This is a genomic window from Actibacterium pelagium, from assembly GCF_002285415.1.
GTDB classification, from domain to species: domain Bacteria; phylum Pseudomonadota; class Alphaproteobacteria; order Rhodobacterales; family Rhodobacteraceae; genus Actibacterium_B; species Actibacterium_B pelagium.
On the sequence record NZ_NSBU01000007.1, the window covers coordinates 1,071,330 to 1,295,624 of the forward strand.

The window sequence follows — 224,295 nt, forward strand, 5'->3', positions numbered from 1 at the left end:
CCCGCGATCATTTCAGCGACCCCGAGGCGTTTGACCAATGGGCCCCAGCATGGCACGCGCGCCGCGACCGTGACGGATCCACACCCGAGGAACAAGCCAGGCTGATGCAGCGGGCAAACCCCGCAATCATCCCGCGCAACCACCAGATCGAAGCCGCGATTCAAGCCGCCCTGCAAGAAGACTTTGCCCCGTTCCACGCTTTGACCGAGGCGCTCGACGCCCCCTTCGCACCGCGCAGGGACAATGACCCCCTGACCCTGCCTCCGACGGCAGAGCAAGAGGTCATTCACACATTCTGCGGGACATAACTGTCAGGAATCAGAGATCAGGGAAGATTCGATCGCAGCGCGTCAGAATCAGAACGCGTTCCAAGACTTCTAAAATTTGTTCGGAAGGAACCTCGGTTTCTTCAAGCTGTTGCAACCCCGCTAAAAGCGAGGACAACTCTGCGTCACTGAGCGTACTCATAAGAATACGCACATTTTTCAGCGGATCTGGTTTAGGTCGTTCAGCACCTTTGTTCAGATATCCTTGATCTTCACAATAGTCCTGTACGGCGCTCATTAAAGCGACGGCACTCATTACTTAATAACTCACTAACTTCTTACATTTGTGCAGCTAAATACGAAATGTGGCAAAATATTGGCGCTGCCCCAAAGTTGCCGCACATCCTAAAATTTTCCCCCTAAATTTTAATAACTCCGACGAACACGCCTCAAGACTTGACCATTGCTTCGATGGCGAAAAGGCTGTCGGGAAAAGGAAATCAGCTGTGGGAGCGTTTCAATGGCACTTAAGAAGTCGTCGGCCCAGATGGTGGCAGAAGCGCGGGCGCGCATCGAAGAACTAAGCGTAGAGGAACTGAAAGCGATCTTGGACGACCCGAAAACACTGGTCGTCGATATCCGGGATGTCCGCGAACGCCAAAGGCTGGGCTTCATTCCCGGCAGTTACCACGCACCCCGAGGTATGTTGGAGTTCTGGGTTGATCCCGAAAGCCCCTATCACAAAGAAGTCTTCAGCGAAGACCGCAAGTTCGTCTTGCACTGCGCTGCCGGTTGGCGGTCCGCCCTATCCGCGGCCACATTGCAAGACATGGGGTTCGAAGCGGCGCATCTGGACGGGGGATTCGCGGCTTGGGCAGAGGCAGGCGAAGCCATCGAACATCCCGAAACCAAAAGGCCTTAAACCCCGACTTTCGGATTCCCACACCAAATCGCGGAAAGATTGTGATAGTATGCTCTCATTCAACTTTAATAATTGGAGCATTCGATGGCACGCGCGTATTTCAATGTGGCGTCTTTCAACGTCAAAAACCTCGTCCTTCCCGGCATCACCTATTACGGCCGCAACCGCTATAGCGACGGCAAGTATGACGACAAGCTGACTTGGCTGGCAGAGCAGTTGTTTCGGATGGATGCCGACATTGTCTGCATGCAAGAGGTGTTTCACGAAGACGCCTTGCAGGCCCTGATCGACAGGTATCATGGGCTGCTGGCGGCCCGTCATTCCGCCCACAAGGCGCGGTTGGATCAATATGACAATGTCTTTTTCCAGCCGAATATGGATGGGGTGCACACCAACCCGCAGCCGGGTCTGGCAATCCTGTCGCGGCGCGACATCCTAGAGCAAGACCACGTTCAGGACCTGACCCAGAACCCGATCGAACTGCCCGAGGATGACGGGTTCAGCTACAGCCTGACCAAGACCAGCCGCCCAATGCAAATGGCCAAGATCGATCTGGGCAAAGGCGTCTCTGGCTGGGTGTTCAACGCGCATCTGAAATCCAAACGCCCGAAGTATCCAACGAACGACCCTGCCTCTGACGAGGATAACGCGCTGTTCTTCGACCGTTCCAAAGCGGTGTTTCGTTCGTTGGCATTGCGTGCGGGTGAGGCGCTGGCACTTCGGCGCGAAATTCTGGCCAAGACTGAAGGCTCTACCGACCCGACAATCGTCGTTGGTGACCTGAATGACGAGATCGGCGCAGTGACGACCGAGATCGTCGGCGGCGAAGTTCCGTGGCGCGCGTGGCCTGGCGACCTGAAGGCGAAATACTGGGATGTCGAGCTGTATTCAGCAGCGCGGTCCCACATGCGTCGGTCGGAACATGCCTCGCTGCACACCCATATCTACAACGGCCATTACGGCACCATCGACCACATTCTTGTCAGCCAAGAGCTGTACTATCGCAATCGGGATCGGATCGGCGATGTCCACTTTGTTCAATGCTACAATGACCACCTGAGCGACGACAGCATGCAAGGCGCTCCGTCGATCGGGGACGCCTCGGACCATGGTCAGCTTGTGGTCCGCATGTCGATCGATGACGAGAGGTTGACCAGCTAAACCCCCTTCACCCTGCCGATGCGATATCCTATACCCGGGTCGCATCGGAAGGGACGAAGCATGACCGAGACCATTGTGGAACGTTGCGAGGCAAAAGGCCTGCGTATGACCGGCCAGCGCCGTGTGATCGCGCAGGTTCTGAACGATTCCCAAGACCATCCCGATGTAGAAGAACTGTTTGCCCGTGCCACGGCCATCGACGACAAGATCTCGATCGCCACGGTCTATCGGACGGTGAAACTGTTCGAAGAGGCCGGCATTCTGGACAAGCTAGAGTTCGGTGACGGGCGTGCGCGGTACGAAGATGCAGAACGTGAACATCACGACCACCTGATCGACATGCATTCTGGCGAGGTCATCGAATTCGTCGACCCCGAGATCGAGGCACTTCAGGAAAAGATCGCCGAGAAACTGGGTTATCGCCTGATGGGCCATAAGCTGGAACTTTACGGCGTTCCGCAAAAAGACTGAACCATCACGTTTCCTGAACGCTGATCCAACAAAAAACCATCCCCTTGCTGCTGGTGTCATGTCGCCCCCGCCCCTAATCTGACCGTACGGTCAATTCGGGCCGACAACCTTTTGGAACACCATGGACAACCTGCGCGGCATTTTCTTGATGACGGCCTCGATGGCGCTTTTTGCGATCGAGGATATGTTCATCAAAACCGTCTCAAAAGACCTGCCAATCGGGCAGATCCTTGCCCTGCTTGGCGCCGGCGGCTTCATGGTCTTCGCCGCAATCGCTGCATATCGCAGACAGCCCCTTTGGACACGTACACTGCTAAGCCGAAAAGTCATCCTGCGTAACGGAGGAGAGCTTTTGGGAACGGGCTGTTTTGTCTACGCCTTTGTCTTCGGCGATCTTTATACAGCCACGGCGATTTTCCAGACGCTGCCCTTGGTGATCACCATCGGTGCCGCCTTGTTCATGGGGGCAGCGGTCGGCTGGCGCCGCTGGACGGCGATCAGCGTCGGTTTCGCCGGGGTGATGATGATCATCCGCCCCGGGTTCGAAGGGTTCGACCCGATCTCTGCCATCGCCCTGATTGCGGTCCTTGGGTTTGCCGTGCGTGACCTGACGACCAGAGTTCTGCCGCCTTCTGTCACCTCGCTTCAGCTGTCGGCGTATGGCTTCGGGGCCGTCGGGGTTTTGGGGGGCCTGATGATGGTGCTCTGGGAAGCACCGGCAGAGGTCTCTGCACTGAATTGGGTGTATCTGGGGTTGGCCATAGTCGTTGGCACGGGTGGGTACTATTTCATCGTTATGGCGATGCGGGTTGGTGAAATCGCAGTTGTCACACCTTTCCGATACTCAAGACTGGTCTTCGCGCTGATCGTTTCCGTCACGGTTTTCGATGAAGTTCCGGACCAGTGGTCCCTGCTGGGGGCGGCGATAATTATTGCCAGCGGGTTGTACACCTTGTGGCGCGAACAGCGGACTTTTTCGTCTCGCGCCCGCTTGGCAGCCTGACCTTGGATGTGTTTCTAAAATTGCTAACGCTAACTGCCCACCGTTACCGCTAACATAACCTTTGCTCTTGGGCGAGTCGGCTGCTATAGAGCCGCCGAATGATATCCGCATTGGAGCGCTGAAATGAGCATCATCATCGACATCATTGGTCGTGAAATTCTGGACAGCCGGGGCAACCCGACTGTTGAAGTCGACGTTATCCTGGAAGACGGCACCCTGGGCCGCGCGGCTGTGCCATCGGGGGCATCGACAGGTGCGCATGAGGCGGTTGAAAAGCGCGACGGCGACAAAGGCCGTTACTTGGGCAAAGGCGTTCTGGAAGCCGTGGCTGCCGTAAACGGTGAGATCGCCGAAGCGCTGATTGGCATGGACGCGACCGAGCAGGAAGCGATCGATGCTACGATGATCGAACTGGACGGCACCAACAACAAAGGCCGTCTGGGCGCCAACGCCATTCTGGGTGTTTCGCTGGCGACCGCAAAGGCCGCGGCCGACTTCACCTCGCAGCCGCTGTATCGCTATGTCGGCGGCACCGCAGCGCGCACCCTGCCCGTTCCGATGATGAACATCATCAACGGCGGCGAGCACGCGGACAACCCGATCGACATTCAGGAGTTCATGATCATGCCGGTTTCGGCAGCGAACGTGAAAGAAGCGATCCGCATGGGCGCGGAAATCTTCCACACCCTGAAGAAAGAACTGTCCTCTGCTGGTTACAACACCGGCATCGGTGACGAAGGCGGTTTTGCCCCGGCTCTGGAATCCACCCGCATCGCGCTGGATTTCGTTATGAAGTCGATCGAAAAAGCGGGCTACAAGCCGGGTGAAGAAGTGTACCTGGCGCTCGATTGCGCGTCGTCGGAATACTACAAAGACGGCAAGTATGAACTGGCCGGTGAAGGCAAGTCGCTGAGCTCGGAAGAGAACGCTCAGTATCTGGCCGACCTTTGCGCCGACTACCCGATCATCTCGATCGAGGACGGTATGGACGAAGACGACTGGGACGGCTGGAAGCTGCTGACCGAAAAAATCGGCGACAAGGTTCAGCTGGTCGGCGACGACCTGTTCGTGACCAACCCGGCGCGTCTGGCTGATGGCATCAAGCAAGGTGTTGCGAACTCGATGCTGGTGAAAGTGAACCAGATCGGATCTCTGTCCGAGACCCTGAAAGCCGTCGATATGGCCCACCGCGCGCGTTACACCAACGTGATGTCGCACCGCTCGGGCGAGACCGAAGACGCCACCATCGCGGACCTCGCTGTTGCCACCAACTGCGGCCAGATCAAAACCGGCTCTCTGTCACGCTCTGACCGTCTGGCGAAATACAACCAGCTGATCCGTATCGAGGAAATGCTGGGCGAAACCGCCGAATACGCAGGGCGTTCGATCCTGAAGTAAGGACCACAGCGCATGGACTGTCCCGCGCCTGAAAACGGCTATCAAGCAGACCATGCGCAACTGCTTTTACGATCTTATCAAAAATGCTTGTGGCGCCCGCTGTTACCTCAGTGCGGCGCCACTTTTGATGTGGCAAAGGCCCTGTTTGAGAGCTCTGCGGTGGTCTTGTCGCATAACGGGGCTGCGGACCCTATCCTGACCTATGGCAACCGCGCTGCTTTGGAATTGTGGGAGATGGATTGGGACACCCTGACCCAAATGCCCTCGCGTCTGACCGCTGAACCTGAAGAGCGCGAAGCGCGCGCTGCGTTGCTGAGCTCGATCCGCGACAATGGGTATATCGACAACTACCGAGGGATCCGCATCAGCGCGACAGGTAAGCGGTTTTACATCGAAGACGCTGTGATCTGGACACTGACCGATGCCGCCGGCCACCCTTGCGGACAGGCAGCGACATTTTCCAAAGTGACACCGCTTTAGGCCCATTGCCTTCACGGCCAGAAGCGGCGACAAGACTGAAGTCTCGCGGCGTGAAGGAGGTCCCATGACACTTGCACCTGGATTTCACGATGTCCCTTCGGGCCATCTGGCGGCAGTCGTCACCCATCTTCAGATGCTGGACCGCCCCCCTGCGCGGCCCTCGCCCGACCTGCAAGACCTGAGCCTGATAAAACACGAGACTGTCGCACCCGACTGGTACCGGGACATGTTTCGCCGCATTGGGCAGGACTATCTTTGGTTCTCACGGCTTCACATGAAAGACGCTGACCTCGCCCAGATTTTTGAGACGCCGGACTATGACCTTTATACGTTGCGCAAAGGCGACGATGACCTTGCGCTGCTGGAGTTGGATTTCCGCAAGGCAGGCGAATGCGAGCTGGCTTTCTTTGGGCTGGACGCCGCGCTTATCGGTACGGGTGCCGGGCGCCTGTTGATGAACCATGCGATTGATCTGGCCTTTACCCGCCCGATCACCCGGTTCCATGTTCACACCTGTACGCTGGACAGCCCTCAGGCCCTTGGCTTTTATGTCCGCTCTGGTTTTACCCCCTATCGGACAGAGGTCGAAATCGCCCCGGACCCGCGCCTGACCGGCGACTTGCCTGAAAGCGCCGCACCACAGATACCGCTGATCCGTTAACGCCTAGCGTCTATTCAGGGAGTTCAACGCCACTTCCCCCGGCTTCTGCCGGCATGTCTTTAAACTTTGTAAGGCCGTCATGCATGGGCAGGACCGTGTCTTCGTAATTGACATGTAACCCGGGCTTGAAGACCAGCGATGGTATCGTTGCCGCATACACATCCGTCACCCCCCAAGTCGGGTGTTCGGTCATGATGTGCCCACCACACTCTGTACAGAAAATGCGATTGCTGGTTTCTGTCTTCATGAAATGACCGATCTTTTCGGACCCTTTTGTCACCTTGACCGACTCTGGCTTCCACAACGAAAATGCGTTTACAGGTCCTGCGGACCACTTGCGGCAAGACTCGCAATGGCAGTACCCCATCGCCTCTGGTTCGCCACTCACCTCGATTTCCACTGATCCACAAAAGCAATTTCCTGTATAAACAGACATAACATCCCCCGATTTTTTGCTGAAATAATGGGGCGATATTAGCATAGAGCCTTCATTTTCCCAAAAACGCATGGCGCAACCCATTTGATCGAAATCATGGATAGAGTTGACCTTCTGGTCACACACTTTGGAAAGTAACCAAAGATGGAGGCAACCATGTCCAAAACAAAAGCGCTATTGCTAATCATTTCGGCTGCTGGATTTCTAAGCGCCTGCACCACGGCCGATACATACCCGATCTCGGGCGAACAATGTACACCCGAGGACCCTGTTCAGACGCTTGATGCGGTAGATTGCCAGCTTCCTGTGTAATCAGCAAAGCATTGGGGTGCAGCTCTGATTAGTCAGGCTGGACCTCAGCAAGCTTGGGATAGGACAACTGTCCACCACCGATGGCAACGCTGACACCGGTGGTCCCCGGGGCCGAGGTTGGCATCCCGCGAGAGACGCGCACGGCGAGATAGGCAAAGGCCTGCGCCTCTAGCATATCGCCGTCCAGACCGATCTCTTCGACGGGCAGAACCGGGCAAGGGCTGCTGGCCGACAACATGGCCATCAGGCTTCGGTTCTTGCGACCTCCACCTGCTACCAAGACTTTTGAAACCGGCCGCGGGAAATGCGCCATTCCGCGCGCCACCGCATCGGCCGTGCAGGCTGTCAGGGTTGTCACCGCATCTGCTGTCGAAAGCGTTGATACCTGCCCCGCCAATTCATGAAAATCATTTCTATCCAATGATTTCGGAGGCATTCTTGAGAAGAATGGCCGCTTCTCGAACCACGTCATCACCTCGATCGAGATTCGGCCCGTGGCAGCGATTTCTCCATCCTTGTCATACGGGCGAAGCAACCGGGTTGAGACCAGATCGTCGATCAGCGCATTGGCTGGCCCAGTGTCAAAGGCCAGCAAAGCCCCCGGTGTTTCCGGGGTATCGGCCGTGGGATCAACCCAAGTGACATTCCCAACACCGCCCAGATTTAGAAAGGCGACCGGTTCTTTCTCTCCGGCCCATTGGGCGCAGGCAAAGTGGAAGAAGGGCGCAAGCGGGGCACCCTGCCCGCCCAGCCCCACGTCGGCAGAACGAAAGTCCCACACCACCGGGCACCCCAATGCATTGGCCAGCACTGCACCGTTCCCCGCCTGATGTGTCCCGCGTGTTTGCGGGTCGTGGGCCAATGTCTGGCCATGAAATCCTATGACGTCAGGCGTAGCGAACTGACCAAGCAATCGCACATGGGCGTCTTCGACGACGCGCGCGGCCTCTGGCACTGGGGTGTTTCCGGGCCAGCATCCAAGAGCTGAACGCAAAACCGTGCGCTCTTCAGGTTCATACGCCAGATACCGGCTTTCACCGAAGCCGAAAATCCGATGACCATCGGTTTCGACCTCTGCCGCATCGACACCATCCAGCGATGTTCCCGACATCGCCCCTAGTGCTTTGATGGGCCCGGTCTTCTTCATGGCTTTCCCTTATCCGAATGGCTGGGTATATCAGTGGCCGAAAGTAACGTGATGGACAAGCTACCAATGACCTACCACCCTAAATCAGACTTCATGCGTGTGATGATCGAGCGCGGCTTTCTGGCCGATTGCACCGACTATCAGGCGCTGGACGAGGCCCTGTGTGATGGTGTGGTCCCAGCCTATATCGGCTTTGATGCAACGGCAAAGTCGTTGCACGTGGGGTCGCTGATCCAGATCATGATGCTGCGCTGGCTGCAAAAGACCGGGCACAAGCCGATCACCCTAATGGGCGGCGGCACCACCAAGGTGGGTGATCCGTCCTTCCGGGCAGACGAACGCCCGCTGCTGTCGGCCGAGGACATCGACGCCAACATTGATGGCATCAAGCAGGTTTTTGCGAAGTACATCGACTATGACGGCGACGGCGAGAACACTGCGCTGATGCTGAACAATGCCGAATGGCTGGACGAACTGAACTACCTCGATTTCCTGCGGGACATCGGGCGGCACTTCTCGGTCAACCGGATGCTATCGTTTGAAAGTGTAAAGTCGCGTCTGGATCGGGAACAATCGCTGTCGTTCCTCGAATTCAACTACATGATCCTGCAGGCCTATGACTTCCTGGAACTGAACCGCCGTTACGGCTGTTTGCTGCAGATGGGTGGCTCGGACCAGTGGGGCAATATCGTCAACGGTATCGACCTGACCCGCCGCGTGCTGGACCACGAGATCTATGGCCTGACTTCGCCGCTGCTGACCACCTCGGACGGCAAGAAGATGGGCAAATCGCAGGACGGTGCGGTCTGGCTGAATGCCGAGATGCGCTCGCCCTATGAATTCTGGCAGTTCTGGCGCAACACCACGGACGCGGATGTGGGCCGCTTCCTGAAGCTATATACCGAATTGCCGATCGAAGAATGTGAACGTCTTGGCGCGCTGGAAGGATCCGAGATCAATCAGGCGAAAATCATTCTGGCAAATGAGGTCACCACCCTTTGCCATGGGGCCGAAGCTGCAGCCGCTGCCGAGGCGACCGCGCGTGAGGTGTTTGAAAAAGGCGGGGCTGGCGACGACCTTCCGACGCTGGAACTGACCGCAGAGGAAATTGGCGAGGGTATTTCCATCGTCCAGCTGATCACCCGCTCGGGTCTGGCCAAGTCGGGCAAGGACGCCAAGCGCCTGATCAAAGAGAACGGTGCCAAGCTGAATGATGAGCCGCTGACCTCTCCCGGCCTGATGATCGACACCGCCGCACTGGCAGAGCCGATCAAGCTGAGCGCTGGTAAGAAACGCCATGCGCTGGTGAAATTGGCGGGCTAAGCAGCCTTGAACCACAGGTATCAAATGGGGGCCCAACGGCCCCCATTTTCGTTCTATTGCCCAAGCATCCACTCGCCCTCTGGCCAGAAGGCGTGGAAGGCAAAGGCGAACATCACATCATGTGGCAGATCGCGCCCCTGAGCGTCCTTGACGCGGATTGTTCCCACATCTTTGCCCTTGGCAATTATTCCGTCATCCAGAGCCGAGGCCTGACCAGCGGTCCAGCTGATGGTGACGCCCTGCTCGGAGACCTCTCCTTCCGTCGCCAAACGCGTCAGGGGCCATGCCCGCTCTCCGACGCGGACGACGCGCACCAAGGGCGGGATGCCATGGGGCGGGTTCTCACCGTTATACAGGAACGGGCGGACCGAGCTGTCATACCCCCGATACGGGTTGCGGCCATAGTCGCGTGGGAAGTTCGGTTGATCCATCACCAGACCGTCGGGGTTGCGAGCTTTGAACTCTGCCCAGCTTTCCATCCATGCAGGCAAATGCACCAATTCCCGGCCCGTGAAATGGCCCACGATGCCTTGGCCAATCGCCTGCTGCCACCAGCTTTCGGTCTGATGGTCATACATCACCATGTCAGAGTTGCGCAGCTTGCCAGAGACGCCAAAGGTCAGCTCGCCCTCGTCAACCCGCCCATCAAACACCATGCCGGAATTGCACAAGGGGCAGAATGTCACTGAAACAGGGATGCCCCCTACCCGGTCATTCACGATCTCATGCCATGTCAGATAGCGGATCGGATAGGCGCGCGGGGTCTCTCCGTCGATCTCAAGCGTCATGACCGGTTCGCGTTCGCCAATCTGGCTTTCTTCCGCGACTGTCTTGAAACTGGGGTCCATGATGGCCGGGATGCCATCCTTGGGCGGCCCGCCAGACATGATCTCTACCCAACTGTCCACATTGGTGGTTTCAAAATCGGTGTTCGGCCATTCGTGGCGCCAGAACTCTGGGCTGGCGACGGCCTGACTGGCGATCACGATCGCCGGGGCCAGAAAAGAAAATAGGCGCATGGGGTCCTCCCGCAGTTTCAACCAGAATGGCGAACCTGCCCCCATGCGCCTAGCCCCGCTCACGCGGGTTTGAGCGTTTGTCACTCGGTAACGGTGACTTTCACCATGCGGTCAGGCTCTCCGGGCACGGCGCCCGAGCGGCCTTGACCGCGTTTGATCGCGTCGACAACCTCCATCCCTTCGGTCACGCGACCGATGACGGTGTATTGCCCGTTCAGGAAATAGCCTTCGGCAAACATGATGAAGAATTGCGAGTTCGCCGAGTTCGGATCGTTCGAACGCGCCATGCCGACCACACCGCGGTCATAAGGCACATCCGAGAATTCCTGTTTCAGGTCCGGACGGTCAGAGCCACCACGACCCGCCATCCGCATATCGAACTGATCGCCAAACTTGCCGAAGCTTACGTCGCCGGTTTGCGCCATGAAGCCTTCGATCACACGGTGGAAGACAACATCATCATACGCGCCTTCTGCCGCCAATGCGGTGATCTGCGCCACGTGGTTCGGCGCGACCTCTTCCAGAAGGTCGATCTTGACCACGCCGTTGGCTTCGCCGGCGATCTCGATCTCAAGACCGGTGGCAAAGGCGGGGCTGGCGGCCAGCCCCAGAACCAGTGCGAGGTTACGCAACATCTGCGGCCACCTTTACGCTGATCATCTTGTCCGGGTTCGCAGGCGGCTCACCCCGAGTGATCGCATCGACATGCTCCATCCCGTCGATGACGCGGCCATAGACCGTGTACTGGCGGTTCAGGAAGTGGTTGTCGCTGAAGTTGATGAAGAACTGCGAGTTGGCAGAGTTCGGGTTCTGCGAACGCGCCGCACCCAGGGTGCCGCGGTCATGCGGGATGCCCGAGAACTCGGCCGGCAGGTCCTTGAGGTCCGAACCACCGGTGCCCGCACGGGCCGCGTTGAAGTTGTTCTCGGTGTTGCCGTGCTGCACGTCACCCGACTGCGCCATGAACCCGTCGATCACGCGGTGGAAAATGACATTGTCATAAGCACCCGCGCGCGCCAGCTCCTTGATCCGGTCGCAATGCATCGGCGCAATGTCCGGCAGCAGTTCGATTGTGACAGTGCCGTCTTTCAGCTCCATCAGGATGGTGTTTTCGGGATCTTTGATCTCGGCCATTTGTGGCTCCTTCCATTCGCGTTTGGCGAAACCTAAGGCGAGAGAACGCTCTTGCCAAGCCAGAGGTTGACCCTTTCGCAAGATCAGGCCATCACAAGACCAGATTTTACCAGCAAAGGTTGCGACATGGCTTGGAAGACTCTCGACGACATGGAATTGGGGGGCAAGCTTGTCCTGACCCGTGTGGACATCAACGTACCGATGGTAGACGGCAAAGTGTCCGACACCACCCGGATCGAGCGGATCGCACCTACGATCAAAGACATCCTTGCCGCTGGTGGTCGCCCGGTTCTGCTGGCCCACTTTGGCCGCCCCAAGGGCAAACCGGTTCCCGAAATGTCGCTATCGCAGCTGGTTCCCGCGCTGGAAGAGACCTTTGGCACCAAAGTCACCTTCGTCGAACGCCCAAGCCGTGAGGCACTGGATGCCATGCCTGAAGGGTCAGTCGTGTTGGTTGAAAACACCCGATTCACACCAATGGAAGAGGCCAATGATCCGCAAATGGCGGGCTTTCTTGCCTCGCTTGGGGACGTCTATTGCAACGATGCATTCTCGGCGGCGCATCGCGCCCATGCTTCGACCGAAGGCGTCGCGCGTCTACTGCCCGCCTGCGCCGGTCGACTGATGCAGGCGGAACTCTCGGCACTGGAAAGCGCTCTGGCCACTCCAGTGCGCCCGGTTGTGGCCGTAGTTGGTGGCGCGAAAGTGTCGACCAAGCTGGAGCTGCTTGGCAACTTGATCGAGAAGGTCGACCACCTTGTCATCGGCGGCGGAATGGCGAACACCTTCCTTGCAGCGCAGGGCATTGATGTCGGCAAATCGCTTGCGGAACACGACATGACCGGCACCGCAGCCGAGATCATGGAGAAAGCCAAATCCACCGGCTGCAACATCGTGCTGCCCACCGACGTAGTTGTCGCGCGCGAATTCAAAGCCAACGCCGTAAATGAAACCGTCGCCGCAGACGCCTGCCCGGCTGACGCGATGATCCTTGATGCGGGTCCGGAAACGGTCGGGACCATCAAAGGGGTTTTTGAAGCCTCTAAAACGCTGATCTGGAATGGCCCGCTTGGCGCGTTTGAAATCGAGCCCTTCGACACCGCAACAAATGCGGCCGCCCTGCATGCCGCAGAGCTGACCAAATCGGGCGCCTTGATCTCGGTCGCTGGCGGTGGGGACACGGTATCGGCTCTGAACGCCTCGGGCGCGGCAGAACATTTCACCTATATCTCGACCGCAGGCGGCGCGTTCCTTGAATGGATGGAAGGCAAAACCCTGCCCGGCGTCGCGGCGCTGGAAGGCTAAAAAGACCCTGCCCCCATGTTTCTTGGTGTGATGTGGGGGCATACAAACGGAAACAGAGTTTGATCTGAGGGTTAGCGCCACCAGAATTGCAACCTTGTTTACCTTGCCATACTACAGCATCTGCAAGGGCTGAAACGCCCGTTACGAATTCAGATCAGAGCGGACATCGATATGGCAAACCAGCAGCAAGTTGAAAAGATCACCAGCGGCAACGGCTTTATTGCGGCACTTGACCAGTCGGGCGGATCGACTCCGAAAGCACTACGTCTGTATGGCGTCGAGGAAGACGCCTATGGCAACGACGCCGAGATGTACGACCTGATCCACCAGATGCGCAGCCGCATCATCAAATCGCCAGCCTTCAACGGTGACCGTATCGTCGGCGCGATCCTGTTCGAGATGACCATGGACCGCGACATCGACGGCACCCCCACCGGCCAATACCTTTGGGAAGAACTGGGCGTTGTTCCCTTCCTGAAAGTCGACAAAGGCTTGGCAGACGAAGTGAACGGCACTCAGGTCATGAAACCTATGCCCGATCTGGACGCCCTGCTGGAACGCGGTGTCGCCAAGGGTATCTTCGGCACCAAGATGCGCTCTGTCATCAACGCGGCAAACCCCGAGGGCATCGCGGCCGTCGTCAAACAGCAGTTCGAAGTTGGCCGCCAAATCCTGTCGCACGGTCTGGTTCCGATCATCGAGCCCGAGGTCACCATCTCGATCGCTGACAAGTCCGAGGCCGAAGCACTGCTGCTGGCAGAGATCACCAAGGAACTGGACGCGCTGGCAGAAGACCAGAACGTCATGCTCAAGCTGACCCTGCCCGAAGCCGCCAACACCTATAAGCCGCTCATCGACCACCCGCGCGTTCTGCGCGTCGTGGCCCTGTCGGGCGGCTATAGCCGTGAAGAGGCGAACAACCGCCTGTCGCAGAACACCGGTATGATCGCGAGCTTCTCTCGTGCACTGACCGAAGGTCTGTCGGCTGGTCAGACCGACGAAGAGTTCAACAGCACTTTGGACGCGTCGATCCAGACCATCTTCGACGCCTCTGTCGCGGGCTAAACCTATTTCCTGATACTGACGAAGGCGCGGGCATTGCTCGCGCCTTTTGTTATGGCGGAATTCCGTACATCGCGAAACTTTTCGGGGTTTGGGGGATTCACAAGACGAATCATTTATGCGATTCTGCGCATACGGGTCCGACAAAGAGACCCGACCAGAGGCAGAATGAAACCGACACGCAGAAAACCCTCTATTGGGGCGGCCCTCTATTTCCTCGCCTGTTTCGGGCTCGGGGCCTATTTCACCTTTGCCGCCGTGCAAGGGGATTATGGCGTGTTACACCGCATTCAGATCGAAGCCGAAACCGCCGCGCTTGAAGAAGAGCGTGATCGACTGGAACTGGAACTTGCGGATCTGCGGAACAAAACGCGCCGCCTGTCTGATGATTATCTTGACCTAGACCTGCTGGACGAACGGGCCCGTCGTGTCCTTGGCATGATGCGCGCAGACGAAATCATCATCCGCTAACACCCCCTTAGCTTTGCAGAGACTGCATTCCCGGCATGCGAACCCGCATGACTCCCAATTTTCTTTTGAAACGCGCGACCGGCTTTGCTATGCATAGTTTAATATTAAACTATTGTCAGACGCCCGGGAGGAGATGACCAGATGGCCGCGCGCAAAAAGACAGCTAAACCCAATGTATCGAAGGAAGAGCTCCTTCAATACTACAAGGACATGCTCCTGATCCGCCGCTTCGAAGAAAAGGCTGGCCAGCTTTATGGCATGGGCCTGATTGGCGGCTTCTGCCACCTCTACATCGGTCAGGAAGCCGTTGTTGTCGGACTTGAGGCCGCAGCCGAGGAAGGCGACAAGCGGATCACCTCTTACCGCGACCACGGCCACATGCTGGCCTGTGGGATGGACCCCAACGGCGTGATGGCCGAGCTGACCGGCCGCGAAGGCGGCTACTCGAAGGGTAAAGGCGGCTCGATGCACATGTTCTCGAAAGAGAAGCACTTCTATGGTGGCCACGGCATCGTTGGCGCGCAGGTTCCGCTTGGTGCGGGTCTGGCCTTTGCTGACAAGTATCTGGAAAACGGTCGTGTGACCTTCACCTATTTCGGTGACGGTGCTGCGAACCAGGGCCAGGTCTACGAGACGTTCAACATGGCGGCCCTGTGGGACCTGCCGGTGATCTTCGTGATCGAAAACAACCAGTATGCCATGGGCACCTCGATGCAGCGTTCGACCTCGACCCCCGACATCTACACCCGCGGCGCCGCGTTCGGCATTCCGGGCGAGACGGTTGACGGTATGGACGTTCTGGCGGTCAAAGAGGCAAGCGAAAAAGCAGTCGCACACTGCCGCTCTGGAAAAGGCCCCTACATTCTGGAAGTGAAGACATATCGCTACCGCGGTCACTCTATGTCGGACCCGGCGAAATACCGGACCCGCGAAGAGGTTCAGAAAATGCGCGAAGAGCGTGACGCGATCGAACATGTTCGCCAGATGCTGCTGACCGGCAAACACGCGACCGAGGATGACCTGAAGGCCATCGACAAAGAGATCAAGGCGATCGTCAACGAATCCGCCGAGTTCGCCAAGACAAGCCCCGAGCCCGCGCTCGATGAGCTTTACACCGACATCTACGCCGACGCCTGAGGGAGAGAGACGTTATGGCTATTGAACTTCTGATGCCCGCCCTGTCCCCCACCATGGAAGAGGGCACCCTTGCCAAATGGCTGGTGAAAGAGGGCGACACCATCTCGTCCGGTGACATCATCGCCGAGATTGAAACCGACAAAGCCACCATGGAATTCGAAGCCGTCGACGAAGGTATCGTCGGCAAGATCCTGGTCGCTGAAGGCACCGAAGGTGTCGCGGTCAACACCGCCATCGCCATTCTGGTCGAAGAAGGCGAAGACGCCGACGCGGCTGTTGCCAGTGCACCAGCGCCTGCAGCCGAAGCGGCCCCCGCCGCCGCAGCACCTGCCGCAGCCGCACCTGCGGCCCCGGCTGCCCCAGTTGCTGTTGTCGAAGTCGAACCCGACTATCCCGCAGGCACCGCGATGAAGACCCAGACCGTTCGCGAAGCCCTGCGCGACGCGATGGCCGAAGAGATGCGCCGCGACGAAACCGTCTATCTGATGGGTGAAGAAGTCGCAGAATACCAAGGTGCGTACAAAATCTCGCAAGGCATGCTGGATGAATTCGGCCCGAAACGCGTGATCGACACCCCGATCACCGAGCACGGCTTCGCTGGTATCGCCACAGGTTCTGCATTCGCAGGCCTGCGCCCGATCGTCGAATTCATGACCTTCAACTTCGCCATGCAGGCGATCGACCACATCATCAACTCGGCCGCGAAGACATTGTACATGTCCGGTGGTCAGATGGGTGCCCCGATGGTCTTCCGCGGCCCGAACGGTGCTGCAGCGCGTGTGGGTGCCCAGCACTCGCAGGACTACGCAGCTTGGTACGCGCAGATCCCCGGCCTGAAGGTTGTCATGCCCTACTCGGCAGCTGACTACAAAGGCCTGATGAAAACCGCGATCCGTGACCCCAACCCGGTCATCTTCCTGGAAAACGAAATCGTCTATGGCCGCAGCTTCGAGGTTCCGGATCTGGAAGATTTCACCATCCCGTTTGGCAAGGCACGCATCTGGCGTGAAGGCACGGACGTGACGCTGATCTCCTTCGGTATCGGCATGCAGTACGCCTTGGAAGCGGCTGATAAGCTTGCAGAAGAAGGCATCTCGGCTGAGGTCATCGACCTGCGGACCCTGCGCCCGCTGGATTATGACACGATCATCCGCTCGGTTCAAAAGACCAACCGCGTTGTGACCATCGAAGAAGGCTTCCCGGTCGCTTCGATCGGCAACCACCTGTCGGCCTACATCATGGAAAACGCCTTCGACTATCTGGACGCACCCGTGATCAACTGCACCGGCAAGGACGTTCCGATGCCCTACGCTGCGAACCTTGAAAAGCTGGCGCTGGTCACGACTGACGAAGTCGTCGCAGCCGCCAAAGCTGTTACTTATCGCTAAGGGAGAGACGCAATGCCCACAGAAATCCTGATGCCCGCTCTTTCTCCGACGATGGAGGAAGGCACGCTGGCCAAATGGCTGGTCAAAGAAGGTGACGAAGTGAACTCTGGCGACATCATCGCCGAGATCGAAACCGACAAAGCCACGATGGAATTCGAAGCCGTTGACGAAGGTATCGTTGGCAAGATCCTGGTCGCAGAAGGCACCGAAGGCGTGAAGGTCAATGATCTGATTGCCATCCTGCTGGAAGACGGCGAAAGCGCTGATGACATCGGTTCGCCTGCCGCAGCTCCTGCTGCTGCGCCCGCCGCTGCCGCAGAAGCGCCTGCTGCTGCCCCGGCGGCCGCTGCCCCTGCCCCGGCCGCACCGGCTGCGGCCGACGGTTCGCGTATCTTCGCAACCCCGCTGGCCCGTCGCATTGCGGCGGACAAAGGGCTGGACCTGACCGCTATCGCGGGTTCTGGCCCGCGTGGTCGGATCATCAAGGCAGACGTCGAAAACGCCACCGCCGCGCCGAAACCGGCCGCAGCACCTGCTGACGCGCCTGCCGCTGCTGCTCCGGCGGCCGCCGCTGCGCCGACTGGTCCGTCGACCGAAGCCGTTCTCAAGACCTACGCCAACCGCGAGTTCGAAGAGATCAAGCTCAACGGCATGCGCAAGACCATCGCGGCACGTCTGTCTGAAGCGAAACAGACCATTCCGCACTTCTATCTGCGGAAAGACATTCAGCTGGACAACCTGCTGAAGTTCCGCGGTGAATTGAACAAGCAGCTTGCTGATCGCGGCGTGAAACTCTCGGTCAATGACTTCATCATCAAGGCCGTTGCTTTGGCTCTGCAAGAGGTTCCCGAGTGTAACGCCGTTTGGGCGGGCGACCGGGTGCTGCAACTGAAGACTTCTGATGTTGCGGTTGCTGTGGCCGTCGAGGGTGGCCTGTTCACCCCGGTTCTGGAAGATGCAGATATGAAGTCGCTGTCGGCACTGTCCACGCAGATGAAAGACATGGCCAGCCGTGCTCGTGAAGGCAAACTGATGCCTCAAGAGTATCAGGGCGGCACTTTCGCAATCTCGAATCTGGGAATGTTCGGCATCCCCAACTTCGACGCTATCGTGAACCCACCTCATGCAGGCATTCTGGCCGTTGGCGCTGGTGTCAAACAGCCGGTCGTTGGTGAAGATGGCGAACTGACAGTTGCGACTGTGATGTCGGTAACCATGTCTGTTGATCACCGGGTGATCGACGGGGCATTGGGCGCCAACCTTTTGAACGCAATCGCGCGGAACTTGGAAAACCCAATGACCATGCTTGCGTAAAACCGCTCAAACAAACACAAGAAAGCCCGCCGATACGGCGGGCTTTTTCATTAGAAGCTCTTTTAAATCAGAGATTTACTTCCCAAGAAGCTGATCCATCGTCACCGAAGGCTGGTCACAACCGGCCTCGCCGACGATTTTGGCAGGAACACCAGCAACCGTGCTGCAGGGCGGGACATCTTTAAGAACGACAGAACCCGCTGCGACACGCGAACAATGCCCGACGCGGATGTTGCCAAGAACCTTGGCCCCTGCTCCGATCAGAACACCGTCTTCGATCAGCGGATGGCGAATTTCTTCTTCCTTACCGGTTCCGCCAAGCGTCACCGAATGCAGCATCGACACGTTGTCGCCGACCCGCGCCGTCTCACCAATCACAATGGAATGCGCGTGGTCGATCATGATGCCTTTGCCGATGGTGGCCGCGGGATGGATATCAACGCCAAAAACCTCGGACGCCCGCATCTGAATGAAATACGCCAAGTCGCGACGTCCTTCAGTCCAAAGCCAATGCGCCACACGATAGGCCTGAACGGCTTGGAACCCTTTGAAATAGACCAAAGGCTGCAACAACCGGTGGCACGCGGGGTCACGCTCGAACGTGGCGACCAGATCGGCGCGGGCGACCTCTCCCAACGACGGATCGCTGGTGTAGGCCTCTTCGCTGATCTCGCGCAAAATCTGCTCGGACATCTCACCCGAGGACAATTTCAGCGCAATACGATAGGCCAAAGCCCGCTCGATCGTGGGATGGTGCAAGATACTTGAATGCACCAAACCACCCAAAAGCGGTTCGGCGCTGACGACGATTTCAGCTTCGTCACGGATGCGTTGCCAGACTGGATCCAGCTCTGCCAGTTTTGGATGTGTCGTTGCCATTGTCATGCCTCTTTTTATCGGCGGTATACATTACTTAGGATAAATCCGCCAATAACAAAGGTTTCAGGTAACAATCGATTTCCGTGATAGGTCATCTAAACCGGCGCATCTATCTCCGCAGATGGTCCGGGCCCGAAGCTTTCAGAGATCTGAGCAACGGCAATCCGGAAGCCAGAGGCATTCCCGTCCTCAGCCTGTTGAGCTGCTGAATAGATGAACGCGGGTTCCGATGTGGTGGCCTCTCTGACGATCTTGCTTTCGGCATCCAAAACGCGAAGCAAATACGCCTCTTGGGCTTCCCCCAACGGCACTTCGGTTGATTGCCAGCTGTCGCCGTCAATCCGCGTTTGCCTGATCCAGCTGGTGTGAATGTCGCCTGACGGATTCAGCCTGGCCCGCAAATGACACGGACGATACGGCCTCAGCCCGACGCCATCGAACGCCAATTGCACTTGCCCATAACTTGGGTCATCGACCGGCCGCCCCGAAGGTCCAACGCGATAGTTTCGCGCTAATCCACGTGTATCCAAGGGCATGTCGATTTGACCAACACGAGAGTCCAGAAGCACGACAAGACTGCCAACCGGCCAAACATCGCGCATGGCCGCTTCCGTCCCCAATTGCCCGCGAAGACGCGTTCGAAGGACATAGGTTTGGGCTTCGATCAGGTCCGCCTCCGCAAACTGGAAAACCTCCCACTTGTCGGCGGAACCGTCACCGATCGCAACGGCATTTGCCCCATTCAAAACGCTCATCATCTGGGCCGAGGACAGCGCCCCGCCAGCCAACTTCACCCGCAATCCCGGCCCGTTGTCCCATAGCCCAGCGGGCGCACGGTAAAGTTCTGTCTCGGTCTGGCCGATCACTGCGGCCGTCTCGATCACACTGTTCAGGGTAAATCCGCTATCCGTGTCGGAACTGAATACCGAAACACTTCCCGGCCATGGATGCGCCGTTACTGCCAAATGCGGCGCATGAGGGTTCTGCGTATCCTTGAAGAGCGGCAAGTCGAGAAACTGAAACGAAACCGGCAAAGGCGGCGCGAACGGAGCAAGGCTTGGTGTATCCTCGACCCAGGGCACAGCGTCGTAATTGCCGTGACCTACACGTGTGGCTTCAATCTCCCGAGCTGTGCAGTGTTCGACACTGTCGATCCGATAACGCTCTGACGCGCCATCGTTTTCCAATCTAAGAATGTCGCCTGGCCCCAAGTCCATCTGCGAAAGCGGCAACGAAAACCGCAAACTATCTCGGGCGATCCGCGCCTCTGCCAGCCAACGTTCCGCTGTCATCCGCCCTTCATTAGCAGTCAACGCCATCGGCACTTCGGAAGACGAAACCGAGACATTGCGCTCATCAGAAAAAATCGCTTCGGCGCTGCGGGTTTCATAGGCCCCGTCTGCCTCGACAAAGCTCAGCGCAATCCGATCTGCCATCTCGGCCTCTGCCGCTCGCGTTTTTAAAAGGTCTGCCCCGTCTTGATTGGCAACCACGAAATCAGGATCAACCAGAGCGTCCTCGTGTCCGTTGCGGGATTTGAATACCAACCGTCCTTCTCGCTCAAAGGCGTCGAATCCGTGGGCCAACATCAGGGGCTGCAAGATGGATCTCGCATCTTCGGTTCCGAATACAGAGTATCCGCGCACATTCCCATGCAAGTCGCCGGTTTCGACTTTGCTTACCCCGGATCTGAGGCAGATGTCTTTGACCACGGCGGCAAGCGGTTGCGCTGTCGCGCGCCCGTTAAGCCAATGGCCTCGCGCATAGTTGCCTCCGTCTGTCCAAAGCTTGGAGTTCGCAGGAAAGCGAGGATAAGGCCGCGCGTCCCATGCCCATACATGCGAGGAAGCAAGGTCAATCATCGGCCCGCCATAAGAAGACGAAACAGGGTTGTTCTCTGCCGCGCTCCAATACCCTGTCAAAGCCCGCAGGTATTGTGCCTGCATATAGTCGTCCCGACGTCCGTTGGACCCTCTTGGCAACCCAGACTCAGAGGACTTTGGGTCAAGAAAACGGTTCGGCTGGTTTGCCCCTTTGTCAATCGCTGCGCAGCCGTATTCAACGAACACAACGGGCTTTGATTGCGGCACCCAACCTGTCGCGGGTTCTTGTCGGATACCATCTACCCTGTCGTGATGGGTACGAGACCACCAATTCCGGATGTCCTTGAAGCGATAGATCCACGGCTCGCTATACGCTCCATCCTCAATTGGCAGCCGCCTCTGCGCCTGGGCACCTTCTTCAGAAGCATAATACCAATCGTACCCCTCGCCCCCTTCGATATTGGACTGAAGATACGCAAGATCATAGATTGACCCGGCTTCTGCATCGGCATGCGACCGGCCATCTCGCCAATCTGACAGCGGCATGTAATTGTCGATGCCAACGAAATCGATGTCATCGGAACTCCACAACGGATCCAGATGAAAGAAGACATCCCCCGACCCATCCTGCGGATGATAGCCAAAGTATTCAGACCAATCTGCGGCATAGGTCAATTTCACATCCGGGCCGAGAATGCTTCGAACATCTGCCGCCAGCTGAACCAATGCCGCAACAGCCGGAAAATTGTTTCCCGAACCGCGAATTTGCGTCAGCCCCCGCATTTCCGACCCAATGCAAAAAGTGTCCACTCCTCCGGCCATGACACATAGATGCGCATAATGAAGGATAAACCGCCGGAACGACCACTCTGCCGGACCGGTGTACTGAACCGTTCCACTGCTTGCCTGAAAATCCGTGACCGACGCATTCCCGAAGAAAGCCGCAACCTCGGCACCTGCGGCCGCCGTGCCATCCGGACTGCCCTCCAAGCCTTGTGCCAATGAGGTTGTAATGCGCCCTCGCCAAGGCAAGTGCGGCTGCCCCTCTGAGCCGGTCCAAGGATTTACAAGCTGGTTATCAGCAAGCTGCTCCATCACCAAAAAGGGATAGAAAGTGATGGACTTGCCCGCCGCTTTAAGCGCTGCGATCCCCTCAAGCACAGCGGCATCTGCTGTGGTCCCACCATAAACCTCGTCACCATCAAGCTGCGGGACGACCTCTGCCTGATCTCTGGAAAGGCCCGCAACACGCCAGGGCATTTCGGCACCGTCAAAATCCTTTTGTTCGACCTTCGGTCGGATTTGGCAAAGCCCGCAGCGCAAGTCATCTCCGAACCAACTGGCGACCAGCAAAGTCGAACCGCAGTTTGGCAACTCTTCGTTCAGCGCATCCAACGAAACATCGAAATCCGTTCGGGACCCCGGTGAATGAACATTTGCGGATTGTTTCAGCCCCAACCCCTCGGAATAGTGCACGGGCGTGGTCGCCAAACCGTACTCTCCCATCCCCGGGATCAGGGCGACGCCTTGGACAATATCCTGCAATGTCTCTGCACCATCGACCGAAGGGACTGCCCGCATCACCTCAAAAGAGAGCTGCGGCACCCGATTGCCATATGGAGCAAGCTGCAGGTCCTCGATCACAACATAGGCCAGCCCGCGATACGCCGGAGCCTTGTCCGCACCTTCGATGGCTTCGATTTTTGGGTCTGGCAATTGGTCCTCGCCCCCGCGATAGACCCGCATATTCAGGTCATCGACAGGAATTTCTTCTCCATCCGCCCAGACACGCGCAATCCGAAGGATCTCTCCTTCACAAAGCGCCAGCGCAAGGCTGACAGAATAGGAATAGGACCTGACCGTTGGTGAAGAGGAACTTGATCCCTTGCCTCCTCCGCTTTCCGAAAAGCTTTCTAAAAAGTTCGAGGCCCAGATCACCTGACCCCCAACGCGGGTCCGGCCAAAGACTGATTGCACAGCAGAACCTTCGCTGGCTCCGGACAGACGAAGACGATCGATCCGACCCGTTTCGACAGGTTGCGCCCCAGCACCAAGCAGGCGCTGGTCTACCACCCGACCAAGCGTCGCACCAACAGCACGGCCCAAAACCACACTCGACAGGCCCAGAACCGACCCCCCGATGGACGCACCAGCGGCCGCTCCGGCTGCGGAAAGAACAATCGTCGCCATTAACTTACTCCTTCAGGAAAGGCGAAACGCGCCACCAGTCGGCGGCGCCACGGGGCACTGAAACTGCTTTCGACCACCGAGTGGCCAGAATACGCGTGGATAAAGCTCTCTAGGCTCCCTTGGATCCCAAGATGTTTGGCAACAGCACCAGATCGCATTCGAAAAAGCAAAACGTCGCCTGAAGCCGCGTCCAACAACGGTTTTTCGGTCAAATTGCGCCGTGCTGCCTGCCAAAGCGCCTCAACCCCCGAGGCTTCAGACCAGTCCTTTGTGTAAGCTGGCACCGCTTCGGGCTCATGCCCCAAGACACCCCGCCAGATGCCCCGCAATAGTCCAAGACAATCGGTCCCAGCGCCCAGGCAAGAGGCCTGATGAACATATGGCGTACCAATCCACTTGCGGGCTTCGGTCACGACCTGCTCTGCAATTCCAGAGTTCATCGCAAAGACCCTCCATTATTGTTTTGACCTTGTCGCGGATAGGCCATCATCCAGTCGTCGCCAGGGATGTGTGGGAAGCCCCTGAAGTTCAGGAAATTGTTGAATTTCAATCGACAGGTATCGGCCCGCCTGTCGCATCCCGCGGTCAGCCGCACTTTGCTTCCGACCAGAACCGGCACGCGCAGCGCATCCCAAAGCGACACCAATCGACCGTTTTCCGTCATCTGGTCATTCTGGATTACGCCCTTCAAACCCGAAGCCTCCCCATCCAGAACTTCAAGTGTGCCTTTCTGAAACCATTGGACCTCGAACTCCGGCAGACTTGAAAACCGGAAAATCCTGTTCTCCTCCACGGCTTCCAAAGTCGTCTCAACCGCATAACCGGGTTGGGATAGATCAAAACCGCAGGCCTGATCCCCAAGAACTGCGCTGCAATCAGCATGATAGATCCGCCCAACGGGTCGGTTCAAAGCTTCAGCCAGCCCACGCAACTCTGCTGTAAACGAAGTGCCTTGGCGTGTGATTTCGCCAATCGATCCTCGGAACTGCAGCAGGCGTTCTTCTGCATTCGCCCAGTTGACCAACCAGGCGACGACCTCAGCCCCATCATAGCGTCCGGCCGCAATATCCTCTTCTCGAACAGACGCATGGTTCAGCGCCCCTAGTACCTCGGTATTGTCGACCGAAAGGCCCGAACTTTGTCGCAAACTGCGCGCCGTCATCCCGCTGTCGGCATTGAAGGTCACACCTTCAAAAGACAGGTCGCTGTCGTGATCGGTGAACCCGATCACCACTCCATCCACGCGGGTGACAGACCAGCACCGACAGGTTGTCGTCGTGCCGCTCTGAAGATGCGCTATCAGACTTTGCTTTCCCTCCATCAGACACGCACCTCGATCACGGGCACCTGCGGCGCATCCCCGGCCTGATAGCTGGCAACAGAGGTTTGGATCCCCTCGGTATCGAACCGCACAGGCACGTCAAACTCGAACCCGGCTGTGACGCGCGCACCGACATCAGGCGCTTCGGCCAAGGTGATCAGCCCAGTTGCTAGATCGACCTCGAATCCCAGGCTTTCCTGAACGGGAGATCCATCAACACCCACCTGAACCGAGGCACTGACGGGTTTAGAGATCGGGCGCACATAAACAGCCGCGCCTGACCGATATTCCTTGGTCAGTTGGAATACGGTCGTTTCCCCATCGCCCACCGCGATCACCTGATCCGCGAAGGTCACATCTTTCGATGGAGAACTTGACTTGTAGTCAGACCAGTCTTTCCAGCGGAACCCATAAAGGGGGCCGCGGCGGGCCTCGAAGAAGGCAATCAGGGCCTCGATATCATCTAGCGAACGCAAGCCCACACCCGCGTCATACCGCCGACGCGCGTGTTCCCACGGCGTGTTGCGCTCTTCGAACCCGTTCGCAAGCGTTACGATGTCGGTCCGGCGTTCCGGCCCACCAACCGATCCAAAGCTCAGGTTTGCCGGGAAGCGTATTTCGTGAAATCCCATCCGATCCTCACAGATTGCGGCGACCACGAGCCATCAGCCGGGACATATTCGCGGCGATCTGGCTTTGGCTGCGTTGGAAACCCTGAACGTCAGGGGTCGTTATGTTCATGGTGATGTTGACCGACCGCCCACCCCCTTCAGAGCGGACGCCAAGACGCCCGTCCGCCCCACGCGTCAGAGGCATGATCGCCTCGGGTCCGGCTTCGCCCATCAAGCCGGTGCCACCTCGCATTGGGAAGGCAACCGGCCCGCTGACGATCCCGCCAGTGGCAAAGGGCATCACGCGCCCCTGGGTGAAAGCACCACCATTCGCGAAGGGCACGACAGAGCTGATCAACCCCTCGATCCCGCCTGCAACCAGCCCTCCAAGTTGGTTTTGGACGGGCCGCATTGCCGCGTTATAGGCAGCGTTACTAATCGATTGGGCGACATCCTTCAGAACATCTGAAAGCTTGGCGCCTTCAAAGACCAAGTCGTCAAAGGCATTTCTTAAACCCCGACCGACAGAGCGCGAAAACGTGCCCACCTCCGCATTGGTCAGCGTCAGGCTCTCTCGCATTCGCAAAAGCTCTACGTCGAAGGCACGTGCCATACTGCGGGTATCGGCAAAGCTGGTCTCCAAGGCATCCAGATCGTCGCCGAGTTCCTCTAAATCAAACCGACTGGTCATCTTAACCTCCATCACTATCGGGGAACGCACGGGCAAGCTCTTCCAGCCGCCCGCGCGAAAGCGGCGCCGACCCGGGACCGACGCCCAGCATCAAGGCCAGTTCTGCAGGGGTAAGCGCCCAGAACTCAGACGGCCTCAGGCGTAAGCCTGATATCCCGGCGCGCATCAGGGCTGCCCATTCAAATCGCTGCATTCGGTACCGTGAAGGCGCGTGCCAGAAGCTGCGCAGCAACCTTTGCTGCCTCAACCGGGCCGCCAGCAATTTCAGCCGCAGCCAGATCATCCGAGGACCCAGCCCACCCCCCGCCTCGCAACCCCGCCAACAGCAAAGCCAGAACGTCACGGGTCGCGTATCTGCCACCCTCGAACCGCTCGATCAGCGCAACAAGACTGTCAGCCTCTAACGCTGCCTCCAGCTCTGCCAATGCACCAAGCGTCAGCTTCAGAACGTGACTTTCACCGTTCAAAACCAACGCCACCTCTCCGCTCCACGGGTTCGCCATCACAGGGCGGTGAAGCTCAGCGCACCGGCCGAAGCCAGTGAGATTTCATAGGTCGCCTCACCATTGTGGCTGCCTGCGTATTCGATCGCGCTGATCTGAAACGCACCCTGGACAATCCCAAAGTCCGGAATGATCACCTGGAACTCTGGCGTTTCTCCTTCGAAGAAAATCTGGCGGGCACGTTCATCGGTGTTTTCATCTTTGAATACACCAGACCCCGACAAAGAGGCCGACTTCACGCCCGCCCCACCCAGAAGCTCTCGCCACCCACCCTGGCTTTCCAGAGAGGTCACATCCACCGTTTCGGCGTTAAAGCTGATCCGCGTGGCGCGCAGGCCCGCGATGGTCTGAAACTGGCCGGCTCCATTGAGGTCCAGCTTGATCAGAAGGTCCTTGCCGCTTTGGGCTGTCATCTTGTCACTCCTTGCAAGGGTTATTCATCCGCCACACGGGCGCGAAAGGTCAGATCGATCTGGCGCAGGTCTGCGTTTTCTGTCCGCCTTGCCTTCGCGCTGTCGAAACTCAGGTTGATCAGGGTGCCGCGGGTCAAAACCAGATCTACATCTATCAGTCGGTCACAGATCGTTGCCGAGACTGTTTTGGCCATCTGAAACCCCGCCTCAGAGGTCACCACACTGACCACGAAGACATGAATTGCCCCGCGCCCCGTCGCATCCGAGGCATCGCGCACCTTCTCGGGCCCAAGCGTCACATAGATAGGGGGCACCTCGCCCGCAGGCATCGCATCAAAGATCGCGTCGCCCACTTGGCCGACCAGAACGGCATCCGAGGTCAATGACTGGTACACCGCCGCCTGTAACGCGGCTGAAACGGCATAGCTCATGCGCCCTGCTCCTCTTCCGTGAAACAGGTCAGGTAATGGCCCCGGGCATCGCGTTCCGTTACAGCGAGGATGGTGAAAACCCGATTGCCTTCGCGAAATCGCTGCTCGGGTTTGGGTCGCGCATCCGATCCTTCGGGCGCCCCGCGTACCGTAATCTTCGTGGCCACGCGCGACAGGGTCGTGCCGCCGCTGGCGCGCTCTCGCCCGGTCCCCGGCTTTACGTCGGCCCAAAGCGAACCAAGCTCGACCCAGTACTGCGTGTAACCACCCGCGCCGTCCTCGGCCCGCAGGGGGCTTTCCAAAACCAGCTTTCTGTTCAGAACCGGGGCCGTCATGGGCGGCCTCCACCCAAGATACGCACCGTCCGCCAAGGCTCGATCAGCTTGGCAACGTCATAGGGCATATCCGGTTCGCCAAAGCCCGAGGACTGACGGTGTTCATAGTAATGCGCTGCCAGCATGAACACGGCTTGCGCCAGATCGGCAGGCAAATTTGTCCAATCCGCCGCGAAGCCCGCATCAAACGTCACCCGCGCCTCACCGCCCAACGGCACCATCGGCAAAGCGATCCCCAGCGCCTCTAGCAACGGGCGATGGGTATCGCGCACCAGACGATAGGTCTCGGCCGCGACCACCTCTTCGCTGCCCGCACTATCAGTCAACCGAAGCTCTGACACCACCGCTACCGGGGCCACCGGCAAAGCTTGCCGTGTCGCATCACGCCACGCCGTCAGCGTCCACTGATAGGTACGAAGCAACAAAGCTTTGCCCGTGCGTCCTTCAACCGCCGCCATTGCAGCCCGCAGAAAGCCCAACAGCAGCGCGTCTTCCGACCCGCTAGAGGCGAAACCGGTTCCAAGTCGCAGGTGGTCCTTGAAGGCCTCCACCGGCAACGCTGCATCCGGCACGGGGGTCACAACACTTAACATCATATTCATCTCCGGATTTCCCCCGACAGGGTCAGGCGCGCGCCGCTTGCATTGCTCGGACGGAGGAGGCTGCTAGACAACACAAGTATCCCCCGGCGCGCGCCGTCAGACCGCCGAAACGGCCCTTCGCAGGTCGCTTAGGAGACCGCGAATTTCAGCAGCTTGATCGCCGCAAAGTCGCTGACATCACCACCCACACGCTTGGTCGCATAGAACAGGACATGAGGCTTGGCGCTGAACGGATCGCGCAGAACACGCAGGTCCGGGCGCTCGGCAATGGTGTAGCCGGCAGCAAAATCACCAAAGGCAATCGCCATGGAATCCGACGCGATATCCGGCATGTCTTCCGCGATCAGTACCGGATAGCCCAACAGACGCGCAGGCTCTGCCGCGGCCAGACCGTCCGACCACAGGAAGCGGCCATCGGCGTCTTTCATCTTGCGCACGGCGCCCGCAGTTTTCGAGTTCATCACGAAAGTCGCATTCGCGCGGTATTGGGCATTCAGCGCATAGACCAGATCCAGGATTGCATCAGACGGGTTTGCACCGCTGAAATCCCCATCCGCACCGGTCGCGATATAGCCCACGTTGCCCCAGCTCCAGCTGGCCTCGGCGACCGCCGTGTGATCCAGAAAGCCTTTCGGCTTGTCGACACCATCACCGTTGATGAAGGCCGTCGCCTCCGAGCGCAGGAATTTGTCGGCAATCCGCGTCGCCAGCCAGCCTTCGACGTCAAAGGCACTGTCATCCAGCAGGCGCTGGCTGGCCTTGGGCATCGCAGACAGTTCGTGCAACGCAATGGTGACGCGGTCGATCTGCGGGGTCGCGGTCTCGGTCAGGGTCGATGTTTCCGACGCCCAGCCAGAGCCAACATCCGAATGGTCAATCAGCACGTCGTAAGAGGTCGCCTCTACCGCCACAACATTGGCAATCGAGCGGATCGAGGCCGTGGATTTCAGCACCGACTTGATCTCTTCTGAGGTCTGTGGATCCACCAGGAACCCCCCATCGGTGTTCACGGCAGTGCTCATCGCCTTGCCTTCCATGTCCAGGCCACGCAGGGCGTCCTCGTCACCCGAACGAAGATAGGCAGCAAAGGCCTTCTGGTGCGGCGCCTCGACATCGGCGGCGGTGGAAAGGGCGGGACGCCCGTTAAATGCAGTCTTGCGGTCCAGCATGGTCAGTCGCTCTTCTTGTTTCTGAAGTCGGTTGTTGATCGTGTCCTGAAAGCCCTTGATGTCGCTGACAAAGCTCTTCAGGGCAGACGTCACCTCTGCCGTGGGCGAGCCCGCCCCGGCCTTGGTCTCACATGTGCTCATTTCGTGATCCTTAGTTGGTGTTCAGACGAGGCCGTCAGGGCCCGCCAGCGATTTGGCAGCGTCGGTAAAAGCCACCGCCATCTCACGCAGCAGGGTGTCCTCGGCATCACTTGCCTTGGCCCCGACCCGCGCATCGGGAAGCATGGGGAAGGTCACAAGAGAGACCTCCCACAGCTCCAACTCGGAAAGCAGGCGGCGCCCGCTTGCATCTTTCTCGGCCCGCTTGGTGCGATAGCCGATGGACAGCCCGTCAATGGCACCGGCCTCGATCAAGGCCGCAGCCTCGCGCCCTTTGGCGACGTCGTCTAACAGGCGGCCTTTGACATACAGGCCCGTCGCATCCTCGCGCACCTCATCCCAAATCCCGATGGGCTGGGCTGGGTCATGCTGCCAAAGCATCTTGACCGAGCGCCCGGCCTTCGCCAGCGCCTGCAGCGACCCGGCATAGGCCCCCGGCTGCACCACATCACCGCCCTGATCAGCCTTGCCAAACAAAGAGGCATAGCCTTCGACCACATGACCATCGGTCACGCTCAGCGTGCTTTCGAGCCCGCAAAACTTATGTTCCAACCCCATTTGGGACATGCAGAAAACTCCTTAGAAATCTTCGCTCTTGGGCAGCGCCAAACCGCCGCTCTGGCCAGATCCCCACCTGACCGCAGCTCGGCGCTGCCCTTCGAATTTCGTTATTGCGCGCCCAGAAGCGACACCGCCCACTGCGCCAAAACAGCTGCTGCAACGCCGTAGACAGCCAACCACAACCGCCGCTCCAGACGCTCCATCAGCGCCTCAATGCGCGTCAGCCGGTACTCCAAGGCCGACCACCGCTCCATCGCGACCCGCTCATTCGCTTCGATCTTGGCGTTGGCCATCTCGAAGGGCGCATACAGAAACCGCGAGCCGCTGCGTTCCGGTACACTCATGCATCCTCCGCCAGCTTGGGCAGCCCAAGCAGATGCCGCTTCTCGGCATTCGTCAGAAAATCCGCGTCCGAAATCCGTTTCCACTGGCTTTCCCGCTCTGCTGCCAACGCGGGCACCTGATCCAGATCGGGTTTCAGGTGCACCATCTCTCCGGCATACAGCGACAACCACTCCGACAGGGCCGCAGTCACTTTCAAGACCAACGGCAACACGGTCAGCCGGTAAAACGCCCGGTTCGCTTCCTGGTAATTCGAATAGGTCGCGTCCCCCGGCAGCCCCAACAACATCGGCGGCACGCCAAAGGCCAAGGCGATCTCTCGCGCAGCGGCTTCCTTTGTCTTTTGGAACTCCATGTCCTGCGGCGACAGACCCATGGGTTTCCAGTCCAAGCCGCCTTCCAGCAACATCGGCCGCCCCGCGTTCGAGGCCCCCTGATGGTAGCTCAGCATCTCATCCTGAAGGCGCTGGTACTGCTCTTCCGACATCTGCCCCTGCCCATCGACGCCGCGATAGACAATCGCCCCGGACGGCCGCGCCGCATTGTCCAGCAACGCCTTTGACCAGCGCGACGCCGCGTTGTGCACATCGATCGCCGTTGCAGCCGCCTGCATCGGAGACAGCCCATAGTGATCATCCTGCGGATGGAAACTTTTGATATGCAGGATCGGAGGCACCCCGCCTGTCATATCGAAGCGATGCTTGCGTCCACCCACGGCGTATTCATAGGCCACTGGCCACCCATCCGCCCCAGGCACTAGGTTCATCCGGTCCGAGCGCAGCACATGCAGCTCTGCCGGAACGCCTTCGTCTCCGACGGCCTCAACATATGCGTTCCCCGACAGCAACAACTGCCCGAACAGCCCCTCGAACAACTCGGCCCGCCCCTGCGCCGCATTCGGACGGCGGATCAGATCCAGTACCGGATGCACTTCAAACCGACGCTCACTGTCCTGCAGAACCAAGGGCAACGCGCTCGCCGCCTCTGCAATCAGCTTGACCGAGCGGAACCCCACCGGGTTCGCCGCGAACCCTGTTTTGGTCAACGACACAACGTCCCGCGGGCTCCAGGCTACGCGGCCCGCCCCGTGAAAGGCCACCACGCGTCCCGTGGCGCTGGCCTTCACCTCCGGTGCCTCGCGGCGAAACATGTTCAATACCATCCGATTGCTCCTTCCGGGTCGCTTGGGCACAACAACTCACCCCGCCCACGAAAGGCAGAGTTCCAATTTTGGTTAAACAAATCTTGATTACAGCGTACGCACCCGAGGACGGCGCCATCCGGCCGCCGGTTCGATCATCAGCGCATGCAAGGCCCAGACAAGCGCGTCTACGCGATCCGGGCTGCCCTGCCCCTCATAGCCTTGCGCGGTCATGCGGCACATCTGGTCCTCTAGATCGCCAAGCCCGCGCACATGAGACACCCGCCCCTGTTCGTAGAGCGCCGCCACAGGCTCTGCCCGGGCGACCTTGCCCTTAGAGGCCCGTACCGGTCGATAAGGCACCAACGGATCGATTTGCCGCAACACAGTTTCAACCAGATCGCCGCCTTGGTTTACCTCTGCGACCAACCGGTCCGCCCCATGCCGCTCCATCGCGGCTATAGCGGCTTCGGCCCATTGCTGAGGTGAAGCCCCCTGAACCGAGGCATCTTCCAGCACCACAGATGTCCACTCCTGCGGCGAGCCCTGCATCTGAACCCCCGCCACAATGATCCCGCACTCATCAGCCGAGGCCCCACCGGTCACAGGCGGGTCGATCGCCACAACGATGCGGTCCATCTCAGGCGCGGCCTCGATCCGCATCGCCTCGATCATCGCTAGGGTCCACAAAGCGCCCTCCGCGTCCTCCAACAGAACGCCCTCAAGCTCTTGCCGCCCCAACCGCGTGCCCGCATATCGGCTTCTGACCTCATCAAGGAAAGACGCCGCCAGATAAGCCCGGTTCGCCTCTGTCGCGGCATGAGTCACCACGGTCGACGGGCTCGCCAACACCGTCTTCAACACATCCACATTTCGGGGCGTCGTCGTCACGCATTGCCGAGGCTGCGGCCCCAACCGCAAGCCAAATTGCAACATGTCCCAGGCATCTTCAGCTCGCTTCCACTTGGCCAACTCATCTACCCAAGCCGCATCGAATTGCGGGCCCCTCAGGCTTTCGGGTTCGTGCGCTGAAAACACCTGCGCCACCGCCCCGTTTGGCCAAACCAGCCGCTTTCGCGTGGCCTCCCACTTCGGGCGGCGATCCGGGGGCGAACAGGCCAGGATACCGCTGTCGCCAAACACCATTACCTCGCGCGCCTGCTCGATGGTTTCCCCCACCAAAGCCACACGGCGCGAGCGCCCAATATCCAACGGCCGTGATCCCTCGACCTCTGCCCGCACCCACTCGGCCCCGGCGCGGGTTTTCCCCGCACCACGACCGCCCATCACAACCCAAGTGCGCCAGTCGCCCTCGGGCGGCAGCTGGTGTGGCAAGGCCCAAAAGTCGAACAGATAGGGCAAGGCCAGCAAAGTGCTCTCCTCAAGACCCTTCAGGAACTCCTCCTGCTCCTGCGGCGTTGCGCAGGCGATCCAGTCGGCCCCGGATCTCAGATCGGGCCCCGTCGAGGTCGAATGCATAGTCGTTAAGGATTCCGGCTTCTGCTCTAAGACGTTTTTCAACTTTCGACCTTTCATCAAAGGCTGTCTGACTCGCGTTGTGCAAATTGCGCAACGCATCTTTCAGCTCTTTCGTACGGTCCAATTGGCCCGCTTTCACATCTTCGATAATCGCATGCAGCGTCTGAATCGTACGCGTGTAATGCGCCTCTGCCTCGACAAGAACTTCTTGCGCGGCTTGCTCTGGTCCGAGCCGTGTTTGTATTGTCATCTGTGTTTTGCCTGCCCCTCATGCTCCCCGCACGAGAGAAATGAAAAAGCGGCCTAAGGGAGGTTCCCCGGCCGCTTGCCCACTTCTTCTAGCTTGTCACAAGGTGTACTTTGGACCGTTCGAAAGGTCAAGAAGTTTATTATTATCAGATAGTTAACCGAAAGAACCCTTAACGTTTCGTTAAGCTTCCTTCCACTCACCCGTCTCAATCCCGTCAAGGCTCCACTTGCCGACGCGATACCGGATCAGCCGCAAAGTCGGGTGTCCAACAGCGGCAGTCATGCGGCGAACCTGACGGTTACGACCCTCGGTAATCGTTAGAGAAATCCAGCAATCCGGCACTGATTTGCGAAACCGTACCGGCGGTGTCCGCGGCCACAGTCCAGCAGGCTCATCCATGCGCTTCACCATCGCCGGTGCTGTCATGCCATCTTTCAGCTCGACACCTTTGCGCAGGGCCTCCAGCGCGTCATCGCTGATTTCGCCTTCAACCTGCGCCCAATAGGTCTTGGGCAGTTTGAACTTGGGGCTCGAAATCCGGTTCTGAAGCTTTCCATCGTCGGTAAGCACCAGCAAACCTTCGCTGTCGCGGTCCAACCGTCCAGCGGCATAAACCCCGGGCACATCAATGAACTCGGACAGAGTCCGGGCCTTGCTGCCTTGCGTCCCCTTGTCCGTGAACTGAGACAGCACGTCATAGGGTTTATTGAACAGGATGACCCGGCTCATGGGTTACTGGTTCTTGGCCCGCTCGGCCTCGATCTTCCGCCACTCAGCCACGTTATTATTGTGCTCGCGCAGGGTCTTGGCGAAGGCGTGACCGCCAGTGCCGTCTGCCACGAAGAAGATGTACTCAGTGGTATCAGGGTTCAGCGCAGCCTCAATCGCAGCCCGTCCGGGGTTGGCGATCGGCGTTGGCGGCAAGCCTTTGATAACATAGGTGTTATAGGGCGTTTCACGGTCCAGTTCACTCTGGCGAATACCACGGCCCAGATTACCTCGGCCCTCTGTCACGCCATAGATCACCGTCGGGTCTGTCTGCAGCAACATTCCCTTCCGCAGGCGGTTAACAAAAACGCTGGCCACCTGTGGGCGCTCTTCGGCCAACCCGGTTTCCTTTTCGACGATTGACGCAAGGATCAACGCCTCTTCCGGGCTGTTGAGTGGCAGCCCCTCGGCGCGGCCTTCCCATGCTTCGGCCAGTACGGCCGACTGCGCTGCGGTCATGCGGTCTACCAAAGCCTGCCGTTCCGAACCGCGCTTAACCTCATAGCTGTCAGGCGCCAAAGAGCCCTCATCAGGCATCGCAGACAGCGAACCTTCCAGAAACTCTGCCTGACGCAGCTCTTGTACGACCTGCCAGCTGGTCACACCTTCGGCCAGCGTCACACGATAGCGGGTATCGCCGCGTTCGGCGTAATCGACATAAGCTTCGGGCGCTTCCTCTGCCGGATCAAAGCTGATTATCTCGACGTATTTAGAGGTCTCGGGATCCAGTTCGCGCACCTTAACTTCGGCGCGCAAAACCCCGATACGGAAGTTAATTTCGGTTCCGCAGGTTGATCGACCCGACGCGGTTACGGTGTTGATGATGCCTTCCATCGACGTCCCCGGCTGGATCAGGAAACTTCCTGCTTTCAGCTGCGAAGACTTCCCAGAATACTCTGCCCCGGCGCGGAAAATCGCAAGGTTCGAGATCGCCCCCTGATCGGCCAGCCGTTCGGCCAGAGCATTCATGTTGGTGCCCGACTCTACACGCAGACAGATGGCCGAGGCCAACGGCCCTTCAGCGCTGTACTGGTCCTTGGCCCAGATAACGGCCACACCGACAGCCAGAAGGAACACGATGAACAACGTCATCGCGTTCGAGGCGATAGCGCGCCACATTAGTCGTTGACCTTACCGAAGAGTACCGATGCGTTGGTGCCGCCGAAGCCGAAAGAGTTCGACAGGGCGACGTTGATCTCACGCTTCACAGGTTTGTTGGGCGCAAGGTCCAGCTTGGGCTCGACCACCGGGTTGTCCAGGTTAATGGTCGGCGGCGCGATCTGGTCGCGGATGGCAAGGATCGAGAAGATCGCCTCAATCGCACCCGCAGCGCCCAGAAGGTGGCCGGTTGCCGATTTGGTCGAGGACATAGTCGCTTTCGACGCAGCATCGCCCATCATGCGTTCTACCGCGCCCAGTTCGATGGTGTCCGCCATGGTCGAGGTGCCATGTGCGTTGATGTAATCAATCGCAGAAGGCTCAAGACCTGCATTCTTCAGGGCGGCCCGCATCGAGCGTTCCCCGCCCTCACCGTCCTCGGACGGCGCTGTGACGTGGTATGCGTCACCAGACAGGCCATACCCCAGAACCTCGGCGTAGATCTTCGCACCACGAGCTTTGGCGTGTTCGTATTCTTCCAGAACGACGACACCCGCGCCCTCGCCCATGACAAAGCCGTCACGGTCTTGATCATAGGGGCGGCTGGCGGCCTTCGGGTCGTCGGCACGTTTGGTAGACAGCGCCTTACAGGCGTTGAAGCCTGCGATGCCAATCTCAGAGATGGCTGCTTCTGCGCCACCGGCAACCATGACATCTGCGTCGCCGTATTTGATCAGACGGGCCGCATCGCCAATGGCGTGGGCACCGGTCGAACAGGCCGTCACAACAGCGTGGTTGGGGCCTTTGAAGCCAAACTTGATGGATACCTGACCCGAGATCAGGTTGATCAGCGCGCCGGGGATAAAGAACGGCGACACGCGGCGCGGGCCTTTCTCTTTGATCAACAGCGCGGTTTCCGCGATCGAGTTCAGACCACCGATGCCCGAACCAATCATCACACCGGTGCGTTCCAGCGATTCTGTGTCTTCGGGCAGCCAATCGGCGTCCTTGACGGCCATTTCAGCCGCAGCCAGACCGAACAGGATAAACTCGTCGATCTTGCGGCGATCCTTGGGAGCCATCCACTCGTCCGGGTTAAAGGTCCCGTCGGTGCCGTCGCCATAGGGCACTTCACACGCGTATTTCGTGGTCACGTTCGAGGCATCAAACTTCGTAATCGGGCCTGCCCCGGACTGACTGTCCAGAATTCTCGACCAGGTTTCCTCTACGCCACTGGCCAGAGGGGTCACCATTCCAAGACCTGTTACCACCACTCGACGCATGTTTTGCTCCTTACTGCCTCGGGTTGTCAGGCATCCTGATACCGCGCTTTCCGCACCTTGGGCAAGACCATGCAGCCCCACCGGCGGAAATCAGTTACCTGCCTGACATCCATTCCCCAAAAGGAAAACGGCGCCTGATGGCGCCGCTTTACCGAAATTCTTTGATAGCGACCGATTAGGACGCTTCGGTGATGAACTTCACCGCGTCGCCGAACGACTGGATGGTCTCGGCTGCATCGTCCGGGATTTCGATACCGAACTCTTCTTCGAAAGCCATAACCAGCTCTACAGTGTCCAGGCTGTCTGCGCCCAGATCGTCGATGAACGAAGCCGATTCAACAACTTTGTCCTCTTCAACACCCAGGTGCTCGACAACGATCTTTTTCACGCGATCTGCGATGTCGCTCATAGTACGTCCTCATCAAATTTGGGGCCTGTGCCCGTTTGGTGATGCCCAACATGGGGCGTTTGTTCGCCAAGCGCAACAGGCCCCCGGCTAAATCTGCGCCGCCTATAGCACATCAGTGCCAGATGGCAAACGCTTTAACCTCCGTTACCGGAGGCTTAGTACATGGCCATGCCGCCGTTTACATGCAAGGTCGCGCCCGTCACATAGCCCGCTTCGGGGCTGGCAAGATAGACTGCAGCCGATGCGATCTCGGACGGCTCGCCCATGCGACCGGCAGGAATCACGCTCATGATGCCCTCTTTCTGGGCGTCATTCAGCTTGTCGGTCATCGCGGTCGCGATGAAACCCGGTGCAATCACGTTGACGGTCACACCACGGTTGGCCACTTCCTGCGCCAGGGATTTCGACAGACCGATAACACCTGCTTTGGACGCGCAATAGTTCATCTGACCCGGGTTGCCGGTTACACCAACAACCGAACCGATATTGATGATACGGCCCCAACGCGACTTCATCATGCCACGCAGTACTCCACGGCACAGGCGCATGGTCGAGGTCAGGTTGACGTTGATCACATCGTCCCAATCCTCATCCTTCATGCGCATCGCCAGACCGTCACGGGTGATGCCCGCGTTGTTCACAAGAATGTCCAGCGAACCCATCGCCTCGGTCGCCTGCTTCGGCAGGGCCTCGACAGCTTCGGCGTCAGACAGGTTGCAAGGCAGCACATGAGCGCGTTCGCCCAGTTCGGCCGCTAAGGCCTCCAAGGGTTCGGTTCGGGTGCCGCTAAGGCCCACGGTCGCGCCCTGAGCATGCAGCGACCGGGCGATCTCGGCCCCGATGCCACCCGATGCGCCTGTTACAAGCGCGGCTTTTCCGGTTAGATCAAACATAGTCTTTCCTCTTCTTCAGCCTGCTTACAGGCCTTCGACAGCCTTTTTAACATCGTCCGGCGTGCCCACAGCTGTACAGGCGATTGCACGGTCGATACGGCGGATCATACCGGACAAGGCTTTGCCTGCGCCGATTTCCCAAACTTCGGTCACACCATTGGACGACATCCACTGAACCGACTCACGCCAGCGAACCGAGCCCGTGACCTGATCGACCAACAGCGACCGGATCGTTGCCGGATCGCTGACCTCGTGGGCCAGAACATTCGCCACCAGTGGAACCGCCGGGCGATTGATATCTACGTTTTGCAGGGCCTCGGCCATCACGCGGGCGGCGGGCTCCATCAGGGCGCAGTGGAACGGGGCGGATACAGGCAGCATCACAGCGCGCTTGGCACCGGCCTCTTGTGCCAGTTCAATAGCGTGCTGAACCGCATCCTTATCGCCCGAGATCACAACCTGGCTTGGATCGTTATCATTCGCGGCCTGACAAACCTTGCCGGTGCCTTCAGCCGCTTTGTCAGCGATTTCCGCGACACGATCAAAGGTCAGGCCCAACAGGGCCGCCATGGCGCCAACACCGACCGGCACGGCCTTTTGCATGGCCTCACCACGGGTGCGCAGTAGGCGCGCAGTGTCTGCAACACTGATCGCACCAGCCGCCGCCAGCGCCGAGTATTCACCAAGCGAATGGCCCGCAACAAAGGATGCGGCATCGATGGTGACACCCTCGGCCTCTAGCGCGCGCAACGCTGCCAATGAGGTGGCCATCAGGGCGGGCTGTGCATTCTGTGTCAGGGTCAGCTCATCCTGTTCGCCTTCCCAGATCAGGCTCGACAGCTTCTCGCCAAGGGCCTCGTCCACTTCGTCGAAAACCGCCTTGGCCGAGGGATAGGCATCAGCCAACGCCTTCCCCATTCCGATTGTCTGAGCGCCCTGCCCGGGAAATACGAATGCTCTTGCCATCTGCCCCTCCTATTAGGTTTGGGTCCGTCTAACGGCTAAGCCCTCGCCAGACAAGACAATCAGAGGTCACAGACCCCCGATCCGTTCGAGAAACTTAAGCGCAGAACGGTCCTCGACGGTCTCCGCCTCGATATTTGCCACGTTGCGTCGAACACGTTGTGCGTGACGCGCTGCATTTACGGTCTGATTGGACCCGCGTGCGATCTTGGCAGCAAGCTCTTGCTCGGACCGAGTGTAATAGTGGTTCAACTGCAGGCGTTCTGATGAATAAAACGCCTCGCTATTGCGGGCCGAGAGATTGAACATCTTCCCCGCGTCGTTCCATGTGGCCGTCTGCCCGTCGGTCTCGTAACTGTGGACCTTCACCGCCGTCACACGAACCGGGTCGATGATAACCTTGAAATTGGTGACGCCACGAGCCCCACTGGCCGGATGCGCAGCTCGCTGAGTATAGTTCGGAATGACACCACCTTCGGGCGGCTCTTGATGACCGCAGCGCCCGAAATTATGCCACGGAAGCGAAACATTGGGGCAGCGTTTCAGCGGCTCTAACGCCTCGCCGAGCGAACGATCCTGCACTGGGACCAGAAATTCGTCAGCATCAATACAGGCCATCCAGCGAAACCGTGGCCCGAAATTGCGGATTGCATGGGCGTAGGCAAGAACCTGATTGTGGATCTCGCGTCCGGTCACACCGTCGCGCAATTTCTGATCCCAAGGGATTACAGACAACTGTTCTTCGGGGATAAGCTGGCGCAGGATCGGAATGGTGTCGTCGGTGCAGCCATTGTCATACACGACAAAAAAGTCAGCCCCTGCCGCCAAATGGAACCGCGCCCATTCTGCGATATGACGCTCTTCGTTTCGAACAATCAGAACCAGAGCAATCCCGGCGCGGCCTTCCGCAGCCTTGGGCGGAATGATCGATAGTTTCGTAATGTTCTTACGCGAGAACAGTGTCCGCAGCATTCCTGACGACCTCGTGCCTGCATCTTCAGCCGAGGCCGGAATACCAATCCTAATGTCTGACTGGCAAGTTCAGAATCCATGACCCCAGGTCTGGGGCCGGTTCCACCCTAGCCGCGCTTCACCTGCTTCCATTCGCCAAGCGTCGGGGTATCGCCCACGACGTGGAACCCACGCTGGGCAAGCTTGGGCGCCAAAGGCGTGTTGGCGCAGTTGGCGAAGATCTCTTCCAGACCGGCCAAGCGGCGGCACAACTCGATCTCACCCTCGTCTGACTTCTTAGCGAAAACCGACTCGATGGCATCAAAGTCGTATCTGCTTTTCATTTTGGTCTGCCCAAGCCGGTTCACAGACATGACACGCACCTGCTTGTTTGCCCGGTCGATATGCAGTTCTTCGCGCAGCCCCCGGTTGGAAATCCAAAGAAACAGCAAGCCCGCGATGATCACCGACACCGCCAGCAAAATGTGCTGGTCCATTCTCGAAAGATTGCTGCCTGCCGAGTTAAATGCCCAGTGCCAAGCTCCGGGGATGACCAATGCGGCACCTGCAAGCAGGCAAATCCGCTCGATCAGTGCCGCGCGCGAGACATCGTGGTCACGGTTGCGAATAATATAGCCCCAGCTTGTCATGACGGTGCTGACGCGCTCTGCTGGCGGTGTTGCGCGGCCTAATCCAAGAATACCGGAGTTTGAAAACATTCGAATTCACCTCTGCTGTCGTCTTGGCTTCAGTTGGACATCGAATGATGGTCAAAAAGTGGCAAGTCTCGCCTAGGTTAAGCGACCTATACGAATGCACCTCTGCCCTTGCCTTGGGACCCCTGACGTGTATAAGGCCCCCACCTTCCGCACATTTGCGAAACCGGTGCATCCTCTCGTGGGCGGACGTGGAAGGTTTTGAACCCGCCCTTTGAAGTGCACTTGTAAAAGAACTGGAGCACTCATGCCGCTTTATGAGCATGTAATGATTGCGCGTCAGGACCTGTCCAACGCGCAGGCTGAAAGCCTTGTCGAACACTTCTCCACAGTTCTGGCTGACAACGGCGGCAACGTCGTCGAGAGCGAGTACTGGGGCGTCAAGACCATGGCCTACAAGATCAACAAAAACCGCAAGGGCCACTATGCCTTCCTGAAGACCGACGCACCGTCGACCGCTGTTCAGGAAATGGAACGCCTGATGCGCCTGCATGACGACGTGATGCGCGTTCTGACCATCAAGGTCGACGAACACGCAGAAGGCCCGTCGGTTCAGATGCAGAAACGCGAAGAACGTGGCGACCGCCGCGAACGCCGCAACTAAGCTTTAAGAAGAGGATCTAAACCATGGCTGCAAAACCATTTTTCCGCCGTCGTAAGGTTTGCCCCTTCTCGGGCGAAAACGCACCCAAGATCGATTACAAAGACACTCGTCTGCTGCAGCGCTACATCTCTGAGCGCGGCAAAATCGTTCCTGCACGTATCACCGCAGTATCTGCGAAAAAACAGCGTGAGCTGGCCCGTGCCATCAAACGCGCTCGTTTCCTCGCCCTGCTGCCCTACGCTGTTAAGTAAGGAGTGAACTGATGCAAGTTATCCTTCTCGAACGCGTGGCCAAACTGGGCCAGATGGGCGACGTCGTCGCTGTTAAAGACGGCTACGCCCGTAACTTCCTGCTGCCGCAAGGCAAGGCGCTGCGCGCCTCGGAAGCCAACATCGCCTCTTTTGAAAACCAGAAAGCGCAGCTGGAAGCACGCAACCTGGAAACCAAGAAAGAAGCTGAAGCTCTGTCCGAAAAACTGGACGGTCAGCAGTTCATCGTGATTCGCTCGGCATCGGATGCCGGCGCGCTTTACGGCTCGGTCACTCCGCGTGACGCGGCAGAAGCTGCAACAGCCGAAGGTTTCTCGGTCGACAAGAAACAGATCGTTCTGGCTCAGCCGATCAAAGATCTGGGTCTGCACGACGTACACGTACGCCTGCACCCCGAAGTCGAAGCCACCATTCAGCTGAACGTTGCACGTTCGGAAGAAGAGGCAGAGCTTCAGGCGTCGGGCAAGTCGATCCAAGAGCTGGCCGCCGAAGCTGAAGCTGAAGCTGAATTCGAAATCGCAGAACTGTTCGATGATATCGGATCGGCTGCAAGCGATGACGATGATCTGGCCGAAGCTGCACCGGAAGAAGCAGAAGAAAAAGTCGAAGACTAAGCCTTCGCTTTCACCAAATTTAGAGGCCGCGCAGCGAATCACTGCGCGGCCTCTTTTTATTTCTCGATGATTTTTGCGACAAATACCGCAAAGATCGCCTAATTTTTGACAATCTACTGCGACAAACTTTCCTCTCCTCCGGGGAACCAGCCCGGGTGTGGCCGAATGTCGGGAAACTGACACCATTTGCCGTTTATCTGTGGAAATGTTAAGAAACACAGATCAAGTTTTAAAAACAAAGCAATTTTCAGCGGTCTTCGGACCGAAAATTTTTCATAACGGAAACCGGAAGCCGAGAGTGGCGGCTTCCGGTTTTTGTTGCGCCACCTCCTGACCCTCGCTATCTACTCTTTTGGTTTATTGCCAAGCGGCATGCACACTTATTAGTTAGGTCCTTTAGCGGATGATGAGCGTTCTGAGCGATGAAAAATAGTCTTCGGTTCCCTCATTTGACCCGTAGCGGCTTCCTAATGGACCTTCCAAACGATCTGCAAAACGCGTTTCTGGATGCCTGTAAGATACGGACCGTCGAGGCTGGTGAAGAATTTCTGAAGCAGGGAGATATCTGCGACAGGTTGATCATGATTGCCCACGGCGTTGCGCAGTTGACCTATGACCACGAAGAAGGTCTTTCGACACTTATCGGCTTCGACGGTGCCGGGAACATTCTAGGAGAGATGGAAGCACTAGCCGAAGAGCCATTGATCGCAACCTGCTCGGCTTTCAAGCCGTTGGTCCTGCTAGAGCTCTCTAGACCCGAATTGATCAAGTTCATGCAGAACCCAATCTTCATTCGAAATTATTCCCGCGTACAAGTCCGCCGTTTCAGGCGCGACAATGAACTGAAAGCAGCGGATCACTTCTTTTCAGTAGATCAGAAGCTATGCAGTCACCTGCTGAACCTTTCGGTTCATACCCAGACGATCGAGCAAAGTCAGGCCGCTCTGGCCAACGCCATTGGTTGCACACGGCAAACAATCAACAAAGAGCTGAACACCCTCAAGAACGCCGGGATCATAGAGATCAGAAAGGGCGGCTTGAATATTCTTCAGCGCGACAGGCTGGCAGAGCGACTGCCCTAACCGCCCCAAACAAAAAGGCCGCCCATTGGGCGGCCGATTTGATTTCGATGTGTCGAAAACTTATTCGTCTTCCAGCGCCTCAACGGCCTTCTGCAGATCGTCTTTCGAGACTTCTTTCTCGGAAACCTCAGCCAGTTCGAAGATGAAGTCTACGACTTTGTCTTCGAAGATCGGCGCGCGCAGCTGCTGCTGCATCTGCTGGTTCTGCTGAACGAATTCGAAGAACTGGCGTTCCTGACCCGGGTACTGACGTGCCTGGTTCATGATAGCCTGAGTGAATTCAGCGTCCGAAACCTCGATTTCGTTTTTGCGGCCCAGCTCTGCCAGCAGCAGGCCAAGGCGCACGCGACGCTCACCAAGTTTGGCGTGCTCTTCGGTCGCTTCGATCTCACCGTGGTTGTGATCGTGCACGTCCGGGTTTTCCTCGTGCCACAGCTGGTGCGCAATCTGCTTGGCTTCAGCTTCAACAAGGCTCGGCGGCAGCTCGAAGGACACTTTTGCGTCCAGCGCGTCCAGCAGGCCACGCTTCATGACTGCGCGCGACGCACCGGAATATTCCGATTCCAGACGCTCGGCGACCTGACCCTTCAGGGCTTCCAGATCTTCAGCACCGAATTTCTTCGCCAGCTCGTCGTTCAGCTCTGCCGCGACCGCGCCTTTAACGGCTTTGACGGTGCAATCAAACACAGCGTCTTTGCCGGCCAGGTTTTCTGCGCCGTACTCTTCCGGGAACTTAACCTCTACGGCTTTCTCGTCACCGGCTTTCAGTCCGATCAGCTGGTCTTCGAAACCCGGGATGAAAGAGTTCGAACCCAGAACCAGCGGATAGTCTTCTGCAGAACCGCCGTCGAACAGTTCGCCGTCAACTTTGCCTGCGAAGTCGATCACAACCTGATCGCCCTCTTCCGCAGCACCGTCTTTGTCTTCGAACTCTTGCGCGGTCTCGGCCAGCGACTTCAGAGCTTCGTCAACGTCTGCGTCATCGGCTTTGACAACCAGTTTCTCAAGCGAGATGTCTTTGAATTCAACGTCCGGGATCTCAGGCAGCGCTTCATAGGACATCTCGACGGTCACATCGTCACCCTCTTTCCAGTCCTCGTTGGTCATTTTGACCTCGGGCTGAAGCGCCGGACGATCGCCCGAATCCTCGAAATGCTTCTGCATGGCACCGTCGATGGTTTCCTGCATTGCTTCGCCCATAACGCGCGGGCCGAACTGCTTTTTCAGCAGCGCCATTGGCACTTTGCCTTTGCGGAAGCCTTTCATTTCGATCTCGGGCTGCGCTTCGGTCAGCTTTGCGTTGACCGCGGCGTCCAGCTCGGCGCCTTCGATAGTGATCTGATAAGCGCGCTTCAGACCTTCGTTCAGGGTCTCGGTGACCTGCATGTCTCGTCGTCCTCTTTCAACCTTTGGTGCGGGTGGAGGGACTTGAACCCCCACGCCTTGCGGCGCCAGAACCTAAATCTGGTGCGTCTACCAATTTCGCCACACCCGCTTAACCACAAAGGCAGCCCGTGCGGGCCGCCCCTTGGAATTTCGCAGCCTTCTAGCAAAGCTTGAAACGGGATGCGAGAGGAAAATCACGTTTTTCGTGCGAAGCTAAAGCCCCAGCTTACGAAAGACGGCGGGCAACATTTCCGGCAGGTCCTCGGCGATCAGGCCGGGGCCGAACTCCAGCGCGCATTCCACGTGCAGCCAAGCGCCAGTCTCTGCCGCCTGCATCGGGCTGAAACCGCGGGCGAGCAGCCCCGTTATGAACCCCGCCAAAACGTCCCCGGATCCCGCGGTCGCCAACCAAGGCGCAGCGCGTTCATAGTGTGCTGAGTTGACGCTGCATCGCCCGTCCGGCGCGGCAATCACCGTATCCGGCCCCTTGAACAGAACCATGCACCCTGCCCGCTTCGCCGCCTCGCGCGTTGCATCGACCTTGGAATAGGCTTGGCCTTTGGTGGGTACAGCATTCAGTTTCTCGGCAATATCCGGAAACAGCCGCGCAAACTCCCCGGAATGCGGTGTCAGCACACAGTTCTTATGCAACGCTTCAAACAACGCCGAGTGGCGAGAGATCAACGTCAACGCGTCCGCATCCAGAACCGTCGCGCGTTTGGCCTCCAAAGCCACGCCGATCATCGCCGCCTTATCCTCGGTCAGCCCCATCCCGGGTCCAAGGCACAGAGCGTTGATGCGTTGGTCCTGAAGGGTTTCGCCAAGGGCGCGCGCATCGTCGACTTCGCGCAGCATGATGGCCGTGAGTTGGGCAGCATTTTCAGCAAGCGCATCGCTTGGGCTTGCAACTGTCACAAGGCCAGCCCCCACACGCAAGGCCGCGCGGGCCGCAAGTCGGGCAGCGCCTGTTCGCGCGCGACCTCCGGAACAAACTAAAGAGTGACCATTTCGAAATTTATTGGAACCAACCCACTTATCCATCCTGCAGGGTTTTGCGGACCTCACGATATCAGCGCTTAGGGCTTCGGCCTTTGACCTGCTGCTGGCTAAGTCTTCAAGGCCGATGCTGGCAACGACTTTCTTGCCCGAAGCCAGTGGTCCATCAGAAATTCGATGCCCAAGCTTCGCGCAATGGAAACTGACAGTAAGGTCTGCTGAAAAATAAGAGCCGAGCGGCTTCCCGCTGTCTGAACAAATTCCCGACGGTATATCTACAGCGACGCGCCTGACACCAAACTGGCAGAGGTCTTCCACGGAACGAAGGAAAGACCCAAGTTGGCCTTCGACCGACCTTACCAGACCCGTCCCAAACAATGCATCAACGAACAGGTCGGGCGGGTGGAGGTTGGGATTAGAATTGCCGACGAGCATCGAAACGCTTCCTAGCTTGCACCAACGATCATAGTTGGTCCTCGCATCCGGTGGCAGCTTCTCGGCGTCCCCATACAATAACACCTCTACTTCCCAGCCCCGCTCTTTCAGAAGCCGCGCGATAACGAATCCGTCCCCGCCGTTATTCCCCGGCCCACACAGGACCACGGCGCGTTTAGGGGCCTCGGCCAGCTCTGGCCATTCTTCGAAAATCGCCTCGACAACGCCCTTCCCGGCGCGCTCCATCAGTTCTAGCCCGGTGACCTCGCCTGACTCGATTGCGGCCTGTTCGATGCTGCGCATTTGGGCAGATGTCAGAAGTTCAGCCATCTCTAAAACTCACAAAGTTTTCAAACTGCCCAATTTTGTGGCAATCCGCACAAATCTTAACCGACACCGCGTGAATCCCCCTCGCCATGCCCTGCCCCTTACCTTAGTCAATTGTTCCCGGTTCGGGAAAGTGGTCTCACACCTCTCACAAGGATTTCAAAGGGAGTCGACTGCCGTGAAAAAGATCGAGGCGATCATCAAGCCTTTCAAACTCGATGAAGTGAAGGAAGCCCTTCAGGACGTAGGCGTTCAAGGCCTGAGCGTAATTGAAGTGAAAGGCTTCGGCCGCCAAAAAGGCCACACCGAGCTTTATCGTGGCGCGGAATATGTCGTCGACTTTCTTCCCAAGGTGAAAATCGAAGTTGTGCTGGCGGACGACCAAGTCGACAGCGCAGTGGAAGCCATCATCGAAGCTGCCAAGACCGACAAGATCGGCGACGGCAAAATTTTCGTGTCGCCTGTTGAACAGGCGATCCGCATTCGTACCGGCGAAGCCGGCGAAGACGCACTTTAATCACCGCCTAGCGGTACGACTAAGACCAAAGAGAGGAATTAGGTCACATGAGCAAAGAGACTGTTCTCAAGACCATCGCGGACGAGGAAATCGATTACGTCGATATCCGCTTCACCGACCCCCGCGGCAAGCTGCAGCACGTTACTGTAATGGCGGATCAGGTTGACGAAGACTTCCTGGACGAAGGCTTCATGTTCGACGGTTCGTCGATCGCGGGCTGGAAGTCGATTGACGAATCCGACATGAAACTGATGCCCGACACCAACTCGGCCTACATCGACCCGTTCTACGCAGAAAAGACCCTGTGTCTGCACTGCTCGGTTGTTGAGCCCGACACCGGCGAGCCTTACTCGCGCGACCCGCGCGGCACCGCCGAAAAAGCCGAAGCTTACCTGATTGCTTCGGGTATCGGCGACCAGTCGTTCTGGGGTCCGGAAGCTGAATTCTTCCTGTTTGACGACGTTCGTTTCTCGGTTGAGATGAACAAAGTGTCTTACGAAGTTGACGCACAAGACGCTTCTTGGAACTCGGACACCGAGTACGAAATGGGCAACATGGGCCACCGCCCGGGCATCAAAGGCGGCTACTTCCCGGTCAACCCGATCGACGACGCACAAGACCTGCGTTCGGAAATGCTGTCGACCATGAAGCGCATCGGCATGAAAGTTGACAAGCACCACCACGAGGTTGCGTCCTGTCAGCACGAGCTGGGCCTGATCTTCGGCACCCTGACCCATCAGGCGGACGAGCTGCAGAAGTACAAGTACATCATCCACAACGTTGCGCACGCATACGGCAAATCGGCGACCTTCATGCCGAAGCCGATCGCTGGCGACAACGGCACCGGTATGCACGTCAACATGTCGATCTGGAAAGAGGGCAAGCCCCTTTTCGCAGGCGACAAATACGCTGACCTGTCGGACGAAGCTCTGTGGTTCATCGGCGGCATCCTGAAGCACGCCAAGACCCTGAACGCCTTCACCAACCCGTCGACCAACTCGTACAAGCGTCTGATCCCGGGCTTCGAGGCACCTGTTCTGCGCGCCTACTCGGCACGTAACCGTTCGGGTTGTGTTCGTATTCCGTGGGCAGAATCGCCGAAAGCCAAGCGCGTTGAAGCTCGTTTCCCCGATCCGGCCGCGAACCCCTACCTGTGCTTCGCAGCCCTGCTGATGGCCGGCCTGGACGGCATCAAGAACAAAATCGACCCGGGCGAAGCTTCGGACAAAGACCTGTACGATCTGCCGCCGGAAGAGCTGGCCGACATCCCGACCGTCTGTGCATCGCTGCGCGAAGCACTGGAGTCGCTGGAAGCCGACAATGACTTCCTGCTGGCCGGTGACGTGTTCACCAAAGACCAGATCGAAGGTTACCTGGAGCTGAAGTGGGAAGAGGTTTACGCCTACGAACACACTCCGCACCCAATGGAATACAAGCTGTACTACAGCTGCTAATTCCTTCCTGGATCCAAGCTTTAAGGCGTCCCTTTGGGGGCGCCTTTTCTATTTTTCGGCGAAATCCTGCTGAAAATACACCTTATCGCCGCTAAGTTTTCTCTAATTTGACCTAAATCTTTCCACATTTTGTTTCACCTTGAGCGTGTCGAAAAAGACCCAAAGGGATTCGTTTAATGTCGATGATGGGAAATGAAGTCAAAGCCACGTTGGTATTCGCCGACCGCCTTGTTGTGGATTTCGCGCGTCTTACCGAAGGCCTGAAACGCCCACTTCGCAACATCGCGATCAAGTTCGATGAGGTAGAGCTGGATCAGGACGAATATGTGCTGTTCGACAGTGACAACCTGACCCTTCGGATCACTCTTGGCCGCCTGCCCATCCTAAAATCCACCCTTGATTTCGCCAAGCGACCGGCCAGCGCCAAGACCGATATCAGCGCGCGGCTTCATGACTATGTTTATTCACTGGAGGTTCGCGCCACCGACGGTCTTCTGGACGAAGCCACCAATGAAACCAAACTGGCCGTCTGCCAGCACGTAGTACAGCACCTCGTGCATTCGATGGATGTCTCGTTGGTGCACTGGCTGCCGACCAACACGCTGTTCACCTCGGAAGAGTTCTCGGACCCGTCCGAGTTGCGCCCCGTAGGACGTATTTCGCGCAGCGGGCACGCCCGCCCCGACGAACGCCTGAAGCCGGTCGAGAAAAAAGCGGCCATCGTCAACGACACGCGCGCCAGCGGGATGTGGTCCGAGGTTTTCCCGACGTTGGAAACACAAGTCGCGGAAGAACCCAAAGTCTCTGCTTTGGCATTCCTGAACAAATGGGCGGACATCTTCGGTGTGACCCCACGCAGCGACGTTGACGTGGTCGAACAAGTGACCGTCTATGTGATGACGATCACCCTGATGGTTCTGGCCTTCCCGGTTGGTTTCGCACTGCTGATTTATAACATCCTACGCGGCGAAAGCCTGCGTACAACGGCCCGCGTGATGGCCCTGAACGGCGCGGTCATGGGTCTTTTGATGAGCGACTTCCTACCCCAGCTTAGCGGGCTCGTCTGACCCCTACCCTTCGATCCGGGCCAGAAGGCCCATGTGATCTGATCCCAACAGCGGTCGTACCTCGACCGCTGTTACTTTCGATGCCCACACATGATCAATAGCCAGCGGCAAAAACCGACCGAAGCGCGGAAAGCTATCGTGCAGCCCCGGCATTGCCTGTACCCCTGCCGCCCTCCTGATCCGGCGCGAGGACGAGGCATAGGGCACCATGTTGAAGTCTCCTCCGATCACAACGGGCTGATCCAGCGCCTTAAGAATTGGTAGCAGGAGAGAGACCTGCCGTGCCTGATTGTGCGGATAGGGCCAGTTCAAATGGACAGACGCGATCCAAACGGGTGTGTCCGGCCCTTGGACCTGCATCGCGACGAAGCCCCAGTTGCAGATCGGTTCCGCCTTGGTTCTAGGCCAGCGGCTTAGAACCGCCATTCCACCCACGCCGCGCTTTTCACCGCACAGATGTTGCGAGGGGAACTCTGACTTCAAGGCCGCAAGAATGGCACGGTTGTCGGGATCCACTTCCTGCAAGGTGATATGCGTGACCCCTGCCGCCCGGATATCGTCGGTCAGGGCCTTGGTGTCAGGCATCCGGAACGACATGTTCTTCTGATAGACCAAAATGCCTGTTTCCGAAGTGTCAGAGGGTTTGGCGAACGCGGGCATCACCAGCGACGGCCAAACCGTCAAGCCGCAACCAATCGCGATAATGGCCCCAAGTGCCCCCGAGCGACGCGCCCCCAAGCCCCAGACGATCATCGCCAGAAGGACCACGACGACTGCGATCTGGCCGCGAAACACCGCCAGACTGTCACCCACAGGATGCAGTGCCCCGCCGAAACTGGCGGCAAGCCCCAGCACGCCCAAAACCAAAACCGCCCGCATCACACCTTTGCCATTCCTGTAACGACTGCTCACCATCATGTGACGTGCCTGTAGCCAAGCTTGCAAGCCTTCTCCGCAACACCCACAGTTTTGGGCAGAAATACTCTGGAAAAGTGAATGCGACCTGAAAAACTGACCTTCCCCGGCCACTCTGGCCTGCCGCTGGCGGCCCGCATGGACAGGCCCGAGGGGCCAACACTGGCCACCGCGATCTTTGCCCACTGCTTCACCTGCGGCAAGGATATCGCCGCCGCGCGCCGTATCTCACAGCGCCTTGCGGCAATGGGCATCGCGGTGCTGCGGTTTGATTTCACCGGGCTGGGCCATTCGAAGGGAGAGTTTCAGAACACAAGTTTCACCACCAATGTGCAGGACATTCAGGCGGCTGCCGCCCATCTGGCCGAGATCGGACAGGCACCCAGCTTGCTAATCGGCCACTCGTTCGGCGGTGCTGCGGTATTGAAAGCAGCGATAGGGATACCCTCGATCAAGGCGCTGGTAACCCTTGCCGCCCCCGCCGATCCCGGACATGTGGTTCACAACTTCGCGCACGCGAAAGAAGATTTGGCCGAGAAAGGCCTAGCCGAAGTGAGGCTTGGTAACCGCCCGTTCCTCATTTCACAGGACTTCGTTGATGACGTTGGCTCCACCGATCTGACAGAAGCCATCAGCAAGTTGAACGCCGCTCTTCTGGTGCTGCACGCACCGCTGGATGACACCGTGTCGATCGACAACGCGGCCCAGATTTTTCAGGCCGCGAAACACCCCAAAAGCTTTGTCACTTTGGACGACGCAGACCATCTGATCACCGCGCCGTCGGATGCGGAATACGCGGCAGATGTCATCTCTGCCTGGGTGTCGCGATACGTCGATCTGGCGCCACCCCCACCGCCACCCGGCGCGCCCGAGGGAATTGTGCGCGTGTCCGAGGCCGACCCGGATGGCTTTCTTCAGGATGTTCAGAACGGCCCGTGGCACCATATTCTGGCCGACGAACCCCGGGCCTACGGCGGCACCAACCGCGGCCTGTCCCCTTATGGCTTTCTGGCCGCGGGTCTTGGCGCCTGTACGTCGATGACGGTCCGGATGTATGCGCGCCGCAAGGGCTGGCCGCTGAGCGGTATCCATGTCGAGGTCAACCATGACAAGGTCCACGCGCAAGATGCGGAACAGCGGGGCGATATCAAGATCGACCGCTTCATTCGGGTCATCCATTTGGAAGGTGACCTAACCCAAGATCAGCGCGCCCGCCTTCTTGAAATCGCGGACAAGTGTCCGGTTCACCAAACCCTTGAAGGAAACTCAGAGGTTTTGACCGAACTTGCAGATTAGGTTTTCAATGGTGTTGCACCCGTTTCCATCCGGGTGATTTTGCCGTTATCGAGCGTGTGAACTTCGATCACGGCCTCTCGTGTACCGTCGGAATAGTCATTCACGGAATGCACGACAAGGATGTCATCGTTTTCATAGAGGCAGCGCATATCGCCCATTCTATTGCGTTCATCAGCCAGCATTCTTTGCATCATGGATGCAATCTCTGCTCGATTCATCGAAGTCCCGTTTTGATGGCTTACAAAGACACAATCCTCAGCCATCATCGCGTTATACGCTTCTGCATCTCTTGTCTCGGCAGCGGCCTTCATTTTCTGAAATAGCGGCATTTCCCCCTCCTGAATTAATTCGAGTTATCGCGCCTAAGCCCGCTGAACCGGCGCCATTTGTCGCAATGATACACCCAAACCCCGAGTCGGACCGAATCCAGCACCCCAGCCACCTTGCCGCCTTGGCCTGATGGGGCTATGAAGCGCGCGACTTACCTGCAAAACAAAGGTTTCTGCCGATGATCCCTCGCTATGCCCGCCCCGATATGGTTGCCAACTGGTCCCCCGAGACCAAGTTCAAAATCTGGTACGAGATCGAGGCGCACGCCTGCGACGCCCAAGCCGATCTGGGTGTGATCCCGCGCGAAAACGCTGAAGCGGTGTGGAAAGCCAAAGACGTGGAATTCGACGTCGCCCGCATCGACGAAATCGAAGCTGTCACCAAGCATGACGTCATCGCCTTCCTGACCCATTTGGCCGAACACGTCGGCAGCGAAGAAGCCCGTTTTGTCCATCAGGGCATGACCTCTTCCGACGTTCTGGACACCACGCTGAACGTCCAACTGGTGCGTGCCGCCGACATCCTGCTGGAAGGTATGGATCGTGTATTGGCCGCCCTGAAGACCCGCGCGATGGAGCATAAGAACACCGTCCGCGTCGGCCGCTCGCACGGTATCCACGCAGAGCCCACCACCATGGGCCTGACCTTCGCGCGTTTCTACGCCGAGATGGACCGCAACAAGACCCGCCTGCAGCAAGCCCGCGAAGAAGTCGCCACCGGCGCGATCTCGGGCGCGGTTGGCACCTTCGCCAACATCGACCCCGCCGTGGAAGAGCACGTCTGCGAAATGCTGGGCCTGCGCCCCGAGCCGATCAGCACGCAGGTTATCCCGCGTGACCGTCACGCCATGTTCTTCGCCGTACTGGGTGTGATTGCCTCTTCGATCGAGAACATCGCGGTCGAAATCCGCCACATGCAGCGCACCGAGGTTCTGGAAGGCGCGGAGTTTTTCTCGATGGGCCAGAAGGGCTCTTCGGCGATGCCGCACAAGAAGAACCCGGTTCTGACCGAGAACCTGACCGGTCTGGCCCGTCTGGTGCGCATGACCGTGATCCCGGCGATGGAAAACGTTGCCCTGTGGCACGAGCGCGATATCTCACACTCTTCGGTCGAGCGCGGCATCGGTCCCGACGCGACCATCACGCTGGACTTTGCCCTGCACCGTCTGGCTGGCGTCGTCGAAAAGATGCTGATCTTCCCCCAGAACATGCTGGACAACATGAACAAGTTCCCCGGCCTGGTCATGTCGCAGCGCGTTCTGCTGGCCCTGACCCAAGCGGGCGTCTCGCGTGAGGACTCTTACGCCATGGTTCAGCGCAACGCCCTGAAGGTCTGGGAAGAGCGTGTTGATTTCCGTGAACAACTGCTGGCCGATGCCGAAGTTGTCGCCGCTTTGGGCGAAGACGGCATCAACGAGAAGTTCAACATGGATTACCACACCAAACACGTTGACACGATCTTCAAGCGCGTCTTTGGCGAGTAACAGATCCGGGGATTTTCGCTGGCCTGACTGGCCAAACGGAAATCCACGAATTTTCGTGGAAATTATGATAAACTCCCGTTCAGCAAACGAACGGGAACTATTTTTATGACGATCAAAGTCTGTGTTGCTGGTGCTGTTCTGACCTTGCTGCCAGCCTTCGCGATGGCCTGCCCTGCCCCTGGCCACGAGAAGCATGCAATCAGCTGTGCCCAAGGTCTGGTGCTGGACGAAGACACTGGCCGCTGCGTCGCCAAGTCAACCAGCTAACGCGCCCAAGTCAGTTCACGATTGTTTTAACCTGCTGTTTCTGGGCCAGCAGGCCGTTTGCGCTAGTGTCTAAAACACCGGTGTTTCGGAGATTGCTATGCTCAGACCTTTGATGATTGCCGCGTTTTGCCTTCCAACCGCTGTCTATGCCGTTGGGGGTGATGATGATGCACCACCCAAGCCCACCCAAACCACAACCGAATGCGCCAAGGGCACAATTTGGGATTCGGAAAAGAAAGAGTGCGTCACCATCAAGGAAAGCGCGCTGGACGATGACACTCTCTATCGCGCGGTCCGGGAATTGGCCTACGCCGGTGATTATGACAGCGCCACGCTGGTTTTGGATGCAATGCGATGGCAGCAGTCGGACCGGGTGATGACCTATCGTGGCTTCCTTGCCCGCAAGCAAGGCGATGCCGATACCGCGCAAATGTATTATTCTGCGGCGTTGGAACTGAACCCTGACAACCTGTTGGCCCGCGCCTATATGGGCATGGGGCTGGTCGAAGCCGGTGACATGGCCGCTGCCCGCGCGCAACTGGCCCAGATACACGCCCGTGGCGGGGCGGGAGGCTGGCCTGAACGGGCGTTGAATGCCGCCCTGACTGGCGGAAAGACCTACAACTACTAACGTTGCGACGGATCGCTTGTGATTACGGTGTGCGGGCAGTATTCCTGTCCGAAACCGGCCTATCGGGCCTTGCCATTGAAAGGGCCTCATGGCCGCGTCATCGCCAAGCGAAAACACTTTCGGAAACTGGATATCTGACCGCGTTGCCCGCGGGTTGATCCGGCTTGCGCTAAGCATTCCTTATGAGATGCGCGTACGGCTTTTTGGCAAGCTTATGCGCTATGTGATTGCGCCCATTGCCGGGTACCGAAAGCGAGCGCTGGCCAATCTGGACCTGATCTATCCCGATATGATAAAGGCCGAGAAACTGCGCATCGCCAATGCTGCCTGCGATAATGCCGGGCGATCCCTGATCGAGAACTACTCGGCCAAAGAGTTCATAGAACGCATGAAGAGCGTGGAAGTCAGCGGCCCAGGTCTGGATCACTTGCGCCGTGCTCAAGAAGCTAATCAGCCGGTCCTTTTGGTCTCGGGCCATTTCGGAAATTACGAGTCGGTCCGCGCGGCCCTTATGTTGGGTGGGTTCGAGGTTGGCTGCCTCTATCGTCCGATGCGGAACCCCTATTTCAACAAGCACTACGTTAATACCTTGGAACACATGGGCGGACCCGCCTTTCCACAGGGCAAACGGGGCATGATGGGGCTGGTAAAACACCTTAAGTCAGGCGGCATTTTGGCGATGCTGAATGACCTCCACAAGGGACGAGGCGCCAGACTGACATTCATGGGGAAACCGGCAAAAACCGCGACGACAGGCGCAGAAATGGCGTTGAAATACAACGCGCTGGTCATCCCGTTTTATGGCACGCGACTAGAGAACGGTCTGGACTTCAAAGTCGAACTGGAAGAGCCGATCCCCGCCACTGATGCCGAAACCATGACTCAGGCCATGAACGACAACCTGCAGGCCCGGGTCGAAAAGTCACCTGAACAATGGTTCTGGATTCACCGTCGCTGGAAAGATAAGGGCAAAAAGGCCCTGTCGAACTAACGCAGGGCCACTGCCCCTAGGATCACGCGGCTTTTGGCCTCTTGCAAGATCAGAGCGGTCGGTTGGTTGCCCGAAGTGGACACACGGACGCTAAGGTCATTGGCACCACGCCAGCGCGCGATCTCTTCCCAATGATTGACCACATTGCTGTAGGACAAGGTCCGCCCCGCGTTCTCTCCGCGCTTGATGCTGACGGTTTGGCTAGCGCTGTAGGTCACAAGCTGCAGAACCATGTCCCCGTAGTTGCGGTCGACAGCAGCAGCGGTCACGCTAATCTTGCCGCCCCGGCGCGTGGCCCGAAGGTCGACAGGATAGGGTTTACGAGCGTGGGCGTTGATTAACTCTGACAGTTCCATTGCCTTTGGGCCGATCACTGAATCCGTGCCACCAATCATGAACTGCGGTGTGAAAACAGACCGGTTGCCGAAGGCGCGGGCATAGGTTTTCTGGCGCTTCGTATAGGCGGGGTCGGCGAAAGAATCCTTCCAGCCGATATAGTCCCAGTAATCCACATGCAGCGCCAAAGCGATCACATCATCACGCTTCGCCAGTTGATGCATCATCTCGTCCGCCGGCGGGCAAGATGAACAGCCCTGCGAGGTAAACAACTCGACCACGACAGGCTTGGACTGCGCAAACAGCGGGGCCGAAAGGGCCAGCCAGATCAACATGGCAATTCGAATTACAGAGTGCATGTGATCTCCTTAACTTTGCATCCCCGGACATTGTTAAAGCCTGCCCGATCAACAGGCCAATCAACGTTTCGGGAGCATCTTGTCATAACTTGTTATGCCAGCGCAGGACCCTTTCAGGAAACATAAAAATGGGCGCCACGGTATCCCGTAGCGCCCATCCGAATGTCTTTGAAAGCCGTTCGACTTAGAAGTGAACCGATCGCGTGGTGCCCGGAATTTCCTGCGGCGGTGCGAACTTGGTCAGGTCGATGCCCTCGACAGCGATCTTGTACTCTTCCAGGGTCGGCGTACGGCCAAGGATGGCAGACAGAACAACAACCGGGGTCGAGCCAAGCAGCGATTCACCTTTTTTGTCCGGTGCGTCGCCAACAACACGGCCTTGGAACAGGCGGGTCGAAGTCGCCAGAACGGTGTCACCCTTCGCGGCTTTTTCCTGGTTACCCATGCAAAGGTTACAACCCGGACGCTCAAGATACAGGATGTTCTCATACTCGGTACGTGCTTTGGTTTTCGGCGCGGTGTCGTCGAATTCGAAGCCAGAGTATTTCTCCAGAACTTCCCAGTCGCCCTCTTCCTTCAGCTCATCAATGATGTTGTAGGTCGGAGCCGCGACAACCAGCGGTGCCTTGAATTCGACCTTTCCGTGGGCCTTTTCCAAGTTCTTCAGCATCTGTGCCACGATCTTGATGTCACCCTTGTGCACCATGCACGAACCAACGAAGCCCAGGTCCACTTTCTTCTCGGCCTTGTAGTACGAGATCGGGCGGATGGTGTCGTGGGTGTAGCGCTTGGAGACGTCAGCGTTGTTGACATCGGGGTCAGCGATCATCGGCTCGTCGATGATGTCCAGATCAACCACAACTTCGGCGAAGTACTTGGCGTCTGCATCCGGGGTCAGAGCAGGCTTTTCACCCGACTTGATCTCGGCGATACGCTTGTCAGCCTTGTCGATCAGGCGCTGCAGCATGCCGTTTTCATGCTCCATACCTTTGTCGATCATGATCTGGATGCGGCTCTTGGCCAGTTCCAGAGAGCCGATCAGGGTCTCATCATTAGAGATACAGATCGAGGCTTTCGCCTTCATCTCTGCGGTCCAGTCGGTGAAGGTAAAGGCTTGGTCGGCCAGCAGGGTGCCGATGTGAACTTCGATCACGCGGCCCTGGAAGACGTTGTCGCCATGCTGTTGCAGCATCTGCTGCTGCGTGGCGTGCACGACATCACGGAAGTCCATGTGGTCCTGCATCTTGCCTTTGAAGGTCACCTTGACAGATTCCGGGATCGGCATCGAGGCTTCACCAGTTGCCAGCGCCAGCGCCACGGTGCCCGAGTCCGCACCAAAGGCGACGCCTTTGGACATACGGGTGTGGCTGTCGCCGCCGATGATGATGTCCCAATCCGACACGGTGATGTCGTTCAGAACCTTGTGAATAACGTCCGTCATCGAGTGATAGACGCCTTTCGGGTCACGACCGGTGACCAGACCGAAGCCGTTCATGAACTTCATCAGTTTGGGGGTGTTGGCTTGTGCCTTCAGGTCCCAAACAGACGCGGTGTGACAACCCGACTGGTAGGCACCGTCAACGGCCGGCGACAGAACGGTTGCCGCCATGGCTTCCAGTTCCTGCACAGTCATCGGACCGGTGGTATCCTGCGAACCAACAACGTTGACCTTCACGCGCACGTCGGAACCGGCGTGCAGAGTTTTGCCTTCGGCAACACCCACGGCGTTGTTGTTGAAGATCTTTTCAACTGCGGTCAGGCCTTGGCCTTCGTGCGAAACTTCTTTCGAAGGCGCAAAGACGGCCGGGGCTTCGATGCCCAGAGTTTCCGCCGCGAATGTCTGCAGTTTCTTACCAAAGACGATGGCGTAGGACCCACCGGCCTTCATGAACTCCATCTTCTGCGGAGTGAAGGAAGACGCCATATCCACCAGCTCTTCGTCGCCGGCGTCGTTGTACAGCTTCTTCTTCTTGGTGTTGATGGTCAGAACGGTACCGGTTTCGACCGAGTACTTTTCTTCCAGGATCGGGTCGCCATCGTTGTTCAGGATCACGTTGCCATCTGCATCGACCTTTTTGACCCAGTTCTTCAGGTCCACACCGATACCGCCGGTCACGCCAACGGTGGTTAGGAAGATCGGCGAGATGCCGTTGGTGCCCGCAACGACCGGTGCATAGTTCACGAAGGGAACGTAAGGCGAAGCCGGCTTACCGGTCCACAGTGCCACGTTGTTCACGCCCGACATACGGGACGAACCAACGCCCATGGTGCCTTTTTCAGCGATCAGCATGACGCGCGCATCAGGATGCTGGATCTTCAGCGCTTCGATTTCTTTCTGAGCCTCTTCCGAGATCATGCACTTACCGTGCAGTTCACGGTCCGCGCGCGAGTGCGCCTCGGCGCCCGGCGACAGAAGGTCGGTCGAGATATCACCTTCAGCGGCGATATAGGTGACGACTTTGATTTCTTCGTCGACCTCAGGCAGCTTGGTGAAGAACTCTGCGGCGGCATAGCTTTCCAGCAGATCTTTCGCGACTGCGTTTCCTGCCTCGTAGGCGGCAGCAAGACGGTCAGTGTCAGCTTCGTACAGGAAGACCTGAGTCTTCAGAACGTCAGCAGCTTGCGCTGCGATGTCTGCGTTGTCACCCAGAGCCAGATCCAACAGAACGTCAACCGACGGGCCGCCCTTCATGTGCGACAGCAGTTCGAACGCGAAGGTCGGGGTGATCTCTTCTACGGCTTCGTTGCCCAGAATGATCTCTTTCAGGAACTTCGCCTTGACGCCTGCCGCGCTCGTGGTGCCGGGCAGTGTGTTGTAGATGAAGAAGTTCAAAGAGTCCGCGCGGTATTCGTTACCGGCGTCTTTGATCTGTTCAATAAGCTCTGCAACAAGAGCGCCGTCATCGATCGGCTTGGGGTGCAGCCCCTGCTCTTTCCGCGTTTCAATCTCTGCTAGGTAGTCTGTGTACAAGCTCATGACGATCCCTACGATTAAGTGTCAGAATAAGCTTGAGCGCCGGGTCGCGGACTTGGTGCGATCGACGCTCAGGTTCGTTTGTATGCCATTGTATACGAAGCCCTCCGGGCTTGCAAGACGTTAGACAACGGCGAAGCACCTTAGGGGCAAGTTTTTCAGGCTTTCCGCGCGCAATATACCCCGAACGACTGGCAAGGCGAATACCTTTGGCTGCGACACATGCGTCCAGTCCGGGCATTTGGTTTCCTTGCACTTCCGAGTCGTTGATGAAGGTCCCCCGCTTAAAAAGGGAGGCATTAAAATAGCCCACCCCCCTACCCTGCGGCGAAACAGGGTTTGTAAGGCCAAACTCAGCACAGACATCATTGCCGGCGGCTCGGAGCTTGCGATTGCTATCCTGTACAATCTCATTAATCTCAAATGCCATTCTTTTATGTTCATCATTCTGCAAGCTGTTCGACCAATCGAAGATCGGCAGTGCTTAGGTCGCTTCAAGAACGATGTTCGTTTGAGCAGACTGCTCCCCCGAGACAATGGTATGTGTGAATTGGTTCCAACTTATCGAAGGAAGATGTTCAGCGTATGGAAGCTGAAATTAAATTCAGATTTTCAGCCGAACGAACTGACTTTTCGGAATGGCCTCAAACAGAAATCCCAACGTCTAAACCCCGATTTTTGGCGTAGGGCATGAACCGTGGTAAGCTGAAGGGGTTCAAGCTCGAATTGGAATAGACAATGCGCCGATTCTTTCTAGGCGTTTTATTCGCAATGACTTCAACTGCACCCGTCTTCGCAGACCCGGACTTCGGTCCGCGAGAAGACCTGTTTGATTTCAAAGACTATGAGTGGCTCGACACCGGAGCAATGTTTTGCCTTGATGGAGAGTGTGATGATGGCGCGGGACTAAATATTTATTATTTGGTCGCAGATGCTGAAGTATCACGCCTGCAAGTCATAGTTTTATTTGAAGCTGATTCGTTGCTCGATACTGGGACTCGAGGAATCGACGATTGCATGCTGCCGATAGAGTTTTTGAATGGAAGGCTTTACGGTTCTCCTGAAGCCCTTGTTTATACAGCACAGTATATTTCATATCTATCCGATAACCCCTACACATTCATTGCCTTAAATTTCACACCATTGACTAAAGGTCCGAACCGTCATCTCCGTTTCGATTTCGCTCGATTCTGGAACGTATACTGGAACGGATTTACCGCGAGACAAGAAGAGTTACTGCGTCAAATCGAAGATAATAGAGATCTTGCGGTTTTACGCGATAAAGAATGGCCAACTCTTTGGGAAGTCCTGAAAAATCTGGCCGCAAAAAACCTCTCTGAGCTTGATGAAGAACCAGCATACAAACGGTTGGACTTCATTCGTAACACCACGCAGAGCGAACGTGACGCGATCATGGCACGGACGATGACACTTGATGAAAATGACAATCTGGTTGGTTCGTTTAGTCCATCCCAATGCATACCAAACGAAATTTTCGCTGGCATAGAAGAATGAGAGCTATGGCCTTGTCTGTGTTTGCGAGATTAGCAGTCTGCGCTCGGTCGTTATGCCAAAATGGGTCTAAATGATTCAGACGGCACGGAATACCTCTGCGCAGTCGCCCTGCGATCATTAGTATATTTTCAAATAAAGACATCTATGCCCTCACCCCGCGCGTTCTCGAGGGGCAGATCGGTCACCTGATTTGGTGGGGAAGGCCTTACTTCAGCAAGGGACGGATACGTTGATCGAGAATCGGCCGTGTGATCGGTCCTGCGAACCGCAGAAGGACCACTCCGTTCTCGTCGATCACGAAGGTTTCCGGCACACCGTACAGCCCCCAGTTCAAAGCGGTCCGCCCCTGCAGGTCGGCGCCTGACTTCACATAAGGGTCACCCAGTTCGTCCAGGAACCCTTTGGCGTTGGCCGGGTCGTCCTTGTAGTTGATCCCGTAGATCGCAATGCCCTCTTCCGCCAGCGTCATTAGCTGCGGATGCTCGGCACGGCACGGTCCGCACCAACTGGCCCAATAGTTCACCAGTTTGACGCCGGGAGTTTTCAGGTCGGCGTCCGTGACCACCTCGCCTTCGAATTCGGTCAGCGCCAAAGGCGGGGCCTGACGGCCCTCCATCGTAGATGGCAACGCATCGGGATCATCCCGATGCATTCCAAGCAGGAACACAGCAACCAGCCCGGCAAAGATCAAGGGTGGCAGGAAGACAAGGACAGAGATCTTGCGTTTAGCCATCGGATTTTCGTCTTTCCTCGATCTGGGTCAACTGGCGGCGGGCCTTCGCCCCCTGCCAGATACTTAAGCACACCAAACCCGCAAGCAAGACCAGCGAGATAGCGTAAGACGACAGAACGGTTTCAGCGTATTTTCCCAGATCAGGCATCAGTCGAAAATCCTCTCACGGGCCAGAAGCGCCTTGATCCGGCGGGCACGAATTTCTGTGCGGGTTCGCAGCAGGACAAGGGCGAGAAACAGCAGGACAAAGCCTGCAATGGACAGCAGAAGCGGTTGATAAAACACGTCATCCACGTTGGTCTCTTTATCCAGCGACAGGGAAGCGCCCTGATGCAGGCCCTGGTTCCAGAAGTTGACGGCATAGCGGCTGAGAACGGCAAAGACCGACCCCACGATACACAGCACCGAGGTCAGATCGGCCGCTGCATCGCTATCTTCGATAGCGGCCCAAAGCGCCATGTAGCCCAGATAGAACAGAAACAGGATCAGGAAGCTGGTCAGGCGCGGGTCCCATGCCCACCATGTACCCCACATCGGCTGCCCCCACAGCGCGCCCGTAAATAGCGCGATCAGGGTCATGGTTACACCAACCGGCGCGGCCGCCTTCGCGGCCAGTGCGCTGACATGGTGGCGACGGATCAGCCAGATCAGGCTGGCCACCAGCATCATGAACCACGCGTTAATCGCCATAAGCGCCGCTGGAACGTGGATATAGATGATCTTGACGGTCGAGCCCTGACGGAAATCATCCGGCGTGAAGAAGAACCCCCAGATCAGCCCGCCCACAAGGGCCACGGCCGCGCCTACGCTGATGTAGGGCAGCACCTTATCCGTCGTGCGGATGAATTTAACGGGGTTTGCGTATTCCCAGATCGACATTCTTAGCTTCCTGTTTGACGCATTGCTAACACAGGTGTCCCTCAGCGCAAATTGATACGGATTGCCGCAGCCGCCGCAAAGGGCAGAAGCGCCGCACACGCAAGAGTGATCCCGGCCAGCATCATCATCGGCAGACCGGCATCGGCACCATCTGCGCCTCGTTTTACCGCCTCTGCCCCAAAAATAAGCGTTGGGACGTACAGCGGAAGGACCAGCAGCGACAGCAACAATCCGCCGCGTTTCAAGCCAACAGTCAAGGCTGCACCGAATGCGCCAATGACCGACAGGGCCGGCGTGCCAACGGCAAGGCTGGCCAGCATCCAGACATAGGCCGAAGATTCGAGGTTCAGCAGGATGCCAAGGATTGGTGCTGCCAGAACCAGAGGCAAGCCCGTCGTGACCCAATGCGCGAGCGCCTTCATGATCACCACGCCCTCTAGCGGGACCGGTGCGGTGGCCAGAAGATCAAGCGAGCCGTCCTCGTAATCCAGCGCAAAAATCCGGTCGAGCGACAGCAGGCAGGCCAGCAATGACCCAACCCACAGAATGCCCGGCGCGATGGTTTTCAGGATCTCGCTGTTCGGTCCAACCCCGAACGGCACCAACACAGTCACAATCAGAAAGAAGGCCAGCCCAAGGCCAAAGCCCCCGCCTGCCCTTACAGCAAGACGCAGATCGCGGATCAGGATGGCTATCACAGAAACGCCTCGTCAAAGTCCGAGCTTTCCTTGGGCGGCGCGGCTTTGAACTGGGCGACGTCCAATTCCTCTGCCTCGACCCCAAGATCAATATGCGTGGCCATCAGGGCCATGCCGCCACCAGCAAGGTGTTCGCGGATCACATCACCGAACAATGCGACAGAGGCCGTGTCCAAAGACACGGTCGGCTCGTCCAGAACCCAGATCGGGCGCCCGGTGACCAGAAGGCGCGCCAGACCGAGCCGGCGCTTTTGGCCCGCGGACAGGTTTTGCGCGGCACGGTCCGCCAGTTCGGTCAGGTTGAACCGCTCTAGCGCGGCGTCAACATTGTCAGTGCCATAGGTATGGGCCCAGAACATCAGGTTCTCACGCACGGTTAGCGTGGCTTTCAGCCCATCGGCATGGGCCCCATAGGCCATGGTTTCCGTCGAGACCGAAATCTCGCCTTCCAGCGGCTCTTGCAGCCCGCAAAGCGTGCGCAGCAGGGTGGTTTTGCCAATCCCATTTGGCCCACGCAGCAAAAGCGCCTGCCCGGCCTCTAGGGTGAAGCTGACGCCTTCAAGCACTGGCACGCCGCCTCGGGTGACGGCCAGATTGTCGACAGACAGCTTCATTCGCCAACCGTCAACAGTGCTGCGGCGATGCGGCGACCTTCGGAAAGAAGAACGTTATAGGTGCGGGCTGCCGCGGGGCTGGACATGACCTCGACCCCAAGACCCGCCCGTTCCAGCGCCTTGCGCAGATCGGCGGGAATATGAGCGATTTCCTTGCCCATCCCGATGAAGATCACATCGACTTTATCGGCCAGCGCCAGCAAGGCTTCGCGGTCCTCTAGCCCACCCCAAGAGTTCACCCCTGCATGGGTGGCCAGAACAGGCCCTTCTATCACCTCTCCGCCAATGCGGAAGAAGTTGGGGCCGTACCCGTCAAAGGGTTTCACATCGTCAAAGTCGATCTCGTTCAGTCGCATGAGGCGCACCCTAGTGCCAAACGGGAAGGCCCGCAATCGCAGAAGCCGCGACAATAAGATAGGCGATGATGCGGTACATCCGCTCTGTTCCTAGACGAAAGAGTTGCGTGCCCAGAAAGTTCCCTGCCATGGTCGGTATGGCCAACAACACCCCCATCACAAGCGGAACTGCCTCTAGCCGCCCTTGCAGGCCGATCACCACAAAAGCGGTCAGGTCAAACAGGTAAAGGTACAGGAAGATATTGGCGCGGATCACCGAGGCGGGCAGATCGCGCGCCATGTAAAACAAGATGACGGGTGGTCCCGGCAACGCGGCCACACCGCCCAAGAAGCCTCCGGCAGCGCCGGTTGCAACGACGTGATGGCGACGAATGTCTCCGCGATACTGATACCCAAGGACCAAGGCCGCAACCACCAGAAGCGCAATGACAGACACCCCATAGCGGAAGATCTTCGGGTCCAAGGAATAGAGCAACAGAAGAGAGAACGGCAGCACGACCCAAACGCCAACCATCAGGCGAACAAGATCGCGCTTGTGCGCTTGCCGCATCGTTTGCTGAAGAAGCGGAATAGGCCCCAGAAGGTCCATCCCGATCAGCAGGATCAACGCCCAGACAGGTGAAACAAACAAAGCTGCGATAGGAAGGAATATCAGCGCGGTGCCAAAGCCTGAAAAGCCGCGCACCGTGCCCGCGACAAAAGCCGCAAGCGCAATCCAGGCCGCACCGGGATACTCCAGTGCGGCCTGAAGAATATCAGGCATCGACGTCCGCGAACTGCGTGCCAGCCGCGTTCGGATCGGGCCTGGACCAGTCGCGCTTGACGCCCAGCATCAGCAGAACGTTCGACGCCACGAAGACCGACGAATAGGTCCCGATCACGACGCCCAGGATCATCGCAAAGACGAAGCCCCGGATCACATCCCCCCCCAGCACGATCAGCGCAATCAGCGCCAACAGCGTGGTGACAGAGGTCATGACGGTCCGCGAAAGGGTTTCGTTGATCGACAGGTTCAGGACGTCTTTGAGTTCCAACTTCTTATAGCGGCGCAGGTTTTCCCGCACGCGGTCAAACACAACCACGGTGTCGTTCAGCGAGTAACCAACGATGGTCAGCAGCGCCGCGATAATCGCCAGATCGAACTTGATCTGCAGCAGGCTGAAGATACCGATGGTCAGGACAATATCGTGCACCAGCGCCGCCACGGCCCCGACCGAGAACTGCCATTCGAACCGCAGCCAGATATAGACCAGAACGGTGAAAATCGCGGCGACAACCGCCAGAACAGCGGTTTGGATCAATTCGCCCGAAACCTTTGGCCCGACCGAGGTGACCTCTTGGAAGTCAACCGATGGGTCCACGGTTTGCAAAGCGGATTTGACTGCATTCACAGTCTCACCAGCAACGCTTTCATCGCCTTGCTGCGCTTCGATCCGAATCTGGGTGACGTTCTGGTCCGGCTTGGTGGGGTCAAACACCTCGGTGATCGAGATATCGCCCAGCCCAAGCGGCGACAGCGCGTCGCGATAGGCACCAACGTCCACCGATTGCTCGGCCGAGGTCCGGATGGTCGTACCACCGCGGAAGTCGATACCAAAGTTCAGCCCCATCACGAAGAACAGGATGACCGAGGCCACCATGGCAAGCATCGAGGCGCCAAAGGTCACCTTCGACAGTTTAAAGAAATCCCAGCTGGTTTCTTCAGGAACAAGTTTCAATCGCATGATCAGGCTCCTCACACTTCCAGCGTTTTCGGGCGGGCGCGTTCAAGCCACAGCACGATAATCAGTCGGGTCACAAAGATGGCCGTAAAGACCGATGTGATGATCCCAAACATCAGCGTCCAGGCAAAGCCCTGAACCGGTCCAGAGCCCATAACCAGCAGGATCACGGCAGTGATCAGTGTGGTGATGTTCGCGTCGATAATGGCGCTAAGGGCTTTTTCATAACCCAGCTCAATCGACCGGGCTGGGCCGCGACCGGCCTTCAGCTCTTCACGGATCCGTTCAAAGATCAGCACGTTCGCGTCCACTGCCATACCGATGGTCAGGACGATACCGGCGATACCCGGCAGCGTCAGCGTGACACCGATTGACGACAGCAGGCCAAAGATCAGGCCTACGTTCACGATCAGCGCGATGTTCGCGGCAATACCGAACAGGCCATAGCTAAGCCCCATGAAGATCAGAACCGCTGCAAACGCGACGATACAGGCGATCTTACCGGCTTCGATACTGTCGGCACCCAGCTCTGGGCCAATGGTGCGTTCCTCAAGGAAGGTCAGCTCTGCTGGCAGCGCACCTGCGCGCAGCAGAACGGCCAGCTCTGTGCTTTCTTCAACCGAGAAGTTCCCGGTGATGATACCAGAACCGCCCGGAATATGGTCTTGGATGACCGGGGCCGAGATGACCTCTTCATCCAGCACAATCGCGAATGGCGAGCCGATGTTCTCAGCCGTATAATCCCCGAACTTCCGCGCACCAGAGACGTTGAACTGGAAGCTGACCGCAGGACGTCCGTTTTGGTCGAAAGACGGCTGCGCGTTGGTCAGGTCTTCACCGGTAACAACCGGGGTCCGCTCTAGGATGTAGAAGACCCCCTCGTCATCCAGAGACGGCAGCAGAACGTTACGTGCCCCGGGGTTCACGGTGTCGTCGCCCGTGCGCGAGACGACCGGGTTAAAGGTCAGCTGCGCGGTGGTGCCGATCAGCGCCTTCAGCTCTTCGGCAGAGCCCAAGCCCGGCACCTGAATCAGGATGCGGTCCGAACCCTGACGCTGAATCGTCGGTTCACGGGTGCCAACCTCATCCACGCGGCGGCGGATGATTTCCAGCGACTGGCGAATGGTGCGTTCATCAGTGGCCAGCTTTTCCGCCTCTGACAGGACAACGATCAACTCGTCGCCATCCGCACTGACTTCGATGTCATTCTCACCAACGCCAGACAGGCTGACAATCGGACGCGCAAGCGCCCGAACGGCGGTCAGTGCCGATTGCATGCCCTCGGGCTGCGAAATCCGCACACGCAACTCATCCAGCGCCGAATCCTGACGGCGAATGGTACCGATGGTATCACGCTCTGCCCGTAGGGCATCGCGAACCTCGGGCCACATGGCGTCAATCCGTGCCTCATAAACGTCTTCCACCTGCACCTCTGCCAGCAGGTGCGCCCCGCCGCGAAGGTCCAGACCAAGGTTCACAAGGCTAGAGGGCATCCAGCCCGGCCATGCCCCTTTGGATGCCACAAGCTCTGGTGTTTCGCCCAAAGCTTCGATTTTGGCGACAGCGTCATTATGCCCTTCCACGCGCGTGTAAAACGCGTTGGGCAAGGCGAATAGCAGACCAAGGGCGCAGGCGCCCCAGATCATGATCCGCTTCCAAAGGGGGATATTCAGCATGTTTGGGTCTTACGCTTTTTCTGCCGGTTCGGTTTTGTTCAGAACAGTGGCGATGGTGGACTGAACCACGCGGACTTTGACGCCATCGGCCAGCTCGACCTCGACCTCGTCCTCATCCTTTACCTTGACGACTTTGCCGATCAGACCACCTGCGGTCACAACCTGATCGCCACGACGCAGGGCTTCGACCATCGCGCGGTGCTCTTTCATCTTCTTCTGCTGCGGACGGATCAGCAGGAAGTACATGATGGCAAAGATCAGGATCAGCGGCAGGAATTGCGCGATCGGGTTGGCGGCGCCGCCGGCGGCCTGTGCATATGCAGGAGTGGCAAACATAGTTTCGTTCCCTTGTTATTCGAGACCTCTGCGGCCCCTTGTAAATTGGCGGGCACCCTATCGGCGGCCCGATAGGTTGGCAAGGCGATTAGAGGGCATATGGGGTGCGGATTTGGGCTGACAAGCATCCATCGCTCACAGAGCGCAACACTGGAAGGCACACGGACGCAAGGCGCGTTTTCCCTTGAACGGTCAAGCACAACGCAGACCGGATGCATCCCGGTCCGACTTGCTGCAATCGCCCCTCTTACGTCCAGTGAAAAAAACCGCCATAACACGCGCATCGATTCATCAGTGCCGAAGGACAAGACCCATGCACGACATCAAAGCCATCCGCGAAAACCCGGAAGCGTTCGACGCTGCCCTTGCGCGCCGTGGAGCAGCCCCGATGTCGTCAGAGATCCTTGCGCTTGACGACGCCCGTCGCGCCAAGATCCACGCGGCTGAAACCGCGCAGGCCGAACAGAACAAGGCCAGCAAATCGGTTGGTGCCGCCAAGGCCAAAGGTGACGAGGACGAATTCCAGCGCCTGCGCGCCCTTGTGGGCGAGAAAAAGGCCGAAGTCGCGCGCCTGAACGACGAAGCCAAAGTCGAAGACGCCAAGCTGACCGATCTTTTGATGGGCCTGCCCAACGCGCCCTATGACGACGTTCCCCAAGGCGAAGACGAAGACGACAACGTCGAAATCCGCAAATGGGGCGAGCCGCGTAGCTTCGACTTCAAACCGGTCGAGCATTACGAACTGGCCGCCGTGAAGGATGGCATGGACTTTGAAACCGCCGCAAAACTGGCGGGCTCTCGCTTTGTGCTGCTGTCGGGCGCTGTCGCCCGCCTGCACCGCGCTTTGGCCCAGTTCATGATCGACACCCATGTCGACGAGAACGGCCTGACCGAAACCATTACCCCCGTGCTGGTACGCGAGGATATGATGTATGGCACGGGCCAGCTGCCCAAGTTCGGCGAAGACAGCTATCAGACCAAAGACGGCTGGTGGCTGATCCCCACCGCCGAAGTCACGCTGACCAACATCGTCAACAACATGACGGTCGAGGAACGCTATTTGCCACGCCGCTATGTCGCTGACACCCAGTGTTTCCGCTCTGAAGCAGGTAGCGCGGGACGTGACACGGCTGGCATGCTGCGCCAGCACCAGTTCGAAAAGGTCGAGATGGTCTCGGTCACCCACCCGGACCAGTCCGAGGCCGAACACGAACGCATGACCAAATGCGCAGAAGGTATTCTTGAGAAACTGGGTCTGCCCTACCGCACCATGGTTCTTTGCACCGGTGATATGGGCTTCGGCGCGCGCCGCACCCACGACATCGAGGTTTGGCTGCCCGGTCAGGATACCTACCGCGAGATCAGCTCTGTCTCGACCTGTGGTGACTTCCAGGCACGTCGCATGAACGCACGGTTCAAGCCCACCGAGGGCGGCAAGCCGCAGTTCCTGCATACGCTGAACGGATCGGGTTTGGCTGTTGGCCGCTGCCTGATTGCAGTGCTGGAGAATGGTCAGCAGGAAGACGGCTCTGTCCAGCTGCCAGAGGTGCTGCACCCCTATATGGGCGGCAAAACCCAGATCACCGCGGACGGTGTGCTCGCATGATTGACCCGATCAAGGCAGTACTGACCTTTTGTGCTGCCTTGTTCTTTGTCTTGTCCCCGGCGCTGACCGGGGGCTTTTCGGGGTATGATCCCGCCCTTTTCCCGGTTCCTTTTGAGAAACACCCGGCGCAACCGGCAGGCTATGCCTTTGCGATATGGGGGCTGATCTATGCCTGGTTGACGGTGATGGTCGCGGTCGGGCTTTTCACCGGCCGGGCAACTGATCCGGTGTGGGAAGGTCCCCGTCTTCCGCTGATCTTGTCACTTGCCCCCGGGGCCGCGTGGATTGGCGTTGCCAATCAGTTCCCGGTCTTGGCCACCTTGTTGATTTTCTGGATGCTTGGAACCGCGCTTTGGGCTTTGCATCGTTGCCCTGACACTGACCGCTGGCTGTTGCGCGTCCCGGTTGCCCTGTACGCCGGTTGGCTGACAGCGGCGAGTTTCGTCTCATTGGCGCTGGTTGGGACCGGCTTCGGGGTTGGTGACAGCCCCTTGGTTTGGGCTGTCATCGCCTTGGCTGGGGCAACGGCCACCGGAACGCTAAGCTTCAAATACCTCACCAAAGAGCCCGCCTATGCGGTTGCTCTTTGCTGGGGCTTTATCGGGATTGTTGTGGCCAACAGCACAGACAATTTTCCCGTCGCCCTACTTGCCGCAGCAGCGACGGCTGTCGTCGGCAAAGTCGGGCTCAAGTTCATCTGATCACGGGCGGACAAGCTGAAACGAACGCATCCGTTTCAGCCGACGTTAGAAGGGTTTTTTGCCCAAGTGTTTCCGAAGCCTCGACGGGGTCGACTTGGTCTTGTTCTTATACGGGTTCTTGTCGCTTTGCCCACGCAGGGTCAGCCGGATCGGCGTACCGGGCATGTCAAAGTCTTCGCGTAACCCATTGATAAGATAGCGACGATAGCTGTCAGGCATCTTGTCCGGATGCGAACACATCACCACGAACCCCGGCGGGCGTGTCTTGGCCTGCGTCATGTAACGCAGCTTGATCCGGCGCCCACCCGGGGCGGGGGGCGGATGCGCCTCGACCATGTCATTCAGCCAGCGGTTCAGCGCGGCAGTCGGGACACGGCGGTTCCAAATCTCGTTGGCCTTCAAGATCGCCTCGTGCAGGCGGTTCAGGCCGCGGCCCGTCTTGGCAGACACGGTGATCAGCGGGGCACCGCGAAGTTGGGGCAGCAGACGGCCAAAGGCCTCTTTCAGCTCTTTCAGCTTTTCCTGCTTGTCGCCTTCAAGGTCCCACTTGTTTACGGCCACAACAACGGCACGGCCTTCGCGTTCCGCCAAATCGGCGATGCGCAAGTCCTGCTGCTCGAACGGGATATCCACGTCCAGAAGCACCACGACGACCTCGGCGAATTTCACCGCGCGCAAACCGTCAGAGACCGAAAGCTTCTCTAGCTTCTCCTGCACCTTGGCGCGTTTGCGCATCCCGGCAGTGTCCCAGATGCGCATGGGCGTATCGTTCCAGGTGAACTGGGTCGAAATCGCGTCGCGGGTGATCCCGGCTTCTGGGCCGGTCAGCATCTTGTCTTCGCCCAAGATCTGGTTGATTAGGGTCGACTTGCCCGCATTGGGGCGGCCCACGATGGCCACCTGAAGCGGCTTTGCGACAGTGATCTGGCGACCGCCGTCAACTTCTTCTTCGGCATCCGCATCCACGTCGATGTCGGTTTCCGGTGCGATCTTCGCTTCGCGTTCTTTGAACTCGTCTGCGATCGGCGCCAGCATCTCCAGCAACTCGCCCATGCCCTCGCCATGTTCGGCGGACAGGCGCAGCGGATCACCAAGGCCAAGCGAGTATGCCTCTAGCACACCAGAATCGGCGGCGGCTCCTTCGCCCTTGTTCGCAGCAAGGATCACATGGGCCGAACGTTTACGCAGGATATCGGCGAAAACTTCATCCGCGGGCAGAACGCCAGCGCGGGCGTCGATCATGAACAGGCAGACGTCAGCCATGTCGACAGCGCGTTCGGTCAGACGACGCATACGGCCCTGAAGGCTGTCGTCGGTTGCCTCTTCCAGACCGGCAGTATCGATGACGGTAAAGCGCAGGTCGCCCAGACGCCCTTCCCCTTCGCGCAGGTCACGCGTCACCCCGGGCTGGTCATCGACCAACGCCAGTTTTCGGCCAACCAGACGGTTGAACAGGGTGGATTTGCCCACATTGGGCCGCCCGACAAGGGCGAGGGTAAAGCTCATGTCATGCTCCGCGAGAGCGTCAGCGCAGAATCGCGCGTCAGCGGAAAGCGTGCAATTGCCCCTTTGCCGAGACAATGTAAAGGGTTTGTCCAGCTACAACCGGATTGGACGCTGCACCGCTTGGGATGTCGATTTCCCCCAAAAGGGAACCATCAACAGGGTCAAAGCTGCGCAGAACCCCGTCGCCAGAGCCGACAATCACGCGGCCACCAGCCACGATCGGGCCGTAATGCGGATAGACCGCCTTGCGCCGTTTGACCTTTTCCTTGGTGAACAGCGGAAGGTTGACGCCCCAGATCTTGTCGCCGGTTTCCGCGTCCAGACGAATAAGTTCGGCCTGATCGGTCACCATGAAGACAGAGTCGCCTGCAGGCCACAGCGGGCTGTAGGCCCCCTCTTCCACCGTCCAGATACGCTGACCGCTGGACGCGGACACAGCGACGGTCTGGCCAGATTGGTTGGCCGCATAAATCACGTTCCCATCAATAACCGGGTCACCGGTCAGATCGTCGATCGCGCCATAGACCTTCCCGCGACGCTGACCTGCTACAGAACTGGCCCAGACCCGCACACCGCTTTTGCGCAGGGTCGCCACCAGTTCAGAGGTGCCCATCGGGAAAATCGCCAGACGATCTGAGATCGCCGGAGAGGCCGCCCCAACCAGGCCAGCCGCAGAAGGCGCACCAGAGACTTGCCACAACACGCGGCCATCTTCGGCCCGAACAGCCCATGCGCGGTTGTCACGTCCAACGACATAAACAATGCCGTCCTGAACGGTCGGCGCACCAGAAACAGAGGCCAGAGTGTCCTGCACCCAGATCACCTCACCCGTAGCGGCATCAACTGCGTTCAACTCGCCAAAACCGGTGGTCGCATAGATAACGCCCGCATCGAAGGCCAATCCGCCACCGGACGCATCCTGATTCTTCTCGGACGCAGGGGTCAGGTCGGTTTCCCAAAGCGCGCCACCATCGGTGGTAAACGCGCGCAGTCCACTGCGGGCATCAAGCGTAAACACGCGCCCCCCAGCCACAACAGGATCTGCGGTCAGGCTGTGTTTCTTGCCGTTCCCGGCGCCAATATTGGCGGACCAGATACGGGTCAAACCGCCAGACAGCGCGGGATGCGCAATCGTATGAGACGCGCTGCCGTTTTTCTGCGGCCACTCAGCATTTGCCTGTGCCGCAGCCAACGAAATCGGACGAGAAGTTTCGGTGACAACGGCCTCGGCGTCTATGCTGCCGGCCAAAGCGGCTTCGCGCACATCAATGCGTTCGCCGACCAGTGGCACTTCACGCTGGCCACAGGCTGTCAAAACCAAGGCGGTCGCCAGAAGACCAATACTCTGTTTCACTATCACTTGACCCAAACCTCCGTTTCGGATGTGTCTTGTGCCAGCTAGTTCGCCGGAACACCTCCGAGAGCGACAATCAACTGTGCCGCGCGTTGACGCAAGCCCTGTGTGACCTCTTCCAGTGTCAGAATCTCATTCAACTGCGAAATTGCGCCGTCGGTGTCGCCTTCTTCCAGCGTCAGCAACGCCAGTTGTTCCAGCGCTACTGCGCGATACGGTGCACCTGCAACGGCCAGGGGCGTCAGAGCCTCACGACGGGTCGCGACATCCAACGTTTCCGCGCCAATCAGAACCCGCTTGATCGCCGCCAGATCACGGAACGCCAGCGGCAAGGTCGTGTTGTCAGCAATGGCTTGCAGACGAGTCATCGCGCCCTCAGGGTTTTCCGAGGCCAGTTCCTCTGCAGAAGCCAGGAAGGCAACAACTGCGGCTGCTTCACCTTCGACCGGGACGGCGTCCAGTGCTGCCGCATCGCCTGCTTCGGCGGCGGACAGGATCGCGTCGCCCAAAGCCTGCGCTTCGGCCGCTTTTTTCGCCTTGTTCCATTCGTTCCAGGCCGCGCCACCGACGATCAGCACCACAGCGGTGATTCCAATCCAGCCATAGCGGCGGAACATCTGGAAAAGTCGCTCGCGGCGGACCTCTTCTGTGACTTCTTCGATAAAGCTGTCGGGGTTGCTCATATCTGCCTCGTTCTTGGGTTGGCCCGTCATACTCTACGATTGCGCAGATTGCCAAGCCCCACCGGCGCTTTACGTTCAGGGAAGAACCACTATAAGTAAACCAAACTGTTCAGCGCTAACGTAACATGAGCGTGTTGTGAGCTTTCGTTCAAAACATATATAGTCCCAATAAATCAGCCCGAGTCATTGCCATGCGCCTAATGCCCTTTTTGACCGCCATTGTGGTCGCAGCCGTTCTCGTCCTGCTTGTATTGCAAAGAGACAAAGTTATGGAATTCGCCGGACGGTCGTCCGACGACACCGCAGTGGCGGTGGAAACATCGGAAACGACCGCTGCCGAGGCACCTGATACGCGGGTTTCGGTCGTGGCGCGCAAATCTGTTGCGCAGCCTGTCGACAACGCGGTTCTGGTGCGCGGACGCACCGAAGCAGCTCGTCAGGTTGATGTCCGTGCAGAGACCGCCGGGGCGGTGATCTCGGAGCCCCTGCGTCGTGGCGCGATGGTGACCGCCGGACAAATGTTGTGCCAAATTGATCCCGGAACGCGTGAAGTTGCCTTGGCAGAAGCCGAAGCGCGTCTGGCAGAGGCCGCTGCGCGTCTGCCCGCCGCCGAAGCCACACTGGCAGAAGCGCAGGCGCGTCTGGACGAAGCCCTGATCAATGACCGCGTGGCCTCTCAACTGAAAAAGGACGGGTTCGCGTCTGAAACCCGCGTCGCCTCGACCGCGGCCAGCGTGTCCAGCGCGCGCGCAGGCATTCTTGCCGCCAATTCCGGGCTGGAAGGCGCCGAAAGTGGCATTCGCGCGGCCGAAGCCGCCGTGGCTGCCGCAAAGAAGGAAATCGAGCGTCTGACCATCAAAGCCCCCTTTGCCGGGCTCTTGGAATCAGATAGCGCCGAGATCGGATCGTTCCTGACCACCGGTGGTACTTGCGCCACGGTCATTCAGTTGGACCCGGTCAAGATCGTCGGCTTTCTGGCTGAAACCGATGTGGACCGCGTTACAACCGACAGTCTGGTTGGCGCCCGTCTGGCGTCCGGTCGCGAAGTTGTCGGCAAGGTCTCTTTTGTCAGCCGCGCCGCTGACAGCAGCACCCGAACCTTCCGGGTCGAAGCGACCATCCCGAACCCTGATCTGGCAATCCGTGACGGCCAGACCGCCGACATGATCATCTCTACCGGCGGTGTTGATGCTCATTTGGTACCGCAATCCGCCCTGACGCTGAACGACAACGGTGTCATCGGCGTCCGGATCGTAACGGAAGGCGCGGCAGCCTTTGCCGCGATCGAGGTTCTGCGCGACACGCCCGAAGGGGTCTGGGTCGGCGGCCTGCCTGAACAGGTTGAGGTGATCGTCGTAGGACAGGAATTCGTCACCGACGGCGTCCCCGTGAAAGTCAGTTATCAGGAGTACGGTCAATGACCGGCATAATCGACTGGGCCTCTGGCCGCGCCCGCATGGTCGTGGCCTTTATCGTGCTATCGCTTCTGGCCGGCGCGATGGCCTACAGCAACCTGCCCAAAGAAGGTGAGCCGGACATCGAGATTCCGGCTCTGTTCATTTCTGTCCCCTTCCCCGGCATCTCTGCCGCAGACGCCGAGAAGCTGCTGATCAAACCAATGGAGACAGAGCTTTCAGACCTTGATGGCCTGAAGGAAATGAGCGCGACGGCGCAGGAGAACTATGCCGGTCTGGCGCTAGAGTTCGAATTTGGCTGGGACAAGACGAAGATCCTTGCCGATGTCCGCGACGCGATGAACACAGCCGAGGCAGAGTTCCCTTCGGGGGCAGAGAAATACTCGGTCAACGAGATCAACTTTTCCGAATTCCCGATCATCATCGTGAACCTGTCCGGTCCGGTTCCAGAACGGACTTTGCTGCGTGTTGCCAAGGACTTGCAAGACAAACTTGAAAGCCTTGAGCCCGTGTTAGAGGCCGGTCTTGCCGGACATCGCGACGAGATGCTGGAAGTCATCATCGACCCCCTGCGGTTAGAGGCTTACAACGTCACCGCCGCAGAGCTAATCAATGTGGTCGTAAACAACAACCAACTGATCGCGGCGGGTGAGGTAGAGACGGAACAGGGCGCCTATAGCGTGAAGATCCCGTCGTCCTTCGACGATGCGCGGGACGTCTATAACCTGCCGGTCAAAACCAACGGTGACCGCGTTATTACCCTTGGCGATCTTGCCGAGATCAACCTGACTTTTGAAGACCGAGAGGGCACCGCCCGGTTCAACGGCGACACCACAGTCGCGTTGCAAGTCGTCAAACGTAAAGGGTTCAACATCATCGACACCTCTGCCCTTGTGAAGCAAGAGGTCGAGAAGGTCCGCGCCACGTGGCCGCCTGAACTGCAGGCCGCCGTTAAGGTTGGCACCTCGATGGACCAGTCGCGCACGGTGGCCTCTATGGTCAGCCAGCTTGAAGGCTCTGTCCTGACGGCGATTGCACTGGTGATGATCGTGGTACTGGCCTTTCTTGGCGCCCGGTCTGCGCTGTTGGTGGGCTTTGCGATCCCGACGTCCTTCCTGTTGTGTTTCGTTCTGCTTGGCCTGATCGGCGTGGCGATTTCGAACATTGTCATGTTCGGTCTGATCCTGGCCGTAGGTATGCTGGTCGATGGGGCAATCGTTGTCGTTGAATACGCCGACCGCCGCATCAAGGAAGGTTCTGGCCCCATGCACGCCTTTACCGACGCGGCCAAGCGGATGTTCTGGCCCATCGTCAGTTCGACCGCCACAACGCTGTGTGCCTTTCTGCCGATGCTTTTCTGGCCGGGTGTACCGGGTGAGTTCATGGGCATGCTACCGGTCACCCTGATCTTCGTTCTGTCGGCCTCGCTGGTTGTCGCGCTGATTTACCTGCCGGTAATGGGCGGTGTCGCGGGCCGGTATTCCCGCGTGCTTGAAAATGCCGCGGACATTCTTAAACCGCTTCCTTGGCTCGTGCGGGCCTTGCTTGTCCCTGTTTCAATGGCAGTCCTTTTCACCGCCGTGATGCAGTTGTTGAACCCCGCCTACCTGACGGGCAAAGACATGGGGACCCCAAGCGTCGTTATTGGCGCAGTGCTGTTCCTTGTCGGTGCCTCGGCCACTTCGATCACCATGACCGCGGCCCAGATTCAACGTCGCCCGAAGTCCATCAAAGCAGGCTATCGCCGCTCGGTCTTTGGTCACGTCATCCACTTTGTCGCTGGCAATCCAATCATGCCGATCATCACTATCGGCGCTATTCTGTTCTTCGTCGTCAGCGTTTTTGGCTACTTCGGCAAGAACAACAACGGGGTCGAATTCTTCGTGGATTCCGAGCCAGAGCAGGCCATCGTCTATGTCCGCGCACGGGGCAACCTGTCGCTGAACGAGAAAGACAACATTCTGAAAGCGGCCGAGAAGATCGTTATTGCCCATCCGGGTGTCGACTCGACCTTTGCTTTTGCGGGCTCTGGCGGGTTGAACCAGAACACCGGTGGGGCGCAGCCCCCACTGGATACGGTCGGACAGGTTCAGTTCGAGCTGGTTCCATGGGAAGAACGTTCGGACAGACCCGATCTGGACGGCAATGTCGTGCTGAACGAGTTAGAGGCGGAATTACGTACCCTGCCCGGCATTCAGGTCGAGATCCTGTCGCAAGACCGGGGTCCGGCTTCTGCCAAGCCTGTTCATCTGCGACTGAAGGGGGATGACCTTGCGGTGCTGGAAGAAGGCATTCATCTGGCACGCTCGCAGTTCGACGCGACCCCTGCCCTTCGGGATATCGAAGACACGCTGCCCCTGCCCGGCATCGACTGGCAGATCGACGTGGACGTGGAAAAAGCTGGTCGCTACGGCGCGAACGTCGCCACCGTTGGCGGCATGGTGCAACTGGTCACCCGCGGCCTGTTGCTGGACACAATGCGCGTCGACAGTTCGGATGAAGAGATCGAAATCCGGGTGCGCCTGCCCGAAGAAGACCGTGTATTGTCGACGCTGGACAGCCTGAAGGTGCGCACCGAAGACGGGCTGGTGCCGCTGTCAAACTTCATCTCGCGCACACCTGTGAAAAAGCTGGGGCGGATCACACGCGTCGATCAACAACGCTATTTTGATGTGAAGGCTGGTGTAGAAAGTGGCTGGTTCAAGCTGATGTCCGAAGACAGCAAGACACCTGTCGCCTATGCCTCGGCACAAGACGACAATGGCGTCCTGACCTTCTTGCCAGGCACAACTGAGACGGCTGATCTGCAACAAATGGTGGATGAGGGCGACCTGAACCCGGTTCCCGTTACTCCGGCAGATCGGATCGAGTTACTGACCTCATGGCTGAATACCAATCCGCTGCCCGATGGGCTGACGTGGGAATGGACTGGCGATCAGGAAGACGAGGCCGAAAGCCAGGCCTTCCTGTCCCAAGCCTTTGCTGGCGCTTTGGGCCTGATGTTCATCATCCTCTTGGCGCAGTTCAACAGCTTCTATAACGCTACGCTGGTTTTGTTGGCGGTGGTTCTGTCCACCACGGGCGTTCTGATCGGTATGCTGGTCATGGATCAGAGCTTCTCGATCATCATGACCGGAACAGGGATCGTGGCGCTGGCGGGAATCGTGGTGAACAACAACATTGTTCTGATCGACACCTATCAGGAATACAGCCAGTACATGCCCAAGATCGAGGCCATCACCCGCACGGCCGAGGCGCGTATCCGCCCGGTTCTGCTGACCACGGTGACCACGATGGCGGGCCTGTCGTCGATGATGTTTGGCCTAAGCTTTGACTTCTTCAACGGCGGCTATTCCATCGACAGCCCCACCGCGCTGTGGTGGAAGCAGCTGGCGACGGCCGTGGTCTTTGGCCTTGGTATCGCGACGATGCTGACGCTGGTCTTCACCCCGTCGCTGCTGGCCCTGCGCATCTGGTTCTGGACCGGCGCGTACAAGTCCTTTTACGCTCTGCGCGCCCTGTCCTTGGGCCGCGAAAGCCGAGAAGCACGTGATGTGGCCCTGCGCCGCGAGGCCCGCAAGACAGCGGCGACAGACATTCTGTGGGACTTTGATCCGACGGTCAGCACCCCCAGTGACCAGACCCACAGTCCTTCTGTGAAAGCCGCTGAATAGCGGCTTTCATTCAGGGCAGGAAAACGTCGCGGACATAGACCGGAATGGCAAGGATTGAGACAAGCTCCTCGCTGCCGTCGAAGGCTGCGGCCAGTTCCGGCGCAGTGACGGTATAAGTCACAGTACCGTTCAGCGGTTTACCCAAGGCCTTGCTCATCAACAGCTCGACCAATTGGTCATAGCGATAGATGCGATGGAACTCTGGATCCTCGGTTGAATGCGGCATCGCCGTCTGGTCTTCGCTTAGGCTCGGTGTTCCGGCAGTGTAGGACAGGTCGAACCCTATCTCTCCGCCTGTTTCAGGCGCGACAGAGAAGGACACGCTTACACTCACATCGCCTTCAGTATTCACCATGTCGCTTCCGGATTTGGAAAGCGTTGCAGCAGTTCCTTTCCCATAGGGGGCGGCAAGCGGGGGCGAGCCGTAATCCTTGGCGACGAACATACGCGCACCCTCGACGCCCTTTTTCACCCCATAGGCCAGCACGGCCGAGGACAGTTCATTAGACGGGCTTAAGGGCTTGCCTTCGGCGTCGCGCATCAGGTGGCGATCCATGAAGACAACAAGCAAGTTCGTTCCGGCAATCGGCCCTTTTGGCAAAGTGATCGCTTTCCATCCCTCTGGCATCATCGCCTGCACGGCCGCGTCATTGGCTTTGAACGCCAATATGACCCTGCTTTCCACACTAGAGCCGACTTTGGTTTCCGCAGTCACAAGGGCGGGCGACGTCACTGCTGTGACAAAAAGCGCTGCCGCCATAAACAGTCGAGTAGACTTTCTTCTAAGCATGATTTCCTCCCATATTGCTACGCCGGAGGGTGTCGTCCCTCGGGCGCCACGATAGAGAGGATAAACCGGACCAGTGGCCGCGACATTGATTCAGGTCAGCAAGCTTTTTCGGCCCCAAACGGCCCACAATATTCGGGGTTTTGGCGGCAGAACGTCCTGTTAAATCCTTTAGACCTTCACCCTATGCAGGTTGTTTTGTGGCCTTCTGGTGCATCTCATGCTCGGACAGTTGACGGTTCCACATCGCGGCGTAGCGGCCCTCTTTCTCCAGCAAGGCGTCATGCGTCCCGCGTTCGGCGATCACGCCGTTTTCCAGCACTATGATCTCATCCGCATCCACGATGGTCGACAGTCGGTGGGCGATCATCAGGACGGTACGCCCCTGCCCCATGTCGTTCAGCTCTTTCTGGATCGAGGCCTCTGTCTCGCTGTCCAGCGCCGAGGTTGCCTCGTCCAGCAGCAGGATCGGCGGGTTCTTCAGCAGGGTGCGGGCAATGCCGACACGCTGTTTCTCACCGCCAGACAGTTTCAGCCCGCGCTCCCCCACTTGGGTGTCATAGGCATCGGGCAAGGCCATGATGAAATCGTGGATTTTGGCGGCCTTGGCGGCGGCCTCGATCTCGGACCGGGTCGCATCGGGGCGGCCATAGGCGATGTTGTAGTAGATGGTGTCGTTGAACAGCACCGTGTCCTGCGGAACCACGCCGATTTGCGCATGCAGGCTTTCCTGCGTCACGTCGCGCACATCCTGACCGTCGATCGACAAACTGCCCCCGTTCACGTCGTAAAAGCGGAACAATAACCGTCCGATGGTTGATTTGCCAGAGCCCGACGGGCCGACGATCGCCAATGACCCACCCGCAGGAACGGTGATATCCACACCTTTCAGGATGGGACGTTCGGTGTCATAGCCGAAGACGACATCCTTCAGAACGACCTCTCCTTTGCTGCAAACCAGATCGCGGGCGCCGGGCTTGTCGGCGACCTCGGCAGGCTGTTCCAACAGGTCGAACATCTCGGACATATCCACCAGCGACTGGCGTATCTCGCGATAGACGGTACCAAGAAAGTTCAACGGCATGGTGATCTGGATCATGTAGGCGTTCACCATGACAAAGTCGCCCACGGTCAACTGTCCGCTTTGCACACCCATCGCCGCCAGAACCATAACTCCGACCAATCCGGCAGTGATCAGCAGCGACTGGCCAAAGTTCAGGAAGGCCAAAGAGTATGAGGTCTTCAGCGCTGCCTTTTCATACCCCTCCATAGCGGTGTCATAACGGCCGGCCTCTCTCTTTTCAGCGCCGAAATACTTCACGGTTTCAAAGTTCAGCAGGCTGTCGATGGCCTTTTGGTTGGCGTCCGTGTCTTGATCGTTCATCTGTTTGCGGATCTTCACGCGCCATTCGGTGACCTTGAAGGTGAACCAGACATAAAGCGTGATGGTCACCATCACGATGCCCAGATAACGCGCATCAAACAGAACGAAGAAGATGATGGCGATGAACAGAAGCTCTAGGATCAACGGCCCGATGCTGAACAGCATGAAGCGTAGCAGGAACTCTACCCCCTTCACGCCGCGCTCGATGATCCGGCTGAGGCCCCCGGTTTTGCGCGTGATGTGATAGCGCATCGACAGGCGGTGAATATGGGTGAAAGTTTCCAGCGCCAGACGGCGCAGCGCCCTTTGCCCGACACGGGCAAAAACCACGTCGCGCAGTTGCTGGAACCCGACGCTCATCAGCCGGGCCATGCCGTAGGCGACCGTCAGACCGATGGCACCGATCGCCAGCATCCACGTCGGGTCTGCCGCACCTTCGCCCGTCAGCGCATCAACCGCGGCCTTGTAGAACATCGGAGTAACGACAGAGACAACCTTGGACAGCAAAAGCATCCCAAGCGCGATCACCACGCGGTATTTCACCCACGCCTGACCCTCGGGCCAAAGATAGGGCAAGACCCGCCTGATCACACGCCAGCCACTGCCCTTGGGCATGGGTTTGCTAAGGTCCAGAGTTGTCGGTCGCATGGGGTGCCTTTCCTACTGCTCTCCTACCTAGGGTCGAAGACCAAGGATAGCCACCCCTAGTTCTTGGGAGGAACGTCGAAAATCTGCCCCGGATAGATCAGGTCAGGGTTGCGGATCTTGTCCCGGTTTGCCTGAAACACCTCAATGTATTTCAAACCATCCCCATAGTTCTTCTCTGCGATCGCCCACAGCGTGTTGCCGGGCTGTACCGTCACTGTGATCGGGCCAGAGGGCGCAACTGGCTTGGGGCTCTCGGCGACGACTGGCTCTGTCACAACAGGTTCAGAGGTGGCTGGCTCTGTAGTCGCGACTTCAACCGTTTGGCTGGTCCCTTCCGCCGGCTCAGCAGCCTGTTCGTCAGCACCTTCGACCTGCGCTGTTTTCTCAACCTCTGCGGCGGCGGTAGTTTCCCCGGCGGGCTGCGGTTCCTCTGCTTCCGGACTTTCTTCAAGCAACGCTGTTACCACTTTACGGTCAACCCGCTGGAACGGTGTCTCGAACCGAGACGCCACTTTTCCATCTTCGGCGACCATGTCCGCCCGCAAAGTATACAGACCGGGCACGATATCGGCGAAGGTTCCAGCCCATTTGCCAGCCTCATCGGCGCGTACGCCACCGATATTCTCATTGTCCAGATACAGCCGCACATAGCTTCCGGCGGCGGCACGCCCGCCAAGCTCTACATCGCCGGTCTCGGAATAGCTGATGACTTCGACAATCACCTTATTCTGCAAAGCCGGGTCTGTATCAGCCCCGGATTGCACGACCTCGACCCCCTCATCCGTGGCCACTACGATCGTCGGGGTACTTGGCGCTGGTTCGGCGTCCTCAACCGTTTCGGGTTCCGCAACCGTTTCGGATTCCTCGGCAGCTTCGGGTGCCTCGGCGGTTTCGGTAGTTTCCTCGGTGCTTTCTTCTGTCTGAGCAGGTTGCTCTTCGACCACTGCCACTTCAGGCTCAGGCTCAGCAACCTGGTTGGGCTGCACGAAAACGATGTCATTCGAGCCAACTTCAGTCCCGTCGCTCAAAGCGGCTGACAGAGTCAACGCCCGCGCGGCCTTACTTGGCGGCAGATCGAAGAATGCTACGAACTTGCCGGCTGCATCCGCTGTGACCTCGGCCAAAGTGTTTCCGGACAATTGAACTGAAACCGTAGCGCCCGGCTCTGCCTGACCGGCAACAAGGGAATTCCCATCGGGCGCGATCCGCACAACGTCGAACGCAGGTTCGATTGGCTGCGGCGCTGGCGCCGGGGGTGGCGTCGGTTCAGGCACAGGCTCTGGTTCTGGTGCGGCCTCAACAACGGGTTGCCCGGCATCGGCGGGTTCGGCGCTTTCTGCGGTCTCTGCGCTTTCCGCAGTTTCAGCGCTTTCCGCAACCTCGACGCCCTCAGACGGCTCAGTGCTTTCGGCATCCCCAGCCGTTTCCGCAGTTTCCGCGGTTTCCTCTTCAACAACAGGCGCAGTGCTCTCAGCGGACTCGGCTGCATCCACTGACGTGGTGTCTTCTGTTTCCTCGGCCTCGGGCGTCGCCTCAACCGGCTCGACGTCTGCAACCTCTTCCGGGCCCGCTTCTTCCGCAGGCTCTACGGACTCAACAACTATAGGAGTCTCTTGATCGGCGCCAGCTTCAGACGCGCTCTCCACCTCAGCAGTTTCTTCTTCAACCTTCTCTTCAGCGGCGGGCGCAGGTTCGGCTTCGACAACCGTTTCCTCTGCAGGCTCGGGCGATGCCTCAGCAACTGGTTCAGCTACGGATTCGGCCTCAGTCGCGGTCGCTTCCGCCTCTGGCGTTACCGCAGTAACGTCGACTTCTGGCGCTGGCGCAGGCCGCAATACCAGAAATAGCCCCGCCAGGATCGCCAGTATGCCCGCAATCTTGCCAGCCGGCCCAAGTTTATTCCAAAACTGCATCTTCTCTTCCCCTCGCGCGTCTTCCCTTATCACCGCGCTTGAGCGACCATAACAACGGGGGTATCAGGGGTCCAGAAAACAGGCAGGCGAGGCTCAAATGGTAAACAATCCATATTCAATCTGTGTCTTTTGCGGCTCACGCGACGGGGGCAAACCAGCTTACGCCGAAGCCGCCGAACAATTTGGCAGTGCAATCGCGCATAAAGGCTGGCGTTTGGTCTATGGCGCAGGCGATGTGGGCCTGATGGGGCGCATCGCCCGAGCGGCCCAAGGATCTAGCGCGCAGACATTCGGGGTGATCCCGATCCACCTTTTCGAACGCGAAGTCGGCAAGCGCGACCTGTCCACATTCGTCATCACAGAAAACATGCATGAACGTAAAAAGGTCATGTATATGAACTCTGATGCAATCGTGGTCATGCCCGGCGGCGCAGGCACATTGGACGAGTTCTTCGAAATCCTGACCTGGCGCCAGCTTGCGTTGCACAACAAACCTATTGTGTTGCTGAACATCGAGGGGTTCTGGGATCCCCTGCTGTCTCTGATCAACCATGTCATCGCTGAAGGCTTCGCCGAACAAGACATCCGTGACTTTATTCAAGTTGCAGACGATGTCCCGGCGCTTGTTGACCTTCTGTCCAAGGCCAGCACCTAAGCGCCCCCTAAGCCACAGGCACCAAACCACCGAAAGAAATGGCCGCCCCGAAGGGCGGCCACAATTTGATAGCGATGCGCTGACGCTTATGCGTTCGACAGACGCTCTGCTACGTTTTCCCAGTTCACCAGGTTGTCCAGGAAGTTGGTCAAGTAGGCCGGACGCTTGTTGCGGAAGTCGATGTAGTACGAGTGCTCCCACACGTCGCAACCCAGAAGCGCGGTCTGGTCAAAGCACAGCGGGTTCACGCCGTTCTCGGTCTTGGTGACCTTCAGGCCGCCGCCGGTGTCTTTCACCAGCCAGCACCAGCCAGAACCGAACTGGCCTGCGCCCGCGGCAGAGAATTCTTCTTTGAACTTGTCGACCGAGCCAAAGCTTTCGGTGATCGCGGCAACCAGCTCACCCGGCATGTCTTTGCCGCCCGGGCCCATCATTTCCCAGAACTGCATGTGGTTCCAGTGCTGCGAAGCGTTGTTGAAGATGCCGTTCTGCGCAACTGCGCCAGCGGCATAGGTGCCCTTGACGATGTCTTCCAGCGACTTGCCTTCCCACTCGGTGCCGGCGATCAGCTTGTTGCCATTGTCGACATAGGCCTTGTGGTGCAGGTCGTGGTGATACTCCAGCGTTTCCTTGGACATGCCAAGATCAGCCAGCGCGTCATGAGCGTACGGAAGATCGGGAAGTTCAAAAGCCATTGGGGCCCCCTGTTCGAAAATCAGTGATGGCAAATACCTGAGCCGCAGACCCCAAAAGGTCAAGACCCAGCACAACTTTTCATCTCTTTGGCGACTGTTTCTGTAAGCATTGGCCTTTCCAGCCCTTATTTCTCACGCAATTCTTACCTCGCAAGCTGGGATGCGGTGCTTTGACCCTTTTCGCACACCCCTAACCGGGTTAGATCATCCGGGATGTTACGGAAGGACTTGGCATGGTTTTTTGGCTGACTGCCATCGGAGGTGTGCTCCTTGTTGCTGCGGGAATGGTCGTGGCTCTTTTGCGCAAACAGGACGACGCAACCGTCGCTCCTATGGATTCCGACCTTCAGGTCTATCGCGACCAGCTGAAAGAGGTCGAGCGCGACATCGCACGTGGTGTTCTGTCCGAAGAAGACGGTGCGCGCGTTCGGGTCGAGGTGTCGCGTCGCATTCTGGATGCCGACAAAGCCATCCAGTCGGCCACGGCGGCACCCGGTGCCCCCAAGGGTCTGACTTACGGTGCATTGGCATTTACGTTGGCGGTTCTGGTCGGTGGAAGTCTGTGGATCTACACAAAGATCGGCCAGCCCAACTACCCGGATCTTCCGCTTCATAAACGCATCGAGACGGCTGAAGAAGTGCGCAAGACGCGGCCGGATCAAGCCGCGGCAGAGGCACGCATCCCTCCTCAGCCAGAAATCACCAATGAAATCTCGCCGATGGTCGCCCAATTGCGCGAAGTCGTGAAAGAGCGCCCCGACGACCTTCAGGGGTTCACTCTTCTGGCCGGGGCCGAGGCATCGCTTGGCAACTTCGCCGCCGCCTACAAAGCGCAGGAACAGGTCATCCGTCTGAAAGGGGCCGGGGCGACCGCCCAAGATCACACAATGATGGCCGAAACCATGATCCTTGCCGCTGCCGGATATGTCTCTCCGCAGGCAGAGGATGCGCTGAACCGCGCATTGCAGATTGACCCCAAACAGCCGACGGCTCGGTTCTATGCCGGCTTGATGTTCCAGCAGGTCGGGCGTCCCGATCTGGCCTTCCGCCTGTGGCGCGATCTTCTGGCCGAAGGCCCCGAGGACGCCCCGTGGATTGCCCCCATCCGGGCAGATATCGAGCAGCTGGCAGCATGGGCCGGTGTCGAATACACGCCCCCTGCCCCCACAACACGCGGACCAAGCGCCTCTGACATGGCCGCAGCAGCGGAAATGTCGCCAGAGGATCGCCGCGAGATGATCCAAGGCATGGTCGACGGCCTCGCCGAACGCTTGGGGACCGAAGGCGGCACGCCAGCCGAATGGGCGCAGTTGATCAACGCTCTGGGCCAGTTGGGTCAGACACAGCGGGCCGCCGCGATCTGGGCCGAGGCCCAAGAGGTCTTTGCTGCCACCCCTGAAGCAGTGGAAACCATCCGCCGCGCTGCACAACGGGTTGGCGTCGCCGAATGAGCATCCACGAAGAGATTGAAGAGTTTGCCGGGGCTTTGGCGCCGATGCAGGCGCTCATGGGGCTGGACCTTGGCACCAAAACCATTGGCGTGGCTGTCAGCGACACGTTCTTGTCTGTGGCGACCCCTTTGGAAACGGTTAAGCGCAAGAAATTCTCGACTGACGCAGCCCGTTTGCTTGAGATCATCAAGGAACGCAGTGTCGCTGGCATCGTGCTGGGCCTGCCCCGCAATATGGACGGGACCGAAGGCCCACGCTGTCAGTCTACCAGAGCTTTCGCCCGCAACCTGTCGCAACTGACCGACTTGCCGATTGGTTTCTGGGACGAACGGCTTTCGACCGTTGCCGCAGAACGCGCCTTGCTAGAGGCCGATACCTCGCGCGCGAAACGTGCCGAGGTTATTGACCATGTCGCCGCGGGCTACATCCTTCAGGGGGTGTTGGACCGGCTGAAGTTCCTGAAAGGCTGATATGAGCGACGACATCTGGAAACGCGACGAAATCCAAAGCCCCTGCGTGCAGATCTGCGTGATCCACCCAGAGGCCCGAATCTGCACCGGCTGCTTTCGTAGCATCGAAGAGATCACCAAGTGGTCAAAGCTGACCAACGAAACCCGCGCATCCATCATGGACGAACTGCCCTCTCGCGAACCGCTGTTGAAAAAGCGGCGCGGTGGGCGTCAAGCTCGACTAGATCGCCGCTAGGCTTTTAGAAAAACGTCTGTCGCAGCATGTTCAGCGCAACCAGCGTGATGAACAGGGCAAACACCCGCTTCAGCGGTTTGGGGTTCATGGAATGCGCCAATTCTGCGCCCAAAGGTGCGGTTAGCAAGGTCATCGCAATGATAATCCCGAAAGCCGGCAGGTTGATCGCCCCAATGGTCAAAGGCGGTCGGACCTCTGCGGGAATTGGTACCAGCAGGAACGCAATGGCCGAGGGCAAGGCGATCAGCAATCCGAAACCGGCGGCCGTTGCCACGGCCCGATGAATCGGTCGCCCAAACAGACTGAGTGTTGGGACCGCGAACGACCCTCCGCCGACACCCATCAGGACCGACATGTAGCCGATGAAGGTCGACCAGAAGGCGCGCAACGCGCCACCCGGCATGGACTCACCCAGACGCCATTCGGATTTTCCGAACGCCATGTAGAGGCCGATCAGGATACCGAAAAACCCGAAAATGCCTTGCAGGACAGTCGACTTCAGCTGCGCTGCGGTCAACACACCCAGAACCGCTCCGATCACGACACCGGGAGCCCATTTCTTCAGGATGTCCCAATCCACGGCACCCTTCTTATTATGACTCATCACCGACCGGATTGAAGTCACGACAATTGTCGCCAAGGAGGTTGCCAGACAAATCTGCATGACATGGTCGCCGCCGTAGCCAAGCACCGTAAACGTGTAGAAGAACGCGGGGACCAGCACGATCCCACCGCCCACTCCTAACAGGCCAGCCACAACGCCAGCCAAAGCGCCGATGGCCAAAAGCAGGGCAAGCAGGGGTAGGTATTGTACTATCTCGGTCATCAGAGCCTCGTGAACTTTCGGCGCAGATAAACATCCTTCGCCGAAAAGCACCAGAGGCTTAGGCCGCCTGCGCTGTCTCGACCGCCTCAAGCGCGGCCAGCACGACATCCGTGCCCGCGCCGGGCTTATGCGCCTGTTCCGACAGGGTCCGTCGCCACTGACGCGCACCGGGTCGGCCCGAGAAGAGCCCAAGCATGTGCCGGGAAATATTGCCCAGCTTCCCGCCCTCGGTTAGGTGCCGCTCAATATAGGGCAGCATGGCGCGGACAGTGTCTTCCGCCGTTGTGGCGCCCTCGGCCCCGTAAATCACGCGATCCGCTGAAAGCAGAATGTCGGAAGGCGTGTGGTACGCCGAACGCCCGATCATCACGCCATCCAGCCCCTGATCCAGAAAGGACCTGGCCTGTTCCAGACTTTCGATCCCACCGTTGATCGAAATATGCAGATGCGGGAAGGCCTGTTTCATACGCAGCACCAGATCATAATCCAGCGGCGGGATATCGCGGTTCTCTTTCGGGCTTAGGCCCTGCAACCACGCCTTACGCGCATGAATGGTGATCCGTTTGACGCCCGCCGCGCTGACCTTTTCGATGAAATCAGGCAGCACGACCTCGGGGTCCTGATCGTCCACACCAATCCGGCATTTCACGGTGACCTCGACGCTAGACGCTTCGGCCATGGCTGCCACACAGTCGGCAACCAGTTCCGGCTGCTTCATCAGAACCGCACCGAAAGTCCCCGACTGCACCCGATCTGAGGGGCAGCCGACGTTCAGGTTGACCTCGTCGTAACCAGCATCGTTGCAATGCCGTGTCGCCTCTGCCAACTCTTTGGGGTCAGACCCACCAAGCTGAACCGCCACGGGATGTTCTTCTGCATTGAATTCGAGCAGGTGCAGCGCCCCACCCCGAACCAATGCAGGCGCGGTCACCATTTCGGTGTAAAGCAACGTCTCGCGCGACATCAGCCGGTGCAGATACCTGCAATGGCGATCCGTCCAATCCATCATCGGCGCCACGCTAAGCCGCGCGGCCCGGTTCAGATCAGGTCCTGTGATATTTGCCGATTGCGTCACGATAGGTCTGCACCGTCTTACTTAAGTGGATACCTGACAGGAAATAGGTCCTGCCCGGCGTTGCGGACAGGCCTTTAGCATTGTTTTTGACCAATAGGCCAGACCAGCGGGACACCAGCTGTGCCAATGCGCACCATTGCCCTGTGCATTCTGGTCTACATTGGCGCGCTGACTTCTCTACATTAGGCCTACCCGCCAAGGTGAAAGGACTGCACGGATGAGCTGGAACCCAACTCAGAACCCCGAATACCCCACTGCCAGTGCAGATGCGCTAGAGACCCTGATCATCCCGCGCGCCCGCGATATCGGCGGGTTCGAGGTACGTCGCGCCCTGCCCAGCCCCAAGCGGCAGATGGTTGGCCCCTTCATCTTTTTCGATCAGGTGGGTCCGGCAGAGTTCATCACCGAAGGCGGAATCGACGTGCGCCCCCACCCGCATATCGGGTTGGGCACAGTGACCTACCTGTATCAAGGAGAGTTCGAGCACCGCGACAGCCTTGGCACGCGGCAGATGATCTATCCCGGAGAGGTCAACTGGATGGTCGCCGGACGCGGTGTGACCCATTCTGAACGGACCAGCGAGGAAACCCGCCACACCAGACATAAACTCTTTGGTGTCCAGACATGGATCGCCCTGCCAGAAGACTGCGAGGACATGGCCCCTGACTTCGAGCATCACAAGAATGCCGCCCTGCCAGAGATCAAAGATGGGGGCGCACATGCCAAGCTGATCCTCGGCTCTGCCTATGGCGAGACCAGCCCAGTTACCATGCAGTCCGAGACCTTCTATGCCGACGTGATCCTGCAACCCGGTGCCTCTTTCCCCTTGCCCGATAATCACGAGGATCGCGGCATCTATGTGATGGAAGGCACGATCGACGTCGCCGGGGACGTGTTCGAGGCTGGGCGCATGATGGTGTTCCGTCCGGGCGATTCCATCAGCGCACGCGCAGGTGACCGCGGTGCCCGACTTATGGTGCTTGGCGGTGCCACGATGAACGAAGGCCGGTACATCTGGTGGAACTTCGTCTCATCCGATCGCGACAAGATCGAAGCCGCCAAAGAGGCGTGGAAAGCCGAAGACTGGGAAAACGGCCAATTCCGCCTGCCCCCGGATGACGCAGGCGATCACATTCCGATCACACCAGAGATGGAGCGGCTTTTCCCGAAAAAGAAATAGGCTCGATCAGGCGTTGAACAGGAAGTGCAGGACGTCACCGTCCTTCACCACATAGCTCTTGCCCTCGGCGCGCATCTTGCCGGCTTCTTTTGCACCCTGTTCACCGTCGTTGGCGACATAGTCGTCATAGGCGATGGTTTCAGCGCGGATGAAGCCGCGTTCAAAATCGCCGTGGATGACGCCAGCGGCCTGAGGGGCCAGCGCGCCGATCGGGATGGTCCAGGCACGGGCCTCTTTCGGGCCGACGGTGAAATAGGTTTGCAGACCCAAAAGCTCGTGACCTGCCCGGATCAGTCGATCAAGACCAGCTTCTTCCAGCCCCAACTCGCCAAGGAACATCTCGGCTTCTTCGGGCTCTAGCTGGCTGATTTCTTCTTCGATCTTGGCAGAGATTACGACGGCTGCTGCGCCCTGCTCTGCCGCCATCTTGGCGACCGCGTCGGAATGCGCATTGCCGGTGGCGGCTTCATCCTCGTCCACGTTGCAGACATACAGGATCGGCTTGGTGGTCAGCAGTTGCAGCATGTCCCACGCTTTTTTGTCTTCGTCGTCAACCTCGACGGCGCGGGCAGGTTTACCGTCTTCCAAAGCGGCCAAGGCGGTCTTCAAAAGACGTTCCTGCTGAACCGCTTCCTTGTCGCCACCGCGCACCTTGCGAACGATGTTCTGCAGGCGCTTCTCGATCGACTCCATGTCGGCGATCATCAGTTCGGTTTCGATGGTCTCGGCGTCTTCGACCGGGTTCACGCGACCATCAACATGGGTCACGTCATCATCTTCGAAACAGCGCAGGACGTGGGCGATCGCGTCGCATTCGCGAATGTTGGCAAGGAACTGGTTGCCAAGGCCTTCGCCCTTCGACGCGCCTTTCACCAGACCGGCAATATCCACGAAGGTCATGCGCGAGGGGATGATCTGCTTCGACTGCGCAATCCCGGCCAGCGTGTCCAGACGCGGATCAGGAACGGCGACGTCGCCGACATTCGGCTCGATCGTACAGAACGGGAAATTCGCCGCCTGTGCGGCTGCGGTTTTGGTCAGCGCGTTGAACAAGGTCGATTTACCGACATTCGGAAGACCGACGATACCTGTTTTAAAACCCATTTTGCGCTCCTATCTGGCTTGCGATGCTCTTAGTCGCAGTGGCCGGGATGCACAAGACAATGCATGCCGCGACGGCGCGCAAATGTGCTAGGCTTGGGCCAGTTTTCAACCAAATGAGTTTCCCATGCCCGTTCCCTATATTCACTTTGACACCGATTGCCGCGAGGCGATGACGTTTTACCAAGCCGTTTTTGGCGGCGAGCTGGAAATCATGGGCTACGACCAGATGCCCGACGCCCCGACCGAAATGGCGCAGTCGTCGAACGTCATGCACGCCACCCTGACCACCGATAAAGGGCCGCTTTTTGCCTCTGACGCTTTTCCCGGCACGTCTAACGCACCGCAGGCTTCTGTATCGATCTCGTGGGATGTCGCCGACGCAGCCGAGGGCAAGGCCCTGTTCGAAAAGCTGATGTCCGAGGGTGGCGAAATCGTAATGCCCTTTGAAGCGACGTTCTTCGCCTCTGGCTTTGGCATGGGCAAGGACCGGTTCGGCACCCATTGGATGATCATGACCGGCGCAGAGGCCGAATAAGCACAGACCCCCTTGCTCTTACGGGCTGTCTCTGGCACTTCCTTTCCTGATCGCAAAGGATGACCAAGATGACCCGTATCGACGCCAAATTCGCCGCTCTGAAAGCTGAAGGTAAGAAAGCCTTCGTGGCCTATGTGATGGCGGGTGATCCCGATTACGACACCTCGCTGGAGGTTGTGAAAGGTCTGCCGGGTGCGGGTGTAGACGTAATCGAACTGGGTCTGCCCTTCACCGACCCGATGGCCGACGGGCCGACCATTCAGCTGGCCGGTCAGCGTGCGCTGGAAGCGGGCCAGACGCTGGACAAGACGCTGGCGATGGCCAAGGCCTTCCGCGAGAACGACGACACCACCCCGATTGTGATGATGGGCTATTACAACCCGATCTACAGCCGTGGCGTCCCCAAGTTCCTTGAGCAAGCGAAAGAAGCGGGCATCGACGGGCTTATCGTTGTCGACCTGCCCCCCGAGGAAGACCCCGAACTGTGCATCCCCGCGCAAGCGGCAGGTCTGAACTTCATCCGCCTTGCGACACCGACAACCGATGACAAACGTCTGCCGAAGGTTCTGCAGAACACATCGGGCTTTGTGTATTATGTCTCGATCACCGGTATCACCGGCGCGGCCTCGGCTGAGGCGACGAACGTTGGCCCGGAAGTTGCGCGGATCAAGGCCTCTACCGACCTGCCGGTTATCGTTGGCTTCGGCATCAAAACCCCCGAGAACGCGCGCGACATCGCATCCGTCGCCGACGGCGCGGTTGTGGGCTCTGCCATCGTCAAGCTTATCGAAGAAGGTAAGCCGGTCGACGAGATCCTCGCCTACGTTAAATCTCTGGCCGATGGGGCGCATAGCGCCTGAAGCAATTGCACTACGCCCCTCTGATTGGTAGCAAGACCTGACCAATACGAGGGCCACATGCCAGTAATTACCTGTATCGAAGACCTGCACCGTATCTATAAGCGCCGTGTGCCAAAGATGTTCTATGACTATTGCGAAAGCGGTAGCTGGACAGAACAGACCTTCCGGGAAAACACTTCTGACTTTGACCAGATCCGACTGCGCCAGCGCGTCGCGGTCAATATGGAAAACCGTAGTACCGCCAGCCAGATGGCAGGACAGGATGTGTCCATGCCAGTTGCCTTGGCACCGGTGGGCTCCACAGGCATGCAGCACGCTGATGGAGAGATCAAAGCCGCCCGCGCGGCCGAGGCCTTTGGCGTGCCCTACACCTTGTCGACCATGTCTGTCTGCTCAATCGAGACCGTTGCCGCGGCGACCTCGAAGCCCTTCTGGTTTCAGCTTTATGTGATGCGGGACGAAGAATTTGCCGCAGCCCTTATCCAGCGAGCCAAGGACGCAAACTGTTCAGCTTTGGTCCTAACGCTGGATTTGCAGATTATTGGCCAACGCCACAAAGACCTAAAGAACGGGCTGACCACCCCGCCGAAACTAACCCTGCCCACCTTGATCGACATGGCGACGCATTGGCGGTGGGGGCTGGAAATGTTGCAGACGAAGAACCGGCAGTTCGGCAACATCGTCGGTCACGTGAAAGGTGTTGATGACATCAGCAACTTCACAAAATGGACGCGCAACCAGTACGACCCGCGACTGGATTGGGACCGGATCCGCAAGATCCGCGCCCAGTGGGACGGCCCGCTGATCCTGAAAGGCATCCTTGACGTCGAAGATGCGAAGAAAGCAGTCGAGGTCGGGGCAGATGGCATCGTCGTGTCGAACCACGGCGGGCGGCAACTGGATGGGGCTCTGTCCACGATCCGCTCTTTGACACCGATCCTTGATGCGGTCGGCGACAAGACAGAGGTTTATCTGGACAGCGGCATTCGCAAGGGTCAGGACGTCCTGAAAGCCTTGGCCATGGGGGCCAAAGGCACCTTTATCGGACGAGCCTACATCTATGGCCTAGGTGCCATGGGACAAACCGGGGTGACCACGGCACTTGAGGTGATCCAAAAAGAGCTGGACCTCAGCATGGCATTCTGCGGACGCCGGCAGGTGACCAACCTTGATCGGGATATTCTGCAAATCCCCAAAGGGTTTGAAGGGGATTGGCAGTAATGCTTGGTGCGCTGACCCTGATCTTTACCTGCCAGCTGATTGGTGAGACCACGACACGCGCACTAGACTTGCCCCTGCCCGGCCCAGTCGCGGGAATGGTCCTGCTGTTCATCTACCTGGCAGTCAGGGGCGGCATCTCGGCCGATATGTCCCGCGTGGCAGATGGGCTGCTATCGCACCTTGCCCTTCTGTTTGTTCCCGCGGGCGTCGGGGTCATGCTGCACTTCCGGCTGCTAGGCGAAGAATGGCTGCCGATCGCGGTCGCTTTGATAGCAAGCACGGCCCTGACCATCGCCGTAACGGCCTGGGTCATGCACCTGCTCACCCGCAAGTCAGGAGATCAGCCTGATGGATGAGCTTCAAGAGGTCTGGGTTTATCTGAACACCACCCCACTGCTGCACCTGACGCTGACACTACTGGCGTTTCAGGGGGCAAATTGGCTGTTTCGCAAATGCGGGCGTACGCCTTTGCTGAACCCGGTGATGGTATCGGTCGTGGTTCTTGTCGCCTTCCTGCTGATCACTGGCACCAGCTACGGTGCCTATTTTGAAGGTGCGCAGTTCGTCCACTTCCTGCTTGGCCCGGCGACCGTTTGTCTGGCCATTCCGCTGTACCGTCAGTTCGAAAAGGTGCGCAAATCCGCGCTGGCCATTATGGCAAGCCTGTTTGTGGGCAGTCTGACGGCCATTGCCTCTGCCATCGGGATCGCAATGGCTCTTGGCGCCTCTCAGGCGACTTTGTCTTCCCTTGCGCCAAAATCCGTGACGGCCCCGGTCGCCATGGGCGTGACCGAACAGCTTGGCGGGCTGCCATCGTTGACGGCGGTTCTGGTGATCCTGACCGGCATTCTGGGGGCCATGATCGGGCCTGTCCTGCTGACAAAACTGGGCATTCGCAACGAAGCCGCCCGCGGATTTGCCATCGGTACGGCCAGCCACGGGATCGGAACCGCACGCGCCCTGCAGCTTGGCGAGGTTTCTGGCGCTTTTGCCGGACTGGCCATGGGGCTGAACGCGCTGGCGACGGCAATTTTGCTACCGCTGCTCTGGGGTCTGATTTTCTAGGGGAAACCCCTTCCCTTCCTGCCAATTCCCGTGTATGTGCGCGGCTTCAACCGGGCATACACCCTTGGAGGATGCCCACTTATTTAGGAGAATAGCTATGGCTGGTCAGATTCCTGACTTCAACGCCACGGTACGGACGGGGACAGGCAAGGGGGCCGCTCGTCAAGCACGCCGTGAAGAACTTGTCCCTGGTATCGTGTATGGCGGCGGCGCAGACCCGCTTCCGATCAACGTGAAATACAACGAGCTGTTTAAAGCTCTGAAAGACGGTCGCTTCCTTTCGACCCTGTGGAACCTGAAGGTCGAAGGCCAGGACGACGTGCGCGTCATCTGCCGCGGCGTTCAGCGTGACGTGGTAAAGGACCTGCCGACCCACGTTGATTTCATGCGCCTGAACCGTACCTCGCGCATCAACCTGTTCATTCCGGTTGAGTTCATCAACGAAGACGCAGCACCCGGCATCAAGAAGGGCGGCGTACTGAACACGGTTCGTCCGGAAGTCGAACTGAAAGTTACCGCAGGCGACATCCCCGAGAAGCTGGTTGCAGACCTGACCGGTCTGAATGTTGGCGACAACATCAACATCTCGGACATCGAACTGCCCGCAGGCTCGCGCCCGATGATCACCGACCGTGACTTCGTCATCGCGAACATCGCAGCGCCGTCTGGCCTGCGTTCGTCCGAGAACGAAGAAGGTGGCGAAGCCGAAGGCGAAGAAGCCGCAGCGGAAGAGACCGCAGAATAATCTGCTCTCTTTTACCGCAAGAAAAGATGGGGCCTTCGGGCCCCATTATACTTTCTGGAAACAGACAATCTGCCCACGGCTGGCCTTGGGACAATACCCAAACCCCTGCCCCGACAAGCGATCAAAGATTTGGCGCAGCGCATCTGGATCGTACTTGTTCGGATGAAGTTCCAGGATAATCAGGCGCAGAGTATCGGGCAGAGGCGCGTGGAAGAACTCTGTTTCAGCGCCCTCTACATCCGCCAACAACACAGTCGCCAACGTTTCGGCCAGCAGGCTTCCCAGCCCATAGGCCGTCACCGTGATTTCCCGCGCCTTAGGGTTTTCCGCCGCATCCAGCGACGCGGCCCAGAAAGCGGGTGTCAGAAAAAACTGACAGGTTCCGCCGGGCACCGGACTGTCCAGAACCGCACCATTCAAAACGGTCACACCCTGCATCTGGTTTGCCTCCAGATTGGCTTTGATCACCGGGATCAACTCGGGGTTGGGCTCAACCGTCGTCACGGCCTCTGGCCCGACGATCCGCGCAGCCTGCACAGCCAAATAGCCAAGCCCCGTGCCTAGTTCTAGAACCCGGTCCTCAGCAACCAAATGGGCCTTCAGCGCGGCAGCCTCTTGCCCTTCGTACCGGCCCTCTGACAGGGCGGCCTCAATCTTGGGCGTCAGAAGAGCCTTGGGAATCTCTAGCGCAACGCCTTGCAGCTTAAAACTTAATCCTCGTGACACGGTGGAAATGCGCCCAGTAGTTCTATCTGATTTACCTATAATCCCCGTTCGCGCTAAGAACAGCAACGAGGCAATCAAAGTTTGAGGACTATTCGTTGAAACTGTTCATCGGATTGGGAAATCCGGGCGCCAAATACGCCCGTAACCGACACAATATCGGCTTCATGGCGCTTGACCGCATTGCCGAGGACCACGGCTTTTCCCCTTGGCGCAGCAAATTTCAGGGGCTATTCAGCGAGGGCCGTCTGGGCAGCGAAAAGGTGATCCTGCTCAAGCCGGAAACCTTTATGAACCGCTCGGGCCAATCGGCGGGTGAAGCGATGCGGTTCTTTAAGCTGGAACCCGAGGATCTGATCGTCTTCCATGACGAGCTTGATCTCGCCCCCGGCAAGTGCCGCTACAAACAGGGTGGCGGTCACGCGGGCCATAACGGGTTGCGGTCGATCCATGGGCACGTGGGCGAAGCCTATGGTCGCGTGCGCCTTGGCATCGGGCATCCGGGGCACAAGGACAAAGTTGCGTCTTATGTGCTGAACGACTTTCCAAAGGCCGATCAGGACTGGCTGGACGATCTGATCCGCGGCATCAGCGATGGCGCCGCAGAACTGGCGCAAGGTGACACCGGCCGCTTCATGAACGCGGTTGCGTTGCGCGTGGCCCCGCCCCGCAGTTCGACCAGCAAACCGGCCAAGACCACCAAACCGAAAGAGCCGAAACCAGAGTCCGAAGATACGCGCAGCCCGATGCAGAAACTGATGGATAAGTTCAAATGAGCTTCAAGAAAGAACCCGCCGTAAACGTTCTGGGCAGTGAATTGATGCCCTGTTCGACAAGTCCGATGACAGGATTCTTCCGCGACGGGTCCTGCAACACCTGCGCCGAAGATCAGGGCAGCCACACGGTCTGCGTCGTTCTGACCGAAGAGTTTCTGGCAATGTCGAAGTATCTGGGCAACGACCTGTCCACCCCACGGCCAGAGTTCAGGTTTCCCGGGTTGAAGGCTGGGGATCGCTGGTGCCTATGTGCCAGTCGCTTCCTTCAAGCCCACCAAGAAGGCTGCGCGCCGCGCGTCGATCTGGAATCGACCCATCAACGTGCCTTGGACGTAGTTCCTTTGGAAATCTTGGAAGCCTACAAGCTGTAGCCTAGTTGCCCTGCTTCGAAAGCAGCGTTTCATCGAACAGGTCGTCGATGAACAGGCTTAGCAGCTGTGCACGCCCGCTAACCCCTGCTTTCTTGTAAATCGCATTGGTCTGCGCCTTGACCGTCCCTTCCGAGGTCTTCCGCATCTCGGCAATCTCGGCGGTGCTGAGCCCCTTGATGGAAAACAACGCGACGTCTTTCTCGGCCTTCGTCAGGCCCCATTCGGTGAACCTGTCGGTCAACAACTCCATGAACGCGCCCGAGGCGACACGCAGTTGTTCTTCGACACGGGCGTTGTCGCGCATCATGTGTCGCAGCAGGATTGTGCCCATGACCAAGCCCAGAAGAAGCCCCAGGGCCGCCCCTATTTCAAGAAGTTCAAGGAATTGCCACGCAACCGGGGCAATGGGCAGTGCCAAGACAGAGATCAGCATATTCGCGATCAGGAAGCCGGCGCACAGCCCCTGCAGCGCAAGGATCGCAATTATTCCTGCGCTTTTACCCACGCTGCCACCTTGTCCTTAAATCAGCCGCATTGAGGCGACCAGTTCCCCGATCTGCCGCTGTCCACTTAGTCGTCGGGCTCGTCGGGTTCATCCGGCTCATCGGGCTCATCGGGTTCATCAGGCTCATCAGGTTCGTCGGACTCATCCGGCTCGTCAGGTTCGTCGGGCTCGTCATCATAGCTGTCGTCGTACTCGTCATCATCATAGCCACTGCCGTAGTCCTCGCCCGAGTCTTCCCCGTCTTCGCTACCGGAACCAGAGTTCTGATTGCCGCTGCCGCCACTTGGCGGCGAAATCAGAACTATACTGTTGCCGTCATCATCCGAAGAAACAACGCGCCAGATGTCGCGCAGCACATGTCCGGTTCTCGGGTTGAAAACCGTTTCGCGCTCTAGCTTACCGTTGTTGGAGACAACTCGGACCCTGCCCAAAAGCGTCCGGGAAAGCCGCTCAATCTCAAAGCCCTGCTTATTAAGCTGCTGGACGATCAGAGACTGCGGCGACTGCTCTTGCGCCAGCAAGGTCGCAGGAGTGCAGGTTAGGAACAGGGCTGTTAATACATTGCGCATTGGTTCAGGTCTCCGACCAGCCCAAGATACCCGGGCCAGCCAATGATGCAAATCGGCCTTCGATCAGCCTTAGACAACCGACAATCATGATCAACATTCGCAGCGAAGAATGTCGATCAGTTCCTGTCATGTATCCAAGCGGGTGTGGGTTTGGCATCAGCGCCTTACGATATCGCAACACACTTGTTGGCTCCCCCACAGCGCCACGAGCATCACTTTGCCAAAGGTTTTGGGTTTCGCCAATAAACCAAAGGAAAAGGCGCCTAAACTGCGGTTTAGACGCCTTTGAATTAGATTATCAACGCTGGCTTACTCGAAATCGCCCATATCGAAACCAAGCGCGCGGGCGACGGTGAAGATGTCCTTGTCGCCACGACCACACAAGTTCATGCAGATCAGGTGATCTTTCGGCAGTGTCGGCGCGATCTTGGCGACATGCGCCAGGGCGTGGCTGGGTTCCAGCGCGGGGATGATCCCCTCGGTCTGACACAGCAGCTGGAAGGCATCCAGCGCTTCACGGTCCGTGATCGAAACATATTCGGCGCGGCCGATATCGTGCAGCCAGGAATGTTCTGGCCCGATGCCCGGATAATCAAGACCAGCAGAGATCGAATGGCCCTCAAGAATCTGCCCGTCGTCATCCTGAAGCAGGTAGGTGCGGTTGCCGTGCAGAACGCCCGGACGACCGCCGGTCAGCGAAGCGCAGTGCTCCATCTTCTCGTTCACGCCTTTGCCGCCCGCTTCGACGCCGATGATCCGAACATCCTTGTCATCGAGGAACGGGAAGAACAGGCCCATCGCATTCGAGCCACCGCCAATCGCTGCGATCAGCGTGTCGGGCAAACGGCCTTCGGCCGCCAGCATCTGCTGTTTGGCTTCTTTACCGATGATGGCTTGGAAATCGCGAACCATGGCCGGGTACGGGTGCGGACCAGCCACGGTGCCGATGCAGTAGAACGTGTCGCGCACGTTGGTCACCCAATCGCGCAGCGCGTCGTTCATTGCGTCTTTCAGCGTGCCACGTCCCGAGGTGACCGGAATGACTTCGGCACCCAAAAGGCGCATACGGAAGACGTTGGGGGCCTGACGCTCTACGTCATGGGCACCCATGTAGACGACACACTTCAGACCAAACTTCGCACAGACGGTCGCTGTGGCCACGCCATGCTGCCCTGCCCCGGTTTCCGCGATGATCCGGGTCTTACCCATGCGGCGCGCCAGCAGGATCTGACCCAGCACGTTGTTGATCTTGTGGGCGCCGGTGTGGTTCAGTTCGTCCCGCTTCAGGTAGATCTTGGCGCCGCCCAGATGCTCGGTCAGACCGGGGGCATAGTACAGCGGGCTGGGGCGGCCGACATAGTGCTCCCACAGGTCGTCCATCTCAGCCCAGAAGCTGTCGTCGGTCTTGGCCTTTTCGTATTCTTCTTCAAGGCTCAGGATCAGAGGCATCAGGGTTTCACTGACAAAGCGGCCACCGAAATCGCCGAACCGGCCGTTTTCATCTGGGCCAGTCATAAAGCTGTTGAATAGGTCGTTCATCTTTTTATCCTTCTAGAACCCAAATTCGCTCTTAAGCATCTCAAAGAGTTCCTGAGCCGATTCTTCGCTGAATTGTAGTGTTTGGCTTAGCTTCTCAGGATTGTCCCGTTCCGCCGACCCGTAGGTGTTTAACTGAAGGATGCGCCGCCCGCCATTCTCTTCAACCATGTATCTACACACCAACTGGGTCGGGTGCAGGGCCTTGATCGAACGATCGTCCTTTTCAAGCTTAGTTACTAGAGCCAATTCAGCCTCCTTGCGCAGCCTCGATGAAGGCCGCGATCATATCGCTATCTTTTTGCCCCGGTGCGCTTTCCACACCCGAGGAGACATCTACTTGTTGTGCGCCCGTCCGGCGGGCGGCTTCGCCGACGTTGTCCGGGGTCAGACCACCGGCCAGCATCCACGGTTTTGTCCAGTATTTGCGTCCTGCCAGAAGTGTCCAGTCAAAGGACAGGCCATTGCCCCCCGGCAGGTCCGCGTTCTTTGGCGGTTTCGCGTCGATCAGCAACTGGTCAGCCACCGGCATATAGGCGTCAATCTGTGCCAGATCCTCGGCGTCGGCAATACCGACGGCCTTCATCACTGGCAGTCCGTAACGCTCTTTCACCTCGGCAACGCGCGCCGGGGTTTCCTTGCCGTGAAGCTGCAGCATATCGACGGGCACCTTTGCGGTGATTTCGTCCAGCAGTGCGTTATCGGCATTCACAACCAAGGCCACCTTGGCCACGCCTACGGGAACCTCTGCCGCTAATTCTGCAGCCAGTTCGATCGAAACATTCCGAGGCGACTTCGGGAAGAATACAAATCCAACATAGGCTGCGCCTGCATCCACTGCGGCGGCCACATGGTCGGGCGTCGACAGCCCACAAATCTTTACCCGAATATTGTTCATGCAGGCTGATTTAGCCCGCCTTGGGGCTATCCTCAAGCAAAGCCAGCACTTCGTCCTGATCTTCCTGCTTGGATTTCTTCAAACGGCGCAATTCACGTTCCATCTTGCCCGCGTCACGCTTGGCACGGCTGGCTTCGGCGCGGTGCCGATGTTCGCGCATCCATTCCCACACGAAACCGACCAGCAGGCCGGCGATCAGACCGCCAATCACCACAACGAAAAGCGGCAGTTCGATCTGCCACGCGATCCCTGAGAACACCGCCATCTGCTTTGGCAGCAACGTCAGAGTGACCATCTGGCGATTTGCCAGAGCAAGGGTCAGCAGGCACAGCGCAAGCACTGCGAGGAAAAAATACTTGAGATAGCGCATTGGGTGCGTCCCGTTAGTTGCCGTTCAGGCGATCCCGAAGGAGTTTACCTGTCTTGAAGAAAGGCACGCTTTTGGCTTCGACTTCAACCGATTCACCGGTCCGGGGGTTGCGACCCGTGCGCGCATCGCGCTGTTTGACCGAAAAAGCGCCAAAGCCGCGCAATTCCACGCGGTCGCCGTTCGACATGGCGTCGATAATCTCTTCAAAGATCGTATTCACGATACGCTCGACATCGCGCTGATACAGATGGGGATTTTCGTCTGCGATTTTCTGGATCAATTCCGACCGGATCATTGGTCCGTCACCCTCCCGTAATATGCCGCGCCTTTGTGGTGCGATGCTTGAAATTATGCCGTTCAATATAGGCTGATTTCTTCGGCGCTCAAAGAGAAAGCCTTTGAAAACCCGTGAAATATTCGACTGTTCCGGGTTTCCCAACCCGCCAAAGTCACCTTGCTGACGCCACAAAGCCCGATTGCCGCGACTGCGAAAGCCAAGCTGTGACTTTACGACTTTACGATTCGCGAAAGAAAAGCCCCGCCGGTTGGCGGGGCTTTCCAATAGATTTCAGCGGGTCGCTTATTCGTCGCCTTTGAGCGCGGCACCCAGGATATCGCCAAGCGATGCACCCGAGTCCGAAGAGCCGTACTGTTCGACCGCTTCTTTCTCTTCCGCGATTTCGCGTGCCTTGATCGACAGGCCCAGACGGCGGGTCTTGGAGTCGATGTTGGTGACGCGAACGTCGACTTTGTCGCCAACGCCAAAGCGCTCGGGGCGCTGGTCTGCGCGGTCGCGCGACAGGTCCGAACGACGGATGAAGGACTTCATGCCTTCGTATTCGACTTCGATACCGCCGTCTTCGATCGCAGTGACCTCAACGGTGATGATCGAGCCGCGCTTCACGCCGCCAGTTGCTTCAGCGAACTTGTCGCCGCCCAGAGCTTTGACCGACAGGCTGATGCGCTCTTTGTCGGTGTCCACTTCGGTGACAACGGCCTTGACCATGTCGCCTTTGCGGTAGTTCTGGATCGCGTCTTCGCCACGCTCTTCCCACGACAGGTCGGACAGGTGAACCATGCCGTCGATGTCGTTGTCCAGGCCGATGAACAGACCGAATTCGGTGATGTTCTTGACCTCGCCCTCGACCTCGGTGCCCTCGGGGTTGTTCTCGGCGAACACTTCCCACGGGTTGCGCATGGTCTGCTTGAGACCCAGGGAGACGCGACGCTTGGTGCTGTCGATTTCCAGAACCATGACTTCGACTTCCTGAGAGGTCGAAACGATTTTGCCCGGGTGGACGTTTTTCTTGGTCCAGGACATTTCGGAAACGTGAACCAGACCTTCGACGCCCGGCTCCAGCTCAACAAATGCACCGTAGTCGGTGATGTTGGTGACGCGGCCCATGTGGGTCGATTCCAGCGGGTACTTGGCTTCAACAGCATCCCACGGATCGGCCTGCAGCTGTTTCATGCCAAGGCTGATGCGGTGGGTTTCTTTGTTGATCTTGACGACCTGAACCTTGACGGTTTCGCCGATCGACAGGATTTCCGACGGGTGGTTTACACGGCGCCATGCCATGTCGGTGACGTGCAGCAGGCCGTCAACGCCGCCCAGGTCAACGAACGCACCGTATTCGGTGATGTTCTTGACAACGCCTTCAACTGCCATGCCTTCGGACAGGTTGCCGATGACTTCAGCACGCTGTTCGGCACGCGACTCTTCCAGGATTGCGCGACGCGAAACAACGATGTTGCCACGACGACGGTCCATTTTCAGGATCTGGAACGGCTGCTTCAGACCCATCAGCGGGCCAGCGTCACGTACGGGGCGTACGTCAACCTGCGAGCCGGGCAGGAACGCAACTGCGCCACCCAGGTCGACAGTGAAGCCGCCTTTGACGCGACCGAAGATGGCGCCTTCGACGCGCTCTTCGTCTGCGTATGCTTTTTCCAGACGGTCCCAAGCTTCTTCACGGCGGGCTTTTTCACGGCTGATAACCGCTTCGCCACGGGCGTTTTCAACGCGGTCGAGGTAAACCTCTACTTCGTCGCCAACAGCCACTTCCGGTGCTTCACCAGGGTTTGCGAATTCTTTGAGGTCAACGCGGCCTTCCATTTTGTAGCCTACGTCGATGATGGCTTGGCCAGCTTCGACTGCGATGACTTTACCTTTGACAACCGAACCTTCGTCCGGAGTGTCGATTTCGAAGCTTTCTGCTAGGAGGGCTTCGAATTCCTCCATCGATGTGTTTTGAGCCATGTGGTCTCAGTTTCCTTTACTAACATTTTTGCGGGCCGAGCGGTTGTCTCCGCCGGTCTTGGTTTCATTGCGTCCGGGGCCGGTTTTCCAAGGGCAGCAGTCGCGGTGAAAAACACAAACAAGAAGGGCCAGAGGTCATCCTCGGGCCCTGCTCACCGCGCCTGCGACTCTTAACGGTCGTCAGACAGGCGCGCGTATATGTTGTTTCGGTCAAGTTTGCAAGGGTATCTCGCGGATCGACGTCACCCGTAACGTTCCGGTCCGATCCATTGAACCTCATCATAGCGGTCGCCGTGAGCCCAGCCAATTGGCAGTGCCGCCTCAATCGCGGTTAAGTCAGAGGCGCTTAGTTGAAGCTCCGCCCCCCGCAGGCATTCCTGGAAGTGTTTCAGCGAGCGGCTGCCGGGGATCGGCAGGATATGGTCGCCTTTGGCCAGCAACCAGCCGGTTGCCAGTGCTGCAGCGGGCTCTCCCATCTCTTTTGCGAGCTTGCGCAATCTGTCGGTGGCCTTGATGTTGGCGTCGAAATTCGGCTGAACAAAGCGCGGATTATTAGACATGAAAGCCAGCTGTGACGCCGTTTCGAAGCTAACCGGCGCATCGGTCAGCAAAGAACGCCCGACCGGCGAAAAGGCGACGAGTGTCACGCCAAGTTCAGCGCAGGTTTGCACCAGCCCCAGCTCTGGCGAACGCGTTTGCAGGGAATATTCCGATTGAACGGCGGCGACCGGGTGAACGGCATGGGCCCTGCGCAGACTAGAGGGCGCGATCTCGGAAAAGCCGAAACGGGCGATTTTCCCGGACTTCACGAAGCCCGCGAGAGTCTCGGTAACCTCTTCAATTTCAAATCGCTTGTCGCGGCGGTGCACGTAGAAAAGATCGATCTGCTCGATCCCCATCCGTGCAAGGCTTTTGTCGATTTCTTCCGCAAGATGGGCCGGGTCGTTGGACAGCATACGGTTGCCGTCACTATCGCGCGTGATTGCGGCTTTGGTCGCGATTTTAAACTCCGCACGAGCATTTGGGTTCTTCGCCAAATAGGACCCGATCCATTGCTCTGACCGACCTAAACCATAGACATTGGCGGTGTCGATGTGATCGACGCCCTGCTCGCGCAGCATATCCAGCATTTCATGTGCGGCGTCTTCGGTGGTTTTGCCGTAAAAATCAGAGAACGACATGGCGCCATAGCCAATGCCGGTTACCTCGGGACCATCTGCGCCCAACTTACGTTTCTGCATCGTCATCCCTTTATTCTTACCTGGATCGCTGCAATCGCTGCGGAAATTGCGGCTTCGATATTCATCGAAGTGGTGTCAATGAGAACCGCGTCGTCCGCGGGTTTCAGCGGAGCTGTGGCGCGTTCGCTGTCACGGGCATCACGTTCTTGCAGATCCGCAAGGACTTGCGCCAGCGTGATGTCATGGCCTTTTTCGGTAAGCTCTAGAAAACGGCGCTCTGCCCGGACCTCATCGCTGGCCGTGACATACAGCTTTGCATTGGCATTCGGACAAATCACGGTTCCGATGTCGCGACCGTCAAGAACAGCCCCGCCAGCACGACGGGCAAACGCCCGCTGAAAATCCACCAAAGCGGCCCGCACCTGCGGATCAGCGGCAACTTTGCTGGCGGCCTGGGCGACATCTGGGGTGCGCAGGTCATCACGGTCGATATCTGCCGCCGCCAGAGACTGCGCCGCTTCCAACGCAGCTGCGCCGTTCAAAGTTTTACGTCCTACCGCGCGATACAGCAGTCCTGTGTCGAGATGAGCGAAACCGAAATGGGCGGCAACCGCTTTGGATATGGTCCCCTTGCCCGCTGCGGCGGGCCCATCAATGGCAACTGTAAAAGCTTCATGCATCTTTTCTTTGTTTCCGACGAAGTAAGGCGCGAACACAAATTGCCACGAGCAAAAGTCCCATGGCAATTGTCGTCAAAGTGGATTTCGCGACGGTGACGCCGCTGGCTTTTGCAACAATCTCTGTGGTGAGGTCAGTGGGGTCAAGGCGCAACATCTGTGCAACAAGCGCGTTTTCCCAGAGGTCGGTGATGGTCACCGCCCCACACAAAAGCACGGAAATCAGGCGGAGCGGTTTTGGCACCCCACCAAGCTGGTGCCATAGCGCAAAACCAAGCATCAGCCCTAGAAGCGGTGGGTAGATCAGATCAAACTTGTGCTGCGTCGACAGGTAGAACGCGCGACCCTCTGGTGACAGAGCAACTAGAAACGCTTGGGCATCGTCGTAACTGTACCCACCGGGCCGCATGTCGAACGGCGTCTGTCCGCCGGCAGCTTCCGCAATCAAGGGAAGCGACCAAAAGACCATCACCAGATAAACGCCAAGCGTGACCGCAACCAGAATCCAGAAGCTGCGGCGACTAAAGATCATGCCGAGGTACGCACCAGCTGCGCGCCCAGTTTCTCCATCAACGGCTCGAACACTGGGAAAGAGGTCGCAATCGGGCCCGCGTCATCGACGCTGACCGGTTCTTTCGAGGCCATGCCCGCGCACATGAAGGACATGGCGATACGGTGGTCCAGACGAGCCTCGGCCGTGGCGCCACCCGGCAGACCGCCGGGGCCCATGCCGTGCACGATCAGCGTGTCTTCGTCTTCCTCGATGGTAGCGCCGTTGGCTTCCAGCCCGCGCGCCATGGCGTCGATGCGGTCGCTTTCCTTGACGCGCAGTTCCTTGACGCCCTTCATCACGGTCTTGCCCTCGGCATAGCAGGCAACGACTGACAGGATCGGGTATTCGTCGATCATGGACGGGGCGCGTTCTGGCGGAACCTCGATCCCCTTCATGTTGGGCGAGAACTTGGCGCGCAGATCGGCAACAGGTTCGCCGCCCTCTTCACGTTCGTTTTCATAGGTCAGGTCAGCGCCCATCTCGCGCAGCGTGGTGAACAGGCCAGCGCGGGTCGGGTTCAGGCCGATATTCGGGATCAGTACGTCAGAGCCTTCGACGATCAGCGCCGCGCAGACCGGGAAAGCCGCACTGGACGGGTCGCGAGGGACCGTGATGGTCTGCGGCTTCAGCTCTGGCTGGCCTTTCAGGGTGATCACACGGCCTTCGTCGGTGTTCTCGACCGTGATGTCGGCACCAAAGCCGGCCAGCATACGTTCGGTATGGTCGCGGGTGGCTTCCTTCTCGATCACAACGGTGTCGCCGGCCACGTTCAGGCCAGCCAGAAGGACCGCCGATTTCACCTGTGCAGACGGCATGGGCACGGTATAGCGCACGGCCACAGGATCGGCAGCGCCGACGATGGTCATCGGCAAACGGCCACCTTTGCGCCCATAGGATTGCGCACCGAACAGCGCGACAGGATCGGTGATCCGGCCCATCGGGCGAGACCGCAGCGAGGCATCGCCGGTAAAGGTCGCAGTGATATCAGAGGTCGCCATGCAGCCCATGATCAGGCGCACACCGGTACCAGAGTTACCGCAATCGATGACATTTTCGGGCTCGGCGAACCCGCCGACGCCCACGCCATTGACCGTCCACTCGCCTTCGCCGTGGTGGGTCACTTCGGCGCCAAAGGCACGCATCGCCTTGGCAGTATCCAGAACGTCGTCGCCTTCTAGCAGGCCAGAGATCTTGGTCTCACCCACGGTCAGCGCGCCAAGGATCAGCGACCGGTGGCTGATCGACTTGTCGCCCGGCACAAGGGCTGTGCCCTTCAGCGGCCCGCATTTGCGAGAGGTCATCGGGATCGGGTCACCGTGGCTGGACATGGGCGTTCCTTCACTTCGTGTTAGCGCCCGAAGGATTAGCCAATCCCGCCCGGAGCGTCCACAGTGAAATCAGCCCTCGCGTTCACCCAGCCAAATCTCGGGGTTGTCGACGGCGATCTGGCGGAAGACCTCTTCGCCCAATGCATTGCGTAGACGAAAGCAAACGGCGCGCTCCGACAGCTTCTCTTGCCGGGTCATATAGAAGTCGGATCCGAACAATACCCGGGATCGCAGGCGTTCCCCCTCTTCATCGTCACTAAGCAGGAACAGGCGCAGGAAGGGGATGTAATCGTCGAAGTGGAACAGGGTATAGGAAATGTCCGTCCACAGGTTCGGATGGTTGCCCGAACCGATCATCTTGCGGATCTGGACCTGCCAGTTGTCTTTGCCCGCAGGTGCCTTTCCATCGGCATAGGCTTTCCAGTCACCCTGCCCGCCGAAATGCGCCAAGCAAATCCGCAGATCTGGAAACTTGCGCATCACGGGGACATAGGCGCGCGGTTCGGTATAGCGGTTGGCAGAATGGTCAGAGACCCATTTGCCCTGCACCCCGCCGCGCGAGCAATGGGTCATCACGGGGCGGTTTAGCTTTTCGACGACCGGGTAGACTTTATTCATCAGCACATGGTGGTCCGGCGCAAAGCCCATGCGGGGATAGATCTTCAATCCGCGGAAATGCAGGTCTTCCAGTGCGCGCACCCCTTCTTCGGCGCTACCGGGGGCCATTGGGTTGACCGTTGCAAAGGGGATCACCGTGCCAAGGTGGTCGGGGTGCATCGCCAGCCTGTTCAATTCGTCATGCTGTTCGCGCTGGCTGACCGGGACCGGCCCATAGTCGATGTTGCGCATATCCATCGGCAACACCACGAACCGCGTGTTCGAGGGATAGTGCTTTTTCACCTGCTCAAGCACGGCTTGCTGCGAGGTTCGCGCGGCCTCTTTCTGGAACTGGTAAAGCCGGTCGACCTTATCCGCGATCGGGTGCTGACCCAGCAACCGCGCTAGCCCGGCTAACCCTTTGATCAGGAACGGGGCACGTTTGAACAACCGCAGGAAAACATACGGGTAATCCCGCGGGACATGCTCGCTGGTGAAGGTATGGATGTGGCAGTTGGTAATGCGAATTTCTGGCAATCTGGACATGAAATACTCCGTCGGAAATCACCAACAGAGTACACGTTCAGCGCGAGTCGCGCATCCCTACTTGCGCCGGAATGTCAGATAATGCGGGGTCCGGCCTTCGCGCAGGGCTTTCTGCTCGTAACGCGTGGAAATCCAATCATCCCAAGGGTTTCGCCAATCCTCTGGGCCTTCTGCCAGCCATTCGAACCCGTGGCGCGGCACCTGTTCTAGTGTCTGGCGGACATAGTCGGGAATGTCAGTCGCCACGCGAAAGATCGAGCCGGGCTTCAGCACGCGCGCCAGCGGTTCCAGATGTTCGGGCGTCACAAAACGGCGACGGTGGTGGCGCTTTTTCGGCCACGGGTCGGGATACAGCAGGAACGCCTTCGAGATCGAGGCATCGGGAAGCACGTCGAACATGTCGCGGACGTCGCCGGGGTGGATGGCGACGTTTTCGACATTCGCTTCGCGCAGTTTGCCCAGCAACATGGCGACACCGTTAATGAAAGGCTCGCACCCGATGATGCCCACATCGGGGTTCTGCACGGCTTGATGAACCATATGCTCACCACCGCCAAAACCGGTTTCCAGCCAGATCTCGCGGTCGCCAAAAAGCGCCTTCAGGTCCAATGGCTTACGGTCCGGGTTTTCCTCCCAGGTGACGCCTTCGGGCGTGTACTCTTTCAGGTCGGTTTCCAGATATTCCTTCTGGCTGTCGCGCAGGGTCTTACCCTTAAAACGGCCATAGAAGTTGCGCCACGGGGCGCCCGAGGGGTGTTTATCATCAGCGGTCATGGGCGCGATTTAGCCGGGAATTAGCCGATACACAATCCGTACAGACCGCGTACAGAACCTGTACATACGCTTGTACGGCCCGCAAACCCCGGCCCAAAGCCGGTGATTTTCGATTTTTTGCGCGGATTTGGCGTTCAATTGCGTTAACCTGAGCATCGGCAATGACGAGCCACCCGCCAGCCCGATGGGCAGGTCAGAACTCTGCGAAGGAAGACAAGATGGGAGAGATCGTTGGAATTGTCGCAGGCCAAAGCGGCGGTGGCGGAGGTGGCAGCAGCGCGCCCCCGCCTGCGGACTGGGGCGGGTTTGGCGCCTCGGACCCGATGAGCCTGCTGATGGTTGGGGCCGTGGCGGCGGTTGGGATTTATATTTTCTTCCTACGCTAAGCGCGGACCCGTAGGATGGGTGCTCTGCACCCATCGTCCCCCAATTGCACCGGCAGATGATGGGTGCAGAGCACCCACCCTACGGATCAGGCACCCCAAAACGAAAACGCCCGGCGCTTGGCCGGGCGTTTCTTTTATCAGATGGCTTTCTTCAGCGTGTCGACCAGATCTGTCGCTTCCCAGCTAAAGCCACCGTCCGCGTCGGGTGCGCGGCCGAAGTGGCCGTAGGCGGCGGTGCGTTCAAAGATGGGTTTGTTCAGTTGCAGATGCTCGCGGATGCCGCGCGGTGTCAGGTCCATGACCTGTGCGACGGCTTTCTCAATTTCAGCTTCAGGCACTTTGCCGGTGCCATAGGTGTCGACATAGATCGACAGCGGCTTGGCCACGCCGATGGCGTAGGACAGCTGCAGGCAGCAGCGGTCGGCCAGACCGGCCGCCACGATGTTCTTCGCCAGATAGCGCGAGGCATAGGCCGCCGAACGGTCAACCTTGGTCGGGTCTTTGCCCGAGAAGGCACCGCCACCGTGGGGCGCGGCCCCACCATAGGTATCGACGATGATCTTGCGACCGGTCAGGCCTGCGTCACCATCAGGGCCGCCAATGACGAACTTGCCGGTGGGGTTCACGTGCCAAACGGTGTTGCCGGTGATCCAGCCCTCTGGCAGTTCTTCGCGGATATAGGGTTCGACGATCTCACGCACGTCACCCGAGGACAGCTCTGGGTCCAGATGCTGGGTCGACAAAACGATCGAGGTCACCTCGACCGGTTTGCCATTTTCATAGCGGACCGACAGCTGCGATTTGGCGTCCGGGCCCAGCTTGGGCTCGACGCCCGATTTACGGACCTCGGCCAGACGGCGCAGGATCGCGTGGGAATAAAGGATCGGGGCGGGCATCAACGCGTCGGTTTCATTCACCGCATAGCCAAACATGATACCCTGGTCACCGGCGCCTTCATCTTTGTTGGCAGCCGCATCAACGCCCTGCGCGATGTCGGCGGATTGGGCGTGCAGGTAGTTATCTACATTCATGTTGGCCCAGTGAAAGCCTTTTTGCTCGTACCCAATGTCCTTCACGCATGCGCGCGCGATATCCTCGACGCGCTCGATGACAGAACCGGGGCCGCGGACTTCGCCGCCGATAACAACACGGTCGGTGGTGGCAAAGGTCTCACACGCGACGCGGGCATAGGGGTCTTCGGACAGGAAAGCGTCCAGAACGGCGTCGGAAATGCGGTCGCAGACCTTATCCGGGTGGCCCTCTGACACGGATTCAGAGGTAAAAATATAGTTCTGACGGGACATGAAAAGTGCTCCATTAGGGTTATCCCCGCCACGTCAGGAAGCCGTTGTGGCGGTTTGTTCAAGCGGGCTTACGCGCGTGTTAGCACGCGGTCAATGGGGATATAGGCGCGCACGGTAAAGAAGCACGCCATAAAGGGCAAAAAGCAGCAAAATACCGGGTAAATTGCCGGTTTTCGCATAGATCGTTTCCGGAAGCGCCCCCGGCAACGTGGCGTCAAAGTATCCGCGGGTCTTCAGATCAAGCCGTTCACGAACATTGCCATGCGCATCAATCATGGCCGAGATACCCGTGTTGGCGGCGCGAACGGCGGGCAGGCCTTGCTCGATTGCGCGCAGGCGGGTCTGTGCCAGATGCTGGCGCGGCATGACGCTGTCCCCGAACCACGCGTCATTGGTCAGGTTGGCGATCCATGAGGGACGCCCGTTGTTGGAGCCTGCGTCCTGCGGGAAGATCGCCTCGTAGCAGATCAGGGGACGGGCGACGCCAAGGGGACCAAGGTCAAGCACCTGTCCGCGCGGACCGTGGCTGTAGCCGTTGCCGGCCTCGGCGGCGAAATTGCCGATGCCAAGAAGGTCATCCAGAACTGCGCCATAGGGGGTGTATTCGCCAAAGGGCACAAGGCGGGCCTTGTCGTAGGTGGCGGTGACCTGCCCCCCTGCCCCGATCACGGCAAGGCTGTTGTAAAGGCGCTCTCCCTTGCGGCGCTGCACGCCGAACATCACGGGGGTATCGTTGGACGCCGCCGCCATCATCTTCATCGCCGGGGCCTTGTCGCCAAGACCATAGGCGACGGCGGTTTCCGGCCAGATGATAAGGTCTGGACTGGGGCCCTCGACGGGTGCCTCGGTCAGGGTTAGTTGGAGGTCAAAGAAATCACGGACATAGTCCGGGTCCCATTTGAGGTGCTGCGCGGCGTTTGGTTGGACGACGCGGAAGGTCAGGTCAGTGTCAGGTGCCGGTTGGGTTTCACGCAACAGGCCGAACCCCGCCAAGGCAAGTGCTGGTACCAGAGCCAGCCCCGACACGACAAGGTGGCGGTGCAGCGTCAGAAGCGCGGCAGGGATCAGACAGGTGACAAGGGCAAGCCCATAGGGCCCAACCAGCGCCGCCCCCTGCGCCACCGGCGTATCCAGCCAAATCGCGCCAAGCGGTGCCCACGGAAAACCCGTAAACACATAGGCGCGACCAAGGTCCGTCAGGGGCAGCGCAATCGCCAGCGCCCACAGGCGCGCAGTGCGGTCTTGGCCTGCAACAAAGCCCAAGGCCGCAGCGGCGGCCCAGAACAGCGCGATCCCTGCGGACATGGCGAATAGCGCGAATGGCGCCATCCAGCCATGCCGGGCGGCATCGACGAAGAAGGGCATGACGATCCAGTGGTGCGTCGCCGCGATATAGCCAAGCCCAGCCCACCAGCCCAAGCCTATGGCCCGGCGCAGGTTCGGGGCCGAGGCGATAAGGTGAAACATCCCCGCCAGCGCCAGCACCGTTACCGGCCACAGGCCAAACGGTGCCTGACCGAAAGAGACCAAGGCCCCACAGACCAATGCCAGCGCCGGAGCGCTAGTCAGGGTCCGCCTAAGGCGCGATGCTTCAGCTGTCTGCGGCACCTGACTTTGGGTCCATCTCTTTGGGAAAGCGCACGCGCATCCGCTTGATCCGGCGCGGGTCGGCGTCGAGGATTTCGAATTGGGCACCTGCGGGGTGAGGAATGATCTCTCCGCGCACGGGGACGCGACCGACCATCACGAAAACCAGACCGCCAAGTGTGTCGATGTCTTCGTCTTCATCCTCGGCCAGTTTGATGCCGGTTTCGGCCTCGAACTCGTCCAGTGGGGTCTTGGCCTGCACAAGGTAGGATCCCGATTTCTCACGGATCCACGTCAGGGCTTCGTCCACATCATGTTCGTCTTCGATCTCGCCGATGACCTGCTCGATCAGGTCCTCGATTGTCACCAGACCATCAACCCCACCGTATTCGTCGATCACCAGCGCCATGTGCATCCGCTCTTTCTGCATCTTCTGCAGAAGGACACCAATCGGCATCGACGGCGGCACATAAAGCAACGGACGCAACATGACGGTCACGTCGAACTTAGAGCCCTTGCCATTGAAGCCGTGCTTCAGCGCAAAGTCTTTCAGGTGGATCATGCCAAGCGGCGTATCCAGTGTTCCGTCGAAGACGGGCAAACGGCTCATCCCGCTTTCACGGAATACATTGACCAGCTCTTCCTTGCCGATCTCGCCGGGGACCGAGACGATCTCGACCTTTGGAATGGCGACATCTTCGACCCGCATGCGGTGCAGGTTGCCCATGCCCAAGGGCTGCGGCTGGCCGGCCACCGGTTCGGGTGCCGCCTCTTCAGGATCGGTTTGGGGGGTGCCTGAAAACTTGTGACGCAGGCGTTTTAACAACCCGGTTGCGTTCTGCTCAGATTCTGACTGCGCGCTTTGCGCCGCGATAGAAGACCCGTCGGCCTCGGAATTCATCTCTTTCACCATGTTGCGGGGATCAAACTGTCCCCAGACTATTCATATGGGTTGCCAATCCCCAAGGATGCAAGGATTTCAACCTCTAAACCTTCCATTAGTGATGCATCTTTTGGTCGAATGTGGTCGAAACCCAACAAATGGAGGGTTCCATGGACCAAAAGATGGGTCACATGCTCTTCCATCGGCTTGCCCTGCTCTGCTGCTTCGCGCGCGCAGGTCTCATAGGCGATCGCGATATCGCCCAACTCTGCATCCATCGGATTGTCGGCGCTTGGCAGCTCTGGCATCGCGCCGTCCTCTTCCGCTGCGCGTTCGTCCGAGGGCCAGCTAAGGACGTTGGTCGGCTGTGGCTTACCCCGGAAATCGGCGTTCAGCTCAGCGATGCGCGCGTCATCACAGCCCAGCAGACTGATCTCGAAATCATCCGCGGGCAGGTTCAGATGGGTCAGCGTAGCCGCGCACGCAGTATCGGCCCGCGCTTGCAGGTCAGCCCAACGGTCGTCTTCAAGGACGCAATCAACCAGGTTGTTCATCGGCCTTGTCATACGCGTGAATGATCTTGGCTACCAGATGGTGCCGCACGACATCTTTGGCTGTGAAATAGTTGAACGAGATATCGGGGATGCCCGCCAAAATGCGTTCAGCATCCCGCAGGCCCGATTGCACGCCGCGCGGAAGGTCGACCTGCGACCTGTCACCGGTGATCACCATACGAGAGCCCTCGCCCAGACGGGTCAGGAACATCTTCATCTGCATGGTCGTGGCATTCTGGGCCTCATCCAGCACGACAAATGCGTTGGACAGAGTGCGTCCCCGCATAAAGGCCAGCGGCGCAATTTCGATCTTCTTTTCTTCGATCAGTTTGGTCACCTGCTTGCCGGGCAGGAAATCCCCCAGCGCGTCGTAAAGCGGCTGCATGTAGGGGTCGACCTTGTCTTTCATGTCACCCGGCAGAAAACCCAGACGCTCGCCCGCCTCGACCGCGGGACGAGACAACAGGATCTTATCGACCTTGCCCTCAATGAACATGTTCACGGCCACGGCGACGGCCAAGTAGGTCTTGCCAGTGCCCGCCGGACCAATGCCAAAGCCCATCTCATGCTCGAATAGGGACTTCACATAGGCCTGCTGCGCCTCTGTCCGGGGTTCGATCAGTTTCTTGCGGGTCTTGATCTCGATCTTGCCGCCTTTGAACAGCTCCATCTGATCGCCGTCACGGACACCAGTGTCTTCACCGGAATCGCCCATGCGGATCTCGCCATTGATGGCGCCCGCGTCGATGGATCGACCCGCTTCCAGCTTTTCGTAAAGGTTCTGAAGTACTCTTACCGCCTGATCCCGCGCGTCCGTTTCGCCGACGATCGCCAGCTGATTTCCACGGCGCAGGATGTTTACCCCTAGTTTTTGCTCGATCTGGGCGAGGTTGCGATCGAACTCGCCACAAAGGTCGATCAGAAGACGATTGTCGGGGAACTCCAACAAGATTTCATGTGCGTCTTGCATGGTTGGCGGGGGTGTCAGTTCACTGAGGCCCAAAGCGACTCCATTTGCTCGTATCTGTACAGATATGGTGGACCCCTTGAGAGATTCCCGCAAGGGATAGATGTGAGATTTCACGAAAGTGGTACAAAACCTGCCTAGCCCGTGGGCGGTTTTTGGTCGGGAGTGGTGGGTTTAGGGCCTCCCCAAGGACCCAAATGGCGGTCTAATTGAGATGTATGACTGGCATATGACCTGCATATGACTTGCATATGAGTAAAATCGCTTTTCGGAGCCGCCCCGCTTATCCTTCTAAGTGGGGTGGGTGTTCACCCCCATCTTGGTTTGGTCCAAGGTTTCGATGGGCGTCTCACCAACCCTACATCTGCAAAAGGTAGACAACGTCATCGCTCTACACAGTTTCTAAACCGGACGCTTCTCAAAACTGTTCGAATAGGAACCATAAACGCGTCGGTACGATGTACGCACATCAATAAGTCGCGTGTATCTTCGCTTTCAAAGCTTGAAAATTCATGTCATAAAATTTCTGAAAAGGGAGCCATCAAATTTAGGCCGGTGCAGTCGGTACCTTCAGCGCACATATTGACGACAGCCGAAATTTGAAGGTCTGAAAGGAGCCGCGAATAGAAAGCCAACCGTTCTTCATCATGCGCTTTGCCCATTTCATAATTGATTGCTTGATTCGCAACCTCTGACCACGAAAAAACAAGTGAGAATAATTCGTGATCATACATTCTAAGTGCTCGCGAGACAAAAAAGACTGACGAGCTATGATTCATTTCCCGGTAGATACCCTTCAAGAATTCCCGGTCACCCATATCTTTCAAATCCAGAACTAACAATGCGTATGGGTGGCAATCTTCGGTTGTCTCGATATCTTCCCCAGCGAGAAACTTTGTGTAAGCTTCGCACGGAATAACTCCATCAAAGATGGCGCGCTGATTGATGATGCTTGCATTGGCTGCCCCCCCGAAAAACGCACTCCAGAGTATGCCACCAGCCAAAACCGAAACAGTCCCAAAACTCAATGCAAACACCACTTCACCTAACTGCTTAAAATCCATTTCTATGATTACATAGCAGCTACTTTTCAACCAAACATCTTCGACGTGTTGTTTCTTCCCTTCCCCCAATGACACAGGGCGCGCCGGACCGCAGGTGGCGTGAAGCGCCTGCCCATACGGGCGGTCAGGCGCGGCCTGGGCCGCAAGCGTCTGGGGCGGAATTTGGCGAAAGTTTAGAGTGCTCACCATTTCAGCAGGTGAGGAGGTCGTTAAACATGCAATTTAGCGGCGCGCCTGTCGCGGGTTTTCGGCTTGGGTTTCAGCGCGGAAATAGAAGTTTCTTGCCTGAAACAAATTCACAAATGATAATCTGTTTATTCATCTTTTAGGGCGAACCACTTCCGCCTGAACACGAAGGTGCAAAAAGCCCACAGGGCATATCTGGGAGGAAACTATGAAATTAACTCGTATTGCAGCGGTGGTACTGGCCGCGTTCTGGACAATGATCGGTCTACCCGCGTCGGCCCATGATGACGCGCCGGAGCATGACGTGCACAGGATTGTCATGCAGGTCAGCGACAATGAAAAGGGCACGTTCAACAAGGTCCTTAACAACGCGACGAACATGTCGAAATACTTTCTGGAGCGTGGCGAAGACTATGAGATCGAGATCGTCGCCTATAACGCAGGCCTTCACATGCTGCGCCCGGACACGTCCCCGGTTCTGGATCGCATCCAATCGTTCACTGACAGTGTTCCGAACGTGACCATTTCTGCCTGTGGCAATACCATCAATATGATGAGCAAGAAGTCTGGGAAAGAGGTCAGCATCGTTGAAAATGCTCGGGTCGTCCCCGGCGGTGTCATCCGACTGATGGAGCTGAGCGACCAAGGTTACTTCATGATCCGTCCGTAAGGCGCCAAGAAGTTGGGGCTTAACGCGCAGCTTCTTTGGTTTTCAAAAGAACGGGGTGGGTGTTCGCAGCCACCCTTTAGGCCCAAGCGGCAGGGCGACATGGCCGCATTCAATCGAAATTCGACAGGTGCGTGCTGGCCGGATGCAAGTCACCGGATCAGCCCTGATTGTTCATTGGCTCCGCAATTTCCAAAGCGCCAGGAACGTGACGACGCCGATAACAACCAGCACGCCCGAGATGACCAGAAAGGCCGACTGGCTTGTGGCCATAGGGATCCCCGCAACATTCATTCCCAGAAGACCGGTCACAAAGCTTAGCGGCAGGAAGACCCCGGCAACGATCGAAAGCAGGACCATGGTGCTGTTCAATCGTTCGGCGACACGCACGGCGATAAAGTCCTGCAGGATGGCGGCGCGGTGGTGCATGGTATCAAGCTGTTCGACCAATCGGGTGATCCGGTCGACGATCTCTTTCAAGCGGCGCTCTTGCACTTCGGTCTGCCAGACGAATGTCTCGGCGATCAGGACATCAAGCGCATCTCGTTGTGGCGCGATGAAGCGCCTAAGGCGAACGATTGTTCGTCTCATGTCCGCGATGGTCTCGCGGAGTTCATGCACCCGGTCTTGGGCTTGTTCCTCTTCAAGATCATCCAGTTCCGTGTCCAGCGCATCAACGACGCTTTCCATGCCTTCGGTCAGCTTGTCGGCAAGCGCGACCACGAAATCCCCGGGGGTACCGGGGCCAACGCCACCTTCGATCCACTCTGCCATTTGGCCAACCGCGGCAAGTTCGCGGAACTGGCAGGTGACGACCTTTTCGTGATCCAGCCACAGCCGGACCGAGACCATATCTTCGGGTTCGGCCCCGTGCTGTGAGTTGACGCCTCTCAGGTTGATAAGGGCGCCTTCGCCATGGGGGGTGCATCTGGGGCGCGTTTCCTCGGCCAACAAAGCGGTTACAACAAGATCATCAAGACCAATCTCGGTGCGCAACCGCGAACCCGCCTTGGGGTCAGCGACACCCATTCGGTGCCAGGTGGCATCGGGTGCTTGGTCCTGCTGTTGTGAAGCCGAATTAAGCCGCAAGGTTTGAGAGGGGGAATTCGTCATGTTTGGTATCCAGAACCCTGTAAGTCGCCTGCTATTTTCTGACGCTTTCTAACAGCTTAGCTGATAGATTTCGTTTTAACAAAGTCTGGAGATTTACATGATTCTCGAATTACTCGTTTCCCCCGAAGCATGGGCGGCCTTTTTGGCCTTGGTCACCTTGGAGATCGTTCTGGGTATCGACAACCTGATCTTCATATCCATCATCACCAACAAGCTGCCAGAGCACCAGCAACCTATGGCGCGGCGTGTCGGGATCGGCTTAGCATTGGGAATGCGGCTGGTTCTGCTGGCGGCGATTTCTTGGATCGTGGGTCTGGTAGAGCCGGTTTTCGATCTGGGATGGCAAGGGCCTTTGGGCGCCCACGGAGAGCCCTCGTTCGAAACAGCGTTTTCGTGGCGCGACCTGATCCTTATCAGCGGCGGGCTTTTCCTTGTTTGGAAAGCGACGACCGAGATTCAGCACAAGGTTCAGCCTGAACCGGCGCAGACCGTGTTTGCTTCGAAACCTGTTCAAGTGGGGTTAACGGCCGTCATCATTCAGATTGTTGCGCTGGACCTTGTGTTCTCTATCGACAGCATTCTGACCGCTGTGGGCATGACCTCGCACCTGCCGATCATGGTTGCCGCGGTTGTCATCGCCGTTGCCGTGATGTTCGCGGCTGCCGAGCCGGTATCGCGCTTTGTACAGGCAAACCCGACCGTCATCATGCTGGCTTTGGCGTTCCTGCTGATGATCGGGATGGTCCTGATTGCGGACGGGTTTGGACGGCATGTGCCCAAGGGGTACATCTATGCCGCGATGGCCTTTGCCGCCTTTGTCGAGGCGTTGAACATGATGGCGCGGCGTCGCGGAAGGCGGACGGCCAAAAGCGAGGCGTAAATCGGCATCAACCAATTGCCCTGCCCTTAGAACAAGGTTCCGACCCATTCGACGAATGGGGACACCAGCCGATGACGTGGCCCTTTGGGCATCACGGCAAGGTATCGGGCATAGAGTTTTTTGGGCAGCGGCACTTCGACCAGTCGGCCAGAGGCAAGGTCGTCCCGGGTGAACTGTTCACTGAAAAGGGTCGCGCCCATTCCCTGTCGTACCGCCTCTAGCAGCAAGTTGGGGCTGCCGATGGGGGTGAAATTCAGCCGCTCCACGTCCAACCCGCAATCGCGCATCATCATCAGTTTGCTTGTCATGCCTTCGTGTTCGAGCCACGGCAGGGATTGAGGGTTGGACGACGCCTCTTTCAGCAACTGGGGTGCCACAATGCCCACCACACGCATTGCGGCCACCGGCTCTACGTCCAGACTGGGCCAAGTAAGATCTGCGTTATAGGGAATAGCGCGGATCGCAAGATCAAACCCCTCCGCCGCCACATCCACATATTCGCGTGTTGGGTGGATCGAGATTTCTGCCCCGGGGTGGGCGTCCCAGAACTCTGACAAACGCGGCATGATGATCCGGTCCACAAGGAACGGTGTGGCTGTCACGCGTATCCCGCGCCGGCTTTCACGGTCACGGACGGTTTCGATCCCTTCCGAGATCGCCTCGAAGCCCTGCGCAAGAGATCGGGCCAGCTCTATCCCCACCGGTGTCAATCGTACCGACCTGCCATCACGGACGGCAAGGTTCACGCCTAACGTTTTCTCCAAGCCGCGCACTTGCTGCGCGACCGCCGCGTGGGTGACGTTAAGCAGTCGGGCCGCGCCCGCGAAGTCGCCGCTGCGCGCGGTGGCATCAAAGGCCCGCAGCGCCGAAAGTGATGGCAGGGTTCTCCAATCAAGCAACATGATAGTTGAACTTTCATATTAGCGATTATTCCTGATTAGCCTGAATCGCACCCATTCGCTAGAAATTTAGGAAATAGACAGGTTTTAGGAGATGGTTATGCTAGGTGGTGAGATCGCATCCTATTTCGAACATAAGGTTGAGCATCACGATATGACATCGAGCAGCGTAGAGCTGACCGCATATCAAACGCGCGAAGATGTGCCCTTTGACGTCGCGCGGTCCCTTCTGAACGCTCACCTGACCTGGGCCTACGATGAATTCCGCGCCTTGGGGGCGCCGAAGTTCGACCTGATGGAGCACGCGAGGCGTTTCTTTCTACACTTCGATAGCGTGCTTCCGCCAAACGGAGCCTATTTCCTTGCCCACGACGCCAACAAGCAGGCCGTAGGAACGGGGTCGTTGCGTCGCATCTCAGATGATACAGCGGAAATGAAACACCTCTATGTCAGGCCAGAGGCGCGAGGCGCAGGTGTGGGTCAATCGCTGATCAACGCCCGTATTTCAGCCGCGCGTGCCTTGGGTATCAAAACGCTTGTCGCGGATACATTTTGTGGAAACGACCCGATGATCCGGCTGTATCGCAGCGCTGGCTTCAAGGATTCCGCGCCGTACGACAGCGCCGTTGCGACGATTACGCCAGAGCTGATCCCGCATCTGCATTATTTCCGGATGGAGCTTTAGCGGAAACGGAAAACGATGCCATCGCGCCATCAAGTTCCGCACGATCTCTCCTTCGAACGCAGCCAGCAAGATTTGAAAATTTTCTAAACCATTTGGTGCAAGCCGCAGAACGTGATTAACATCTGGCACATTAACGTTTTTGGAGAATTTGAAATGATTTCGAAACTAAGTGCTTTTTGCCTTGCCTCAGCCCTGACCGTCACAGCCCTGCCTGCTTCGGCACAAGAAGCTTCCTCGGACGCAAACCCAACGATCAGCATCGCCCTGTCGTGGGTGTTCGGGAAAGGCGCAGCATTCGGCGTGAAGGCCTTTTCGACCGACCGCGAAGGAGATGCGGCCCTGACGCTTGGCATCGACTATCTGTTCAACGATCAAAGCTGGCGCCCGAACATCGGCGCAGCCTATATCGACAACAACGCCTTCATCGACCTGAATCTAGGCTTCGGCAATGGCGGCACCGACTTTGGCGTGGGTATTGGCCCGATTGACAGCAGTCAGGACAGCGCCCCGCTTCTGCCCCCGATTATCGAAAATAGTCCCGAAGATTAATAAGCGCTTTCGTAAAGCAAATAATTACGCCCGCCCGAAAAGGGCGGGCGTGTCCTGTCCGGGCCGCTTGCGACCGGGCTGAACGTTACATCTACTTAGAGTAGCACCCCGCCCAAGGAATGCGTCGCGCTTTCGACGATGCGGACCTTGGCAACCTCTCCGATCAGATGTTCGGGGGCTTCGGCATAAACCGCGTGCAGGTGGTCAGATTTGCCGACAAGCTGGCCGGGCAGTTTGCCCTTCTTCTCGAACAAGACGCCAACCTCTTTGCCCACCATCGACTGCTGAATTTCCTTCTGCTGTTTGTTCAGCAGGGCTTGCAGACGCTGCAGGCGGTCATCGGCCTCGGCCGCATCGACTTGGGGGCGTTCGGCCGCCGGGGTGCCCGGGCGGGTCGAGTATTTGAACGAATAGCACTGGCCATAGCGGACTTGTTCGACCAGCGACAGCGTGTCTTGGAAGTCTTGTTCCGTCTCTTCGGGGAAGCCCACGATGAAGTCGCCCGAAATCAGGATATCGGGGCGCGCTTCGCGAATGCGTTCGATCACGCGCAGATAGCTTTCGGCGGTGTGACTGCGGTTCATGCGTTTCAGGATGCGGTCGCTGCCGGATTGGACCGGCAGGTGCAGGTAGGGCATCAGCTTACTGCATTCACCGTGGGCAGCGATAAGGTCATCGTCCATATCGTTGGGGTGGCTGGTGGTGAAGCGGATGCGTTCCAGCCCGTCGATGTCGTTCAGCGCCCAGATCAGTTTGGCAAGCGACCAGTCACCGCCCTTGCCTGCCCCGTGGTACGCGTTGACGTTCTGGCCCAGCAAGGTGATCTCGCGCACGCCGCGTTCGACCAGATCGCGGGCTTCTGTCAGGACGCGGTCAACAGGGCGCGATACCTCGGCCCCGCGGGTATAGGGCACCACGCAGAAGGCGCAGAACTTGTCACAGCCTTCTTGGACGGTCAGGAAGGCGGTCGGGCCGCGTTTCGCTTTGGGGCGCGATTTCAGCTTCTCGAATTTGTCTTCCTCGGGGAAGTCAGTGTCGAGCGCCTTCTCGCCTTCACGCGTCTTCGCCTCCATCTCTGGCAGGCGGTGATAGCTTTGCGGGCCCACGACCAGATCAACCATCGGCTGGCGGCGCATGATTTCTTCGCCTTCGGCTTGGGCCACACAGCCCGCGACACCGATTTTCAGATCTGGGTTTTCGGCCTTCAGCCCTTTGAAGCGGCCCAGTTCGGAATAGACCTTCTCGGCCGCTTTTTCCCGGATGTGGCAGGTGTTCAGCAGGATCATGTCCGCGTCCTCGGGGGACTGCGTCTCGACATAGCCCTTGCCACCAAGGGCTTCGGCCATGCGTTCGCTGTCATAGACATTCATCTGACAGCCGTAGGTTTTGATAAACAGTTTCTTGGGATCGGACATTGGGGGTCATCCTCGCGCGTTCGAAGCGCAGGCTTTATACGATCCGCGCGCGTCCCGCAACGCTTGCATTCACGCCCGAATTGCCAGAGGTTGCGCCCCAATACGCGTAACGATCACATGAGCCGATGCTGCACCGATCCCTGACTGCATTTCTGAAAAGCCCTGCCCTGTGGGCCAAGGGGCCACTAGCCCTGATCTTCGACGAAGACGGGGTCGAGGTCGAAAGCACGTTGCGCCATCACCTGAAGCTGGGGTTTGCGACGGTGGCTTTATTCACCGAAGAGCCCGACCTAGTGCCCGAGGACCTGAAAGATCAGGTTGAAACAGTAGACTTCGAAGCCCCTCGCAGGGCCCGCGTGACCGAGGCCGTGAACCGCGTGATCGACGCGGCCCCGGGGCGGTGGATGTTCTACTGCTATAACGCCGAATACCTGTATTTCCCGTATTGTGAGACCCGTAAGGTGGGCGAGTTGCTGACCTTCCACACCGAAGAACGCCGCGACGCGATGCTGACCTATGTCATCGACCTCTATGCGGGCGATCTGGACCAGTTTCCTAACGCGGTATCGCGGGAACAGGCCCTGCTAGACAGCTCTGGATATTACGCTCTTCGCCGCGAGGACCCCGTGAACGGCTATGCGCACAAAGACAGGCAGATGGACTTTTTCGGCGGGCTGCGCTGGCGGTTCGAAGAGCACGTCCCTTGGACGCGTCGTCGGATTGACCGGATTTCACTGTTCAAAGCCAAGGCGGGTCTGGAGCTTCTAACCGACCACACCTTCACGGATGAAGAGTACAACACCTATTCCTGTGAATGGCATCATAACCTGACAGCGGCGGTCTGTTCTTTCCGGGCCGCCAAAGCGCTGAAATCGAACCCTGGGTCCCGAGAAGAGATTACCGACTTCCGCTGGCGGAAGTCGGTTCCTTTTGATTGGCACTCGCAACAATTGCTAGAGCTTGGCCTGATCGAGCCCGGCCAGTGGTTCTGACGCTCAGCGCAGGCAATCCGCAATGGAGGTCGCAAGATCGTCCATCAACTGGCTGTAATGCTGCGAACCCAAGTCGAATTTCGCACCCATCGGATCCAAAACACCCAGCTTCACCTGATCACCCGCAACGGCTTTGATCAGACCATCGTCGAATTGCGGCTCTGAGAATGCGCAGACGACACCCTTTTCCTTCAACTCGTCGCGCAGCTCGGCCAGACGGGCCGCACTTGGCGCGGTTGCATCGCTTAGTCGGATGGCGCCGCTGGCTGTCAGGCCAAAACGCGCCTCGAAATACTGATAGGCATCGTGAAACACGATAAAGGTTTTTTCCCGATGCGGGGCCAGCTTGGCGTTGATCGCTTTGATCTGCTCGTCCAAAGACTCGATCGCGCGGGTTGCGTTCGCCTGATAGGTGACGGCGTTTTCGGGGTCGGCCTCGGCCAGGTGACCAGCGATTGCCTGCAGCCAAAGCTTACCATTCACCGGGTCCAGCCAGACATGGGCGTCCTGCGCACCATCACCGTGGTCGTCGTGAGTGTCTTCCGCGTGCTCGTCCTTTTCGTGGCCTTCATGATCATCTTCATCATGGTCATCGTGGCCGCCTTCATCATGGTCATCGTGGCCGCCTTCATCATGGTCATCGTGACCATCTTCATCGTGACCATGTACAAACACCGCGACGTCACGCGTTGGCAGCAATAGGGTCGGTGGTTCTTCCATCAGCGCCAACGCCTTTGCTTTCGGCGCAATGCCTTCGATCACATCGTGCAACCACGGGGTCAGATCGTCCCCTGCCCAGAAAACGATATCTGACCGCTGCAACGCACGTGCTTGAGAGGGGCGCAACGCGTACCCATGTGGCGAGGCACCGGGTTCGACCAAAAGATCCGGGGTGCCCACACCCTCCATCACTTGGGACACAAGCGAATGGATCGGGGCGACATCAACGGCAACGCGCGGCACATCGGCCATTGCAGTGCCGGCCAGAAGCGAGAAAATTGCGGATGAAAGAATTCGCATTGACAAGTCCGTTATGTTATAACATATGCGCTGGACTTAGCGCCGCCTCCGGCAAGTTGCAAGTGGGTAAATGACGTATGAGCGCCATTGGTTTTGAAGAGCATGATCACCACCATTGTATCGCGGACGCGATGCAAAACGCGGAAGCTTTGTGCGCCACGAACAGCCTGAAATTCACCCCAACCCGCCGCCGCGTTCTGGAAATCCTCCTGGATCGGCATCAGGCCATGGGGGCCTATGATATCCTTGAAGTTCTGGCAGTCGAGGGGATGGGCTCGCAGCCGCCGGTCGCTTATCGCGCGCTGGACTTTCTGGTCTCGAACGGGCTGGCCCATAAGATCGAGCGTCTGAACGCCTATGTCGCCTGCTCGCATCAGGGCGAAGATCACACGCCTGGCTTTATGATCTGCACCGAATGCAAAACCGTGGCAGAGGTGCCCGCGGCCTCGGTCCGGTCCATTTTGGGCGAAGCCGCCAGCCAGACGGGCTTCCGTGTTGACCGCGCCATGATCGAGGCCGAAGGCGTTTGCGCAAACTGTCAGGAACACCCTGCATGAGCTTGATTTCCCTAAAGAATGTCGAAGTCAGACATGGTGAACTGACAGCCCTGCACAGCGTCAATTTTTCGATCGACAAGGGAGAGATTGTAACCGTTGTCGGCCCAAATGGCTCTGGTAAGTCGACGCTGATCCGCACCATTGTTGGGGCGCTGAAGCCATCCAAGGGACAGATGGAACACGCGGAAGGGCTGCGGATTGGATATGTTCCACAGAAGCTTTTCATCGACCCGACCCTGCCGATTTCGGTCAAACGGTTCATGTCCCTGCCCCGATCCTTCCCCCATGCAGATGTCGAAGAAGCCCTGCGCCACACTGGCGCCAGCGGGCTTGCCGACCGCCCGATGAGCGCCCTGTCCGGCGGACAGTTCCAGCGTGTCTTGCTGGCCCGCGCCATTCTGGAGAAACCCGATCTGCTGATCCTTGACGAGGCGACGCAGGGGCTGGATCAACCCGGTGCTGCATCCTTCTATCGTCTGATCGAAACCCTGCGCACCGAGTTGGGATGCGCTGTTCTGATGGTCAGCCACGACCTGCATGTGGTCATGAGCGCCTCGGACCGGGTGATTTGCATGAACGGTCATATCTGCTGCGAGGGCGCACCAGAGGTGGTCGCCAGCGCCCCAGAATATCGCGCGCTGTTCGGCAGCGGCACGGATGGCGCGCTGGCGCTTTATCGTCACACACACACGCACAGTCACGATGGTGACTGCGACCACGATCACGACCATGAGGACCACGCACATGCTGGATGACTTTCTGGTTCGTGCCGCACTGGCCGGGATTGGCATCGCCTTGGCCGCCGCGCCTTTGGGCTGTTTCGTGGTCTGGCGCCGAATGGCCTATTTCGGCGATGCCACGGCCCACGCCGCCGTTTTAGGGGTCGCGATGTCGCTGGCCCTGTCGATCTCTGTCTTCGCGGGCGCCATGCTGGTGGCGCTGATCATGGCGGTCACCGTCAACACGTTGCACGGCCGCGGCCACGCGATGGACACGCTTTTGGGTGTGTTGGCGCACTCGGCACTGGCCTTTGGCCTTGTGGCCGTATCCTTCATCGACGGGGTGCGGGTGGACCTAATGGCCTATCTGTTTGGCGACATTCTAGCCGTCAGCAAGACCGACCTAGCCATCATCTGGGGCGCAGCCCTGACGGTGTTGGCCCTGCTTGGCTGGCGTTGGTCTGCCCTTCTGCTGACAACGCTAAACCCCGAGTTGGCCCGCGCCTCTGGCGTGAATTCAAAGCGGGAAGAACTGATCCTGACGCTGGCGCTGGCTTTGGTCGTCGCCGTTGCCATCAAGCTGGTTGGCGCCCTGCTGATCGGAGCGATGCTGCTGATCCCCGCCGCCGCCGCGCGCCCCTTTGCGCGAACGCCGGAGGCGATGGCGTTCATTGCTGCCGCAGTTGGATCTGTGGCAGTTCTAGGTGGGCTCTCCACATCATTCGCGCTTGACACACCTTCGGGACCAACGATTGTCTGCCTTGCCGCTGTGCTCTTCGCCGCCTCTACCCCTGTAGCCAGACTTCTGCTAGGTCACCGGTAGAAAGCGAGGCACCGAACTGGCGCGGCTCTTCAAATGCCAAAAGCGCATAAATACTTCATGCAGGCCAATTTCAAAACACCGCCCATTTTTTGCTTGGCCCTAGCGGCGGTTTACCCCTTATAAGCGAAGAGTTAAAGCTCTTAGAGCAGCAATGGATAAGCTATGAAAAAAGCTCTGATTACAGGCATCACGGGTCAGGACGGGTCTTATCTGGCAGAGTTCCTTCTTGAAAAAGGTTATGAGGTGCACGGGATTAAGCGCCGCGCCTCGTCGTTCAACACGCAGCGGATCGACCATATTTATGAAGACCCACATGTCGATAACGCGCGGTTTAAACTGCATTATGGCGATCTAACGGATTCTTCTAACCTAACCCGCATTCTGTCCGAGGTTCAGCCGGACGAACTGTATAATCTGGGGGCTCAATCCCATGTGGCTGTTAGTTTTGAAAGCCCGGAATATACTGCAGATGTTGATGCCCTCGGCACCTTGCGCTTACTCGAAGCGATCCGCTTTTTAGGGTTAGAGAAGAAGACACGCTTTTATCAAGCTTCGACCTCGGAACTTTATGGACTTGTGCAGGAAACTCCTCAAACAGAGACCACGCCATTCCACCCGCGCAGCCCCTATGCTGTAGCCAAGATGTTCGCCTATTGGACGGCCGTGAACTATCGCGAGGCCTATGGCATCTTTGCTTGCAACGGCATCTTGTTCAATCACGAGTCGCCTCGCCGAGGCGAAACTTTCGTGACCCGTAAAATTACACGTGGCCTCGCCAATATCGCACAAGGTCTTGAGCCCTGCCTATACATGGGCAATATCGACGCTCTTCGCGATTGGGGCCACGCTAAAGACTATGTTCGCATGCAGTGGTTGATGTTGCAGCAAGACGCGCCCGAGGATTTTGTAATCGCGACGGGTAAGCAGTTTTCCGTGCGCCAATTCATAAAATGGAGCGCCGCAGAGTTGGGTTTGACGTTGCGCTTTGAGGGTAACGGTCTTGACGAAATTGGCATTGTCGATGCAATCAAGGGCGAAAATGCCCCCGCTCTGTCGGTTGGCGATACCATTCTACGGATCGACCCACGCTATTTCCGCCCGGCGGAAGTTGAAACGCTGCTTGGCGATCCCTCCAAGGCCAAGCAAAAGCTGGGCTGGGAACCTAAAATTACTGTGCAGGACATGTGCGCTGAGATGGTGGCTGAGGACCTGAGGAACGCGCAGCGTGACCGGCTTTTACGTGAGCATGGGCTGGAACTGCCCGTGTCGACCGAGGGTTAGGCTATGCGCAAGATCTTTCTAGCCGGGCATAGGGGCATGGTGGGAAGCGCACTTCTACGCCGATTGCAAGAAATGAATGAACAGGTTTTGACCCGGACGCATGCAGAGTTAGACTTGACTGAACAAGCCGCTGTACGCGATTTCATGCAAGCTGAGCGTCCCGACGTGGTCATCCTCGCCGCCGCCAAGGTGGGCGGCATTCACGCCAACAACGCATACCCTGCCGATTTTATTTACGAGAACCTAATGATTGAGGCCAATGTGATCCATCAGGCCTTCGCCGCCGGTGTGCAAAAGCTTTTGCAACTTGGCTCTTCCTGCATCTATCCGCGTGAGGCTGAGCAACCAGTGCGTGAAGACGCGCTGCTGACCGGCCAACTGGAACCGACGAACGAGCCATATGCCATCGCAAAGATCTCGGGAATCAAACTGTGTGAAAGCTATAACCGGCAACATGGGGTGGATTATCGTTGCGTGATGCCAACCAACCTCTATGGACCGGGCGACAATTTTCACCCGGAAAATAGCCACGTGATCCCTGCCCTGATCCGCCGCTTCCACGAGGCGGTCTTGGCTGGCGATGAAGAGGTGACGATATGGGGCACTGGAACCCCGCGCCGTGAGTTCCTGCATGTAGATGATTTGGCCGCAGCCTCGTTGTTTGTGCTGGATCTGCCAAAGGAAGTGTACCAGGCAAACACGCTGCCCATGCTCAGCCAAATTAATGTAGGCGCAGGTGCCGACATCTCGATCAAAGAGCTGGCAAAGAAGATTGCGGCAATCATTGGGTTCGAAGGCCGGATCACGACCAACCCAACCAAGCCCGACGGGACGCCGCGCAAGTTAATGGATGTCTCTCGTCTGACAGAAATGGGCTGGCAAGCGCAGATAGGTCTGGATCAGGGTCTTGCCGCAACGTACCAATGGTTTCAGGACAACGCTGAAACTTTCCGCCGATAGGGGGGGCGATGACCAATACCATTCACCCTGTTCTTCTTTGCGGCGGGTCCGGCACCCGGCTTTGGCCTCTGTCACGTAAATCCTACCCCAAACAGTTTGCGAAATTGACGGGCGACGAAAGCCTTTATCAGGCCTCCGCCCTGCGCCTGTCGGGCGAAGGGTTCGGTGCACCAACCGTTGTGACGGCCTCAGACTTTCGGTTCATTGTGATTGAGCAGTTGGCGGCGCTGGAAATCCCTCTGGCAGACATTCTGATTGAACCCGCGCCAAAAAACACGGCCCCTGCTGTGTGCGCCGCCGCCCTTGCGCTGGAGGCACGGAACCCTGGCGCCCTGATGTTGGTCGCGCCTTCGGATCACGTGATCCCAGATGGACCGCGGTTTCATTCAGCGATTCATGCGGCAGCACCAGCCGCCATGAGTGGGCAGCTTGTCACCTTCGGCATTCGCCCAGATCGCCCAGAAACCGGCTATGGCTGGTTAGAGCTCTCTACCCCAACGGCCGATTTCGACCCGGCCCCGCAACCACTGAAAAACTTTGTTGAAAAGCCCGATCAAGAGAAGGCTCAGGCGCTTCTGGACGGTGGAATGCACCTGTGGAACGCAGGCATCTTCCTGTTTTCGACAACAACCATCTTGGAAGCTTTTGCAGCCCACGCGCCGGAGGTTCTGGAGATCACCCGAAAGGCATTTGAGGCATCAGAAGCGGACCTATCCTTCACACGCTTAGAACCAAAAGCCTGGTCGGAATTGCCAGATATCTCGATTGACTACGCGGTGATGGAACGCGCATCGAACTTAACAGTCGTGCCCTATGCAGGGTCATGGTCCGACTTGGGCGATTGGCACTCGGTTTGGCGCGAAGCCGGGGCCGACGAGACAGGCACTGTTACCGCTGGCCCCTCGACTGCGATTGACTGCGAAAACACGCTGTTACAAGCCACAAGTGAGGCGCAGCAATTGGTGGGCATTGGGGTCAAAGACTTGATCGCAGTGGCTATGCCTGACGCGGTTTTGGTCGCCCATAAGGACCGCGCGCAAGACGTTAAGAACGCCGTTGCCGCGCTGAAAAACAAGAAAGTTCCACAGGCCGACACCCTGCCCCGCGACTATCGCCCATGGGGTTGGTACGAAAGCCTTGTGATCGGTCCAAGGTTTCAGGTTAAACGGATCGTGGTCTATCCTGGGGCATCGCTGAGCCTACAGAGTCACAACCACCGCGCAGAACATTGGGTTGTTGTCGAAGGAACCGCCAAGGTCACGATCGACGAGCGTGTCGAATTGGTGAGTGAGAACCAGTCTGTCTATATCCCCTTGGGAGCCGTCCATCGGATGGAGAACCCCGGGAAAGTGACCCTGACTCTAATTGAGGTGCAAACTGGCAGCTATCTGGGCGAAGACGACATAATCCGATACGAGGATATTTATGCCCGGGGGCAAGGGGCCAAGGGATGAGCGAACTCACCTGTTTCAAGGCCTACGATATTCGGGGCCGACTTGGGGTCGATCTGGATGAAGTCATCGCCTACCGCATAGGGCGCGCCTTTGCTGAAGCACTGAATGCCAAAACGGTGGTTCTGGGGCGCGACGTGCGGGCCTCTTCCATGGCACTGGCAAACAGTGTCGCCGACGGGCTTCGGGATCAAGGTTGTGATGTGCTCGACCTTGGCCTGTCCGGTACCGAAGAAATGTATCACGCCACCGCGCATCTAACTGCTGACGGTGGAGTTTGTGTCACAGCCTCTCACAACCCGATGGACTACAACGGCATGAAGATGGTGGGCGGGGGCTCTGCCCCTTTGGGTGCAGAGACGGGGCTGGCACAGGTTAAAGCATTGGCCGAAGCTGCTAAGTTTACAGATGCCGAGGTACGTGGATCTCTGACCGATGCGTCCATCGCAGCACGTGCAGCTTATGTCGACACGATTTGCGGCTTTGCAGACCTTTCTGCCCTGAAACCACTGAAAATCTTGGTCAACGCAGGACACGGCACCGCTGGCCCAACCTTTGACGCCATTGCGGACCGTCTTAGCGCGCTTGGCGCTCCTTTGAGTTTCGAGCGCCTGTACCACGATCCAGACGGCACCTTCCCCCAAGGCATCCCGAACCCGCTGTTGCCAGAGAACCGCCCGGCCACGGCGGATGCCGTGCGTGCCTCTGGGGCGGATTTCGGTGTTGCCTGGGACGGGGATTTTGATCGATGCTTCTTCTTCGATCACACGGGTGCATTCATTGATGGCGAATATGTTGTTGGCCTTCTGGCCGAGGCGTTTTTGGCCAAAGACCCCGGCGCCACGGTCATCCACGACCCGCGGATCATCTGGAACACGCAAGACCTTGTGGCGCGGGCGGGCGGGCGGGCGGTGCAAACGCGTACCGGGCACGCTTTCATCAAACAAGCCATGCGTGACGAGAACGCCGTCTATGGCGGCGAGATGTCGGCGCACCATTATTTCCGCGACTTTGTCTATTGCGACAGCGGAATGATCCCATGGCTTCTCATCGCTGAACTGGTCAGCCGAAACGGCCCACTTGCCGGGCTGGTTGCCGACCGCAAAGCGGCCTTCCCATCGTCCGGTGAGATCAACTTCAAGCTGGACAATCCCAAAGCCGCCATTGCGAGGGTATTGGCTGTATTTGAACCCAAGGCCCAGGCCATCGATCGGATGGACGGGTTTGGCTTTGACCTTGGCGACTGGCGTTTCAACCTGCGTAGCTCAAATACCGAACCGGTTGTCCGACTGAATGTCGAAGCCCGGAACAACGCCGATTTGGTCTCAATGGGGGTTGAGAGCGTGACCAAAATCCTGTTGCGATAGGCATACATCCAAACACCGAAACCAAAACCGGAGCATTCTTGCAGCCCAAACCTCTCTTCGTACGATTTGTAACACGCAAATGGTCCCCGGCTGTCGGCGGTATGGAGACTTATTGTCTGCGGTTGACCGAACAGCTGCAAAAGCATTGCGAGTTGGACATCATCGCTCTGCCCGGTGAGGTCAACGGCGAGAGCCCTTCTGGTGGGAAACTATTTTTTTTCGGGTTGAGAACAGCGGTCCGCTTAGCTTTGGTACGTCGCAAGGCCGACGTAACCCATATCGCGGATATGGCCTCGTGGCCTCTTGGCGCAATTGCCGTATGGTCTGGAAAAACAAGGCGTGTAGTGCTTTCGGCGCATGGTTCAGACGTCAGGTATGCCCTGCGTAACGGCTGGCGTTGCCGCCTGTACCGTAAATATCTAGGTTTTTGCCGGCGTCTACTGCGCGATGCTACTTTTATCGCCAATTCCAAGGCTACAGCGGATGCTCTAGACCAGCTAGGGTTCCAGCAGGTTTGTATCATACCCCTTGCTGCCCAATCGGTAGAGCAAGCCGCTCCTCCAAACCCAAAGCGCTACATACTATTTGCAGGTAGGATTCTACCTCAGAAAGGACTTTCTTGGTTCATTGAATACGTTTTGCCCCAACTTCCGCACGACATCAGCCTGCGCGTAGCAGGTACGGTTTGGGACAAGAAAGAGGCCGCCTGCCTAGAAGTCGACCGAGTAAAACATATGGGGGCCCTTGATTTCGAGGCGTTGCAGATCGCCTATCGCGATGCGCTTTGCGTGATCCTGCCGAACTTGATTGCAGACGAGGGTTACGTTGAGGGGTTCGGGCTTGCTGCACCTGAAGCGTCTGCCGCTGGCGCTGTCGTACTGGCTGCAGATAGCGGAGGTTTGAAAGACGCGGTTATTCATGGTGAGACAGGCTTCTTGCTGCCTGGTGAAGACGAACAAGCTTGGGCTGATAAGATCCAAGCTATCGCGGAATGGGATACCGCAAAACGAGATACATTCATCGAACAGTCTCAGCAGACCTGCCGTATATATTTTTCCTGGGAGCGGGTCGCGCAAGCGACCTTGGCTCTATATTCGAAGAGCGGTCATCGCTCGCAGCGATTAACAGCCCAAACAGAGAATTGACAATTAACTTGCCTCTTCACAATTACTCTCGTTCGATGCTGGATGAAATTGGTGACAAACAAGAATGGATGATCCCTTGAAAGTGTTGCACATAGTCGGGGGCAATCTGAACGGCGGCGCGGCTCGTGGAGCGCTAGTCTTGTCGAATTCGTTAAGGGAATTGGGTGTCGATAGCCATCTGGTGTGTTCTGACCCAAATCTTAATTGCACGGATGAGACTTCCAGCATTTCCACCACACCGATTGAGCGCCTAGAAATGCACATCCGGTCCAAAATCGAGTCCTTGCCTAAATATGCCTTTCCACATCGAGAAGGTGGCCTGTTCAGTCCCGGCTACGTAGGGAAGGATTGGACAAAGACAGAACAATACAAGCAGGCCGACATTGTCCACTTGCACTGGGTAAATCGCGGAATGCTGTCGATCGAAGGGTTCAACAAAATTACGAAGCCCTGTGTATGGACGCTTCGCGACATGTGGCCCTTTACAGGTGGCTGTCATTACTCGATGGAGTGCAGACGGTATGAAACATTATGCGGGGCTTGTCCAAAACTCGGTAGTAACAAAAGTCATGACTTTTCCACAAAAATTCAACGCCGCAAGATGGATTGGAACCTGGAACAAACCACATTTGTCGGGATTAGCGACTGGATTTCGTCCTGCGCAGCAAAGAGCTCTGTTCTAAAGGAACAAGACATTCGAACGATTTACAATTCGATTGACACCAGTGCCTTCTTTGGAGCGCCAAAAAAAGAAGCCCGCAAAAAACTTGGCCTGCCTTTGGAGCGACCAATCTTACTACACGGCGCTTTGTCGTTATCGGATGCCTACAAAGGAAGCGCTTTGTTGGAATCTGCGAAGAAAAAACTTTCGGTTCATGGGCTTTACACTTGCTCGTTTGGAGCGATCGGCGACCGTATAGAAATTAAATCCGACAGAAACTTTGGCCTGCTTCAAGCAGATGAGACACTTAGATTGCTCTATTCTGCGGCAGATGTTTTGGCATTTCCATCTGTTCAAGAGGCGTTCGGTAAAGTCTTGGCCGAGGCGATGGCATGTGGAACCCCAGCCGTGGTCTTTGGCGACACGGGCCCTGGCGAAATTGTAAAGCATAAGGCTAGCGGATATGCAGCAGTGCCGTTTGACGTAGAGGACTTTGCTCGGGGAATTGAATGGCTGTTAGCTGATAGACACCGCTTGGATATGATCAGCGATGAGGCAAGGTTACAGGCTCACCAGCGCTTTTCTCCAAAAGTCGGGGCAATGAAGTATTTGAGTCTCTATGATGGATTGCTTGGCAATAGTTGATTGATTTTCGACTAGAAGCGTTAAATTTCACTTGGCAGGGTAATTGGTGACGGCTTCAAGTTGAGGCTTTGTCAGTCGAGAGCCGATCCAATGCGCCCCTTCAATCGACAAATGGCCTGCATCCCGAAACAAACTGATACCTTCCTTTGCAGGTACGCAGAGTTCTTCGTCGCAATAAAGTGGTGACAAGGCGAGGATTCTGTAGCGCTCTGCCAGTTTTGCCGTAACCATTCGCGCATTCCGTGACCGCTCTGAAAGAGATTGGTAGGAAAAATTGCATCGCTCTGATCGGCCAATCTTTTGAGACAACATAACACATCGCCCTAGGTCAACTCCGGAATTTAAGGGCGGCTCAACAATGATCACCGAGTGTCCAGCGCCCAAGAAACTTTCTACGGTATTCGATATACCCTTTGCAGTAATATTTACTTGGTCTCCAATCAGCGTCGTCCCGTCCAAGTCAATCAGACTGTTTTCAATGGTATTCGTGAAAGGTGTTCCCAATATTACCGTCGACGGAGGGCGTTTTGAGATAAACTCTATTGACGCTGCGTTGTGCTGAATGCAATCCGCAGCCCAATCACTATCATACGAAGTTCCGGGCCGAATTTGGGCCAATCCCGCTATAGGCGAACATGCTGACTTGGTGATTTGCAGAAACGACGCATTAGGATGAACCGCTTCAAACATACCAGCGAGGTGCATAGCATAGCTATCACCGAAAATAATAATGCTTTGCTCAGAAGTCTCTGACCCGCCACAAGCAATCTTAAGGTCCTCTTCATGAAAGCAACTAGCGGTAAACCCCCGATTTGGGCGAAGCTTGTCTTCAGGCTGCGCCAGAAGTGAAATCCCTATGCTAAAGGTAGCGAAACACACCAGCACGCTGGTCAGAAACGGTCGGGTCAGCCAAATGCTTTTGCTTCCTTGCTTTCTGCTACGTGCTGGCAGTTCGACGAAGCGCCATGAATAGTAGGCAAGGATCAGGGAGACCCCGATTAGGGCGATCACTATAAAATTGGAAATCTCTTCGACAGATAAGTAGCTTGCAAACGCAAATAGAGGTTGGTGGACCAGATACAAACTGTAGGAAATTAGCCCCAATCCGACCAAGATCTTATTTGTCAATAAGCGGTAAAATTTCAAACTTGCTCTACTGAAAAGCAAAACAAGTACTGCGCCGCTTGTTGGCAAGAGTGCATTGAATCCGGGAAACGCAGTGTTTTTATCGTAGGAAAAGGTCGCCCAAAGGATCGCTACCAGACCGGAATACGCTAATAATGTTGCCACCCAAACAGGGACTTTTCCAATCCATTCGCGTGGAACCAGTGCCACCAGACACCCGGTAAGCAATTCCCAACCACGGTAAGGTAAATAGAAAAATGCGTGTTCTGGTTTAGCTGCTACAGCCCATTCCGAAATAGCTAAACTAAAAGCAAATACACACAACAAAACAGCGGGCAACGATGCCCACCCTATCCGCAAAGTCATTATAAAAAGAAATGGGACTGCGAGATAGAATTGTACTTCCACCGCCAAGCTCCAAGTATGCAAAAGTGGTTGAAGTTCAGCGGCCGGAGCAAAATAACCAGCATTGTTTGCAAACACGTAGTTTGACGAGAAAATGGCCACACCGATCAAACTCTCAGCGTAACCACGAAGGTCACCTGGCAAGAGTATTAAGCCTGCCATCGGAATCGTTAAACCAACCGTTACAAAAAGTGCCGGTAGAATTCGTCGCATCCGTCGAACATAAAAACCGATCAGGTCGACCGACCTTGTCTTCATATCTTCGAGTAAGATTGATGCGATCAAAAAACCGCTAATGACAAAGAAAACATCGACACCAACAAAACCACCACCAAAACTTTCAAGACCAGCATGAAAAAGAACAACGATTGTAACTGCAACACCCCGCAGGCCATCGATTTCTGGGCGATACTTCAATTCGAATTCTCTACTTCAAAAACTTTCGCCTACTAGGAAAGGCAAATTCACCGATGCCAACGAAGGACTTGCTGACTTCCAGCTATACGAAAAACCTCTTTTGGGGCATTCTGCTCAAGGTAAAGTATTGAGGCAATCGCAATCTCGGCGCTCGTCCGACCTTGAATCCATTTGGCGGAACGCGGCAAGAAAAATGAAAAAAACACAACAGAACCGACGAAGACAATCCCGACTCTTCCTTATCGAGTCTCCATTTCAGCTTCTCTCGGCCATTGAGGCGGCAGCCGCCATACATCCCGAGGATGAAGCATTTCTAATAATCATGCGACGCCAATCAGAGCGAAGCCGTAATGAGAGACAAATTGAACAACTGGTGCCGCTCTTCGCGTGGGATCAGGTTTTTCATTTGGATCTGGCGGACTGTGGACCAATTCAGCGGCAATGGCGAATATTTTGGCTGATCACGCGCCTTCGTTCCGCGTTATCTCACGGACTATCCGCTTCATTTATAGGGGAATTTCGATGGGACTTTATGCATCTGATTGTCAACGTGCTTCGCTCCCGAGAATCCTGGCTTTTGGACGACGGAACCGCGATACTAAGGCTGCGCGAAAACTTCAAATTAGGCTGGAAAGCAGAGAAAATTGATCGTGACCTTGGTCCAATTCGGCGTCTAATTCTCTATTTGTTGTACTTGGGGGGTCATCGAGGCGAGCCGGAACAATACCGAGGAATCTTCACCGGGTTCCATCAGTTTTTCGAACACCCGTGCGTTTTGCCAAATCGGTTTGATTATCTAACTGGTCTGAGCTGCTGCAAAGAGCCTGCGGTTAAACACATAATCGTTGGCCAGAAGCTTTCGGAATCGGAAGTGTGCCCACTGGATGTAGAGTTCAAAGCCGTCGCGCGTCTTACTACAGACCTCCGTGCCCAAGGTATTGAGCCAGTATATATTCCACATCGAGATGACTCATCGGAGAAGTTAAAGCAATTTACCAAACGTCTTGGTCTTGTTGTTTATCCACTTGATACCGTGATCGAGGTTGCAGCGGTAACAGGAGCAATCAATGTGGCATCGATCAACGGTTTTTATTCCACTGCTCTATTTACATTGGGACAGATGCTTCAACATACTTGCGTTTGCGCCTATCGGTTTTCTGAAACCGATATCTCTGCTGTACACAGAGAAAATGTGATGGCCATCTACGATACTCTTTCGGCAACCGGCGCAAATATCGTGAAATTGCCGCCACTCAATCAACTAAACTAGTTGTTTGCCAACAGGTTTTGAAAAACGTCGTTCGTTTGCTTCAGTTCGTCGTAGGTGCCTTGGCCGACAAGCCGGCCCTGATCTAATACAATCACTTGATCGCATCGACGGATGGTAGAAAGGCGGTGTGCAATCTGGATTACGGTTGTACCTTCTCCCAGCGTAGCGATCATATCGAGAACTTTGTTTTCTGTTGCCGTATCAAGCGCGTTTGTCGCCTCGTCCAAAATCAAAGTGCAGGGCTGTAGGTAGAGCGCCCTAGCCAAACCAATACGCTGCCTTTGACCACCAGACAGTCGGGCACCTTTCTCACCCACAAATGTTTCGTACCCAGCCGGCAATTCAGTTTCTATGAACTCAGCGATTTGCGCTGCCCGCGCTGAACTTTTCACTCTTTCAAGATCGATTGCGTCCCTAGCTTGCCCCATGGCAATATTCTCGGCGACAGTTGTGTCGAAGAGAAAGATATCCTGAGGCACATAGGCGATTTGGCTTTGCCAGCGCTCAACGGAATTCTCGGATAATTCGGTTTCGTTGATGAAAACCTTCCCGGTGGTCGGCTTCAAAAGCCCCAACATGATGTCGACCAGAGTAGTCTTGCCCGCCCCTGTTGTTCCTACAACCCCAACGCTTTGTCCGGGTTCAACCCTTACAGAAATATCATGCAGCCCACCTCGAGTAGTATCACCCGGATACTGAAACGAGACTTGATCCAGAATCAGCGTGCCTCGCAGTGGATTCATTGTGCGGCCTGACGAAGCAACCTCCGGCAGTTCGTCGCGCTGTTGAAGATCGTCCAATAACTCCTCAACAGCGGGGCCTGCAAATCGCAACTGAGTTGCGGCCTCGTAAATCGCCTGCAACGCTGGGAGCATCCGGTATCCCGCCAATGCGTACAGCCCTACCAACTGTAAGGTCCGGACATCCTCTGCTCCTTCTCCTCCGTTTTTCAGAGTGAATACAACGAAAACCATGAGGCCACCGATTGCGACCAGTTCAACCGCGTACTTCGGTAGACGACCTGCGACGACGAACAACGTGGTGTATTGCGCTAGAGCATTCGCTGGTTCCGCGAACCTGTCCAAAGAGTTTCTTTCTTGGCGCCGCAGTTTGATTTCCTTGATCGCACCAAATGCGTCAGAGGTTGCCCGGAAGGTCCGCTGACTTTCTTGGACACGCAACTCGCCAATCCGCCTGACGAACCCCTTAACCAAAGAAAATAGCAGAAGATAGGTCACAATAATTGTGCCGGCCATTGTAGCGGCGACCAAGGGCTCTGTTGCGATAATTAGGGCGACCATTGCTAAAAAAACGGCGCCAAACTCCAAGATTCGCGCAGCAGGCACAAACACATTTTGCATTACAACCTGGCACTCGGTCAGAATTCTCTTGCTAAGATCGCTTGAGTTACGGTCAAGAAAAAACGCGTATGGCTGACGGAGGTAAGTTTCCAATAAGCGTGTCGCAAGATTGCACCAAAGAGTTTGGACAAATCTATTCAGTGCGTAAGCACCAAAAGATCGGGCCAAAGCAGCGACGACCAACAATGCAACGAAAAATCCTCCAAAAGTAATAAGTGCTTCTTCAGGGCTTTGAAGTCCCAGATAAGAAAGTACCTTCTCTACAAAGGGAGAGAACTCTCCATTCCTTAGGTTACCCAGAACCCCAAGGAAGGGCACAATCGCCAAGACACTCAGCAATTCAAACGCTGCCACAACAAGCACAAGAATGCACATCGGGATAATCTGGCGCCTCTCACGCCGATCAATCAAGCTGAGTGCTGACAGGAGAGTTTTCATACCCCAAGGTTTCCTCGTTTTAACCACTCATTGCGCCACAAACCAAGTTCGGTCAGGCGCCTATTAAGGCTCAAATTTGGCCCTTGCTTTTACCTTGGCCGGAATTCCAACAGCAAAGGCGTTTGCCGGAATATCTGACAAGACAACTGCGCCCGCTCCTACGATCGTGCTTGCACCAACATTTACGCGATCTGCAATAGAGCACCCCATCCCGACACAGGCGTTGACTTCAATACGAGACCGCCCCGCAATTGTTGAAGCTGGCGCGATAGAAACAAAGTCGTCAATCTGACATTCGTGGTCAATTGAAACGCGCGTGTTGACCAAGACTCCGTTACGAACGTTCGCCTCAACGCCAACATAGCTCATGGCCCCAATGTAACTTCCTTTGCCAATCGTTGCAGAAGGCTCAACCACCGCCGAAGGGTGACATAAAGAGGGTAGATCTGCGCCAAGGTCTTGAGCCATCTGGAACAACGAAGCGCGCCTAGTATTGTTGCCTACGGCTATTAGAACGCTGTCGATCCCTTCACGCAGAAGTATCGGAAGATCTGCATAGATACCTACCACCGGGATTCCGGAAACTTTTTCCCCTTTTGACCCAGCAAATTCATCCAAAACGCCTACGACATCCAAGCCTTGAATTAATTGAGCGAGGCCAGCTACCGCGCGGCCATGCCCGCCGGAGCCAAGTATTACACAACGGGTCATTCCATTTCTTCCGGCTTCGTTAAATGGCTCAAAGAAACAAGCATGTCTTGTTTTACCTCTTGCGAAAGCTTGCATCCTATTAGTTCCGCCAAGTAGCGCGGTGCCAATCCTTTCGCTGGTCTTTTGCAAATCAAATCTTCGCGTTTCAGCAGATGCCCCGCCTGTAAACTCTGAGCGAAATATATGCTTTTCTGCATGTTCTCGCGGTTTGGACCTTCCGAGGCCGTCACGGTTTTTTCCCCACGGCCCAGTGCTAGCTCTACAGCACGGACCTTCCGAACGAGCTCTGAAAACTCTTGTGGTTCGATCGATGCCCTGTGATCTGGACCGGGTAATTTTTTGTCCAAGGTAAAATGCTTTTCAAGCAGCATTGCGCCATGTGCAACCGCCCAAGCTGCCACGTCAGACCCTTTAGTATGGTCAGAAAACCCGACTGGGCAATCAAAGGCATTGGCGAAGGTCTGAATTACCCTAAGATTTACCTCCTCTACCGGAGCCGGGTATTCGGAGGTGCATTGGAATACCGAAAGCTTGTTTGCAAGGGCGAGTGGACTTAGGGCCTCCACCGCGGTTTCGACATCTTCCATGGTGCACATACCGACACTTAGAATGACCGGTCGCCCAAGCGTTGCGAGGTACTCAAGAAAGGGAATGTTCGTCGCATCAGTTGAAGCAACCTTGATGGCTTCCACCGATAAGTTCTCAGCGAGAAATCGCGCACTTCCCTCGTCATAAGGCGTACACAGATAAATTATATCCTTGCTTCTACAGTAGTCCTGCAGTTCTTTATGTTGGTCCTCGGTCAACTCCAGAGATTTGAGCATCGCCCATTGGGTATTGTCATCGTAGCCTGTGGTTTCTTTCTGATAATTCGCTTTCTCGGCTTTAGACGTCACCAGTTTCTCTGTCCTGAACAACTGAAACTTTACAGCATCTGCGCCTGAGCCAGAAGCTGCGTCAATCATCTTTTTAGCCTGCTCCATGCTGCCGTTATGGTTCACTCCGATCTCAGCAATAATGAAACAGCGCTTCGGATCAGCGATCAGAGCCATTGCAGTTTTTGGGGAATGTTCAATGGTCAATCAGAACTCCAACTCTATGCTCTGTAAAAAGAATCTAATGGACACATCCCGAATTAATCTACCTTTTCTTTCGCAAGAAACTCTGCAATGCGGAAATCAATCTCATTGTCGATATCAATGGACCGCTGCTTCGGCATTAAGAAAACTTGGGTCCCCGGGCGAACAACAGTGTCATCATCGCGCGCCAACTCAACGCGTTGCCAAACATATACCGCGCCGTTCAAGGCAATACATTGTGGCGCAGCTTGCCTTGCGCTTACGCGCCCCGGCACCGTTTTTGAGAGCGTGAAATCCCCATTACTGGTTTGCTCCAGAATGTTGAAATACGGATTGTCCTCGGCCTCCAAACCGCTCAAAATCAATGGCGCCTGAGACCCTTCTAATTGTGCGACGGCCCCAAGGATATCAGAGTCACCACGCAAAGGTGACGTGACAGCAAGGTCAGCAACAATGTCAAAACTCTGGTTAGTACGCGCTTCGCAAGTTTCTACTGCATGCCGAATGCCTGGTAGTTTCGTAACTGAGTCATTGGCCATTTCAGAAGGACGTAAAACAAGTTGATCCGCTCCAGCAGACTTAGCAATTTGCAGGTAGGCTTCGCTGTCGGAACTTACAACTACAGTATCGAATAGTCCGGTCCTGCGAGCTTGAGCAACACTTCGTGAAAGTAGGGGCTCACCCAAAAAAGGTTGAATGTTCTTATTCGGAAATCCCTTGCTGCCCTGCCGTGCAAGAATGGTAGCGATCCTGCGGGTCATAGCGCGTTCTGCCGCAAGAGCTGTTCAACACCAATGACGTCTAGTCCCGCGCGCAGAGTGTCGCAGACATGCGCAATCTGGGGATCGGTCAGTTTAGGCGAAGACGGAAGTACGATGCCTAGATCTGACGAACCAGAGGAACCGGTTAGCCTACCCACACGGCGCACATCAGAGTAAGGAGGCATCCGGTGCAAAGGAAAAAATACCGGCCGAACATCGATATCGCGAGCCTTCATGAATTCTATTAACTTTAAAGCGATTTCGCTATCTTGGACTTTCAGCCGAACGACGTAGCACCAGAAGCTGTGATCTGTATCGGGGGCCGCTTCAGGCAGAATTAATTGATTGGAAAGGTCCGACAAGCGCTCACTGTACTTGGCCGCCAATTGATGTTTCGCGGACAGCAAGTCGTCAATCCGTTCCAACTGGGCAACGCCGATGGCCGCCTGCAAATTTGTCATGCGAAAATTAAAGCCAACGTCCAGATGCCAGTAACGCTGGCTCGGGTCCATACCATGATCGCGCAGCATCCGGGCACGGGCGGCAACCTCAGGTTCTTTAAAGACAACCATACCACCTTCGCCCGTCGTAATGAGCTTGTTACCAAAGAAAGAGAATGTCCCAGCATCCCCGATCGTGCCCGCGTGCTGACCTCGCCAGCGAGAACCTAAAGCCTCAGCTGCATCCTCTATCACGTAAAGTTCGTGCTGCGCTGCAAGTTCTGTAACCTGCCCCATTTCGCACATCTGACCATAAAGATGGACGGGCATAATGGCACGTGTAGCGGGGGTGATTGCCTCTTCGGCAGCCGCGACATCTAGCGTCATTTCGTCCTGTAAAACATCTACCAATACTGGAGTCGCACCCGTATGGATAACCGCATTGATACTCGCGGCGAAAGTCAGATCCGGCACAATGACCTCATCTCCGGGCCCGACCCCCAAAGCCGCAAGAGCAAGTTGCAACGCGACTGTCCCATTTGAAACGGACAACGCATTGGGGCAGTCGACATACTTTGCAAATCCATTCTCAAAAGCGCTGACATAGCTGCCCTGGGAGGAAATCCATCCTGACTGGACGCAATCGAGGACATAGTTGATTTCGTTGTGGCCCAGAACTGGTTCAGCAGCGGGGACAAATCCAACGGCCTTTTGAGTCGCAAAATCTACCGGTCGCCCTTCTTGGTCAATAAGAGGCACAAGCATGATGCGGTTGGAAAGATGTTGCTGAACAATCTCTGGATCACTGTCAGAAGGCAGAGATACAAAATTTCTATTCGCAGCCACAGTGGCCGGATCAGAAAGCCCAGCGCCTCGAAGCAGCGCACGTCGCAGATCTCCATCGGTGATCACACCACTTAGTCGACCAGCATGATCCACAACAAGCACCGTCCTGTGACCAGTCTGGTTCAGCACCTCAAGGACTTCGGAAATGCGGGAGCTTTCCGCAATTACCAACTGTTCAACTAGTTCAGTCTTCGCCATTTCTTTGCCTGACAGCTGACACACATGTTGCAAGGGCGTCAGGAGTAAGCCCATAGGCCTCGATCACAGCCAAATCACAGTCGAATTTTCGAAGCTGCGATACAAACCAAGCGCTTTCGTCAAAAGGTTCATTAGAGTCAATCATTCCATCATTGTCGCTTAAATGCAGCATTAATGTATAGGGGGAAACATCCGTTAAAAACTGACCCGGATCCAGATTGAGCGAACGACAGGTCACCTTCACATGAGCAACGTCAGTCAGCAGGCCAACCCAAGGGCTATCTATCGTTTTAACAAAGTCCACCAGTTCTTGTGAAGTCGCCATCAAAAGCATTGGATTTGCGCCGTCAACAAGGTTAGCCGGAGAAACAACATTATTTTCAATGCAAAGACGAACCTTTTCGGACTCAGCTATGGGGATTAAAGTGCGAATGCTCCTTTCGAAGATAGACAATGCTTCATTCCGATCGGTCATACATTCTGCTGGTATGCTCCGACCGAGGTGTTCTGGCTGGACCACAGCCGCAAACCCGGCATGCACACTGAAAAAGGGAGCGCCAAGCGCGCTGCTCATACGGATGGCGTCGCTACAATGCTCTAAACTTCTGGCGAGCGTTTCCTTTTCCGAAGAAGCGAGATTCAGAACGAACGGATCAGAAGGCGCTGGAAAATAGTTGTGTATTAGGAACTCCATTTCGGTTGTATGCTGCAGTAGGCTCAATGTATCGCTTTCGCGCCGCATACCAGCCGTCAGCTCTATCTTCCGAACACCCCAACGGGCCGCTTCGGCAATCATTTCCCGAAGATCGGAACGCCCAAAAGCTCCCGAAGACACATAAAGTTCCATGACTTTGCCACTAAGTGCTTTCTGCTCCTCTTAAGGTTAGCAGTAATTTTGACCCGAACAAGAGAACCTGCTTCCGCGTGAAGATTTTTTTTTTACCTGTTGAGTTCTCGCTGGCTTGCCAGCTTAGGTCTATCTAAGCTTCTCTCCTACTAGGTATCGGACCGCTAGACAGCGTAATAGTGCCGTCGGCCTTCCAATTGCACGAAAGGCTTCTACTGCGGCAGCTAGTAATTGACGACTTTGCAAGGCATCACGACAATTCAATGCGTGAGATGTCGCCTCAATTTCATGCGGCAGTTTAGCCAAGCGGTATTGTGAAAAGCGGGAAAGTTTTGAGGCTTCAACTTCCTGAAGGATAATTGCGACCGCCTCTTGTTGATCCCTGATGCTACGCTTGGTTTTTGATAGGTTTGACGCTTTACCAGAACGCGTTCCGCGCCGTTGCGTGTAGTGATAGAGCGCTTCGCCTTTTAAACTGAAACGCGCTCCCGCAATCAACATGCGCGCTTGAAACACCATGTCTTCAGCATGTCGCAAACTAGGCCAACTAATTTTGTGTTGCGCAAGAAATTCACTGCGGACTACAGGTTGCATCCAGCCAAGATTGACCTTCGCTCCGGGCAGTGAGTTTCGCAAAAAACTATCGATGGTTATGTCTACTTTGTCTTCTGCAACAAGTGGAAAGGCCGTTCCGACAACGGTGCCCAGCCCCGGATCGACCAGCGCCAGATTATCAGCAATCGCGTCCAATCCATTAGCCTCTGCCTCGTTGACCAAAGTCTCCAGCCGGGTTGGAGCAATCCAGTCGTCCGCATCCAAAATGGAAATCCACTTCCCCGACGCAACTCGAAGTCCAGCGGCCCGAGCCGAACCAGGTCCAACATTTTCTTCCAACCTAATCAATTTGATGCGTTGATCTTTTAATGCCTCTCTCTCTACCAGATGCGAGGTGCCGTCTGTCGACGCGTCGTCGACGACAATCACCTCAAGACTTTCAAGACTTTGCTCTGTCACACAGGACAGCGCTTTTACAATCGAAGCTTCGCCATTGAAAACCGGGATCAAGACAGAAACACGAACGTTCGACGCGCCTAACACCTTAACCTCCAGTTACTGCCGAACGAAGGCGGCGATAGGCGTGATAAACTGGCCAGTAAACTGCATAGATGGCCTGTTGACGAATGCTTTCGCAATGGGCCATCTGAGCCCGACGTTCCTCGGCAAATCTGCGACGTAACGATGGCCAATCCTTTTGAGAACTCAAACCGGTATCGTCCATTCGAGACAATATTTGGTTCGTCGGAAAGAAACGGCATCCTGACTTTCTCGCACGAAGAAAAAACTCGTAGTCCATCGCGATTTTGAACGAGCTATCAAAGCCACCTATGATTTCAAAAACTTTTCGGCGACAGGCCGACCCTTGATGATAGATGGTTTTAAAATCTAGCCTGCGAATAGGTGAGGAGATGACCAGAGGATGGTGCTCGCCACCACTGCCGTAATTAATTCCGCAAGTAATGATTTCGGTCGCTTCGGCAAAACTTTCACTCAAAATCTCTAGACTTCGGGATCCTTCAAACGTATCGCCAGCGTGTAAAACGATGACCCAATCCCCCCGGGCCATAGACACGCCCTTGTTCATGGCATCCGCGATCCCGTCATCCGGCTCACTCGTCCACTTAATTGGCGGGTTCAGTGTTTCAAGGTACGTCACCGTTTCGTCATGAGAGTCGCCATCGACTATTATGTGTTCAATATCTTTAAAGCTCTGCTCGGCGACGCTGTTCACCGTCTCTTCCAGAAGGGCCGCTGCATTGAAACAGGCAGTTATTACCGATATTTTAGGACGCTCAAGTTCGTCGTTAATCGGTGCAAAATGCGGAACGCTACCGTTGTCAGAATAGGCGGAAATCACTTCTTCAGTCAGTTGCTGCATAACACGAATATGGTCTGTCTAGGGTGTGAAGCCGGGTCGTCACAGAACCGATACTAATTCAAGACTTTTGCGACGCAAAGACGTCATCTCCTACAGACTTACTATTACTTTATACTGCGACCCGCGCTTACTTGAGCCTCTCCGATTACGACGGGCTTTCATTAACCCATTCAATAGTGCAGTTTTGACGGCGAAGACCAAATGTACTTCGAGCAGATTGTAAATATGAAACTGATCATTCAAATCCCTTGCTTCAACGAGGAAGGCAGTCTTCCGGAAACCCTATCCTGCCTCCCACGTGAGGTAGACGGGTTCGATACGGTGGAATGGCTGATCATTGATGACGGCTCGACGGACGATACGATCCGGGTTGCCAAGGAAAATGGCGTCGATCACATCGTCAAACTACCGCACAATAAGGGGCTCGCACGGGCCTTTACCGCTGGACTTGAGGCGAGCTTGCGGGCAGGAGCTGACGTGATCGTCAACACCGACGGCGACAACCAGTACAAGGCAGAGTTCATCCCCGAGCTGACCCGCCCCATTCTGGAAGGCGATGCGCAGATCGTGATTGGTGCGCGGCCCATTGACCAGATCGAACACTTCTCTCCGCTCAAGCAGGTGCTGCAGAAACTGGGAAGCTGGGTAGTCCGACAGGCCAGCGGCAGCGACATTCCCGACGCCCCAAGCGGGTTCCGCGCTTACAGCAAGGCAGCAGCGGTTCAGATGATGGTGTTCAACCAGTACACCTACACGCTGGAAACCATCATTCAGGCCGGTCGCCTTGGTATTCCAATGGTCTCGGTTCCGGTTGAAGTGAACCCGCCACGACGAGAGAGCCGCCTGATCCGATCTGCGGGTCAGTACATCGTGCGGTCCGCGGTCACGATCCTGCGCATCCTCGTACTATACAAACCCTTTCGTAGCTTTGCCTGGCTTGCCCTACTGACCGCCCTGCCCGGCATGATCGCCTTTCTCCGGTTCTTTGTGCTTTACCTTGCAGGAGACGGCGACGGTAGCGTTCAGTCGCTGGTCATCGGGTCTGCGCTTATCGCGGGTGGGACGATCTTCCTTGTTGGGGGGCTTTTGGCAGACTTGATCGCTGCGAACCGGGTGTTGCTGGCCGAGATCCGGGCAAGGCAGCTTTTGCAGGAAATTGAGAGCGACGCGAAGAAATGAAAGAAGCTTTGACGCGCAGCGGTCTTGGAATAACCGCGGGGCTTGGACTTCTTATTGTCGTCGCATCCTTCTTTGTATCGGCAGGGAACTGGAACATCGACGAGGTGATCTATTTCCTTGGCGCTGACGCTTTGGCGGCCAGAGGATCGTTCATCGTCGAAAATGGCTATGAGACCTACGAACACCCAAACCTGAGAATTCTCTTCTTGGTCGCAGGGCCGAATGGTTTGGCCCCTCAATACCCGATCGGGACTGCGGTGCTTGGCGCACCTTTTCTCGCGCTTATGGGGCTTCGGGGGCTTGTCGTTCTCAGCGCGATTTCTGCGGCCATCAGTCTTTTACTGACCTACCGGATCGCAAAACAGCTTTTTTCAAGCGATGCAGTCGCTCTGACCAGCGTCCTGATCTTGTTTGCTTGTAGCTTTTACCTTGAGTTCGCCTTTGGAACAGGTGCGCACGCACTGAGCGTCCTGGCCGTACTTGCCGCACTGACCTTCGCCATCCAAGCTGTCCAGAACTCTCAAAATTGGCCTGCGTTATTCTCAGGTTTGATCTTGGGCCTCGGCGTGCTGATCCGGCTGGACGTGATACTGCTGCTGCCTGCGATTGGGTTCTATGTCTTGCTGTTCAGCGCTCGTCCCGTCAGCCACATTGCACTTGGCGCTTTAGGGTTGGTGCCCAGCCTGGTCGCGGGATCGGTGGCCAATCACTTCAAGTTCGGAACTTGGAACCCGTTGTCTTACGGACAGTCAGGAGGCGGAACCGACATCGCCGGCCACATCCCTGCAATCATCGTAGTCATCGTTGCCCTACTGATCTGCATTGGCCTGCGGCATGTCACGTGGCGGCCTGCCTACAGATGGGGGGTGCTGGCCGCTTTTGCCGGGCTTATCGCTCTGGGCTTGATCGGCATTTCGCCTTTAGCGCGGTTGATAGAGGGTCTCTACCTCCTTCTGATCGACATTCGGGGAATCAATGACACGCGCCAAGGCATGGAGCCGTTGCAAGACGGCGTGCGGATCTTCTTTGGTCAGGAGAAAAAAGCGCTTGCCCAAAGCCTGCCTTGGCTTGGGCTGCTCGCCGTTTTGCTAATGCAACCGTGGCGGCAGAACCGGGCCCCTTACCTGTTGATCCTCGTCGCTGCCGGCATCTGGGTCCTACCCTTTGCACTCCGTTCTTGGCACGGAGGGTTTGGCACCAACATGCGCTATTTCCTACCCATGGTGCCGCTGCTTTGTATCCTGTTTGCCAGCCTGTTCATTCAGCTTGTCACAGACAGCAATACCCCGAACCGCGCTTTACGGATGGGGGTTCTGGGCGGGATCCTCGTCACCACCAGTTGGGCGCTCCTTCATCCGAACGGTTACGCCTCTGCCGGGCAACAACTGAGCCATTGGGTGTTTTTGTCGGTGATCGGGCTCGTCTTGGCGTCAGTGGCCATACCCAAGGTGAAGCAAGTCCTTGCAGTCACCACCTGTTTCGCCTTGGGGGTCGGACTGACCAACAGCGGGTTGCGCGACCTGACATTGTCGCAACAGCATCGGGCCAAGAACGCCGCCTATGGCGAAGTGCTGTCCCAACTGCCGCGACCGAATGCCTTTGTCAGTTCCTTCGCACCGCTTAGCTTTCAATCTCGCCGAGAGGACGGGCTGATCCTTGCGCCAACCACATTGCATGACGTCGTGGATCCTGCCTTCATGGAAACGCTCTTGCAGGATGGTTACCACCTGTATGTTTCAGCCCCCGACATGGACGCGTTTCTTGCGAGCCACCCTCAGTTTCGACTGGCCGACACGCAACCAGAATTCCCGGACCCGGACATGGCAGAGCTTGTCCTGAGTGGCGGTTAACTGTCGTAAGGCTCGATCAGATCAGACCCGCTGGCGCGGTTCGAGTTGACCTTGGGGTCGACGCGATATGCGGCCAGCGTGCCTTCGGCAGCGGACTGCATCAGGCGGGCGGCACCCTTCCCCTTTTCTCCCAGCCACAAAGGCCAGTTTTCTGGCTCTAGGATAACCGGCATCCGATGGTGGATATGTTCGATATCCGCGTTGGCAGAGGTGGTTACGATGGCGCAGGTGGTCAGGGTCTCTCCGTCGCGCTCCCAGTCCTGCCAGACACCGGCAAAGGCTATTGGCGCTTCATCGGTGCGATGGATGTACCAAGGCAGGCGATTGCCATTCTCGTCCTTCGTCCATTCATAAAACCCGGTCGCGGGGATCAGGCAGCGCCTCTCGCGACAGGCCGCGCGGAAGGCGGGTTTCTCAGCGATGGTTTCCGCGCGGGCGTTGATCAGCAAAGGCCCGTCGGTCGGCGACTTGTACCAATGCGGCACAAACCCCCATCGCATGGGCTTTAGGAACCGGGCACCACTTTCGCCTGTGACCGTACAGATCTGGGTCGTCGGACAGGTATTATAGTTTGGCAGGTTCGGTAGATTATTAGCAGGCAGCGCCTTGAACAGGTTGACCATCGCATCAACGGGAAGGGTCAGGGCAAGGCGTCCACACATAAGTCGATGCTAACGCAGGAAGTTGGAATACAGAAGCACCCCGTGCTGCGTCAGGGGTTTTGCCAGTTTCTGCCAAGTCATTCCGAAGCCGAGTTGGTCCAAACCCGCAGATTGCGCGATCTGAGACAAAGTTCGTCGCCCATTGATCCCTGCTATCAAAGACGCACCTTCTTTCGGCAGGGTTAGAAGCTTGCGCTCTCCCGCCAAGGTGACGGGGATCGATTTGCCCGCGGCGACGGCGCGGGCAAGCTTCGCCGCATTAACGCCCATCAGATGTGGGATAAGGTCTGGCGAACGACCCTTGGCAATACGCGCCTCTGTTTCGCCCTCAGCCACTGCATAGGCCACGTGCAAGCGGATTGAACCACGCAGGCGTTCGGCGACACTCATTCGGTCGACCTCGGACATCTCGTCCGGGATCGGGGCCAGATCAGAGGGATCATACAGCGCAGGCGTCGCGAAAGAGCTAAGCGCCCATCCGGTCCGCTCAAGCGTCTCTACCAACTCACGCACGTCATAGGCTTGGTCCTGCCCATGCAACAAAAGGTCATAGAAGCCAGCATCGCTGCGTTGATGGTCGCCAAGATGCGGGTTCCGCTTGAACGGGTGACCATCAGGAAGCTTGGCAAAGACTTTCTTGGCTTCCCTTAGTCGTTCCTTTGGTGCCAAGTCGGCGAAGAGCGCCCCAAACGCCTCTTGCAACGGATAAACACCCGATCGGCCGAATGGCGCGTAGACCATGAAGCCAAGCCCCCCACCAGGCGCCAAAGCCGAACGCAGGGCAGTAAAACCCGCATCAGGGTCTGGCAGATGATGCAACACCCCGCAGCAATCGATGTAGTCGAACTGTCCGTATTCGGCTGCGCCCAGCAGGCTGCCAGTGTGGAAAGTGATAGAGCTCAGCCCCCTTTCCTTGGCCCGGGCCTCTGCAATAGCCCGCGACGCCGAGGAAAGGTCGACATAGGTGATCTGATATGGGCGTTTTGCAGCGCTCATGTAATGGGCCAGTTGGATCAGCCCATCACCGGTACCGCCACCGGCGACCAGTACGCGAAGTGGTTTCGACCAATCCCGCCTACCCGCCCAAAGGAAGTGATCCATCTCGACTGGATTCGAGGGCGAGCCAGTGATCAGCCGCTTGCGTTCATCCTTGGGATCACGCTCGGGGTACGGGAAAGCTTCGTATTGCTCTTTGACACTGACCATCTAAGCCTCTCTGCTTAGAGATGACAGTGACATGGGCGACGACCAAAGGTAAAGCCGATCACCCCCGTTTGCGTGCAATTTCGATCTTGGCTTCCAGCATCGACATGTCCTGCACCAACTGGCGGCGTTTGGTGCGATCTCCGGTCTCTCGAAGCTCTTCCCGCAGCTTGGCCAACTCGCGGGATAGAGAGACGAACTCGGGAACCGCCCCGTTGTCCTTCAGGATGCGGTGCATCACAGCATTGTCGGGGTCATCGCATTTGGGCAGCGGCTTGCCCGCGCCTTCAAGATTGTCGAAGTCGCCTTCAGCCTCTGCCTTCCGGATTTTCGCGTTGATCAGATCGATCAGTGGGTGATCCATGGCCCTGCCCTAAATGAGTAGGCTCTGGTTTAACGCAACACGCCGATCTGCGCAAAGACCCGGCTGGTATTCCATTCCCCTTTCAAGTCCTGAAAGAGGGAGATACCCTTTTTACAAACTAGAAAAGGAGCCTCCCCTTGTCTGACCTGTCTCATGCGCTGATCGACAATCTCCCGAAAGCAGAGCTGCACCTGCATATCGAGGGCACGCTTGAACCCGAGATGATGCTGATGATGGCCAAGCGGAACGGGATCACCCTGCCCTATGCGACGGTCGAGGACGTGCGCAAGGCGTATGAGTTCGACTGCCTTCAGGATTTCCTCGACCTCTATTACATGGGCATGTCGGTTCTGCTGACCGAACAGGATTTCCATGATCTGACTTGGGCCTATCTGGAACGCGTCCATGCAGACGGGTTGACTCATGCCGAGATTTTCTTTGACCCCCAAGCTCACACCGATCGCGGGGTGAAGTTTGAGACCGTTCTGGCCGGGATCACTTCGGCGCTAGAGGCAGCCGAGAAAGAGATGGGCATCACAACGAAGCTGATCATGTGCTTCCTGCGTCACCTGCCCGAGGAAGAGGCGTTCGAGGCGCTGGAATGCGCCTGCAAGCACAAGGAGCACATCTTTGGCGTCGGGCTGGACAGCTCTGAAAAAGGGCATCCACCCCAGAAATTCGAACGCGTCTTCGCAGCGGCCCGGAAAGAGGGGTTCACCCCGGTTGCCCATCTTGGCGAAGAAGGCACGGCGGAAAACGTGCGCGATGGGCTGGACTTGCTGAAGGTCGAGCGCGTCGACCACGGCAACCACGCGTTGGATGACCCTGCCCTGACCCAAAGGCTGGCCAAGCAGCAAACGCCGCTGACCATGTGCCCGATCTCGAACTGGCGGCTCAAGGGTATTCCGAATTTGGCGGCGAGCCCGGTCAAGAAGGCCTTGGATGCAGGGCTGCTGGTCACCGTGAACTCGGACGATCCGTCCTATTTCGGGGGATATCTGAACGACAACTACCGCGCGGTGCTGGAGCACCTGAACCTGTCCGAGGCAGAGATTATCAAACTGGCCAAGAACTCTTTCGCCGCGTCCTTCCTAAGTGATGAGGACAAGCAAAAGCAGATCGACAAGATCGACAGTCAGGTCAGTTCGCTGCAGAAATCCTAAGGCCCAACAGCCGGACCCAACGAAAAAGGGCGCACCGTTTGGCGCGCCCTTTGTCTTATCTGCTGACCATTATTTCAGGGTGATGCGCCCATCCATGTAAGGGGTGTAGGGTCCGGCTTGGGTCATATAGTCCACCAGAACCTCGGCCAGATCGGGGCCAAAATCATAGGCGTTCATAGCGTCTTTGAACATGCCGTAACCATCGCCACCTGCCCGCAGGAAGTCGTTGGAGACAACACCGTAAGTCTTGTCCATCTCCATCGGCTGATAGCTGCCGTCGATCATTACCATGACCTCGGTCACGCGCTCACCCGCAGCATTGCCGGTGACGGCGGTATATTTCATACCCGCGATCTGCGCAAAACGACCGTCTTTCTCGGGGTCGTCATACTGTGCCAGAGCATTTTCCAGCGCGTCCTTGATTTGCGCGCCGGTCAGCTGGAAGGTCGCCAGAGAGTTCTGGAACGGCAGGACGGTATAGACCTCTCCCATCGTGACCTCACCCTCATCGATCGAAGCGCGGATGCCGCCACCGTTTTGAATGGCGATCTGGATGCCCTGATCCTTCACACGGTCCAGCATCGCGTCAGCCACAAGGTTACCCATCTGGCATTCCTTATAACGGCAGTTGGAACGGTCACCGTCAATGCCGGTCGCTGCCTGTGCCACGACCTTGTTCCGGATTTCGTCCAGCGGCTTGGCCAATTCAGCAACCCGAGCAACAGTCGCTGCATCTTCGGTCACGGCTGCGTCCATGATCAGCGGCTCGCCCACGGCTTCGGTGACGTTGCCGTCGTCGTCGAAGGTCACATTCAGTTCGCCCAGGAACTTGCCATAGGCATAGGCGCTGACAATCGCGGTGCTGCCAACCATTGTCGGATACGGGCCTTCGGCACGATCCGAGGTGTTCGACAGATAGGTGTTGGTGTGGCCACCAACGATCACGTCAACACCGGTGGTGTTCGCGGCGACGCGCTGGTCGACACCATAGCCAGAGTGGCTGAGAACGATGATCTTGTTCACACCAGCAGCGGTCAACTTGTCGACTTCGCCCTGCACGGCCGCAACCGGATCAGAGAACGACACATTCGGACCGGGCGAGGAAATCTCGTCGGTGTTCTGCGGCGTCAGGCCGATCAGGCCCAGCTTTTCACCGCCACGTTCAATGATGGTCGATTTCTGGATAATGTCCTTGATCTGCGGTTCGGCCGAAATATCAGCGTTCGACATCAAGACCGGGAAGGACACGGTTTCAACGAAACCTTTCAGAACTTCGGGGCCATCGTCGAATTCGTGGTTGCCCACGGTCATGGCATCATAGGCCATCTTGTTCATCATCTCGGCGGTCGCTTTACCCTTGTAATAGGTATAGAAAAGCGTGCCCTGGAACTGGTCGCCGCCATCCACAAGGATCGCGTTATTCGACCGAGAGCGTGCCTCTTCGACCGCTGTCACCAGACGGGCTGAGCCGCCGAAACACTTGCCTTCTTCGTTGTCACCCGACCGGCAGCCGCTGTTGTACTTCGAGATTGGCTCGAAACGGGCGTGGAAGTCGTTGGTATGAAGAATCGTAAGCGAATAGTCAGCGAAGGCCGGGGCCGACATTGCGGCCATGGTCGCCGCCGATAGTAATAGGCGGGAAATCATCTTTTATCTCCTGTTGTAAATTACGCCGTCTGCGCGGTGCTATTTGAATGAAACGCCACAACCGGAATCAAATCAAGCTTGACGTTATGAAAGGTGATCCTTCATTGACCCCGCTTTTTGAAGAAGGCATGACAAGCGCATGCTGATTTATAAAATTTTTCGCCGCCCCGAATGGGATGCGTTTCAGGCCGAGAGCCGTACAAAGGGCGCTCCTGTGGACCTTGCAGATGGGTACATCCACATCTCGACCGCCGCACAAGTGGCCGAAACCGCTGCAAAGCACTTCACGAAGGAATCGGATCTCGTTCTGGTCGCTCTGGATGATGCAGCCCTTGGTGACGCGCTGAAATGGGAGCCATCCCGTGGTGGGGCCCTTTTCCCGCATCTGTACCGTGAGTTGCTGGCCGAAGACGTGGTCTGGGACAAATCCCTGCCTCTTGGCGCCACCGGCCACATCTTCCCGGAGGGCGTGCTTTGAGTCTTCTTGAAAAGCTGGGCCTCTGCGCCTTTCACAAGTTCGACCCCGAGGCCGCGCATGGCCTGTCGATCAAAGCTCTGAACACTGGGCTGGTTCCCCTGCCCGGCCCGATAACGTCGGACCGGCTTGTGACCGAAGTGGCCGGACTGAAGCTGCCCAACCCGGTGGGGCTGGCCGCAGGTTATGACAAAAATGCCGAGGCTTTGGCCCCGCTGTCGCGCGCAGGCTTCGGGTTTATCGAGGTCGGCGCAGCCACACCGCGTGCGCAAGAAGGCAACCCCAAGCCACGGCTTTACCGCCTGACCGACGACAAGGCCGTCATCAACCGGTTCGGCTTCAACAACCAAGGAATGGAGGCCATCGCAGCCCGTCTGGCAAAGCGTCCGGCAAATGCGGTCATCGGCCTGAACCTTGGTGCGAACAAGGACAGCGAAGACCGCGCAGGCGACTTTGCCAAGGTGCTGACCCATTGCGGGGCGCATTTGGATTTCGCGACCGTCAACGTATCCTCGCCCAACACCGAAAAGCTGCGCGACCTGCAAGGCAAGGCAGCCCTGTCTGCCCTGTTGGCAAGAGTGATGGAGGCCCGCGCAGGTCTGGATCGTCCGATCCCCGTGTTCCTGAAGATCGCGCCTGACCTGACCGGTGATGAGTTGGCTGAGATTGCCGAGGTCGCGCTGACCTCGGGTCTTGATGCGATCATCGCCACCAATACAACCCTCTCGCGCGACGGCCTGACAAGCGCGGATCGCGACCAGATGGGCGGGCTTTCTGGCGCGCCACTGTTCGAGAAATCGACGCGTGTTTTGGCGCAACTATCGAAGCTAACCGAGGGCAAGCTGCCCCTGATCGGGGTTGGCGGCATTGGCTCTGCCGAACAAGCCTATGCCAAGATCCGCGCCGGTGCGTCCGCCGTGCAGCTCTATTCCGCGATGGTTTACGAAGGCATGTCTTTGGTGCCCCGCATTGCGCATGGACTGGACGACTTGCTGGCCCGCGACGGGTTCAAGAATGTCGCCGACGCAGTCGGTACGGGACGAGAGGAATGGCTATGAGCGACGTCACAATCTGGCACAATCCCCGGTGCTCAAAGTCGCGCCAGACGCTGGCATTGTTGCAGGAAAACGGTGTTGATCCGATCGTGCGAAAGTACCTTGAAGACGGCCCGACCGAGGCAGAGTTGCGAGAAGCGGCAGCAAAACTGGGTATCACGGCAATCGAGATGATGCGGACCAAAGAGGCCGAGTTCAAAGCGCAGGATCTAAGCAAGGACAGCGATGATGATACGCTGTTCGCCGCCATGGCCAGCACGCCCAAACTGATCGAACGGCCCATTGTCTTCAAGGACGACAAGGCGGCGATTGGTCGACCGCCAGAGGCCGTTCTGGATATCCTTTGATCTAGGTCGGCTGGTCTGCGTCAGCCTCTAACGACGGATATCGCAGGGCCAAGGTGATGCCCCTCGCAACGAAACTGATCAACAGCGCGGCCCATAGACCGTGGTTGGCGTAGATCGGTGTCAGGACCAGAAGAGCCGCCAAATAGATCAACGCCGAGATCACCATCATATTGCGCATGTCGGTCGCGCGCGTTGCGCCGATGAAGATGCCGTCAAACATCCATGCCGCGCAACCCAGAATGGGCGCCGCGACCATGTAGGGCAAGTAGTCCCGCGCGGCCTCTCGCACATCAGGCGCGGTGGTCATGGCGTCGATGATCGCGCCGCCCGCAAAGGCGAAGACGATCGCCATTCCAACCATCGTCGCAAATGCCCATCCCCCGGACATGATCGCCCCTTGGCGCAGCAGGTCCCGGCGACGCGCGCCAAGCGCTTGGGCCACAAAGGCCTCTGACGCGAAGGCAAACCCGTCCATGGCATAGGCGGTGATGTATAGGAATTGCAGCAGGATCTGGTTGGCGGCCAGCGGCACGTCTCCGAAATCCGCCCCAAAGAACATGAAAGAGACAAAGATTGCCTGCAAAAGGACAGACCGGATCAGAATATCCCGCCCTACCCGCGCCATGCGGGCCAAACGGTCGGTGTTGAAAACCTTGACCTTGTCGCGCCACGCCTTGCCATCAAACGCGTCACGACACAGGTAAAGCCCCATCGCCAACCCGGACCATTCGGCCAGGAAAGTGGCAATCGCCACGCCCTCGACACCCCAACCCAGCCCCAACACGAACCAGATATCCAGAACGATATTCAGACCGTTCATCCAGAGCTGGATCACCAAAACAGCGCGCATCCGTTCCTGACCGACAAGCCAGCCGGTCAGCCCGTAGACGCCAATCGCGGCAGGGGCCGACCAGATACGGATCGCCATATAGTCCCGCGCAAGGGTTTCCACTTCGTCAGAGGCCGGTGAAACCCAGAACGCCCCCCAGAACAGCACCGTTTGCAATGCGATCAGCCCGACCCCCGAGATCGACGCAACCAAAAGCGCGCGCGACAGGATGGCAGAGACCTCTTCCCGGTCGCCCGCCCCAAGGGCTTGGCCCGTCAGCCCGGCCGTACCCATCCGCAGGAAACCAAACACCCAATAGATCGAGGTTAGGATAATGGCACCGATGCCAACGGCTCCAATAGGTGCGGCCTCTCCGATCTGGCCGACCACACCGGTATCCACTGCCCCAAGGATCGGGACCGTAGCATTGGACAGTACCACTGGAATGGCGGCTTTCAGCACACGGCGGTGCGTGACCGGCCGCGCGGCCTCAGCCATTTCGATCGGGCATCAGGAAGTGGCCTGTGGCTTGGGCAAACAGGCGGTCACGATTGTCCTGCCATGCCTCGACATGCACACTGGCATAGCGGCGACCCGAACGGTTCACCCGTGCCCGCGCATAGGCATCACGCGGCAGGCCAGATCGCAGATAATCGACAGTGAAGTCGATCGTCTTCGGCAGACGCGGGAAGTTCTCGGCATTGAAGGTGGTCGGATCCAAGGCGCCGCTTTCCATGTCGTCCCAAAGCATCGACCAGCTCAGCTGGATGATCGAGGCGACCTCTAGGAACGCCGCTGTCGCCCCGCCATGCAGGGCAGGCAACATGGGATTTCCGATCAGATTCTCATCATAGTTCAGAACGCAGGTAAGCTCGTCACCGCGGCGTTCGACCTCGACCCCAAGAAAACGCAGATACGGCACCCCGTGAACAAGGGCTTTCAGCATGGCATCACGGCGTTGTTTGACAACTTGTACGGGTTCGGGGCGGCGGCTCATTTCGTGGCCTCGCTCAGTCGCTCGACGGTGAAAGCGCCGGTTGCGGTGGCAACGGGGTTGTCGCGGTCCTCATCCATCGTGGTGGCGCGCACGAAGGCCACATTGCGGGTCATGTGGTAGCATTCGGCCCGGGCATATATCGTCTGGTTAGGGTTCGCAGCCCGCATATAGTCGATCCGTAGGTCGATGGTCGCGGTGCCCACTGGCCGTTCAGGATGGGCAACCACAGCGACCCCGCTGCAGGTGTCCATCAACGCGGACACAGCGCCCCCATGGATCACACCCGTCCTTGGATCGCCGATCAGCTTCTCATCATAAGGCATCGACAGTTCGACCACGCCATCCTCTAGGTGCACCATTTGCAACCCAAGCGCGCGCGCATGGGGGAGGCTTTCAATGAACTGCGTTACAATTTTTTTGAAATCGTCTGTCATGGGTCCTCCACGGTCATGGCCTAACGGTATCGGCTAAACCGCGGTGTTCAAGCCGAAACCTAACGTCTGTCTGAACAATCCTAGCCGATTGTCATTTGCGCTGACGCTACGTTCGACATAAATTGTGCTGAACGATTAATTGCAGGACCGCCATGACTGAACAACGTCTCTCATTCAAGGAAATGTGCGCCGAGTTCGATGTGACACCCCGCACACTGCGGTATTACGAGTATATTGAACTGCTAGAGCCGGTTCGCGAAGGGCGGTCGCGATTCTATACGCCACGCGAAGTGGCGCGGATGAAACTGATCATGCGCGGGCGCCGGTGGGGCTTCAGCCTTGAAGAGCTGCGCCAGTGGCTGGAAATCTATGAAAAGCAGGGCACTACAGCCCAGATGGAGCGTTGGGTTGAACTGGCCGAACGTCAGGTTGGCGTGCTGACAGAACAATACGATCAGCTCGGAGTTGCCCTGCAAGAACTCAAGGATATGAGAGACCAGGTCAGAAAAGAGCTTGAAAACAGCCGCTGAGCCCTGACTTTCACCGAGTGACACCACGTCACAACACCTCGTGACGCCACGTAGTTTACCCGACGGTAATTTTAGTTCCTATATCGAACTCAATCCGTCATGATCCGGATAACCGGACTCATGAAGGAGGCACGAATGATGGATGAAGAAGTCCTGACGATCAGAGAGATGTGCGATCTGTTCGAGGTTACGCCACGCACCCTACGCTTCTATGAGGCGAAGGAGCTGTTGTTTCCGATCCGCGAAGGCCAGAAGCGGCTATTCACGAATCGGGACCGGGCAAGACTGACGCTGATCCTGCGCGGCAAGCGCTTCGGATTCAGCCTAGAGCAGATCAGGCAGCTGTTAAATCTCTATGACATCGGGGACCAGGGAGAGCGCCAGTTGCGCGAAGTCTGCGAAGCCGCCAAAGAGCGCCTTGCCGACATGGAGCGACAGCGGGACGAGCTGGAAATCGGAATCGAAGATCTTCGTGCGCGAATTGAATGGGGCGCGACGGAGCTGGAGAAATTGGCTGGTCGCGCGAAGAGCTAAAAGGGAGGCATTTAATGCCCAGCTACACAGCGCCGACGAAAGATATGCAGTTCGTTCTGCACGATCTGCTGAAAGTCTCGACCAGCGACATCCCCGGTTACGACGAGTTGGATAACAGCTTTACCGGGGCCATTCTGGAAGAAGCAGGTAAGATTTCTTCCGAAGTCCTGACCCCCCTGAACATTGTAGGTGATACCGAAGGCTGCCGTCTGGAAAACGGCGTGGTCTACACCCCGACAGGCTTCAAGGACGCTTTCGAACAGATGAAAGAAGGCGGCTGGACCGGTCTGGATTGCGATCCGGAATACGGCGGCCAGGGCATGCCCTATCTGATGGGCACCGCCGTGGGCGAGATGTTCTCGTCCGCCAACCAGGCGTTTACCATGTACCAGGGCCTGACCCACGGTGCTTATTCTGCGATCCACGCCCACGGTACAGACGAACAGAAAGCCAAGTATCTGCCGAACATGGTTTCCTGTGACTGGACCGGCACTATGAACCTGACCGAACCGCATTGCGGCACCGATCTGGGCCTGATGCGCACCAAGGCGGAACCGCAGGGCGACGGGTCGTACAAGATCACCGGCCAGAAGATCTTTATCTCGGCTGGTGACCACGACATGTCCGACAACGTCATTCACCTTGTGCTGGCGAAGATCCCGGGCGGCCCTGAGGGCATCAAAGGTGTCTCGCTGTTCATCGTGCCGAAGTTCATGGTCAATGACGACGGTTCGCTTGGCGAACGCAACGGTGTGTCGGTCGGCAAGATCGAAGAGAAAATGGGCATCCACGGCAACTCGACCTGCGTCATGAACTATGACGAGGCGACAGGCTTCCTTCTGGGGACCGAGCACAAAGGCATGCGCGCCATGTTCACCATGATGAACGAAGCGCGTCTAGGTGTGGCCATGCAGGGCCTGGCGCAAGCCGAAGCCGCGTATCAGAACGCCTTGTTCTATGCCAAGGACCGCCTGCAGGGCCGCGACGTCACTGGTGCGAAGAACCCCGATGGTCCGGCAGACCCGCTGATCGTCCACCCCGATATCCGTCGCAACCTGATGGATCAGAAAAGCTTTACCGAAGGCGCACGCGCATTCCTGTTCTGGGGCGCAATGATGATCGACAAAGCGCACCGCTCGGAAGACGCGGACGCGGACGGCCTGATTTCGCTGCTGACCCCGGTCCTGAAGGGCTTCCTGACCGACAAGGGCTATGACTCTACCGTCAACGCACAGCAGGTCTATGGCGGCCACGGCTATATCGAGGAATGGGGCATGTCCCAGTTCACTCGCGATGCCCGCATTGCCATGATCTATGAAGGTGCGAACGGCGTTCAGGCGCTGGACCTTGTAGGTCGAAAGCTGGGCCAAGACGGCGGCAAGCACGTGATGGCCTTCCTCGAAATGGTCAAAACCTTCTGCAAGGAAAACGCCGACGTCGAAGGCATGGCCGATTTCGTCGAGCCTCTGAAGAAAGCCTCGAAAGAGCTTCAGGCAGCGGGCATGTTCTTCATGCAGAACGGCATGAAGAACCCCAACCACGCGCTGGCCGGGTCTTATGACTTCATGCACATGATGGGTCACGTCTGCCTTGGCCTGATGTGGGGTCAGATGGCGAAGGTCTCGATTGAGGCTCTGGCGAACAACCCGTCTGACGCAGCGTTCTACAAGACGAAGCTGGCAACCGGTCGTTACTATATGACCCGTCAGCTGCCGGCGACCACCATGCACCTGGCCCGTATCGAAAGCGGTGCCGACCCGGTCATGGCGCTGGACGCAGACCAGTTCTAAGCGGCGGCGGGCTTCGGCCCGCCCCCCTTACAAAATGCAGACATCCAGGGGGGGATTATGAGCATCAAACTCTATTGCTTCGGTGAAAGCGGCCATTCCTACAAGGTTGCCTTGGCGCTGACCTTGTCGGGCACCGAATGGGAAGCCATCCACGTTGATTTCTTTAACGGGGAAACCCGCAGCCCCGAGTTTCGCAATAACGTCAATGAGATGGGCGAATGTCCTGTTCTGGTCGACGGTGATGTAAAACTGACCCAATCGGGTGTGATCCTGGACTACCTGTCCGAGAAGACCGGTAAGTTCGGGGGCTCTACCCCTGAAGAAAAGCGCGAGATCCTGCGATGGGTCCTGTGGGATAACCACAAACTGTCTGGCCCCGGTGGCATGACCCGCTTTCTGATGAACTTCATCCCCGAAGAAAAACGCCCGCGAGAGGTGATTGCTTTCACCAAGGCGCGCCTAAAGTCGGCTTTCAAAGTTCTGGATGACCATCTCGCGGACCGCGATTTCCTTGTTGGTGACAGCATCACCAATGCGGATTTCAGCTGCTGCTGCTATCTGTTTTTCGAAGAGCCGTCGGCGTTTGTCCGTGCTGACTGGCCCAATATTTCCGCTTGGCTTGACCGCATCGCGGCCCAGCCCGGCTGGCAACACCCCTATGACCTGATGACGCCCGCGTTTCCCCCGCGGAGCTAAGGAGACAAGATGACCGAAGCCTATATTTATGACGCGGTACGCACACCGCGCGGAAAGGGCCGCAAGGATGGCTCTTTGCACGAGGTGACCTCTGCCTCGATTTCCAGCCAGATGCTAAACGCGATCAAGTCGCGCAGCGACCTGCCCGCAGATGCATTCGAAGACGTGATCTGGGGCAACGTGACCCAAGTCGCCGAACAGGGCGGTTGCCTTGGTCGCGCCGCGGTTCTGGGATCGGATATCGATGAAAGCGTTCCCGGTTTCTCGATCAACCGTTTCTGCGCCTCGGGCATGGAAGCCGTGAACCTGGCCGCAAACCAAGTCAAAGCCGGTGCCGGCGACGCCTATATCGCAGGCGGCTGTGAAATGATGAGCCGCGTCCCGATGGGTTCTGACGGTGCGGCAATGGCCGTCGATCCGCTGCTGGCGATTGGCGAGAACTTCGTCCCGCAGGGCATCTCGGCCGACCTGATTGCGACCGAATACGGCTTCACCCGGGAAGAATGCGATGCGTTCGCAGCCCAATCGCAAGCGCGTGCCGCAGCCGCATGGAAAGACAACCGGTTTGCGAAAACCATCGTTCCTGTACGCGACATCAACGGCCTGACCATTCTGGATCACGACGAATACATGCGCCCCGGCACCACCGCCGAGGATCTGGGCAAGCTGAAAGCCAGCTTTGAAGACATGGGCCTGCACATGCCCGGCTTCGACAAGGTTGCGCTGATGAAATACCCGCATCTTGAGGCGATCAACCACATGCACCACGCGGGCAACAGCTCTGGCATCGTGGATGGCGCTGCGGCGATCCTGATTGGGTCCAAGGAATACGGCGAGCAGCACGGCCTGACCCCGCGTGCCCGTATCCGGGCGACTGCCAAGGTCGGCTCGGAACCCACTATCAACCTGACCGGCCCGGTTCCCGTGACCGAGAAAATCCTGGCCCGCGCAGGCATGTCGATCAACGACATCGACCTGTTCGAGGTCAACGAGGCCTTCGCCTCGGTCGTACTGCGCTTCCTGCAGGCGTTCCAAGTGGACGACGCAAAGGTCAACGTCAACGGCGGCGCGATCGCCATGGGCCACCCTCTGGGCGCGACCGGTGCCATCATTATCGGCACCCTTCTGGACGAGCTGGAGCGCTCTGACAAAGAGGTCGGTCTGGCCACTCTGTGTGTTGCCGCCGGCATGGGCGCAGCAACCATCATCGAACGCGTCTGAGGAGTAGAGAAATGAGCGATTTCAAATACGAAGTAGACGCAGACGGCGTAGCGGTCATCACATGGGATACCGCCGGCAAGTCGATGAACGTGATGAACGAACAGGGTTTCTATGACCTTGAAGCCTTCATTGATCAGGCGCTTGCAGACGAGGCTGTGAAAGGTGTGATCATCACCTCTGGCAAACCAGGTTCTTTTGCGGGTGGAATGGATCTGAACATCATCGCCAAGATGAAGGAACTGGCGGGTGACAGCCCGGAACAGGGCCTGCTGGACGGTCTGATGCGGATGCACGGCATTCTGCGCAAGATCGAACGCGGCGGCATGGACGACAAGAACAAGGGCGGCAAGCCTATCGTCGCCGCCCTGCCCGGCACCGCGCTTGGCATCGGCTTCGAGATCCCGCTGTCCTGCCACTACATCATCGCGGCCGACAATCCGAAGGCCAAGATCGGCCTGCCCGAGATCATGGTTGGCATCTTCCCCGGAATGGGTGGCACCACCCGTCTTGTGCGCAAAATGGGCGCGATGGCGGCCTCTCCGTTCCTGCTGCAAGGCAAGCTAAGCAACCCTGCGAAAGCCAAAGTCGCTGGCCTGATCGACGAAGTTGTCGCGCCAGAGGCCCTGATGGAGCGCGCCAAGGAATACATCCTGTCGAGTCCGAAATTCGTGAAGCCGTGGGATGAGAAGGGCTACAAGATGCCCGGCGGTGCGCCGTATCACCCGGCTGGCTTCATGACCTATGTCGGAGCCTCGGCAATGGTCAACGGCAACACCATGGGCGTCTACCCGGCGGCCAAGGCGCTGTTGTCAGCGGCCTATGAAGGTGCCCTTGTGCCCTTCGACACCGCGATCAAGATCGAAGCCCGTTGGTTCACCCATGTCCTGATGAACCCGTCGTCCTCTGCCATGATCCGCAGCCTCTTCATCAACAAAGAGGCGCTGGAAAAAGGTGCGAACCGTCCGGCTGTTGACGACCAGACCGTCAAGAAAGTTGGCGTTCTGGGTGCAGGCATGATGGGGGCGGGTATCGCCTTGGTGTCGGCGCAAGCTGGTATCGAGGTCGTGCTGATCGACCAAAGCCAAGAGGCAGCTGACCGCGGCAAAGCCTATTCCGAGACCTACATGGACAAGGGCATCGCCCGTAAGAAGGCAACGCCTGAGAAGAAAGAGCAGGTCCTGTCTCGCATCACCGCGACCACCGATCTGGAGGCGTTGAAAGGGGCTGATCTGATCGTAGAGGCCGTCTTTGAAGATCTGGGCGTCAAAGCCGAGATTACCAAGAAGGTCGAGGCCATCGTCGGTGAAGACTGCATCTTTGCGTCGAACACCTCGACCCTGCCGATCACCGAACTGGCCAAGGCCAGCGCACGTCCCGAGAAGTTCATCGGCATCCACTTCTTCTCGCCCGTCGAGAAGATGATGCTGGTCGAAATCATCAAGGGCAAAGGCACCGGTGATGTGGCCGTGGCCAAGGCGCTGGACTATGTCCGTCAGATCAAGAAGACCCCGATCGTTGTCAACGATGCCCGGTTCTTCTATGCCAACCGCTGCATCATCCCCTACATCAACGAAGGCATTCGCATGGTAAAGGAAGGCATCGCGCCTGCCCTGATCGAGAACGCCGCAAAGATGGTCGGGATGCCGCTTGGCCCGCTGCAACTGGTGGACGAAACCTCGATCGATCTGGGTGTGAAAATCGCCAAGGCGACCCGCGCTGCGATGGGCGATGCCTATCCGGACGGGGAAGTCGACGAGGTTGTCTTCTGGATGGCTGAAGAGGGCCGCCTGGGCCGCAAGACCTCGGCCGGTTTCTATGGCTATGACGAGAAGGGCAAGCGAACTGGCCTGTGGGACGGTCTAGCCGCGAAATTCCCGCGTGCCGACGAGCAACCTGAACTGCAAGAAGTGCAGGAACGTTTGCTGTTCGTGCAGGTTCTGGAAGCCGTGCGCGCACTGGAAGAAGGTGTGCTGGAAGACATCCGCGAAGGCGATGTTGGCGCGATCCTTGGCTGGGGCTTTGCCCCGTGGTCGGGCGGTCCGTTCAGCTGGCTGGACATCATCGGCGCAGACTATGCCGCCGAACGTTGCGACCAACTGGCTGATGTCCACGGTGCCCGCTTTGCGACGCCTGACCTGCTGCGCAAAGTGGCCGAGGAAGGCGCGACCTTCTACGAGCGTTTCGGACCCGAACAAGCCAAGGCTGCCTAAGACAGCTGAAACATTAAAGTCAAAGCGCGCCTTCGGGCGCGCTTTTTGTGCTGTTGTGGCACCCATTTCCATCCGCTAAAGTCAGCCCAATAAGCACAAGGTTTTTCAGGCCCGCCATGACGGCGCTCAAGCAGTATCAAAGACTGGAATGTCCCGGCGTCTGGCGCGCTGATTCCGATGCTCAGCGTCGGAATGTAATTGTGACATTTGGTGATGCCTCTTTGGTCATCACCGACCGCAGCGAAAGCCCCCTGACCCACTGGTCCCTACCCGCCCTGATCCGTCAGAATCCGGGTGAAATCCCTGCGCTTTTCATTCCCGGACCGGACGCGACCGAAAGCCTTGAGATCGACGATGAGACGATGATCGAGGCGATTGAGACGATCCAACAGGCGGTCTCTCGCAGGCGCCCCCGCCCCGGACGTCTTCGGACGCTTCTATCGCTTGCTGGCATTCTGCTGATCGCGGGTGTGTTGATTTTTATCCTGCCCGGCGTGTTGATCCGTCACACAGCAACTGTTGCCCCTGCCCCGCTGCGCGCAGAGATCGGACAAGCTTTGCTGGACCGGATTGGGCGCGTTTCGGGCACGGCCTGCTCAACCCGCGCAGGGACACGCAGCCTAAATCGACTGTCGCGGCGCCTGTTTTCCGCCCCCTACCCCAAGATCACCGTTTTGCCTGCCGGCATTGCGACAACCAGCCAGTTGCCGGGGGGCACCCTTTTGGTGAACCGGTCATTGGTTGAGGACTTTGAAGACCCCGAGGTACTAGCCGGATATCTTCTTGCCGAAAAGCAACGTGGCCTCGACCATGACCCTCTTTTGCTGATGCTTGAACGGGTTGGCCCCATCGCAAGTTTCCGCCTGCTGACCACAGGACATCTGCCCGATACTGTTTTGGACAGCTACGCAGAGACGCTTGTGACCCTGCCCAATATCGATGTGTCAGAGGACACCCTGCTGGCCCAATTCAAAGATGCCAACCTGTCGTCTCGGCCCTACGCCTATGCGGTGGATGTGTCAGGAGAGACCACACTGACACTGATCGAGGCCGATCCGGTTGGTGAAAACGGCACCTTGGTCCTGTCAGATGCCGATTGGGTTCAGCTTCAGGCGATTTGCGGGGAATAACGGCGTGGGCCGAAAGGCCCGAGCGCCTATTATTTTCGGCGGGTGAAGGCGTCTTTGTACCCAGCCTTGCGCACCGCGCGCAGCGCCCCTTTCAGAGCTTCATCATCTGCAAAGGGACCGACCAGAACGACTTCCAAAGTTCGCCCCTTTGACTGAACGGTATCAATGGCGACGGGCAAGCCGATTTGCTCGATCACCGCCTTGGTCTTCAGCGTATTCTCATGCTGTCGGAAGGCCGCGATCTGCAAATACGCGCCCTTGCCCCAATCCACCCCTGCAACGGCTTCGGGCTGCGGTACAGCCTCTGGTTTGGGTTCCGGAACCACGACCGGGGCGGGCTGCGGGGCGACGATAACGGTTTCCGTTGGTTGTGCAGGTTCCGCCGGAGTCTCTGCCACGCTTTCAGTCGGTTCGGGCTGCGCTTGGTCAGTTTCTTCGAGGGCCTCTTCCAAAACCGGTTCTGGTTGCGCCTTTGCGGTCTGGGCTGACGCTTTCTCTTCGACCGGCTCGGGTGCTACAGCGACCTCTTCGGTCTCTTCAACCTCTTCCGCTTCCACGACCTCTGGCTCGACGACAGGCGTCTTAATGGGTTTGGGGGCTGGCTCTGCCGGTTTTGGCATCTCAGCCACCGGCGCCGGGTTGGCAACAGGTGCCTCTTCGGCTTCTGGTTCGGCTTCCGCCAGCGGTGCGTCTGTTTCAACCGGTGTCTTTGGAACGGCGACAACCTGATCCAGCGGGTCAGAACCGTCTTTCGGCTTCAAAAAGGGAAATGTCGGGGCAAAGCCGCACATGACTTCGCCCGCTGACAGGGTTCTGGGCTCCCACACGACGCCGGTATCACTGTTTTTACGCAGATAGATACAGCCCATGCTGTCGATATATTGGCGTCCGGCAAAGTCTTCGGGCGGCAGTTCTGCCGGCCCTGACTGCGCCATCGCAGTACCTGACCCAATAACACCCAGACAGCAAATGACGGAAAGCGTCTGCCTCATATCCTCAACGATCCTTGCCCTGTTTTCCCAGAATAGTGACCTAAGGCGCAGGGCGAGTAAAGAATCCTTTAGGCTATTTGGTGCCGAACATCCGGTCACCCGCATCGCCAAGGCCGGGCACGATATACCCATCCTCGTTCAACCGTTCATCCAAGGATGCGGTGACGATCGGAACATCGGGATGCGCCTCTTTCATACGTGCGACACCCTCGGGGGCGGCCAGCAGACACATGAAGCGGATATTGGTGGCCCCGGCCTTTTTCAGCAGGTCAATCGCTGCGACCGAAGAGTTCCCGGTTGCAAGCATTGGGTCCACGGCAATAACAAGACGGTCTTCCAGCTCTTGCGGCACTTTGAAATAGTACTGAACCGGCTGAAGCGTCTCTTCATCCCGATACAGTCCGACAAAGCCAACGCGCGCCGAGGGGATAAGCTCTAGCACACCATCCAGCAGACCGTTGCCCGCACGCAGGATGGAAACCAGCACCAGCTTCTTACCATCCAGAACCGGCGCCTGCATGGTGTTCATGGGCGTCTCGATTTCCCGCGTGGTCACCGGCAGTTCGCGCGTGACCTCATAGGCCAAAAGGTTGGAAATCTCACGCAGAAGACGGCGAAAGCCTGCGGTCGAGGTGGTCTTTTCCCGCATGTGGGTCAGCTTGTGCTGCACAAGGGGGTGATCAACGATTGTCAGGTGCTCAGTCATCGGCGTCCTCTAACTTCTTTAGTACTTTCTCGCGCGTCTCATCGGTGCAGAACGCAGCCTTCGCCGCGGTCTTGTTCAAATCAGAAAACTCCGCCTCTGACCAGCCGAACGTTTCGGCAAGCATGTCATACTCACGAGTCATTGTCGTGTGGAAGAAGGGCGGGTCATCTGTGGAAACCGTCACCGGCACGCCGGCATCACGCAGCTTGGCGACGGGGTGATCCTTCAAAGAGTTGTAAACCCCCAAAGAGATATTCGATCCGGGGCAAACCTCTAGGACCACGCCGGTTTCAGCCAGATGGTCCACCAAGGACGGGTCCTCAATCGCGCGGACGCCATGGCCGATACGCTCGACCTTCAGGTCGGTTAGGGCATCGCGGATTTCCTGCGGTCCGCGCCATTCGCCGGCATGAGTGGTCAGGCGCAAGCCTGCCTCGCGGGCCATGTCGAACGCATAGGTGAAATCCCCCTGCCGACCCATGGTTTCCGCACCGCCCATGCCAAACCCTACGATCCAGTCGCCTGCGGTTTCAGCAGCGCAGAGCGCGGTTTCCTTGGCTTTCTCCGGCCCGAAGTGGCGTACACAGGTGACGACGCCTCGCAGCAGGATCCCATCAGACCGTTCCGCTTGATCGGCGGCCTCTTGAATGGCGTGAAGGTATTCGCGCCATGCGCCCACTTCCCGATCACCGCAGAAGTCCGGAGAGATAAAGGTCTCGGCGTAAACCACCCCGTGCGCGGCACATTCTTCCAGCACGGCAAGGGTCAGACGGCGATAGTCTTCAGGCGTGGTCAGGACGCTGGTCGCGGCCTCATAGACCTTAAGGAACTGGTCGAACCCTTTGTAGGCATAGTTGCCGTCCGCGTCGAAAATCCCGCCGATATCCACTGATTTCTCGCGCGAGATATCACGGATCAGGGCGGACGGTGCTGCACCTTCGAGGTGCAGGTGAAGTTCCACCTTGGGAATGTCAGTCATCGGGAAGCTCCAGATGCTTCGCGACCAGATCGGCCACGCCGGTATACGGGATTAATCCAATTGGTTTTGCACCGACACCAAATCCGATTACGGGAACGCGCTCTCGGGTGTGATCTGTGCCAATCCAAGTGGGGTCATTGCCGTGATCTGCCGTGAAAAGCAATAGGTCACCGGGACGAGCTTTGGCAAAAATGCGCGAGAGTTGGGCATCGAACCACTCTAGCGCGCGGGCATAGCCAGAAACGTCACGGCGGTGGCCGTACAAACTGTCGAACTCGACAAAATTGGCGAAGGTAAAGCTGCCCTCTTCCGCGGTTTCCATCGCGGCTTCCAGTTGATCCATCAGGTCGGCATCCGGCCCTTTGACCAAGTCGTCGATTCCTTGCATCGAGAATATGTCGCCGATCTTCCCGATCGCATGCACTTTCCCACCCGATGCCTGAACCCGGTCGCAAATGGTTGGTGCTGGCGGCGCAATGGCAAAATCGCGGCGGTTGGCTGTGCGCTTGAAACCTGTGACCGCGTCACCCACGAAGGGTCGCGCAATCACGCGGCCCACTTTCATCGCGTGAAGATGCGGCGCAAGATCTTTGCAAAGTTGCAAAAGCCGCTCTAGGCCAAAGGTCTCTTCATGGGCGGCGATCTGGAAAACGCTGTCGACCGAGGTATAGCAAATCGGCCAACCGGTTCGCATATGCTCTTCGCCCAGATCTTCGATGATCAGAGTGCCCGAAGCGTGACAATCCCCCAGAATACCTTCTGTCCCGGCCAAAGCCTTGACCCGTTCTGTCAGATCCTCTGGAAACGCCGGATTACCCACCGGGAAGTAGTGCCAATCCCACGGCACCGGGACACCTGCAAGCTCCCAATGCCCGGAAGGCGTGTCTTTACCGGGTGAAATTTCACTTGCCGCGCCCCAAAGACCTGTCGCTTCGGTTCCCAGCCCCGGGGCCGCATCGCCAGAGGCAAGTTTGACTGCCGCGCCAAGCCCGAGGGCCGCAAGGTTAGGCATTTTCAACGGGCCACTGCGGCCGTCTTCTGCCCGACCGTCGGCACAAGCCTGAGCGATATGAGCAAGTGTATTTGCGCCGGTATCGGGCGTGCCAGCGTTGAAAAACTGATCCGCATCCGGTGCACCACCGCAGCCGACCGAGTCCATTACGATAAGGAAAACGCGTGCCATCAGCCGACCCTGCCCTGAATAATCTCCGGCACGTCAATGGGACGGTCTGCAACCACGAAAGCACCCTGAAGGTCCATCGCAACGCGCATAGCCTCGTCGGCCGATGCCGCGTGAATGCGCAACAATGGATCGCCGGGCATGATCGATGTGCCAAGCTCGACAATGTCCGACAGGCCGACCGCGGGGTCGATCCGATCTCCTTGAACATTGCGGCCACCGCCCAGATCAATCACGCCCATGCCAAGTGCATGCGTGTCGATCGCCCCGATATAGCCGGTGCTTTCGGCGGTCATCTCAACAATCACCGGTGCTGCGGGCAAACGATCGGCCCAATGCTCTACAAAATCCACGGGACCGCCCTGATCGGCAACCATTTCACCGAACCGCTCTGCCGCTTGGCCGGTTTCAATCGCGTTGGCAATACGGCCAGCCCCATCTTCGGCATCGGCGGCAAGGCCGCCCAAGGCCAGAAGCTCGCCACCAAGGGCACAGGTGACCTGCCATAGCCGGTCATGTTTCTTGGTGTTTGTCAGGACCTCCATGACCGACAGGACCTCTAGCGCGTTGCCCGCACTTGGGGCCAGCGGTTGGTTCATGTCGGTAATCAGCGCCGTGGTCATACAACCCGCACCCTGAGCGGTGCTTACCAAGGCATTGGCCAACTCTTTCGAGTCGTTGGGGTCTTCCATGAACGCGCCGCTGCCGGTTTTGACATCCAGAACCAAAGCCTCCAGCCCCTCGGCCAGTTTCTTGGACAGGATCGAGGCGGTAATCAGGTCAATGCTTTCAACGGTCGCGGTCACGTCGCGGATCGCATAAAGACGCCGATCTGCCGGCGCATACTCTGTCGACGCAGCAACAATGGCACAGCCCAGACGCTTGGTCTGGTCGCGCAAACGATCAGAACTCAATTCCGTCTGCAGTCCCGGGATGGCCTCAAGCTTGTCCAGCGTCCCCCCGGTATGCCCAAGCCCGCGCCCCGAGATCATCGGAACATAGGCCCCGCAAACCGCCAAGGCGGGCGCAAGGATAAGCGAAACGCAGTCGCCCACCCCGCCAGTCGAGTGTTTGTCCAGAACCGGACCGGGCAAATCCCATTCCAGCACCGAACCGCTATCACGCATCGCGCGCATCAGCGCCACACGGTCGTCATGCGACAGACCGTTCAACAATACCGCCATCGCAAAGGCCCCGGCTTGCGCGTCGCTGACCTCGCCAGAGGCCAAGCCGTTGGCGAACCACGTCATCGCGTCTGGCGAGATAGGCCGTTGATCTCGCACCGTCTCCAGAAGTCGGCGTGCATCCATGGCTTACTTGTCTTCCATATGGCTGGGGGTGAACCCACCGGGTAACAGCTCTGCCACCGTGGTCTCTACCACCGTGCCGTCAGTCGTGGCCAAGGTCACCTTCGTGTTCCCCGTTGCGAATTCCGCAAGTTTCTGTCGGCACCCACCACAAGGCGTGACCGGCAGCGACCCACCAGCGATCACGGCGACTTCTTCGATCTGGGTATCCCCGCCTGCAAACATCGCGGCAATCGCACCGGCCTCGGCACAGGTGCCTTCCGGGTAAGCGACATTCTCGACATTGCAACCGACATAGACCTCGCCAGAGGTCGCTCGAATCGCGGCCCCTACTTTGAAGCCTGAATAGGGACTATAGGCCTTTTCACGCACGGCCCGGGCGTGTTCTACTAGAGACATGAACGCATCCTTTTGGGGCCAGTGTGATCCTCGGAAACCTGTGATGCAAGCGTAACCGAACGTGAGAGCGCTAACACCACGCAGCAGGCTTGTGTTGTAAAGCCAAAGCCCCTAAGAGGGCAGCAGGATTTAGTTTAACGTTAAATTATCTTCGAGAGGGCCGAGGATGACCAATAAAAAAGACGATCGCAATCGCCAAAACGCGCTGAACTATCATGAATTCCCGAAGCCCGGGAAACTGGAAATTCGCGCCACAAAGCCGATGGCAAACGGACGCGACCTGTCGCTTGCCTACAGCCCGGGCGTTGCCGAAGCCTGTATCGAGATCAAGGAAGACCCCTCTTTCGCATCGAACTACACGGCACGCGGAAACCTTGTCGCCGTTGTTTCCAACGGCTCGGCCGTGCTGGGCCTTGGCAACATCGGTGCGCTTGCCTCGAAACCCGTGATGGAAGGCAAGGCTGTCCTCTTCAAGAAATTCGCGAATATCGACTGTTTCGACATCGAAGTGAATGAGTCCGACCCCGAGAAACTGGCCGACATCGTCTGCGCGCTTGAACCCACCTTCGGCGCAATCAACCTTGAAGACATCAAAGCCCCTGATTGCTTTATCGTTGAAAAGCTTTGCCGCGAACGGATGGGAATTCCGGTTTTCCACGACGACCAGCACGGCACTGCAATCGTGGTTGGGGCGGCAGCCACCAACGCCCTGCGTGTGGCGGGCAAGAAGTTCGAAGACATCAAGGTCGTCTCGACCGGTGGTGGCGCGGCCGGCATTGCCTGCCTGAACATGCTGCTGAAACTGGGCGTCAAACGCGAGAACGTCTGGCTGTGCGATATCGCGGGCCTTGTCTATGAAGGCCGCGAAGAGGAAATGACCCCGCAAAAGGCCGAATATGCTCAGGCCAGCGACCTGCGGACCTTGGACGACGTGATCGAAGGCGCCGACCTATTCCTTGGCCTCTCGGGCCCCGGAGTGTTGAAGCCAGAGATGGTCGCCAAGATGTCGAAACGACCGATTGTCTTTGCGCTAGCCAATCCGACACCGGAAATCCTGCCGGAAGAGGCACGCAAATTGGTGCCAGATGTGATCATGGCGACCGGTCGGTCCGACTATCCGAACCAGGTCAACAACGTCCTTTGCTTCCCGTTCATCTTCCGCGGAGCGCTGGACGTGGGCGCAACCGAGATCAACGACGAAATGCAATTGGGTTGCATCGAAGGCATCGCTGCCCTCGCCCGCGAAACCACAAGTGCCGAGGCCGCCGCCGCCTATCGCGGCGAGCAACTGACCTTCGGGGCCGACTACCTGATCCCAAAACCCTTCGACCCACGCCTGATCGGGGTCGTCGCCAGCGCGGTTGCTAAAGCCGCGATGGAAAGCGGTGTCGCGACGCGTCCGCTGGAAGACTTGAATGCCTATCGCCAGAAACTGGACGGATCGGTTTTCAAATCCGCGCTTTTGATGCGCCCGGTCTTTGCTGCTGCCGCCAAGGCAGAGCGCAACATCATCTTCTCCGAGGGTGAGGACGAACGCGTCCTGCGTGCCGCGCAAGCCATGATCGAGGAAACCACCGACAGCCCGATCCTGATTGGTCGTCCCGATGTCATCGCCCAGCGGTCCGAGCGCGCTGGCCTGAAGATCAAGGCTGGTGTTGACTTCGAAGTCATCAACCCAGAGTCGGACAACCGCTATCGCGACTATTGGCAGACCTATCATGGCCTGATGGCCCGCCGAGGCGTCACCCCTGCCCTTGCTCAGGCCGTCATGCGGACCAACACCACCGCCATTGCCGCCATTGCGGTTCACCGCGGCGACGCCGACAGCATGATCTGCGGCACCTTTGGGCAGTACCTGTGGCACCTGAACTATGTAACACAAGTCTTGTCGACAGAAGAGCTGCACCCGGTGGGCGCGCTTAGCTTGATGATCCTCGAAGACGGCCCCCTATTCATCGCCGATACCCATGTGAACCCCGACCCGACACCCGAACAGATCGCTGAAACAGCGATCGGCGCCGCCCGTCACGTGCGTCGGTTTGGTCTGGAACCCAAGATCGCCATCTGCTCGCATTCACAGTTTGGCAACCTCGACTGCGACACCGGGCGCCGCGCCCGAGCTGCAATGGCAATCCTTGACCGCAAAGCGCCGGGTTTTGCCTATGAGGGCGAAATGCATATCGACACCGCTCTGGACCCTATCTTGCGCGAACAAACCTTCCCGGGCAGCCGGATCGAGGGGCGCGCGAACGTGCTGGTCTTTGCCAACGCCGATGCAGCAAGCGGCGTGCGCAACATCTTGAAGATGCGCGCGGGCGGATTGGAAGTCGGCCCGATCCTGATGGGCATGGGCAACAAAGCACACATCGTAACTTCGTCAATCACAGCGCGCGGTTTGCTCAACATGTCAGCCATCGCTGGCACGCCGGTCAAACACTACAGCTAGGCTTTCGCGAAATAATCGAACCTCTTCCTAGCGCGCCAATTTATGATTGTTGTGCGGCGGTGCGCAAACTTGTAACTGTTGGCGCAAACTGGGCACAATTGTCGCAACGATTTGGCTTTTCACAGGCCTGTGAGTTGGGTCAATAAAATGCCAACGCAGTGGTTATTTTGGAGGAGATCATTCGATGACTTATGCAGAGGTTTATGGCGCCTGGAAAAACGATCCGGAAGCATTCTGGATGGAAGCCGCCGAAGCAATCGATTGGGATGAGAAGCCTTCAAAAGCGCTCTTTGAAAAGGGCAATAATCTTTACGAATGGTTTGCTGACGCCAAGGTAAACACCTGCTGGAACGCCGTTGACCGCCATGTCGAAAACGGCCGCGGCGAGCAAACAGCGATCATCTACGACAGCCCAATCACGCACACCAAGCGCGAGATCTCCTATGTCGAACTGCGCAACCGCGTCGCCACGCTAGCCGGGGCCCTGCGCGCTAAGGGCGTCGAAAAAGGCGACCGCGTCATCATCTACATGCCGATGATCCCCGAAGCGCTAGAAGCCATGCTGGCCTGTGCCCGTCTGGGCGCGGTGCACTCGGTCGTCTTCGGTGGTTTTGCGGCCAACGAACTGGCGGTTCGTATCGACGACGCGAAACCGAAAGCCATCATCGCAGCGTCCTGTGGTCTGGAACCGGGCCGCACCGTTCACTACAAACCCCTGCTGGACGGCGCGATCGAGATTGCCGAGCATAAGCCCGACTTCACTGTTATCTTCCAGCGCGAACAGGAAGTCGCCAATCTGATCGAAGGCCGCGACTTCAACTGGCATGGCTTCCAGTATGGCGTAGAGCCTGCAGAATGCGTGCCGGTCGAAGGCAATCACCCGGCCTACATTCTATATACGTCCGGTACCACGGGTCAGCCCAAGGGCGTTATCCGCCACACGGCGGGTCAGCTGGTCGCGCTGAACTGGAGCATGAAGAACCTGTACAACGTCGATCCCGGCGACGTGTTCTGGGCCGCGTCGGACGTGGGTTGGGTCGTTGGCCACAGCTACATCTGCTACGGCCCTCTGATCCACGGCAACACCACCATCGTGTTCGAAGGTAAACCTGTTGGCACCCCCGATGCGGGCACCTTCTGGCGCGTCATCGAAGAACACAAGGTGAAGTCCTTCTTCACCGCGCCGACCGCTTTCCGCGCCGTGAAACGCGAAGACCCGACCGGCGAGTACGTCAAGAAATACGACCTGTCGAACCTTGGCCAGGTCTATCTGGCGGGCGAGCGTGCCGACCCCGACACCATCGTCTGGGCCCAAGAGCAACTGAACGTTCCGATCGTTGACCACTGGTGGCAAACTGAAACCGGTTGGGCCATCGCGGCCAACCCGGTCGGGATCGAGATCCTGCCGACGAAGCTGGGCTCTCCCACCGTGCCGATGCCGGGCTACGAAGTCACCATTCTGGACGAAGGCGGCAACCCCGTCGAAGCGGGCACGCTTGGCGCCATTGCGATCAAACTTCCGCTGCCTCCGGGAACGCTGCCGAACCTGTGGAACGCCGAAGCACGCTTCCAGAAGTCGTACCTGAACACCTTCCCCGGTTACTATGAGACCGGCGACGCGGGCATGATGGACGAAGACGGCTATGTCTACATCATGGCGCGGACCGATGACGTCATCAACGTTGCGGGCCACCGTCTGTCGACCGGTGCCATGGAAGAAGTTCTGGCCAGCCACCCCGACGTCGCTGAATGCGCCGTCATCGGTGTCGCCGACCAACTGAAAGGCCAGATGCCCCTTGGCTTCCTGTGCCTGAATGCCGGTGTGGACCGCGATCATGACGAGATCATCAAAGAAGTGGTCAAGCTGGTTCGCGAAAAGATCGGCCCAGTTGCAGCCTTCAAACTGGCCACAGTGGTTGACCGACTGCCCAAGACCCGTTCTGGTAAAATCCTGCGCGGCACCATGGTGAACATCGCCGACGGAACCGAATGGAAGATGCCTGCAACTATCGACGATCCGGCCATTCTGGACGAGATCACCGAGGCTCTTCAAAGCATGGGTTACGCCAAGGCGTAATCCACACCTATCCAAACGTATAACGAGTTGGAAAATTTCGGAAAGTCACGTTACAACATCCTCATTGCAACTTATACGAGTAGATGTTTCGTGACTTTCCGTCCCCCTCTGCAGATGGCCCGAGATGCCGATACGACGCCGGACCACATGTCCCACACCGCGCAAGAGGTGTTGGAGCGCGCGACACTTCTTGATCACGATATTCGAAATGCGGCCGCAGATATTCTTGGCGGCTTCGAAAACGCAGACCTACAAGCCCTTGATGAGACTTCGCGTCACCATCTGGATCAGGCGCTTCAGGCCTGTCGTCAGATGCTTCAACTGTCACAGGCCGCACTGACACTTGCGACCGGCGACACCCGGTTCATCGAAGGCCCGGAAACCGCGATGTGCCTTCGAAATTTCATGCGAACCCTTTCGGCCCGATACAACGGCCTACCCGTGACAGTCGACCACTGCGACCCTTCAAGCGGGCTTCCGCAAACGCTGCATGTCCCCTTGCACACAATGGAACGCATTCTGACGAACTTGATCGGCAACGCGATCAAGTATGGAAATGGCAAACCGGTATCGGTGACTGTTGATCTTGACCTCCAAAACGCTTTGATCTTTGCCGTTTCCGACCAAGGACCGGGGTTCAGCGACGAAGCAAAATCTCGGCTCTTCGAATTTTCGGGGCGGGACAGTGAAAACGGTCTTCCCGGAAGCGGTCATGGCCTTCACATCGCCAACTCTCTGGCCCGAGATTTGCAGGGGCGCCTGACGATGGAGACCTCTTCGACAAGTGGGACCACCGTTTCGCTACATCTGCCCAAGCAAGTTTGGAGCGCGGGCAAGAGCGAAAGTTCGAAAGAGATGATGGATCTGTCTGGCCAGTCGGTTCTGATTGTCGAGGACAGCCGAACCTTGCAAATGGTGTTGCAACGCATGGTCGAGTCCATGGGCGCGCGGGCCACCGTCGCCTCTGACGGTATATTTGCGTTAGAGCGTCTTGCAGCCCAGAATTTTGATCTGGCACTGGTGGATATCGAGATGCCCCGGATGAGCGGGCTGGATCTGATCCGCAACATGCGTCGACAGGGTAGCCCGACATCTGACCTGCCGGTTCTGGCCGTCACGGCCTATGTTCTGAATGCTGACCGGCAAGAAATTTACGACGTCGGGGCCGACGGGATATTGGTAAAGCCTGTCCTAAGCGCAATCGCCCTGTCAGAGGGGATCGAAACGGCTTTGGTCACTCGTCGATCGGCGAAAGAAGATCCCCTGCCAGAGGTCGACGGCCCCGATCCAACACATATCGACAGACTCTTGGCCTTTTGCGACACGCAGCAGGCCCAAGATCTGATCATGCGTCTCATCGCTGATCTGGAGAACGTTGCGCTTGTTCTGGAGCGTGCCCCGAAGGTTAAGGATTTTAACGAATTACGCAGTGCCGCGCACATTCTTGTGGCATTGTCGGGTGCTGTGGGGGCTGTCGGCCTTCAGAAGATCGCGGAACGTTTGAATGCCGCAGCTAAAGCGAAACACTGCGAAGAAGGCAACGAGTTGTGTACGACCGCTCTTGACGGCACATTGGCACTGATAGAAGCGCTTCAAAGAGACTACGAGTACCGGTTCGGAGACCACGCATGACACCCCCGATTTTAATGATCGAGGATACATTGTCCCTGCAGATGTTTTACCAAAACATCCTGCAGCACCACGGGTATGAGGTGGTCGCAACCAGCACGGCCAAAGACGGACAGGCCCTTTTTGAAGAACATGCGCCCCAGATCGTTCTGCTCGACTTGATGCTACCAGATGGCGACGGCTTGGACCTGCTGCGCCATTTTCTTACCGCCCAGCCAGAGACCTTTGTCATCGTTGTGACTGCGCATACCTCAGACAAGTTGGTCGCCGAAGCCATGAGCCTTGGCGCCTTCGACTTTCTGATGAAGCCGTTCAGCGACGACAAGCTGGTCAATGCGGTTGCCAACGCTAAAGCCGCCCGAGAGGCCGCAGCATCGGCCGGTCCCAATGCCCCAATGCGCTCGATGCAAGGGTCTTCCCAACTGATGCAGGAAGTCGCGCGGCACATCCGATCTGTCGCCCCGTCCTCTGCAACCGTATTCATCACTGGTGAAAGCGGGACCGGCAAAGAACTTTGCGCACGCGCCATTCACGAGACCTCCCCCAGGGCCAAAGAGCCATTTGTGCCCCTGAATTGCGGTGCGATCCCGCATGATCTTCTGGAGTCCGAAGTGTTCGGCCACACACGTGGGGCCTTTAACGGGGCCATTTCTGACAAGCGGGGTGCGGTCCGCTCAGCCCAAGGCGGGACCCTGTTTTTGGACGAAATCTGCGAGATGGATCTGGACTTGCAGACCAAGCTTCTGCGGTTTCTGGAAAGCTCGACCATCCGCCCCTTGGGGGCCGCCCACCCGATCGCCGTCGACGTCCGGATCATCTGTGCAACGAACCGCGACCCCAAGGCCGAAGTCAAAGCAGGGCGTTTCCGAGAAGACCTGTTCTACCGCCTTCACGTCGTCCCACTGCACATGCCAGCCCTGCGTGATCGGGGCTCTGACGTGATCGAACTGGCACAAAACGCAGTTCTCGAGTTTGCAAAACAAGAGCATCGCGATTTCCGCAGCCTTAGTGACGAAGCCACGACGCTTATCCGCAACTACCCTTGGCCCGGAAACGTCCGCCAGCTGCGCAACGTCCTGCGCCAATGTGTCGTGATGAACGAAGGCTCGTTGATTCAGGCCGATATGCTGCCGGAAGAGGTCCGGTCAGGCGACACGGGCGCAATCCCAGTGCCCCTTCACCCGGCGGACGCCGGTATCAGCCTGGACAGCCTGATGGGAAAAACGTTGGACGAGATCGAACAGATCGTCATCGAGGCCACGATCGAACATTGCGGTGGATCAGTGCCCAAGGCATCTCGGATGCTGGATGTCGCCCCGTCCACGCTTTACCGCAAACGCGAAGGCTGGACCAAGAAGCGCGCTTAGACGAATTGCTCTCTTAGCAGCCGTTCTTCCAGCCCATGGCCCGGGTCGAACAGGATGCGATGGTGAATATCTGCTGAACTTTCGATCTCGACAGAGATCACCTTACCCGCCGTCCGGCTGTCAGCGTCCGCCATCACTGGGCGCTTCTTCGGGTTCAAGACATCAATACGGATCTTCGCCGCCGTCGGCAGCAACGCCCCGCGCCAGCGCCGTGGCCGGAAAGGCGACATCGCTGTCAACGCCAAAACGTCCGACCCAATCGGCAGGATCGGGCCATGTGCCGAATAGTTATAAGCCGTCGAACCGGCCGGGGTCGATACCAGCGCCCCATCGCAAACCAGCTCTTCCAAACGTACTTTTCCATCGACCGAAATACGCAGCTTCGCGGCCTGTGGACCCGCCCGTAGAAGGGAAACCTCGTTGATGGCCAGCGCTTCAAACACGGTTCCGTCTTCGTGGATGGCCCGCATCTTCAGTGGATGGATGACCTCTTCTTCGGCAGAGGCCAAACGGTCCAGCAGACCGGGTTCGTGATATTCGTTCATCAGGAAGCCGACCGTACCGCAGTTCATACCATAGACCGGCGTGTCCAGATGCTGGGTTCCGTGCAGGGTTTGCAGCATGAAGCCATCGCCGCCCAAGGCCACGATGACATCAGCCTCTTCGGGTGACACATCCCCATGCTCTGCCGACAGGTGGCGCTGCGCCCGTTGGGCCACGGACGTCTCACTGGCCAGGAATGCGATTTTCAGCGTATCGGACATGCGTTTCGCCCCAAAATTCATCTTATGACCACTTTGCGCGGGTGGGCCGGAAACTCAACCCCACAATCGTGAACGACTTGTCGCAAAGATATGCGATTTCTGGCTGTTTCTTTCTGCCAAGTTTTTGTAAACAGCCGCCATCCGGCCCCGGCGCCATATTTCAGGAGTTGCCAAATGACTGCAGACACCCGCGATAGCGGCTTTTTCACCGAAAGCCTTGCCACCCGTGATCCCGAAGTGGCGAAAGCCATCGGTCTGGAACTGGGTCGCCAGCGTGACGAGATCGAATTGATCGCATCCGAGAACATCGTTTCTGCCGCTGTGATGGAAGCGCAAGGTTCGGTTCTGACCAACAAATACGCTGAAGGTTACCCGGGTCGTCGCTATTACGGTGGTTGCCAGTATGTCGACATCGCCGAGAACCTTGCACGTGACCGTGCCAAGCAGTTGTTCGGGTGCGAGTTCGCAAACGTGCAGCCGAACTCTGGCTCGCAGGCAAACCAAGGTGTGTTTCAGGCCCTGCTAAAGCCGGGTGATACCATTCTGGGCATGTCGCTGGACGCGGGCGGTCACCTGACCCACGGCGCCAAGCCCAACCAGTCGGGCAAGTGGTTCAACGCCGTCCAATACGGTGTACGCAAACAGGACAGCCTGATCGACTATGACCAAGTTCAGGAACTGGCCACCGAGCATCAGCCGAAGATGATTATCGCGGGTGGTTCGGCCATCCCTCGTCAGGTGGACTTTGCCAAAATGCGCGAGATCGCCGACAGCGTTGGCGCCTATCTGATGGTCGACATGGCCCACTTCGCCGGTCTGGTTGCCGCAGGCGAGCACCCCTCGCCCTTCCCCTATGCGGACGTTGCAACCACCACCACGCACAAGACCCTGCGCGGTCCCCGTGGTGGCATGATCCTGACCAACGACGCCGAGATCGCGAAGAAGGTCAACTCGGCCATCTTCCCGGGCATCCAAGGTGGCCCGCTGATGCATGTGATCGCTGGTAAAGCGGTTGCCTTCGGCGAAGCCCTGCGCCCCGAGTTCAAAGAGTACCAGAAGCAGGTGCGCGCAAACGCTGTTGCACTGGCGGATCAGCTGATGAAGGGCGGTCTGGACATTGTCACCGGCGGCACCGACACCCACGTCATGCTGGTTGACCTGCGCCCCAAAGGCGTAAAGGGCAACGCGACCGAGAACGCCCTTGGCCGCGCCCACATCACCTGTAACAAGAACGGCATCCCGTTCGACCCGGAAAAGCCGATGGTTACCTCTGGCATCCGTCTGGGCACGCCGGCCGGCACCACCCGCGGTTTTGGCGAGGCAGAGTTCCGCCAGATCGCTGACTGGATCGTTGAAGTGGTCGATGGGCTGGCTGCAAACGGCGAAGACGGCAACGGTGAGGTCGAGGCGAAGGTCAAAGCGGAAGTTCAGGCGATGTGCGCCAAGTTCCCGATGTACCCGAACCTGTAAAAGAAATGACTTGAGGGGGCAGCGCTGCCCCCTCATTCTCCCCCAAGATTTAGCCAGTTTTCGGGGATAGATTTGTTTGGCCTTCCTGACATCGACACACGCGACCTAGAACGGCGGCTTGGTGACAAGGCCCGAGGGCACCTGCCGCATTGGGCGGTCGAGTTCGTAATGTTCGTCCTGAAACAAGGCTGGGCCTGCCTGTTCGCGGGCTTGATGCTGTGCGCGCTTTTGCTTAGCGCTGCGATCTGGCAGCCCGAGTGGCAGATCGCCCGGTACGACGCCCTTGTCGTGTTCGCCGTGGCCATTCAAATCCTGTTCATTGCCACCGGATTGGAAAGCCTGCGCGAGGCCCGCGTGATCCTGCTGTTTCACCTGACCGGCACCGCGATGGAGATCTTCAAGGTTCAGGCAGGAAGTTGGTCCTATCCTGAAGTTGGCCTGCTAAAGCTTTGGGGCGTACCGCTTTTTTCTGGCTTCATGTATGCCTCTGTCGGGTCCTACATGGCCCGGGTCATTCGGATCTTCCGAATGCATTTTGCCCCGTTTCCACCGTACCCGTGGGTGCTGGCACTGGCTGTTGCGATCTATGTGAACTTCTTTGCGCACCACTTTTTGCCGGACATTCGCATCGCGCTTTTCGCAGCGACGCTTGTGCTATTTGCCCGAACGCGGATTTGGTTTGAGATCGGTACGCTGTTCTATTGGATGCCCTTGCCACTGGCCGCCATATTGACCGCTTTCTTCCTGTGGGTCGCCGAGAACATCGGGACGCTGACCAAAACATGGGTCTATGCCGGTCAAGGGGCCGAGATGGTCAGTTTCGCAAAAATGGGCTCTTGGTATTTGCTGCTCTACGTCAGCTTCGCGACCGTGTTACTGGTCTATCAGGATGTGTTGTCACGCCAACCGCTAGAAAAATCCGCGCCAGACCAAAAGCCCCAAAAGCGCCGCGAAGAGAACCAGCAAACGCGGTGAAAGCTCGGTGAAGAAGTTGATATAAAAGCCGCGACGCACTTCGGACGGATCCTGCTTGGCCAGAAACGCCATGATCCGTTCCGCGGTCGCTTTGACCTCTTCCATATCGACTTTGTCTGCCTCAGTAGCGCTACGCGCGCGGGTCTGAGCATCTGCAATCGCTTCGATATCCAATCGTACTTTTGATGGAAGCCGGCGCCCCGCCCGGCGCAGCTTTCCATGCAGTTTGTGGCCGGAGATACCCATCTTGCGGGTCAACTCCCAGGCGATGTTTTTAGCAATGGAATCGACTTCTTCCTGCATGGCAGACGTCTTCCTAATTTGCTGGCTGGTTTCTTATTGAAGCAGGTGGTCATGGGGCTTGGCAAGGGGTATTGAAAAGTCATGCTTCGCTCGATTGTTCACGGTACCGACACCGACCGCCCACCCTTGTTGATCGTTCATGGCCTTTATGGGTCTGCTCGGAACTGGGGGGTGATTGCAAAACGGCTGTCGGATGAGCGGAAAGTGATCGCCGTCGACATGCGCAATCATGGGGAAAGCCCGTGGCAGAAAACCCACAAATATCATGAGCTTGCCGCTGATCTGGCCGAGGTCATCGCAGCCAATGGTGGTCGGGTTGATGTGCTGGGGCATTCGATGGGCGGTAAGGCCGCGATGCAGCTGGCGTTGACCCATCAGGACATGGTGAACAAGCTGGTCGTGGCCGACATTGCGCCGGTGGCTTACACCCATTCACAGATCAAATACATCGAGGCCATGAAGGCGCTGGACCTGGGTCAGGTCGAAAAACGCTCGGACGCGGATGCCCAGTTGAAAGCCTATGTACCAGAGGATGGCATCCGTGCCTTCCTGCTGCAATCCCTTGATGTAAAACAGAAAAAATGGCGCCTGAACCTGGACGTTCTGGCGCAGGAGATGTCCACCATCACGGGATGGCCCGGCACCCAAGGCGTGTTCGAAGGGCCCACCTTCTTCCTGTCTGGCGCGACCTCTGACTATGTCAAACGCGAGGATCGCGCCACGATCAAAGCGCTGTTCCCCAACAGCGTTTTCTCAAAAATCCCCGGCGCGGGTCACTGGCTGCATGCGGAGAAACCCCGCGAATTCGAGGCGGCGTTGCGAGTCTTTCTGAACGTTTAATTGATACTGGTGTTATCAATCAAGACGCGTCAATCTCGCTTGATGTGCTTCTTTATGGTTCGCCAATTCACTCACGCTGATAATCCCGCAAAGTGCATGTTGGACACTGTCGATCCTGACTTCCGGAGCAGCTCTGATATTCTTGAATTTCCGATGCTTAGGCGAGGTCCATGGCAACCCCCCCTTTAGTTCCCCTTCTTTTATTTGCGCTCCCATCAAGTACTCTGAACCGCTTTCTACGAAAGCGCGCACAGTATGGATGTTGGTATAGTTCCGTTTCCTGAGCCAGGGCCAAATCGCTGCCAATCCTTCAATCCATGTGGCGGTGCCACAAATAGATCCTTTGACGGTCAATGCACCAGAGCCGTCCGCAGCAGTAATCGCGCTCGTAAGAATTGTCTCTACTATCTTCACCGCGTGCCAGTACAGAAGGTCCCGGACGTCGTCACCAAGGTCTTGAAAAGTCAAGAAAAGCTCGTTGGTGGCAATCAAGGCCCAATGATCCGGCGGGTACTCTCCACTTCTGGCGCGATCATTTGCAAGATACGAGAGCACATTGGTAGCAAGTGCAAGAGAGTCGGTACATCCAAGCCTTTGATAAAGCATCACGAAAGCCAAGGCGGCCTCCCCGGGATAGTACAACGAAACAAAAGAAGATGGCACGTTTGTCGTGACGTCAATCTTGGAAATCGTATTGCCCGTATCGTGAATCATGCTTCTCATGTATTTTCCGAGCTTGATCACCTGATCCTCTTCAAAGGCGTTCAGACGACGCACTTGAGCGAGCAAGGAAACAATAGCAAGCGCCTGGCCACCCAATTTGACTATCTTATCTCCCTCGTGTCCGGGTCGTGAAGACGCTATTCCTAGAAGTTTTTGGTCACCAACTTGTGTGGGAATTGTGTATTTCGCCCAAAGATAGCTAAGGGCGGAGTCACATGCAGGCTGATAATCATTATCCCAATAAGGCTCTGCCCGGGCGATTGAATAGATAGCCCCGGCATGACGCAACACGTTGTAATCGCGGCGAACCGGCTTTCCAAACATGTGTGTTCTGTATATGAATTGGCCGTCTGGTTTGACGTGCGCAGCAAGGTATCTGGTTGCATTCTGAATAAAAATCTTACTGTTCATTTCGCCCCAAATGCCCCCCAAAGCTCAATTGTAACTACCTCCAAGATTTGATTAAGTTTGTGCTTTGGGCAACCCCAAAGGAATTGGAGCGCCTTTCCTCGTTCTATCTCTGGAATCCGTACGCTGTTCCCGATTTTCCCCACATCAGGTAAATACCAAAACTTATCGGAAGGCTCGGCAAGAACCTTTACGCGGCGGCGATCAGGATGGGCGCCAGCGCGCTGTAGCCCATGACAAGGGCCACGATGACGGCCACGCCCGACAGGGTGGCGCCGATGAACAGGTGCAGGATCAGGGTCAGCATGGGAACCTATCGTAACAGTGTCCCGATGGGTCTAGCCCCTGCCCCGCGTGTCGTCGTTGAGGTGGGTCAAACCCACCCCAACACTTTGATCAGACGAAGATCGCGTAAAGCTCTGCCAGACCGATCAGGGTGACCAGCACGGCCGAGATGTTTTTCAGCATCGGAATGTTCCGTGCGCTGGCTGTCTTGCCATAGTTGGTGGCGGCGGTCGCCTCGTCCATGTCGTCACGCAGCGCGGTCATGTCGTCCAGCGCCGAACCACCCGCCAGCACGCCATAGGCCGTGGCCCCGATCGCCAACATGGTCAATGGCGCGGAATAGCCCCCGCCGCCAAGCTCGATCATGACGGCAACGCCTACGAAGACGAACATGGTCGTGAACATGATGGCGGCGTAATTGTTCAGCCGACCAATCAGCATTTGAGTACGCAATTCAGGTGTCATTGTTGTCCCTCCCTACACAAAAACGCGTTCAACGGCGGAACATTAGCATAAAACGCACAATAACGTGTCGGGAAACCGATAGATTGCGAAGGAAGCCGTTTGGGCCGTGGGGAGAAATTCCCCGGCGGGACGGTTGGGTGGGTCGTTACAAATGGCGGCGGCGGGCCCGAGGGAGGGCGTGAAGCGACCGGCCTGGGGGGCGGGTCGGGCGCTACTAGGGTCGCAACCTTTCCACGAATCTGCATAAATATCCTGCTCCTTGGGTTGCTGTTTCAGCGGACATCTGCGAAGATTCTACAACATCAAGTAGTAAGTACTCGAGCAGGCCATATGACACCCGACCATTTTGACAGATCAATTTTCGACATAATCGACAACCGCTGTGCGGCCTTGGAAGACGCGCTTGAAAGCGACGTAATGTTCTACCATGGGAGCATATACCCGCAGTACTTCCGCTCGTTCCGTGATTTTGTAGAGGATGTGAAAGGAAGCAGTAGTCGGGACGAAAATCGAATTTCGGTTGTCTTGCGAACCGGTGGCGGATCGGCGGAGACAACTGAAAGGATGGTTGGGGTTCTGCGAAAGCACTATGAAGAAGTGAATTTTGTTGTACCTGATATAGCGATGTCAGCCGGCACCATTTTATGTATGTCCGGCGATAAAATCTATATGGACTACGCCTCGACTTTGGGGCCTATTGACCCACAAGTTCCGACACCTGACACGGGCGATTATGTTCCGGCGCTTGGCTACCTAGACAAAGTGCGAGAAATCACGAAAAAGGGTCAACTCGCGCCAGCCGACGTGGTCATGTTGAAGAGCTTGGATTTGGCAAAACTTGCGCTATTTGAACAAGCAAGAGACCTGTCTGTAGACCTATTGAAAAAGTGGTTGGTCGAATACAAGTTTAAGAATTGGACAACCCATTCAACGAACAACCCGGGTTCTCCCGTTACAGCACATCAAAAAGCTGAACGAGCTGAGCAAGTTGCACGAGATCTGGCTGACCATAAACGATGGCGTTCTCATGGACGAAGTCTCGACATTAAGAAACTTGAAGAACTAAGAATCAAGATTGACGACTACTCAGATACAGAGAATCTTCGAGACGCAATTCGGAGCTATAACGATCCATTAACTGGGTTTGTTGATCGTATGCGCATTGACTTTTTTATGCATAATCGGCACATACCCCACTAACGGAGGGCATCAATATGGGCATTATCAAGGACGTTCAGGGCTGTTTAGCACAAGTACCCGAACCGGATTTCTATGATCTTGAAGCTGCTCTAGCCGAGGCAGAGCGCATGGCTGATGAGTTCGCCGATGTTCGACCACAAACATATATTGTGCCGATCGAACGTTTTGCGGGACTTCCTATCTACAAAGAGGCATCGACTGAGCAAAACAAATCTGCCAGCCTTTGAGTTTTAACCAATAGAAAATTAAAGATTAAGAAAATGGACGACTTAGTCGTCCATTTTTAGCGCGCTGATGAACGCCGACTGCGGAATCTCCACCTTCCCGAACTGGCGCATCTTCTTCTTACCGGCCTTCTGCTTCTCCAGCAGTTTCTTCTTCCGCGTCGCGTCGCCGCCGTAGCACTTGGCGGTCACGTCCTTGCGCATGGCCGAGAGGGTCTCGCGCGCGATGACCTTACCGCCGATGGCCGCTTGGATCGGGATCTTGAACATGTGGCGGGGGATCAGCTCTTTCAGCTTTTCGCACATGGCGCGGCCGCGTTGTTCGGCGCGGTCGCGGTGGACCATCATCGACAGGGCGTCGACGGGTTCCTCGTTCACGAGCACCTGCATTTTGACAAGGTTGTCCTGGCGGTACTCGGTGAATTGGTAATCAAAGGACGCATAGCCCTTGGTGACCGATTTCAGGCGGTCGTAGAAGTCGAAGACGACCTCGTTCAACGGCAGGTCATAGACGACCATGGCGCGGGTGCCGGCATAGGTCAGGTCCAGCTGGATGCCGCGGCGGTCCTGGCACAGTTTCAGCACGTCGCCCAGATATTCGTCGGGCACCATGATGGTGGCCTTGATGCGCGGCTCTTCCACGTGGTCGACATAGGTCAGGTCGGGCATGTCGGCGGGGTTGTGCAGGTCTTGCTGCGTGCCGTCCTTCATGTGGACGTGGTAGACGACCGAGGGCGCGGTGGTGATCAGGTCCAGATCGTATTCGCGTTCCAGACGGTCGCGGATGACCTCTAGGTGCAGAAGACCGAGGAAGCCGCAGCGGAAGCCAAAGCCAAGCGCGGCAGAGGTTTCCATCTCAGAGCTGAAGCTGGCGTCGTTCAGTTGCAGTTTTTCGATCGCGTCGCGCAGGCTTTCAAAGTCGTTTGCGTCGACCGGGAAGAGGCCACAGAAGACCACGGGAACCGAGGGTTTGAAGCCCGGCAGCGGCTTGTCGCAGGGTTTCTTGTCGTGGGTGATCGTGTCGCCCACCTTTGTGTCGCGGACCTGTTTGATGGACGCGGTGAAGACACCGATCTCGCCCGGGCCCAGCTCGGGGATGTCGATCATCTGCGGTTTCAGGACGGCGAGCTTATCAAGGCGATAGGACGCGCCGGTCTGCATCATCTTGATCTGGTCGCCCTTCTTGATCACGCCGTCGATGACTCGGATCATGACGACAACGCCCAGATAGGGGTCATACCAGCTGTCGACCAGCATGGCTTTCAGCGGCGCGTCGCGGTCGCCTTCGGGGGCGGGCAGACGGGTGACGATGGCTTCCAGCACGTCGGGGATACCAAGGCCGGTCTTGGCCGAGATTTCCACCGCGTCGGTGGCGTCGATACCGATGACGTCTTCGATGTTTTCGCGCACGCGGTCGGGTTCGGCCGCGGGCAGGTCGATCTTGTTGAGGACCGGGACGATTTCGTGGTCGGCCTCGATCGCTTGATAGACGTTGGCAAGGGTCTGCGCCTCAACCCCTTGGGAGGCGTCAACGACCAGCAGCGACCCTTCGACCGCCTGCATCGAGCGGCTGACCTCATAGGCAAAGTCCACGTGGCCGGGGGTGTCGATCAGGTTCAGGATATAGGTCTGCCCGTCCTTCGCCGGGTATTCGATCCGGACCGAGTTCGCCTTGATGGTGATCCCGCGTTCGCGTTCGATATCCATCGCGTCCAGAAGCTGTTGCTTCATGTCGCGTTCAGCCACCGTGCCCGTCATCTGGATCAGACGGTCAGCCAGCGTGGATTTACCGTGGTCGATATGCGCCACGATCGAGAAATTGCGGATGTTTTTCAACTCGGTCATGGCGCCGATATGCGTTGATTTTAAGGGGCGGTCAATGGGGCTCGTGCCACAGGCCCAAGTCTACACCTGCACGTTAGCCAGAGGGCCTTCACTGAACTATCTCTTTTTCATGAAACGATGTCACGCTGAATAAAGAGAACTGGGGAAGATCTCTCTCGAATACAGCCTCAATACGATTTTGCTTCGCCGTTGCAACGATCCCACCAAGTAAGGGAGGAACCGGGTCAGTGTTGGGAATTCGGACGTAGCGAAGCAGGGTGGAGTTAGAAACAGGCAACTGGAGCGATCGTATCAACTCAAAGTCTGTATGAGCAGAAGGGCCAATGAAATTGCATCCGGTAGAAGTTGTATATGCCCCGCTAGAAAAGCTAACCGAAATCAACGTTTCGGTGGTCGAATACAACCTGCCGTGCCGTTGGAAGATGGAGAGGAAAAATTAGCATCTCGGTTCTCAAGTTCATGCTTCAAATCGATTTTCAGGCGTTTTTCTTGGTATTTGCTCGTTCCTAAAACCTGCGTAAGCCAAAAAATCGTCGCAAGACCTTCTGGTTCCCGTTTCTCAATTGAAGAAGCCAAGTCAACACCCATGTCAAAGTGAATACGATTCAATCCTAGTGCTGAAAGCTGATTGTGCAGCTCTTCTTCACTATCGTGCTTCGCAGTGCAAACATTGAACAATGACATTGCGTCGATCGAGTTTGAATAAACTGTTGTTGCAATGAAATTGCTAACGACAACGGCGGCGATAACCAATCTCATCGTTTTCTCCTAGCTTCAAACGGATTCCCGGGTCATCCTGAGATGGTGCAAATCTGCTTAGACCTCAGTGACGGGTATTGCATGCAGCGCCTACACCCTGCAGTAGCAACTTAGCGGTAGATACGTCGAAAATTCCATAAAATACTGAACCCGAAACCCCATCTTCCCAAAGATCGACGCTTAAATCCTTAGGTACTCGTGCAAGACACACCTGGGGTCGGCTGCGCGCAGGTCTGATGTGCCGATGTGGCGCCAGTCTGCCGGGTCGAAATCAGGGAAGAACGTGTCGGCGTCGGGGACGTCCAGATCGACCTCGGTGATCAACTGGCGGTAGTTCAGCACGGGTTTGCCTTGGTCAATAGGCGCCACGATCGAGAAATTGCTGATGTCTTTCAACTCGGTCATCGCGCCGATATGCGTTGATTTTAAAGGGTGGTCAATTGGAAGAAGTATGCCAACCCAGCAAATCTACGCCTTGGTCATGTGCCCAGGGTGAAAAACAGAGAAGCTGCTTAATATCCACTATTGAGGACCATCGCCTCGGGGCAATACTTGAAAAACTCTAATCGCGTTTTGGGCCGCATATGGCCCACGCTATGGGCTGCAAAGCTTGGATAGTCGAACCAGGACTGCGAACAAAACTTTCCGCGGCTCTCCTTGGATGCGACCTTTCCTTGAAGAAGCTCTATGTGAAAGCCAAAGAAGTCGTCCTCTCCTGCACGCCAAAGGTTTGTATGAAATCTTTCTACCGCAGCCTTCGATAGAGCGACGTCGCGAAGGGAGAACCCTCCGCACCCGCCAGCAATCTTCATTCCGTGCGGGCGCTTTTCTTTCCAATCCGAGCCGATGTAGTCGAAGTCAATGAAGTCATTCAGCGAAAATTTGCTTTGTGGACAAATACAACTGTCCGTCTGGAAACAGACAGCTTTCCTTCCCGGGATCAACTCGTTCCAAAACTCTTCGGACATAAGAAGGGCGTTGTAATTTGTGGCTGGGAGGTAATCCCGATCAAGCATGGAAACAAATAAGTCCCCACGTTCGATCGCGTTTCTGAAGAATGAGCGCCTCAAAATCTTCCTTGTAGAGGGCCCAAGGATAAGATGAACCGGCCCCTCTCCATAGGTCAGGTAATTCTGGATAACATAGCGAAGCACAGGCGTTTCGCGCGTTTCGACGATGAAACCGAATACGTCGTGGAAAGTGTTCGTGTGATGAAGACGTTTAAATTTGAAACCACCTTCAGGAAAGGTGGGGGCATCGACGTAAGAAGAATACTTTTCGTAGAGTTCGTTTACATCTTCCGCTTCAATTTGGCTGGCTTCTTTTCCTCGCAGCGACAAATCTGTCAGAAGTTTTGCGGCACTTGTAGGGGACTGCGGCATGAGTATCGGCTCCGAAACCTAAAGTGAATCCCGCATCACTCGCCACGGGAGGATGTTTCAAGCCGAACTTGAGTTACTTTTGGTATGCGTTGATTTTTAAGGGCGGTCAATGGGCGGGCCTTGGGCACCGACCAAGTGAACGAGGTTATGGGTAGCTTGAATACGGCAAAACGATAGCTGGAATAGGAGCGGGTTGGTTTCGCATTACAGAATGTCAAATTTGGGCCTAAGATTTCAGTCAAACTAGGCCCCTATTCAATCATTTCCGAATTAAGCTGCAGAACTGGTTGAGCCTCTTTCTTATCGTTCAGGACCACAGACTCTGTGCAGGCTTAAGCGCCAAAAGAAGGTTTTCAGAGAGATTCAAGTGTCCCGCCTTCTGATTTCAGATTTGGCATCCCCAACCTACTTCCGCAAATACTCGTGCAAGACGCACTTCGGGTCGGCGGCGCGAAGGTCTGATGTGCCGACGTGACGCCAGTCTGCCGGGTCGAAATCAGGGAAGAAGGTGTCGGCGTCTGGGACGTCCAGATCGACCTCTGTGATCAGCAGGCGGTCGGCGATGGGCAGGAGGTCGGCATAGATGCGGGCGCCGCCGATGCCATAGACGCGGCGGTTGCCGGCAAGATAGGCGGCATCGATTGCGTCTGACAGGCTGGGAAAGGTGTTCTCGGTCAGGTCAGGGTTCGAGGACACGACCAGATTAAGACGGTTTTTCAAGGGCTTGAACGGCAGGCTGTCCCACGTGTTGCGGCCCATGATGATGGCGCCGCCGGTGGTCTCGCGCTGGAAAAAGGCCAGATCCTCGGGCGCGTGCCACGGGATATCGTTGCCCCGGCCGATGGCGCCGTTTCGCGCGCGCCCTACGATTAGCGTGATCATGGGTTACACCGCCACAGGGGCGCGGATCGCCGCGTCGGGGTTGTAGTTCAGGATCTCGAAATCTTCGTACTTAAAGTCGAACAGGTCTTTGACGTCTCGGGCGATTTTCAGCTGCGGCAACTCTTTGGGGGTGCGGGCCAGTTGGGTCTGCACCTGCTCCATGTGGTTGGAGTAGATATGAGCGTCGCCGATCGTATGCACGAAATCGCCAGGCTGATAGCCGGTGACATGGGCCAGCATGACCAAGAGCAGTGAGTAGCTAGCGATGTTAAACGGCACGCCAAGGAACATGTCGGCAGAGCGTTGATAAAGCTGCAGGTGCATCTTGTCGCCGATGATCCGGACCTGCCACATGGTATGGCACGGTGGCAGCGCCATGTCGGGCACGTCGGCAGGGTTCCATGCCGAAACGATCAGCCGGCGACTGTCCGGGCTTTTGCGGATATTTTCAACCAGATCAGCGACTTGGTCAATTTCCCTTGCGCGGAAACCGCCGTCGATCTTGTCGCCCAGCGCCGGGAAATGGCGCCATTGGTGACCATAGACCGGACCCAGATCGCCGTTTTCGTCGGCCCATTCGTCCCAGATCGAGACGCCGTTGTCTTTCAGGTATTTGATGTTCGTGTCGCCGGACAGGAACCACAAAAGCTCGTGGATTATAGAGCGGATGTGCAGCTTCTTCGTGGTCACCAGTGGGAACCCGTCAGCCAGCGAATAGCGTTGCTGCATGCCGAAGTAAGACGTCGTTCCGGTGCCGGTTCGGTCGGTCGAGACCTCTCCATGGTCAAGGATCGTCTGAAGTGCCTGATGATATTGCTGCACGCAGCCCTCCGCCCGTTTTTTTGTTCTTGGCCTCTTAGTTTCGCGCCTGTCGTCTGCCAAGGCAACCCAATCTTCACCGGCGTTCAGAATTTAGTGGAATTGGGTCGGGCAAGGGGGCATGGTCGGTGGGATTGTCACGTTGATTGAGGGGTGCAGGGTGAAAGTTCGCTATGAACATCTGATGGTCCGGGTTTTGGATCTGGACACGTCGAAAGCATTTTATGAATTGCTGGGATACCAAGAGCTGCGCAGGCGCGACAGCGAGGCGGGCCGCTACACCAATGTCTTTATGACACTGCCAGGCCAGAACGAAGTTGCGCTGGAGATGACCTATAATTGGGACGGGGATGATGCGCTACCTGCGGACAGCCGGCATTTCGGTCATATCGCCCTGCGGGTCGAAGACATTTACGGGATGTGCCAGCATCTTATGGACAATGGCGTCGTGATCGCCCGCCCGCCGCGCGATGGCTACATGGCTTTCGTGCGCAGTCCGGACAATATCTCTGTCGAGTTGCTGCAAGAGGGTGACCCCCTGCCCCCGGCAGAGCCATGGGCCAGCATGCCGAACACCGGGCACTGGTAAATCAGTAGATATATCGGATCTGGTCGGCCCAGTAGCGTTCCATGCGGCGCAGGGCCGAGGTGATTTCCTCTAGCCCGCCGTCCCCGACAATGGCCTTGTCTTGCAGGGTCTGGGCGTGGCGGGCAAAGAGATCGGCGATGGTGCGGTGAATTTCGCGCCCTTTCGGGGTCAGGCTGACGCGCACCGAGCGGCGATCAACCTCACACCTTTGATGGTGCATATAGCCCTTTTCGACCAGCTTCTTCAGGTTATAGGACACGTTCGAGCCCTGATAGTATCCGCGAGACTTCAACTCTCCGGCGGTGACTTCGTGGTCGCCGACGTTGAACAGCAAAAGCGCCTGCACTGCGTTGATCTCTAGAATGCCCACCCGTTCAAATTCGTCCTTGATGACGTCCAGCAGCAACCGGTGCAATCGTTCGACCAAAGCCAACGTTTCCAGATAGCCGGTGAAAAACCCCTGCTCCTGCCGTTGAGGCATACCGCTTTGAATGCTCATCCCTTTGCTCCGTCCTGATCGATTTCGACAGGAATAGCGGTCGAGTGCCAAAGATTCGGTTAAATTCTTCAGAAAGATGAGAACGCCCTGAAATCACAGGGATGAGCCGCCACCCAGATCCTGTGCCTTGGGGTCCAGATAGATCCACAGACCTTCGCAATCCACCATCTCTGGCTTGCCCAGATGAAAGACCGTGTAGGTATAGATTTGCTCGGGTCGTCGCATCGCGCCGGGACGCTGAAGCATGTCCGACACGCGCGTCAGGTTCGGATCGCCAAAGCCGGGCTCGGGGCAGACATCCTGACCGGGTGAAAGAACCACGGACTTCGCGGGCTTGCCAGGACCGAAGACACTGGGCTGCAACTCTATCGGCATGGCTTCGGGGTGATGCACCATGAAATCTTCGTTCAGCAGGATACGGTCCAACCAGACGATAGGCAGGAAATCTCCGGACTGGGTGCGCACCAGATCGCGCACGCGCAGGGCCTGCGCGGGGATCTGACCGAAGTTGGTCGTCACACGCGTCATCGGGCCGAAGCCCGGAACCGTCCAGTTCTTTTCCTGTTTCATCGTGTCGTCCGGAGAGTCAAAATCACTCTCGCCGATAACTTTTTGTAAAATATCTTCTTCAACGCAAACGTTGCGAGCGTCAGGCGTCCGCACTCTATCTTGTACGGGTGTGCCGGAACGCTCGGGTCGCGCTCCGGCACTGTTAACCTGAAACTCGTTACCCATCACATACCTTAATAGATCATTTTCGTCGTTCTGTCTTCGGTTGGACCTAAGATCACATGGGTAAAGCGCAAGAATATGACCTTCGGTCGGGGAATATGACGAGTTTGTGACTGTTAGGAAGTAAGGGAATCCCACCGCCATAGCCGGAATTCACTCGTTGTTACCAATTTCGAGGCAATCGGCCGGGACCCAGCCCCGAATCCCGCCACGACAGCTGGAACTGTTTCCAGATCGCGCAACAATTCGCCGCAAGATTAGGATCGCGGTTTCGACATATTTGAGAAGATTAACCATGGAAACAGTTTGTTTCCGCACCGCATCGCAATCCTAACCAAAAGGATACAGGTGGAATCAGCCGTTTTTTGAGGTCACATTGATGATCTCTGCCATCAAATCCGCATATTTCGCGGGGCCCGGACGATTGCCGGAAATCCAAGCGTACAAATCCTGATCCTCTTCGCCCATCAGCTCTTCCAAATGGTCGATCTGGGCGTCGGTCATGCCTTCGATCCGGGCATCGACGAAATTCCCCAGCAGCAGGTCCATCTCTTTCATCCCACGATGCCACGCGCGCATACGCAGGCGTTTGATACGGATCTCGCGGGTCTCGGACATGGGCGGGCCTTTCTGGCTGGGTGCTGGCGGTCTGGATAGCAGGCTTTGCGTCGGGGTCAATCTTTGACCCGCTTGAATGCCCGCGGCGCATTGCCTAATGCTTGGCCGAACGCGAATGAAACGGGGGCCAAAATGGCATTTCTTTCCGACACGCTGGCGCGCGTGAAGCCGTCGCCGACCATTGCCATGTCGAACAAAGCGGCCGAGCTAAAGGCCGAAGGGCGCGATATCATCGCGCTGTCGGCCGGAGAGCCCGATTTCGACACGCCCCAGAACATCAAGGACGCCGCCGTCGCTGCGATTGCCGCGGGCAAGACGAAATACACCGCCGTCGATGGCATCCCCGAGTTGAAAGCCGCCGTCTGCGCCAAATTCAAACGCGACAACGGGCTGGACTATACCCCCGCGCAGGTCAGCGTTGGCACCGGCGGCAAGCAGATCCTGTACAACGCCTTGATGGCGACGCTGAACCCGGGGGACGAGGTGATCATCCCGGCCCCCTATTGGGTCAGCTACCCCGATATGGTTCTGCTGGCAGGCGGCACACCGGTTCCCGTCGAATGCGGGATCGAGAACAGCTTCAAGATGACGGCCAAACAGCTAGAGGCCGCGATCACGCCCAAGACCAAGTGGCTGATCTTCAACTCGCCCTCAAACCCCACCGGGGCGGGCTATAGCCATGAAGAGCTGAAAGAGCTGACCGATGTTCTGGTCCGCCACCCGCATGTCTGGGTGATGACCGACGATATGTACGAGCTGCTGGCCTATGACGACTTCACCTTCTGCACCCCGGCAGAGGTGGAACCTGCGCTTTACGACCGCACGCTGACCATCAACGGTGTGTCCAAGGCCTATGCCATGACCGGCTGGCGGATCGGCTATGCGGCCGGTCCCGCCCCGTTGATCGCTGGCATGCGCAAGGTCCAGTCGCAATCGACCTCGAACCCCTGCTCTATCAGCCAGTGGGCTGCGGTCGAGGCGCTGAACGGCCCGCAGGATTACATCCCGGAAAACAACGTCATGTTCACCCGCCGCCGCAACCTTGTGGCTGGCATGCTGAACGAGATCGACGGGATCGAGTGCCCGACGCCCGAGGGCGCCTTTTACGTCTACCCCTCGATCGCAGGGCTGATCGGCAAGACCTCTGCCGGGGGCACAGTGATCGACAATGACGAAGCCTTCGCCACCGCCTTGCTGGAAGAAAAAGGCGTCGCCGTCGTCTTTGGCGCAGCCTTCGGCCTGTCCCCCAACTTCCGGGTCAGCTATGCCACCTCGGACGAGGAACTGGTCGACGCCTGCACCCGCATTCAAGAATTCTGCGCGGGGCTGGCTTAAAGCCCCAACTTGAATGACATTGCGGTGGATCGATTGGCCGATAGGTCGTTGGAACACTAAATAGCTTGGGACGGATCGGCTAAGACGATGCGATCGAAAACGGGAAAGGGTTGAAGATGATTGATCTGGATACAGCAAAGGTGATGGTTACCGAGGCTCGCAAAAAGGGTCGGGACCTGGGATTGCAGCCTTTGGCTGTCGTGGTGATTGATGACGGCGGGCATATCAAGGCGTTCGAGCGCGAAGATGGTGCCTCGCCCGGGCGTTTCGACATTGCCTTGGGCAAAGCCTATGGCGCGGTGATGCTGGGCATGCCGGGCAGCGCACAGATGGCGCGGGCCGAAGCGCAGGCCTATTTCATGACCGCGGCGAACGGCGTGTTCGGCGGCAAACTGGTGCCGGTTCCGGGCGGCGTTCTGGTCAAGCGGGACGGTGTGATTATTGGGGCTGTCGGCGTCTCGGGCGATGTGTCGGACAAAGACGCGGAAGCCGCTGTTGCCGGGATCACGGCCGCAGGGTTAGACCCCGTTGCCTAATGCGACCGACGCCTATAGGCTCCCGGACATTCGGGATTGCAAAGAGGGACGGCACTAGTGGCCGTCCTTCGCATTTTGGGGCGGCGTGCCTGTCGCCAAGCCTTCATTGCAGCTTAGAGACTACGCTGAGATACCACCATCGAATGGGCAATCCTTGGCGCACCAGTTGATCTCTGAAGGGGTTTGCAGAGGGGGCTGATCCAAGACTCATCTGTTCGGGGCACGCCCCTAGGGCGCGTCCGTTTTGGCGGCCCGCACAGCGATTTCAACTTTCCAGTCCGGGCTTGCAAGCTCTGCCACCATGATGGTCGAGGCCGTCAGGTGCCCGGCCAGCATCCGGTCGCGGACCTCTCGGTAGGTCGATAGATCCGCGCGAGAGGTGAGGATCGCGAAGACCTCGACGATATCGGTCTTATCCATGCCGGCGTCGTTCAGAATGGCAAAGGCGTTCTGCCACGCAAGTTCGTGCTGTTTCGACGGATCCTCGGGCGTGATGCCGTCCAGCCCGACACCGACCTGCCCCGAAACATAGACAGTTCGGGCACCGGCGGGCACTTCGACCGCCTGCGCATAGTCAGAGAAGGACGGCGGTGCTTTGTCTGTCTGAATGGTTTTGTTCATGGCCCTGCCCCCCTGATCTGGCTTAATCGTGGGATAGATGATGCAGGATGTCCATCGGCAGGTTGCCGGTCACCGGCAACCTGTCTGAGTCTTTAAGGCCAGCACAGGCGCTTAGCGGCGCTTCCGCTTCGCGTCCTGACGCTCTTTCGCGGCGGCCATGGCGCGGGCCTTGTTTTTCTTGCTGTTGGGCTTGCCCTTGGGCGGCGGCGGGCCTTTGGGCTTGCTGCGGCCGGGGGCGGCGTCTGGGCCGCGGCGGCGCGGGGCCTCAGAGCCGTCTTTGGCACCGTATTTGCCCTTACGCTCTGACACACCGGCGGCGATTTCGGGATCGCGCTGGCCTTTGTGTTTTTGCTTACGGGCGGGTTTGTCGCTGTCCCACTTGGCCTTGGGTTTCTTGGCCGGGGCGTCACTGTCCCATTTCTTCTTCGGGGCGTCGTCTTTCCAGTCGCGCTTGGGGGCGTCGTCGCGTTTGGGTTTGCGCGGCGCTTTGGCGCTGTCGCTGTCCCATTTCGGCTTGCCCTTCGGCCCACGATCATCGTCGCGGCGTTTGCCTTTATAGCCGTCGCGCGGCCCGTCTTTCTTGAAGCCCGGCTTGTTGCCGAACCGCTTGGGGCGGTTATCTTCCGGCGGCAGGTCGGGGGCCTCGGCCAGTTGGGTGACCTCGCCCTTGCCTTCGATACGCATGTCGCCACCCAAGGCGGCAAGGAAGGTCGGCACGCTGGTTTCCAGAATCTGGACATAGGACATGTCTTGACGAATGCGGATCGCGCCGATGTCGTCCTTGGTCAGATCACCTGCCTTACAGATCGCTGGCAGCAGGCGGCGGGGTTCAGCCCCCGCATCGCGGCCACCGGAGATCGAGAACCACACGCTTTTGCCGAACTCTTCGCGCGGACGCGGGCGGTCACGTTCGCCACGCTCGGGCGCGGCAGAGATTTCTTCGGGGGCCGAGCGGATCGTGCCGCGCAGACGCAGGTAGGCAGCGGCGATCTGTTCGGGGGTAAATGCCTCTGTCAGTTTGTCGATCTGGGGCTGTTCCGCCTCTGTCGCGGGTGTGGTCCAGTCGGGGTGGGCCAGCATCCGCTCTTCGTCGCGGGCAGCGACCTCTTCGGCAGAGGGCGGGTTGCCCCATTCGGCCCGAACCTTGGCCATGCCCAGAATACGGTCGGCCTTGCGGCGGGATTTATTCGTGACGATCAGAGCGCTGACGCCCTTGCGCCCTGCCCGACCGGTACGGCCCGAACGGTGCAGCAGCGTTTCGTGGCTGCCCGGCAGTTCGGCGTGAACCACCAGATCAAGGTTGGGAAGGTCGATCCCGCGCGCGGCCACATCGGTGGCCACACAGACCTGCGCCCGGCCGTCGCGCATGGCTTGCAGCGCGTGCGAGCGTTCGGCCTGGGACAACTCGCCCGACAGGGCCACAACCTGAAAACCCCGGTTCGACAGGCGGGTGGTCAGGCGGTTCACGGTCGCGCGGGTATTGGCGAATACGATGGCGTTGGGGGCCTCGTAAAAGCGCAGGGTGTTGATGACGGCTTTTTCGACATCGCGGTCAGAAACCATCATCGCGCGGTATTCGATATCGGCGTGCTGCTTGGCTTCGGATTTGGCAACGATGCGTTGGGCGTCACGCTGATAGTTCTGCGCCAGTGTCGCGATGGATTTCGGGACCGTGGCCGAGAACATCAGGGTCTGACGGTCTTCGGGGGATTCACTTAGAATGAATTCCAGATCTTCGCGGAAGCCCAGATCCAGCATCTCGTCGGCCTCGTCCAGCACCACGGCGCGGATGTTTTCCAAGTCAATGGAACCACGCATGATGTGGTCGCGCAGACGACCCGGCGTGGCGACAACGATATGCGCACCACGGGCCAGCGCGCGGCGTTCGTCGCGCATGTCCATGCCGCCCACGCAGGAGGCAACAAAAGCTCCGGCCTTGGCGTAAAGCCAGCCCAGTTCCCGTTTCACTTGCAGGGCCAGTTCGCGCGTGGGCGCGATGACCAGCGCAAGGGGCGCGGCCGCCTGTTCGAAGTGATCGGCATCCCCCAAGATGGTCGGCGCGATCGCCAGACCGAACCCAAGCGTTTTGCCCGACCCGGTTTGCGCCGAGACCAGCAGGTCCTGCCCCGTCAGATCGGGGTCGATGACCAGCTGCTGGACAGGGGTCAGTGTGTCATATCCACGCTCTTCAAGCGCGGCGGCGAGGGTCTGTTTCACGGGTGGTCTTCTTTATGCCAAGGGCGCTCTTGCAAACCGCCGGGCCGATCTTCGGGCCACAAAACCGCTGGTTCAGAGCAAACAAGCGCCGCGTTTAGCGCGGTTGCGGTACGATGTACAGTGTTCGTTTCACCTAAACACACTGCAAATATCCCTGATTTTGTCGCCTGAACCCGTCATTTGCGTTAGCTTTGGCCGATAGTGATTAGTTTGGTTCCGGGGAGGGGACGTTTTGATGGATTGGTTTACCGGGCTCTCGGTTGCCACATTGGTGTATGTGGCCTTTGCTCTCGACCTGTTTGGCTTTCTGGCCCGGGATGAATTGCGGTTGCGGCTTTTGATGCTGTCGGCAAGCGCAATGTACTTACTGTATTACTTCTGGGTCGCGGACGAACCCCTGTGGGACGCCCTGCTTACCAACGGCGCGCTTGCGCTGGTCAACCTGATCATGATCTGCGTGGTCGTTGTCGAGCGCACGACCTTTTCGATGGCGCGGGAAACGGCAGAGCTGTACCGGCTGTTTCCAATGCTGTCGCCGGGCCAGTTTCGCAGGCTTCTGCGGGCAGGACGCGCGGTGGAACCGAGAGGCGAACAGGCGCTGACCCAATCCGGGACCACACCTGATGACCTGTTCTTTGTCATCGAGGGGCCGGTGAGGATCCGCAAGGGAGAGCAAGAGACCGAAATCCACGGCCAGCTGTTCATCGGAGAGATCGCCTTTCTGACCGGCCAGCCCGCCTCTGCCAGCGTGTCGGTCGGCCCCGGGGCGCGGTACCTGAAATGGAACAGCGCGACCCTGAAGAAGCTGATTGACCGTTCACCCAAACTGCACGTCGCTTTGTCGGCGCAGTTCAACAAGGATCTGGTCAACAAGGTCGCCCAGTCGCATCCGCTTTAGAACGTGCCGTGCACCCTAGCCCGCCGCGTTCAGGGCAAAGTGATAGGCCGCGCAGGGTTGATGGAACGCCCGCCCTTCTGGTGTCGTTTCCCCCACCAGATCAAAGACCTGCTGCATTTCTTCGCGAACATCGGGCAAGGCATTGCTGCGTTTCTGATCGCTGTAGACGATCTTGGTCAGCAGCGCGTCGAAATCATCAAAGACCCGCGTCAGCACATAGTCTTTGTGTTCCAGCAATTGGAAGCCATCGCGCTGTGCCAGATCCCGCATCAAGGCATGGGACCGCCTGCGCACCTTGGTTTCTTCCTCGATCATGCGAACCACATCAAACATAGAGCCATAGGGGAACGGCTCTACAATATGCAGACGGCCACCCGGTTTGACGACGCGGGTGATTTCACGCAGCGCGGCCTCTTGTACTTCTTCCGGAACGTGGTGCAGCGAAAAGAACATGCAGGCCAGATCCTGAGAGCCATCGGCCAAGGGTATCGCCTCGGCCCGGCCTAGCATGGCCTGCATGTTCGGGTGGCTGTTGGCCTGTAGCTGTTCCAGTTTTACCTCGTCGATTTCAATCGCGGTCACTTGAGCCCCTGCCCGCGCCAGTTCCCGCGCATAAGTTCCGTCACCGGCCCCGATATCCACCACTTTCGCAGCGGAAAGCGGGTAGATTGAACTTAGAAAGTCGATGTGGATCATGCGCCCCCCTTGCGACGTGGTCTTCTTTCTTAAGTGGCTGGCGCACAGCGGCGCCACCGGTTCGGGCCAGCCTAGCACGGGATCACCAATGCCCAAACATTCAGCCGATCTTGCCCCCTAGCGCCTCTGCCAGATGGTCGAAGACAAGGCGGATGCGACGGCTGGTGTGCAACTCGCGATGGGTGGTCAGCCACATCTGCACGCGGATCGGCAGAAAGTCCGGCAGGACCCGCACCATACCCGGCGTGACCGAGGCGATTTCCTCCCCCATGACGCAGATGCCCAGCCCTTGCCGGGCCATTTCCCACGCGGCGACAGAGCTGTCGGTCAGGAAGGCAAAGTTGCGGTCTTCAACCATCAGCCCGTTCTGGCGAAAGAAGTCGATCATACGGGCCAGCGGGTCCATTCCGATGAACCGCGCCTGCCCCGGATCGGTCAGGGATTTCGGCATCGGACCGCGCCGGACATAGTCGGGTGAGGCATAAAGATGCGCATCGCTTTCGCGGATCAGCCGGGCATAAAGCGCCGGGTCCGTGGGGCGCACGTGTCGGATCGCGATATCAGCCTCGCGCCGCCGCAGGTCGCTGATCTGGTTCGAGGCGATCAGCTCGATCCGAACCGCAGGCGCCTTGCGGTGCAGATCGTCGATGATCTTGGGCAGGACATAGGCAGACATGGCATCGCCCGCACTGACACGCACGGGCCCGGCGATGGATTGCGACTGACCGGTGGCCGACAAAGAGACCTGCTGCGCAGCCTCGCCCATCACGCGGACATGTTCCAACAGTTCCAGCCCGGCAGGCGTCAGGATCAGCGACCGCCCGTCGCGTTCGAACAGCGCAACGCCAAGCTCTTCTTCCAACGCAGTGACCTGCCGGCCCAGCGTCGGCTGCGTCAGGCCAAGGGCGCGGGCGGCGGCGGACAAGGTGCCCTCTTCCGCGGTCACCAGAAAGGCGCGCACCTGGTTCCAATCAAAACGGATCGACTGCCAATTCATGCAAATACGTATAATAGAAATGCGAATTTATGCAATTCTCAACGAACTACCCTGCAATTATGTTTGATCTCGAAAAGGAGACACATCATGGCAGACGCAGCTTTCTGGGATCGCATCGCACGCAAATACGCCGCGCGGCCGATCAGTAACATGGACGCCTACGAGTATACTCTGGGCCGCACGAAATCTTATCTGCGCGAGACCGACCGCGTGTTGGAACTGGGCTGCGGGTCGGCCTCGACCGCTTTGCTTTTGGCGCCGGGGGTCGGGCATATTACGGCCACCGATATCTCGCCCGAGATGGTGCAGATCGGTCGCGAAAAGGCGCAGGCCGAAGGCGTCGAGAACATCGACAACATCGTGGCCGGCGTCGGTGACCCGGCCCTTGGCGACAACTATGACGCGGTACTGGCGCTGAACCTTTTGCACCTGACCGACAATCCGAAACAGGCGATTGACGAATGCTATCGCATGGTTGCCCCCGGTGGTCTATTCATCTCGAAGACACCTTGCCTAGAGGGGCTTTTCGGCCTGCTGCGCCTTCCCGGTGCCGTCATGCACGCGTTGGGGAAATGGCCCAAAGTCCAGTTCATCAGCCAAAGACGGCTGGATGAGATGATGACCGCTGCCGGGTTCGAGATCATCGAAAGCGGCAACGACGCCGGGAAGTCGCCGCCGTCGCGCTATATCGTGGCGCGGAAACCGATCCATTGAACCAGAGCCACGCCGCAAAACGTGGCTCAATCAATACAAGAAATTCACCTAACGATGCATAGTCTAGGAAACATGACAGCCGTTAGAACTCTCTTTGGTAGAGACACGTAAATTTTGTCAAAATTGTAAAAAAAGCGTATAGTGTCACTAGGTATTCCCAGTTTCCTGTTACCTAGAATCCATTTATTATCGGAGAGACCCCATGCGTATTTCATTGACGCTCGTCGGGGCATTATTAGCCTCGGCGATTGCTGTGCCCGGTATTTCTAGTGATTTCGGTGACCTACCTGACAGCAAGAAAACAAAGGCCGGACTCTACCTGACTTCGGAAGAAGCCTTTGACATGCTGAAAGACGACAACGTGTTGCTGCTGGACGTGCGAAGCCGACCAGAACTGATATTTGTGGGACATCCTTCCCGCATGAACACGCATATTCCATTCATGATCATGCCAGAAGAGGCCAGTTATAATGCGGGTAAGAAGACCTACAACATGGTCCAGAATTCAAACTTCGAGTTTGATTTCCTTGATTACGCCGAGGCCAATCAACTTCCCGACGAGAAACCTATCCTAATCATTTGCCGCTCTGGGTCGCGCAGCGCGAGGGCTGCGGACATGATTTATGATCTAGGCTTCACGAATGTCTATTCGATCGTGGACGGCTTTGAAGGAGATAAGGCCAAGGACGGACCCGAAAAAGGGCATCGCGTGGTAAATGGCTGGAAGAATGCCGGGCTGGAATGGACCTATGCGGTGACGCCCGAACAAGCGTATCCAGCGGACAACTGATTGAGCAAAGGCGGCGGGCTTCTGCTTTTGACAGTTTCGCCTCCTCGACCTAGGGTGCCGGCGTCTGAATTGAACGCTGGCAAGGTTTGTGCGCATGACCTCCCTACCCAAGCTCTATTTCCGAATCCGCGACAACGGCGCTGCCGTGTTCCGGGTCGACACCGAGAACCGGTTTCGCCGGATCGAGATGGACCAGATCGCCATCGCCAACCATCGCAATGGTGAGATCAAGGTCCACAACGGGCGCACGTTGACGGATGACGAGCGCGCGCAGATTGAAGATTGGATCGCAACGCGCCAAAACCTGCTGAAATCCCGCGCGATGGACGAGGTTCTGCGTACGGTCGATCACCTGAACCAGACCACCCAGTGGGCGCAATCCAAGGCCAGCGATGAAGAGCTGGAAGAGATCACCGATGCCCTGATGATGGCGATGCACGATCTGCGCAGCACGCTGGTAAAGAAAAAGGCCGACCGGCTGGATCAGACCTGAACCGCGCGCTCTTCACGCAGTTTCACGCCCCAGAACCGCCACGACATCAGTACGGCAGCCACGGCCAGCCCGATCACCAGCCCCCACCAGATGCCAGCCCCGCCAAGCCCCATCGGGAAGCCCAGCACATAGCTGGCTGGCAGGCCCACACCCCAATAGCTGAAGGCTGCGATCAGCATCGGGACCTTCGTATCCTTGATCCCGCGTAACAGCCCCATCGCGATAACCTGGCCTGCATCCACGATCTGGAACACACCCGCCAGCATCAGCAGCCCCGCGCCGATCAGGATGATCGCGTCACGCTCTGGGTCGTCGGGGTCAAGGAACAGGCCGACGAAGGGCTCTGGCGTGGTGATGAACACCACGGCAGCCAAAACGGACAGGGCCACTGACAAGACCGTCACCGCCAGCGCCCCATCGCGCAGGCCCTGACGATCGCCGGTGCCCACCGCCCTGCCTGCCCGCACGGTGGCGGCGTTGGACAGGCCCAGATGGAACAGGAACGTGGCCGAGGCGATTTGCAGCGCGATCCCGTGCGCCGCCAGATCCTGTACCCCGATCCAGCCGAACATGAAGCCCGCAGCGGAAAACAGACCGACCTCGGCCAGCATGGTCAGGCCGATCGGCAGGCCAAGGCTGAACACGCTCCAGATTGCGGGCCAGTCGGGCCGCCAGATCCGCGCGAAAATCGCGTATGGCCGCAGGTCCTTGGGCCACATCGCGTAAACCATCATCGCGGCAAACCCGATCAGGTTCGCGATCAGAGAGGCCAGCGCACAGCCTTTGATGCCAAGCTCTGGCGCGCCGAAGTGACCGAAAATCAGGACGTAGTTCAGCGCCGCGTTCAGCGCCGCAGTGGCAATTGTCAGCAACAGAATGGCGCGGGCATGTTCGACCGCCGACAGAAAGCCCTTCAGCACCATGATCCACATGGCTGGAAACAGCTGGAACCCCATGATCACCAGATATTGCGCCGCCAGCATCGCCAGTTCAGGTTTTTGCCCCAAAGCCTGCAAGATCGGCTCTGCCAGCAGGAACAGGGGCAACACAAGAATGCAGTACCCCGTGACCACCCACAGCCCCATCCGCGCCGCACGACGGGCCTGCGTGATATCCCCGGCCGAGGCGGCTTCGGCCACCATCGGCATCACCGCATTGGCAAAGCCTCCGCCCATCAGGAACACAAGGAAATAGACCGTCCCGGCCAACACCACGGCGGCAAGTTCGTCAACGCCGTACCAGCCCATCATGATCACATCGACCACATTGACCGAAAACTGCGCCAGATGGCTTCCCGCAAGCGGCAAGCCAAGCAGCAGAACGGCCTTGGTATGATCTTTGAAACTTAAATGGTGGGTCATCGACATCTCACTTGCGAGACCCACCACAGACACTTTCCGCGCGGTGATTGCAACTTTTTTGTCAGGACAACAAAGACAAGTCTTGCTGCTGAAAGGTCAATTGAACGAATGTCAGTTAAGAGCCCAATGTGACAAATGCTGCGCTGCGCATGAACCTCCGCAATCGTGATGGCGTCATCTGATCCGATAGCCGGCAGGACACGCTATGAGGACTATAATTCCGCCTCCTTTGTGAAAGACAAAGAGCTGTCCAAAGACGTCTGGCAATTCGCCATCATTGCGAACTTGTCGATGTCGCATGTCCCGGAATACGATAGGCGTGATGAAGTCGCTCAAATTCCGAAAGGCCACCGTTGCCGATGTGGTTCCGCTCAGCGGGCTGATCCAGCGCACAATTCGCGTTTCAAATGCCAACGACTATGATCAAAAATCAATTGATATGCTGTGCGCGATTTTTGAACCGAAGCCGCTAACCGAAAGAATCGAAAATGAGGCTATTTTGTTGTGTTTCGGGGGTGCCAATCTTGTTGGAACGGTAGGGCTGAAAGGTAACTTTCTGCGATCATTGTTCGTGGACCCTTCGTTTCAGGGGCAAGGGCTAGGCAAAGCGCTGACTGCAAGAATTGAAGAAGAAGCGCGACAGAAAGCAATCCCGGTGATAATGCTTCATTCCTCACTAACAGCGCGAGAGTTTTATGCGGCTCTTGGCTATGAAGTGGTGGAATTGCAATCATACCCGGAAGGACCATTCGTCTTGATGAGAAAGCCGCTTAACGTGCGACCGTGAAATACCTTGCGCCACGAAACACCGGCAGTGACGCTTGCCGATGTGTTGCGACCGTCCGTTGACGCCTCATTTCGGAGCAGACCTTTGTTTCCGCAAGGCCATGGGTTGCTTTGTCCGCATAGCAGACGTTAGCGTGAAATATGCGCATCGGCTGACCTAGAGAAACGGCATCAACAACCGCAGGGCCACGGCGATGACGATCAGCCCGGCCAGCACCTCTAGCCCCGCGCCGATGCGGCGGGCGAACCGTCGATGCCATCAGAATGTTAAAACTGACTTCGACCGTAACGGATTGAACGGGTAAGGTGCGGACCAAGCTGACGCTCGTCACAAGTTCAGGTCAATAAACCGACCCATATTCGAAGCCCCTTCTTCCCAATACCCGCAAGCAATGCTATGCCCCCGTCAGGCACTCTGACGATGGCGTCGCCGGGGTTAGTTATTGTAAAACCACAGATCCTGTACGCCGGGACTTTCAATCGGGAGATTGAAGGCCCTGCCTTGTCTCCCTCGCAAAAGGAGGCAACCATGGCCTGGTCACCGGATAAAACCGAAGTCAAAAGCTGGAACGAATGGGACACACTGCGCCACGTAATTGTGGGCCGCGCAGACGATTGTCACATTCCGCCCGAAGAACCCGCGCTGGAAGCCAAAGTTCCGGAAGACAGCGACATGCGCGGCCAATGGGGCCGACGGCCTCAGGAAACAATCGACCGGGCCAACGAACTCCTCGACAATTTCGCCGATCAGTTGCGCAAACGCGGTGTTCGTGTTGATCGCCCGACATCCATTGATCACTCTCAACCGGCCACCACACCGGATTTTCATACCGATAGTCAATTTGGCTGCATGCCCCCGCGCGATGTGCTGTTGACCGTCGGGCATGAGATTCTCGAAGCAACGATGTCTTACCGCTGTCGCTGGTTCGAATACCTAAACTATCGTCCTTTGATGCAGCAGTATTGGGATGAAGACCCCAATTTCCGCCACGAGGCCGCGCCCAAGCCGCGCCTGACCGATGCGGACTACCATCCCGACTATCTCAGCGACAAGATCGGTGTCGAAAAACGCCTGCAATGGACGGCAGAGAAATTTTTTGTCACAACCGAGGAAGAACCGCTTTTTGATGCGGCGGACGTGCTGCGCTTTGGCCGTGACCTTGTGGTGCAGCATGGGTTTACCACCAACCTCAAGGGGATTGAGTGGTTGCGGCGTCACTTTCCCGATCACCGCGTACACACAGTGAACTTCCCGGGTGATCCATATCCGATCCATATCGACGCAACCTTCACCCCCCTGCGCCCCGGCCTGATTCTCAACAACCCGCAACGGCGGTTGCCCGAAGAGCAGCGTGGCATGTTCGAGAGAAACGGCTGGGAGATCTTGGATGCGGCGCAGCCAGCCCACAACACGCCGCCGCCGTTGTGCTACTCCTCGACCTGGCTGTCGATGAACGTGCTGGTGCTGGACCCGAAAACGGTCTGTGTGGAAAAGTCCGAAGTCTATCAGGCCGAACAGATGGACAAGCTAGGCATGGAAGTGGTCGAAGTCGATCTGCGCGACGCATATGCTTTTGGCGGTGGGCTTCATTGCTGCACCGCGGATGTATATCGCGACGGGGATTGTGAGGATTATTTTCCGAACCTCTAAGCCCCTTGTTCCCTTGGGCCGACCCAAGCGGGTCGGCCTATTGTGTTTCGGCGTATGTATGATTTTCCCAAATGGCCATCGCGTCAGGAGCAACAGCTCTATTGGACGGTCCTGCTCCTGTTTTCCAGGCCGCGCATGCAACGAGGGTCCGCTTTGTCCGCAGAGCAGACGTTAGCGTGAAATATGCGCATCGGCTGACCTAGAGAAACGGCATCAACAGGCGCAGGGCCACGGCGATGACGATCAGCCCGGCCAGAACCTCTAGCCCCGCGCCGATGCGGCGGGCGACGCCGGCGTCCATCACCGACAGGCTGGCGCGGTCGCGGAACCAGACGGCGCCAATGGCGATCCCCACCGTGACAGAGGCCGTGCCCAGCCCCATCGCATAGGCGCCCGCGACGCCTTGCCAGGCGATCTCCATCTGCCAGGTCAGGATCAACACGAACAGCGCCCCGGTACAGGGACGGATCGCAATCGCTCCGATAAGCACCAACGCGTCGCGCAGGCTGTGGATTTTGTCCAAGTCTTCGACCGTGGGCGCGTGTTTGTGGCCGCATTCCGAGCAGACCTCGCCCTCGCCGTGATCGTGGTGATGGTGGTCGTGCGCATGGGGGTGGTGCGCGTGAGAAACTGATTTAAACCCACGCCGCAAGCCCCTGATAAGCAACCACAAACCGACACATGCGATCAACGTATAGGACAAGGGCGCCATCATCCGCTCTGTCGTGTCGACGATCTGCTGGCGGGTCCATTCCAGCGTCCAGATTGCGCCATAGGCAAAGATCACCGCCGTCGTCGCCTGCGCAAGGCTGGAGGCCACCGCCAACCCGGCCAGCGCCCCCATCTTGCGCCGCGTTCCCAGACCATAGCCGCCAATCAGCACCTTGCCGTGCCCCGGCCCCACCGCGTGGAAAAACCCATAGGCAAAACACACGCTCATCAGCGCCCCAAAGGCCCCCGGCTGCCCGCCCCGAAGCGCGCGCAGGCTGCGGGCCATGGCGTTCTGGAAGTCTCTTTGACCTTCAGCAGCCCAAGTCGATAGATGAGAAAAGCCGCCAACCGCCCAGACGGCCACCAGCCCGACCAGCACCAGCGCCACGGGCCACAGCCGCCTTAGCATGAGATGCGCACCTCGTCAGAAAAGGCCGCACCGACCTTGGGAAAGCCCATCTCTTCCAGCGTCTGGTCTGCGTTCAGCTCTGCCATGGCGGCCTTGACCTCTAGTTGGGCCGCGGTCAGATCCGCGCCATAGGTCACTGCGGTGCAGGTTGCGGGCGCATTGTGCAGGATGGTTTCTTCAGTGATCTCGTAGGCGGTATAGAACCCCTCGTCATAGATCTGCACGACGATATTGTCGGCAGCGGGGTCAACAGGCGCCACCAGATCGCGCGTATGCGTGGTGATCAGCTTGCCGTCCACCAGATGAAGGTCATAGTCGCGCGGGGCCGCCATCAACAGTTTTTGCCCGTCCAGCATGACATACAGGTCACCGTCATACCATTCCGGCCAGTCGTCCATGTCGAACCCGGCCAAAGTTGTGCGCTCGTCCTCGGTCAGGACCCCGTCATAGTCTGTGTCCATGCCACGATCTTCAAGGATGACAAGGCTAAACAGCTCGTCATAGGTCCATTTCATCGTCAGCGAGGTCATCTGACCCTGATCGTCAAAATGTACCTGAACCCCCGATTCAATGAAGATATGCGGGTGCGAGACGACGGGTGTCGCCATCAGGGTCGCGCAGGCTGCTAAAAGATATTGGCGCATCAAGACAATCCGGCTGCTAATTCTCCAACGACAGGAAACACCTAAGCAGCCGGATTGTCAAAGCAACCCCGCCGTGATCGGCGGGGCTTGGCCGCTAGCCGCGGCGCATATCCGGGTGTAGGGAGTTCCCCAGAATGTGATCCGACTTATGGATCACATGCGCCGCATGGCCAACGATCAACGGATCAGGCCCGGTGACGATATCCAGATCTTTGCCAGGATAGTCGATCGACGCGAGGAAATGCTGCATGCAGTTGATCCTCGCCCGTTTCTTGTCATCGGACTTGATAATAGTCCAAGGCGCATCGGCGGTGTCGGTATAGAAGAACATCGCCTCTTTCGCCTCGGTGTAGTCATCCCACTTGTCCAAACTGGCCTTGTCGATCGGCGAGAGCTTCCACTGTTTCAGCGGATCGCTTTCACGGGACTTGAAGCGACGCAGCTGCTCTTCACGGGTGACCGAGAACCAGAATTTGTACAGCTGGATGCCCGAACGTACCAGCATCCGTTCCAGCTCTGGTGTCTGGCGCATGAACTCCAGGTATTCCTGAGGCGAACAGAAGCCCATGACCCGTTCGACCCCGGCACGGTTGTACCAAGACCGGTCATAGAAGACCATTTCGCCCGTGGTGGGTAGTTCCTGAATGTAACGCTGGAAGAACCACTGGCCTTTCTCTTCCCATGTTGGCTTGTTCAGCGCGACAACGCGGGCCGAGCGCGGGTTGAGGTGCTCCATATACCGCTTGATCGTTCCCCCTTTGCCGGCCGCGTCCCGGCCTTCGAACAACAGGACAAACTTTTGCTCTGTCTCCTGCGCCCAAAGCTGAACCTTCAGCAATTCGGCCTGAAGCTGCGCTTTCTTGGTCTCGTACTCGGACCGGGACATCTTCTTGCTATAGGGGTACTTGCCGTTTTCGAAACCCTCGGTCCGAACCGGTTTTGCCGGCGTTTCAACGGGTGTCTCATCGGCCACAGAGTTCGCGGTTTCCAGCATTCTTATCTCCTTTGTATGAACAAAGGGGGGCTAACACAGCGCAGGATGGAGCGCTTTGATACGGGTCAAATAATAGAACACTTCTCGCACCGCATTTCCTGCAAAGGTGAGACACGTCTGATCTTTAAGTTGAAAACCCCTCAACTTCCGCGCATATTGCATTGGGCCCTTTTCCCCGAGAAAGCGATCACCCGATGAAACTTGATACCCTGTTCAGTGTGTCTGTTCTTCTGACTGCGATCCCCTATTTTGCCGGTTACATCTACAATTTCGCATTCTTTGGGTACTATCATATCTACCTTGCAGAAGTTTCGATCCCACAGAATGAAATTTACTCCGGCGCGTTTTTCGTAGTGAAGACATTGGGCGAGATGTTTCGCGGCTTCGTTCTCGAAAACTTAGTGGCCTTTATTGTGCTTCCAGTATTCCTATTGACCACCTGTGTAGCACTTGGACTGAACCCACTCAGACTTGTCAAATGGGAGAGCTTTCGTCTTGGCGAAAGCTCAATAGTCTTGGTTTCGGTCGCCTTCCTAGCTACTATTATCTTGGTCTTCTTAGGTGCTCACATGGCCGGCAGCTCGGTCGCCGAAGAGCGAGTGAACCGACTATTGCCTGTGATGGTTGTGCCCCAAAAATCTGACACCGCGTTCAGGAAAACCAGTTCGGCTGCAGCCGAACAGTTGCTTAACTTTCACAGCGATGCGCTGATCTACATGGACGACAAAACCGCGTTTATTCTTAGACGTCCTATAAAGGGCGACCCATGGGTCATTCGCGTTCCAAAAGAGGACGCGCAACTCATTTTCACCAATGGAAAACTGGGATCTGTACGATGAATAGATTTGCTACCTTCTGGATCTCGACACTCTTTTGGGCAACTCCGACCACTGCCGACACCATCATCAGCGCTCAGTTATACCGATCCATCGACTTCGACGACCAGTTCGCCGGTTATTTCCTGCCCTACCCCCAGCCTGACGGTAACTTCCGCGAATGCGGAGAGCAGGACGGTGAAATTATTTACAGAACAGTCACACTTGATGAAGTAGAGGAAGCCATTGGAACCTGTCCGAAACACTCCGATGTATACGCGTTTGTAACCTACTCTTATAAAGATTTCAGCGCTTTAGCTCCTGGCATGGAACTGACCAACGTGACTGACAGTACTGCCTACGGCACGATCCAAGAGGTCTTCTTGAAAGGAAACGGCGAGTTTGGCGGCATTGTTGTTAAAACTTCCGAAGGCGGCGATTTGACATACCTTGACGCTGGTATCTTAAATACTTGGAGTGCAGAAAGCGGCCCACTATTTTCCACAATACTAGACAAGAATAAAATTGCCGCGATTCCTAAAGAAGTCATTTCTTCGGGAGAGTGGCAGGGCTATGTTTTCGATACCTATGGCGTCAACGGATTGTCGACTTCCCTCGAAAGCGGCGCGATTTCCGCGAATGGAACCATTTCGATTCCGGGCCTGAGCAATGCGCCCCTCCGGTAGATATTAGGCCAATGGCCGAAGCCAGATCATAACACACAATTAACGGGCAGAGGCCTCTCGTTCACGAATGCCAAAATCGGTCCAGCAGGACTTGGATTTTCGCGAATGCAACGTGTGCTTGCGGTTCTCTTTGATCTCGGCCGGGCTTTTATAGGGCTGGTCGTGGTACAGATGCAGGATCGGCGCCGTGAACCGAAGGTGGCGCCCGCGAACACCAGAGTTAGACAAGCGTTCCCCAAACTCTTTGTCACCGCCGCCATAGGTGATCCGAGTATCAAACCCGTTCACAGCCATGATTTTATCGCGAAACGCGGAAGAGTTCCCACCGCACCAATAGCGGCGTACCGGGGTGATATGCTCAAGCAACGCGCGTTTTGCCCGGATGCCTGCACCTGCTTTCCACTTGTTCGAATATCGGTTCAACGCGCCAGCATTCTGCAACCAGTCCTGCGCAAAAACTGTCCCCTCTTCGACCATGTCTTCCGTAACACTTTCGCTTGCCTCTTTAGGTAACCGTAGAAACCCACCACTGCTGAACCTGTCCGGGCGGGCGAGTTCAAAATGGCGCTTAAGGAACACGGGATGAACCATACAATCGCCGTCTAAGAAGATCAGGAATTCGGCCGTTGAACTTGCAATGGCGTCGTTCAAAATCTTGGCTTTCCGAAAGCCGGTATCCGAATGCCAGACGTGGCGAATGCCGGCCTCGGGTCGTAGGCTGACTTCGGCCTGTACAACCTCGGCTGTTTCCGGGCCGGACCCGTCATCCGCGATACAAATCGTATCTGTCGGTTGAAGCTGGTTGCGCAATGCTACCAGACACAACCGCAGAGCCTTCGGGTTGTTATAGGTCGAGATAATCAGTTCGCTGCGCATCGTCAGATCGTTACTGCCCGCTTCAGTCGGGAAATGGTTAACAGCTTTTAGGGCTTTCGCAAGGCACCGCCGCCCGGATTGACCTAACACTACATATTGCCCCCTCTGCGGTGGGATGGTCTAATACTGGCAACAACAAAACCAACAAGAATCGAGCACCCATGCCCGTCGACGATCTTCTGGCCGCAACCGCAGACCCGTCTTACGACGCCTCTTCCATCGAAGTTTTGGAGGGGCTAGAGCCCGTCCGCCAACGTCCCGGCATGTATATCGGCGGCACGGATGAGCGCGCGCTGCACCACATGGTCGCCGAGATCCTTGATAACTCGATGGACGAGGCCGTTGCGGGCCACGCCAACCGGATCGAGGTGACGCTGCACGCGGATTATTCCGTCACCGTCACAGACAACGGGCGCGGCATCCCGATCGATCCGCACCCCAAGTTCCCCGACAAATCCGCGCTAGAGGTCATCCTGTGTACCCTGCACGCGGGTGGTAAGTTCTCGGGCAAGGCGTACCAGACCTCGGGCGGCCTGCATGGCGTGGGCTCGTCGGTTGTGAACGCCCTGTCGGATTCGCTGGTCGTTCAAGTGGCCAAGAACAAGGAACTGTTCGAACAACGCTTCTCACGCGGCATCCCGCTTGGTGGCGTCGAAAAGGTGGGTGCGGCCCCGAACCGCCGCGGCACCTCTGTCACCTTCCACGCGGACGAACAAATCTTCGGAAAGCACCGGTTCAAACCCAAGCGCCTGTTCTCACTGGCGCGGTCCAAGGCCTATCTGTTCTCGGGCGTCGAAATCCGCTGGAAATCGGAAATCGACGATGGCGAAACCCCGGTCGAGGCCGTCTTCCACTTCCCCGGCGGCCTGGCCGACTACCTGTCGGAAACCCTTGGCAAAGCCAGCACCTATGCCGAGAAACCCTTCGCCGGCAAAGTCGAATTCCGCGACAAGTTCAACGAGGCCGGCTATGTCGAATGGGCGATCAACTGGACCCCTTCACGCGACGGCTTCATCCAGTCCTACTGTAACACCGTTCCCACCCCCGAAGGCGGCACCCATGTCACCGGTTTCTGGGCCGCGATCCTGAAAGGGATCAAGGCGTATGGCGAACTTTCGAACAACAAGAAAGCTGCCCAGATCACCCGCGACGACCTGCTGACCGGGGGCTGCGCGCTGGTCAGCTGCTTCATCGCCGACCCGGCCTTTGTGGGCCAGACCAAGGACCGCCTGTCGACCGAGGCCGCGTCCAAGATGGTCGAACAATCCGTGCGCGACCACTTTGACAACTGGCTGGCGGCCGATACGAAATCGGCTGGCGCGATCCTTGATTTCCTTGTCCTTCGCGCCGAAGAACGCCTGCGCCGCAAGCAGGAAAAAGAGACACAACGCAAATCCGCCACCAAGAAGCTGCGCCTGCCGGGCAAGCTGGTGGACTGTTCCGCCACCAACCGCGACGGCACCGAACTGTTTATTGTCGAGGGCGACTCGGCGGGCGGCTCTGCCAAGATGGCGCGCGACCGCAAGACACAGGCCCTGCTGCCCCTGCGCGGCAAGATCCTGAACGTCCTTGGCGCGGCCTCTTCCAAGCTGGGCTCTAACGCCGAGATCAACGACCTGACCCAAGCCCTTGGCGTCAGCCTTGGCACCAAGTTCAACGTTGATGACCTGCGCTATGACAAGATCATCATCATGACCGACGCGGATGTCGACGGGGCGCACATCGCCTCGCTTCTGATGACCTTCTTCTTCACCCAGATGCGCCCGATGATCGACGCGGGCCACCTGTATCTGGCCTGCCCGCCGCTGTACCGCCTGACCCAAGGCGCCAAGCGCGTCTATTGTCTGGACGAGGCAGAGCGCGACGAATGGCTGGCCAAGGGTCTGGGCGGCAAAGGCAAGATCGACGTCAGCCGGTTTAAAGGTCTGGGCGAGATGGACGCCAAGGACCTGAAAGAAACCACCATGGACCCCGGCAGCCGCAAGCTGATCCGCGTCACGATTGATGAGGACGAACCCGGCGAAACCGCCGATCTGGTCGAGCGCCTGATGGGCAAAAAGCCCGAGAAGCGGTTCGAGTATATTCAGGCCAACGCGCGGTTCGTGGAGGAGTTGGATATTTGAGGAACCCTCATCCTTTTCCGCCTGAGGGGGATGGTGATGCTACTTCTTTCGGATTTCACCTTGGAGTAGCGCTAGTCAATTTTTGCCGAGACCTAGTCGACCAATATGCGGCGTATTTGTTGCCTTATTCCATTCTGGATAAGCCTATCGAAACAGCGATATTTGACCGGGGTAGAGATTTCGTACTTCGAGTAAAGTTCAGACCTGCAAATACTTTGCCTACCGGCGGAATACTCACTCAAGATGAGGTGCGCGATCTTGATCACCTTGAACCGAGCACATTGGCAAATGAGAACCAACTGACAACAACTGAGCAGTTCACTCTGGTCGCAGAAAAGGACGAAAACCTCGCCGACTGGGACGCGCTTACAAATTTGATGGTCAAATGGTTGAGCCAATACCATGTACCTTGGCTTGAAGAGCTAAATAGCAAAGCAGTTCACTCGGCTCTTCCACCAGCCCCCACATATCAAATTGAAGAAATTGAAGCCAACTTGTGGGTGGTGAACGCCAACACCACTGACGAAAACGGCGAGTTCGATCCAACTACCGGAACGGCTTTCTCCTTGGCAGACCAAAGAATTGTCACTTGCAGGCATGTTCTAGGAGACAACTTAACTGTTCACAAACCTCAGAGCCCTTCCCAAACCCGCCCTGCTAGAGTGACTTACGAGAGTGAGCTTTTCGATCTCGCAATCCTGGAAATTGATCAAAACACCGACGTGGGGCTACCAATAGGAAGTGGCGACGATGTAAAACGTTTCGACCACCTACTTGTTGCAGGGTTTCCAAATTTTAGACTGGGTGATCGTGCATTTATTTCTCCGGGAGTCGCTGTTGGTTTTAGGACTTCGTCCGCGATCAGGCGAATAATGACCAATGCGCGAATTGTTTCCGGAAACAGCGGAGGACCTGCTCTAAACGCAGACGGTAAAGTTATTGGAATTTGCGCAACAGGTGGCAGTAGCCATCGAGAGGCAGATTTAACCGAAGATACTTCAATCATCCCAATCGAGGTCCTGAAGTTGAGTGGTCAGCTATAGAAAATGGATTTGACTCTTTTTCAAACCAAATTGGCACGGGCGACCAGCCCGGGCCGCGCCCGACCCTCCCCCCGGGAGGGCGCATTGGCGATGCCCCGCGCCGCTCAAACCACATGCGGGCTTTCTAGATAAATCGCAGACCACAGGCGGCTCACAGCGCCCACCCAAGGCTCGGGCGCGTCCCTACGCATACAAAATCGTATGTACGCTTTCTGCACGCATTCTGTACGCAAAACACATGGCGATATTGGCCCCTTTCAGCCCCGCGCAACGAGGGGCTTTCCCTTGATCCTTCGCGGCGCTAGATTTTCTGGGAACGCTACACAAGGACATGCCAATGACACGCTTTCTGATCGTCGCTTCCCTGTTGACCCTTTCCGCCTGCGCCACCATCGAAGGGGCCGGACAGGATATCTCTGCCGCGGGCAACGCCATCTCGAACGCCGCGAAATAATGGACGGGGCCGCCCTGACCGCCGAAGACGCGAACCGTATTCTGGCCGAGAATTTCTCGGACTGGGTGCGCGATCTTCGGATGGATTTCACCGAGATTACAAAGGATTACACGATCAGCCGGATGCCGAACTCGGACCGGTTGTCGCGTGTGGGCGGCATCGTCTCGGGGCAGGCATTGATGGCGATGGCGGACACGACGATGGTGCTGGCCACCGCCGGGTTCTTCGGCGAGTTCAAACCCGTCGCCACCACCAATTTCGACATCCAGTTCCTGCGCCCCGGCGTGGGGGAATGGCTGGTCTGCCGCGCCGACATCGTCCGCGCCGGCAAGTCGCTGGCCTTCGTCCGGGCCGAGATGGTCTCGGAACCCAACGGCAAAGAAGTCGCCCGCGCCCAAGCCACGTTCTACGTGGTGTAACCGCCTATTCGTCGCCTGCGCCCTGCCCCAGATAATCGGCGCGGTCCAACAGTTGAGAGTCCCGATAGGTCGCTAGCAGCCCTTGCGCAAAGAACTGGGCGTGGCGCCACAGGGGCTCTGGCTGGAAGCGGATCTTCAAAAGCCCCGGCTTCCCCGCCACGGCCTGCGCCGACTGTGGCAACACCAGTTTCAACTGATAAGACCGCGTCCCCGTCGCCGCATCCAGCGTCGGCACCGCCTTCAGCCGCAGCGCGGTTATTGGCACCGGGTCAAACGCCCCGTCCCACCGCAGCTCTGCGTCCATCAGCGCGTCCTGGTATTTCTGGACATAGCGTTCGGGGAAGTCACCGGTCATGTGGGCCTGGCCTTCGGTCGGGAGTGCATAACCGATCGGTTCGCCTGCGCGTTTGAACTCCCCTGGACCTGACAGCGGGTCGGGCAGGAACAGCGCTTGCGAAGCTGTGGTCAGTGTGAGGGCCCCGATCTCGCGTTCCATGATCGCAATTCGGGCCGTGTAGCTGTCGATCTGTTCTTGCGCAGCGATGGCCTGCGCAGGGTGCACGCCCTGAACGGCGTCATAGGCCAGACGCGCCCCTTCAAGGTCCTGCTTCATCAGCCGAAGGTCCTCAAGGATCGCAGGGTTGGTCAATTGGGTGACCTTGGCCCGATCTTCTAGCTGTGCAGAGGTCAAAGGGGTGGACAGGAAGCCCGGCGTCTGCACGCTGAGCAGATAGTGTTCGGACAGGTCCAGTGATACCGGAACAACCACGCGGTAAGGCAGCTGAACAAAGGCAAGTGCCGCGCCCAGTGCGGCAAGGACGCCCCCGCGAAACACCCATTTCCGGGACGGTGGCGTCGCGTCGGCGGGTGTGTTCGGGCGGTCTTGCAGCATCGGGGCGGCAAACATCACGTAGCCCCCCCAGCCCACGACAAGCGCACCCAGCCCAAGGTGGCGCGGAACCAGTGCAGCCGCGATCACCCAAAGGATGTTCAGGCGGTACAGGAATGCCGCCAGCGAATAGGTCAGCATCCCCACCTGCCCCCAGCCCTGCGGCAAGGCCCCTGCCCGACCAAGACTGGACACCCACTGGCGAAACTCTCGCAGCACGCCAGAGGCCCGCGAATACAGGTTCCGCAGCCCGAAGATGTCGATCATGGCGAAATAGCCGTCGAGCTTAATCAAAGGGTTCGCGTTGAACAGGATCGAATTCAGGGTCGAGAAGACGAAGATATTGCCCAGAAGCGAGTGCAGATAGGTGCCCGCCGTAAAGTGCCATGCCACGAAGGCCAACAGGCCGATGGTCACATCCACGGTCAGCCCCGCAAGGCTGATCGCAATGCGGTGACCCCGTCGGGCGGTCATGTCGGCCTCGGTACAATCCACGAAGGGCATTGGGTAGAGGCCAATCAAATATAGCCCTGCCTTGCGCACTGGCACGCCGAACCGGGTGGCCACCAACACGTGGCCGAACTCGTGTATCACCTTCAGAACCGGAGCGATAAGACCAAAGGTCACCAGCGCCTCGAACGAGAAGATCCCGTTAAAGGCCCCCATGATGACCCAGTCGCTGCTCATCCCGATCCACAGGCAAAGCAGCGCCAGAAGGCCAAGACCAACAAGGTACCACGGCCCCACAAGCGCGCGTGCCAGCCCCTTTAGCGCGGGTTGGAACGGTGCGACGTTGAACAGCGGGATGCCAAGGAAGACAGGATTGAACGGCTTGCGTTTCAGCAATTCGGCGTCGCGCATGTTCTGAACCAGATGCAAGAAGCCGAATGCCTCTTTCGCAGCCTCTTCATCCAGCGTTTCTTTTGCGCCTTTCACCCCCGCCTGAGCGGCCTTCATCCGGCGCAAGGACAGCGCCAGATTACGCGGTGCGGTGAAAATACGTCCCGAGGACCGATCCTGCACAAGGTAGATCAGCCGACGGCCCTCGGCCGACAAACGCAGCGACAGCTGGTTCAGAAGCGCAGGCCGAGGTAGGTCCATGCCTTCACCTTCAGATATTCCAGCGCATAGCGGCTGTAGGTCAGAATGCGCGACTGGTGGCCAGCTTCAAGCCGGGCATACCCCGACAGGCCAGCCATCAGACGCTCTTGGGCGGGGGCTTCGACAAAAGCCTGTGCAGTCAGGCGTTCTTCGCCGGTTTCGGGGTGACGTTCGACCATGACAGGGGTCTGCACCGTAAAGGGATAGCTTTCACCCGAGATACCGCGGAAATAGACCTCTCCGGTCAGGCCGGGTCGGATCAAAGGCGCATCCACGCGCAGCACCGTTAAGGTCAGGGCAAACCGGTCTTCGGGCTGGATCAGGGCGACGCGCTGGCCGGTTGGTACGAACTCTCCGATCGAGCCGGGGTTCATCGCCAGCACCACCCGCCCGTTGGTTGGGGCGGTCAGGTTCAGCCGCTCGAGCCGGGCGTTGATGTTTTCCAGACGTCGCTGGTTTGTGGCCACGCGCTGTTCGGCCAGAACATAGGCGCCATAGTCGTTCTGCGACAGGGCGGCCTGTGCGGTCACCTCTTCCACGGCCATCTGCAGTGCGACCTCTGCCTTGCGCTCTTCCAGATCAGGCGAAGCGAAGGTGGCGATCAGATCGCCCTGGGACACGGTATCGCCCACCTCGACCGCAATGGTTTTCACAAAGGCGTCGAAATGGAGGGCGGCAGAAACAGCGACCTGCGGACGGCTAAGCGCGGTCAGGGTCAGATACATCGGCGCGGGCAGAAGCAGGAATACCAGCAGGGCTGCCAAGGCGGATCCAATCGCGTAGCGCCGAATACGTGCCGCGCGAGAGGGTCGCTTGCCGCGCGAGAGGGCCACCTGGGCAAGATCACACAGCGCAGCCGCTTCGGTCACGGCGGCGGGCGACGGGTCCAGAACCATCGCGCCAAACCCCTGCTCTCCATTCGGGGGCAGTGACAGGTGTAGCGCTGCATGGCCGGTGTTTTCCAGCAAGACGGCGGATTCCAATCCAGCCTCAGAAAGGTCTGCCGCGCTAAGCGTCTCTGACACGGCTTTGTCCTGCCTGCGCGATTGCGCAAGCAGGCGGATCTCATTGGCCAGAGGCATCAGCGCAAGATCAGAGGCCACCACCGATTTGATCTTGCGCCCGGTCACCGGGAAAATTGCCACGGCCTTACCCAGCCCGGCTTCAACCGCGCCGTCGGCAAGGGTCTGCAAGACACCTGTGCGGCGCAAACGACCTGCGCCTGCAAAACGGGACAGAAGTCGCGGCAGGGCCTCGGTCGCGGGTGCCTCGGCAACGGGTGTCTTCCCCTGCCCGAAGCTGACCGAAAGTGCGGTCAGCCGTTTCAGAAGCTCTGGCAGGGCTGTAACCGCGGGAATGCCCGAGAACACCCACAATAGCCACGCGTCAGCGGCCACGGGCACCATGACGGCCAGATGGCCGCCCTCTTTACGGACGGTCGTACGCGCCTCGCACATGGTGCGAAGCGCGTCGAGGCCGAATTCGGCGGGTTGCTCTCCGAAAAGAACCTGCGCGGGAGCGTCAGGTTCGATGCGGGCAACTGTTACCAGCTGGTCCAGCATCCGGGGTCAGATCAGGTCTCGATCTTACCGAACTGGTCCTCATAGGCCTTGATCGACTGGGTCAGGATCACGGCAAGGCGCTTGGCCGCGAAGGGGCTCATGACGATCCGCTCGGCCAGTTTCACGTCGATCGAGGACTTTTCCTGCACGGTTCCGCGCCAGTGCTGGTGCGTGCCGAACAGAAGGAAGAATTCTTCCCGATTTGCGGTGGCGGTACCGATATTGGCATAGGTGCTCTTCATATCGGTGTCGTCCCAGTTGATAGCCACACCACCCAGTTTCTGCGGGGCGCCTTCAACTTTGTTTTCTTCGCTCATTGGATCTCTCCCAGTCTTTATTCAGCCGCGATACGGGTCACGGAATTACCTGCATTGTCTGCATCGGCCTGTTCGCCTTCGCTGTCAACCGACAGGCGCGACAGCATGAAGTCGATCATCTGTTCGATTACCCGATGGAACATGACAGAGTCGATGTCCCAGCCATAGGCAAATTGGTCAACAATCGCAGCTTTGATCGCAGCGTGCAGGACATCGTCATCGACACCCGAAGCACTGAGAACCGCAAGCGATTCAATCAGTTGATCGGATTCAAGGAAGTCGAGCACCTGCTCGACGAAGTTGGCGTAAGAGTTGCGCGCATCCGACATGCCCTCATAGGCTTCAGAGAACAGCGTGCCATCCTCTGTTTTGCTCATCGGCAACTCGTCCCGTTCCTGCTGCAAAACGAAATCAAGCGGCGCACCGATCGCGTTGTCCTGCTGCGATTCCGACACCACGTCGATCGCACCCGGACCCGCAAAGTTCGACGTGATCAGGAACAGTTGCGGCGTGCCCCCGGCGAACTTGGTGACCGGCCAGTAGCCGCGGAAATAGCCCGTGTAGCCATCCGAGTAGATCAGGTCGCTGGCCGTGTCGCCAAAGAACAGGTCCGGACCAAGGTTACCGATCATGATGTCAGGCCCATCCTCACCATAGACCAGGTCATAACCGCCTTCGACAAATGCAAAGTTGGTATCGGCCTGAATCTCTTCCAGCAGGGTGGAATCGGGGTTCAGGGTCAGCGTGCGCCACAGGATGATCGTGTCACCGATCAGGACATCCTGACCGTCTTCACCATGCATTTCATCGCCGCCGAAACCGCCGACCATCAGATCACGGCCCGATCCACCATAGAACAGATCGTCATAGGCAACATCGATGCGGATCGATTCCATGGTCTCCAACCGGTCAACGGCCGATTGTCCCGGCAGTGCAGCGGCAAAGCTGTACAGCGTCATCAGCGACAGGTCGCCCTGCATGATGTCGTCATGGTTGCCGCCGATCAGGGTATCTGCCCCGGCCTGACCCAACAGGATGTTATCCAGATCGGTGTCTTCCGCGGTGAGCGTGTCATTGCCGCCCAACTCTGGGTTGGTCATGACCAGCGTCTGCACATCGGTCCAGTTCACATGGGTGATGGTGCCATCGTCGCCAAAGGCTACGTCTTCGCCGTTGCCGACTTCGACATAGTCATTGCCCTGCCCGGCGATGATCATGTCATTGTCATCCTCCGAGAAGATCTGGTCGTCACCGCCAAAGGTCAGCACCTCACCGGTGAAGCTGCCGATGCCCGACAGATGGGACGAGATATACTCGCCATTGTCGCCAAGGATCGCGTCGTCGCCCGCGCCAGAGCGGATCGTGTCATTGTCGGTCCCGCCAGCAATCACGTCGTGGCCACCAAGCGTGGTGATCGTGTCCGCGCCACCGATCGATGGGTCAACGGTGGTCAGGGTGCGGGTGCGTACGTTGGTCGCACCGGGATCAAGGATGATCACGCCATTGTCGCCCAGCACAGCATTGTTGCCTGCACCGCCATTGATCGTGTCATTGGCAAAGCCACCGATGATCGCGTCCTCACCCAGCCCTGTGGTGATCGAGTCATTGCCCCCGATCCCCGACGCGCTGCTGGCCAGACGCCCGTTCTGGCCGTCAAGCCAGATGATCTCACCGCTGTCGCCGATGACGCGGTTGTTGCCATCGCCAAGGGTCGCCACATCGTCATCACCGCCCAATATCACAAAGTCATGGCCCACGCCCGCATCAACGGTATCCGCGCCATCATCGCTATCCGTGGCCGAGATCAGCTGACCGACCTCGTCATAGGTGCCAAAGTCGCCCAGGGCACGGTTGTTGCCGTCGCCTAGGGTGATCAGGTCGCCATCCTTACCGCCACTGACAAAGTCATCGCCAGCCCCGGTGGTGATCGTATCCGACCCGCCTTCGTCCTGATCTGTGGTCAGGGTCGAAATCACCGCGCCAAGGTTGATCTGGCCGCTGTCGCCAAGAACATAGTTCTGGCCATCACCCGTATTGGCCCAGTCGGCCTCGCCACCCAGAATGACATAATCGGTGCCCGAACCAGAGGTTACAGAATCCTGACCATCAGTGCTTTCATAGCGGCTGATCAGGGCTGTATCGGTCTTGGAGCCATTGTCACCAAGGATATGGTTGGTACCGTCGCCCGCCGCGATTGTGTCGTTTCCGGTGCCACCGATAACGATGTCATTGCCGGTGCCCGTGGTGATGTCGTCATTGCCGCCAAAGTCGGGGTCAGAGGTTTCCACCAGCGGAGAGCTACCCAGAACCGTTTGCCCGGTATCCCCGGTGATCTGGCCGCTGTCGCCGATCACAACGTTGTTGCCGTTCCCCAGATCGGCCAGCTCGGAACCATCGCCCAGAATGACATAGTCATCACCGTCGCCCGCATTCACGGTATCATTGCCGTCCTGCGCACTGCGCGCCGAGGTAATGGCCGCCGTGGCCGCCATGTTGATCGAACCACTGTCGCCAAGGATGTGGTTGGTGCCGTGGCCAGCCGTCAGGCTGTCTGCACCGCTGCCGCCGATGATCATGTCATCATTGTCACCCGACGTGATCGTATCCGCCCCGCCAGTGACACTGTCAGAGCTTTCCAGACGGCGATCGCCGGTTAGGGTGATCTCACCACTGTCGCCCAGTGCGAAGTTGGTGCTGTCAGCAGATCCATCGCCCGACGGATCATACAGCGTCGCGCTGTCGTCTCCGCCACCAAGGATTACAAAGTCCTGACCGTCACCGGTGGTCACAGTGTCATTGCCGTCGCCCACAACACCGGTCGCGGGTTGGACATAGGTGCTTTGCAGCAAGTCGTCGGTTTTCGAGCCGTTGTCACCCAGCACATGGTTGGTGCCGTTGCCTGCGGTGATACTGTCGGCACCGCTGCCACCCAGAACAACGTCATCGCCGGTGCCGGTTGTGATCGTATCATTGCCACCGCAATCGCTGTCGGTGGTCTCGGCCAGCGGCGAGGTGCCCAGAATGGTCTGGTCATCATCCCCAATGATCCGGCCGCTGTCACCGATGACAACATTCAACCCGTTGCCAAGCGAGGCCTGATCCGACCCATCGCCCAGAATGACATAGTCGCTGCCGTTGCCAGAGGTGACGGTGTCGTTCCCGTCCTCGTCCGAGCAGGCCGAGATCAGCGCCGCCGTGGCTGCCATGTTGATCGAACCGCTGTCGCCAAGGATGTGGTTGGTGCCCTCGCCCGCAGCGATACTGTCGCCTGCGCTGCCACCGATGATCATGTCATCGTGCTGTCCGGACGTGATTGTATCGGACCCGCCAGTGACGCTGTCAGAGCTTTCCAGACGGCGGTCGCCGGTCAGGGTGATCTCACCACTGTCGCCCAGCACATAGTTCTGACCGTCGCCCAAGGTGGCCGTATCCGCACCACCGCCAAGGATCACAAAGTCATCCGCAGCACCCGTGCTGACCATGTCATTGCCATCTTGCGCGGTATAGGTGCTTTGCAGCAGGTCGTCGGTCCAAGTGCCATTGTCGCCCAGCACGTGGTTGATGCCTTCGCCAGCGTCGATGCTGTCGCCCGCGCTGCCGCCAAAGATGTAATCCATGCCAGAGCCGGTTGTGATCGTATCGCTGCCACCCACGGTGTGATCCAGCGTGGTCGGACGGA

General features: G+C 57.6%; 230 protein-coding genes, 1 tRNA gene and 1 riboswitch (2 of these 232 running past the window's edge). Of the genes, 99 read left to right on the top strand and 132 right to left on the bottom strand.

Annotated elements, in window-relative coordinates; translation table 11 throughout:
• Positions 1-308 carry the 3' portion of a protein adenylyltransferase SelO gene (locus tag CLM58_RS14165; RefSeq protein WP_095596533.1) on the top strand. 1,126 nt of this gene lie to the left of the window's left edge, so the window shows 308 of its 1,434 coding nt (coding positions 1,127-1,434); the start codon falls outside the window, past its left edge; the stop codon is at positions 306-308.
• A 10-nt stretch (positions 309-318) separates the two neighbouring features.
• Here CLM58_RS14165 and CLM58_RS14170 read toward each other — a convergent pair whose 3' ends face one another.
• Positions 319-582, bottom strand: coding sequence for a hypothetical protein (locus CLM58_RS14170; RefSeq protein ID WP_143226581.1), 264 nt, complete (start codon positions 580-582; stop codon positions 319-321).
• Between the two features lie 204 nt (positions 583-786).
• Between CLM58_RS14170 and CLM58_RS14175 the strand changes: the two genes are divergently transcribed.
• The 7 genes from CLM58_RS14175 (at position 787) to CLM58_RS14205 (ending at position 6,362) form a co-directional block, all read left to right on the top strand.
• Positions 787-1,188, top strand: a complete 402-nt coding sequence (locus tag CLM58_RS14175) for a rhodanese-like domain-containing protein (RefSeq protein ID WP_095596535.1) — start codon at positions 787-789, stop codon at positions 1,186-1,188.
• Between the two features lie 84 nt (positions 1,189-1,272).
• Positions 1,273-2,349: an endonuclease/exonuclease/phosphatase family protein gene (locus tag CLM58_RS14180; RefSeq protein WP_095596536.1), complete on the top strand. Its 1,077-nt coding sequence runs from the start codon at positions 1,273-1,275 to the stop codon at positions 2,347-2,349.
• A 60-nt stretch (positions 2,350-2,409) separates the two neighbouring features.
• Entirely contained in the window at positions 2,410-2,820 is a 411-nt protein-coding gene (locus tag CLM58_RS14185; protein ID WP_095596537.1) for a Fur family transcriptional regulator, read from the top strand.
• Positions 2,821-2,941: 121 nt separating this feature from the next.
• Entirely contained in the window at positions 2,942-3,823 is an 882-nt protein-coding gene (locus tag CLM58_RS14190; RefSeq protein ID WP_095596538.1) for a DMT family transporter, read from the top strand.
• Positions 3,824-3,946: 123 nt separating this feature from the next.
• Positions 3,947-5,221: a phosphopyruvate hydratase gene (gene eno / locus CLM58_RS14195; protein ID WP_095596539.1), complete on the top strand. Its 1,275-nt coding sequence runs from the start codon at positions 3,947-3,949 to the stop codon at positions 5,219-5,221.
• Between the two features lie 12 nt (positions 5,222-5,233).
• Entirely contained in the window at positions 5,234-5,701 is a 468-nt protein-coding gene (locus tag CLM58_RS14200; protein WP_095596540.1) for an MEKHLA domain-containing protein, read from the top strand.
• A 64-nt stretch (positions 5,702-5,765) separates the two neighbouring features.
• Positions 5,766-6,362 (top strand): GNAT family N-acetyltransferase, encoded by a 597-nt coding sequence (locus tag CLM58_RS14205; RefSeq protein WP_095596541.1) that lies wholly within the window; start codon positions 5,766-5,768, stop codon positions 6,360-6,362.
• Positions 6,363-6,372: 10 nt separating this feature from the next.
• Here the strand turns inward: CLM58_RS14205 and CLM58_RS14210 are convergent, their stop codons facing one another.
• Positions 6,373-6,870, bottom strand: coding sequence for a GFA family protein (locus CLM58_RS14210; RefSeq protein ID WP_198950967.1), 498 nt, complete (start codon positions 6,868-6,870; stop codon positions 6,373-6,375).
• Positions 6,871-6,954: 84 nt separating this feature from the next.
• Between CLM58_RS14210 and CLM58_RS17280 the strand changes: the two genes are divergently transcribed.
• On the top strand, positions 6,955-7,110 hold the full coding sequence (locus CLM58_RS17280) for a hypothetical protein (protein WP_188720402.1): 156 nt from the start codon (positions 6,955-6,957) through the stop codon (positions 7,108-7,110).
• 28 nt (positions 7,111-7,138) lie between these two features.
• On the opposite strand, the gene CLM58_RS14215 is transcribed toward CLM58_RS17280, so the two are convergent.
• Complete coding sequence (locus tag CLM58_RS14215) at positions 7,139-8,257, bottom strand: anhydro-N-acetylmuramic acid kinase (RefSeq protein ID WP_095596542.1); 1,119 nt, start codon at positions 8,255-8,257, stop codon at positions 7,139-7,141.
• 66 nt (positions 8,258-8,323) lie between these two features.
• On the opposite strand from CLM58_RS14215, the gene tyrS reads away from it, so the two are divergent.
• Positions 8,324-9,580, top strand: coding sequence for a tyrosine--tRNA ligase (tyrS, locus tag CLM58_RS14220; protein WP_095597124.1), 1,257 nt, complete (start codon positions 8,324-8,326; stop codon positions 9,578-9,580).
• Positions 9,581-9,633: 53 nt separating this feature from the next.
• On the opposite strand, the gene CLM58_RS14225 is transcribed toward tyrS, so the two are convergent.
• The 3 genes from CLM58_RS14225 to CLM58_RS14235 form a co-directional block, all read right to left on the bottom strand.
• Positions 9,634-10,599: a DUF3179 domain-containing protein gene (locus CLM58_RS14225; protein WP_095597125.1), complete on the bottom strand. Its 966-nt coding sequence runs from the start codon at positions 10,597-10,599 to the stop codon at positions 9,634-9,636.
• Positions 10,600-10,679: 80 nt separating this feature from the next.
• On the bottom strand, positions 10,680-11,234 hold the full coding sequence (locus tag CLM58_RS14230) for a peptidylprolyl isomerase (protein WP_095596543.1): 555 nt from the start codon (positions 11,232-11,234) through the stop codon (positions 10,680-10,682).
• Complete coding sequence (locus CLM58_RS14235; RefSeq protein WP_095596544.1) at positions 11,224-11,733, bottom strand: peptidylprolyl isomerase; 510 nt, start codon at positions 11,731-11,733, stop codon at positions 11,224-11,226. Before CLM58_RS14235 ends, CLM58_RS14230 begins: the two co-directional genes overlap by 11 nt.
• 126 nt (positions 11,734-11,859) lie before the next feature.
• Here CLM58_RS14235 and CLM58_RS14240 point away from each other — a divergent pair, with 126 nt between their 5' ends.
• The 6 genes from CLM58_RS14240 (at position 11,860) to CLM58_RS14265 (ending at position 18,410) form a co-directional block, all read left to right on the top strand.
• A complete protein-coding gene (locus CLM58_RS14240) occupies positions 11,860-13,038 on the top strand; it encodes a phosphoglycerate kinase (protein WP_095596545.1) in 1,179 nt (392 codons plus the stop codon).
• Between the two features lie 171 nt (positions 13,039-13,209).
• A complete protein-coding gene (locus CLM58_RS14245; RefSeq protein ID WP_095596546.1) occupies positions 13,210-14,103 on the top strand; it encodes a fructose bisphosphate aldolase in 894 nt (297 codons plus the stop codon).
• Between the two features lie 165 nt (positions 14,104-14,268).
• Entirely contained in the window at positions 14,269-14,571 is a 303-nt protein-coding gene (locus CLM58_RS14250; protein ID WP_095597126.1) for a septum formation initiator family protein, read from the top strand.
• Positions 14,572-14,712: 141 nt separating this feature from the next.
• On the top strand, positions 14,713-15,708 hold the full coding sequence (gene pdhA, locus CLM58_RS14255) for a pyruvate dehydrogenase (acetyl-transferring) E1 component subunit alpha (protein ID WP_095596547.1): 996 nt from the start codon (positions 14,713-14,715) through the stop codon (positions 15,706-15,708).
• Positions 15,709-15,722: 14 nt separating this feature from the next.
• A complete protein-coding gene (locus CLM58_RS14260) occupies positions 15,723-17,096 on the top strand; it encodes a pyruvate dehydrogenase complex E1 component subunit beta (RefSeq protein WP_095596548.1) in 1,374 nt (457 codons plus the stop codon).
• A gap of 12 nt (positions 17,097-17,108) precedes the next feature.
• Positions 17,109-18,410, top strand: a complete 1,302-nt coding sequence (locus CLM58_RS14265) for a pyruvate dehydrogenase complex dihydrolipoamide acetyltransferase (RefSeq protein WP_095596549.1) — start codon at positions 17,109-17,111, stop codon at positions 18,408-18,410.
• A 75-nt stretch (positions 18,411-18,485) separates the two neighbouring features.
• On the opposite strand, the gene cysE is transcribed toward CLM58_RS14265, so the two are convergent.
• The 26 genes from cysE to CLM58_RS14390 form a co-directional block, all read right to left on the bottom strand.
• On the bottom strand, positions 18,486-19,289 hold the full coding sequence (gene cysE / locus CLM58_RS14270) for a serine O-acetyltransferase (RefSeq protein WP_095597127.1): 804 nt from the start codon (positions 19,287-19,289) through the stop codon (positions 18,486-18,488).
• A gap of 95 nt (positions 19,290-19,384) precedes the next feature.
• A complete protein-coding gene (locus CLM58_RS14275; protein ID WP_095596550.1) occupies positions 19,385-23,302 on the bottom strand; it encodes a baseplate multidomain protein megatron in 3,918 nt (1,305 codons plus the stop codon).
• Positions 23,302-23,742 (bottom strand): NlpC/P60 family protein, encoded by a 441-nt coding sequence (locus CLM58_RS14280; protein WP_095596551.1) that lies wholly within the window; start codon positions 23,740-23,742, stop codon positions 23,302-23,304. Before CLM58_RS14280 ends, CLM58_RS14275 begins: the two co-directional genes overlap by 1 nt.
• A complete protein-coding gene (locus CLM58_RS14285; RefSeq protein ID WP_095596552.1) occupies positions 23,739-24,623 on the bottom strand; it encodes a DUF2163 domain-containing protein in 885 nt (294 codons plus the stop codon). Before CLM58_RS14285 ends, CLM58_RS14280 begins: the two co-directional genes overlap by 4 nt.
• A complete protein-coding gene (locus CLM58_RS14290; RefSeq protein WP_095596553.1) occupies positions 24,623-25,255 on the bottom strand; it encodes a DUF2460 domain-containing protein in 633 nt (210 codons plus the stop codon). Before CLM58_RS14290 ends, CLM58_RS14285 begins: the two co-directional genes overlap by 1 nt.
• 7 nt (positions 25,256-25,262) lie before the next feature.
• Positions 25,263-25,925 (bottom strand): phage tail tape measure protein, encoded by a 663-nt coding sequence (locus tag CLM58_RS14295; protein WP_095596554.1) that lies wholly within the window; start codon positions 25,923-25,925, stop codon positions 25,263-25,265.
• Position 25,926: 1 nt separating this feature from the next.
• Entirely contained in the window at positions 25,927-26,118 is a 192-nt protein-coding gene (locus CLM58_RS14300) for a rcc01693 family protein (protein ID WP_095596555.1), read from the bottom strand.
• On the bottom strand, positions 26,105-26,428 hold the full coding sequence (locus CLM58_RS14305) for a GTA-gp10 family protein (RefSeq protein ID WP_095596556.1): 324 nt from the start codon (positions 26,426-26,428) through the stop codon (positions 26,105-26,107). The genes CLM58_RS14300 and CLM58_RS14305 overlap by 14 nt, the downstream gene beginning before the upstream one ends.
• Positions 26,428-26,841, bottom strand: coding sequence for a phage major tail protein, TP901-1 family (locus tag CLM58_RS14310; protein ID WP_095596557.1), 414 nt, complete (start codon positions 26,839-26,841; stop codon positions 26,428-26,430). Before CLM58_RS14310 ends, CLM58_RS14305 begins: the two co-directional genes overlap by 1 nt.
• A gap of 20 nt (positions 26,842-26,861) precedes the next feature.
• Positions 26,862-27,272 carry a DUF3168 domain-containing protein gene (locus tag CLM58_RS14315; RefSeq protein WP_095596558.1) on the bottom strand — a complete coding sequence of 137 codons (411 nt, stop codon included), beginning with the start codon at positions 27,270-27,272 and terminating at the stop codon, positions 26,862-26,864.
• On the bottom strand, positions 27,269-27,607 hold the full coding sequence (locus CLM58_RS14320; RefSeq protein ID WP_095596559.1) for a head-tail adaptor protein: 339 nt from the start codon (positions 27,605-27,607) through the stop codon (positions 27,269-27,271). The genes CLM58_RS14315 and CLM58_RS14320 overlap by 4 nt, the downstream gene beginning before the upstream one ends.
• Complete coding sequence (locus CLM58_RS14325; protein ID WP_308422186.1) at positions 27,604-28,209, bottom strand: head-tail connector protein; 606 nt, start codon at positions 28,207-28,209, stop codon at positions 27,604-27,606. Before CLM58_RS14325 ends, CLM58_RS14320 begins: the two co-directional genes overlap by 4 nt.
• 128 nt (positions 28,210-28,337) lie before the next feature.
• Positions 28,338-29,519, bottom strand: a complete 1,182-nt coding sequence (locus CLM58_RS14330; protein ID WP_095596560.1) for a phage major capsid protein — start codon at positions 29,517-29,519, stop codon at positions 28,338-28,340.
• Positions 29,520-29,540: 21 nt separating this feature from the next.
• Positions 29,541-30,095, bottom strand: a complete 555-nt coding sequence (locus CLM58_RS14335; protein ID WP_095596561.1) for an HK97 family phage prohead protease — start codon at positions 30,093-30,095, stop codon at positions 29,541-29,543.
• 110 nt (positions 30,096-30,205) lie between these two features.
• Positions 30,206-30,442, bottom strand: a complete 237-nt coding sequence (locus tag CLM58_RS14340; protein ID WP_095596562.1) for a GTA head formation protein, RCAP_rcc01685 family — start codon at positions 30,440-30,442, stop codon at positions 30,206-30,208.
• Positions 30,439-31,602, bottom strand: coding sequence for a phage portal protein (locus tag CLM58_RS14345; RefSeq protein WP_095596563.1), 1,164 nt, complete (start codon positions 31,600-31,602; stop codon positions 30,439-30,441). Before CLM58_RS14345 ends, CLM58_RS14340 begins: the two co-directional genes overlap by 4 nt.
• 87 nt (positions 31,603-31,689) lie before the next feature.
• Positions 31,690-33,060: a DNA-packaging protein gene (locus CLM58_RS14350; RefSeq protein ID WP_095597129.1), complete on the bottom strand. Its 1,371-nt coding sequence runs from the start codon at positions 33,058-33,060 to the stop codon at positions 31,690-31,692.
• Positions 32,963-33,310 carry a hypothetical protein gene (locus CLM58_RS17200; RefSeq protein WP_158221916.1) on the bottom strand — a complete coding sequence of 116 codons (348 nt, stop codon included), beginning with the start codon at positions 33,308-33,310 and terminating at the stop codon, positions 32,963-32,965. The genes CLM58_RS14350 and CLM58_RS17200 overlap by 98 nt, the downstream gene beginning before the upstream one ends.
• A gap of 180 nt (positions 33,311-33,490) precedes the next feature.
• Entirely contained in the window at positions 33,491-34,039 is a 549-nt protein-coding gene (locus tag CLM58_RS14355) for an rRNA large subunit pseudouridine synthase E (RefSeq protein WP_095596564.1), read from the bottom strand.
• Positions 34,040-34,042: 3 nt separating this feature from the next.
• Positions 34,043-35,197, bottom strand: a complete 1,155-nt coding sequence (gene mltG, locus CLM58_RS14360) for an endolytic transglycosylase MltG (protein ID WP_095596565.1) — start codon at positions 35,195-35,197, stop codon at positions 34,043-34,045.
• Complete coding sequence (gene fabF, locus CLM58_RS14365; RefSeq protein WP_095597130.1) at positions 35,197-36,459, bottom strand: beta-ketoacyl-ACP synthase II; 1,263 nt, start codon at positions 36,457-36,459, stop codon at positions 35,197-35,199. Before fabF ends, mltG begins: the two co-directional genes overlap by 1 nt.
• A gap of 175 nt (positions 36,460-36,634) precedes the next feature.
• Positions 36,635-36,868 (bottom strand): acyl carrier protein, encoded by a 234-nt coding sequence (locus tag CLM58_RS14370; RefSeq protein ID WP_095596566.1) that lies wholly within the window; start codon positions 36,866-36,868, stop codon positions 36,635-36,637.
• Positions 36,869-37,023: 155 nt separating this feature from the next.
• Positions 37,024-37,761 carry a 3-oxoacyl-[acyl-carrier-protein] reductase gene (gene fabG, locus CLM58_RS14375; RefSeq protein ID WP_095596567.1) on the bottom strand — a complete coding sequence of 246 codons (738 nt, stop codon included), beginning with the start codon at positions 37,759-37,761 and terminating at the stop codon, positions 37,024-37,026.
• Positions 37,762-37,785: 24 nt separating this feature from the next.
• Positions 37,786-38,727, bottom strand: coding sequence for an ACP S-malonyltransferase (gene fabD, locus CLM58_RS14380; RefSeq protein ID WP_095596568.1), 942 nt, complete (start codon positions 38,725-38,727; stop codon positions 37,786-37,788).
• A 66-nt stretch (positions 38,728-38,793) separates the two neighbouring features.
• The gene (locus CLM58_RS14385) at positions 38,794-39,696 is read right to left on the bottom strand and encodes a glycosyltransferase family 92 protein (protein ID WP_095596569.1); all 903 of its coding nucleotides are present in this window, start codon (positions 39,694-39,696) and stop codon (positions 38,794-38,796) included.
• Between the two features lie 107 nt (positions 39,697-39,803).
• Entirely contained in the window at positions 39,804-40,394 is a 591-nt protein-coding gene (locus tag CLM58_RS14390; protein WP_095596570.1) for a hypothetical protein, read from the bottom strand.
• A 244-nt stretch (positions 40,395-40,638) separates the two neighbouring features.
• Here CLM58_RS14390 and rpsF point away from each other — a divergent pair, with 244 nt between their 5' ends.
• The 4 genes from rpsF (at position 40,639) to CLM58_RS14410 (ending at position 42,960) form a co-directional block, all read left to right on the top strand.
• Positions 40,639-40,995 carry a 30S ribosomal protein S6 gene (gene rpsF, locus CLM58_RS14395; protein ID WP_095596571.1) on the top strand — a complete coding sequence of 119 codons (357 nt, stop codon included), beginning with the start codon at positions 40,639-40,641 and terminating at the stop codon, positions 40,993-40,995.
• A gap of 23 nt (positions 40,996-41,018) precedes the next feature.
• Positions 41,019-41,246, top strand: coding sequence for a 30S ribosomal protein S18 (gene rpsR / locus CLM58_RS14400; protein ID WP_095596572.1), 228 nt, complete (start codon positions 41,019-41,021; stop codon positions 41,244-41,246).
• Between the two features lie 11 nt (positions 41,247-41,257).
• On the top strand, positions 41,258-41,878 hold the full coding sequence (rplI, locus tag CLM58_RS14405) for a 50S ribosomal protein L9 (protein WP_095596573.1): 621 nt from the start codon (positions 41,258-41,260) through the stop codon (positions 41,876-41,878).
• Positions 41,879-42,348: 470 nt separating this feature from the next.
• Positions 42,349-42,960 carry a Crp/Fnr family transcriptional regulator gene (locus CLM58_RS14410; RefSeq protein WP_158221917.1) on the top strand — a complete coding sequence of 204 codons (612 nt, stop codon included), beginning with the start codon at positions 42,349-42,351 and terminating at the stop codon, positions 42,958-42,960.
• Between the two features lie 60 nt (positions 42,961-43,020).
• Here the strand turns inward: CLM58_RS14410 and tig are convergent, their stop codons facing one another.
• From tig to CLM58_RS14425, 3 genes are all read right to left on the bottom strand, one after another.
• Complete coding sequence (gene tig, locus CLM58_RS14415) at positions 43,021-44,346, bottom strand: trigger factor (protein WP_095596575.1); 1,326 nt, start codon at positions 44,344-44,346, stop codon at positions 43,021-43,023.
• A 24-nt stretch (positions 44,347-44,370) separates the two neighbouring features.
• Positions 44,371-44,455, bottom strand: a tRNA-Leu gene (locus CLM58_RS14420).
• Between the two features lie 104 nt (positions 44,456-44,559).
• Entirely contained in the window at positions 44,560-46,107 is a 1,548-nt protein-coding gene (locus CLM58_RS14425; protein ID WP_095596576.1) for an NAD(P)H-hydrate dehydratase, read from the bottom strand.
• 175 nt (positions 46,108-46,282) lie between these two features.
• On the opposite strand from CLM58_RS14425, the gene CLM58_RS14430 reads away from it, so the two are divergent.
• The 3 genes from CLM58_RS14430 to CLM58_RS14440 all read left to right on the top strand — a co-directional run bounded on the left by CLM58_RS14430 (position 46,283) and on the right by CLM58_RS14440 (position 49,142).
• Positions 46,283-46,621: a P-II family nitrogen regulator gene (locus CLM58_RS14430; RefSeq protein ID WP_095596577.1), complete on the top strand. Its 339-nt coding sequence runs from the start codon at positions 46,283-46,285 to the stop codon at positions 46,619-46,621.
• Positions 46,622-46,668: 47 nt separating this feature from the next.
• A complete protein-coding gene (gene glnA / locus CLM58_RS14435; protein WP_095596578.1) occupies positions 46,669-48,075 on the top strand; it encodes a type I glutamate--ammonia ligase in 1,407 nt (468 codons plus the stop codon).
• 182 nt (positions 48,076-48,257) lie between these two features.
• A complete protein-coding gene (locus CLM58_RS14440; RefSeq protein ID WP_158221918.1) occupies positions 48,258-49,142 on the top strand; it encodes a hypothetical protein in 885 nt (294 codons plus the stop codon).
• Between the two features lie 3 nt (positions 49,143-49,145).
• Here CLM58_RS14440 and CLM58_RS14445 read toward each other — a convergent pair whose 3' ends face one another.
• Positions 49,146-50,021, bottom strand: a complete 876-nt coding sequence (locus tag CLM58_RS14445; protein ID WP_158221919.1) for an endonuclease/exonuclease/phosphatase family protein — start codon at positions 50,019-50,021, stop codon at positions 49,146-49,148.
• A 117-nt stretch (positions 50,022-50,138) separates the two neighbouring features.
• On the opposite strand from CLM58_RS14445, the gene CLM58_RS14450 reads away from it, so the two are divergent.
• Positions 50,139-51,353, top strand: coding sequence for a bifunctional alpha/beta hydrolase/OsmC family protein (locus tag CLM58_RS14450; RefSeq protein ID WP_095596581.1), 1,215 nt, complete (start codon positions 50,139-50,141; stop codon positions 51,351-51,353).
• Here CLM58_RS14450 and CLM58_RS14455 read toward each other — a convergent pair.
• Complete coding sequence (locus CLM58_RS14455; RefSeq protein ID WP_095596582.1) at positions 51,350-51,682, bottom strand: nuclear transport factor 2 family protein; 333 nt, start codon at positions 51,680-51,682, stop codon at positions 51,350-51,352. The genes CLM58_RS14450 and CLM58_RS14455 overlap by 4 nt on opposite strands.
• 179 nt (positions 51,683-51,861) lie before the next feature.
• Between CLM58_RS14455 and purB the strand changes: the two genes are divergently transcribed.
• From purB to CLM58_RS14470, 4 genes are all read left to right on the top strand, one after another.
• Positions 51,862-53,166 carry an adenylosuccinate lyase gene (gene purB, locus CLM58_RS14460; protein ID WP_095596583.1) on the top strand — a complete coding sequence of 435 codons (1,305 nt, stop codon included), beginning with the start codon at positions 51,862-51,864 and terminating at the stop codon, positions 53,164-53,166.
• A gap of 105 nt (positions 53,167-53,271) precedes the next feature.
• The gene (locus CLM58_RS17285) at positions 53,272-53,433 is read left to right on the top strand and encodes a hypothetical protein (RefSeq protein WP_188720400.1); all 162 of its coding nucleotides are present in this window, start codon (positions 53,272-53,274) and stop codon (positions 53,431-53,433) included.
• 97 nt (positions 53,434-53,530) lie between these two features.
• Positions 53,531-54,064 (top strand): tetratricopeptide repeat protein, encoded by a 534-nt coding sequence (locus CLM58_RS14465; RefSeq protein ID WP_095596584.1) that lies wholly within the window; start codon positions 53,531-53,533, stop codon positions 54,062-54,064.
• 88 nt (positions 54,065-54,152) lie between these two features.
• The gene (locus tag CLM58_RS14470) at positions 54,153-55,055 is read left to right on the top strand and encodes a lysophospholipid acyltransferase family protein (RefSeq protein ID WP_095596585.1); all 903 of its coding nucleotides are present in this window, start codon (positions 54,153-54,155) and stop codon (positions 55,053-55,055) included.
• On the opposite strand, the gene CLM58_RS14475 is transcribed toward CLM58_RS14470, so the two are convergent.
• Both CLM58_RS14475 and CLM58_RS14480 read right to left on the bottom strand, forming a co-directional pair.
• Positions 55,052-55,750, bottom strand: coding sequence for a DUF1223 domain-containing protein (locus tag CLM58_RS14475; protein ID WP_095596586.1), 699 nt, complete (start codon positions 55,748-55,750; stop codon positions 55,052-55,054). The two genes, CLM58_RS14470 and CLM58_RS14475, sit on opposite strands and share 4 nt — an antisense overlap.
• 184 nt (positions 55,751-55,934) lie before the next feature.
• Positions 55,935-58,727, bottom strand: a complete 2,793-nt coding sequence (locus CLM58_RS14480; protein ID WP_095596587.1) for a bifunctional aconitate hydratase 2/2-methylisocitrate dehydratase — start codon at positions 58,725-58,727, stop codon at positions 55,935-55,937.
• Between the two features lie 735 nt (positions 58,728-59,462).
• Here CLM58_RS14480 and CLM58_RS14490 point away from each other — a divergent pair.
• A complete protein-coding gene (locus tag CLM58_RS14490) occupies positions 59,463-60,239 on the top strand; it encodes a hypothetical protein (RefSeq protein WP_095596589.1) in 777 nt (258 codons plus the stop codon).
• Positions 60,240-60,444: 205 nt separating this feature from the next.
• Here CLM58_RS14490 and CLM58_RS14495 read toward each other — a convergent pair whose 3' ends face one another.
• From CLM58_RS14495 to yajC, 10 genes are read right to left on the bottom strand one after another with little or no spacing between them, the layout of a single operon-like run.
• On the bottom strand, positions 60,445-60,972 hold the full coding sequence (locus CLM58_RS14495; protein ID WP_095596590.1) for a DsbE family thiol:disulfide interchange protein: 528 nt from the start codon (positions 60,970-60,972) through the stop codon (positions 60,445-60,447).
• Positions 60,965-61,123 (bottom strand): heme exporter protein CcmD, encoded by a 159-nt coding sequence (gene ccmD / locus CLM58_RS14500; protein ID WP_188720461.1) that lies wholly within the window; start codon positions 61,121-61,123, stop codon positions 60,965-60,967. Before ccmD ends, CLM58_RS14495 begins: the two co-directional genes overlap by 8 nt.
• Positions 61,120-61,851 (bottom strand): heme ABC transporter permease, encoded by a 732-nt coding sequence (locus CLM58_RS14505; RefSeq protein WP_095596592.1) that lies wholly within the window; start codon positions 61,849-61,851, stop codon positions 61,120-61,122. Before CLM58_RS14505 ends, ccmD begins: the two co-directional genes overlap by 4 nt.
• A gap of 41 nt (positions 61,852-61,892) precedes the next feature.
• Positions 61,893-62,549 (bottom strand): heme exporter protein CcmB, encoded by a 657-nt coding sequence (gene ccmB / locus CLM58_RS14510; protein ID WP_095596593.1) that lies wholly within the window; start codon positions 62,547-62,549, stop codon positions 61,893-61,895.
• The gene (gene ccmA, locus CLM58_RS14515) at positions 62,546-63,163 is read right to left on the bottom strand and encodes a heme ABC exporter ATP-binding protein CcmA (protein ID WP_095596594.1); all 618 of its coding nucleotides are present in this window, start codon (positions 63,161-63,163) and stop codon (positions 62,546-62,548) included. The genes ccmB and ccmA overlap by 4 nt, the downstream gene beginning before the upstream one ends.
• Complete coding sequence (locus tag CLM58_RS14520) at positions 63,160-63,519, bottom strand: Mth938-like domain-containing protein (protein ID WP_095596595.1); 360 nt, start codon at positions 63,517-63,519, stop codon at positions 63,160-63,162. The genes ccmA and CLM58_RS14520 overlap by 4 nt, the downstream gene beginning before the upstream one ends.
• 10 nt (positions 63,520-63,529) lie before the next feature.
• Positions 63,530-64,282 (bottom strand): sulfite exporter TauE/SafE family protein, encoded by a 753-nt coding sequence (locus CLM58_RS14525; RefSeq protein ID WP_095596596.1) that lies wholly within the window; start codon positions 64,280-64,282, stop codon positions 63,530-63,532.
• Positions 64,275-65,243 (bottom strand): protein translocase subunit SecF, encoded by a 969-nt coding sequence (secF, locus tag CLM58_RS14530; RefSeq protein ID WP_095596597.1) that lies wholly within the window; start codon positions 65,241-65,243, stop codon positions 64,275-64,277. The genes CLM58_RS14525 and secF overlap by 8 nt, the downstream gene beginning before the upstream one ends.
• An 11-nt stretch (positions 65,244-65,254) precedes the next feature.
• A complete protein-coding gene (gene secD, locus CLM58_RS14535; RefSeq protein ID WP_095596598.1) occupies positions 65,255-66,916 on the bottom strand; it encodes a protein translocase subunit SecD in 1,662 nt (553 codons plus the stop codon).
• A 9-nt stretch (positions 66,917-66,925) separates the two neighbouring features.
• Complete coding sequence (gene yajC, locus CLM58_RS14540; protein WP_095596599.1) at positions 66,926-67,252, bottom strand: preprotein translocase subunit YajC; 327 nt, start codon at positions 67,250-67,252, stop codon at positions 66,926-66,928.
• A 313-nt stretch (positions 67,253-67,565) separates the two neighbouring features.
• Here yajC and serS point away from each other — a divergent pair, with 313 nt between their 5' ends.
• Positions 67,566-68,858 carry a serine--tRNA ligase gene (gene serS, locus CLM58_RS14545; protein ID WP_095596600.1) on the top strand — a complete coding sequence of 431 codons (1,293 nt, stop codon included), beginning with the start codon at positions 67,566-67,568 and terminating at the stop codon, positions 68,856-68,858.
• Positions 68,855-69,559, top strand: a complete 705-nt coding sequence (locus tag CLM58_RS14550; protein WP_229666091.1) for a hypothetical protein — start codon at positions 68,855-68,857, stop codon at positions 69,557-69,559. The genes serS and CLM58_RS14550 overlap by 4 nt, the downstream gene beginning before the upstream one ends.
• 45 nt (positions 69,560-69,604) lie before the next feature.
• Here the strand turns inward: CLM58_RS14550 and der are convergent, their stop codons facing one another.
• The 3 genes from der to CLM58_RS14565 are packed head-to-tail and all read right to left on the bottom strand — an operon-like array spanning position 69,605 to position 73,132.
• Positions 69,605-71,065, bottom strand: a complete 1,461-nt coding sequence (der, locus tag CLM58_RS14555) for a ribosome biogenesis GTPase Der (RefSeq protein WP_095596601.1) — start codon at positions 71,063-71,065, stop codon at positions 69,605-69,607.
• 37 nt (positions 71,066-71,102) lie between these two features.
• A complete protein-coding gene (locus CLM58_RS14560) occupies positions 71,103-72,419 on the bottom strand; it encodes an outer membrane protein assembly factor BamB family protein (protein ID WP_229666090.1) in 1,317 nt (438 codons plus the stop codon).
• 44 nt (positions 72,420-72,463) lie between these two features.
• Positions 72,464-73,132 carry a hypothetical protein gene (locus CLM58_RS14565; protein ID WP_332881213.1) on the bottom strand — a complete coding sequence of 223 codons (669 nt, stop codon included), beginning with the start codon at positions 73,130-73,132 and terminating at the stop codon, positions 72,464-72,466.
• 170 nt (positions 73,133-73,302) lie between these two features.
• Here CLM58_RS14565 and CLM58_RS14570 point away from each other — a divergent pair, with 170 nt between their 5' ends.
• Both CLM58_RS14570 and CLM58_RS14575 read left to right on the top strand, forming a co-directional pair.
• Entirely contained in the window at positions 73,303-74,523 is a 1,221-nt protein-coding gene (locus tag CLM58_RS14570; protein WP_332881214.1) for an efflux RND transporter periplasmic adaptor subunit, read from the top strand.
• Positions 74,520-78,191, top strand: coding sequence for an efflux RND transporter permease subunit (locus tag CLM58_RS14575; protein WP_095596604.1), 3,672 nt, complete (start codon positions 74,520-74,522; stop codon positions 78,189-78,191). Before CLM58_RS14570 ends, CLM58_RS14575 begins: the two co-directional genes overlap by 4 nt.
• Positions 78,192-78,201: 10 nt before the next feature.
• Here CLM58_RS14575 and CLM58_RS14580 read toward each other — a convergent pair whose 3' ends face one another.
• The 3 genes from CLM58_RS14580 to CLM58_RS17370 all read right to left on the bottom strand — a co-directional run bounded on the left by CLM58_RS14580 (position 78,202) and on the right by CLM58_RS17370 (position 82,923).
• Positions 78,202-78,981, bottom strand: a complete 780-nt coding sequence (locus CLM58_RS14580; RefSeq protein ID WP_143226582.1) for a hypothetical protein — start codon at positions 78,979-78,981, stop codon at positions 78,202-78,204.
• A gap of 181 nt (positions 78,982-79,162) precedes the next feature.
• Complete coding sequence (locus tag CLM58_RS14585; RefSeq protein ID WP_095596606.1) at positions 79,163-81,010, bottom strand: ABCB family ABC transporter ATP-binding protein/permease; 1,848 nt, start codon at positions 81,008-81,010, stop codon at positions 79,163-79,165.
• A 56-nt stretch (positions 81,011-81,066) separates the two neighbouring features.
• Positions 81,067-82,923 carry a LysM peptidoglycan-binding domain-containing protein gene (locus tag CLM58_RS17370; RefSeq protein WP_229666089.1) on the bottom strand — a complete coding sequence of 619 codons (1,857 nt, stop codon included), beginning with the start codon at positions 82,921-82,923 and terminating at the stop codon, positions 81,067-81,069.
• Between the two features lie 97 nt (positions 82,924-83,020).
• On the opposite strand from CLM58_RS17370, the gene CLM58_RS14595 reads away from it, so the two are divergent.
• Positions 83,021-83,578, top strand: a complete 558-nt coding sequence (locus CLM58_RS14595) for an LOG family protein (protein ID WP_095596608.1) — start codon at positions 83,021-83,023, stop codon at positions 83,576-83,578.
• 86 nt (positions 83,579-83,664) lie between these two features.
• Here CLM58_RS14595 and CLM58_RS14600 read toward each other — a convergent pair whose 3' ends face one another.
• Positions 83,665-84,273 (bottom strand): superoxide dismutase, encoded by a 609-nt coding sequence (locus CLM58_RS14600; protein ID WP_095596609.1) that lies wholly within the window; start codon positions 84,271-84,273, stop codon positions 83,665-83,667.
• 233 nt (positions 84,274-84,506) lie between these two features.
• Between CLM58_RS14600 and ccmI the strand changes: the two genes are divergently transcribed.
• The 3 genes from ccmI to CLM58_RS14615 are packed head-to-tail and all read left to right on the top strand — an operon-like array spanning position 84,507 to position 86,429.
• Positions 84,507-85,724: a c-type cytochrome biogenesis protein CcmI gene (gene ccmI, locus CLM58_RS14605; RefSeq protein WP_095596610.1), complete on the top strand. Its 1,218-nt coding sequence runs from the start codon at positions 84,507-84,509 to the stop codon at positions 85,722-85,724.
• Positions 85,721-86,194 (top strand): Holliday junction resolvase RuvX, encoded by a 474-nt coding sequence (ruvX, locus tag CLM58_RS14610; RefSeq protein WP_095596611.1) that lies wholly within the window; start codon positions 85,721-85,723, stop codon positions 86,192-86,194. Before ccmI ends, ruvX begins: the two co-directional genes overlap by 4 nt.
• A 1-nt stretch (position 86,195) precedes the next feature.
• Positions 86,196-86,429: a DUF1289 domain-containing protein gene (locus CLM58_RS14615; protein WP_095596612.1), complete on the top strand. Its 234-nt coding sequence runs from the start codon at positions 86,196-86,198 to the stop codon at positions 86,427-86,429.
• A 4-nt stretch (positions 86,430-86,433) separates the two neighbouring features.
• On the opposite strand, the gene CLM58_RS14620 is transcribed toward CLM58_RS14615, so the two are convergent.
• Positions 86,434-87,255, bottom strand: a complete 822-nt coding sequence (locus CLM58_RS14620) for a sulfite exporter TauE/SafE family protein (RefSeq protein ID WP_095596613.1) — start codon at positions 87,253-87,255, stop codon at positions 86,434-86,436.
• A gap of 58 nt (positions 87,256-87,313) precedes the next feature.
• The gene (gene dusA, locus CLM58_RS14625; protein WP_095596614.1) at positions 87,314-88,330 is read right to left on the bottom strand and encodes a tRNA dihydrouridine(20/20a) synthase DusA; all 1,017 of its coding nucleotides are present in this window, start codon (positions 88,328-88,330) and stop codon (positions 87,314-87,316) included.
• Positions 88,331-88,547: 217 nt separating this feature from the next.
• On the opposite strand from dusA, the gene CLM58_RS14630 reads away from it, so the two are divergent.
• Positions 88,548-89,510, top strand: coding sequence for a pirin family protein (locus CLM58_RS14630; protein WP_095596615.1), 963 nt, complete (start codon positions 88,548-88,550; stop codon positions 89,508-89,510).
• A 6-nt stretch (positions 89,511-89,516) separates the two neighbouring features.
• Here the strand turns inward: CLM58_RS14630 and ychF are convergent, their stop codons facing one another.
• The gene (ychF, locus tag CLM58_RS14635) at positions 89,517-90,614 is read right to left on the bottom strand and encodes a redox-regulated ATPase YchF (RefSeq protein WP_095596616.1); all 1,098 of its coding nucleotides are present in this window, start codon (positions 90,612-90,614) and stop codon (positions 89,517-89,519) included.
• Positions 90,615-90,738: 124 nt separating this feature from the next.
• On the opposite strand from ychF, the gene CLM58_RS14640 reads away from it, so the two are divergent.
• The 6 genes from CLM58_RS14640 to CLM58_RS14665 all read left to right on the top strand — a co-directional run bounded on the left by CLM58_RS14640 (position 90,739) and on the right by CLM58_RS14665 (position 95,040).
• Entirely contained in the window at positions 90,739-91,149 is a 411-nt protein-coding gene (locus CLM58_RS14640) for a VOC family protein (RefSeq protein WP_095596617.1), read from the top strand.
• Between the two features lie 68 nt (positions 91,150-91,217).
• Entirely contained in the window at positions 91,218-92,009 is a 792-nt protein-coding gene (gene trpA / locus CLM58_RS14645) for a tryptophan synthase subunit alpha (protein WP_095597133.1), read from the top strand.
• 57 nt (positions 92,010-92,066) lie between these two features.
• Complete coding sequence (locus CLM58_RS14650; RefSeq protein ID WP_095596618.1) at positions 92,067-93,230, top strand: alpha-hydroxy acid oxidase; 1,164 nt, start codon at positions 92,067-92,069, stop codon at positions 93,228-93,230.
• Positions 93,230-93,586, top strand: coding sequence for a CidA/LrgA family protein (locus CLM58_RS14655; RefSeq protein ID WP_095596619.1), 357 nt, complete (start codon positions 93,230-93,232; stop codon positions 93,584-93,586). Before CLM58_RS14650 ends, CLM58_RS14655 begins: the two co-directional genes overlap by 1 nt.
• A complete protein-coding gene (locus tag CLM58_RS14660) occupies positions 93,579-94,295 on the top strand; it encodes an LrgB family protein (RefSeq protein ID WP_095596620.1) in 717 nt (238 codons plus the stop codon). The genes CLM58_RS14655 and CLM58_RS14660 overlap by 8 nt, the downstream gene beginning before the upstream one ends.
• Positions 94,296-94,392: 97 nt before the next feature.
• Positions 94,393-95,040 (top strand): 50S ribosomal protein L25/general stress protein Ctc, encoded by a 648-nt coding sequence (locus CLM58_RS14665; protein ID WP_095596621.1) that lies wholly within the window; start codon positions 94,393-94,395, stop codon positions 95,038-95,040.
• A gap of 45 nt (positions 95,041-95,085) precedes the next feature.
• Here the strand turns inward: CLM58_RS14665 and CLM58_RS14670 are convergent, their stop codons facing one another.
• Positions 95,086-95,766: an FkbM family methyltransferase gene (locus CLM58_RS14670; RefSeq protein WP_158221920.1), complete on the bottom strand. Its 681-nt coding sequence runs from the start codon at positions 95,764-95,766 to the stop codon at positions 95,086-95,088.
• A 95-nt stretch (positions 95,767-95,861) separates the two neighbouring features.
• On the opposite strand from CLM58_RS14670, the gene pth reads away from it, so the two are divergent.
• Entirely contained in the window at positions 95,862-96,539 is a 678-nt protein-coding gene (gene pth, locus CLM58_RS14675) for an aminoacyl-tRNA hydrolase (RefSeq protein ID WP_095596623.1), read from the top strand.
• The gene (locus tag CLM58_RS14680) at positions 96,536-96,910 is read left to right on the top strand and encodes a DUF2237 family protein (protein WP_095596624.1); all 375 of its coding nucleotides are present in this window, start codon (positions 96,536-96,538) and stop codon (positions 96,908-96,910) included. The genes pth and CLM58_RS14680 overlap by 4 nt, the downstream gene beginning before the upstream one ends.
• Before the next feature lies 1 nt (position 96,911).
• Here the strand turns inward: CLM58_RS14680 and CLM58_RS14685 are convergent, their stop codons facing one another.
• From CLM58_RS14685 to trmB, 14 genes are all read right to left on the bottom strand, one after another.
• The gene (locus CLM58_RS14685) at positions 96,912-97,415 is read right to left on the bottom strand and encodes a helix-turn-helix transcriptional regulator (RefSeq protein ID WP_308422184.1); all 504 of its coding nucleotides are present in this window, start codon (positions 97,413-97,415) and stop codon (positions 96,912-96,914) included.
• Positions 97,416-97,480: 65 nt separating this feature from the next.
• On the bottom strand, positions 97,481-97,984 hold the full coding sequence (locus CLM58_RS17050) for a hypothetical protein (RefSeq protein ID WP_143226583.1): 504 nt from the start codon (positions 97,982-97,984) through the stop codon (positions 97,481-97,483).
• A 309-nt stretch (positions 97,985-98,293) separates the two neighbouring features.
• Positions 98,294-99,523, bottom strand: a complete 1,230-nt coding sequence (gene trpB, locus CLM58_RS14695; RefSeq protein ID WP_095596625.1) for a tryptophan synthase subunit beta — start codon at positions 99,521-99,523, stop codon at positions 98,294-98,296.
• 12 nt (positions 99,524-99,535) lie between these two features.
• Positions 99,536-99,769: a hypothetical protein gene (locus CLM58_RS14700; protein WP_095596626.1), complete on the bottom strand. Its 234-nt coding sequence runs from the start codon at positions 99,767-99,769 to the stop codon at positions 99,536-99,538.
• Position 99,770: 1 nt separating this feature from the next.
• On the bottom strand, positions 99,771-100,418 hold the full coding sequence (locus tag CLM58_RS14705; protein ID WP_095596627.1) for a phosphoribosylanthranilate isomerase: 648 nt from the start codon (positions 100,416-100,418) through the stop codon (positions 99,771-99,773).
• 10 nt (positions 100,419-100,428) lie between these two features.
• Positions 100,429-100,788, bottom strand: a complete 360-nt coding sequence (locus CLM58_RS14710; protein ID WP_095596628.1) for a LapA family protein — start codon at positions 100,786-100,788, stop codon at positions 100,429-100,431.
• 13 nt (positions 100,789-100,801) lie between these two features.
• The gene (gene ihfB / locus CLM58_RS14715; RefSeq protein ID WP_095596629.1) at positions 100,802-101,083 is read right to left on the bottom strand and encodes an integration host factor subunit beta; all 282 of its coding nucleotides are present in this window, start codon (positions 101,081-101,083) and stop codon (positions 100,802-100,804) included.
• 285 nt (positions 101,084-101,368) lie between these two features.
• Positions 101,369-103,048 carry a 30S ribosomal protein S1 gene (rpsA, locus tag CLM58_RS14720; RefSeq protein ID WP_095596630.1) on the bottom strand — a complete coding sequence of 560 codons (1,680 nt, stop codon included), beginning with the start codon at positions 103,046-103,048 and terminating at the stop codon, positions 101,369-101,371.
• Positions 103,049-103,290: 242 nt separating this feature from the next.
• Positions 103,291-104,289, bottom strand: a complete 999-nt coding sequence (locus CLM58_RS14725; RefSeq protein WP_095596631.1) for an aldo/keto reductase — start codon at positions 104,287-104,289, stop codon at positions 103,291-103,293.
• Positions 104,290-104,291: 2 nt separating this feature from the next.
• The gene (gene cmk, locus CLM58_RS14730) at positions 104,292-104,909 is read right to left on the bottom strand and encodes a (d)CMP kinase (RefSeq protein ID WP_095596632.1); all 618 of its coding nucleotides are present in this window, start codon (positions 104,907-104,909) and stop codon (positions 104,292-104,294) included.
• Entirely contained in the window at positions 104,902-105,438 is a 537-nt protein-coding gene (locus CLM58_RS14735; protein ID WP_095596633.1) for a hypothetical protein, read from the bottom strand. The genes cmk and CLM58_RS14735 overlap by 8 nt, the downstream gene beginning before the upstream one ends.
• Positions 105,435-106,787, bottom strand: a complete 1,353-nt coding sequence (aroA, locus tag CLM58_RS14740) for a 3-phosphoshikimate 1-carboxyvinyltransferase (RefSeq protein ID WP_095596634.1) — start codon at positions 106,785-106,787, stop codon at positions 105,435-105,437. Before aroA ends, CLM58_RS14735 begins: the two co-directional genes overlap by 4 nt.
• A gap of 69 nt (positions 106,788-106,856) precedes the next feature.
• On the bottom strand, positions 106,857-107,930 hold the full coding sequence (locus CLM58_RS14745) for an amidohydrolase family protein (protein WP_095596635.1): 1,074 nt from the start codon (positions 107,928-107,930) through the stop codon (positions 106,857-106,859).
• A 57-nt stretch (positions 107,931-107,987) separates the two neighbouring features.
• Positions 107,988-108,704 (bottom strand): tRNA (guanine(46)-N(7))-methyltransferase TrmB, encoded by a 717-nt coding sequence (gene trmB / locus CLM58_RS14750; protein ID WP_095596636.1) that lies wholly within the window; start codon positions 108,702-108,704, stop codon positions 107,988-107,990.
• A gap of 161 nt (positions 108,705-108,865) precedes the next feature.
• Between trmB and CLM58_RS14755 the strand changes: the two genes are divergently transcribed.
• Positions 108,866-109,090 carry a hypothetical protein gene (locus CLM58_RS14755; protein WP_095596637.1) on the top strand — a complete coding sequence of 75 codons (225 nt, stop codon included), beginning with the start codon at positions 108,866-108,868 and terminating at the stop codon, positions 109,088-109,090.
• A 137-nt stretch (positions 109,091-109,227) separates the two neighbouring features.
• On the opposite strand, the gene metK is transcribed toward CLM58_RS14755, so the two are convergent.
• The 6 genes from metK to CLM58_RS14785 all read right to left on the bottom strand — a co-directional run bounded on the left by metK (position 109,228) and on the right by CLM58_RS14785 (position 115,635).
• The gene (metK, locus tag CLM58_RS14760; RefSeq protein ID WP_095596638.1) at positions 109,228-110,394 is read right to left on the bottom strand and encodes a methionine adenosyltransferase; all 1,167 of its coding nucleotides are present in this window, start codon (positions 110,392-110,394) and stop codon (positions 109,228-109,230) included.
• Between the two features lie 6 nt (positions 110,395-110,400).
• Positions 110,401-110,450: riboswitch (SAM-SAH riboswitch) on the bottom strand.
• Positions 110,451-110,484: 34 nt separating this feature from the next.
• The gene (gene lnt, locus CLM58_RS14765; RefSeq protein WP_229666088.1) at positions 110,485-112,002 is read right to left on the bottom strand and encodes an apolipoprotein N-acyltransferase; all 1,518 of its coding nucleotides are present in this window, start codon (positions 112,000-112,002) and stop codon (positions 110,485-110,487) included.
• The gene (locus CLM58_RS14770; protein WP_095597136.1) at positions 111,986-112,882 is read right to left on the bottom strand and encodes a hemolysin family protein; all 897 of its coding nucleotides are present in this window, start codon (positions 112,880-112,882) and stop codon (positions 111,986-111,988) included. Before CLM58_RS14770 ends, lnt begins: the two co-directional genes overlap by 17 nt.
• A 38-nt stretch (positions 112,883-112,920) precedes the next feature.
• Positions 112,921-113,418, bottom strand: coding sequence for an rRNA maturation RNase YbeY (gene ybeY / locus CLM58_RS14775; RefSeq protein ID WP_095596639.1), 498 nt, complete (start codon positions 113,416-113,418; stop codon positions 112,921-112,923).
• On the bottom strand, positions 113,402-114,388 hold the full coding sequence (locus CLM58_RS14780) for a PhoH family protein (RefSeq protein ID WP_095596640.1): 987 nt from the start codon (positions 114,386-114,388) through the stop codon (positions 113,402-113,404). The genes ybeY and CLM58_RS14780 overlap by 17 nt, the downstream gene beginning before the upstream one ends.
• A 512-nt stretch (positions 114,389-114,900) precedes the next feature.
• Positions 114,901-115,635 (bottom strand): hypothetical protein, encoded by a 735-nt coding sequence (locus CLM58_RS14785; protein WP_143226584.1) that lies wholly within the window; start codon positions 115,633-115,635, stop codon positions 114,901-114,903.
• 208 nt (positions 115,636-115,843) lie between these two features.
• Between CLM58_RS14785 and CLM58_RS14790 the strand changes: the two genes are divergently transcribed.
• On the top strand, positions 115,844-116,305 hold the full coding sequence (locus CLM58_RS14790; protein ID WP_229666087.1) for a DsrE family protein: 462 nt from the start codon (positions 115,844-115,846) through the stop codon (positions 116,303-116,305).
• Positions 116,306-116,476: 171 nt separating this feature from the next.
• Here CLM58_RS14790 and CLM58_RS14795 read toward each other — a convergent pair whose 3' ends face one another.
• The gene (locus CLM58_RS14795) at positions 116,477-117,331 is read right to left on the bottom strand and encodes a zinc transporter ZntB (protein WP_158221921.1); all 855 of its coding nucleotides are present in this window, start codon (positions 117,329-117,331) and stop codon (positions 116,477-116,479) included.
• 181 nt (positions 117,332-117,512) lie between these two features.
• Between CLM58_RS14795 and CLM58_RS14800 the strand changes: the two genes are divergently transcribed.
• Positions 117,513-118,295, top strand: a complete 783-nt coding sequence (locus tag CLM58_RS14800) for a TerC family protein (RefSeq protein WP_095596644.1) — start codon at positions 117,513-117,515, stop codon at positions 118,293-118,295.
• A gap of 26 nt (positions 118,296-118,321) precedes the next feature.
• Here CLM58_RS14800 and CLM58_RS14805 read toward each other — a convergent pair whose 3' ends face one another.
• Positions 118,322-119,197 carry a LysR family transcriptional regulator gene (locus CLM58_RS14805; protein ID WP_095596645.1) on the bottom strand — a complete coding sequence of 292 codons (876 nt, stop codon included), beginning with the start codon at positions 119,195-119,197 and terminating at the stop codon, positions 118,322-118,324.
• A gap of 97 nt (positions 119,198-119,294) precedes the next feature.
• On the opposite strand from CLM58_RS14805, the gene CLM58_RS14810 reads away from it, so the two are divergent.
• Both CLM58_RS14810 and CLM58_RS14815 read left to right on the top strand, forming a co-directional pair.
• Positions 119,295-119,879 carry a GNAT family N-acetyltransferase gene (locus CLM58_RS14810; protein ID WP_158221922.1) on the top strand — a complete coding sequence of 195 codons (585 nt, stop codon included), beginning with the start codon at positions 119,295-119,297 and terminating at the stop codon, positions 119,877-119,879.
• A gap of 153 nt (positions 119,880-120,032) precedes the next feature.
• Positions 120,033-120,428, top strand: a complete 396-nt coding sequence (locus CLM58_RS14815; protein ID WP_143226585.1) for a hypothetical protein — start codon at positions 120,033-120,035, stop codon at positions 120,426-120,428.
• 95 nt (positions 120,429-120,523) lie between these two features.
• On the opposite strand, the gene miaB is transcribed toward CLM58_RS14815, so the two are convergent.
• Positions 120,524-121,843 (bottom strand): tRNA (N6-isopentenyl adenosine(37)-C2)-methylthiotransferase MiaB, encoded by a 1,320-nt coding sequence (gene miaB, locus CLM58_RS14820; protein ID WP_095596648.1) that lies wholly within the window; start codon positions 121,841-121,843, stop codon positions 120,524-120,526.
• Positions 121,844-121,968: 125 nt separating this feature from the next.
• On the opposite strand from miaB, the gene CLM58_RS14825 reads away from it, so the two are divergent.
• Entirely contained in the window at positions 121,969-122,835 is an 867-nt protein-coding gene (locus CLM58_RS14825; RefSeq protein ID WP_095596649.1) for a glycosyltransferase family protein, read from the top strand.
• 3 nt (positions 122,836-122,838) lie between these two features.
• Here the strand turns inward: CLM58_RS14825 and CLM58_RS14830 are convergent, their stop codons facing one another.
• Positions 122,839-123,855, bottom strand: coding sequence for a zinc ABC transporter substrate-binding protein (locus tag CLM58_RS14830; protein WP_229666086.1), 1,017 nt, complete (start codon positions 123,853-123,855; stop codon positions 122,839-122,841).
• 77 nt (positions 123,856-123,932) lie between these two features.
• Here CLM58_RS14830 and CLM58_RS14835 point away from each other — a divergent pair, with 77 nt between their 5' ends.
• The 9 genes from CLM58_RS14835 to CLM58_RS14875 all read left to right on the top strand — a co-directional run bounded on the left by CLM58_RS14835 (position 123,933) and on the right by CLM58_RS14875 (position 133,464).
• Complete coding sequence (locus CLM58_RS14835; RefSeq protein WP_095596650.1) at positions 123,933-124,412, top strand: Fur family transcriptional regulator; 480 nt, start codon at positions 123,933-123,935, stop codon at positions 124,410-124,412.
• Positions 124,409-125,167: an ATP-binding cassette domain-containing protein gene (locus CLM58_RS14840; protein ID WP_095596651.1), complete on the top strand. Its 759-nt coding sequence runs from the start codon at positions 124,409-124,411 to the stop codon at positions 125,165-125,167. The genes CLM58_RS14835 and CLM58_RS14840 overlap by 4 nt, the downstream gene beginning before the upstream one ends.
• The gene (locus CLM58_RS14845; protein ID WP_095596652.1) at positions 125,157-125,954 is read left to right on the top strand and encodes a metal ABC transporter permease; all 798 of its coding nucleotides are present in this window, start codon (positions 125,157-125,159) and stop codon (positions 125,952-125,954) included. Before CLM58_RS14840 ends, CLM58_RS14845 begins: the two co-directional genes overlap by 11 nt.
• Before the next feature lie 162 nt (positions 125,955-126,116).
• Entirely contained in the window at positions 126,117-127,235 is a 1,119-nt protein-coding gene (gene gmd / locus CLM58_RS14850) for a GDP-mannose 4,6-dehydratase (protein ID WP_095596653.1), read from the top strand.
• A 3-nt stretch (positions 127,236-127,238) separates the two neighbouring features.
• Complete coding sequence (gene fcl, locus CLM58_RS14855; protein WP_095596654.1) at positions 127,239-128,195, top strand: GDP-L-fucose synthase; 957 nt, start codon at positions 127,239-127,241, stop codon at positions 128,193-128,195.
• A gap of 8 nt (positions 128,196-128,203) precedes the next feature.
• The gene (locus CLM58_RS14860) at positions 128,204-129,649 is read left to right on the top strand and encodes a mannose-1-phosphate guanylyltransferase/mannose-6-phosphate isomerase (RefSeq protein WP_095596655.1); all 1,446 of its coding nucleotides are present in this window, start codon (positions 128,204-128,206) and stop codon (positions 129,647-129,649) included.
• Positions 129,646-131,013: a phosphohexomutase domain-containing protein gene (locus tag CLM58_RS14865; protein WP_095596656.1), complete on the top strand. Its 1,368-nt coding sequence runs from the start codon at positions 129,646-129,648 to the stop codon at positions 131,011-131,013. The genes CLM58_RS14860 and CLM58_RS14865 overlap by 4 nt, the downstream gene beginning before the upstream one ends.
• Positions 131,014-131,114: 101 nt before the next feature.
• A complete protein-coding gene (locus tag CLM58_RS14870) occupies positions 131,115-132,158 on the top strand; it encodes a glycosyltransferase family 4 protein (protein WP_095596657.1) in 1,044 nt (347 codons plus the stop codon).
• 64 nt (positions 132,159-132,222) lie between these two features.
• Complete coding sequence (locus tag CLM58_RS14875) at positions 132,223-133,464, top strand: glycosyltransferase (RefSeq protein ID WP_095596658.1); 1,242 nt, start codon at positions 132,223-132,225, stop codon at positions 133,462-133,464.
• Positions 133,465-133,491: 27 nt separating this feature from the next.
• Here CLM58_RS14875 and CLM58_RS14880 read toward each other — a convergent pair whose 3' ends face one another.
• On the bottom strand, positions 133,492-135,411 hold the full coding sequence (locus CLM58_RS14880) for an acyltransferase family protein (protein WP_095596659.1): 1,920 nt from the start codon (positions 135,409-135,411) through the stop codon (positions 133,492-133,494).
• A gap of 193 nt (positions 135,412-135,604) precedes the next feature.
• On the opposite strand from CLM58_RS14880, the gene CLM58_RS14885 reads away from it, so the two are divergent.
• Positions 135,605-136,681, top strand: coding sequence for a polysialyltransferase family glycosyltransferase (locus CLM58_RS14885; protein WP_095596660.1), 1,077 nt, complete (start codon positions 135,605-135,607; stop codon positions 136,679-136,681).
• Here CLM58_RS14885 and CLM58_RS14890 read toward each other — a convergent pair.
• The 8 genes from CLM58_RS14890 to CLM58_RS14925 form a co-directional block, all read right to left on the bottom strand.
• Positions 136,678-138,480 (bottom strand): ABC transporter ATP-binding protein, encoded by a 1,803-nt coding sequence (locus CLM58_RS14890; RefSeq protein ID WP_095596661.1) that lies wholly within the window; start codon positions 138,478-138,480, stop codon positions 136,678-136,680. The two genes, CLM58_RS14885 and CLM58_RS14890, sit on opposite strands and share 4 nt — an antisense overlap.
• A 63-nt stretch (positions 138,481-138,543) precedes the next feature.
• Positions 138,544-139,191 (bottom strand): acetyltransferase, encoded by a 648-nt coding sequence (locus tag CLM58_RS14895; protein ID WP_158221923.1) that lies wholly within the window; start codon positions 139,189-139,191, stop codon positions 138,544-138,546.
• On the bottom strand, positions 139,188-140,273 hold the full coding sequence (gene neuB / locus CLM58_RS14900) for an N-acetylneuraminate synthase (RefSeq protein ID WP_198950968.1): 1,086 nt from the start codon (positions 140,271-140,273) through the stop codon (positions 139,188-139,190). Before neuB ends, CLM58_RS14895 begins: the two co-directional genes overlap by 4 nt.
• 53 nt (positions 140,274-140,326) lie before the next feature.
• A complete protein-coding gene (locus CLM58_RS14905; RefSeq protein ID WP_095596664.1) occupies positions 140,327-141,031 on the bottom strand; it encodes an acylneuraminate cytidylyltransferase family protein in 705 nt (234 codons plus the stop codon).
• Entirely contained in the window at positions 141,028-142,515 is a 1,488-nt protein-coding gene (locus tag CLM58_RS14910; protein WP_158221924.1) for an aminotransferase class I/II-fold pyridoxal phosphate-dependent enzyme, read from the bottom strand. Before CLM58_RS14910 ends, CLM58_RS14905 begins: the two co-directional genes overlap by 4 nt.
• Positions 142,502-143,362: a sugar phosphate isomerase/epimerase family protein gene (locus CLM58_RS14915; protein ID WP_095596666.1), complete on the bottom strand. Its 861-nt coding sequence runs from the start codon at positions 143,360-143,362 to the stop codon at positions 142,502-142,504. The genes CLM58_RS14910 and CLM58_RS14915 overlap by 14 nt, the downstream gene beginning before the upstream one ends.
• A gap of 129 nt (positions 143,363-143,491) precedes the next feature.
• On the bottom strand, positions 143,492-144,460 hold the full coding sequence (locus CLM58_RS14920; protein ID WP_158221925.1) for a glycosyltransferase family 2 protein: 969 nt from the start codon (positions 144,458-144,460) through the stop codon (positions 143,492-143,494).
• A gap of 1 nt (position 144,461) precedes the next feature.
• On the bottom strand, positions 144,462-145,298 hold the full coding sequence (locus CLM58_RS14925) for a glycosyltransferase family 2 protein (protein WP_095596668.1): 837 nt from the start codon (positions 145,296-145,298) through the stop codon (positions 144,462-144,464).
• A 225-nt stretch (positions 145,299-145,523) separates the two neighbouring features.
• Here CLM58_RS14925 and CLM58_RS14930 point away from each other — a divergent pair, with 225 nt between their 5' ends.
• Complete coding sequence (locus tag CLM58_RS14930) at positions 145,524-146,477, top strand: glycosyltransferase family 2 protein (RefSeq protein WP_095597138.1); 954 nt, start codon at positions 145,524-145,526, stop codon at positions 146,475-146,477.
• Positions 146,474-148,327 (top strand): glycosyltransferase family 39 protein, encoded by a 1,854-nt coding sequence (locus CLM58_RS14935; protein ID WP_095596669.1) that lies wholly within the window; start codon positions 146,474-146,476, stop codon positions 148,325-148,327. Before CLM58_RS14930 ends, CLM58_RS14935 begins: the two co-directional genes overlap by 4 nt.
• Here the strand turns inward: CLM58_RS14935 and CLM58_RS14940 are convergent.
• The 3 genes from CLM58_RS14940 to CLM58_RS14950 are packed head-to-tail and all read right to left on the bottom strand — an operon-like array spanning position 148,324 to position 150,556.
• The gene (locus tag CLM58_RS14940) at positions 148,324-148,989 is read right to left on the bottom strand and encodes an SOS response-associated peptidase (protein WP_095596670.1); all 666 of its coding nucleotides are present in this window, start codon (positions 148,987-148,989) and stop codon (positions 148,324-148,326) included. The two genes, CLM58_RS14935 and CLM58_RS14940, sit on opposite strands and share 4 nt — an antisense overlap.
• A 9-nt stretch (positions 148,990-148,998) precedes the next feature.
• Positions 148,999-150,195: a class I SAM-dependent methyltransferase gene (locus CLM58_RS14945; RefSeq protein ID WP_095596671.1), complete on the bottom strand. Its 1,197-nt coding sequence runs from the start codon at positions 150,193-150,195 to the stop codon at positions 148,999-149,001.
• A 58-nt stretch (positions 150,196-150,253) separates the two neighbouring features.
• Positions 150,254-150,556 (bottom strand): DnaJ family domain-containing protein, encoded by a 303-nt coding sequence (locus CLM58_RS14950; protein ID WP_095596672.1) that lies wholly within the window; start codon positions 150,554-150,556, stop codon positions 150,254-150,256.
• A 137-nt stretch (positions 150,557-150,693) separates the two neighbouring features.
• On the opposite strand from CLM58_RS14950, the gene CLM58_RS14955 reads away from it, so the two are divergent.
• Complete coding sequence (locus tag CLM58_RS14955) at positions 150,694-151,719, top strand: adenosine deaminase (RefSeq protein WP_095596673.1); 1,026 nt, start codon at positions 150,694-150,696, stop codon at positions 151,717-151,719.
• A 69-nt stretch (positions 151,720-151,788) separates the two neighbouring features.
• Here CLM58_RS14955 and CLM58_RS14960 read toward each other — a convergent pair whose 3' ends face one another.
• Complete coding sequence (locus tag CLM58_RS14960) at positions 151,789-153,366, bottom strand: bifunctional metallophosphatase/5'-nucleotidase (RefSeq protein WP_095596674.1); 1,578 nt, start codon at positions 153,364-153,366, stop codon at positions 151,789-151,791.
• A gap of 139 nt (positions 153,367-153,505) precedes the next feature.
• Here CLM58_RS14960 and CLM58_RS14965 point away from each other — a divergent pair, with 139 nt between their 5' ends.
• Genes CLM58_RS14965 through arsC form a run of 3 tightly spaced genes read left to right on the top strand, consistent with a single transcriptional unit; the run spans position 153,506 to position 155,243 of the window.
• On the top strand, positions 153,506-153,844 hold the full coding sequence (locus CLM58_RS14965) for a DUF952 domain-containing protein (RefSeq protein WP_095596675.1): 339 nt from the start codon (positions 153,506-153,508) through the stop codon (positions 153,842-153,844).
• Complete coding sequence (locus CLM58_RS14970; protein ID WP_095596676.1) at positions 153,841-154,899, top strand: quinone-dependent dihydroorotate dehydrogenase; 1,059 nt, start codon at positions 153,841-153,843, stop codon at positions 154,897-154,899. The genes CLM58_RS14965 and CLM58_RS14970 overlap by 4 nt, the downstream gene beginning before the upstream one ends.
• Entirely contained in the window at positions 154,896-155,243 is a 348-nt protein-coding gene (gene arsC, locus CLM58_RS14975; protein WP_095596677.1) for an arsenate reductase (glutaredoxin), read from the top strand. Before CLM58_RS14970 ends, arsC begins: the two co-directional genes overlap by 4 nt.
• Before the next feature lies 1 nt (position 155,244).
• On the opposite strand, the gene CLM58_RS14980 is transcribed toward arsC, so the two are convergent.
• From CLM58_RS14980 to CLM58_RS14990, 3 genes are read right to left on the bottom strand one after another with little or no spacing between them, the layout of a single operon-like run.
• Positions 155,245-156,570, bottom strand: a complete 1,326-nt coding sequence (locus CLM58_RS14980) for an MATE family efflux transporter (protein ID WP_095596678.1) — start codon at positions 156,568-156,570, stop codon at positions 155,245-155,247.
• Complete coding sequence (locus CLM58_RS14985; RefSeq protein ID WP_095596679.1) at positions 156,563-157,069, bottom strand: PaaI family thioesterase; 507 nt, start codon at positions 157,067-157,069, stop codon at positions 156,563-156,565. The genes CLM58_RS14980 and CLM58_RS14985 overlap by 8 nt, the downstream gene beginning before the upstream one ends.
• Positions 157,066-157,503 carry a PaaI family thioesterase gene (locus tag CLM58_RS14990; RefSeq protein WP_095596680.1) on the bottom strand — a complete coding sequence of 146 codons (438 nt, stop codon included), beginning with the start codon at positions 157,501-157,503 and terminating at the stop codon, positions 157,066-157,068. Before CLM58_RS14990 ends, CLM58_RS14985 begins: the two co-directional genes overlap by 4 nt.
• Positions 157,504-157,655: 152 nt before the next feature.
• On the opposite strand from CLM58_RS14990, the gene CLM58_RS14995 reads away from it, so the two are divergent.
• The 7 genes from CLM58_RS14995 (at position 157,656) to CLM58_RS15025 (ending at position 165,614) form a co-directional block, all read left to right on the top strand.
• Positions 157,656-158,033 carry a MerR family transcriptional regulator gene (locus CLM58_RS14995; RefSeq protein WP_095596681.1) on the top strand — a complete coding sequence of 126 codons (378 nt, stop codon included), beginning with the start codon at positions 157,656-157,658 and terminating at the stop codon, positions 158,031-158,033.
• A 138-nt stretch (positions 158,034-158,171) separates the two neighbouring features.
• Positions 158,172-158,567, top strand: a complete 396-nt coding sequence (locus CLM58_RS15000) for a MerR family transcriptional regulator (protein ID WP_095597139.1) — start codon at positions 158,172-158,174, stop codon at positions 158,565-158,567.
• A 14-nt stretch (positions 158,568-158,581) separates the two neighbouring features.
• On the top strand, positions 158,582-160,357 hold the full coding sequence (locus tag CLM58_RS15005; protein ID WP_095596682.1) for an acyl-CoA dehydrogenase C-terminal domain-containing protein: 1,776 nt from the start codon (positions 158,582-158,584) through the stop codon (positions 160,355-160,357).
• A 57-nt stretch (positions 160,358-160,414) separates the two neighbouring features.
• Positions 160,415-161,053, top strand: a complete 639-nt coding sequence (locus CLM58_RS15010; RefSeq protein WP_095596683.1) for a glutathione S-transferase family protein — start codon at positions 160,415-160,417, stop codon at positions 161,051-161,053.
• 9 nt (positions 161,054-161,062) lie between these two features.
• Positions 161,063-162,274, top strand: a complete 1,212-nt coding sequence (locus tag CLM58_RS15015; protein WP_095596684.1) for an acetyl-CoA C-acetyltransferase — start codon at positions 161,063-161,065, stop codon at positions 162,272-162,274.
• 11 nt (positions 162,275-162,285) lie between these two features.
• A complete protein-coding gene (locus CLM58_RS15020) occupies positions 162,286-164,484 on the top strand; it encodes a 3-hydroxyacyl-CoA dehydrogenase NAD-binding domain-containing protein (RefSeq protein WP_095596685.1) in 2,199 nt (732 codons plus the stop codon).
• A gap of 116 nt (positions 164,485-164,600) precedes the next feature.
• Positions 164,601-165,614 carry a hypothetical protein gene (locus tag CLM58_RS15025; protein ID WP_095596686.1) on the top strand — a complete coding sequence of 338 codons (1,014 nt, stop codon included), beginning with the start codon at positions 164,601-164,603 and terminating at the stop codon, positions 165,612-165,614.
• Positions 165,615-165,643: 29 nt separating this feature from the next.
• Here the strand turns inward: CLM58_RS15025 and CLM58_RS15030 are convergent, their stop codons facing one another.
• The 6 genes from CLM58_RS15030 to CLM58_RS15055 form a co-directional block, all read right to left on the bottom strand.
• On the bottom strand, positions 165,644-166,606 hold the full coding sequence (locus CLM58_RS15030) for an SPOR domain-containing protein (RefSeq protein ID WP_158221926.1): 963 nt from the start codon (positions 166,604-166,606) through the stop codon (positions 165,644-165,646).
• A 73-nt stretch (positions 166,607-166,679) separates the two neighbouring features.
• On the bottom strand, positions 166,680-167,312 hold the full coding sequence (gene upp / locus CLM58_RS15035) for a uracil phosphoribosyltransferase (RefSeq protein ID WP_095596688.1): 633 nt from the start codon (positions 167,310-167,312) through the stop codon (positions 166,680-166,682).
• Complete coding sequence (locus CLM58_RS15040; protein ID WP_095596689.1) at positions 167,305-168,291, bottom strand: adenosine deaminase; 987 nt, start codon at positions 168,289-168,291, stop codon at positions 167,305-167,307. Before CLM58_RS15040 ends, upp begins: the two co-directional genes overlap by 8 nt.
• The gene (locus tag CLM58_RS15045) at positions 168,284-169,474 is read right to left on the bottom strand and encodes a phosphopentomutase (RefSeq protein ID WP_095596690.1); all 1,191 of its coding nucleotides are present in this window, start codon (positions 169,472-169,474) and stop codon (positions 168,284-168,286) included. The genes CLM58_RS15040 and CLM58_RS15045 overlap by 8 nt, the downstream gene beginning before the upstream one ends.
• Positions 169,474-170,781, bottom strand: a complete 1,308-nt coding sequence (locus CLM58_RS15050) for a thymidine phosphorylase (protein WP_095596691.1) — start codon at positions 170,779-170,781, stop codon at positions 169,474-169,476. Before CLM58_RS15050 ends, CLM58_RS15045 begins: the two co-directional genes overlap by 1 nt.
• Positions 170,782-170,784: 3 nt before the next feature.
• Positions 170,785-171,177: a cytidine deaminase gene (locus tag CLM58_RS15055; protein WP_095596692.1), complete on the bottom strand. Its 393-nt coding sequence runs from the start codon at positions 171,175-171,177 to the stop codon at positions 170,785-170,787.
• 166 nt (positions 171,178-171,343) lie between these two features.
• On the opposite strand from CLM58_RS15055, the gene CLM58_RS15060 reads away from it, so the two are divergent.
• The 4 genes from CLM58_RS15060 to CLM58_RS15075 all read left to right on the top strand — a co-directional run bounded on the left by CLM58_RS15060 (position 171,344) and on the right by CLM58_RS15075 (position 178,696).
• The gene (locus tag CLM58_RS15060) at positions 171,344-173,623 is read left to right on the top strand and encodes an NADP-dependent malic enzyme (protein ID WP_095596693.1); all 2,280 of its coding nucleotides are present in this window, start codon (positions 171,344-171,346) and stop codon (positions 173,621-173,623) included.
• Between the two features lie 184 nt (positions 173,624-173,807).
• Positions 173,808-175,700 carry a propionate-CoA ligase PrpE gene (gene prpE / locus CLM58_RS15065; protein ID WP_095596694.1) on the top strand — a complete coding sequence of 631 codons (1,893 nt, stop codon included), beginning with the start codon at positions 173,808-173,810 and terminating at the stop codon, positions 175,698-175,700.
• 90 nt (positions 175,701-175,790) lie between these two features.
• Complete coding sequence (locus CLM58_RS15070; RefSeq protein ID WP_143226587.1) at positions 175,791-177,332, top strand: response regulator; 1,542 nt, start codon at positions 175,791-175,793, stop codon at positions 177,330-177,332.
• Positions 177,329-178,696: a sigma-54-dependent transcriptional regulator gene (locus CLM58_RS15075; RefSeq protein ID WP_095596696.1), complete on the top strand. Its 1,368-nt coding sequence runs from the start codon at positions 177,329-177,331 to the stop codon at positions 178,694-178,696. The genes CLM58_RS15070 and CLM58_RS15075 overlap by 4 nt, the downstream gene beginning before the upstream one ends.
• Here CLM58_RS15075 and CLM58_RS15080 read toward each other — a convergent pair.
• Complete coding sequence (locus CLM58_RS15080) at positions 178,693-179,460, bottom strand: NAD kinase (protein WP_095597140.1); 768 nt, start codon at positions 179,458-179,460, stop codon at positions 178,693-178,695. The genes CLM58_RS15075 and CLM58_RS15080 overlap by 4 nt on opposite strands.
• Before the next feature lie 174 nt (positions 179,461-179,634).
• On the opposite strand from CLM58_RS15080, the gene glyA reads away from it, so the two are divergent.
• The gene (gene glyA, locus CLM58_RS15085; protein WP_095596697.1) at positions 179,635-180,930 is read left to right on the top strand and encodes a serine hydroxymethyltransferase; all 1,296 of its coding nucleotides are present in this window, start codon (positions 179,635-179,637) and stop codon (positions 180,928-180,930) included.
• Positions 180,931-181,002: 72 nt separating this feature from the next.
• The gene (locus tag CLM58_RS15090) at positions 181,003-181,905 is read left to right on the top strand and encodes a DUF817 domain-containing protein (RefSeq protein WP_308422182.1); all 903 of its coding nucleotides are present in this window, start codon (positions 181,003-181,005) and stop codon (positions 181,903-181,905) included.
• Here the strand turns inward: CLM58_RS15090 and CLM58_RS15095 are convergent.
• Complete coding sequence (locus CLM58_RS15095; RefSeq protein ID WP_095596698.1) at positions 181,840-182,208, bottom strand: hypothetical protein; 369 nt, start codon at positions 182,206-182,208, stop codon at positions 181,840-181,842. The two genes, CLM58_RS15090 and CLM58_RS15095, sit on opposite strands and share 66 nt — an antisense overlap.
• An 81-nt stretch (positions 182,209-182,289) precedes the next feature.
• On the opposite strand from CLM58_RS15095, the gene CLM58_RS15100 reads away from it, so the two are divergent.
• Positions 182,290-183,048: an alpha/beta fold hydrolase gene (locus tag CLM58_RS15100; RefSeq protein ID WP_095596699.1), complete on the top strand. Its 759-nt coding sequence runs from the start codon at positions 182,290-182,292 to the stop codon at positions 183,046-183,048.
• A 15-nt stretch (positions 183,049-183,063) separates the two neighbouring features.
• On the opposite strand, the gene CLM58_RS15105 is transcribed toward CLM58_RS15100, so the two are convergent.
• Together CLM58_RS15105 and CLM58_RS15110 are read right to left on the bottom strand one after the other, a co-directional pair.
• Positions 183,064-184,182: a hypothetical protein gene (locus CLM58_RS15105; RefSeq protein ID WP_095596700.1), complete on the bottom strand. Its 1,119-nt coding sequence runs from the start codon at positions 184,180-184,182 to the stop codon at positions 183,064-183,066.
• A gap of 393 nt (positions 184,183-184,575) precedes the next feature.
• A complete protein-coding gene (locus CLM58_RS15110) occupies positions 184,576-184,929 on the bottom strand; it encodes a hypothetical protein (protein WP_143226588.1) in 354 nt (117 codons plus the stop codon).
• Between the two features lie 330 nt (positions 184,930-185,259).
• Between CLM58_RS15110 and CLM58_RS15115 the strand changes: the two genes are divergently transcribed.
• Both CLM58_RS15115 and CLM58_RS15120 read left to right on the top strand, forming a co-directional pair.
• A complete protein-coding gene (locus tag CLM58_RS15115; RefSeq protein WP_095596702.1) occupies positions 185,260-186,129 on the top strand; it encodes an SDH family Clp fold serine proteinase in 870 nt (289 codons plus the stop codon).
• A 14-nt stretch (positions 186,130-186,143) separates the two neighbouring features.
• Positions 186,144-186,356 (top strand): hypothetical protein, encoded by a 213-nt coding sequence (locus CLM58_RS15120; protein ID WP_095596703.1) that lies wholly within the window; start codon positions 186,144-186,146, stop codon positions 186,354-186,356.
• 42 nt (positions 186,357-186,398) lie between these two features.
• Here the strand turns inward: CLM58_RS15120 and lepA are convergent, their stop codons facing one another.
• From lepA to CLM58_RS15150, 6 genes are all read right to left on the bottom strand, one after another.
• Entirely contained in the window at positions 186,399-188,198 is a 1,800-nt protein-coding gene (lepA, locus tag CLM58_RS15125; RefSeq protein ID WP_095596704.1) for a translation elongation factor 4, read from the bottom strand.
• Positions 188,199-188,576: 378 nt separating this feature from the next.
• Positions 188,577-188,957: a hypothetical protein gene (locus CLM58_RS15130; protein ID WP_095596705.1), complete on the bottom strand. Its 381-nt coding sequence runs from the start codon at positions 188,955-188,957 to the stop codon at positions 188,577-188,579.
• Positions 188,958-189,137: 180 nt separating this feature from the next.
• Positions 189,138-189,362 carry a dihydrofolate reductase family protein gene (locus CLM58_RS15135; RefSeq protein WP_095596706.1) on the bottom strand — a complete coding sequence of 75 codons (225 nt, stop codon included), beginning with the start codon at positions 189,360-189,362 and terminating at the stop codon, positions 189,138-189,140.
• Between the two features lie 107 nt (positions 189,363-189,469).
• Positions 189,470-190,339 carry a DUF5672 family protein gene (locus tag CLM58_RS15140; protein WP_095596707.1) on the bottom strand — a complete coding sequence of 290 codons (870 nt, stop codon included), beginning with the start codon at positions 190,337-190,339 and terminating at the stop codon, positions 189,470-189,472.
• Positions 190,340-190,744: 405 nt separating this feature from the next.
• A complete protein-coding gene (locus CLM58_RS15145) occupies positions 190,745-191,221 on the bottom strand; it encodes a dihydrofolate reductase (protein WP_095596708.1) in 477 nt (158 codons plus the stop codon).
• A gap of 3 nt (positions 191,222-191,224) precedes the next feature.
• Positions 191,225-192,043, bottom strand: coding sequence for a thymidylate synthase (locus CLM58_RS15150; RefSeq protein ID WP_095596709.1), 819 nt, complete (start codon positions 192,041-192,043; stop codon positions 191,225-191,227).
• Positions 192,044-192,200: 157 nt separating this feature from the next.
• Here CLM58_RS15150 and CLM58_RS15155 point away from each other — a divergent pair, with 157 nt between their 5' ends.
• Entirely contained in the window at positions 192,201-192,629 is a 429-nt protein-coding gene (locus CLM58_RS15155; protein ID WP_095597142.1) for a VOC family protein, read from the top strand.
• 1 nt (position 192,630) lies between these two features.
• Here CLM58_RS15155 and CLM58_RS15160 read toward each other — a convergent pair whose 3' ends face one another.
• The 3 genes from CLM58_RS15160 to CLM58_RS15170 form a co-directional block, all read right to left on the bottom strand.
• A complete protein-coding gene (locus CLM58_RS15160) occupies positions 192,631-193,128 on the bottom strand; it encodes a MarR family winged helix-turn-helix transcriptional regulator (protein WP_095596710.1) in 498 nt (165 codons plus the stop codon).
• 93 nt (positions 193,129-193,221) lie between these two features.
• Complete coding sequence (locus CLM58_RS17205) at positions 193,222-193,698, bottom strand: Hint domain-containing protein (RefSeq protein ID WP_158221927.1); 477 nt, start codon at positions 193,696-193,698, stop codon at positions 193,222-193,224.
• A 516-nt stretch (positions 193,699-194,214) separates the two neighbouring features.
• On the bottom strand, positions 194,215-194,478 hold the full coding sequence (locus CLM58_RS15170; RefSeq protein ID WP_095596712.1) for a succinate dehydrogenase assembly factor 2: 264 nt from the start codon (positions 194,476-194,478) through the stop codon (positions 194,215-194,217).
• Between the two features lie 132 nt (positions 194,479-194,610).
• Between CLM58_RS15170 and CLM58_RS15175 the strand changes: the two genes are divergently transcribed.
• The gene (locus tag CLM58_RS15175) at positions 194,611-195,813 is read left to right on the top strand and encodes a pyridoxal phosphate-dependent aminotransferase (protein ID WP_095597143.1); all 1,203 of its coding nucleotides are present in this window, start codon (positions 194,611-194,613) and stop codon (positions 195,811-195,813) included.
• A gap of 116 nt (positions 195,814-195,929) precedes the next feature.
• Positions 195,930-196,349 (top strand): GlcG/HbpS family heme-binding protein, encoded by a 420-nt coding sequence (locus tag CLM58_RS15180; protein WP_095596713.1) that lies wholly within the window; start codon positions 195,930-195,932, stop codon positions 196,347-196,349.
• Between the two features lie 228 nt (positions 196,350-196,577).
• Here the strand turns inward: CLM58_RS15180 and CLM58_RS15185 are convergent, their stop codons facing one another.
• On the bottom strand, positions 196,578-196,970 hold the full coding sequence (locus CLM58_RS15185; protein WP_095596714.1) for a RidA family protein: 393 nt from the start codon (positions 196,968-196,970) through the stop codon (positions 196,578-196,580).
• A 111-nt stretch (positions 196,971-197,081) separates the two neighbouring features.
• Positions 197,082-199,187: a DEAD/DEAH box helicase gene (locus tag CLM58_RS15190; protein ID WP_095596715.1), complete on the bottom strand. Its 2,106-nt coding sequence runs from the start codon at positions 199,185-199,187 to the stop codon at positions 197,082-197,084.
• A 235-nt stretch (positions 199,188-199,422) separates the two neighbouring features.
• On the opposite strand from CLM58_RS15190, the gene CLM58_RS15195 reads away from it, so the two are divergent.
• Positions 199,423-200,085: a cyclic nucleotide-binding domain-containing protein gene (locus tag CLM58_RS15195; protein ID WP_095596716.1), complete on the top strand. Its 663-nt coding sequence runs from the start codon at positions 199,423-199,425 to the stop codon at positions 200,083-200,085.
• Between the two features lie 15 nt (positions 200,086-200,100).
• Here the strand turns inward: CLM58_RS15195 and CLM58_RS15200 are convergent, their stop codons facing one another.
• Together CLM58_RS15200 and CLM58_RS15205 are read right to left on the bottom strand one after the other, a co-directional pair.
• Positions 200,101-200,781, bottom strand: a complete 681-nt coding sequence (locus CLM58_RS15200; protein ID WP_095596717.1) for a class I SAM-dependent methyltransferase — start codon at positions 200,779-200,781, stop codon at positions 200,101-200,103.
• 100 nt (positions 200,782-200,881) lie between these two features.
• Positions 200,882-201,778 carry a LysR family transcriptional regulator gene (locus CLM58_RS15205; protein WP_095596718.1) on the bottom strand — a complete coding sequence of 299 codons (897 nt, stop codon included), beginning with the start codon at positions 201,776-201,778 and terminating at the stop codon, positions 200,882-200,884.
• A gap of 87 nt (positions 201,779-201,865) precedes the next feature.
• On the opposite strand from CLM58_RS15205, the gene CLM58_RS15210 reads away from it, so the two are divergent.
• From CLM58_RS15210 to CLM58_RS15220, 3 genes are all read left to right on the top strand, one after another.
• Positions 201,866-202,492 (top strand): class I SAM-dependent methyltransferase, encoded by a 627-nt coding sequence (locus tag CLM58_RS15210; protein WP_095596719.1) that lies wholly within the window; start codon positions 201,866-201,868, stop codon positions 202,490-202,492.
• A 202-nt stretch (positions 202,493-202,694) separates the two neighbouring features.
• On the top strand, positions 202,695-203,282 hold the full coding sequence (locus CLM58_RS15215) for a rhodanese-like domain-containing protein (RefSeq protein ID WP_095596720.1): 588 nt from the start codon (positions 202,695-202,697) through the stop codon (positions 203,280-203,282).
• A gap of 94 nt (positions 203,283-203,376) precedes the next feature.
• Positions 203,377-203,775: a hypothetical protein gene (locus tag CLM58_RS15220; protein ID WP_095596721.1), complete on the top strand. Its 399-nt coding sequence runs from the start codon at positions 203,377-203,379 to the stop codon at positions 203,773-203,775.
• Here CLM58_RS15220 and CLM58_RS15225 read toward each other — a convergent pair.
• Positions 203,766-205,136 carry an MATE family efflux transporter gene (locus CLM58_RS15225; RefSeq protein WP_095597144.1) on the bottom strand — a complete coding sequence of 457 codons (1,371 nt, stop codon included), beginning with the start codon at positions 205,134-205,136 and terminating at the stop codon, positions 203,766-203,768. The two genes, CLM58_RS15220 and CLM58_RS15225, sit on opposite strands and share 10 nt — an antisense overlap.
• 322 nt (positions 205,137-205,458) lie before the next feature.
• Here CLM58_RS15225 and CLM58_RS15230 point away from each other — a divergent pair, with 322 nt between their 5' ends.
• Positions 205,459-205,923 carry a GNAT family N-acetyltransferase gene (locus CLM58_RS15230; RefSeq protein WP_229666085.1) on the top strand — a complete coding sequence of 155 codons (465 nt, stop codon included), beginning with the start codon at positions 205,459-205,461 and terminating at the stop codon, positions 205,921-205,923.
• Positions 205,924-206,451: 528 nt separating this feature from the next.
• Positions 206,452-207,573 (top strand): serine/threonine protein kinase, encoded by a 1,122-nt coding sequence (locus CLM58_RS15235; RefSeq protein WP_095597146.1) that lies wholly within the window; start codon positions 206,452-206,454, stop codon positions 207,571-207,573.
• A gap of 199 nt (positions 207,574-207,772) precedes the next feature.
• Here CLM58_RS15235 and CLM58_RS15240 read toward each other — a convergent pair whose 3' ends face one another.
• The 3 genes from CLM58_RS15240 to ppk2 form a co-directional block, all read right to left on the bottom strand.
• Positions 207,773-208,693: a nickel/cobalt transporter gene (locus CLM58_RS15240; RefSeq protein ID WP_095596722.1), complete on the bottom strand. Its 921-nt coding sequence runs from the start codon at positions 208,691-208,693 to the stop codon at positions 207,773-207,775.
• Positions 208,687-209,337 (bottom strand): DUF1007 family protein, encoded by a 651-nt coding sequence (locus CLM58_RS15245; protein WP_095596723.1) that lies wholly within the window; start codon positions 209,335-209,337, stop codon positions 208,687-208,689. Before CLM58_RS15245 ends, CLM58_RS15240 begins: the two co-directional genes overlap by 7 nt.
• A gap of 94 nt (positions 209,338-209,431) precedes the next feature.
• On the bottom strand, positions 209,432-210,331 hold the full coding sequence (gene ppk2, locus CLM58_RS15250) for a polyphosphate kinase 2 (protein WP_095596724.1): 900 nt from the start codon (positions 210,329-210,331) through the stop codon (positions 209,432-209,434).
• Between the two features lie 194 nt (positions 210,332-210,525).
• Between ppk2 and CLM58_RS15260 the strand changes: the two genes are divergently transcribed.
• Both CLM58_RS15260 and CLM58_RS15265 read left to right on the top strand, forming a co-directional pair.
• Positions 210,526-211,170, top strand: a complete 645-nt coding sequence (locus CLM58_RS15260) for a hypothetical protein (protein WP_095596726.1) — start codon at positions 210,526-210,528, stop codon at positions 211,168-211,170.
• Complete coding sequence (locus CLM58_RS15265) at positions 211,167-211,832, top strand: hypothetical protein (RefSeq protein WP_095596727.1); 666 nt, start codon at positions 211,167-211,169, stop codon at positions 211,830-211,832. Before CLM58_RS15260 ends, CLM58_RS15265 begins: the two co-directional genes overlap by 4 nt.
• Positions 211,833-211,871: 39 nt before the next feature.
• Here CLM58_RS15265 and CLM58_RS15270 read toward each other — a convergent pair whose 3' ends face one another.
• Positions 211,872-212,708 carry a glycosyltransferase gene (locus CLM58_RS15270; RefSeq protein ID WP_095596728.1) on the bottom strand — a complete coding sequence of 279 codons (837 nt, stop codon included), beginning with the start codon at positions 212,706-212,708 and terminating at the stop codon, positions 211,872-211,874.
• 161 nt (positions 212,709-212,869) lie between these two features.
• Here CLM58_RS15270 and parE point away from each other — a divergent pair, with 161 nt between their 5' ends.
• The 4 genes from parE to CLM58_RS15290 all read left to right on the top strand — a co-directional run bounded on the left by parE (position 212,870) and on the right by CLM58_RS15290 (position 216,747).
• On the top strand, positions 212,870-214,831 hold the full coding sequence (parE, locus tag CLM58_RS15275; protein ID WP_095596729.1) for a DNA topoisomerase IV subunit B: 1,962 nt from the start codon (positions 212,870-212,872) through the stop codon (positions 214,829-214,831).
• Positions 214,832-214,950: 119 nt separating this feature from the next.
• The gene (locus CLM58_RS15280) at positions 214,951-215,874 is read left to right on the top strand and encodes a S1 family peptidase (RefSeq protein WP_143226589.1); all 924 of its coding nucleotides are present in this window, start codon (positions 214,951-214,953) and stop codon (positions 215,872-215,874) included.
• 337 nt (positions 215,875-216,211) lie between these two features.
• Positions 216,212-216,328 (top strand): entericidin A/B family lipoprotein, encoded by a 117-nt coding sequence (locus tag CLM58_RS15285; protein ID WP_099098750.1) that lies wholly within the window; start codon positions 216,212-216,214, stop codon positions 216,326-216,328.
• Entirely contained in the window at positions 216,328-216,747 is a 420-nt protein-coding gene (locus CLM58_RS15290; RefSeq protein WP_095596732.1) for a PaaI family thioesterase, read from the top strand. The genes CLM58_RS15285 and CLM58_RS15290 overlap by 1 nt, the downstream gene beginning before the upstream one ends.
• Positions 216,748-216,751: 4 nt before the next feature.
• Here the strand turns inward: CLM58_RS15290 and CLM58_RS15295 are convergent, their stop codons facing one another.
• The 4 genes in view from CLM58_RS15295 to CLM58_RS15310 are tightly spaced (at most 17 nt apart) and all read right to left on the bottom strand, a layout consistent with a single transcriptional unit that may run on beyond the window.
• Complete coding sequence (locus CLM58_RS15295; protein WP_095596733.1) at positions 216,752-218,737, bottom strand: zinc metalloprotease; 1,986 nt, start codon at positions 218,735-218,737, stop codon at positions 216,752-216,754.
• On the bottom strand, positions 218,710-220,299 hold the full coding sequence (locus tag CLM58_RS15300) for an HlyD family efflux transporter periplasmic adaptor subunit (RefSeq protein WP_095596734.1): 1,590 nt from the start codon (positions 220,297-220,299) through the stop codon (positions 218,710-218,712). The genes CLM58_RS15295 and CLM58_RS15300 overlap by 28 nt, the downstream gene beginning before the upstream one ends.
• Before the next feature lie 11 nt (positions 220,300-220,310).
• Positions 220,311-220,616, bottom strand: a complete 306-nt coding sequence (locus CLM58_RS15305) for a DUF3467 domain-containing protein (RefSeq protein WP_095596735.1) — start codon at positions 220,614-220,616, stop codon at positions 220,311-220,313.
• A 17-nt stretch (positions 220,617-220,633) separates the two neighbouring features.
• Positions 220,634-224,295 carry the 3' portion of a hypothetical protein gene (locus tag CLM58_RS15310; RefSeq protein WP_143226590.1) on the bottom strand. It continues 10,048 nt past the right edge of the window, so only the last 3,662 of its 13,710 coding nucleotides appear in the window; its start codon lies off the right edge, out of view — the gene reads right to left on this strand; its stop codon occupies positions 220,634-220,636.

What these genes read in the sequence shown, in the direction of transcription:
- CLM58_RS15230 (WP_229666085.1), top strand. Translation starts at nt 205,459, where the DNA reads ATGAAGTCGCTCAAATTCCGAAAGGCCACCGTTGCCGATGTGGTTCCG.
- CLM58_RS14290 (WP_095596553.1), bottom strand. Translation starts at nt 25,255, where the DNA reads ATGGGATTTCACGAAATACGCTTCCCGGCAAACCTGAGCTTTGGATCG.
- CLM58_RS14275 (WP_095596550.1), bottom strand. Translation starts at nt 23,302, where the DNA reads ATGGCGACGATTGTTCTTTCCGCAGCCGGAGCGGCCGCTGGTGCGTCC.
- CLM58_RS14710 (WP_095596628.1), bottom strand. Translation starts at nt 100,788, where the DNA reads ATGCGCTATCTCAAGTATTTTTTCCTCGCAGTGCTTGCGCTGTGCCTG.
- CLM58_RS14315 (WP_095596558.1), bottom strand. Translation starts at nt 27,272, where the DNA reads ATGAGCTATGCCGTTTCAGCCGCGTTACAGGCGGCGGTGTACCAGTCA.
- CLM58_RS15285 (WP_099098750.1), top strand. Translation starts at nt 216,212, where the DNA reads ATGACACGCTTTCTGATCGTCGCTTCCCTGTTGACCCTTTCCGCCTGC.
- CLM58_RS15010 (WP_095596683.1), top strand. Translation starts at nt 160,415, where the DNA reads ATGAGCATCAAACTCTATTGCTTCGGTGAAAGCGGCCATTCCTACAAG.
- prpE (WP_095596694.1), top strand. Translation starts at nt 173,808, where the DNA reads ATGACTTATGCAGAGGTTTATGGCGCCTGGAAAAACGATCCGGAAGCA.
- CLM58_RS14280 (WP_095596551.1), bottom strand. Translation starts at nt 23,742, where the DNA reads ATGAACTCTGGAATTGCAGAGCAGGTCGTGACCGAAGCCCGCAAGTGG.
- CLM58_RS15175 (WP_095597143.1), top strand. Translation starts at nt 194,611, where the DNA reads ATGGCATTTCTTTCCGACACGCTGGCGCGCGTGAAGCCGTCGCCGACC.
- CLM58_RS15225 (WP_095597144.1), bottom strand. Translation starts at nt 205,136, where the DNA reads ATGACCCACCATTTAAGTTTCAAAGATCATACCAAGGCCGTTCTGCTG.
- CLM58_RS14655 (WP_095596619.1), top strand. Translation starts at nt 93,230, where the DNA reads ATGCTTGGTGCGCTGACCCTGATCTTTACCTGCCAGCTGATTGGTGAG.
- CLM58_RS14300 (WP_095596555.1), bottom strand. Translation starts at nt 26,118, where the DNA reads ATGCAGCGATTTGAATGGGCAGCCCTGATGCGCGCCGGGATATCAGGC.
- cmk (WP_095596632.1), bottom strand. Translation starts at nt 104,909, where the DNA reads ATGCATGAAGCTTTTACAGTTGCCATTGATGGGCCCGCCGCAGCGGGC.
- rpsA (WP_095596630.1), bottom strand. Translation starts at nt 103,048, where the DNA reads ATGGCTCAAAACACATCGATGGAGGAATTCGAAGCCCTCCTAGCAGAA.
- CLM58_RS15265 (WP_095596727.1), top strand. Translation starts at nt 211,167, where the DNA reads ATGAATAGATTTGCTACCTTCTGGATCTCGACACTCTTTTGGGCAACT.
- CLM58_RS14310 (WP_095596557.1), bottom strand. Translation starts at nt 26,841, where the DNA reads ATGACAGCCCAAAGCGGCAAGGACCTTCTGATCAAGCTGGACCTCAAT.
- CLM58_RS14980 (WP_095596678.1), bottom strand. Translation starts at nt 156,570, where the DNA reads ATGGCTGAGGCCGCGCGGCCGGTCACGCACCGCCGTGTGCTGAAAGCC.
- CLM58_RS15135 (WP_095596706.1), bottom strand. Translation starts at nt 189,362, where the DNA reads ATGACCGAGTTGAAAGACATCAGCAATTTCTCGATCGTGGCGCCTATT.
- CLM58_RS14945 (WP_095596671.1), bottom strand. Translation starts at nt 150,195, where the DNA reads ATGGTCAGTGTCAAAGAGCAATACGAAGCTTTCCCGTACCCCGAGCGT.
- ihfB (WP_095596629.1), bottom strand. Translation starts at nt 101,083, where the DNA reads ATGATCCGGTCGGAATTGATCCAGAAAATCGCAGACGAAAATCCCCAT.
- CLM58_RS15140 (WP_095596707.1), bottom strand. Translation starts at nt 190,339, where the DNA reads ATGCCGCAGTCCCCTACAAGTGCCGCAAAACTTCTGACAGATTTGTCG.
- CLM58_RS14245 (WP_095596546.1), top strand. Translation starts at nt 13,210, where the DNA reads ATGGCAAACCAGCAGCAAGTTGAAAAGATCACCAGCGGCAACGGCTTT.
- CLM58_RS15200 (WP_095596717.1), bottom strand. Translation starts at nt 200,781, where the DNA reads ATGATCCACATCGACTTTCTAAGTTCAATCTACCCGCTTTCCGCTGCG.
- CLM58_RS14835 (WP_095596650.1), top strand. Translation starts at nt 123,933, where the DNA reads ATGAGCGCCATTGGTTTTGAAGAGCATGATCACCACCATTGTATCGCG.
- CLM58_RS15100 (WP_095596699.1), top strand. Translation starts at nt 182,290, where the DNA reads ATGCTTCGCTCGATTGTTCACGGTACCGACACCGACCGCCCACCCTTG.
- CLM58_RS14950 (WP_095596672.1), bottom strand. Translation starts at nt 150,556, where the DNA reads ATGGATCACCCACTGATCGATCTGATCAACGCGAAAATCCGGAAGGCA.
- CLM58_RS14600 (WP_095596609.1), bottom strand. Translation starts at nt 84,273, where the DNA reads ATGGCTTTTGAACTTCCCGATCTTCCGTACGCTCATGACGCGCTGGCT.
- CLM58_RS15015 (WP_095596684.1), top strand. Translation starts at nt 161,063, where the DNA reads ATGACCGAAGCCTATATTTATGACGCGGTACGCACACCGCGCGGAAAG.
- CLM58_RS14815 (WP_143226585.1), top strand. Translation starts at nt 120,033, where the DNA reads ATGATTTCGAAACTAAGTGCTTTTTGCCTTGCCTCAGCCCTGACCGTC.
- CLM58_RS15075 (WP_095596696.1), top strand. Translation starts at nt 177,329, where the DNA reads ATGACACCCCCGATTTTAATGATCGAGGATACATTGTCCCTGCAGATG.
- CLM58_RS15290 (WP_095596732.1), top strand. Translation starts at nt 216,328, where the DNA reads ATGGACGGGGCCGCCCTGACCGCCGAAGACGCGAACCGTATTCTGGCC.
- CLM58_RS14200 (WP_095596540.1), top strand. Translation starts at nt 5,234, where the DNA reads ATGGACTGTCCCGCGCCTGAAAACGGCTATCAAGCAGACCATGCGCAA.
- CLM58_RS14325 (WP_308422186.1), bottom strand. Translation starts at nt 28,209, where the DNA reads ATGAATATGATGTTAAGTGTTGTGACCCCCGTGCCGGATGCAGCGTTG.
- CLM58_RS14295 (WP_095596554.1), bottom strand. Translation starts at nt 25,925, where the DNA reads ATGACCAGTCGGTTTGATTTAGAGGAACTCGGCGACGATCTGGATGCC.
- parE (WP_095596729.1), top strand. Translation starts at nt 212,870, where the DNA reads ATGCCCGTCGACGATCTTCTGGCCGCAACCGCAGACCCGTCTTACGAC.
- CLM58_RS14495 (WP_095596590.1), bottom strand. Translation starts at nt 60,972, where the DNA reads ATGGCTAAACGCAAGATCTCTGTCCTTGTCTTCCTGCCACCCTTGATC.
- CLM58_RS15240 (WP_095596722.1), bottom strand. Translation starts at nt 208,693, where the DNA reads ATGCTAAGGCGGCTGTGGCCCGTGGCGCTGGTGCTGGTCGGGCTGGTG.
- CLM58_RS14905 (WP_095596664.1), bottom strand. Translation starts at nt 141,031, where the DNA reads ATGACCCGCAGGATCGCTACCATTCTTGCACGGCAGGGCAGCAAGGGA.
- fabF (WP_095597130.1), bottom strand. Translation starts at nt 36,459, where the DNA reads ATGCGTCGAGTGGTGGTAACAGGTCTTGGAATGGTGACCCCTCTGGCC.
- fabD (WP_095596568.1), bottom strand. Translation starts at nt 38,727, where the DNA reads ATGGCAAGAGCATTCGTATTTCCCGGGCAGGGCGCTCAGACAATCGGA.
- CLM58_RS14480 (WP_095596587.1), bottom strand. Translation starts at nt 58,727, where the DNA reads ATGAGCTTGTACACAGACTACCTAGCAGAGATTGAAACGCGGAAAGAG.
- CLM58_RS14455 (WP_095596582.1), bottom strand. Translation starts at nt 51,682, where the DNA reads ATGCCGCTATTTCAGAAAATGAAGGCCGCTGCCGAGACAAGAGATGCA.
- CLM58_RS15020 (WP_095596685.1), top strand. Translation starts at nt 162,286, where the DNA reads ATGAGCGATTTCAAATACGAAGTAGACGCAGACGGCGTAGCGGTCATC.
- CLM58_RS17205 (WP_158221927.1), bottom strand. Translation starts at nt 193,698, where the DNA reads ATGAAACAGGAAAAGAACTGGACGGTTCCGGGCTTCGGCCCGATGACG.
- CLM58_RS15045 (WP_095596690.1), bottom strand. Translation starts at nt 169,474, where the DNA reads ATGGCACGCGTTTTCCTTATCGTAATGGACTCGGTCGGCTGCGGTGGT.
- secD (WP_095596598.1), bottom strand. Translation starts at nt 66,916, where the DNA reads ATGCTGAATATCCCCCTTTGGAAGCGGATCATGATCTGGGGCGCCTGC.
- CLM58_RS17370 (WP_229666089.1), bottom strand. Translation starts at nt 82,923, where the DNA reads ATGCAGTTTTGGAATAAACTTGGGCCGGCTGGCAAGATTGCGGGCATA.
- tyrS (WP_095597124.1), top strand. Translation starts at nt 8,324, where the DNA reads ATGACCTACCACCCTAAATCAGACTTCATGCGTGTGATGATCGAGCGC.
- CLM58_RS14450 (WP_095596581.1), top strand. Translation starts at nt 50,139, where the DNA reads ATGCGACCTGAAAAACTGACCTTCCCCGGCCACTCTGGCCTGCCGCTG.
- CLM58_RS14595 (WP_095596608.1), top strand. Translation starts at nt 83,021, where the DNA reads ATGGTAAACAATCCATATTCAATCTGTGTCTTTTGCGGCTCACGCGAC.
- CLM58_RS15220 (WP_095596721.1), top strand. Translation starts at nt 203,377, where the DNA reads ATGACCTCCCTACCCAAGCTCTATTTCCGAATCCGCGACAACGGCGCT.
- CLM58_RS14350 (WP_095597129.1), bottom strand. Translation starts at nt 33,060, where the DNA reads ATGCATTCGACCTCGACGGGGCCCGATCTGAGATCCGGGGCCGACTGG.
- tig (WP_095596575.1), bottom strand. Translation starts at nt 44,346, where the DNA reads ATGCAGGTCACCGAGACCCTGAACGAAGGTCTGAAGCGCGCTTATCAG.
- CLM58_RS14665 (WP_095596621.1), top strand. Translation starts at nt 94,393, where the DNA reads ATGGCTGGTCAGATTCCTGACTTCAACGCCACGGTACGGACGGGGACA.
- CLM58_RS14745 (WP_095596635.1), bottom strand. Translation starts at nt 107,930, where the DNA reads ATGTCCAGATTGCCAGAAATTCGCATTACCAACTGCCACATCCATACC.
- CLM58_RS14910 (WP_158221924.1), bottom strand. Translation starts at nt 142,515, where the DNA reads ATGGCGAAGACTGAACTAGTTGAACAGTTGGTAATTGCGGAAAGCTCC.
- CLM58_RS15210 (WP_095596719.1), top strand. Translation starts at nt 201,866, where the DNA reads ATGGCAGACGCAGCTTTCTGGGATCGCATCGCACGCAAATACGCCGCG.
- CLM58_RS14965 (WP_095596675.1), top strand. Translation starts at nt 153,506, where the DNA reads ATGCTGATTTATAAAATTTTTCGCCGCCCCGAATGGGATGCGTTTCAG.
- CLM58_RS15000 (WP_095597139.1), top strand. Translation starts at nt 158,172, where the DNA reads ATGGATGAAGAAGTCCTGACGATCAGAGAGATGTGCGATCTGTTCGAG.
- glyA (WP_095596697.1), top strand. Translation starts at nt 179,635, where the DNA reads ATGACTGCAGACACCCGCGATAGCGGCTTTTTCACCGAAAGCCTTGCC.
- CLM58_RS14230 (WP_095596543.1), bottom strand. Translation starts at nt 11,234, where the DNA reads ATGTTGCGTAACCTCGCACTGGTTCTGGGGCTGGCCGCCAGCCCCGCC.
- CLM58_RS14885 (WP_095596660.1), top strand. Translation starts at nt 135,605, where the DNA reads ATGAAAAAAACACAACAGAACCGACGAAGACAATCCCGACTCTTCCTT.
- CLM58_RS17285 (WP_188720400.1), top strand. Translation starts at nt 53,272, where the DNA reads ATGACGATCAAAGTCTGTGTTGCTGGTGCTGTTCTGACCTTGCTGCCA.
- CLM58_RS15305 (WP_095596735.1), bottom strand. Translation starts at nt 220,616, where the DNA reads ATGAGCGAAGAAAACAAAGTTGAAGGCGCCCCGCAGAAACTGGGTGGT.
- yajC (WP_095596599.1), bottom strand. Translation starts at nt 67,252, where the DNA reads ATGTTTGCCACTCCTGCATATGCACAGGCCGCCGGCGGCGCCGCCAAC.
- CLM58_RS14285 (WP_095596552.1), bottom strand. Translation starts at nt 24,623, where the DNA reads ATGGAGGGAAAGCAAAGTCTGATAGCGCATCTTCAGAGCGGCACGACG.
- secF (WP_095596597.1), bottom strand. Translation starts at nt 65,243, where the DNA reads ATGCGATTGAAACTTGTTCCTGAAGAAACCAGCTGGGATTTCTTTAAA.
- CLM58_RS14565 (WP_332881213.1), bottom strand. Translation starts at nt 73,132, where the DNA reads ATGACGGGCCAACCCAAGAACGAGGCAGATATGAGCAACCCCGACAGC.
- CLM58_RS15300 (WP_095596734.1), bottom strand. Translation starts at nt 220,299, where the DNA reads ATGCTGGACCAGCTGGTAACAGTTGCCCGCATCGAACCTGACGCTCCC.
- CLM58_RS14940 (WP_095596670.1), bottom strand. Translation starts at nt 148,989, where the DNA reads ATGTGTGGACGCCTTGCCCTGACCCTTCCCGTTGATGCGATGGTCAAC.
- CLM58_RS14830 (WP_229666086.1), bottom strand. Translation starts at nt 123,855, where the DNA reads ATGCGAATTCTTTCATCCGCAATTTTCTCGCTTCTGGCCGGCACTGCA.
- CLM58_RS14520 (WP_095596595.1), bottom strand. Translation starts at nt 63,519, where the DNA reads ATGCGACTGAACGAGATCGACTTTGACGATGTGAAACCCTTTGACGGG.
- CLM58_RS14875 (WP_095596658.1), top strand. Translation starts at nt 132,223, where the DNA reads ATGGATGATCCCTTGAAAGTGTTGCACATAGTCGGGGGCAATCTGAAC.
- CLM58_RS15235 (WP_095597146.1), top strand. Translation starts at nt 206,452, where the DNA reads ATGGCCTGGTCACCGGATAAAACCGAAGTCAAAAGCTGGAACGAATGG.
- CLM58_RS14205 (WP_095596541.1), top strand. Translation starts at nt 5,766, where the DNA reads ATGACACTTGCACCTGGATTTCACGATGTCCCTTCGGGCCATCTGGCG.
- metK (WP_095596638.1), bottom strand. Translation starts at nt 110,394, where the DNA reads ATGTCCCGTCAGAACTATATTTTTACCTCTGAATCCGTGTCAGAGGGC.
- CLM58_RS15055 (WP_095596692.1), bottom strand. Translation starts at nt 171,177, where the DNA reads ATGTCTCTAGTAGAACACGCCCGGGCCGTGCGTGAAAAGGCCTATAGT.
- CLM58_RS14825 (WP_095596649.1), top strand. Translation starts at nt 121,969, where the DNA reads ATGCTGCACCGATCCCTGACTGCATTTCTGAAAAGCCCTGCCCTGTGG.
- CLM58_RS14870 (WP_095596657.1), top strand. Translation starts at nt 131,115, where the DNA reads ATGGAGACTTATTGTCTGCGGTTGACCGAACAGCTGCAAAAGCATTGC.
- CLM58_RS14585 (WP_095596606.1), bottom strand. Translation starts at nt 81,010, where the DNA reads ATGCGACCGACAACTCTGGACCTTAGCAAACCCATGCCCAAGGGCAGT.
- glnA (WP_095596578.1), top strand. Translation starts at nt 46,669, where the DNA reads ATGAGCAAAGAGACTGTTCTCAAGACCATCGCGGACGAGGAAATCGAT.
- CLM58_RS14860 (WP_095596655.1), top strand. Translation starts at nt 128,204, where the DNA reads ATGACCAATACCATTCACCCTGTTCTTCTTTGCGGCGGGTCCGGCACC.
- upp (WP_095596688.1), bottom strand. Translation starts at nt 167,312, where the DNA reads ATGACTGAGCACCTGACAATCGTTGATCACCCCCTTGTGCAGCACAAG.
- CLM58_RS15180 (WP_095596713.1), top strand. Translation starts at nt 195,930, where the DNA reads ATGATTGATCTGGATACAGCAAAGGTGATGGTTACCGAGGCTCGCAAA.
- CLM58_RS14320 (WP_095596559.1), bottom strand. Translation starts at nt 27,607, where the DNA reads ATGACGGCCCCGGTTCTGAACAGAAAGCTGGTTTTGGAAAGCCCCCTG.
- CLM58_RS14650 (WP_095596618.1), top strand. Translation starts at nt 92,067, where the DNA reads ATGCCAGTAATTACCTGTATCGAAGACCTGCACCGTATCTATAAGCGC.
- CLM58_RS14615 (WP_095596612.1), top strand. Translation starts at nt 86,196, where the DNA reads ATGAGCGACGACATCTGGAAACGCGACGAAATCCAAAGCCCCTGCGTG.
- CLM58_RS14935 (WP_095596669.1), top strand. Translation starts at nt 146,474, where the DNA reads ATGAAAGAAGCTTTGACGCGCAGCGGTCTTGGAATAACCGCGGGGCTT.
- ychF (WP_095596616.1), bottom strand. Translation starts at nt 90,614, where the DNA reads ATGGGTTTTAAAACAGGTATCGTCGGTCTTCCGAATGTCGGTAAATCG.
- CLM58_RS14235 (WP_095596544.1), bottom strand. Translation starts at nt 11,733, where the DNA reads ATGGCCGAGATCAAAGATCCCGAAAACACCATCCTGATGGAGCTGAAA.
- CLM58_RS14780 (WP_095596640.1), bottom strand. Translation starts at nt 114,388, where the DNA reads ATGCAAGACGCACATGAAATCTTGTTGGAGTTCCCCGACAATCGTCTT.
- rpsF (WP_095596571.1), top strand. Translation starts at nt 40,639, where the DNA reads ATGCCGCTTTATGAGCATGTAATGATTGCGCGTCAGGACCTGTCCAAC.
- arsC (WP_095596677.1), top strand. Translation starts at nt 154,896, where the DNA reads ATGAGCGACGTCACAATCTGGCACAATCCCCGGTGCTCAAAGTCGCGC.
- mltG (WP_095596565.1), bottom strand. Translation starts at nt 35,197, where the DNA reads ATGTGGCGCGCTATCGCCTCGAACGCGATGACGTTGTTCATCGTGTTC.
- CLM58_RS14915 (WP_095596666.1), bottom strand. Translation starts at nt 143,362, where the DNA reads ATGGAACTTTATGTGTCTTCGGGAGCTTTTGGGCGTTCCGATCTTCGG.
- CLM58_RS15025 (WP_095596686.1), top strand. Translation starts at nt 164,601, where the DNA reads ATGACGGCGCTCAAGCAGTATCAAAGACTGGAATGTCCCGGCGTCTGG.
- CLM58_RS17280 (WP_188720402.1), top strand. Translation starts at nt 6,955, where the DNA reads ATGTCCAAAACAAAAGCGCTATTGCTAATCATTTCGGCTGCTGGATTT.
- CLM58_RS14465 (WP_095596584.1), top strand. Translation starts at nt 53,531, where the DNA reads ATGCTCAGACCTTTGATGATTGCCGCGTTTTGCCTTCCAACCGCTGTC.
- CLM58_RS14770 (WP_095597136.1), bottom strand. Translation starts at nt 112,882, where the DNA reads ATGAATTCCGAGGCCGACGGGTCTTCTATCGCGGCGCAAAGCGCGCAG.
- CLM58_RS14930 (WP_095597138.1), top strand. Translation starts at nt 145,524, where the DNA reads ATGAAACTGATCATTCAAATCCCTTGCTTCAACGAGGAAGGCAGTCTT.
- CLM58_RS14340 (WP_095596562.1), bottom strand. Translation starts at nt 30,442, where the DNA reads ATGAGTGTACCGGAACGCAGCGGCTCGCGGTTTCTGTATGCGCCCTTC.
- CLM58_RS15160 (WP_095596710.1), bottom strand. Translation starts at nt 193,128, where the DNA reads ATGAGCATTCAAAGCGGTATGCCTCAACGGCAGGAGCAGGGGTTTTTC.
- CLM58_RS15145 (WP_095596708.1), bottom strand. Translation starts at nt 191,221, where the DNA reads ATGATCACGCTAATCGTAGGGCGCGCGCGAAACGGCGCCATCGGCCGG.
- CLM58_RS14810 (WP_158221922.1), top strand. Translation starts at nt 119,295, where the DNA reads ATGCTAGGTGGTGAGATCGCATCCTATTTCGAACATAAGGTTGAGCAT.
- CLM58_RS14305 (WP_095596556.1), bottom strand. Translation starts at nt 26,428, where the DNA reads ATGGCGAACCCGTGGAGCGGAGAGGTGGCGTTGGTTTTGAACGGTGAA.
- CLM58_RS14795 (WP_158221921.1), bottom strand. Translation starts at nt 117,331, where the DNA reads ATGGGTGTCGCTGACCCCAAGGCGGGTTCGCGGTTGCGCACCGAGATT.
- CLM58_RS14845 (WP_095596652.1), top strand. Translation starts at nt 125,157, where the DNA reads ATGCTGGATGACTTTCTGGTTCGTGCCGCACTGGCCGGGATTGGCATC.
- CLM58_RS14840 (WP_095596651.1), top strand. Translation starts at nt 124,409, where the DNA reads ATGAGCTTGATTTCCCTAAAGAATGTCGAAGTCAGACATGGTGAACTG.
- der (WP_095596601.1), bottom strand. Translation starts at nt 71,065, where the DNA reads ATGAGCTTTACCCTCGCCCTTGTCGGGCGGCCCAATGTGGGCAAATCC.
- CLM58_RS15295 (WP_095596733.1), bottom strand. Translation starts at nt 218,737, where the DNA reads ATGGACCTACCTCGGCCTGCGCTTCTGAACCAGCTGTCGCTGCGTTTG.
- CLM58_RS14800 (WP_095596644.1), top strand. Translation starts at nt 117,513, where the DNA reads ATGATTCTCGAATTACTCGTTTCCCCCGAAGCATGGGCGGCCTTTTTG.
- CLM58_RS14865 (WP_095596656.1), top strand. Translation starts at nt 129,646, where the DNA reads ATGAGCGAACTCACCTGTTTCAAGGCCTACGATATTCGGGGCCGACTT.
- CLM58_RS15270 (WP_095596728.1), bottom strand. Translation starts at nt 212,708, where the DNA reads ATGCGCAGCGAACTGATTATCTCGACCTATAACAACCCGAAGGCTCTG.
- CLM58_RS14660 (WP_095596620.1), top strand. Translation starts at nt 93,579, where the DNA reads ATGGATGAGCTTCAAGAGGTCTGGGTTTATCTGAACACCACCCCACTG.
- CLM58_RS14990 (WP_095596680.1), bottom strand. Translation starts at nt 157,503, where the DNA reads ATGACAGACGATTTCAAAAAAATTGTAACGCAGTTCATTGAAAGCCTC.
- CLM58_RS14805 (WP_095596645.1), bottom strand. Translation starts at nt 119,197, where the DNA reads ATGTTGCTTGATTGGAGAACCCTGCCATCACTTTCGGCGCTGCGGGCC.
- ccmA (WP_095596594.1), bottom strand. Translation starts at nt 63,163, where the DNA reads ATGAAGCTGTCTGTCGACAATCTGGCCGTCACCCGAGGCGGCGTGCCA.
- CLM58_RS14425 (WP_095596576.1), bottom strand. Translation starts at nt 46,107, where the DNA reads ATGGCTGAACTTCTGACATCTGCCCAAATGCGCAGCATCGAACAGGCC.
- CLM58_RS14190 (WP_095596538.1), top strand. Translation starts at nt 2,942, where the DNA reads ATGGACAACCTGCGCGGCATTTTCTTGATGACGGCCTCGATGGCGCTT.
- CLM58_RS15060 (WP_095596693.1), top strand. Translation starts at nt 171,344, where the DNA reads ATGACCAATAAAAAAGACGATCGCAATCGCCAAAACGCGCTGAACTAT.
- trpA (WP_095597133.1), top strand. Translation starts at nt 91,218, where the DNA reads ATGACCCGTATCGACGCCAAATTCGCCGCTCTGAAAGCTGAAGGTAAG.
- gmd (WP_095596653.1), top strand. Translation starts at nt 126,117, where the DNA reads ATGAAAAAAGCTCTGATTACAGGCATCACGGGTCAGGACGGGTCTTAT.
- CLM58_RS15040 (WP_095596689.1), bottom strand. Translation starts at nt 168,291, where the DNA reads ATGACTGACATTCCCAAGGTGGAACTTCACCTGCACCTCGAAGGTGCA.
- CLM58_RS15005 (WP_095596682.1), top strand. Translation starts at nt 158,582, where the DNA reads ATGCCCAGCTACACAGCGCCGACGAAAGATATGCAGTTCGTTCTGCAC.
- CLM58_RS14960 (WP_095596674.1), bottom strand. Translation starts at nt 153,366, where the DNA reads ATGATTTCCCGCCTATTACTATCGGCGGCGACCATGGCCGCAATGTCG.
- CLM58_RS14330 (WP_095596560.1), bottom strand. Translation starts at nt 29,519, where the DNA reads ATGAGCACATGTGAGACCAAGGCCGGGGCGGGCTCGCCCACGGCAGAG.
- CLM58_RS14260 (WP_095596548.1), top strand. Translation starts at nt 15,723, where the DNA reads ATGGCTATTGAACTTCTGATGCCCGCCCTGTCCCCCACCATGGAAGAG.
- CLM58_RS15130 (WP_095596705.1), bottom strand. Translation starts at nt 188,957, where the DNA reads ATGAGATTGGTTATCGCCGCCGTTGTCGTTAGCAATTTCATTGCAACA.
- CLM58_RS14240 (WP_095596545.1), top strand. Translation starts at nt 11,860, where the DNA reads ATGGCTTGGAAGACTCTCGACGACATGGAATTGGGGGGCAAGCTTGTC.
- CLM58_RS14410 (WP_158221917.1), top strand. Translation starts at nt 42,349, where the DNA reads ATGGACCTTCCAAACGATCTGCAAAACGCGTTTCTGGATGCCTGTAAG.
- fabG (WP_095596567.1), bottom strand. Translation starts at nt 37,761, where the DNA reads ATGTTTGATCTAACCGGAAAAGCCGCGCTTGTAACAGGCGCATCGGGT.
- CLM58_RS14250 (WP_095597126.1), top strand. Translation starts at nt 14,269, where the DNA reads ATGAAACCGACACGCAGAAAACCCTCTATTGGGGCGGCCCTCTATTTC.
- CLM58_RS15195 (WP_095596716.1), top strand. Translation starts at nt 199,423, where the DNA reads ATGGATTGGTTTACCGGGCTCTCGGTTGCCACATTGGTGTATGTGGCC.
- CLM58_RS14440 (WP_158221918.1), top strand. Translation starts at nt 48,258, where the DNA reads ATGATGGGAAATGAAGTCAAAGCCACGTTGGTATTCGCCGACCGCCTT.
- CLM58_RS14215 (WP_095596542.1), bottom strand. Translation starts at nt 8,257, where the DNA reads ATGAAGAAGACCGGGCCCATCAAAGCACTAGGGGCGATGTCGGGAACA.
- miaB (WP_095596648.1), bottom strand. Translation starts at nt 121,843, where the DNA reads ATGTCCGATCCCAAGAAACTGTTTATCAAAACCTACGGCTGTCAGATG.
- ppk2 (WP_095596724.1), bottom strand. Translation starts at nt 210,331, where the DNA reads ATGCTGGAAACCGCGAACTCTGTGGCCGATGAGACACCCGTTGAAACG.
- cysE (WP_095597127.1), bottom strand. Translation starts at nt 19,289, where the DNA reads ATGGCAACGACACATCCAAAACTGGCAGAGCTGGATCCAGTCTGGCAA.
- rplI (WP_095596573.1), top strand. Translation starts at nt 41,258, where the DNA reads ATGCAAGTTATCCTTCTCGAACGCGTGGCCAAACTGGGCCAGATGGGC.
- CLM58_RS14925 (WP_095596668.1), bottom strand. Translation starts at nt 145,298, where the DNA reads ATGCAGCAACTGACTGAAGAAGTGATTTCCGCCTATTCTGACAACGGT.
- CLM58_RS14265 (WP_095596549.1), top strand. Translation starts at nt 17,109, where the DNA reads ATGCCCACAGAAATCCTGATGCCCGCTCTTTCTCCGACGATGGAGGAA.
- CLM58_RS14995 (WP_095596681.1), top strand. Translation starts at nt 157,656, where the DNA reads ATGACTGAACAACGTCTCTCATTCAAGGAAATGTGCGCCGAGTTCGAT.
- CLM58_RS15095 (WP_095596698.1), bottom strand. Translation starts at nt 182,208, where the DNA reads ATGCAGGAAGAAGTCGATTCCATTGCTAAAAACATCGCCTGGGAGTTG.
- CLM58_RS15105 (WP_095596700.1), bottom strand. Translation starts at nt 184,182, where the DNA reads ATGAACAGTAAGATTTTTATTCAGAATGCAACCAGATACCTTGCTGCG.
- lepA (WP_095596704.1), bottom strand. Translation starts at nt 188,198, where the DNA reads ATGACCGAGTTGAAAAACATCCGCAATTTCTCGATCGTGGCGCATATC.
- CLM58_RS14355 (WP_095596564.1), bottom strand. Translation starts at nt 34,039, where the DNA reads ATGAGCCGGGTCATCCTGTTCAATAAACCCTATGACGTGCTGTCTCAG.
- CLM58_RS15030 (WP_158221926.1), bottom strand. Translation starts at nt 166,606, where the DNA reads ATGAGGCAGACGCTTTCCGTCATTTGCTGTCTGGGTGTTATTGGGTCA.
- rpsR (WP_095596572.1), top strand. Translation starts at nt 41,019, where the DNA reads ATGGCTGCAAAACCATTTTTCCGCCGTCGTAAGGTTTGCCCCTTCTCG.
- CLM58_RS14475 (WP_095596586.1), bottom strand. Translation starts at nt 55,750, where the DNA reads ATGCACTCTGTAATTCGAATTGCCATGTTGATCTGGCTGGCCCTTTCG.
- CLM58_RS14985 (WP_095596679.1), bottom strand. Translation starts at nt 157,069, where the DNA reads ATGAGCCGCCGCCCCGAACCCGTACAAGTTGTCAAACAACGCCGTGAT.
- serS (WP_095596600.1), top strand. Translation starts at nt 67,566, where the DNA reads ATGCACGACATCAAAGCCATCCGCGAAAACCCGGAAGCGTTCGACGCT.
- CLM58_RS15215 (WP_095596720.1), top strand. Translation starts at nt 202,695, where the DNA reads ATGCGTATTTCATTGACGCTCGTCGGGGCATTATTAGCCTCGGCGATT.
- CLM58_RS14505 (WP_095596592.1), bottom strand. Translation starts at nt 61,851, where the DNA reads ATGTCGATCTGGGAATACGCAAACCCCGTTAAATTCATCCGCACGACG.
- CLM58_RS14390 (WP_095596570.1), bottom strand. Translation starts at nt 40,394, where the DNA reads ATGTTTTCAAACTCCGGTATTCTTGGATTAGGCCGCGCAACACCGCCA.
- ruvX (WP_095596611.1), top strand. Translation starts at nt 85,721, where the DNA reads ATGAGCATCCACGAAGAGATTGAAGAGTTTGCCGGGGCTTTGGCGCCG.
- CLM58_RS14170 (WP_143226581.1), bottom strand. Translation starts at nt 582, where the DNA reads ATGAGTGCCGTCGCTTTAATGAGCGCCGTACAGGACTATTGTGAAGAT.
- CLM58_RS14895 (WP_158221923.1), bottom strand. Translation starts at nt 139,191, where the DNA reads ATGACCCGTTGTGTAATACTTGGCTCCGGCGGGCATGGCCGCGCGGTA.
- CLM58_RS14345 (WP_095596563.1), bottom strand. Translation starts at nt 31,602, where the DNA reads ATGGTATTGAACATGTTTCGCCGCGAGGCACCGGAGGTGAAGGCCAGC.
- CLM58_RS15170 (WP_095596712.1), bottom strand. Translation starts at nt 194,478, where the DNA reads ATGTCCGAGACCCGCGAGATCCGTATCAAACGCCTGCGTATGCGCGCG.
- trpB (WP_095596625.1), bottom strand. Translation starts at nt 99,523, where the DNA reads ATGAACGACCTATTCAACAGCTTTATGACTGGCCCAGATGAAAACGGC.
- CLM58_RS15110 (WP_143226588.1), bottom strand. Translation starts at nt 184,929, where the DNA reads ATGACACCTGAATTGCGTACTCAAATGCTGATTGGTCGGCTGAACAAT.
- CLM58_RS14705 (WP_095596627.1), bottom strand. Translation starts at nt 100,418, where the DNA reads ATGAACAATATTCGGGTAAAGATTTGTGGGCTGTCGACGCCCGACCAT.
- CLM58_RS14185 (WP_095596537.1), top strand. Translation starts at nt 2,410, where the DNA reads ATGACCGAGACCATTGTGGAACGTTGCGAGGCAAAAGGCCTGCGTATG.
- fcl (WP_095596654.1), top strand. Translation starts at nt 127,239, where the DNA reads ATGCGCAAGATCTTTCTAGCCGGGCATAGGGGCATGGTGGGAAGCGCA.
- CLM58_RS14335 (WP_095596561.1), bottom strand. Translation starts at nt 30,095, where the DNA reads ATGGGGTTGGAACATAAGTTTTGCGGGCTCGAAAGCACGCTGAGCGTG.
- CLM58_RS14175 (WP_095596535.1), top strand. Translation starts at nt 787, where the DNA reads ATGGCACTTAAGAAGTCGTCGGCCCAGATGGTGGCAGAAGCGCGGGCG.
- CLM58_RS14620 (WP_095596613.1), bottom strand. Translation starts at nt 87,255, where the DNA reads ATGACCGAGATAGTACAATACCTACCCCTGCTTGCCCTGCTTTTGGCC.
- CLM58_RS14790 (WP_229666087.1), top strand. Translation starts at nt 115,844, where the DNA reads ATGAAATTAACTCGTATTGCAGCGGTGGTACTGGCCGCGTTCTGGACA.
- CLM58_RS14630 (WP_095596615.1), top strand. Translation starts at nt 88,548, where the DNA reads ATGAGCTGGAACCCAACTCAGAACCCCGAATACCCCACTGCCAGTGCA.
- CLM58_RS14470 (WP_095596585.1), top strand. Translation starts at nt 54,153, where the DNA reads ATGGCCGCGTCATCGCCAAGCGAAAACACTTTCGGAAACTGGATATCT.
- CLM58_RS17050 (WP_143226583.1), bottom strand. Translation starts at nt 97,984, where the DNA reads ATGCGCAATGTATTAACAGCCCTGTTCCTAACCTGCACTCCTGCGACC.
- CLM58_RS15080 (WP_095597140.1), bottom strand. Translation starts at nt 179,460, where the DNA reads ATGTCCGATACGCTGAAAATCGCATTCCTGGCCAGTGAGACGTCCGTG.
- CLM58_RS14890 (WP_095596661.1), bottom strand. Translation starts at nt 138,480, where the DNA reads ATGAAAACTCTCCTGTCAGCACTCAGCTTGATTGATCGGCGTGAGAGG.
- CLM58_RS14735 (WP_095596633.1), bottom strand. Translation starts at nt 105,438, where the DNA reads ATGATCTTTAGTCGCCGCAGCTTCTGGATTCTGGTTGCGGTCACGCTT.
- CLM58_RS14180 (WP_095596536.1), top strand. Translation starts at nt 1,273, where the DNA reads ATGGCACGCGCGTATTTCAATGTGGCGTCTTTCAACGTCAAAAACCTC.
- CLM58_RS15205 (WP_095596718.1), bottom strand. Translation starts at nt 201,778, where the DNA reads ATGAATTGGCAGTCGATCCGTTTTGATTGGAACCAGGTGCGCGCCTTT.
- CLM58_RS15120 (WP_095596703.1), top strand. Translation starts at nt 186,144, where the DNA reads ATGGGCATTATCAAGGACGTTCAGGGCTGTTTAGCACAAGTACCCGAA.
- CLM58_RS15245 (WP_095596723.1), bottom strand. Translation starts at nt 209,337, where the DNA reads ATGCGCCAATATCTTTTAGCAGCCTGCGCGACCCTGATGGCGACACCC.
- eno (WP_095596539.1), top strand. Translation starts at nt 3,947, where the DNA reads ATGAGCATCATCATCGACATCATTGGTCGTGAAATTCTGGACAGCCGG.
- purB (WP_095596583.1), top strand. Translation starts at nt 51,862, where the DNA reads ATGATCCCTCGCTATGCCCGCCCCGATATGGTTGCCAACTGGTCCCCC.
- CLM58_RS17200 (WP_158221916.1), bottom strand. Translation starts at nt 33,310, where the DNA reads ATGACAATACAAACACGGCTCGGACCAGAGCAAGCCGCGCAAGAAGTT.
- CLM58_RS14210 (WP_198950967.1), bottom strand. Translation starts at nt 6,870, where the DNA reads ATGCGTTTTTGGGAAAATGAAGGCTCTATGCTAATATCGCCCCATTAT.
- trmB (WP_095596636.1), bottom strand. Translation starts at nt 108,704, where the DNA reads ATGACCGCTGATGATAAACACCCCTCGGGCGCCCCGTGGCGCAACTTC.
- pdhA (WP_095596547.1), top strand. Translation starts at nt 14,713, where the DNA reads ATGGCCGCGCGCAAAAAGACAGCTAAACCCAATGTATCGAAGGAAGAG.
- CLM58_RS14640 (WP_095596617.1), top strand. Translation starts at nt 90,739, where the DNA reads ATGCCCGTTCCCTATATTCACTTTGACACCGATTGCCGCGAGGCGATG.
- CLM58_RS15050 (WP_095596691.1), bottom strand. Translation starts at nt 170,781, where the DNA reads ATGGATGCACGCCGACTTCTGGAGACGGTGCGAGATCAACGGCCTATC.
- CLM58_RS14385 (WP_095596569.1), bottom strand. Translation starts at nt 39,696, where the DNA reads ATGCTGCGGACACTGTTCTCGCGTAAGAACATTACGAAACTATCGATC.
- CLM58_RS14490 (WP_095596589.1), top strand. Translation starts at nt 59,463, where the DNA reads ATGCGCCGATTCTTTCTAGGCGTTTTATTCGCAATGACTTCAACTGCA.
- CLM58_RS14570 (WP_332881214.1), top strand. Translation starts at nt 73,303, where the DNA reads ATGCCCTTTTTGACCGCCATTGTGGTCGCAGCCGTTCTCGTCCTGCTT.
- CLM58_RS14550 (WP_229666091.1), top strand. Translation starts at nt 68,855, where the DNA reads ATGATTGACCCGATCAAGGCAGTACTGACCTTTTGTGCTGCCTTGTTC.
- CLM58_RS14580 (WP_143226582.1), bottom strand. Translation starts at nt 78,981, where the DNA reads ATGCTTAGAAGAAAGTCTACTCGACTGTTTATGGCGGCAGCGCTTTTT.
- ybeY (WP_095596639.1), bottom strand. Translation starts at nt 113,418, where the DNA reads ATGAACAACCTGGTTGATTGCGTCCTTGAAGACGACCGTTGGGCTGAC.
- CLM58_RS14525 (WP_095596596.1), bottom strand. Translation starts at nt 64,282, where the DNA reads ATGCCTGATATTCTTCAGGCCGCACTGGAGTATCCCGGTGCGGCCTGG.
- CLM58_RS15115 (WP_095596702.1), top strand. Translation starts at nt 185,260, where the DNA reads ATGACACCCGACCATTTTGACAGATCAATTTTCGACATAATCGACAAC.
- CLM58_RS14575 (WP_095596604.1), top strand. Translation starts at nt 74,520, where the DNA reads ATGACCGGCATAATCGACTGGGCCTCTGGCCGCGCCCGCATGGTCGTG.
- CLM58_RS14225 (WP_095597125.1), bottom strand. Translation starts at nt 10,599, where the DNA reads ATGCGCCTATTTTCTTTTCTGGCCCCGGCGATCGTGATCGCCAGTCAG.
- CLM58_RS14445 (WP_158221919.1), bottom strand. Translation starts at nt 50,021, where the DNA reads ATGCGGGCGGTTTTGGTTTTGGGCGTGCTGGGGCTTGCCGCCAGTTTC.
- aroA (WP_095596634.1), bottom strand. Translation starts at nt 106,787, where the DNA reads ATGTCCAGCCACGGTGACCCGATCCCGATGACCTCTCGCAAATGCGGG.
- CLM58_RS15185 (WP_095596714.1), bottom strand. Translation starts at nt 196,970, where the DNA reads ATGAACAAAACCATTCAGACAGACAAAGCACCGCCGTCCTTCTCTGAC.
- CLM58_RS14680 (WP_095596624.1), top strand. Translation starts at nt 96,536, where the DNA reads ATGAGCTTCAAGAAAGAACCCGCCGTAAACGTTCTGGGCAGTGAATTG.
- CLM58_RS14370 (WP_095596566.1), bottom strand. Translation starts at nt 36,868, where the DNA reads ATGAGCGACATCGCAGATCGCGTGAAAAAGATCGTTGTCGAGCACCTG.
- CLM58_RS14755 (WP_095596637.1), top strand. Translation starts at nt 108,866, where the DNA reads ATGACGAGCCACCCGCCAGCCCGATGGGCAGGTCAGAACTCTGCGAAG.
- CLM58_RS14725 (WP_095596631.1), bottom strand. Translation starts at nt 104,289, where the DNA reads ATGCAGAAACGTAAGTTGGGCGCAGATGGTCCCGAGGTAACCGGCATT.
- CLM58_RS15260 (WP_095596726.1), top strand. Translation starts at nt 210,526, where the DNA reads ATGAAACTTGATACCCTGTTCAGTGTGTCTGTTCTTCTGACTGCGATC.
- ccmI (WP_095596610.1), top strand. Translation starts at nt 84,507, where the DNA reads ATGGTTTTTTGGCTGACTGCCATCGGAGGTGTGCTCCTTGTTGCTGCG.